The 230,686-nt window shown below is 47.0% G+C and carries 181 protein-coding genes and 1 tRNA gene (1 of these 182 only partly in view); 102 read left to right on the top strand and 80 right to left on the bottom strand.

The features are described from left to right. Positions 1-165, top strand: partial view of a helix-turn-helix transcriptional regulator gene (locus tag HGH91_RS07070; protein ID WP_168737717.1) — the final stretch only. 798 nt of this gene lie to the left of the window's left edge; the window shows 165 of its 963 coding nt (coding positions 799-963); its start codon lies off the left edge, out of view; its stop codon occupies positions 163-165. A gap of 52 nt (positions 166-217) precedes the next feature. Here HGH91_RS07070 and HGH91_RS07065 read toward each other — a convergent pair whose 3' ends face one another. Then, a complete protein-coding gene (locus HGH91_RS07065; RefSeq protein WP_168737716.1) occupies positions 218-1,126 on the bottom strand; it encodes a LysR family transcriptional regulator in 909 nt (302 codons plus the stop codon). A 97-nt stretch (positions 1,127-1,223) separates the two neighbouring features. Between HGH91_RS07065 and HGH91_RS07060 the strand changes: the two genes are divergently transcribed. The 10 genes from HGH91_RS07060 to HGH91_RS07015 all read left to right on the top strand — a co-directional run bounded on the left by HGH91_RS07060 (position 1,224) and on the right by HGH91_RS07015 (position 9,381). Beyond that, the gene (locus HGH91_RS07060; protein WP_168737715.1) at positions 1,224-1,835 is read left to right on the top strand and encodes an NAD(P)H-dependent oxidoreductase; all 612 of its coding nucleotides are present in this window, start codon (positions 1,224-1,226) and stop codon (positions 1,833-1,835) included. Continuing rightward, on the top strand, positions 1,832-2,119 hold the full coding sequence (locus HGH91_RS07055; RefSeq protein ID WP_168737714.1) for a putative quinol monooxygenase: 288 nt from the start codon (positions 1,832-1,834) through the stop codon (positions 2,117-2,119). The genes HGH91_RS07060 and HGH91_RS07055 overlap by 4 nt, the downstream gene beginning before the upstream one ends. Positions 2,120-2,122: 3 nt before the next feature. Beyond that, positions 2,123-3,106: an aldo/keto reductase gene (locus tag HGH91_RS07050; protein ID WP_168737713.1), complete on the top strand. Its 984-nt coding sequence runs from the start codon at positions 2,123-2,125 to the stop codon at positions 3,104-3,106. A gap of 140 nt (positions 3,107-3,246) precedes the next feature. Beyond that, entirely contained in the window at positions 3,247-3,576 is a 330-nt protein-coding gene (locus HGH91_RS07045; protein ID WP_168737712.1) for an ArsR/SmtB family transcription factor, read from the top strand. A 55-nt stretch (positions 3,577-3,631) separates the two neighbouring features. Beyond that, the gene (locus HGH91_RS07040; RefSeq protein ID WP_168737711.1) at positions 3,632-4,471 is read left to right on the top strand and encodes an arsenite methyltransferase; all 840 of its coding nucleotides are present in this window, start codon (positions 3,632-3,634) and stop codon (positions 4,469-4,471) included. A gap of 40 nt (positions 4,472-4,511) precedes the next feature. Beyond that, positions 4,512-5,588, top strand: coding sequence for an ACR3 family arsenite efflux transporter (arsB, locus tag HGH91_RS07035; protein ID WP_168737710.1), 1,077 nt, complete (start codon positions 4,512-4,514; stop codon positions 5,586-5,588). Positions 5,589-5,618: 30 nt separating this feature from the next. Beyond that, on the top strand, positions 5,619-6,032 hold the full coding sequence (locus HGH91_RS07030; RefSeq protein ID WP_168737709.1) for an arsenate reductase ArsC: 414 nt from the start codon (positions 5,619-5,621) through the stop codon (positions 6,030-6,032). A 182-nt stretch (positions 6,033-6,214) separates the two neighbouring features. Then, entirely contained in the window at positions 6,215-7,630 is a 1,416-nt protein-coding gene (locus tag HGH91_RS07025) for an aldehyde dehydrogenase family protein (RefSeq protein ID WP_168737708.1), read from the top strand. Beyond that, entirely contained in the window at positions 7,587-8,513 is a 927-nt protein-coding gene (locus HGH91_RS07020) for a helix-turn-helix domain-containing protein (RefSeq protein WP_247651663.1), read from the top strand. Before HGH91_RS07025 ends, HGH91_RS07020 begins: the two co-directional genes overlap by 44 nt. A 361-nt stretch (positions 8,514-8,874) precedes the next feature. Continuing rightward, entirely contained in the window at positions 8,875-9,381 is a 507-nt protein-coding gene (locus HGH91_RS07015; RefSeq protein ID WP_168737707.1) for a hypothetical protein, read from the top strand. Between the two features lie 218 nt (positions 9,382-9,599). On the opposite strand, the gene HGH91_RS07010 is transcribed toward HGH91_RS07015, so the two are convergent. Continuing rightward, on the bottom strand, positions 9,600-11,057 hold the full coding sequence (locus tag HGH91_RS07010) for a TlpA family protein disulfide reductase (protein ID WP_168737706.1): 1,458 nt from the start codon (positions 11,055-11,057) through the stop codon (positions 9,600-9,602). An 80-nt stretch (positions 11,058-11,137) separates the two neighbouring features. After that, positions 11,138-11,365 (bottom strand): hypothetical protein, encoded by a 228-nt coding sequence (locus HGH91_RS07005; protein WP_168737705.1) that lies wholly within the window; start codon positions 11,363-11,365, stop codon positions 11,138-11,140. A gap of 745 nt (positions 11,366-12,110) precedes the next feature. Between HGH91_RS07005 and HGH91_RS07000 the strand changes: the two genes are divergently transcribed. From HGH91_RS07000 to HGH91_RS06980, 5 genes are all read left to right on the top strand, one after another. Beyond that, a complete protein-coding gene (locus tag HGH91_RS07000) occupies positions 12,111-12,908 on the top strand; it encodes a DUF899 domain-containing protein (protein WP_168737704.1) in 798 nt (265 codons plus the stop codon). Positions 12,909-13,217: 309 nt separating this feature from the next. Next, entirely contained in the window at positions 13,218-16,319 is a 3,102-nt protein-coding gene (locus HGH91_RS06995; protein ID WP_168737703.1) for a SusC/RagA family TonB-linked outer membrane protein, read from the top strand. Between the two features lie 32 nt (positions 16,320-16,351). Further along, entirely contained in the window at positions 16,352-18,094 is a 1,743-nt protein-coding gene (locus HGH91_RS06990) for a RagB/SusD family nutrient uptake outer membrane protein (protein WP_168737702.1), read from the top strand. A gap of 460 nt (positions 18,095-18,554) precedes the next feature. Continuing rightward, the gene (locus HGH91_RS06985) at positions 18,555-19,955 is read left to right on the top strand and encodes an OmpA family protein (RefSeq protein WP_168737701.1); all 1,401 of its coding nucleotides are present in this window, start codon (positions 18,555-18,557) and stop codon (positions 19,953-19,955) included. A 140-nt stretch (positions 19,956-20,095) separates the two neighbouring features. Further along, entirely contained in the window at positions 20,096-20,569 is a 474-nt protein-coding gene (locus tag HGH91_RS06980) for a hypothetical protein (protein WP_168737700.1), read from the top strand. 45 nt (positions 20,570-20,614) lie between these two features. Here HGH91_RS06980 and HGH91_RS06975 read toward each other — a convergent pair whose 3' ends face one another. Continuing rightward, the gene (locus HGH91_RS06975; RefSeq protein WP_168737699.1) at positions 20,615-21,064 is read right to left on the bottom strand and encodes a lipocalin family protein; all 450 of its coding nucleotides are present in this window, start codon (positions 21,062-21,064) and stop codon (positions 20,615-20,617) included. A 239-nt stretch (positions 21,065-21,303) separates the two neighbouring features. Here HGH91_RS06975 and HGH91_RS06970 point away from each other — a divergent pair, with 239 nt between their 5' ends. The 5 genes from HGH91_RS06970 to HGH91_RS06950 all read left to right on the top strand — a co-directional run bounded on the left by HGH91_RS06970 (position 21,304) and on the right by HGH91_RS06950 (position 26,019). Continuing rightward, entirely contained in the window at positions 21,304-22,128 is an 825-nt protein-coding gene (locus HGH91_RS06970) for a hypothetical protein (RefSeq protein ID WP_168737698.1), read from the top strand. A gap of 52 nt (positions 22,129-22,180) precedes the next feature. Then, entirely contained in the window at positions 22,181-22,714 is a 534-nt protein-coding gene (locus tag HGH91_RS06965) for an RNA polymerase sigma factor (RefSeq protein WP_168737879.1), read from the top strand. Next, on the top strand, positions 22,714-23,343 hold the full coding sequence (locus HGH91_RS06960) for a hypothetical protein (RefSeq protein ID WP_168737697.1): 630 nt from the start codon (positions 22,714-22,716) through the stop codon (positions 23,341-23,343). The genes HGH91_RS06965 and HGH91_RS06960 overlap by 1 nt, the downstream gene beginning before the upstream one ends. Positions 23,344-23,625: 282 nt before the next feature. Next, a complete protein-coding gene (locus HGH91_RS06955; RefSeq protein ID WP_168737696.1) occupies positions 23,626-25,617 on the top strand; it encodes a hypothetical protein in 1,992 nt (663 codons plus the stop codon). A 24-nt stretch (positions 25,618-25,641) separates the two neighbouring features. Then, positions 25,642-26,019, top strand: coding sequence for a DoxX family protein (locus HGH91_RS06950; protein WP_168737695.1), 378 nt, complete (start codon positions 25,642-25,644; stop codon positions 26,017-26,019). A gap of 68 nt (positions 26,020-26,087) precedes the next feature. On the opposite strand, the gene HGH91_RS06945 is transcribed toward HGH91_RS06950, so the two are convergent. From HGH91_RS06945 to xth, 4 genes are all read right to left on the bottom strand, one after another. Next, positions 26,088-27,014, bottom strand: a complete 927-nt coding sequence (locus HGH91_RS06945; RefSeq protein ID WP_168737694.1) for an alpha/beta fold hydrolase — start codon at positions 27,012-27,014, stop codon at positions 26,088-26,090. Between the two features lie 61 nt (positions 27,015-27,075). Continuing rightward, on the bottom strand, positions 27,076-27,681 hold the full coding sequence (locus tag HGH91_RS06940) for a DNA-3-methyladenine glycosylase (protein WP_168737693.1): 606 nt from the start codon (positions 27,679-27,681) through the stop codon (positions 27,076-27,078). 274 nt (positions 27,682-27,955) lie between these two features. Next, positions 27,956-28,159, bottom strand: coding sequence for a dodecin family protein (locus tag HGH91_RS06935; RefSeq protein WP_168737692.1), 204 nt, complete (start codon positions 28,157-28,159; stop codon positions 27,956-27,958). Positions 28,160-28,297: 138 nt separating this feature from the next. Beyond that, a complete protein-coding gene (gene xth, locus HGH91_RS06930; RefSeq protein WP_168737691.1) occupies positions 28,298-29,074 on the bottom strand; it encodes an exodeoxyribonuclease III in 777 nt (258 codons plus the stop codon). A 178-nt stretch (positions 29,075-29,252) separates the two neighbouring features. On the opposite strand from xth, the gene HGH91_RS06925 reads away from it, so the two are divergent. Beyond that, the gene (locus tag HGH91_RS06925) at positions 29,253-29,840 is read left to right on the top strand and encodes a hypothetical protein (RefSeq protein ID WP_168737690.1); all 588 of its coding nucleotides are present in this window, start codon (positions 29,253-29,255) and stop codon (positions 29,838-29,840) included. Between the two features lie 12 nt (positions 29,841-29,852). Here the strand turns inward: HGH91_RS06925 and HGH91_RS06920 are convergent, their stop codons facing one another. Next, on the bottom strand, positions 29,853-30,215 hold the full coding sequence (locus HGH91_RS06920; RefSeq protein WP_168737689.1) for a DoxX family protein: 363 nt from the start codon (positions 30,213-30,215) through the stop codon (positions 29,853-29,855). A 60-nt stretch (positions 30,216-30,275) separates the two neighbouring features. Further along, positions 30,276-30,872: a Crp/Fnr family transcriptional regulator gene (locus tag HGH91_RS06915; RefSeq protein ID WP_168737688.1), complete on the bottom strand. Its 597-nt coding sequence runs from the start codon at positions 30,870-30,872 to the stop codon at positions 30,276-30,278. 126 nt (positions 30,873-30,998) lie between these two features. Between HGH91_RS06915 and HGH91_RS06910 the strand changes: the two genes are divergently transcribed. Further along, positions 30,999-31,736: a carboxypeptidase-like regulatory domain-containing protein gene (locus HGH91_RS06910; RefSeq protein WP_168737687.1), complete on the top strand. Its 738-nt coding sequence runs from the start codon at positions 30,999-31,001 to the stop codon at positions 31,734-31,736. Between the two features lie 51 nt (positions 31,737-31,787). Here HGH91_RS06910 and HGH91_RS06905 read toward each other — a convergent pair whose 3' ends face one another. Beyond that, positions 31,788-34,073 (bottom strand): glycosyl hydrolase family 95 catalytic domain-containing protein, encoded by a 2,286-nt coding sequence (locus tag HGH91_RS06905; RefSeq protein ID WP_168737686.1) that lies wholly within the window; start codon positions 34,071-34,073, stop codon positions 31,788-31,790. Between the two features lie 313 nt (positions 34,074-34,386). On the opposite strand from HGH91_RS06905, the gene HGH91_RS06900 reads away from it, so the two are divergent. Next, a complete protein-coding gene (locus tag HGH91_RS06900; RefSeq protein WP_168737685.1) occupies positions 34,387-35,061 on the top strand; it encodes a hypothetical protein in 675 nt (224 codons plus the stop codon). A gap of 16 nt (positions 35,062-35,077) precedes the next feature. Here HGH91_RS06900 and HGH91_RS06895 read toward each other — a convergent pair whose 3' ends face one another. From HGH91_RS06895 to HGH91_RS06885, 3 genes are all read right to left on the bottom strand, one after another. Beyond that, positions 35,078-35,692, bottom strand: coding sequence for a hypothetical protein (locus HGH91_RS06895; protein ID WP_168737684.1), 615 nt, complete (start codon positions 35,690-35,692; stop codon positions 35,078-35,080). A 7-nt stretch (positions 35,693-35,699) separates the two neighbouring features. Next, on the bottom strand, positions 35,700-40,085 hold the full coding sequence (locus HGH91_RS06890; protein ID WP_168737683.1) for a DUF6531 domain-containing protein: 4,386 nt from the start codon (positions 40,083-40,085) through the stop codon (positions 35,700-35,702). A gap of 269 nt (positions 40,086-40,354) precedes the next feature. After that, positions 40,355-45,421, bottom strand: a complete 5,067-nt coding sequence (locus HGH91_RS06885) for a hypothetical protein (RefSeq protein ID WP_168737682.1) — start codon at positions 45,419-45,421, stop codon at positions 40,355-40,357. Positions 45,422-45,930: 509 nt separating this feature from the next. On the opposite strand from HGH91_RS06885, the gene HGH91_RS06880 reads away from it, so the two are divergent. Continuing rightward, complete coding sequence (locus tag HGH91_RS06880) at positions 45,931-46,800, top strand: glycerophosphodiester phosphodiesterase family protein (protein WP_168737681.1); 870 nt, start codon at positions 45,931-45,933, stop codon at positions 46,798-46,800. Here HGH91_RS06880 and HGH91_RS06875 read toward each other — a convergent pair. Next, positions 46,797-47,384 (bottom strand): outer membrane beta-barrel protein, encoded by a 588-nt coding sequence (locus tag HGH91_RS06875; protein WP_317166810.1) that lies wholly within the window; start codon positions 47,382-47,384, stop codon positions 46,797-46,799. The two genes, HGH91_RS06880 and HGH91_RS06875, sit on opposite strands and share 4 nt — an antisense overlap. Positions 47,385-47,685: 301 nt before the next feature. On the opposite strand from HGH91_RS06875, the gene HGH91_RS06870 reads away from it, so the two are divergent. The 3 genes from HGH91_RS06870 (at position 47,686) to HGH91_RS06860 (ending at position 50,551) form a co-directional block, all read left to right on the top strand. Beyond that, positions 47,686-48,927: a hypothetical protein gene (locus tag HGH91_RS06870; protein WP_168737679.1), complete on the top strand. Its 1,242-nt coding sequence runs from the start codon at positions 47,686-47,688 to the stop codon at positions 48,925-48,927. Positions 48,928-48,986: 59 nt separating this feature from the next. Continuing rightward, the gene (locus tag HGH91_RS06865) at positions 48,987-49,547 is read left to right on the top strand and encodes a hypothetical protein (protein ID WP_168737678.1); all 561 of its coding nucleotides are present in this window, start codon (positions 48,987-48,989) and stop codon (positions 49,545-49,547) included. Between the two features lie 149 nt (positions 49,548-49,696). Then, entirely contained in the window at positions 49,697-50,551 is an 855-nt protein-coding gene (locus HGH91_RS06860) for an ester cyclase (protein WP_211092213.1), read from the top strand. Here HGH91_RS06860 and HGH91_RS06855 read toward each other — a convergent pair whose 3' ends face one another. The 4 genes from HGH91_RS06855 to HGH91_RS06840 are packed head-to-tail and all read right to left on the bottom strand — an operon-like array spanning position 50,552 to position 57,302. Further along, a complete protein-coding gene (locus tag HGH91_RS06855) occupies positions 50,552-52,006 on the bottom strand; it encodes an NAD(P)/FAD-dependent oxidoreductase (protein ID WP_168737677.1) in 1,455 nt (484 codons plus the stop codon). 12 nt (positions 52,007-52,018) lie between these two features. Further along, entirely contained in the window at positions 52,019-53,404 is a 1,386-nt protein-coding gene (locus HGH91_RS06850) for a radical SAM/SPASM domain-containing protein (RefSeq protein ID WP_211092212.1), read from the bottom strand. Beyond that, on the bottom strand, positions 53,401-55,776 hold the full coding sequence (locus HGH91_RS06845; protein ID WP_211092211.1) for a hypothetical protein: 2,376 nt from the start codon (positions 55,774-55,776) through the stop codon (positions 53,401-53,403). Before HGH91_RS06845 ends, HGH91_RS06850 begins: the two co-directional genes overlap by 4 nt. Positions 55,777-55,799: 23 nt before the next feature. Further along, positions 55,800-57,302 (bottom strand): ferritin-like domain-containing protein, encoded by a 1,503-nt coding sequence (locus HGH91_RS06840; RefSeq protein WP_168737676.1) that lies wholly within the window; start codon positions 57,300-57,302, stop codon positions 55,800-55,802. 300 nt (positions 57,303-57,602) lie between these two features. Between HGH91_RS06840 and HGH91_RS06835 the strand changes: the two genes are divergently transcribed. Then, positions 57,603-58,529, top strand: coding sequence for a hypothetical protein (locus HGH91_RS06835; protein WP_168737675.1), 927 nt, complete (start codon positions 57,603-57,605; stop codon positions 58,527-58,529). A gap of 9 nt (positions 58,530-58,538) precedes the next feature. Here HGH91_RS06835 and HGH91_RS06830 read toward each other — a convergent pair whose 3' ends face one another. After that, positions 58,539-59,009: a hypothetical protein gene (locus tag HGH91_RS06830; RefSeq protein WP_168737674.1), complete on the bottom strand. Its 471-nt coding sequence runs from the start codon at positions 59,007-59,009 to the stop codon at positions 58,539-58,541. Positions 59,010-59,251: 242 nt separating this feature from the next. Next, positions 59,252-59,902: a Crp/Fnr family transcriptional regulator gene (locus HGH91_RS06825; RefSeq protein ID WP_168737673.1), complete on the bottom strand. Its 651-nt coding sequence runs from the start codon at positions 59,900-59,902 to the stop codon at positions 59,252-59,254. A gap of 81 nt (positions 59,903-59,983) precedes the next feature. Here HGH91_RS06825 and HGH91_RS06820 point away from each other — a divergent pair, with 81 nt between their 5' ends. From HGH91_RS06820 to HGH91_RS06775, 10 genes are all read left to right on the top strand, one after another. Further along, positions 59,984-60,679 carry an HAD family hydrolase gene (locus HGH91_RS06820; RefSeq protein WP_168737672.1) on the top strand — a complete coding sequence of 232 codons (696 nt, stop codon included), beginning with the start codon at positions 59,984-59,986 and terminating at the stop codon, positions 60,677-60,679. Beyond that, positions 60,676-61,299, top strand: coding sequence for a chloramphenicol acetyltransferase (locus HGH91_RS06815; protein ID WP_168737671.1), 624 nt, complete (start codon positions 60,676-60,678; stop codon positions 61,297-61,299). The genes HGH91_RS06820 and HGH91_RS06815 overlap by 4 nt, the downstream gene beginning before the upstream one ends. Before the next feature lie 147 nt (positions 61,300-61,446). Then, a complete protein-coding gene (locus tag HGH91_RS06810; protein ID WP_168737670.1) occupies positions 61,447-62,040 on the top strand; it encodes an RNA polymerase sigma factor in 594 nt (197 codons plus the stop codon). A 90-nt stretch (positions 62,041-62,130) separates the two neighbouring features. Continuing rightward, positions 62,131-63,318, top strand: coding sequence for a FecR family protein (locus HGH91_RS06805; protein WP_168737669.1), 1,188 nt, complete (start codon positions 62,131-62,133; stop codon positions 63,316-63,318). Between the two features lie 169 nt (positions 63,319-63,487). Beyond that, positions 63,488-66,823 carry a SusC/RagA family TonB-linked outer membrane protein gene (locus HGH91_RS06800; protein WP_168737668.1) on the top strand — a complete coding sequence of 1,112 codons (3,336 nt, stop codon included), beginning with the start codon at positions 63,488-63,490 and terminating at the stop codon, positions 66,821-66,823. Between the two features lie 11 nt (positions 66,824-66,834). After that, the gene (locus tag HGH91_RS06795) at positions 66,835-68,223 is read left to right on the top strand and encodes a RagB/SusD family nutrient uptake outer membrane protein (protein ID WP_168737667.1); all 1,389 of its coding nucleotides are present in this window, start codon (positions 66,835-66,837) and stop codon (positions 68,221-68,223) included. Positions 68,224-68,243: 20 nt separating this feature from the next. Next, positions 68,244-70,397: a T9SS type A sorting domain-containing protein gene (locus HGH91_RS06790; RefSeq protein WP_168737666.1), complete on the top strand. Its 2,154-nt coding sequence runs from the start codon at positions 68,244-68,246 to the stop codon at positions 70,395-70,397. A gap of 3 nt (positions 70,398-70,400) precedes the next feature. Further along, positions 70,401-73,904 (top strand): hypothetical protein, encoded by a 3,504-nt coding sequence (locus HGH91_RS06785; RefSeq protein ID WP_168737665.1) that lies wholly within the window; start codon positions 70,401-70,403, stop codon positions 73,902-73,904. A gap of 218 nt (positions 73,905-74,122) precedes the next feature. Beyond that, on the top strand, positions 74,123-74,683 hold the full coding sequence (locus HGH91_RS06780) for a lipocalin family protein (protein WP_168737664.1): 561 nt from the start codon (positions 74,123-74,125) through the stop codon (positions 74,681-74,683). 363 nt (positions 74,684-75,046) lie between these two features. Further along, the gene (locus HGH91_RS06775) at positions 75,047-77,026 is read left to right on the top strand and encodes an FAD-dependent oxidoreductase (RefSeq protein WP_168737663.1); all 1,980 of its coding nucleotides are present in this window, start codon (positions 75,047-75,049) and stop codon (positions 77,024-77,026) included. Between the two features lie 82 nt (positions 77,027-77,108). Here HGH91_RS06775 and HGH91_RS31390 read toward each other — a convergent pair whose 3' ends face one another. After that, positions 77,109-77,243, bottom strand: coding sequence for a hypothetical protein (locus tag HGH91_RS31390; RefSeq protein ID WP_262888297.1), 135 nt, complete (start codon positions 77,241-77,243; stop codon positions 77,109-77,111). 10 nt (positions 77,244-77,253) lie between these two features. Further along, positions 77,254-80,403 (bottom strand): lantibiotic dehydratase, encoded by a 3,150-nt coding sequence (locus tag HGH91_RS06770; protein ID WP_168737662.1) that lies wholly within the window; start codon positions 80,401-80,403, stop codon positions 77,254-77,256. Between the two features lie 253 nt (positions 80,404-80,656). Here HGH91_RS06770 and HGH91_RS06765 point away from each other — a divergent pair, with 253 nt between their 5' ends. From HGH91_RS06765 to HGH91_RS06750, 4 genes are all read left to right on the top strand, one after another. Next, positions 80,657-80,812, top strand: a complete 156-nt coding sequence (locus HGH91_RS06765) for a hypothetical protein (RefSeq protein ID WP_168737661.1) — start codon at positions 80,657-80,659, stop codon at positions 80,810-80,812. Between the two features lie 64 nt (positions 80,813-80,876). Continuing rightward, positions 80,877-81,059, top strand: coding sequence for a hypothetical protein (locus HGH91_RS06760; protein WP_168737660.1), 183 nt, complete (start codon positions 80,877-80,879; stop codon positions 81,057-81,059). A 195-nt stretch (positions 81,060-81,254) separates the two neighbouring features. Then, entirely contained in the window at positions 81,255-82,469 is a 1,215-nt protein-coding gene (locus HGH91_RS06755) for a lanthionine synthetase C family protein (protein WP_168737659.1), read from the top strand. A gap of 123 nt (positions 82,470-82,592) precedes the next feature. Continuing rightward, the gene (locus HGH91_RS06750; protein WP_168737658.1) at positions 82,593-83,207 is read left to right on the top strand and encodes a response regulator; all 615 of its coding nucleotides are present in this window, start codon (positions 82,593-82,595) and stop codon (positions 83,205-83,207) included. Positions 83,208-83,252: 45 nt separating this feature from the next. On the opposite strand, the gene HGH91_RS06745 is transcribed toward HGH91_RS06750, so the two are convergent. Beyond that, positions 83,253-84,095: a universal stress protein gene (locus HGH91_RS06745; RefSeq protein WP_168737657.1), complete on the bottom strand. Its 843-nt coding sequence runs from the start codon at positions 84,093-84,095 to the stop codon at positions 83,253-83,255. Between the two features lie 557 nt (positions 84,096-84,652). Here HGH91_RS06745 and HGH91_RS06740 point away from each other — a divergent pair. From HGH91_RS06740 to HGH91_RS06655, 18 genes are all read left to right on the top strand, one after another. Further along, on the top strand, positions 84,653-87,196 hold the full coding sequence (locus HGH91_RS06740) for a hypothetical protein (RefSeq protein WP_168737656.1): 2,544 nt from the start codon (positions 84,653-84,655) through the stop codon (positions 87,194-87,196). A 5-nt stretch (positions 87,197-87,201) separates the two neighbouring features. Further along, the gene (locus HGH91_RS06735; protein ID WP_168737655.1) at positions 87,202-88,308 is read left to right on the top strand and encodes a DUF928 domain-containing protein; all 1,107 of its coding nucleotides are present in this window, start codon (positions 87,202-87,204) and stop codon (positions 88,306-88,308) included. A 3-nt stretch (positions 88,309-88,311) separates the two neighbouring features. After that, on the top strand, positions 88,312-88,836 hold the full coding sequence (locus HGH91_RS06730; RefSeq protein WP_168737654.1) for a hypothetical protein: 525 nt from the start codon (positions 88,312-88,314) through the stop codon (positions 88,834-88,836). Then, the gene (locus HGH91_RS06725) at positions 88,833-95,396 is read left to right on the top strand and encodes a hypothetical protein (RefSeq protein WP_168737653.1); all 6,564 of its coding nucleotides are present in this window, start codon (positions 88,833-88,835) and stop codon (positions 95,394-95,396) included. The genes HGH91_RS06730 and HGH91_RS06725 overlap by 4 nt, the downstream gene beginning before the upstream one ends. An 18-nt stretch (positions 95,397-95,414) precedes the next feature. Further along, a complete protein-coding gene (locus tag HGH91_RS06720; protein WP_168737652.1) occupies positions 95,415-96,206 on the top strand; it encodes a hypothetical protein in 792 nt (263 codons plus the stop codon). 36 nt (positions 96,207-96,242) lie between these two features. After that, entirely contained in the window at positions 96,243-104,759 is an 8,517-nt protein-coding gene (locus HGH91_RS06715) for a LamG-like jellyroll fold domain-containing protein (protein WP_168737651.1), read from the top strand. Between the two features lie 13 nt (positions 104,760-104,772). Next, positions 104,773-105,273, top strand: coding sequence for a hypothetical protein (locus HGH91_RS06710; protein ID WP_168737650.1), 501 nt, complete (start codon positions 104,773-104,775; stop codon positions 105,271-105,273). Positions 105,274-105,655: 382 nt separating this feature from the next. Next, positions 105,656-106,630: a hypothetical protein gene (locus HGH91_RS06705; protein ID WP_168737649.1), complete on the top strand. Its 975-nt coding sequence runs from the start codon at positions 105,656-105,658 to the stop codon at positions 106,628-106,630. 111 nt (positions 106,631-106,741) lie between these two features. After that, positions 106,742-106,981, top strand: a complete 240-nt coding sequence (locus HGH91_RS06700; protein WP_168737648.1) for a hypothetical protein — start codon at positions 106,742-106,744, stop codon at positions 106,979-106,981. A gap of 327 nt (positions 106,982-107,308) precedes the next feature. Continuing rightward, positions 107,309-107,920: a sterol desaturase family protein gene (locus tag HGH91_RS06695; RefSeq protein ID WP_168737647.1), complete on the top strand. Its 612-nt coding sequence runs from the start codon at positions 107,309-107,311 to the stop codon at positions 107,918-107,920. A 50-nt stretch (positions 107,921-107,970) separates the two neighbouring features. Then, a complete protein-coding gene (locus HGH91_RS06690) occupies positions 107,971-109,140 on the top strand; it encodes a TlpA family protein disulfide reductase (protein ID WP_168737646.1) in 1,170 nt (389 codons plus the stop codon). Then, positions 109,088-110,341 (top strand): DUF4185 domain-containing protein, encoded by a 1,254-nt coding sequence (locus tag HGH91_RS06685; RefSeq protein WP_168737645.1) that lies wholly within the window; start codon positions 109,088-109,090, stop codon positions 110,339-110,341. The genes HGH91_RS06690 and HGH91_RS06685 overlap by 53 nt, the downstream gene beginning before the upstream one ends. A gap of 168 nt (positions 110,342-110,509) precedes the next feature. Next, positions 110,510-113,737: a S41 family peptidase gene (locus HGH91_RS06680; RefSeq protein WP_168737644.1), complete on the top strand. Its 3,228-nt coding sequence runs from the start codon at positions 110,510-110,512 to the stop codon at positions 113,735-113,737. 183 nt (positions 113,738-113,920) lie between these two features. Next, a complete protein-coding gene (locus tag HGH91_RS06675) occupies positions 113,921-114,604 on the top strand; it encodes a response regulator transcription factor (RefSeq protein ID WP_168737643.1) in 684 nt (227 codons plus the stop codon). Then, positions 114,601-115,920, top strand: coding sequence for a sensor histidine kinase (locus tag HGH91_RS06670; RefSeq protein WP_168737642.1), 1,320 nt, complete (start codon positions 114,601-114,603; stop codon positions 115,918-115,920). The genes HGH91_RS06675 and HGH91_RS06670 overlap by 4 nt, the downstream gene beginning before the upstream one ends. A 121-nt stretch (positions 115,921-116,041) precedes the next feature. Next, positions 116,042-117,424, top strand: coding sequence for a TolC family protein (locus tag HGH91_RS06665; protein WP_168737641.1), 1,383 nt, complete (start codon positions 116,042-116,044; stop codon positions 117,422-117,424). 54 nt (positions 117,425-117,478) lie between these two features. Then, positions 117,479-120,754: an efflux RND transporter permease subunit gene (locus HGH91_RS06660; protein WP_168737640.1), complete on the top strand. Its 3,276-nt coding sequence runs from the start codon at positions 117,479-117,481 to the stop codon at positions 120,752-120,754. Positions 120,755-120,795: 41 nt separating this feature from the next. Next, a complete protein-coding gene (locus HGH91_RS06655; RefSeq protein WP_168737639.1) occupies positions 120,796-121,917 on the top strand; it encodes an efflux RND transporter periplasmic adaptor subunit in 1,122 nt (373 codons plus the stop codon). Positions 121,918-121,970: 53 nt separating this feature from the next. Here the strand turns inward: HGH91_RS06655 and HGH91_RS06650 are convergent, their stop codons facing one another. Next, the gene (locus HGH91_RS06650; protein ID WP_168737638.1) at positions 121,971-122,810 is read right to left on the bottom strand and encodes a sugar phosphate isomerase/epimerase family protein; all 840 of its coding nucleotides are present in this window, start codon (positions 122,808-122,810) and stop codon (positions 121,971-121,973) included. Positions 122,811-122,943: 133 nt separating this feature from the next. Here HGH91_RS06650 and HGH91_RS06645 point away from each other — a divergent pair, with 133 nt between their 5' ends. The 3 genes from HGH91_RS06645 to HGH91_RS06635 all read left to right on the top strand — a co-directional run bounded on the left by HGH91_RS06645 (position 122,944) and on the right by HGH91_RS06635 (position 125,583). Beyond that, complete coding sequence (locus HGH91_RS06645) at positions 122,944-123,147, top strand: hypothetical protein (RefSeq protein WP_168737637.1); 204 nt, start codon at positions 122,944-122,946, stop codon at positions 123,145-123,147. Between the two features lie 67 nt (positions 123,148-123,214). Continuing rightward, positions 123,215-124,324 (top strand): helix-turn-helix domain-containing protein, encoded by a 1,110-nt coding sequence (locus HGH91_RS06640; RefSeq protein ID WP_168737636.1) that lies wholly within the window; start codon positions 123,215-123,217, stop codon positions 124,322-124,324. Between the two features lie 77 nt (positions 124,325-124,401). Continuing rightward, positions 124,402-125,583 carry a serine hydrolase domain-containing protein gene (locus HGH91_RS06635; RefSeq protein WP_168737635.1) on the top strand — a complete coding sequence of 394 codons (1,182 nt, stop codon included), beginning with the start codon at positions 124,402-124,404 and terminating at the stop codon, positions 125,581-125,583. Positions 125,584-125,642: 59 nt separating this feature from the next. Here HGH91_RS06635 and msrB read toward each other — a convergent pair whose 3' ends face one another. The 4 genes from msrB to HGH91_RS06615 form a co-directional block, all read right to left on the bottom strand. Beyond that, on the bottom strand, positions 125,643-126,161 hold the full coding sequence (gene msrB, locus HGH91_RS06630; protein ID WP_168737634.1) for a peptide-methionine (R)-S-oxide reductase MsrB: 519 nt from the start codon (positions 126,159-126,161) through the stop codon (positions 125,643-125,645). Positions 126,162-126,285: 124 nt separating this feature from the next. Continuing rightward, positions 126,286-126,669 (bottom strand): DUF302 domain-containing protein, encoded by a 384-nt coding sequence (locus HGH91_RS06625; RefSeq protein WP_168737633.1) that lies wholly within the window; start codon positions 126,667-126,669, stop codon positions 126,286-126,288. Beyond that, positions 126,656-127,216, bottom strand: coding sequence for a carboxymuconolactone decarboxylase family protein (locus tag HGH91_RS06620; RefSeq protein WP_168737632.1), 561 nt, complete (start codon positions 127,214-127,216; stop codon positions 126,656-126,658). The genes HGH91_RS06625 and HGH91_RS06620 overlap by 14 nt, the downstream gene beginning before the upstream one ends. 74 nt (positions 127,217-127,290) lie before the next feature. Next, positions 127,291-127,863, bottom strand: a complete 573-nt coding sequence (locus tag HGH91_RS06615; protein WP_168737631.1) for a TetR/AcrR family transcriptional regulator — start codon at positions 127,861-127,863, stop codon at positions 127,291-127,293. Positions 127,864-127,971: 108 nt separating this feature from the next. Here HGH91_RS06615 and HGH91_RS06610 point away from each other — a divergent pair, with 108 nt between their 5' ends. The 3 genes from HGH91_RS06610 to HGH91_RS06600 all read left to right on the top strand — a co-directional run bounded on the left by HGH91_RS06610 (position 127,972) and on the right by HGH91_RS06600 (position 131,479). Next, positions 127,972-129,102 (top strand): lactonase family protein, encoded by a 1,131-nt coding sequence (locus tag HGH91_RS06610; RefSeq protein ID WP_168737630.1) that lies wholly within the window; start codon positions 127,972-127,974, stop codon positions 129,100-129,102. 66 nt (positions 129,103-129,168) lie between these two features. Next, positions 129,169-130,344, top strand: coding sequence for a glycosyltransferase family 4 protein (locus HGH91_RS06605; RefSeq protein WP_168737629.1), 1,176 nt, complete (start codon positions 129,169-129,171; stop codon positions 130,342-130,344). A 10-nt stretch (positions 130,345-130,354) separates the two neighbouring features. Further along, on the top strand, positions 130,355-131,479 hold the full coding sequence (locus tag HGH91_RS06600; protein ID WP_168737628.1) for a glycosyltransferase family 4 protein: 1,125 nt from the start codon (positions 130,355-130,357) through the stop codon (positions 131,477-131,479). Here HGH91_RS06600 and HGH91_RS06595 read toward each other — a convergent pair. Continuing rightward, positions 131,418-132,479, bottom strand: coding sequence for a glycosyltransferase family 2 protein (locus tag HGH91_RS06595; protein WP_168737627.1), 1,062 nt, complete (start codon positions 132,477-132,479; stop codon positions 131,418-131,420). The two genes, HGH91_RS06600 and HGH91_RS06595, sit on opposite strands and share 62 nt — an antisense overlap. Before the next feature lie 135 nt (positions 132,480-132,614). On the opposite strand from HGH91_RS06595, the gene HGH91_RS06590 reads away from it, so the two are divergent. Further along, the gene (locus HGH91_RS06590) at positions 132,615-133,667 is read left to right on the top strand and encodes a serine hydrolase domain-containing protein (RefSeq protein WP_168737626.1); all 1,053 of its coding nucleotides are present in this window, start codon (positions 132,615-132,617) and stop codon (positions 133,665-133,667) included. Between the two features lie 18 nt (positions 133,668-133,685). Continuing rightward, the gene (locus HGH91_RS06585) at positions 133,686-134,843 is read left to right on the top strand and encodes an SGNH/GDSL hydrolase family protein (RefSeq protein WP_168737625.1); all 1,158 of its coding nucleotides are present in this window, start codon (positions 133,686-133,688) and stop codon (positions 134,841-134,843) included. 8 nt (positions 134,844-134,851) lie between these two features. On the opposite strand, the gene HGH91_RS06580 is transcribed toward HGH91_RS06585, so the two are convergent. After that, entirely contained in the window at positions 134,852-135,733 is an 882-nt protein-coding gene (locus HGH91_RS06580; protein ID WP_168737624.1) for an AraC family transcriptional regulator, read from the bottom strand. Positions 135,734-135,890: 157 nt separating this feature from the next. Here HGH91_RS06580 and HGH91_RS06575 point away from each other — a divergent pair, with 157 nt between their 5' ends. Genes HGH91_RS06575 through HGH91_RS06560 form a run of 4 tightly spaced genes read left to right on the top strand, consistent with a single transcriptional unit; the run spans position 135,891 to position 140,858 of the window. Then, complete coding sequence (locus HGH91_RS06575) at positions 135,891-136,637, top strand: SDR family NAD(P)-dependent oxidoreductase (RefSeq protein ID WP_168737623.1); 747 nt, start codon at positions 135,891-135,893, stop codon at positions 136,635-136,637. A gap of 15 nt (positions 136,638-136,652) precedes the next feature. Continuing rightward, the gene (locus HGH91_RS06570; RefSeq protein WP_168737622.1) at positions 136,653-137,978 is read left to right on the top strand and encodes an alpha-L-fucosidase; all 1,326 of its coding nucleotides are present in this window, start codon (positions 136,653-136,655) and stop codon (positions 137,976-137,978) included. Between the two features lie 7 nt (positions 137,979-137,985). After that, positions 137,986-139,227, top strand: a complete 1,242-nt coding sequence (locus HGH91_RS06565; protein ID WP_168737621.1) for an enolase C-terminal domain-like protein — start codon at positions 137,986-137,988, stop codon at positions 139,225-139,227. Next, positions 139,224-140,858: a sodium:solute symporter gene (locus HGH91_RS06560; protein WP_168737620.1), complete on the top strand. Its 1,635-nt coding sequence runs from the start codon at positions 139,224-139,226 to the stop codon at positions 140,856-140,858. Before HGH91_RS06565 ends, HGH91_RS06560 begins: the two co-directional genes overlap by 4 nt. A gap of 43 nt (positions 140,859-140,901) precedes the next feature. On the opposite strand, the gene HGH91_RS06555 is transcribed toward HGH91_RS06560, so the two are convergent. The 5 genes from HGH91_RS06555 to HGH91_RS06535 all read right to left on the bottom strand — a co-directional run bounded on the left by HGH91_RS06555 (position 140,902) and on the right by HGH91_RS06535 (position 146,160). Then, positions 140,902-141,714 carry an enoyl-ACP reductase gene (locus HGH91_RS06555; RefSeq protein WP_168737619.1) on the bottom strand — a complete coding sequence of 271 codons (813 nt, stop codon included), beginning with the start codon at positions 141,712-141,714 and terminating at the stop codon, positions 140,902-140,904. 110 nt (positions 141,715-141,824) lie between these two features. Further along, positions 141,825-142,502: a DUF2625 domain-containing protein gene (locus HGH91_RS06550; protein ID WP_168737618.1), complete on the bottom strand. Its 678-nt coding sequence runs from the start codon at positions 142,500-142,502 to the stop codon at positions 141,825-141,827. A 73-nt stretch (positions 142,503-142,575) separates the two neighbouring features. Further along, on the bottom strand, positions 142,576-143,754 hold the full coding sequence (locus tag HGH91_RS06545; RefSeq protein ID WP_168737617.1) for a hypothetical protein: 1,179 nt from the start codon (positions 143,752-143,754) through the stop codon (positions 142,576-142,578). A gap of 133 nt (positions 143,755-143,887) precedes the next feature. After that, positions 143,888-145,597, bottom strand: coding sequence for a GMC oxidoreductase (locus HGH91_RS06540; protein ID WP_168737616.1), 1,710 nt, complete (start codon positions 145,595-145,597; stop codon positions 143,888-143,890). Between the two features lie 11 nt (positions 145,598-145,608). After that, the gene (locus tag HGH91_RS06535; RefSeq protein WP_168737615.1) at positions 145,609-146,160 is read right to left on the bottom strand and encodes a gluconate 2-dehydrogenase subunit 3 family protein; all 552 of its coding nucleotides are present in this window, start codon (positions 146,158-146,160) and stop codon (positions 145,609-145,611) included. A gap of 299 nt (positions 146,161-146,459) precedes the next feature. Here HGH91_RS06535 and HGH91_RS06530 point away from each other — a divergent pair, with 299 nt between their 5' ends. Continuing rightward, positions 146,460-147,647 (top strand): M20 family metallopeptidase, encoded by a 1,188-nt coding sequence (locus HGH91_RS06530; RefSeq protein WP_168737614.1) that lies wholly within the window; start codon positions 146,460-146,462, stop codon positions 147,645-147,647. Positions 147,648-149,063: 1,416 nt separating this feature from the next. Here HGH91_RS06530 and HGH91_RS06525 read toward each other — a convergent pair. Then, positions 149,064-150,071, bottom strand: coding sequence for an RNA ligase (ATP) (locus tag HGH91_RS06525; RefSeq protein ID WP_168737613.1), 1,008 nt, complete (start codon positions 150,069-150,071; stop codon positions 149,064-149,066). A 100-nt stretch (positions 150,072-150,171) separates the two neighbouring features. On the opposite strand from HGH91_RS06525, the gene HGH91_RS06520 reads away from it, so the two are divergent. From HGH91_RS06520 to HGH91_RS06510, 3 genes are all read left to right on the top strand, one after another. Further along, positions 150,172-151,269, top strand: a complete 1,098-nt coding sequence (locus tag HGH91_RS06520) for a glycosyltransferase family 2 protein (protein WP_168737612.1) — start codon at positions 150,172-150,174, stop codon at positions 151,267-151,269. Between the two features lie 115 nt (positions 151,270-151,384). Continuing rightward, positions 151,385-152,392, top strand: coding sequence for an LLM class flavin-dependent oxidoreductase (locus HGH91_RS06515; protein WP_168737611.1), 1,008 nt, complete (start codon positions 151,385-151,387; stop codon positions 152,390-152,392). An 84-nt stretch (positions 152,393-152,476) separates the two neighbouring features. After that, positions 152,477-153,652: a DUF6515 family protein gene (locus HGH91_RS06510; RefSeq protein ID WP_168737610.1), complete on the top strand. Its 1,176-nt coding sequence runs from the start codon at positions 152,477-152,479 to the stop codon at positions 153,650-153,652. Here the strand turns inward: HGH91_RS06510 and HGH91_RS06505 are convergent. Beyond that, positions 153,649-155,592 (bottom strand): lectin-like domain-containing protein, encoded by a 1,944-nt coding sequence (locus HGH91_RS06505; RefSeq protein ID WP_168737609.1) that lies wholly within the window; start codon positions 155,590-155,592, stop codon positions 153,649-153,651. The two genes, HGH91_RS06510 and HGH91_RS06505, sit on opposite strands and share 4 nt — an antisense overlap. A 117-nt stretch (positions 155,593-155,709) precedes the next feature. Between HGH91_RS06505 and HGH91_RS06500 the strand changes: the two genes are divergently transcribed. From HGH91_RS06500 to HGH91_RS06485, 4 genes are read left to right on the top strand one after another with little or no spacing between them, the layout of a single operon-like run. Then, positions 155,710-156,135, top strand: coding sequence for a hypothetical protein (locus HGH91_RS06500; RefSeq protein ID WP_168737608.1), 426 nt, complete (start codon positions 155,710-155,712; stop codon positions 156,133-156,135). Positions 156,136-156,180: 45 nt separating this feature from the next. Beyond that, entirely contained in the window at positions 156,181-161,217 is a 5,037-nt protein-coding gene (locus tag HGH91_RS06495) for a DUF4132 domain-containing protein (protein ID WP_168737607.1), read from the top strand. Between the two features lie 48 nt (positions 161,218-161,265). Beyond that, entirely contained in the window at positions 161,266-162,012 is a 747-nt protein-coding gene (rluF, locus tag HGH91_RS06490; RefSeq protein ID WP_168737606.1) for a 23S rRNA pseudouridine(2604) synthase RluF, read from the top strand. Then, positions 161,993-162,724: a 4'-phosphopantetheinyl transferase family protein gene (locus tag HGH91_RS06485; protein ID WP_168737605.1), complete on the top strand. Its 732-nt coding sequence runs from the start codon at positions 161,993-161,995 to the stop codon at positions 162,722-162,724. Before rluF ends, HGH91_RS06485 begins: the two co-directional genes overlap by 20 nt. Here HGH91_RS06485 and HGH91_RS06480 read toward each other — a convergent pair. Next, entirely contained in the window at positions 162,699-163,193 is a 495-nt protein-coding gene (locus HGH91_RS06480) for a hypothetical protein (RefSeq protein WP_168737604.1), read from the bottom strand. The two genes, HGH91_RS06485 and HGH91_RS06480, sit on opposite strands and share 26 nt — an antisense overlap. Positions 163,194-163,292: 99 nt before the next feature. Between HGH91_RS06480 and HGH91_RS06475 the strand changes: the two genes are divergently transcribed. Then, positions 163,293-163,365 (top strand) — tRNA-Lys (locus HGH91_RS06475). Positions 163,366-163,507: 142 nt separating this feature from the next. Here the strand turns inward: HGH91_RS06475 and HGH91_RS06470 are convergent. Next, positions 163,508-164,779, bottom strand: coding sequence for a DUF6624 domain-containing protein (locus HGH91_RS06470; protein WP_168737603.1), 1,272 nt, complete (start codon positions 164,777-164,779; stop codon positions 163,508-163,510). A 290-nt stretch (positions 164,780-165,069) separates the two neighbouring features. On the opposite strand from HGH91_RS06470, the gene HGH91_RS06465 reads away from it, so the two are divergent. Further along, positions 165,070-166,203: an acyltransferase family protein gene (locus HGH91_RS06465; RefSeq protein WP_168737602.1), complete on the top strand. Its 1,134-nt coding sequence runs from the start codon at positions 165,070-165,072 to the stop codon at positions 166,201-166,203. Positions 166,204-166,431: 228 nt separating this feature from the next. On the opposite strand, the gene HGH91_RS06460 is transcribed toward HGH91_RS06465, so the two are convergent. Both HGH91_RS06460 and HGH91_RS06455 read right to left on the bottom strand, forming a co-directional pair. After that, on the bottom strand, positions 166,432-167,190 hold the full coding sequence (locus HGH91_RS06460; RefSeq protein WP_317166806.1) for a DUF4249 family protein: 759 nt from the start codon (positions 167,188-167,190) through the stop codon (positions 166,432-166,434). 77 nt (positions 167,191-167,267) lie between these two features. Beyond that, positions 167,268-169,637, bottom strand: coding sequence for a TonB-dependent receptor (locus HGH91_RS06455; protein WP_168737600.1), 2,370 nt, complete (start codon positions 169,635-169,637; stop codon positions 167,268-167,270). Between the two features lie 438 nt (positions 169,638-170,075). Between HGH91_RS06455 and HGH91_RS06450 the strand changes: the two genes are divergently transcribed. Then, a complete protein-coding gene (locus HGH91_RS06450) occupies positions 170,076-170,891 on the top strand; it encodes a sensor histidine kinase (RefSeq protein ID WP_247651661.1) in 816 nt (271 codons plus the stop codon). 27 nt (positions 170,892-170,918) lie between these two features. Beyond that, positions 170,919-171,641 carry a LytR/AlgR family response regulator transcription factor gene (locus HGH91_RS06445; protein ID WP_168737598.1) on the top strand — a complete coding sequence of 241 codons (723 nt, stop codon included), beginning with the start codon at positions 170,919-170,921 and terminating at the stop codon, positions 171,639-171,641. A gap of 22 nt (positions 171,642-171,663) precedes the next feature. Here the strand turns inward: HGH91_RS06445 and HGH91_RS06440 are convergent, their stop codons facing one another. Continuing rightward, on the bottom strand, positions 171,664-172,503 hold the full coding sequence (locus tag HGH91_RS06440) for an AraC family transcriptional regulator (RefSeq protein ID WP_168737597.1): 840 nt from the start codon (positions 172,501-172,503) through the stop codon (positions 171,664-171,666). 140 nt (positions 172,504-172,643) lie between these two features. Here HGH91_RS06440 and xylA point away from each other — a divergent pair, with 140 nt between their 5' ends. From xylA to HGH91_RS06420, 4 genes are all read left to right on the top strand, one after another. Continuing rightward, a complete protein-coding gene (xylA, locus tag HGH91_RS06435; protein WP_168737596.1) occupies positions 172,644-173,972 on the top strand; it encodes a xylose isomerase in 1,329 nt (442 codons plus the stop codon). Between the two features lie 476 nt (positions 173,973-174,448). Beyond that, positions 174,449-174,781: a hypothetical protein gene (locus HGH91_RS06430; protein WP_168737595.1), complete on the top strand. Its 333-nt coding sequence runs from the start codon at positions 174,449-174,451 to the stop codon at positions 174,779-174,781. Positions 174,782-175,184: 403 nt separating this feature from the next. Then, positions 175,185-176,735, top strand: a complete 1,551-nt coding sequence (locus HGH91_RS06425) for a TlpA disulfide reductase family protein (RefSeq protein ID WP_168737594.1) — start codon at positions 175,185-175,187, stop codon at positions 176,733-176,735. A gap of 83 nt (positions 176,736-176,818) precedes the next feature. Next, complete coding sequence (locus tag HGH91_RS06420; RefSeq protein WP_168737593.1) at positions 176,819-178,087, top strand: hypothetical protein; 1,269 nt, start codon at positions 176,819-176,821, stop codon at positions 178,085-178,087. Between the two features lie 35 nt (positions 178,088-178,122). Here HGH91_RS06420 and HGH91_RS06415 read toward each other — a convergent pair whose 3' ends face one another. Both HGH91_RS06415 and HGH91_RS06410 read right to left on the bottom strand, forming a co-directional pair. Then, a complete protein-coding gene (locus HGH91_RS06415; RefSeq protein ID WP_168737592.1) occupies positions 178,123-178,632 on the bottom strand; it encodes a lipocalin-like domain-containing protein in 510 nt (169 codons plus the stop codon). 6 nt (positions 178,633-178,638) lie between these two features. After that, positions 178,639-179,205: a short chain dehydrogenase gene (locus HGH91_RS06410; protein WP_168737591.1), complete on the bottom strand. Its 567-nt coding sequence runs from the start codon at positions 179,203-179,205 to the stop codon at positions 178,639-178,641. Positions 179,206-179,291: 86 nt separating this feature from the next. Here HGH91_RS06410 and HGH91_RS06405 point away from each other — a divergent pair, with 86 nt between their 5' ends. After that, complete coding sequence (locus HGH91_RS06405) at positions 179,292-180,137, top strand: AraC family transcriptional regulator (protein ID WP_168737590.1); 846 nt, start codon at positions 179,292-179,294, stop codon at positions 180,135-180,137. Between the two features lie 80 nt (positions 180,138-180,217). On the opposite strand, the gene HGH91_RS06400 is transcribed toward HGH91_RS06405, so the two are convergent. Then, complete coding sequence (locus tag HGH91_RS06400; RefSeq protein ID WP_168737589.1) at positions 180,218-181,876, bottom strand: RagB/SusD family nutrient uptake outer membrane protein; 1,659 nt, start codon at positions 181,874-181,876, stop codon at positions 180,218-180,220. An 11-nt stretch (positions 181,877-181,887) separates the two neighbouring features. Next, positions 181,888-185,055 carry a SusC/RagA family TonB-linked outer membrane protein gene (locus HGH91_RS06395; RefSeq protein ID WP_168737588.1) on the bottom strand — a complete coding sequence of 1,056 codons (3,168 nt, stop codon included), beginning with the start codon at positions 185,053-185,055 and terminating at the stop codon, positions 181,888-181,890. A gap of 302 nt (positions 185,056-185,357) precedes the next feature. Between HGH91_RS06395 and HGH91_RS06390 the strand changes: the two genes are divergently transcribed. Further along, positions 185,358-186,107 (top strand): DeoR/GlpR family DNA-binding transcription regulator, encoded by a 750-nt coding sequence (locus HGH91_RS06390; RefSeq protein ID WP_168737587.1) that lies wholly within the window; start codon positions 185,358-185,360, stop codon positions 186,105-186,107. Here HGH91_RS06390 and HGH91_RS06385 read toward each other — a convergent pair. The 6 genes from HGH91_RS06385 to HGH91_RS06360 all read right to left on the bottom strand — a co-directional run bounded on the left by HGH91_RS06385 (position 186,080) and on the right by HGH91_RS06360 (position 195,274). After that, positions 186,080-186,979 (bottom strand): helix-turn-helix domain-containing protein, encoded by a 900-nt coding sequence (locus HGH91_RS06385; protein ID WP_168737586.1) that lies wholly within the window; start codon positions 186,977-186,979, stop codon positions 186,080-186,082. The two genes, HGH91_RS06390 and HGH91_RS06385, sit on opposite strands and share 28 nt — an antisense overlap. 116 nt (positions 186,980-187,095) lie before the next feature. Next, positions 187,096-188,691, bottom strand: a complete 1,596-nt coding sequence (locus HGH91_RS06380) for a RagB/SusD family nutrient uptake outer membrane protein (RefSeq protein ID WP_168737585.1) — start codon at positions 188,689-188,691, stop codon at positions 187,096-187,098. A gap of 18 nt (positions 188,692-188,709) precedes the next feature. Further along, the gene (locus tag HGH91_RS06375) at positions 188,710-192,024 is read right to left on the bottom strand and encodes a SusC/RagA family TonB-linked outer membrane protein (protein WP_168737584.1); all 3,315 of its coding nucleotides are present in this window, start codon (positions 192,022-192,024) and stop codon (positions 188,710-188,712) included. Positions 192,025-192,246: 222 nt separating this feature from the next. Next, the gene (locus HGH91_RS06370) at positions 192,247-193,425 is read right to left on the bottom strand and encodes a FecR family protein (RefSeq protein ID WP_168737583.1); all 1,179 of its coding nucleotides are present in this window, start codon (positions 193,423-193,425) and stop codon (positions 192,247-192,249) included. 90 nt (positions 193,426-193,515) lie between these two features. After that, on the bottom strand, positions 193,516-194,121 hold the full coding sequence (locus HGH91_RS06365) for an RNA polymerase sigma factor (protein ID WP_168737582.1): 606 nt from the start codon (positions 194,119-194,121) through the stop codon (positions 193,516-193,518). 382 nt (positions 194,122-194,503) lie between these two features. Next, positions 194,504-195,274 carry an SDR family oxidoreductase gene (locus HGH91_RS06360; RefSeq protein WP_168737581.1) on the bottom strand — a complete coding sequence of 257 codons (771 nt, stop codon included), beginning with the start codon at positions 195,272-195,274 and terminating at the stop codon, positions 194,504-194,506. 107 nt (positions 195,275-195,381) lie between these two features. On the opposite strand from HGH91_RS06360, the gene HGH91_RS06355 reads away from it, so the two are divergent. The 3 genes from HGH91_RS06355 (at position 195,382) to HGH91_RS06345 (ending at position 196,835) form a co-directional block, all read left to right on the top strand. After that, positions 195,382-195,732, top strand: coding sequence for a winged helix-turn-helix transcriptional regulator (locus HGH91_RS06355; RefSeq protein WP_168737580.1), 351 nt, complete (start codon positions 195,382-195,384; stop codon positions 195,730-195,732). A 62-nt stretch (positions 195,733-195,794) separates the two neighbouring features. Further along, positions 195,795-196,148, top strand: coding sequence for a nuclear transport factor 2 family protein (locus tag HGH91_RS06350; protein WP_168737579.1), 354 nt, complete (start codon positions 195,795-195,797; stop codon positions 196,146-196,148). Positions 196,149-196,196: 48 nt separating this feature from the next. Continuing rightward, positions 196,197-196,835, top strand: a complete 639-nt coding sequence (locus tag HGH91_RS06345) for a class I SAM-dependent methyltransferase (RefSeq protein WP_168737578.1) — start codon at positions 196,197-196,199, stop codon at positions 196,833-196,835. An 84-nt stretch (positions 196,836-196,919) separates the two neighbouring features. Here HGH91_RS06345 and HGH91_RS06340 read toward each other — a convergent pair whose 3' ends face one another. The 3 genes from HGH91_RS06340 to HGH91_RS06330 all read right to left on the bottom strand — a co-directional run bounded on the left by HGH91_RS06340 (position 196,920) and on the right by HGH91_RS06330 (position 199,532). After that, the gene (locus HGH91_RS06340; protein WP_168737577.1) at positions 196,920-197,537 is read right to left on the bottom strand and encodes a class I SAM-dependent methyltransferase; all 618 of its coding nucleotides are present in this window, start codon (positions 197,535-197,537) and stop codon (positions 196,920-196,922) included. A gap of 78 nt (positions 197,538-197,615) precedes the next feature. Continuing rightward, entirely contained in the window at positions 197,616-198,476 is an 861-nt protein-coding gene (locus HGH91_RS06335; protein ID WP_168737576.1) for a helix-turn-helix domain-containing protein, read from the bottom strand. 99 nt (positions 198,477-198,575) lie between these two features. Beyond that, the gene (locus HGH91_RS06330; RefSeq protein WP_168737575.1) at positions 198,576-199,532 is read right to left on the bottom strand and encodes an NmrA/HSCARG family protein; all 957 of its coding nucleotides are present in this window, start codon (positions 199,530-199,532) and stop codon (positions 198,576-198,578) included. Between the two features lie 102 nt (positions 199,533-199,634). Here HGH91_RS06330 and HGH91_RS06325 point away from each other — a divergent pair, with 102 nt between their 5' ends. From HGH91_RS06325 to HGH91_RS06305, 5 genes are all read left to right on the top strand, one after another. Further along, positions 199,635-200,009 carry a winged helix-turn-helix transcriptional regulator gene (locus HGH91_RS06325; RefSeq protein ID WP_168737574.1) on the top strand — a complete coding sequence of 125 codons (375 nt, stop codon included), beginning with the start codon at positions 199,635-199,637 and terminating at the stop codon, positions 200,007-200,009. Between the two features lie 271 nt (positions 200,010-200,280). Beyond that, on the top strand, positions 200,281-200,676 hold the full coding sequence (locus HGH91_RS06320; RefSeq protein WP_168737573.1) for a group III truncated hemoglobin: 396 nt from the start codon (positions 200,281-200,283) through the stop codon (positions 200,674-200,676). A 40-nt stretch (positions 200,677-200,716) separates the two neighbouring features. Beyond that, complete coding sequence (gene ric, locus HGH91_RS06315) at positions 200,717-201,436, top strand: iron-sulfur cluster repair di-iron protein (protein WP_247651660.1); 720 nt, start codon at positions 200,717-200,719, stop codon at positions 201,434-201,436. A gap of 51 nt (positions 201,437-201,487) precedes the next feature. Further along, a complete protein-coding gene (locus tag HGH91_RS06310) occupies positions 201,488-202,078 on the top strand; it encodes a Crp/Fnr family transcriptional regulator (RefSeq protein ID WP_168737572.1) in 591 nt (196 codons plus the stop codon). A gap of 5 nt (positions 202,079-202,083) precedes the next feature. Then, on the top strand, positions 202,084-203,301 hold the full coding sequence (locus tag HGH91_RS06305) for a hypothetical protein (protein ID WP_168737571.1): 1,218 nt from the start codon (positions 202,084-202,086) through the stop codon (positions 203,299-203,301). Here HGH91_RS06305 and HGH91_RS06300 read toward each other — a convergent pair whose 3' ends face one another. From HGH91_RS06300 to HGH91_RS06270, 7 genes are all read right to left on the bottom strand, one after another. Further along, positions 203,302-203,667 (bottom strand): group III truncated hemoglobin, encoded by a 366-nt coding sequence (locus HGH91_RS06300; RefSeq protein WP_168737570.1) that lies wholly within the window; start codon positions 203,665-203,667, stop codon positions 203,302-203,304. Positions 203,668-203,697: 30 nt separating this feature from the next. Further along, positions 203,698-204,465, bottom strand: a complete 768-nt coding sequence (locus HGH91_RS06295) for an ABC transporter permease (protein ID WP_168737569.1) — start codon at positions 204,463-204,465, stop codon at positions 203,698-203,700. Beyond that, positions 204,462-205,172: an ABC transporter ATP-binding protein gene (locus HGH91_RS06290; protein ID WP_168737568.1), complete on the bottom strand. Its 711-nt coding sequence runs from the start codon at positions 205,170-205,172 to the stop codon at positions 204,462-204,464. The genes HGH91_RS06295 and HGH91_RS06290 overlap by 4 nt, the downstream gene beginning before the upstream one ends. Next, a complete protein-coding gene (locus tag HGH91_RS06285; RefSeq protein ID WP_247651659.1) occupies positions 205,169-206,383 on the bottom strand; it encodes a nitrous oxide reductase family maturation protein NosD in 1,215 nt (404 codons plus the stop codon). The genes HGH91_RS06290 and HGH91_RS06285 overlap by 4 nt, the downstream gene beginning before the upstream one ends. A gap of 25 nt (positions 206,384-206,408) precedes the next feature. After that, complete coding sequence (locus HGH91_RS06280) at positions 206,409-207,458, bottom strand: nitrous oxide reductase accessory protein NosL (RefSeq protein ID WP_168737566.1); 1,050 nt, start codon at positions 207,456-207,458, stop codon at positions 206,409-206,411. A gap of 129 nt (positions 207,459-207,587) precedes the next feature. After that, positions 207,588-209,576 (bottom strand): Sec-dependent nitrous-oxide reductase, encoded by a 1,989-nt coding sequence (gene nosZ / locus HGH91_RS06275; RefSeq protein ID WP_168737565.1) that lies wholly within the window; start codon positions 209,574-209,576, stop codon positions 207,588-207,590. A 49-nt stretch (positions 209,577-209,625) separates the two neighbouring features. Then, on the bottom strand, positions 209,626-210,123 hold the full coding sequence (locus HGH91_RS06270; protein WP_168737564.1) for a c-type cytochrome: 498 nt from the start codon (positions 210,121-210,123) through the stop codon (positions 209,626-209,628). A 184-nt stretch (positions 210,124-210,307) separates the two neighbouring features. Here HGH91_RS06270 and HGH91_RS06265 point away from each other — a divergent pair, with 184 nt between their 5' ends. From HGH91_RS06265 to HGH91_RS06255, 3 genes are all read left to right on the top strand, one after another. Next, entirely contained in the window at positions 210,308-210,952 is a 645-nt protein-coding gene (locus HGH91_RS06265) for a hypothetical protein (protein ID WP_168737563.1), read from the top strand. 28 nt (positions 210,953-210,980) lie between these two features. After that, entirely contained in the window at positions 210,981-211,760 is a 780-nt protein-coding gene (locus HGH91_RS06260) for an alpha/beta fold hydrolase (protein ID WP_168737562.1), read from the top strand. Between the two features lie 87 nt (positions 211,761-211,847). Further along, entirely contained in the window at positions 211,848-214,199 is a 2,352-nt protein-coding gene (locus tag HGH91_RS06255; RefSeq protein ID WP_168737561.1) for a TonB-dependent receptor, read from the top strand. A gap of 61 nt (positions 214,200-214,260) precedes the next feature. Here HGH91_RS06255 and HGH91_RS06250 read toward each other — a convergent pair whose 3' ends face one another. From HGH91_RS06250 to HGH91_RS06170, 17 genes are all read right to left on the bottom strand, one after another. Beyond that, entirely contained in the window at positions 214,261-215,550 is a 1,290-nt protein-coding gene (locus HGH91_RS06250) for a TlpA family protein disulfide reductase (RefSeq protein ID WP_168737560.1), read from the bottom strand. Positions 215,551-215,659: 109 nt separating this feature from the next. After that, on the bottom strand, positions 215,660-215,911 hold the full coding sequence (locus HGH91_RS06245) for a hypothetical protein (RefSeq protein ID WP_168737559.1): 252 nt from the start codon (positions 215,909-215,911) through the stop codon (positions 215,660-215,662). Positions 215,912-216,031: 120 nt separating this feature from the next. Then, the gene (locus HGH91_RS06240) at positions 216,032-216,283 is read right to left on the bottom strand and encodes a hypothetical protein (RefSeq protein ID WP_168737558.1); all 252 of its coding nucleotides are present in this window, start codon (positions 216,281-216,283) and stop codon (positions 216,032-216,034) included. 122 nt (positions 216,284-216,405) lie between these two features. Beyond that, positions 216,406-216,657: a hypothetical protein gene (locus HGH91_RS06235; protein ID WP_168737557.1), complete on the bottom strand. Its 252-nt coding sequence runs from the start codon at positions 216,655-216,657 to the stop codon at positions 216,406-216,408. 102 nt (positions 216,658-216,759) lie between these two features. Then, positions 216,760-217,089 (bottom strand): hypothetical protein, encoded by a 330-nt coding sequence (locus HGH91_RS06230; RefSeq protein WP_168737556.1) that lies wholly within the window; start codon positions 217,087-217,089, stop codon positions 216,760-216,762. 25 nt (positions 217,090-217,114) lie between these two features. Further along, on the bottom strand, positions 217,115-218,467 hold the full coding sequence (locus tag HGH91_RS06225) for an HlyD family efflux transporter periplasmic adaptor subunit (protein ID WP_168737555.1): 1,353 nt from the start codon (positions 218,465-218,467) through the stop codon (positions 217,115-217,117). Between the two features lie 15 nt (positions 218,468-218,482). Continuing rightward, entirely contained in the window at positions 218,483-220,669 is a 2,187-nt protein-coding gene (locus HGH91_RS06220; RefSeq protein WP_168737554.1) for a peptidase domain-containing ABC transporter, read from the bottom strand. 29 nt (positions 220,670-220,698) lie between these two features. Next, complete coding sequence (locus tag HGH91_RS06215; RefSeq protein ID WP_168737553.1) at positions 220,699-221,568, bottom strand: glycosyltransferase family 10 domain-containing protein; 870 nt, start codon at positions 221,566-221,568, stop codon at positions 220,699-220,701. Positions 221,569-221,592: 24 nt separating this feature from the next. Further along, positions 221,593-222,210, bottom strand: a complete 618-nt coding sequence (locus tag HGH91_RS06210; protein WP_168737552.1) for a hypothetical protein — start codon at positions 222,208-222,210, stop codon at positions 221,593-221,595. A gap of 5 nt (positions 222,211-222,215) precedes the next feature. Next, positions 222,216-222,872, bottom strand: coding sequence for a glycosyl transferase (locus HGH91_RS06205; protein WP_168737551.1), 657 nt, complete (start codon positions 222,870-222,872; stop codon positions 222,216-222,218). Between the two features lie 3 nt (positions 222,873-222,875). Continuing rightward, complete coding sequence (locus HGH91_RS06200; RefSeq protein ID WP_168737550.1) at positions 222,876-223,526, bottom strand: hypothetical protein; 651 nt, start codon at positions 223,524-223,526, stop codon at positions 222,876-222,878. After that, positions 223,481-224,557, bottom strand: a complete 1,077-nt coding sequence (locus HGH91_RS06195; RefSeq protein ID WP_168737549.1) for a hypothetical protein — start codon at positions 224,555-224,557, stop codon at positions 223,481-223,483. Before HGH91_RS06195 ends, HGH91_RS06200 begins: the two co-directional genes overlap by 46 nt. 7 nt (positions 224,558-224,564) lie before the next feature. Beyond that, positions 224,565-225,734: a hypothetical protein gene (locus tag HGH91_RS06190; protein WP_168737548.1), complete on the bottom strand. Its 1,170-nt coding sequence runs from the start codon at positions 225,732-225,734 to the stop codon at positions 224,565-224,567. Positions 225,735-225,754: 20 nt separating this feature from the next. Further along, a complete protein-coding gene (locus HGH91_RS06185; RefSeq protein ID WP_168737547.1) occupies positions 225,755-227,017 on the bottom strand; it encodes a hypothetical protein in 1,263 nt (420 codons plus the stop codon). A 7-nt stretch (positions 227,018-227,024) separates the two neighbouring features. Further along, positions 227,025-228,281: a thioredoxin family protein gene (locus HGH91_RS06180; protein ID WP_168737546.1), complete on the bottom strand. Its 1,257-nt coding sequence runs from the start codon at positions 228,279-228,281 to the stop codon at positions 227,025-227,027. A gap of 61 nt (positions 228,282-228,342) precedes the next feature. Then, complete coding sequence (locus HGH91_RS06175; RefSeq protein ID WP_168737545.1) at positions 228,343-228,615, bottom strand: hypothetical protein; 273 nt, start codon at positions 228,613-228,615, stop codon at positions 228,343-228,345. Between the two features lie 168 nt (positions 228,616-228,783). Next, positions 228,784-230,433, bottom strand: coding sequence for a vitamin K epoxide reductase family protein (locus HGH91_RS06170; RefSeq protein ID WP_168737544.1), 1,650 nt, complete (start codon positions 230,431-230,433; stop codon positions 228,784-228,786). Between the last annotated feature and the right edge of the window lie 253 nt (positions 230,434-230,686).

The raw sequence follows: 230,686 nt of genomic DNA, 5'->3' as shown, positions 1-230,686 counted from the left end.
ACCTTCGTCAATAATGAAAGGCTGGAAGCGGCCAGGCAGCAAATACTGCAGGGCGACCATAATATTTCCGAGATTGCCTACGGGCTGGGGTATACGCATCCGCAACATTTTCACCGTGCCTTCAAGAAGAAGTTCGGGACTACGCCGGGAGGGTTGTTGAAATAAACAGCCGGAAGATGATTACGCCGAATGCGGCCGCGCATTCAAATATACTTCACTACGCAACAGTTTCCCACCTCTCTTCCAGCAGCTGTTCCAGCTGCGCAATTTCTTTCTCGTACATGGTTTTCTTCCTGGTGCCGAAGTGGAGTGTATTCTCCAGTGGCTGATGGCCTTCCCATACTATTTTAATTTTTCCGCTATTAATCGCTTCCACGCATAAGAAATCCGGTACAATGGAAAAGCCGGTGTTGTCGCTCAGGCAGCGGATAATGGAGCTGATATTAGGCACGATGTAGTTGGGACTAAAATCAGGATGCTCCCCAAAATGTTGTTGCCAGAAGTTCTTCAGGTGGTCCATATCGGCGGCCGTACTGTACCAGAGTTGTTGTTTTAATAGTTTGGTGGCTGCCTTCATTTTATCCTGTTGCAATAGTTCTTCCAGTTCAGTGGTATCAGTTTTGTTGCCGGCAATCAACACAATCCTTTCCTTGGAGAAGGGCCTGTACTGCAGGTTAGGCTGATTCCCTTTTTGCGGGGTAATGATGAGGTCTAGCAACCCATTGTCCAGGTCGTGTTGCATCTGGGGGTATTCTCCAAATTTGATGATGAGATTGAAGGGCAGGCTGGCAACATGCTCTTCCAGGGTATATTGAAACGTTTCAAAGCACATGCCTACGCTGATGGTTACACGTTCATTTTGGGAACGTTTATGAAAGTGTTGTTCTCCTGTTTCCAGTTTCTTTAAAGGATCCAATATATAATTATACAGGATCTTCCCTTTTTCTGTAGGCACCATTCTTCTCGCAGAGCGGTCAAATAGTTTATACCCAGTAAAAGCTTCCAGCGAATTTAAATGGAGGCTCACTCCCGGCTGGGAAATATTGAGTTCCTGCGCGGCGGCAGATAAAGTTCCAGTTTCATATATAGCGTTGAATGTTCTGAGCCATTCTAAGTTCCATCGCATAACTATAATTTTTATGATACAAAGGTACAATTTAAGTTATTTGTGTGATATATAAAAGTGATAGAAATTTGCAGTATCAATAATTAAAATTATAGACATGAATATATTCGTTATCAACGCAGGACAAGTCTTTGCCCACTCTGGCGGGCTTTTTAATAATACGTTAACAAGCTGGACCGTAGAATTCCTGGACCGGAAGGAATTGGAATACCAGGTAATAAATATCAACGATGACTTTGACCCAATGACAGAAGTAGAACGTTTTAAATGGGCAGACCTCGTCATCTATCATTTCCCCATTTGGTGGTTCCAGGTGCCTAACCGTTTAAAGAAATATATTGATGACGTGTTTACGGCCGGCCATCAAAACGGGATGTACGCCAGCGATGGCAGGAGCCGGAAAAATCCTGCTATTAATTATGGCACCGGCGGACTGATGCAGGGAAAGAAATATATGGTCACCACCAGTTGGAATGCGCCGGAAACAGCATTTACCCTGCCCGGTGAATTTTTCGAACAACATTCGGTAGATGAAGGGGTACTGTTTGGCTTTCATAAAATGAACCAGTTTGTTGGCATGGACCGGGTACCAGGATTCCATTTCCACGACCTGGAAAAAAATGCCACCCCGGAGCGACTGGCCAATTATCGCCAAGGCTATCTCCAACACCTGGAAGCTGCTATCACCTTTGAAAAACAATTATCATGAGTATTTATTTAACCGCCATCGTTAAAGCAAAGCCTGCACACCGCGAGGAAGTGAGGGGAGTATTACAGCATATGGTGAAAGAAACAAGGAAAGAAGCAGCCTGTCTGCAATATGATCTTCACCAGGGTACCGCAGATGAAAACGTATTTGTTTTCTACGAAATATGGGAAAGCCAGGAAGGGCTTGACCTCCATGGGCAGCAACCTTATATTGTTGAATTCGGCCGTTTGGCAGAAAGCAAATTACAGGAGGCTCCAGCCATTTATCTCACTAAAAAAATATAAGCAATGGAATATAGAAAATTAGGAAACACCAGCCTGGAATTATCCACTATTACTTACGGTGCATTTGCTATCGGCGGTAACATGTGGGGCGGTAACGAACAGAAAGATTCTATCGCATCCGTAAAAGCATCTATCGACCATGGTGTTACAACGCTGGACACTGCACCGTTTTACGGTTTCGGACTCAGCGAACAAATGATAGGAGAAGCCATTAAAGGATACGACCGGAGTAAGATTCAACTGTTAAGCAAATTTGGTCTCGTATGGGACGGCAGTAACCAGGGCAAAGGAGAGTTTTTCTTCGACGCTGAAGAAGCCGGTAAAAAGATACCTGTTTATAAATACGCATCCCGGGCTAACGTGATGAAGGAAGTGGAAGAGAGCCTGCAACGCCTGCAGACCGACTATATCGACTTGCTACAGATCCACTGGCCCGACAGTACCACGCCCATTGCAGAAACCATGGAGGGGCTGGAACTATTGATACAACAAGGGAAGATCCGTGCTGCCGGCGTAAGCAACTATAGCGTGCCACAGGTAGCGGAAGCGCAAAAAAGTGTCAACATCGCCAGCAACCAGGTAGGATACAGTATGCTGAATCGCGGTATAGAAAAAGAGCTGGTGCCTTATGCCAGGGAACATAACCTGGGCATTATCGTGTACAGCCCTATGGAAAGGGGATTGCTGACCGGCAAATATTTAGAATCCGGCCAACTAAAAGACAATGATCACCGCAATGGTTATTTCCAGCAATTCGACCTGGAAAAAGTGAAAGTATTCCTGGACACGATCCGTCCGATTGCGGCCGCTAAAAATGCAACGTTATCTCAATTGGTATTGCGTTGGACCAGCCTGCAGCCCGCTATCGCCGTGGTGTTGGCCGGCGCAAGAAATGCAGATCAGGCCATTGCCAATGCCAAAGCGATGGAAGTAGATTTGACCGCAGAAGAGCTGCAATTTATCAATACAGCACTGGCAAAAATTTAATTACCCATATCCATTTGCTAAAAGGCTGGAAGCAAACCACTTCCGGCCTTTTTTTATTGCCGAACAGCGCAAGACCCTTGAAAAAAATTTGTTGGATTAAAAATACATCGTAATATTGCGATAGGTTAAAACGCAAATTCATGGGTGCCACGAAGACAGATTTATTTACCAAAGAGCAGAATGAAATAGCCGCTATGGCCAAGGCACTGGCGCACCCGGCCCGTATTGCTATCCTGCAATACCTGGTGAAAAAGAATGCTTGCGTATGCGGCGACCTGGTAGATGAATTGGGGCTGGCACAAGCCACCACTTCCCAACACCTGAAAGAGCTGAAAACGGCCGGCATCATCCAGGGATCTATTGAAGGCGTGAGCGTATGCTATTGTATCAATCCCAAAGTCTGGAAGCAGTACAAGGAATTGTTTAATACCTTCTTTAAAGACGTAGACTTACAGCAAACCTGCTGCTGATATTTTTTTGCTTGCATTTATCGCAATATTGCAATAATACAATAAATAAAACGCAATGGCTACTGATGAACAAATGAAGGAAATCGTAAAACAGAAATATAGTGAAATCGCTTTACAGGACAAGGCTACCAATGCTGCTTCCTGCTGCGGTTCCGGTTGTTGCTCTACAGAAGTATACAACATCATGAGCGATGATTATACCACGCTGGAAGGATATCATCCTGATGCTGACCTGGGGCTGGGATGTGGGCTGCCTACCCAGTTTGCCAAAATCAGGCAGGGAGATACGGTGATTGATCTAGGCTCCGGCGCCGGCAACGACTGTTTTATTGCCCGGCAGGAAACGGGTGAAACAGGAAAGGTAATAGGCATCGATTTTACGCCTGCTATGATTGAAAAAGCCCGGGCAAACGCAGAGAAGCTACATTTCAATAACGTAGAATTCCGCCAGGGAGATATTGAAAAAATGCCCGTTACCGCCAATGTAGCCGATGTGATAGTCAGCAATTGTGTATTGAACCTGGTGCCCAACAAACATGGGGTTATCAAAGAAATATTCCGTGTACTGAAACCCGGTGGACACTTCAGTATTTCTGACATCGTGTTGGAGGGCGAGTTGCCCGCCAGCATTCAACGGGCCGCTGAAATGTATGCTGGCTGTGTATCCGGCGCTATACAAAAGCAGGAATACCTGGAAATGATTGAAAACAATGGTTTCAAAAATATTACTATTCAGAAAGAAAAGGTCATCACCATTCCGGATGATATCCTGGCTAACTATTTGAACACCGGGGAAATTACTGCATTCCGCAGTAGTAGTACCGGTATATACAGCATCACCGTTTATGCAGAAAAGCCAGCTGACGCTGCTTGCTGTGCGCCGGGTTGTTGCTGATCAACGCCGTTAAATATTTAATTACATAGACAACATTACCATGCAAAACTCTCATCCGGCCCAGCGTAAGCAACTGGGCTTCCTGGATCGTTACCTTACATTATGGATTTTCCTTGCGATGGCTGGCGGCGTAGCTATCGGGTACTTTATGCCGTCATCTTCGGGGTTTATCCATTCCTTCTCGTCAGGTACCACTAATATTCCCCTGGCTATAGGGCTTATTCTGATGATGTATCCGCCGTTAGCTAAAGTAAAATACGAGAACATGGGAGAGGTGTTCCGTAATACAAAGGTGTTGTCAGTTTCTCTGGTGCTTAACTGGATTATCGGACCGATCCTCATGTTTGTCCTTGCGGTGCTGTTTCTGCATGGTTATCCTGAATATATGACGGGGCTTATCCTGATTGGTCTGGCCCGTTGTATTGCTATGGTCATCGTATGGAACGAACTGGCGGAAGGCAACCGCGAGTATGCAGCCGGTTTGGTGGCCTTAAACAGCATCTTCCAGGTATTGTTGTACAGCGTTTATGCCTATATCTTCATCACCTGGTTGCCCACCGTTTTTGGCATGAAGGGGATTACTGTGCCCATATCCATTGCCGAAATTGCCAAAAGCGTGGGTATCTACCTGGGTATCCCGTTTGCAGCCGGCATCATCAGCCGCTACAGCCTCATCGCATGGAAAGGGGAGAAGTGGTTCCAGGAGAAATATGTTCCTTTCATTTCACCGGTCACTTTAATCGCCCTGTTGTTTACCATTGTGGTGATGTTTAGCCTTAAAGGAGAATTGATCGTACAAATACCATTCGACGTTGTCAGGATCGCTATTCCATTGGTGATATACTTTTGTATGATGTTCCTGGTAAGTTTCCTGTTGGGTAAAGCTATGGGGGCCGACTATTCCCGGAATGCATCCATTGCTTTTACTGCGGCGGGCAACAACTTTGAGTTGGCTATTGCCGTGGCTATAGGTGTATTTGGGATCAACTCCGGTCAGGCTTTTGTGGGCGTAATCGGGCCACTGGTAGAAGTGCCTGCATTGATTGCCCTGGTAAACGTTGCCTTCTGGCTACGGAAGAAATGGTACCCTACTCCTGTTCCCTCTATAAAAGCGTAAATACCTTTAAAACTATATACCTTACATCAAATGAAAAAGATATTAGTGCTTTGTACCGGCAACAGTTGCCGCAGCCAGATAGCAGAAGGCTATCTCAGACATTTTGCTGGTGATAAGGCGGAGATTTATAGCGCCGGTGTAGAAACCCATGGCGTCAATCCCCGTGCTATCGCTACCATGGCGGAAGATGGCATTGATATTTCCGCACATACCTCTAACAACGTGTCGGAGTACCGGGATATACCATTCGATTACGTGATTACTGTTTGTGATAATGCTAAAGAAAGATGTCCTTTCTTTCCCACTACTGCGCAAAAATTCCATGAAAACTTCCCGGACCCTGCTAAGGCTGTTGGTACGGAGGACGAAATCATGCAGCAGTTCAGGACCGTCAGACAGGTGATTAAAGATTACTCCCGTACATTTGTGGCTGCTCATCTGTAACACAACCGCCAACATGATATTTGAATCCCTTGCTTAGAAAGAATAGGCAGGGGATTTTTCTTACTATCAAATTGTTGTCTTGAATCCAATACTCCTGAGCCATTCAACAAAGTATATTTGAGCTATACAACAAAGCAGATATTTCCCGCTTACCGGACCTTTGTGATGTAAAAACAAAACATATGAAAAACATCACGAAAGGTTATATCAACGGTGAGTTTGTAACACTCCATGGAACACAGATTTTTAATTTGATCAATCCCACCAATCATCAGCCAGTCGGTCAGGTGACCCTGGGCGACGAAGAAGATGTACAGCGGGCCATTGCTGCGGCCAAAACGGCCTTTAAGTCATTCTCTCAAACAAGTGTAGCTACCCGTATCCAGCTCCTGGAAAATTTAAAACAGGCAGTAAATAAAAGAGAAAAGGAGCTCATAGAAGTGATGATCCTGGAATACGGCGGCACCCGGCAGTTCTGTACCATGAGCCTGCAGAATGCCATCGCCTCATTCGACAATATGATCACCACGCTGCGGCATTTTGAGTTTCAACGGAAGTCCGGCAATACATTTATCCAGCTTACACCCGTAGGAGTGGTAGGTATCATCACCCCCTGGAACTCCAGCAACAGCTTTATTTGCAGCAAGCTGGCAACCGCTATAGCAGCTGGTTGTACCGTAGTGGTAAAACCCAGCGAAATGAGCGCCTTACAAACAGAATTACTCACAGCATGTTTCCATGAAGCAGGGTTGCCTAAAGGCGTTTATAACATGGTGAATGGCCTGGGAAATGTAGTAGGAACCGCTATTACCAACCACCCGGATATTGCCAAGATATCATTTACCGGATCGACCGTTACTGGTAAACAAATTGCCCGGTCGGCCGTGGATACAGTTAAACGGGTGACCCTGGAGCTGGGAGGTAAGTCTCCGAATATTATCCTGGAGGACGCAGACTTTGAGCAGGCCATTCCCCAGGCTGTATTTGGCGCGTATATGAACAGCGGGCAAGCCTGTATTGCACCTACCCGTTTACTGGTACCCAAGGACAGGCTGGAAACGGTTAACCAACTTGCAAAAGCGGCGGCAGCGCATGTGGTAGTCGGTAATCCGGCTGATGCCGCTACAAATGTGGGACCGATGGTATCCGAAAAACAATTCGAGCGTGTACAGCACTACATACAGGTAGGGCTGGACGAAGGCGCCACCCTGCTGGCAGGAGGGCCCGGCAAACCCGCCGGTCTGGAAGAAGGGAATTTTGTAAAAGCCACCATTTTTACGAATGTCCGCAACGATATGCGTATTGCGCAAGAAGAAATTTTCGGCCCGGTGCTGTCCATCATTCCCTATGAAAATGAAGAGGACGCGATTACCATTGCCAATGATACCATGTATGGACTGGCAGCCTATGTCACTTCTGCCAACGAAGCGCGTGCACTGAAAGTAGCATCCAGGATTGATGCCGGCAGGGTATGTATCAATGGATTTAAACATGACCCCATGGCGCCTTTTGGAGGCTTCAAGCAATCCGGCCTCGGGCGCGAATTTGGCGTATATGGATTGGAAGAGTACCTGGAACCTAAATCCATCCTGTTATAGGCCGCAAACCAAAATGTTTTATATTTATGAACATCGCCCGGGCGTATACCGGGCCATGTTTATATACAGACCGATCAATAAAATGCCTGATAATACGAGCAATATTAATTATTCCTGTCACTTTACCGTATTCCGGGAAGGAGAGCAGTTTGTTACCCACCACAGCCTGGCAATGGTGATTTCGGGAGAGATGGAACTGAATGATGGTATCCAACGGAAAATGTTCAGGAAGGGAGATATCTATCTTGCCAGGAAGAACCAGTTGTTGAAGTTTATTAAAAGCCCAACAGAGAAGGAGGAGTTCAAGTCTTTGTCCATCCGGTTCGGAGACGAATTACTCCGGCAGGTCAGCGCCCGGGAGGCTTTTCAGTTGGAAGAGAAACTCACTACGCCCTCATTTATTGATTTATCAGCCGCGCCGCACCTGTCTTATTTCATGGAGTCGCTATTACAGTACCAGGACTTGCTGGAAAATAAAGCCCCGGAACTGCTGGAACTGAAACAACAGGAGGCCCTGATGTTATTGTTTGCCTACGATAAAAATCTGAAGAAGGTATTATTTGATTTTTCAGATCCATATAAAATCAACCTGGAGGAATTTATGCAGCAGAACTACCACTTCAATGTGCGGCTGGAACGTTTTGCCTATCTCACCGGCCGGAGCCTGGCCACCTTTAAGCGGGATTTTCAGAAGATATTTCAGACTTCGCCCCGCAACTGGCTGCAGCAGCGGCGTTTACAGGAGGCCTATTTCCTGATTACCAAAAAAAGACAGCGTCCTAACGATATTTACCTCGACCTGGGCTTTGAAGATTTATCGCATTTTTCTTTTGCCTTCAGGAAACAGTTCGGGCAAGCACCTTCGGAGCTGTTGAAGAGCTGAATCGTTATTTACCAGGAGACAGTGTTGGATAATGACCTGGAGGTAGATTTGCAAAGAACAAGGGTGGGTTGTGGAGTTTTTAGTATATTGGCTCAAATATCCCTATATGAAAATCAGACCACTGAATCACACACCCTGGTACAACAATCCAAGAACACTTACCCTGCTGGTAATTTTCATGCCTCTTATTGGATTGATTGGATTGGTAAGAACAACACTCATATCAGGACGGAAAAAGTTGCTTATGATTCCAGCTTTTATTGCAATTGTTATCGGTTTGATATTATTTTTTGTTATGATTTCATCTATTCAGTGAGCGTGAAATATCGCCCTCGTCAATAGCATCACAAAAGTAAGATCCATGAAGGGTATCATAAATCAACTCTTATTTGCCATGTTGATATATTGCTGTCACGCTGCACGAGGGCAAACAGTAAAGAAGAATGATATGGCTGCTAAACATACAATTAGCCATATTTTTTCGGCTGATCAACCGGTGGATCGTTATATATACCCGAAAGCATTATCGAGGTTTACACCTACTGCGCGGGAAATAGATCAGGCGGAGAAAATTATTCGTATTGAATTGGCAAAGATGCACAGACAGGCAAAAGGCCGGGACCGCTATATACATTTTATATTTGACCGGTTGGCCAGCTATAACCGACAGTATGTTGGCTTCATTGATGTGAAAGGCGGAAAAACAATCTGGGTGAACTTCCTATGGGCTGCACATGAGTGCGAATACAGAAAAGCATTTGATAAAGAAATTATTGAGGTAGACGATGGTGGTAGCTATTTCTGGAACGTCAAAGTAAGCCTGCAGGGCAAACACTTGTTTGAATTGGTAATTAACAGCCAGGCCTGATCTATCGGGGTATTGCCCCTCATTGATAGCAATAATATTCCAAACGGCCCGATATCCTCTGGCAGGACCCATTCAACATCATGGAGCACCAATATCAGCATCCCCAAGCGGTTACGAGCAAGGCTGACGCTACTTCGGGAGGAGAAGAAAGCATTCAGGTGTTTGTTTATCCAGTTTGAGGATAATGATTATCACAATACCGGCATATGAATATAAAGTCACTTCAGTAACTGGTCAATGAGTGTTTTTAGTTTTCCGTCACTGGGAGACGGAGCATCAGCGTTAATGACTGCTCCTTGTTTATCCAGTAAAATAAAACGGGGGATTGTTTCTATTTTATACTGCGTAATGATCGCCGACCGGTTAATGTCGAGCAAAAGGTAGTTGTTGTCTGTGAATGCTTCGTTTTGAGAGGCATTTTCCCATTTTTCAATTTCTTTGTCAAGAGAGATTTTAATGAACTTGATAGCCTTCCCGCTATATTCTTTCTCCAGCGCTTTAAGAAAGGGAATCTCTTCCCGGCATGGTACGCACCAGCTAGCCCATAAATCGAGGAGAATAATATTTCCTTTTTCCTGGTTTATTATATCCTCAATACTGCTTTTTTTAAATGTTTTAATGGATAAGACATCATTTCGTGATGTACTGCGTTTAATACCGTCGATCTTCCTTTTCTGCCTTAATTTATGTTTTATCTCGGATTTATATTGGCTGTTGCTACACACCTTGAAATAGCTGTGGAGGTATTCGGAAGGAATATCCAGTCTTTTGGAAAGTGTCTGATATATAATATCAGACAGCAAATAATTTCTTGCTTCTCCGGAAAAATTTTCATTGATTAAATGATACTTATTGGTAAAATCGGCAGTGGTTTTTAGCTCACTGTTGATATTTCTTTCCGCTGCTATGTATGTGAGTAGCTCTTCAGCGCAACGCCTGAAGTAAAAAAAAGAACCTGTTTTTACAGGGAGGGTGTTAATGTCGTGAATAAATGACTGGCATGTTTCCCACCACTCATCCCGGTTTTTAGTTGGCTTTAACAGCGCTTTAGAGAGCGAATAGGTTTTTGATAGTGAATCCGCCTGAATTTCGTACCGTTTGTTGTCCAGGAAATCTCTGGTTAATGAATAGGTGGCAGCCAGGGAGTCTACCAGGTTGTTTCTGCTGACTGTTAAAATGGCAAGGGATTGTTTAATTTCAGCTATCGTGGTAGCCTTTGGGGGAGACGATGGGGTATTTGCTGCATAGTATTTTCCCAGTAAGTGCTTTTCCAGATCAAAATTGCAGCTGTCAATGAGCTTAGTGCAAAATAGCGCTGCATCTCTCTGCTTATTGGAAGTATGATAAATTAAGGAGCCATAGTTGTTTTCGCTAACACTTATTATATCGCCAGGATAAGCTATCCGCCAGCTAAGTATCAGGCCCATAGGATAAAAGAAAACTGGATCCTTGGTATGAATGGTAGTTGGTTGGCTTTCTCTTAATACCAGTTGCGCTCTTTTGATCCTTTTTCTGCTTTCTATCAGGAAGTCAACCTTATCAGCACTGTCCCGGTGAAATTCATTTGATGTAAATAATGAATGTTCTCCAATGAAAGTAATTGTCTTCTTTGAACACGATGAAAGTAAGAGAATGACTGCTATAGGTAATAGAATACCAGGAAAACCACGTCTCATATACATGTATTTATCTAGATATTGGTGCCGAAAGGGATACGTGATATCACGTACCCCTTTGACTGAGATCGATGATCAGATCAACATGCGGTTCCCCAGCTGCATTTGTGGGTAACTGATGAGCAGACTCCACTTACTGTAACCTCATCTCCACAGGCATTTGTAACTGTTTTCGTTCCGCAATCTGAGTCTTTGGTACACTCTTTTGCACCACCGCTGCCGTCGCCACCTAAGATGTTCTTTAATTGTGTTCTTGTAAGTACTTCGATAGCGCCAAATTGAACGGCCTGCAGTTTTAATTTTTTCATGTTGATAATAGTTTTTTGTTAAAGATGGAATTTATTCTGCTCCAGCTCTGAATTCTGGAGCTGCTGCTACCTCGTTTGTTGCATTGTACACTACTTCAAACAAATAGCAGCTACGGAGTCAGTTACCATAGTACTCTGGATAACGTGGTAATCTCCGACTTTCTCACGGGGATAATGCCTGAGAGAAAATGCTTTATCTCTGTTAGTTAGAAATAGTGGTCATGAAGATTTTTTTTATGGTGCCAGTTAAAGCAGTCAGAGGGAAATGGAAGACAGGTGTTTTTATATTGATTAACATTTATTGGATGTATTTATGAGTAGGGTTATAAATTATAGTGGGTGTACCAGGAATGGGTCTGTTAGATATTCTGGCTTAACAAAACTGCTATTGGGCTAATATCGATTCATTGGCTCATGGATATACAGATTTATTAATCAGGGGGTCCGTTTGAATAATACTTGATAATATTGCTGCTACACGTTGTTCTGTTGGGTACATAGGATGCATATTGTTGTAACGAAAATAAAATGATAAAACACTTAAAACAACCGCTATTTTGATCTGTTTAGATTCTTTTTTGATGTAGAAAATTGGATTGGCTCAACAAGATAGGAATGCTGATTAAAAATCCGTCTTTAACGACCCTATGGCCCGATACCCCCCTGGTAAAGTCTTATTTCCCCCCAGGTATCTTGGGGAGAAGCCCTTAATTTTATACTATCGTATACCTCAAATCTCAACATCATGGAAAATCAATATCAGCATCCGAAAGCGGCTACGCGGAAAGAATGGCTGGCTGCCAGGATTGCCTTACTCCGCGAGGAGAAGGAGCTCACCAGGCGTAGCGATGAGCTGGCACAACGGCGCCAGGAGCTTCCCTGGATCCGGGTAGACAAAGCCTATTATTTCGATACAGAGGCAGGCAGGGTATCTCTCGCAGATTTGTTCCAGGGGCGGTCGCAGCTCATGATCTATCACTTTATGTTTGGACCGGACTATGCCGCTGGCTGCCCATCCTGCTCTATGATTGCCGATGGCTTCAACGGGATTGACGTACACCTGGCTAATCACGATGTGATGTTCTGGGCAGTTTCCCGCGCGCCATTACAGAAATTAGCCGCTTTTAAACAGCGCATGGGCTGGACTTTCCCCTGGGCATCGTCTCACCCGGGCGATTTTAACCACGATTTTAATGTCTGGTTTACAGAAGATGAGCAAAGGGCAGGAGAAGTGGAATACAACTACCGGAAAGAAGCTGCCTTCGAATGGCGTCCGGAGCAGGAGAGTGGGGGGCAATCCGCTGAAGCAAAGTTTGCAGCGATGTGCGGAACAGATATACCTACGTTTCATCGCGATCGACCTGGTATGAGCACCTTCGCCATGGAAGACGGGGTTATTTATCATACTTATTCTGCCTACGCCCGTGGACTCGATAGCCTGTGGAACGTTTACCAATGGCTGGACCGGGCGCCTAAAGGCCGCAATGAGGCAAACGGTGTTTGGTGGCGCCGCCATGATGAGTATGATAAACGCCCGGTTTAACGACGACACGCAACCGCATTTATAAAAGCAGGTCTGGGTATCACCCAGACCTGCTTTTCATTTTTACTATGGAGTAGTCGTTTCTCCACCATCACATCTTATTTTCCCTTGAATGAATCTCCATATAGCGCACTTTTCGAAGCCTGCAAAAATAGCATTTGTAATGGTCAAATTAAGGGTGGTATTCTGATTGACAAGATAAGAACTTTAACCCTGATTAGAATTATAATTGGTCGGACAATGAACAAGTAATTCCACAGATTAACTACCTATTTATTTATGAACCAAACTAAATCGCTTCTAGGAGCCATGGCACTCCTATGCCTGGTATTCCTGTGTGCTACACGGGTGTATGCACAGAACAAAATTAACGTCAAAGGTATCGTTACCGATTCCCTGGGAATGCCACTCCCAGGGGCAACGGTCAGCGAAGACGGAAATGCAAAAAACGGAACAATTACCAAGCAGGATGGTAAATTTGAAATCACTGCTTCCAGCGGCGCCCGGATCAGGGTTACGATGACTGGCTTCCGCACCACTTATGCGGTAGCCGGAACTTCTCCGCTTACTGTCAGGTTGAGTACAGCTACTACCGAATTAACGGATGTGGTGGTAGTAGGGTATGGTACGCAGAAGCGCGCTAAAATGACGTCTGCTGTTTCCTCTATGAGTGGAAAGGACATTGCGCTGATTCCTGCTACTAACCTGTCTAACACATTAGCAGGTCGTTTATCCGGTGTTTTTGTCAGCTCACCTACCGGAACACCTGGCATTGGTTCAACCGTGAAAGTAAGATCGGCTTCTTCTTTTAGTAACAGCGCCGTGGAACCACTGTATGTAATTGACGGAATAGTACGCGATAAGACCAGCTTCGATGCGTTGGATCCGAACGAGGTGGCCGATATCACCGTGTTGAAAGATGCGGCTTCCGCAGCGATCTACGGTTCCCGTTCCTCCAACGGCGCTATCCTGGTGACAACTAAAACCGGCAAAAGCGGGGCAGCCGTTATAAATTTTAATGCCACGTACAATACACAACGGGTAGGTGCATTACCTAAATATATGCCGGTAAAAGACGGTTTAAATTTGTCGAAATCAGTGAACGGCGGCCTGAGTGACGAGGAAATTGCCTGGGTGCTGAAAAATAACCCCAATGGCGATAACTATTACAAAGCGGCATATACCAATCCTAACAGCCAGCACTATGCGTTAAGCGCTTCCGGTGGCAACGAAAAAATCAGGGGATACATAGGTGGATCCTATGTAAGCGAAAATGGGTTCCTACCGCAGGTAAACTACAAGAAATATAACCTGCGCGGTAATCTGGAGGCTAACCTGGTGAAAAACCTTACACTCGGTTTGAACCTGAGCACCAGCTATGGTACCCGTAGCCGTTTCAACTTTACATATGATTATGGCTCCGATGACTTGAATAACCTCTGGGGTAAGCTCTTGTATTGGGATGTTTTCGCCAGCCCTTACATCAATGGTAAACCTAATAACCCAGGTTGGTTGGGAAACCCAATAGAGATGATGAGAAACGGTGGATACTGGCGTAACAACAATCAGCAGATAGATGCGCTCGTTACGGCTGAATACAAAATACCATTTGTAAAAGGGTTGAGTGTAAAGGGGACTTATAGCAAAAACTTTGACAATAACTATATAAAGACATTTGCTAAAAAGCAATTATTATACAATTTTAAGAAAACGGGTCCTAATGGCCTGATATATAGCGATACGCTGACCGGTACCACCATGAGTGGAGATCCGGGAACCCCTTACCTGGGAAATGCATATACCAGGGATAACAACTACCAGTTCAATACACAGGTGAATTACGACAATACTTTTGGAAAACATACGATAGGCGCTTTGTTTGTGTATGAACAATTTGAAGGGTTTAATAATGCTTTTGGCGTAACACGATACAATTTCCCACTGATAGCTTCTGACCAGTTTTTATACACCAGCGCCAACAATGCGGATTGGGTAACCGGTGGTGGTGAAAAAGAGATCGGAAGGTTATCCTATATCGGAAGGATCAATTATGATTACGATGCCAAATACCTGTTTAGCGCCTCTGTGCGTAGAGATGGTTCTACCAACTTTGCACCTGGTAAAAGATGGGGCTGGTTCCCATCTGTGTCCGGTGGTTGGGTAATTTCAAGGGAAAACTTTTTCAGCTCATCAGCAGTAGGTCGTGCTGTTGATTTCTTAAAGCTGCGTGCATCCTACGCTACTACTGGTAACGACATCCTGGACAAAGATGATCCTAACAGCCGTTGGAGATGGATGGAACAATATATTATCTCGAGTGGTACCTATTTCCTGGGCGCTAATGGCACCCCTGCGCCACTTTTGAGGTATGGTGGTCTTCCCAATAGCAACCTTACCTGGGAAAAATCGAATTCTGCCGGCTTTGGTGTAGACGCTACCCTGTATAAGAATATCAGGTTCAGCTTTGATTACTGGAAACGTCAGTCTTACGATATCTTAGGATCCAGGATACTGGCTGTCCCCAACGAATTTGGAACAACCCTGCCTCCGGAAAACTACGGTAAAGTAAGTTCTCATGGTATTGAAATAGAGTTGGGATACAATAACAATATTGGCCGCAACTTTAGCTACAACGTGAAAGGTATGTTTACCTATGCCGCCAATAAAGTAATCCGGAAAGATGTAGCAGCCAATACCCAGGATTATGCCAACCCTAACGGCAAACCCCTGAATTATGGAACCGGCTACCAGGCATTGGGTATCCTCCGTACACAAAAAGACCTCGACAATTTACCAGCAGGTTACACGATCAATGGTGTAGCGCCGGCATTGGGAGATATGTTGTTTGCAGATATCAGCGGTCCAAATGGCAAACCTGATAATAAGGTAGATAGTTACGACCAGGTAGTGTTAGGTAACTATTTCGGGGCAGACCATGCGCCGATCAGCTACGGACTGAATGTTTCCTTATCATACAAAGGCTTTACAATTGAAGCGTTATTCTCCGGGCTCGCCGGCTATAAGATCTCTTATAATGATGCCTGGGGCCGGAATTTTGGCGGCGGCGGAAAAGTGCCTGCATACCACGCTGATTCCTGGACCACGGATAATCCAAATGGTACTACGCCTAAAATATATCCATGGGGTGATCCTCATTCATATGGGTATACCTGGACATCCAATTTCAACGTATACAACGGCGGGTTTTTACGCATGAAATACCTGAACATCAATTATAGCCTGCCTAATGCTATCTTAAGTAAAGTGAAGATGAAAGATGTCAGGATATTTTTGGCGGGATCTAACCTGTTTAACATCACCAAATTTAAGTTGTATGATCCTGAAATAGCCCAGTTTATGAGCTATCCGACTACGAAGACCTTTACCGCAGGAATTGACATCCGGTTGTAGAAATGTGTGTTTACATTAAAAGCTTAGAAAAAATGAAGAACAAAATAAATACTGCTATACTCACCGTCCTGACGCCGTTTTTATTAACCGGCTGCAGCAAGGTGCTTGATAAAACCAACCTTTCTGCGGTTGGTCCTGACCAGGTATGGTCAGATGTAAATATGGCCACTGCTTATTTAAACCAGATCTACGCTAACCTGATGCCGGGTAACACCTCTGGCGGCGGCAACGGAACAGATGAGGGCGTACCTTATCAAAAGCAAACCAACGATTGGTTTAGGGGCACAGCTACCTTCGATTCCAGAAATTACTTTTCGGATTACACGCCGATAAGAACCATCAATATTTTGCTGGGTAATATCGATAAAGCGGCTTTCAGCCAGGCAGATAAAGATAAAATTAAAGGGCAGGCGCTGTTCTGGAGAGCCTGGGCCTACCATGACCTGGTAAGCAACTATGGTGGGGTACCGCTGATCCTGGAAGCGCAGCCGCCTACCTCCGATCTGACTGCGCTGCAGCGCCCGCGGAGCAAAACTTCCGAGTGTGTGACACAGATTTTAAAGGATCTCGATGATGCGATTGCATTGTTGCCCGATGCTTTTACCGGCGATGATATGGGCCGGGTGGATAAAGGAGTGGCCATGGCTTTTAAAGGAAGAGTGCTGTTGTTTTATGCCAGCCCCTTATTTAACGGTTTAGGTGGAATTGCTTCCTGGCAGAAGGCGTTCGACGCCAATAAAGCCGCTAAAGAGTTCCTGGATGCACGCGGAAAAGGATTGTACACCCCTTACAGCAAAATCTGGGATGATGAGTTGAATAAAGAGGTGGTCATGGTACACCGTTTCAACTATCCGCAGGCGACTTATTTTCAGGGTGGTCTGATGCCGTTAAACTGGTCTAAGGATGACGTAGGATATGACCGGCCGTCATTGGAATTAGTCAATGCTTTCCCGATGAAAGACGGCTCCGCCTGGGAAGCGCAGACAAGAAGCTACGACACCTTGTTTGCCAACAGGGATGACCGTTTTTATGCCAATATCTACTATAATGGTGCACCTAATCAATATTTAAAAGGGATGCGCGATGATAAGACCTACCTGTGGACATATTTTACCAGCATTACGGCTTACAGTGGCGCCACCGGCCTGGAAGGGGTACACAACTCCGTTACCCAGGATCCATTATGGTCTAATTCCAGCTTTTACCGTATCAAGGCCATTGATAAAACCCTTGATAAAGGTACTGTATACAATGCAGCGGTTGACTGGATTGAAATCCGTTATGCAGAAGTGTTGATGAACTATGGCGAATGCGCCAATGAAGTGGGCAACACAGCAGTGGCATTGGATGTATTGAAGCAAATCAGGTCCCGTGCAGGCGTTTTACCTGGTACGCTGGGCAATTATGGCATTACAGCTGCCACCCAGCCAGATATCCGCAAATTGATACAGAAAGAACGTTTCGTGGAGTTCTGCTTTGAAAATAAACGCATGAACGATTTACGCCGCTGGAAGATGTTTGATTACCTGAGGGCACTTCCGCAGCGCCATGGTATTGCAGTGCTGCTGAAGGCTGGCCAACCGGATGTTACGCCGCTGTCGGATATCAATACCGTATGGAACAGGTTTACTTCCACCGTGATCGCCACCGATGCGGTAGATATTGCCATCAAAGATCAATACTATATTTACGGTATTCCTAAAACTATATTAGACCGTAACCCGCTGTTTAAACAAAATAACAACTGGGGAGGCGATTTCGATCCTATGCAATAAAGAGTCGTTAGTGTGATTTGACCATTACAGTAACAGTAAAAACAGGGACGCACAGGAGGCGTCCCTGTTTTTTTATGGGGTATCGTGGTGACCATTTTTATTAAATGTAATAATTGATTTTTTCTCTTAATAGAACAAAAAAACTCATGTATTGCATGAGTTTTTTTGTTTGTTTTATCCGATATAATGACTTATGAATCATCAAAGGGTAACCATTACACTTAAATAAAACGGCTATATGAAATAAAAAAATGATCCCGCTTGTATCTTAATGCTGTAAAGGACTTCAAAGGGTTTCCGATGTATGAAATATAGCCGTTTTAATGCATTTGTATAACACGTTGGCACAGCCTTTGCAAAGTGCCCCCTGTTCTAACTCAGGTACCCGATGTTATGTTGAACCCACTATTATATGCCGTAGTGTGAAATTGATTTATTATTTAACCCGATTCATTTTATTATGACGACGTTTACAAAATTCAGGAAGTCGCTTTTGATGGCTTCTTCAGCTTTAGCATTGACAGGAACAGCATTTGCACAGGATAGCACCCATAAAGTTGACCGTGTAACCCCGTTTAATGGTGTAAGAGATTACCGCACCTGGTCTGTAGGTGCATGGGGCGGTGGCTCCGGAGCATTCGGCCCGTTTGGTGGTCCTTATTACTTCAACAACTTTGACTTAAAGAATACTGGTTTGGTGTACGGCGCTTATGTTAAAAAGCAGATCTTTCACAACTTCGGCCTGCAGGCCGACTTCCTGAGAGGGCAGGTGAAAGGTACCACCAAAGCATCCCAGGCATTAACCAATATAGCCGGTACACCTGTAGCTACAGGAGGTATCAACGAATTTACAACCGATATCGACTGGGCTGCTTCCGTGAGTGGAGTGTTTAGCCTGGGTAGCATCAACTGGATTAATAAACAGAGTTACATCATACCATATGTATCAGCCGGTGCGGGTGCTATCGCTTTTAAACCAACGGCTATTGCTACTGATGGTACACATACTGCGGTATTAAATTCCGATGGCAGCAAAACACATCGTGAATTATATATCCCGGTGGGCGTCGGCGCTAAATTTAATGTGGCGCGTGGCGTAAATATCGACCTGGGTTACAATGTGAATTTTGTAAACAGTAAGGTATTTGATGGCGTAAACAGCGGTAATAAAGATAAATTTTCTACTGCACGTTTAGGGGTGGAATTTGCGCTTGGCAGCAAGAAGAAGCCACAATTGGCCGTAGTAAATCCGGCTGCGCAGGTAGCTATGGATTTATGGGATAAAAATGCGGCCCTGAAAAACTCACTGGAAGCAAGCGATGCCCAGAATAAAGCTGCCATCGCAGGATTGAAGCAGGAAATTGCCGATATGAAAACAGATTCCGATGGCGATGGGGTACCTGATTTCCTGGATAAATGCCCGAATACGCCTGCCGGTACTAAGGTAGATGGCGCCGGTTGTCCGCTGCCCACTCCTGTACAGGTGATAAAGGAGAAAATCATCGTAACAGAAGCAGATAAGAAAGTAGTGAAAGATGCGATCGATAACCTGGAATTCGACCTGGGTAAAGCAACGATCAGACCTACTTCCTTTGCCAGCCTGGATAAGGTAGCCAGCTTACTGGTAGAGAAAAACTTCAGCCTGAAACTGGCAGGTCATACCGATAACACCGGTTCTGCTACTACCAACATGCGTTTGTCTAAAGAACGTGCCGAGGCTATCAAAGCCTACCTGGTATCTAAAGGCGCTAACGCTTCAAGGATCGAAGCTACCGGTTACGGATCTACGCAGCCGATTGCTTCTAACAAAACAGCGGCTGGCCGTCAGCAAAACAGACGTGTAGAGTTTACTTTGTACTAAGTCGTTTTTATTTCAATATGGAAGCAGCCCCAGGTGGGCTGCTTTTTTTATCTAGGCTAATAATAAAAGCCGCGATGGCAGATACATGATTTGGTGGGTGAGCTTATTCTCAGGATATTTAAGAAGAAAAAGATATCACAATGGCCATCATCTTTGAAGGTAAGAGTACCTGCCCTATATGCAGCCAGGTCTTAGATAAAGGAAAGCCCTACATGGGTTTTCTCCCATTTACCGGTAATGCGAAAGATATACTGTTTATGTTCAGCGACAGCGGTGTGCATGTCGACTGTCTTCATAGTCATCCTCATGGCGCCCTGGCACTGTTGCATAGAAACAAGTGTGGGGAAGCATTAAAGCCGGAAAACCGGAAATGTTGGATAGATGGGCAGGTTATTGAACGTAGGGAACACGTTATAAGCTTTGGGATGTTTACGTCCGATGAATCGGAACCGCTCGCAAAATTCAATTATATGATGCTTAACCGGCTTAATCTGGGCCGTTGGCAGGATCGGAAAGCGTTTATAAGCGCAGGAACAGAATTTTTACAGGCGGGTAAGTGGGGCAGTTTAACCGAGGTTAATGTGCTGCAGATAGCTATCAACGAGATAAAATAAAAGATATAAAAGGCCTTGCTGCTGGCGCAGCAAGGCCTTTTATATCTACTGTTTTACCATCGTAAAAGTATACTTATCCCCCTGTACCAAAACATTTTCCGTCACATACACCATCGTTTTACAATCGAAGCTCGTTACGGTACCATTTAATTTCCCATTACTCGTTAACGTATTTCCTTTTAAAGTCCAGGTACCATGTTCATCGCCGGAAGGGGTGCAAACCGTACCCTGGTCTTTAAAATCATAGGTGCCATCGCTTTTCAGGATAATGATATCATCTTTTTCACAAGGCTCCATGAAGTCCGTTTCTTCTATTGGTGTGGCGCTAGCGCTCGACTTATACTGCAGGGAGGTGAGTTTATAGCTGCCGGAGAGATTTGCCATGGTCACGCTGCAGGTGGGAGCGGGGTCACTGCTTTTTTCTTTCTTGCAGGAAAAAAGTAAACTGCCTGCTACTAATACCATTAAGGTCCATTTCATTGTAATTGTCTTCATACATATTGTTTGAGTAGGTGAAAAACTATTGTTTGATAGTAGTACCTCCTCCGGGAGCCAAATGGTTGGGAAAAAATAAAAAATATTTTTTTTGCCAGTTACCCAACCTTTGCCTAAAAACAAAGGTATTAGTGATGAAAGAGGGGGATATAGGACTGTTATTTGATGATTATCAATAATATGAATACATTCGATCTCCGGGAAACAAAGCGTAAATAACCGATGATATTCAAAGTAAAATGAGAAATGCAGTATTAATGATGGGAATCGCCTGCCTGATGGGATGTGGCACTTCTATGAAATTAGCCATCCCCGATGCTTTTAAACAGCAGGCTACCATGCAACACGTTGATGGCGCAAGGGGTAATAAGATGTCGTTCGCCAATATCAGTACATCGAAAATTACAAGAGGGGTGCATGTAAGCTACCCCGGCTGGGGCGGTCGTGCCTTTTTTCTACAGAACCTGATATTAAATAAATATGGTATACAGAAAAATGAAACCGTAGAGAAGGAGAAAGCCAAGTTCCGTTACACTATAACAGACGGGAAGAATACCCTGGAAGTATATGCTAACGAGATGCAGGTGACCAAGAAACTGGAGTACCAGTTAATTAAAGAAACCGGTTACTTTAGTAGTTTTGAACAATTACAGCACTATCAGTACGTTTTCTCCGCCATTATCGGTACCGGCAATGTGCCAGGTCACAAAAACTGGGAGTTGATGGTGACGAATATTTACGACAGGGAAGCAGAACATGACCCAAACCCATTCGCCTACGCAAAGCAGGAGGACAGCGGGCTGGCCACCAATGGAAAGGATACGATCTATATTAACCCGTTGAGTATCCGGAAAACCGAATTAAGTAACGGGAAAACCGGCAAGCTGCCTTTTAAACTACTATCTGGCTATGAGCTGAGCAATAGCGACGGCGTAGTGGCTATTGTAGATATGATCGACCGCAATATCTGGTTTTACAATGAGCTGGAGCCGGCAGAAAAATTAAATATCAGTGCCATCGGAACAGCCCTGTTTGCACGAAAAGTTCACGACGCTAAGTGGTAATGACAGCCGATCCGGAAAAGTGAGGTATCAGTATTAAACGATTCAATAGTTCCTGGAACAAGAGTTACATCATATCATCATCGAATGCCGCAGTGGCAACAGGAAAGCGCAGGAACAGCTGTACCGGCAGTTCTATGGCTTTGCGATGGCTATTGCTATGCGCTATGCTGCCGACACACATGAGGCCGCAGATATCCTGGCGCAGGCATTCGTAAAGATGTTCCGGAGCATTCATACATTCGACGATACCAAAGGGAATTTTCATGGCTGGCTGAAGAGGATCATTATCAATGAATCACTGGACCATATCAAGCAGCGGAGCCGGTTTACCAGCCTGGAACTGGACACTGTAGAAGAACCGGTGGTGAATAATGATATTATTGAGAAAACAGATGCGGCAGCTATCCTCGAATTGGTGAGACAGCTGCCGCCCGCCACCCACGCAGTATTTGTGCTATACGCCATCGACGGCTACACGCATAAAGAAATTGGCGGGCAGCTGGGCATTAGTGAAGGGACCAGCAAATGGCACCTGAGTGAGGCAAGGAAAATTCTTCAACAGAAAATAACAGCGATTAAAAATTAGTGAATAACACCACACCATACGAGAAATTAATAGCAGCAAAGCTGGAAGAGATGCCTGTGCCAGATATGGCGGACAGCATCTGGGCCAGCATTGACATGCAATTGGATGCCGTAGTGGATACGCCTAAGGAAAATCCTGTTCAACCATTTAAACCTGTTCAACCATTTAAAATAAACACAAAAGGCTGGTTCATCATCGCCGGCGTTGCCCTGCTCATCGGGGCCATCTGGTGGTATATACACAGCCAGTCATCGGCAGATAAAACAGTGCCCCCAACGGCTGTACCGGAAAAAACTGCACCAGTACCCGCAGCCCCGGCCGACAGTTCATCCCTGTACTCCCCGCCAGGAAAAAGCACCGTACTGCCGCTTCCACCGGTGATGAAAAAAGACAGTATATCCGTGATCGATCGGTTGCCTCAACAACCGCCGGTAGATTCCATCCATCTGCAGCCGGTACCCGCTATTCCGGTAGATTCGCCTGCCGTAAAGGATAACCGGCCGCAGGAACGGATTTTTGATTCTATCTACGTATTACCCACCCACAAAAAGCCCAGGGGCGTAAAAGGCATTACGCCCAACGATTACCGGATATCGGTGCAAAAAGACTCGACCCATAAACAACCTTAAAAAGGAGATGCTTATTTTGACCGCTAACAGTCAATATCTTTGAAGAAGAAGATAATATCTGCAAGTTTTTTACTTTTCTATCTGCTAATTTCGCCCCCACGCTACCTGGATAACTAGCTGTGAACGGTGTTATAGGACAAGAACAAAAAAGTAATCTGCCACGTTGAATTCCCGTTGCCGGATGCTACCACATTTTGCCGACAACTCCCGCCCGGTACCCCGGGGAAGGGAGCATGAATATTTTATCCGTTGTCGGTTTTTACGGTGAAAAACTGTTAATATATGAATATATTGAAACGATGCCTGGCGATAGGCTGCTGGTTAGCCTCGATCCAATTTGCATTGGCGCAAACGCCCCGCTGGGGGCTGGTGTCAGACGGTGGCATCCGCTGGACGGCAGCGCCGGGGCCCGCACATACCGACCATCTTGAAATGAGCGGACTGCAGCTCTCCGCTATCATTACCTACGGACAAAATGAACAACAGGAATTGTTGCTGAAGAAGCAGCTGGTATTCCCCATGTTGCGCACTATTCCCAATAATACACATGCCAGCCTGAAAACAGATTTCGATGGCAGCGAGCTGCCACCTGTGAAGGCCGACGGCGTACCGTTGAAAATGATACCGGCAGATTGCTACCTGAAAGGGTTATTGCAGGTACATTCCCGTACCAATACAGGGGTAACAGTAACGGATATACTATTTCCATCTACTGATAAAGCCGGGTTTATACAGCTGCGGGAGCTGACCAACAATAACAATCGCCCTTGCCGCATTGAGATCGACAGTTTGCAGACCACCCGCCATACGGCGGCTGACAAGGGCGTTTATGGTGAGTATATCATCGAATCCCGCGCAAGCGGCCACGGAAGCTTTATACTGGCGCCGGGGGAGAAGCATAGCTTCGCGGTGATCTATACCGCCCGTAAGGCGAATGAATTGCCCCGCTACATCTCCCCGGAATATGAATTGGCAAAGCGCACCGCTTTTATTCATCAACTCACACAATCGCTGGTGCTGGAAACACCCAACGATACGCTTAACCGTGGATTTGCTTTCGCTAAAATACGGGCTGCCGAAAGCATTTACGATACCCGGGGAGGACTGATGCATGGCCCCGGCGGAGGCGCCTATTATGCGGCTATCTGGGCCAACGACCAGGCAGAATATGCCAACCCTTTCTTTCCCTTCCTGGGTAATTTGAATGGCAATGAATCAGCCGTGAATAGTTTTCGCCTCTTTGCCGGATACATGAACGACGCATATAAACCCATACCGAGTTCCATTATTGCGGAAGGAGATGGGTACTGGAACGGCGCCGGCGATCGCGGTGACCAGGCCATGATTGCCTATGGCGCCTCCCGGTTTGCACTGGCAGCCGGCGATACGGCATTGGCCAGGCAGTTATACCCGCTCATTAACTGGTGCCTGGAGTACCTGGAGCGACATAAAACAGCCGATGGCATTATTACCTCCGATGCCGACGAACTCGAAGGACGGTTTCCGGCCGGGAAAGCCAATCTCTCTACCAATGCGCTGGCTTACGGCGCCTACCAGAGCGCTGCGAGCCTGGCCACTGCTTTGGGGAGTAAGGATACTGCTGCCCTGTATCATCAACGGGCACAACAGCTGAGTAAAGCCATTGAACAATTTTTCGGACATAATGTACAGGGATTCGATACCTATCGCTACTACGAAGAAAATACGGTGCTGCGATCCTGGATCTGCTTACCACTGGTGATGGGGATCAATGAACGGAAAGATGCCACGATGAAGGCATTACTGTCGCCCTACCTGTGGACGCACAACGGTATCCTCACCGCTGCCGGCGATCATACCTTCTGGGACCGGTCTACACTCTACGCTTTCCGGGGACTCTTCTTCGCCGGCGCTACCGACACTACCCTGAAATACCTGGCTTACTATACCCGTCAGCGTTTGCTTGGTGAGCATGTACCTTACCCGGTAGAAGCCTGGCCGGAAGGCGATCAGCGCCACCTCTCCGCCGAAAGTGCGTTGTACTGCCGGGTGATCACGGAAGGACTTTTTGGTATCGTGCCAACAGGACTCCGGAGTTTTGATATGTGCCCACGGTTACCTGCTGCCTGGAATAACATGGCATTGCGCCATATCCGGGCGTTTGAGGCCGATATGGATATCGTGGTAAAGCGCGCCGGCAAACAATTAAAGGTAACGGTGACGAATAAAGGAAAAGTTGTCACGGAAAAAAATTGGGACGGCAAAAGCACACTGAATATTGTATTAAGGGATTAGATATCTTTGTCCAAAACTACCACTATGAAAAACAAAATTCTATTTGTATTGAGCCTGCTGTTTGGTCTCATGTTTATAAACGCAGGGCTGAATAAATTCCTTAACTACATGCCACCACCCAAAGACATGCCACCTACCATGATGAAGGCCATGGGCGCTTTCATGGAAATATCCTGGCTGATGCCACTGGTAGGCACCATTGAAATAGTGGGAGGTTTACTTTTTATCATCCCTAAAACAAGGGCACTGGGTGCTATCATCATCCTGCCGGTAATGGTAGGAGTGGTGTTAACCAATCTTACTTACATACCCTCCGGGTTAACGATTGCCTTACCCATGTTGCTGATCAACCTTTGGGTGATCTATGACAACAGGGAACGTTATAAGCCAATGATCCAATAAAGATATGAGTGATAAGAAAAATCCCTCCTCCGCTAAAGGCGGAGGAGGGATTTTTTTAAATACGATACTTACTTTAGCCAACGTGTTACGTTATCCAGGAATACCGTTTGTTGATCGGCATACAGGTAATGCGAGCTGTTATCCACGTACCTGAAATTTTTTGTTCCCAGTAACGCTTCCAGGTGATGGAGCATGCCAGTTGAAAATATACCATCCACCTTACCGTATATGCCATAAACCGGGATATGTTTTTCCCAGATCAATTCCGCTAGCACGGGCTGTACATCAATATTCACGCGTGTTTCGTTTTTATAGAAGCGCTCGGGCGCATTTTTATTGCGGACATCTGTTTGTTTTAAAGCGCTGCTGTCATAAGCCCGGGAAATTTCCAGTGCCTCGATATCCGGATGGGCTACCCGGAAAAAACCGTTTTCACTGGCTAACCTGAAACATTCGCTCCGGTAGCGTGCCGACTTTTTATCTAATTGTTTTATCAGGGCTACTTCCCTCAGTTTAGCGGTATCTGGTTTTTGCTGGTAAATGCGCGTCACAGTATCCAGGATATGGTTGTAAGTGGCCTGCTGTGCAAACAAGGCGCTGCACAATACAATTGCCTGCACTTTTTCAGGATATTTCTCGGCAAACAGCGTCGTTACCAGTCCCCCAAAGCTGAACCCCACCAGGTTGGCTTTTGTCAGCTTATATTGCCGGTAAATGTTGTTCAGATCAGTAAATGCTTCTTCATAGGTCAGCGCTGCGTTGGCATCCACTGATCTGCATTCTCCCCGACGGTCGTATACAATGACGTAGAACCCTTTGTCTGCCAGCTTTTGCGCAGTGGTGGCTTCAAAATGTACCGCACTGCCGGCAGGGCCGCCGTGAATGAAAATGAGGGGAGTACTGTCGGGCTTCCCGAATGTTTTAATATAAAGCGATTGGGCAGGTGTAGATACGCCGTAGCAGAGTAGGGCCAGTAATAATAGAGTAAAACGCATGGTGAAAGAAATATTGGGATCCAAATGTAGAGAAACATTTTTAATGGAAGATCATGATCAATTACAATCCTTTTCCTTTACTTACCCATTTATTATCTTTTATGGAGAAGCGATAGGGCAGCAGTGCATCTGCGCCGGCATACTGTACGCCCACGCGGGTGCCGGCCAGGATCTGTGCGTCGGCAATAGCAGGGGCATTTTCTATCCAGATACGATTACCGGTTAGCTGCTCGCCGTTGAGTGCAGCATCGATGCCCAGGGCTTTACACAGGCTGCCCGGACCGGCTGTCATCTTCACCGTGTTTTTATGCGGATAACGATGCTGCATGGCAGCGATGCCGTCCAGTGGCTCCAACGCCCTTACTAATATCGCCTCGGGCACCTCTTTTACATTGGTAACTACGTTGAATAGATAGTGCAGGCCATAGCAGAGATATACGTATGCCAGTCCCCCGGGTTGATACATCACTTCGGTACGTTGGGTACGGCGATTATTCCAGGCATGGGAGGCCCGGTCACGAATGCCGGCATAGGCCTCGGTTTCCACGATAACGCCCGCTGTGCGTACATTGTCTATAGACGTAACCAGTACTTTACCCAGTAGTTGCCTGGCAATGCTGGTCACATCGTCCTGCCGGTAAAAGGATAGTGGTAGTTTTTTAGCCATGCCTGAAATATCCGGAAAGATAGGTGTTGTACGGATAAAAACTAAGGAGATGGTTAACAATCCATACCCTGAAAATACACGAACGGTGCTATAACTGTGTTGATAAAAGGGTATCTTCATCTAATTTCACGTGATGCCTATGTCCCTAAAAAAATTACATCGTTTAACCGGGCTCGTTATTGCCTCGTTTTTATTGCTGCACGTGTGTAACCATCTTTGTGAAATAATATAGAAAGCTATTGAAGTAGCCAGCTTCAATAGCTTTCTGTTGTCGTTAACTATCCACCCGGAACGATACTTTACAGATAAGCCCATAGGTGGTAATCTTCCCATCTTTTACATGGGCCTTGATATCTTTTACAAATACAGAGTCGATATTATGAATGGTTTTAGACACCTCCGTTACTGCATTTTGTAAAGCGTCTTCAATGCTTTTGTCGGACGATGAAATGACTTCAATGACTTTTACGATAGACATAAGTAATATGTTTTGAGTGATGAAATAAGGCCCCATGCCGGCTAACAGGGAAAGCCTGGCCGGGCTCCCTGTGTTGGAAGCATGTAGGGAACAGTACTAAACGGAGAATAACAGGAATTGTTCAATGGCGGAGTGGTCCTATTTGTCGGCCAGCTGTATCCATACCGGTGCATGGTCGCTGGTTTTGTCCCAGCCACGTACGTCGCGGTCTACCCCGGCTGCCTGGAGGCGCTTGTTCACCTGCGGACTAAGTAGGAAATGGTCGATGCGCAAACCGGCATTACGGCCATAGGCATTGCGGAAATAATCCCAGAAAGTATAAATGGTTTCTTCAGGATATAGTTTGCGGATGGCGTCTGTCCAGCCCTGGTCTACCAGGTTTTTAAAGGCTGCCCGGGTTTCCGGCCGGAACAGGGCGTCGTCTACCCAGCGCTCGGGTTTATATACATCTTTTTCGGTGGGTATTGCATTGAAATCGCCAGTGAGCACCACCGGTACGCCCTGGTCCAGCAAGGTTTTGGCGTGGTCGGTCAACCGCTTAAACCAGCTGAGCTTATAATCGAATTTAAGGCCGGGGGCGGGATTGCCATTCGGCAAGTACAGGCCGCCAATGAGCAGGCCATTGATATCGACTTCTATATACCGGCTGTGTACGTCATCTGGGTCGCCCGGGAGCGTACGCCTTATTTCCTTCATGGGTAAGTTGCGGGATAGGACAGCCACCCCATTCCAGCTTTTCTGGCCATGCCAGATCGCCTGGTAACCGGCTTCCAGGATAGCCTGCTCAGGAAATTTTTCCTGTGGAGCCTTGAGTTCCTGTAAACACACCACATCGGGAGTGGTTTCTTGCAGCCAGCGAAGCAATACCTGGAGATGTCCATTAACACCGTTTACGTTATAGGTGGCTATTTTCATACGATGAAGCGGGTTTATTGCCAATAATTTACGACATAATTGGCATATAGCAACACCTGCCGGCTGCAGGTGATAAAACAGGATATAGTCGTTGGCGTTAGGGATATAATATTTTGCCGTACTCTCGTAAATTGTTTACTTTCAATGTGCCGCTGTGCAATCGCTTAATCAGTACCATATGATGTTTAGCAAAGTATTCCCCGGAACAGTCCTGCTCTTTTTGCTGGTATTTTCTATACAGGCAGGGGCACAATCACCCAAAGCCACCGTAACAGATATTACCTTCGACCTGGTGACGTGGACCCGGCATCTGAATAATGATATCGATAAATATTTTTCCCGCGAGAAGGCTACCGATCTAAACCAGCATCTCGAAGATCTGAAGCGGGAACTGAAGATTTACATGAAGTTGCGGAAAACGCTGTCCGACAGCTTATTCCGTAACAATATCACCCCCGGTAAAAAAGACGAGGCGCACCTGGAAGCCCTCAAATCCAGCATGAACCTCGTGATGGAACAAATGCGCAACGTTACCGATTATGTCAGCGATCCACTGAAGATTGAGGGCGACAAGCTCAATGACCAGATTTACGACATTTTATACGGGCAGCAGGTCCGCTACTTATCTAACCTGGATGCTTTTTTAGCCGGTAATGATATCAGCAAAAGAGACCTGGCTATTGATGGCAGCGCCTGTTACGGGCGACTCGAAGAAAGCCTTAACCAGATTGCCGTCTTGCAGGAAAAAATAGCCAGGAAGCGGTAGGGATAAGTTCTGTCAGGCATACCGTAAGACCATTACGGTCAGGGCTGTCAGCAACAGGAATATATTACAGGCCACGGAGCCGTATTCACCACGTTTGTAATGAATAGGCGCTGCCATCATCATAATTACGGCAAAACCCAATGCTGTAAAGGGAGTCAGCCACGGTAAGATGCCAGTGGCCCAGGGAACCAGGATACCCACCGCGCCTAATATTTCAATGATGCCAATAAACCGGATCATAGGATAAGATAAGTTGGCTACACCAGTTTGCCCGACTTGCATCAGTTTTTCTCTTCTCTGGGAAGATTTCATGATGCCGGAATACATGAAAACGGCGGCCAGCAGGCCCTGGGCAATCCATAATAGCGTGTTCATAATCTTGTAGTTTTGTACTACAAAGATGGATATACCCCAATTTTTTTCCTTTGACATTTATCAATTACTATAGCCGGCGCGGATACGGCTCAGCGTTTCGGGGGTAATGCCCAGGTAGGAAGCTACCATGCCCAGGGGTACTCGCTGAATAATGGTTGGATATTGCTCCAGCAGCTTTTGGTAACGCTCCCGGGCTGTAGCAAAATGCAGGTCATCGAAGCGTTGCTGCATTTGTACCAGGCCATAACTCACCAGCAAGCGCCCAAAACGTTCTATCTCATGGTTGGTATCGTAGAGTTGTTGCAAATCGTCGTGGCCAATGGCCCATAACACAGACGGCTCCAACAGTTCAATGCTGCGGATATCCGGCAGGCCGGTAATAAAGCTCACAATAGAGGTGGCGAAGGTTTTTTCTACACTGATCCAGTCGGTCACATCTTTCCCGTCTTTGCTATAAAACGTCCTGGTAAGGCCCTTCTCAATAAAATACACGTGCCGGCACACCGTCCCCGCACTCACCAATTGATAACCTTTGGGTAGCTCCTTCCTGTCAAGAATAGCTGCCATCGCCAACTTGCTGTCGGCAGAAAGGGTGATGAAAGATTTGATCACGTCAAAAAAATCGTTCAGCGATGGATCGTATAATGGCGCTTGCATAGCCTTAGCAGTAAATATTCGTGTGAAATTAAGAAAAGTTTTCAGCGGCGCCCGGCGCCTCAATGAATTGTTAATATTTGTGATATTCTTGTATATGTTTGCCGCCTGTCTTAGATTGGGGCTGAAATGGGCATTTCTACACACTTACAAAAAGTAGCATTATTAGCGGTATTGATGTTGGCAGGCATCGCATCCGGGGCGCAGGTACGGGTGAGCGGCACCGTTTACGACCGTACACAACTGGTACGGATGGCAGGCGTGAGCGTAATGAGTAACTCCGGCGCAGGCGCCATCACCGATTCTTTGGGGCACTATAGTATTATTGTACCGGTAACAGATTCGATCAGCTTTTCTTACCAGGGAAAACCGACCATGAAATTTGCCGTAAGGGAAATTCCGTTCAACCGCCCATTTGATATGAGCCTGCATGTGAGCGTAATGACCCTGCCTACCGTGGTGGTAACAGAAAAGATGCGGGGATATAAATTTGACTCACTGGAGCGACGTAATGAATACCGCAAAGTATTCGACTATGCGCCGGACTACCTGACCAGCGGTGGCAATGGAGTAGGAGCCGGCGTTAACCTGGACGCCCTGTTAAGCATCCGGAAAATTAAGCGGATGGAGGCCTTCCGGCGTTTCCTGGAAAGGGATGAACGCGAAAAATATATTGACTACCGCTTTAATGCCGTGCTGGTAAAGAAAATTACAGGATTGCAATCGCCCGCGCTGGAAGCATTTATGAAAGAATACCGGCCCAGCTATGAGCTACTATTGAGTTTTGAAACAGAGTACCAATATTATAAATACATTCGTGACTGCGGAAGGTTTTACACGGGTAATAATACTTCCCCACATCAATAAAAAATCCCTCCCACTTTTAATGGGGGGGATTTTTTATTGAAGGCTATGCAATTATTCATATCCATTTTTCAGCACCAACACACTGCCTGGCTGACTGTTCAGCTGAAGAAAACCATCCCCGTTATTTTTTATCACAAATCCTTTGTTACTTGCTGCGTAAAATGTTTTGAACGGTAGTTTCAAGCGGGTAGTACCGCCTTTTTTAGACACTATTTTTACTTCTGCCACCTGTGATCCGTCTTTCTTCGCGCTTACCAGGAAGGCGCCTTCTGTGCGCAAATTTTCGAAAGCCACGTTATCCCAGTTAGCAGGAATAGCCGGCATAATGTCAATAAAGCCGGCATAGCTCTGTAGCAGCATCTCCTGTAGTCCGGCTGCAAAGGCGAAGTTACCTTCCAGGGTGAACGGGCGGTAAGTGAATTTGGACAAGCCCGATTTGGTTTGGTCGCCATTCAGGTGGAAGCTGTTGATAGAACAGAAGGCCTTTGCAAAGATTTGTAAATCTCTGGCTGCGCCGGCGCCATCTTTGGCCCTGGCTTTCAGGTTGGCCATCCAGGAATAGGAGTAGCCGCACCAATATGCCGGCCCCATACTATCGGTGAGATGTATGGAATTGCGGATAATCGTTTGGGCTGCTTCCCCGTCTTCCCATTTAATAAGCCCCAGGGGATGAATAGCCATCATATGCGAAAAGTGGCGGTGCGATTGGTTATACGCCATGCTCGGGGCAAACATCAGCTCGTGTTGAGGGCTGAGTGCAAAATCACCGTATTCTGCCAGTATCTTTTTCCAATGAGCGGCTTCACTGCTTAGTCCAAGTGCTGTGGCCAGTTCCGCGGCTTTGCTGAAGGTAAACTTCATTAATGCCAGGTCGTAGTTGGTGTTTTGTGGAAACCAGGCCTCCAGGCTGTTGTCGTTGATCTCCGGGCTGGAACTGATTTTCAGCTTACGATGACCGTTTTCATCTTTTAGGGTGATGTTTTCCAGGAAGGTGGCCGTGTTCTTAAACCAGGGATAGGCTTTTTCTTTCAGGAAATTTTTATCCATACTGTAGCGCCATTGCAGGTAATAGTGCTGGGCCAGCCAGGAAGATACGGTAGGCGACAACGAATATTGGATCCATCCCCCCATTTCGGTGCCGTCGAGGGTGGTTACGCCTGGTACTGCGAGTCCTGGCACCCCAAAATACATCTTCGTATAACGTAGGTAGTTAGCTTTATTGTTTTCCAGGTGACGGAGATAGCCGGTGGCTTCTTCCAGGTGATTGCTGCTATAGGAAGGCCAGTAGCTGAGCTGCGTATTCAGGTCGTGGTGATAATCGCCTTTCCAGGGCGCAATGCGGCCATTGTCCGCCGTCCATACTGCCTGCAGGGAAATGGGCGGGGCATCCTTCCGGGCAGCGGCGCCAAATTTATATTGCTCCAGGTACCACTGTTTTTCCAACAGGGTATCCGGTACATGAATGGCAGATTTGCTCCAGAATTGACGCCACCAGCCGCTATGCGCGATCAGTGCTTTGTCGAAGGCTTGTGCCGTACTGCGGGCAGTTACTTTTTCCGCCAGCTCCTGCACGGGCTGTTTGGGATATTGTGACGAAATACTCCATACACCTTCAATGGTATGGGCGGCTGTTTGCTTCCACCGCACATTGATATCATACGTAAACCCATTCCAGCCTTCCTGGTGATAAGTAATACTATTGCCGGTTTGACGGATATCGCCTTGTTTGTAGCCTAACCGCGACAGGTCATCGCCGCCCACCGGATCGCCACTGTTCTTTACGGCGCCCTGGTATTGTGGCGCTACCAATTGAGGTATCAGCTGAGCAGGTATGTTTTCAAAACGGAACCAACCCACGGGTTTTGCCGCATCTACGAAGGTTTGCAACGAGGCGCCATTACTCCATTTTACCTCGCAAAGGGCGTTATGCAGGCTCAGATGGACCGATTGTACAGGACCCCAGTCTTTGGTATCAAATTCCAATGCCCCGCCAGGAATTTTAGAAGGCGCGGCTTCGGCATCGTAAGGCGCATCGAGGTATTGTTGTACGGGTTGATAGTCCTTTTTATGCACCTGGTCTATTACCCACTGGTAGCTGAATTCTTTACGGTGTAATCCTTTCATGGGGCGAAGGTCCCAGAGATCGGCCCGATCGAGCGAAAACCGGAGATGATCCCCTTTTTGCCAGATCAGGGCGCCCAGCAGGCCATTGCCCAATGGTACGGCTTCATCCCAACGGGAAGCCAGTTGATTAAATTGCAGGTCATGCATGGAAGATTGGGCATAGCTGGTCATTGCTGCGACAGACAATGCCAGGGCCGCGATAAGTTTGTTCATCTGTTCTGTTTAATTAGCAACCATAAGTCAGTGCCTAATTTACCCGAAAAAATGAAACTTTTTTTGGAAATAGTCACGCAAAGGAGCAAAGCAGCTAAGATCTACGCGAATTTTTAAGTTCAAAAAGTATGATGATGCTATCACAAACTTATCTTTTATGTAATCCAACACTTTGCAAGCTTAGAAACTCGCTTATATCTTAGCTGCTTTGCTCCTTTGCTCCTTTGCGTGAGCGGAACGGAAAATTTGTACAATGCTATATTCGCTTTATTCATTAGCTTCGTAAGCATAACTCCCTGAAGCAACTATACCCATGGTTTCCCTCTCCGTTTTACATAGCGCTAATATTATCACGCATGTTACTGCGGGATCCGTTGCATTGATCCTTGGGCTGGTGGCATTACTGACCCGGAAAGGAGGAATGCTGCACCGGAAAAGTGGCCGCCTCTTTCTCGTGTTTTTATCGGTGGTGATTGCCACTGGCCTGATAGGCGTTTTTGTATTTGGAAGAAATACATTTTTACTGGTCATTACCCTGTTAAGCGGATACCTCGGATACTCCGGTTACCGGGTGTTACAGGCAAAGTCCAATCAGTTTAATGGGAGAGACATAGTGGTGGCCATAGCGGTGCTTTGCTCTGATTTGTATTTCCTGTACTACTTTAAATCTATTGGCATGATCTGGTCGCCGGTCATCATTTACAGCACTACAGGATACTTGCTTTTTATTATCACGTATGATTTTTTACGTTACCTGATTCCATCACACTGGTATGGCAACTTATGGCTGTACGAGCATATCCTGAAAATGGTGAGCGCCTTCAGCGGTATTCTATCGGCATTTACCGGAACGGTATTTCCTCAATATCAGCCCTACAGCCAGTTTCTACCTTCTGTATCGGGAACAATCATTGCCATTGGGTTTATGATATATGTATACCGGAGAGGAGCATACGCCGGTAAGCGCGGCGCTGTAGCTATTGAATAGCCGCAGGGCTGTTTAGTTATTGTCCGCTGGTATAAGTAGCCAGGATACGTTGTACCAGGGCCAGCACAGTAGGATGTACGGTCAGCTCCCAGATGAGCTCTTCCCCCGGAATCTGGCAAACCAACTGGTTACCCCGGAAGCTAAATCCGTTCAGTGCCCGTCGCTGTTGCGGGTATTTTATGAGGAAATTCTCTTTAGGCTCAAAGTAAATCGTTAAAAAGTCGGATGATGTTTCATTCTCCAGCTTTATCAATTTTATCCTGACCAGTTGCTGCTTTTCAAATTCCACCAAAACGACGTCCTGGTCATTGTTGGGAAAACTGAGCGTGTTGAAATCATTTTCCTTCAGAAAGGCGTATAATGCCTGGTCCGCCGGATATTTGCCAGTGATCTTATAGTGATAATCTACGCCATCTGTCACGGTATCGAATTCAAAACTGCTGGTATCGAAGCTCAACTCGGTGATGGGTTGCAGGTCTGATTCACCGTACGGGTCCTGATCTATTTCAAACGTTTTATGATCGTTATTGAAACAGAGCTTTTCTCCTGAAGTAAAGAATAATTCATTTATCCTGTTATCATAACTAACAACTAGTCCTTTCGATTTAACTTCTTTTGTCTTTTTCTCCATATGAATATTAGTGGTGTTTTGTAGAGTGTTCTTCCAGTTTTTCCCAGGCTTTGTCGGACCTTTTGACGGTACCCATTTTTTCCTTCAGCAACTTTTGCAGGTCTTTTTGTGCAGCGTCGAATTCGTCACGCATAATGGTCAGGTGATCGATGGTTACATTGGCTTTGGTAACCGGTATGGTTACGCTGTTGGCACCACCTTCTTTCAGGTAGTCGAACATCTGTGTGCGGCATTTTACGCACATACCAACAGGTGCATCTTCGCTGATAGAGAAGTGTCCCTGGATATCAGAGATGACGACATCTTTACCGGCCAGTTTACCTTCTTTGTTCAGGGCATCGAGTCCACGCATTTCTGAGTGGATTTTATTTTTCGATGGCAGTCTTACCTCGTCGTCACCAGCGGTAATGGTACCAGTGGCGCCCCTCATTTTGCCGGCTGCCATGAGCCCGAACGGATCTATCCAGGTGTTCGGATCGCGTACATAGCCGTATAGTTTCATGCCACCGCTGAGGCCTATCGGGTCCTGGCTAAGATACATCCCTGTTTCCGGCGAATAATACCGGAAGCGGTTATAGGCCATCCCTGTTTCCACATCCACATACTGTCCCTGATAAAGGTAGTTACAAAATGTTTTATGACCATGCAGGGTACGCACTTTACCATAACAATCCAGTTCCCGTTCCCATACTTTACGGCCGGAGGTATCGAAGGCCTGTATCGGGGTCCCCATATGGTCGGCAATAATGCTGTAGGCATTTTCAGCTTCCAGTTTGGCCACTGGTATCAGTGTGCCTTCTTCAAATACCCAGGTCACCAGGTGGTCGATGGGTTCTTTGGCTTCTTGCAGGTCGCCACTGGCATCTGCCCCCAGGTGCGGCGGATAGTCGCCCTGGTAGTGCCATTCATGCAGGGGGACGCTCCTGTCCCATACCCAGCGCGTTACCTCCTGGCTCCGTTTGTTCACCTTGGCTATTCGGCGTCCCAGCGGATCGTAGCTGAAAACAATGTCGGCGCCGGTGGGCGTCACTACACTTTGCAGCAGTCCATCTGCATTCCAGTGATAGCTCCACCCTGTACCACTTCCTTTTGCATCAATTTTGTTGGCTTTAATAAAAGACTGTTTGTCTGTTGCGGCACTGTGGGTGTTGGTTTTGAATTCTTTGAACAGCAGGTTACCTTCTGCGTCATAGTAATAGAAATAATCGGGGCAGGACAGGAGCCGTCCCCCTTTGCTATAGGTACGGTCTTTCCGGGAGGGGATGGTAAACAGGTTACCCAGTTTATCCGGTACCCGGTAGATGGTTTCTGCTATGCTGGAATTTTGTTGCGCATAGGTGGCACTGGCGAGGTTGTCGAATTCGTCGTAGTCAAAGCGTACTTCGCGGCCCGACAGCTCATTTACCATGCGGCGTAATTTGGACGCAGGGCCCCAGTCGTAGCGGGTGCTGTTGGTGACCTGTTGCTGGCCGATCGTTTGCCGGATAATGCGTCCTTGTTTATCGCGCTGTATTTTGAGGGTCAGTTGACCACTGAGTTGCCGTTCTATTTCAGCGCCTTCCGTATTGCGCTGCCAGCGGGCATGCCAGCTGCCGGCTGTGCCATTGCCCGCTTCCATGCTCTCCAGGAAGCCGGTGGGAGTGTGTTGCAGGCTGATGGCTGCACCGAGACTGCTGCTGATAAAGCTGCTGCGCCCATCATCGTCGTACTCACGGGCAACACTATACGCTCCCTGTGATTCTTTGACGACCCGTCCGCAGAAATCACGTTGTATGGTAATGGCGCCATCTGCATTGAATGCAGCTGTCAGCAAGCTGTCGGCATTATATCCATAGGCCGTTACGCTGCCGTCGTATTGCTCCATCCGGGTTATATTGTCATTGCCGTCGTAGTCATAAAGTGTCCAGCGGTTGCCGGGCCGCAGTAATTTTTTGATCCTGCCGGCGCCATCTCTTTCATAGTGGCGGTGCAGCCCATCAAATCCCCATTCGTTGATGATGTTGCCGTTGGCATCCGGCTCCAGCCGGTACAACTCCCCGCCCTCATTGGCGATGGTGCGGAGTTGCAGTTCCGTATCATAATTGAATCGTACCTGTATGCCATGTTGCATTCTGCTGGTCAGCGTACTTAACGGACCGTAGGTGAAATTGACTTTTCTTTGTCCATCACCGGCCTGCAACAGGTTATCTGCTTCATCATAGCTGAAGTGATGGGCGGAGCCATCTGCTTCTTCCATGCGTATCATATTACCCACTGCATCGTATTCGTAGGCATACCAGTAGCCATTGTCGCTGGTTTCACGGATTAGTCTGCCCAGCTCATCATGTTTCCAGTTGAACTGTGCTCCTTCGGGTTGTATGAGCCGGGTGAGGTTATGCTGCTCATCATATTCCAGCTGAATAACGCGGCCGTTGCTATGGGTAATGCTGGTGAGATGCGGTCCCTTGTAGCCGTATCGCAGGAATGTTCTGTTGGGCAATGTCTTTTTAGATACCAGGCCCTGGTCATTGTACTCCCAGCCCAAACGCATGCCACCGGGACTTTTCAAGGCAATCAGCTGTTGTTGCTCATCGTAGCTGTACGTAGTCGTTTCCCCGTTGCCATTCGTTGATTTGATCACGTTGCCATACTCATCGTAATCACTTTTCAGGCTGTTGCCTTCGGGGTCTACGACCACGGCCAGCTCTTCAAATTCGTTGTAGTGTTGCAGGGTAACGCCGCCGTTACCATCTACTATTTTATAGATCAGGTTTCTTTCGTCATAGTAATAGGCGGTTTCATGTCCCAGGCTGTTGTTGGTGGTTGTTTTACCGTTTTCATACCGGGCATGGTATTCCAGGATACCGCCATCGCCCCAGGTGTGCACACAGCGGGCGTCATCGCCGGCGCCTTCATATTCCCAGTAGAAATTAAGCCCGCTTTGATTGGTGAGCTGTACGAGGAGATGCCCGCGGTAGAAAAAGTGCTTGCTGGCATCCCTGGCGTTGGTGGTAGTGCTGAGGTTGCCGTCTTCATCATAGGTATAACGTACCAGGTCGATCACCGTGTTATTGCAATGGGTATGAATCCTCACAATGCGGCCTTCTTCATCAGTGGTGACCAACAGGTGCCGGCCACTGCTATCGGTGATCTGTTGCAGGTGCCCTTTAGGGTTGTACCGGAATTGTATACTGAAGCCGGCAGGATCAAGGATTTCCGCCAGCATATAACTGCCGTCAGGCGCAGCTTTGGCGTGGAAATGATAGTTGAGCCCTGTCGTATCAGACAGGTAATAGCCATTATCATCGCGGTGCCACCAGAGCTGTTCTTTCCGGTTATAATAGCGGCGTCCCGGTAAAAGGGCTGGCATTACGGTTTCACGGCCATCCGGCAGGCGTATACTCAGGTAGCCATTTTGGAGATCGTATACGCTCATGTTATAACTGTGGTGCCAGTTATATCCCAGTGGACCGTTCACGGCAGCATCACTGTAGTAGGTACGTTCCCATACCAATGGAATGGGACCGGGTAATTCGAAGTCGGTACTGCGGGCATATACCCGGCCACTCACGGCATCTACCGGTTCCCCGAACCATTTACATTTGAAATTCTGCAGGATGGCCGCCAGCTTCGGGAAGCGGCTTTCTATCTTGTCAATAATTTTCTGGAGTACCGCACCGGCTGCTTTAGACAGTCCTTTCAGTCCTAGTTTAAACATGAGCTGAAACAGGTCGATCGTGGGCGGACCGCCCACCAGTACGGGCTTACCCGCGGAGGTCATAATGAGCAGTACCGATGTGGGCGCCATCAGCGCCATGGCGGTACTCTTTTTATTGAGCCGGGGCGGAGAGGGGAGCCCTACCAGGTTACAAGACAAGGCCGGGTGAAACTGGGTTGAAAACGGACCTCCATCTGCCAGTACGGTGGAGCTTCCCATCCACATTTCGGAGGCCGCTTTGGGCTTTACGATGGGAAAGGGCAGGTGCGCAATAAATGCAGGTAAATGAAAAATGGGGGTGCCGGCATTGGCAATCCACTGCTGGTGTACTTTTACCGAGGGACTCAATGCATGTACCAGCATTTGGGCGGTAGCAGCCAGGGAAAAAGGTTGAGGAGGCGGTTCTTTACCATCTTCTGTTTCCGGTGGCGGTGGCGGGGGAGGCACCACACTGGCAATAGCTGCCATGATGGCTCCCATGATATCAAAAATCATCCCTATATGCGGTACCGGTAGCAAAGGCGCCGGTGGAAATACGCAGTCATGAAAATCTATGCCTATACCCAGATCGAAATATTTGGCGGCAGGCATTCCGGGAAAGGATGGCAATATACTGGCCATTCCTTTTTGTATGTGATCCAGTGAATTTTTCTTTTCGGCAAAGAGCGCTCCAAAGCCTTTGTTTTCTCCTGACATGGTTTATTCAATAAAGAAGGTTCGTTAAATGCAAACAATGTAATTCTTCCAATCTTGCCTATACGGCTGCAATCACTGTATTACCGGGTTGTCACATCTTTTCTGAAAGTAAATTACAGCAGTATAGTTGATAAATAAGGTTAACCGTATTTTACGGAGATTATTACCACAAATTAAGGTCTGATAGTGAATATAACAAATATAATTACAAAAGAAAACCCGGCTAACAAGCCGGGCCTTCTTTGCTTTATCAATCACGCTAAAGTATACTACCTGGTGGGTACAATTTTTCCGGTGGCGGTAAACTGACCTACACTTAATCTATAGATGAACAGTATCCTGGAAGCTTCTGGCACGTGGTATTCTATCAACTGTAAACTACCCTTCGTTACTTCTCCGTTGTAGATAACTGCTACCCGGCGTCCCTGCAGATTATACAATTCCAGTTGTGCTTTACCTGTTTCCGGTGCTACATAACGGAACAATATAGTTTCTGTATATGGGTTCGGGAATACGGTCACTACAAGGTTAGAATGAGCTGTTTCCTTACCATAGGTTAATGAGCCTGGATTGTCGTATGATACGCTTGAAATATTGCTGATATTGCTAACAGTCTTCGCCCACCTTACCAGTACGGCGCAGCTATTAAATCCATTATTGATAGCATCTATCGCCGCATTTACATCGGAAGCGCTTACTCCGCTGACGGTCTGTCCTCCGAGGTATTTATTGGCCAGCATAAACAATCCTTGTACGGTTGCCTGTCCGGTAGATGCCAGGTAGTTGACCACGTTGGCTGGCAGCTTATAGGCATCTATCTGGGATACCGGTGTGTTGCTGCCGCAGCTGGTAAGCTTAGCGGTAAACAGGGAATCTCCGCCAATGGTCAATCCTGACAAGGTAGGTGTAATACCCATATTGAAGAACAAGGTCATTGTTTGAGACAAGAGTACATTGTTAATCTTACCGAACGTTGTTGATGCGGTGGATAACGGTACATTAGGCCAGGTGGCTGACTTGCTGTAGGTAGCATATCCTTTCAGTGCGGCTGGGGTACCTCCGCCAGGCAGCATGTTGAATATACTGCTATTGGTAACGTCGGTCAGGAACAGGGTAAAGAATTTACCTGTTGATTTTAGTCCGAAGATAGCGGAATCGCCTGGTTGAGCGTCTACTACCTGTGTCATCATTTGCAGCGCTTTAAGACTGCCGCCTCCAGGAGTGCATCCTAGGCCACCCTTGTTGCCATAGAATCCCTGGGTGTAGGTACAGTAGCTTGCACAACAGCTTACGGTAATAGCCTGTTCTACGTAGATGGAGTTGCCGCATTCGTCGGTGGCTGTCCAGCGCCTGATATATTTAAATGGACAAACGGTTCCTACTTTCCTGTCGCTGGTGGTCACAGTCACTTTACCATTACAGTTATCTGTAAATGTTGGTGCGTCATACACGAGCGGAGCGCTGCAACTGATCAGCTTATCGCTTCCCTGGGCGGTGGCTACTATCGGGGCAATACTGTCTTTTACGATAATAGTTTGTTTGATGGTATCTGACTTGTTGCCACAGCCATCTACAGCCCACCATTTACGTACCACGGTGAATTTGTTTACACAGGTACTGTCTGTTGTTACAGCAGAGAAGTATACGGTGGCGCCACTGCAACTGCCGCTGGCGGTGATGGTTTGCGGACTTGGTATGTCTTTGGCGCAAGCTACCACCAGGTCGCTTACCTTACCGGAGAGTACAGGTACTACACTATTTTTGATGTGGATAGTTTGTTTAACAGAGTCACTATTGCCGCAAACATCTGCAAATATCCAGGTGCGAACAATCGTAGAGTCGCAGGAGGTACCGCTACCAATTTGACTGTATACCGGTGTAACGGAGGCATCACAGTTGTCGGTGGCTGTTGGTGTAGGCACCGGCGGGATGTCTTTTATACACTGTATGTTCACATTTGCGGTGAAGTTAGCGGTGATCACTGGTTTCACGTTGTCGTTCACGGTGATGGTTTGTTTGATGGTATCTGACTTGTTGCCACAGGCATCTACTGCCCACCACTTACGTACCAGTTTGAATTTGTTCACACAGGTACTGTCGGTGGTCATCTGGCTCATCTGTACGGCCACATTGACGGTACAGTTATCAGAAGCCGTAATCACTGGCGGTGCCGGGATGTCTTTTGCGCAAGTGATAGATGCATCTGGTGCTGTACCGGAAAGTACAGGTGCAATGCTGTCTTTGATGTGAATGGTCTGTTTCACGGAATCACTGTTGCCGCAGGCATCTGCAAATATCCAGGTACGAACAATTGTAGAGTCGCAGGCGGTGCCACTGCCCATTTCACTATATGCCGGAACAACGCTGGCATCACAGTTGTCGGTAGCTGTTGGCGTTGGCGGTGCAGGGATATCTTTCACACACTGTACTTTCACATCTTTTGCAAAATCAGCAGTGATCACCGGTTTCACGTTGTCGTTCACGGTGATGGTTTGTGTAAGTGTATCAGAGGTATTGCCACAGGCATCAACAGCCCACCACTTACGCACTAGTTTGAATTTGTTCACACAGGTACTGTCTGTGGTCATCTGGCTCATCTGTACAGTCACATTGGCGGTACAGTTATCTGAAGCGGTAATGACCGGTGGTGCGGGGATGTCTTTTGCACAGCTGATAGAAGCATCTGGTGCTGTACCGGAAAGTACAGGCGCGATGCTATCCTTGATGTGAATGGTCTGTTTCACAGAATCACTGTTGCCGCAGGCATCTGCAAATATCCAGGTACGGACAATCGTAGAGTCGCAGGCGGTGCCACTGCCCATTTCACTATATGCCGGAACAACGCTGGCATCACAGTTGTCGGTAGCTGTTGGCGTTGGCGGTGCAGGGATATCTTTCACACACTGTACTTTCACATCTTTCGGGAAATCAGCGGTGATCACCGGTTTCACGTTGTCGTTCACGGTGATGGTTTGTCTGAGTGTATCAGAAGTATTGCCACAGGCATCAACAGCCCACCACTTACGTACCAGTTTGAATTTATTCACACAGGTACTGTCAGTGGTCATCTGGCTCATCTGCACAGTCACATTGGCAGTACAGTTATCAGAAGCGGTAATGACCGGTGGTGCTGGGATGTCTTTTGCACAGCTGATAGACGCATCTGGCGCTGTACCGGAAAGTACAGGTGCAATGCTGTCTTTGATGTGAATGGTCTGTTTCACAGAATCACTGTTGCCGCAAACATCTGCAAATACCCAGGTGCGAACAATCGTAGAGTCGCAGGCGGTACCACTGCCCATTTCATCGTATATCGGTATAACGATGGCGTCACAGTTATCGGTAGCGGTTGGGGCAGGCGGAGCAGGTATGTCGCCGACACACTGTACTTTCACATCTTTCGGGAAGTCAGCAGTGATCACCGGTTTAACATTGTCGTTCACGGTAATGGTTTGCTTGAGCGTATCAGAGGTATTGCCACAGGCATCTACTGCCCACCACTTGCGTACCAGTTTGAATTTGTTCACGCAGGTGCTGTCAACGGTCTGTTGGCTCATCTGTACTTGTACATTGCCGATACAATTGTCAGACGCGGTAATGACCGGTGCTGCAGGGACATCTTTTGCACAGGTGATAGCTGCATCTGGCGCCGTACCGGAGAGTACAGGTGCAATGGTATCTTTTACATTCACTACCAGCGAACAGGTATCTTTTACCTTGCCATCTGCGGTAGTGGTAATCAATTGCAACTTATAGGAACCGCAGGTATTGCCGGCCATGACAGTTACCGTATCGTTAGTGATGGCGCCTGTGATACTGCCATCGCCGGTAATGCTCCAGCTATAGGAACCCACCTGGGAAGGCAACGGACCCATATATACGTTGGAGGAACCGGGACACACAGGGTTAGGTCCATTGATGATGCATGGCGGCGCCGGGTGTTGGGTAACCGTTATCACCACGGTATCCTTTCCTGTGCAACCAGCGCTGTCTGTAGCGGTAACTACAAACTGGAATGTTCCGGTACCTGTTGGTATAAATTGTGGATTAAAGATAGTAGGATTGGAAAGTCCTGTTACAGGGCTCCAGCTGAATGTATACGGTGATGTGCCCCCGGCGGCGGATGCGCTCAGGTAGGCGGTATCAAGATTGGTGATACTCTGATCGACGCCGGCATTGACCATTACTTTTGAAAGTGTGATCAACTGGCCGGGATAAACATCAGACCCCAGGTAGCTGGTATCAGAAAGCCCGTTGCGGGTAACAATCAACTGAAGGCTGAATGACCCTGCGGTAAAGGAAGTGCCGATGGGAACTACCTGTATATTGGCAAGGGTATTATTAACGATTTTAGCATTGGCGGTATTGCTGCCAATAATACTCCAGAGGTAGGTGAGCCCGGTAGGGTCATCTACGGTGGAGGTATAGTTCAATGAGGTGGTTTCTATGCAACCTGTGGAAGGGCCGCTGATGGAACCTTCAGGAGGAATATACACGGCATTGGTTTTCAGTGATCTGTCCTGGTTACCAATGCTAACTACATTACCATCGATGATCCAGTTTTTTAAACGCATGTGATAGGGCGATCCGCTAATGCCGGAAGCGGAGTTGGTCTGCCCGCTGGCATCTTTCCCCCAGTCAAATACACTGGCGATATGTCCGCCCCACGCCAGTACTGCGGTTTCCTTCAACGCGGTGAAAGTGATGTTAATCACTGTTTCGGAATTAGACCCTGTAAGACTACCTTCCGATGCATATACGACGCTGCTGAGGGTGGCATTGTAACCTGTCATCACGCGTTCCGATGCAGGTAATGTATTGAAGCTGGTGGTAGGCTGTCCCGCAACAGGTGATCCGGCGCTGGAAGGCGCCGGAATGGCTAGTGTGCTGGTAGAGGTAAAATAGCTTTCCGGGAAACCGGTAATGTTTAACAATGGATCTACCGTTTCCGCCGTATGTAGAAAAATGGCGTGAGGTTCGAGCCGCTGGAACTGTGTAATATAGTCCAGTGCATGCTTCCCACTGGCCGTGATATCCAGCCCGATAACGAGGGTGTAGGTTTGGTTGGCCACCAGGTTAGTCAATACTGCCCGGTAAGGCACCGAATATCCTTCCAGGAAGTGCGCCTGGTTGTTGTTCAGGTTACCATTTACCCAGTCGACAGGGGAGGTGGGCGCTGTGGAACTACCATTGGAACCCTGGTCTAAATTCGCTGACTGGGCATTGACTCGCAGTACAGCCGCAGTAAGAAAAAACAGTAATAGCAGAATGGGAATTAGTTTGGATGGAAAGGACGGTACATTTGGAGAATAGCGGGGTAAATCTATTGCGTACATAAACACAGATTTTGCCGTGAACAAAAAAGGTTATTTCGCGGGTAGATACCTACTCGTGCTTACCAGCGAGGGGCAACGATATGCGTTGTCGTACTGCTTGCCAAACACAGTATAACCGCATGTGTCATCGCCTGATCACATGATTACTGGGGGAATCCATAAATAAAGGTTAAAACGAGGTAGCTCAGGGATACAGTCAAAATGTAGTGAAAGATGAAACAGGTAGACTAGTTTAGCTTACTCTCTGAACAGTGTATTTTTCTTGAATTAGATCCAGTTGGTTGATATTTTTCTCAATGCTTATGCAAAGGTTAACTATTTTTTTAAATCCAAAAAATAATTAACATATTAATATTTTACAAAAGTGATGAAAAATAAAAGATCCTTATTTAATATGCTATTTTTAAACATTTAAAAGCTATTGTAATATGGAGGGGTCATTTTTTAAATCACCTGACAACTTCCATTTTAAGGTAGCCTATACCACCGTATAAAATAAACAACGGCAGATGAAATACTTATTGTTACTATTCGTATGCAGCGTTTCTTTGCAACTCCAGGCGCAACAAACAAGACCAGTTGATGCTATATTGGATGAATTCTATCATCACCCGGAACACATTATGGTGGCTGCTCACCGGGCCGCTCATACCAAATACCCGGAAAACTCGCTGGCAGCAATCAGGGAGGCAATCGCACAAGGTATCGACATCGCGGAAATCGATGTGCATGCTACGAAGGATAAAGTACTGGTGATTATGCACGATGATAATATTACCCGCGCCACTGGTAAAAAAGGGAAGATCGCAGATTATACTTACCAGGAATTACTGCAATTCCCGCTGTTGTTTAACGGACAACCCACTACCGAAAAAATCCCCACCTTTGAAGAAGTACTGCAGCTCACGAAAGGCAAGATCATGGTGGATATCGACTTTAAGGAAGACAGCGTCGAGTTTGCGAAACAAACCATTGCCATGGTGGCTGCCCACCAGATGGAAGATCAGGTGCTGTTCTTCATCTATGAGCCGCCATTTGCCACACAGCTGCGCAGTTTCAACGCCCGCCTGCCCATTATGCCCCGGGCGCACAATATCACTGAAATAAACGATATCGGGCGTATGGCTACCCAACTGGGAAAGTTTCCAGTCATCCATATCGATGATTCTTTCTACGCAGATACGCTGGTACAGCGAATAACCAGCCAGGGCACCCGCATCTGGATCAATTCCCTGGGGAAATACGACAAGATGGAGGGAAAGCAGGCTAACAGCGGCTTTGATCAGCTGCGTAAAGACGCCCGCTTTGCCAATGTGCTTCAGACAGATTACCCGGAAAGATTAGTGGCCTACCTGCGTCAGCAGGGGCTGCATCGTTAATGGATGCGCGATCTTTCATCTTCGTTACCGGTACTGCCGGCGGTAACTTTGTGTTCGCTGCTGCCAAATTTATAACTGACGCTGAGCAACAGGAACCTGTTTAGCTGGAAGTTGGTGAACTGCTGCGGAATACCGTTAATGGTAGATCGCATGGCTACGGCACTGCTGCGGAAAAGATCGTTCATCGTCAGCGCCAGGTCTAACTGTTTTTTCAACAGCGAGGCCCGTACACCCAGGTCCAGTTTATAATAGGCATTTGTTTTACCAATATGGTCTATTTCCGGGAACTGATACCAAAAATTCACGGCAGCAGCAAAGGTTTTGTCTTTGTTTAAGTAAATGTTGTTGCTGGTCGACAGGTAAGCACTGAATGCACTAATGCTGCTGATCGTAGGCAACAGCGAGTGCGCATCGGTATGATAGAGCGTTACCTGGTTGTTGTTATCCCACCAGGAAAGCGGCGATAGCGCAATGCTCTCTGTGATACCAACGCGATGGGTACGGATAAAGTTTAACGGTATCGTATATACGAGATTGGTATCTGCACTGGCCATGGTTACATTATTGAAACCATTGTTGGTGATATCCTTAGCACATAAACGGTTTTGATTGATTTAAATACTCTGTATTTATATCTTAACGGTGTTCAAGTTTCAAGGCTCCCGTAATTTACCGGATGATCTTTAAGATTAGTATCTCTTTATTAGAAAATCTAGTCTTTATATATTAATTTATATAAATATATTTATTATATATGCGTTGGTGTATTATTGATTCCTTTAATTTAGCGCCAAGTTTGTCACCCGTGTATTGGCCCTATTAAGTTTGTTATGTATTTGTACGTCGGATTATCTAAACTCCAATAACGACCCTAAATTTTTCTCCATGAAAAGAAAAGTAATCCCAGCAATACTATTAGGTATTGTATTACTAATTGCCTCCTGTCTGAAACACAATGGTTCTGGATCGGACATCCCTGAAAAAGATCTTATTTCAGAAGCAAAGAATTATTACATTTTTGATGTCTCAATTACCGAGGCTAAGGGAGCAGCTATGACGGGTAGCAGACATCACTACATTCAGAAAGCACCGGATTGGGGCCATGCTACTGTAGAAAAACTCAATTCCATAAACACAGTAGTTGTTCCAATTAGCTATTTAGATACTGCACTCACGGTAAAAACGATCAATGCTGATAGTAAAAATCCATTAGGTAAACTTTCCTACCTTTTGGTATACCGGGATCCCAAAAGAAATAATCAACTGACATCCGAGGTCATGTATACGATACCGGATGCTTTGAGTAAACCTAATAGTTTCAGTGGGACATCAATTATCGAACAGTGGGATGGTACAATACTAAGAGGTTACCGGCATTCTAATGGGAAAGTAACGCCCATGTCCATTGAGATAGGCGAAAAGTCATCTCTTGCCAAAATGACTACTGTTTGTGAAACGACAGATTGGTACGTCTGTGTTACAGTCGGAAACTCCCAGGAATACTGCGATTACCGGAACACCACTACACACTGTATTCAAATTGATGATGGCAATGGTGTTCCTTCCTCCGGTGATCCGGGAGGAGGAATGCCTTCAACAGGTAGTGGTAGAATAGGACCGGATGGGTCAGTAATTCCGGGAACTGGCGGTACGGGTGACAGACCTGTAAGGGTACCAGCAGAGCCTGTTGGACCAATGGATATCTGTCCGCAGTCATTTAACTTTACAAAAGCCGTGGCATTGGATGAAAAAGGTTTTGGAGGGTGGCAAATTGCTGCTGTGGCAGGATTACATATGACTTTGCTAGATACCAGAGGTGAAGCAATGTTAATTTCGCCTGGTCCGATTATTTATTTGGGGCTTCCGATTGTAAGAAAAAATGGAGAATTTTATTCAAAGGAACGCGCTGCGGAAATTGCTCACGACATTGATGGAAAGGCAATACAGGCGCTTATGGATTATTATCATAGTGGTGTGCCTGTAGATTTTGAGGGGTTGAATGCTCAATACAGAAAGGCTTTGAATACAGAAGCAGAAAAGTATGGGGGGAGAGCAACCTTAACTCCGGGCATAGGGGGCTTACCGACAATGACACCTACTGTTGCAAAATATTACGGTTGTAAGTAATAATGAAAAGGGCAGTAATTCAGCTGCCCTTTTAGTTTTCTTATCATATTTGCAGTATTATGTCGAAATTTCAAATAGTATTATTATCACTACTGCTTTATTTTATGACAGGTCACGCGCAAATTACCTCCCAGGGATTTGATTCCATAAAATTAAATAGAAATATTTATGAATATATGGATGTCACTCCATTTCAAAAATTCCAGGACCAGAATTTATTTAGTGTGGAGACTCCTGATGAATTTTATAATATAGGCCTTCCTGTTAGTAAAGACACTGTACTTGATATTAAGTACATTTTTGCTCAAACTGACGCGGACGGCCAGATTAAACGACTGACGTTGTTTATTGATGATAGTAAGAATAATGCACTGGAATTACTAAAACAGATATTTGGCAATGAACACACTACTGCCCAATCTTCATTGGGAAAAGCTTATGGTAACATTTTCTATGGCTGGGTTACTCCTGATAAAACAGTTATTATAATGGCGAAAACGGATAAGATCAATAAGAATTTTGGTATTCCAGTTACATCTATTGCCATTACAAAACAATCTGACTTACTGAAAATTGCAGGAAATAATATTCATTTAAAACTTCCTGAATTATTATTCTAATATGATAATGTCCGGGTAAAACATGAGTTTAAGTTATAGCGGATGAAAGGGAGATGCTTGATAAAAAAAATAAGCGCCGTTTACCGAAATCAATGATTTTTTACAATTCCCCGCCTGGCGGGAAAGGTACTTTTGTGAAAACAAATCGCATGATACCAGTACCAGCCAGGATATACCTGTTGTCAGCATGCTTGCTGTTCTCAGGTATTTCCAATGCGCAAACCATTCGTAAAAAACATTTCACAAAACAGGTAAACACGACTATGATGGAAACAAATAAACAAGTGATCAGGGAATTGTATGAAAAAGCATTGAATCAACAACAGATGCAGTTGTTACCCAGCTATATCTCTGATGATTATACCGGCCTGCAGGGTGGAAAGGGCGCGGCCGCATTTCAGACACCTCTTGCGGCACTGCTGACAGCTTTCCCGGATATACATTACCAGCTGGAAGATTTGCTGGCAGAGGGTGATAAGGTAATGGTCCGTTGGAAATGGACTGGTACGCACACGGGCGCTTACCTGCACCTGGCGCCCACCGGTAAAGTGGTTACCAACGACGGCATGGCTATTTACCAGTTGCGTAACGGCAAAGTCAACCATGTAGAAGTATTAACAGATCGCCTGGGTTTCCTGCAGGCATTGCAGGTATTGCCGCCTGTACTACCGCCACGGCAGCATCCGCAACAGGTGGCATTCATCGATAAATTTTTGGTGCCGCCTGCAGCGATTGCCGCCTTCCGGGAAAGGACCGGTATCAACCGGCGCATGATTAAAACCCTGCCCGGATTTATCAGCGATGCGGCTTATGAATATACCGACGACAAGGGCAATTTGATTTGCGTAACGGTGGCACAATGGGAGAGCCGCGACGCATTGGCACAGGCGAAAACCAGTGTACAGGCCAGTTACCAGGCTACGGGGTTTAACATGGCCGCTTTCTTACAGGAAACAGGTATTGTGGCCGATCGCGGTGTGTATATGGGAATGAATCCACAGTAATCACTGCGGGCACAGTATCTCTTTATCCCACAGGAACACCGCCATTTTAGCGGCCAGCGGAAAAGGGACCTGTTTACTCCAGGTGGTTACCAGCATACCAAAGGACGACATGGCCGGTACCATCAGTAACAGTGGGTAAATTTCCACCGCATCAAGGAAGGCAATATCTCTTTGCAGGTTGGGGTGACGGATAGCGGTTTTCAATTGCAGGCAATCATCCACCACACACGACGTGGTAACATATTTTATGGCCGGGGAGAGCTGAATGCTTCCCGGCCATAATTTTAGCAGGCTTGGAGATTGGTTGTTTCCTTCCGCCGGGGGCGGCAGTGGAGGAGCGGTTTGTTGCAGGGCGTGTAACAGTTGTAGCGAAAAAGGCGTTTCTGTAATTTTTTCAGAGAGATAGGGAATGGACCGGTCTTTCCAGAAAGCATGCATGGCGCCGGGCCAGCCTTTCGCATAATACTGCCGTGTCCATTGGGTATGATGTACTACAGATTCCAGTAGCTTTTCCTCGTAAAATTGTTGTGCCAGGACAGCGTCGCCGCCCTTCAGTACTGTGTTGACGGCAATGGCTGCCTGCAATGAGAAACGCATGGCTTTTTCTACGCCGGTAGACGACAACGGGTCTATCGCGAAAGCGGCCTCGCCCAATTGTAACCATTCGTTTCGCCAGGGCTGTATATGCGCATAAGCAGTAACGGGGCAGGATTGCAGGCGTTCCGGTAATGTGGGTGCCTGGAATAATTTTGTTTCGCGAAGTAGTTGTTCATACACCATCGCCGCCGGCTGTTGTTGCAGGCTGTCCGGATCTACGAACGCCATTACCCGGTACTGATTGTCTCCGGTAGGCGCGCCCCATAACCAACCCTGGGCAATGGCTTCCACGCAGGTAGCAGCCGGCATTTGACCGGCATCGACATGTGACCATAACGCTACCATGGGCGGCGCCGTTATTAATTTTTCAGATTGGGTAATACCTTGTCTGCCCCGGGCATCGAGCACAAACCGGCTGTGTAATGTTATGCGGCATTCGGGGAGGCGGACTTGTACTTCCCAATGCTGCGTATGGCGAGTACATCTTTCATAGCGCACCGGTTGGAACAGGTGGAGGCCACGCGCCACGGCCAGTTCCAGCAGGTCTTTGTCCAACAGGCCCCGGTTTACCATCATGCCATGGCCCCGGAGCTGTGGGGTTAGTTGAAAGGGAGTGGTGGATTCCCAGATGACCTGGGCCGGCAAACGGTGCTGGCAATGTGGTTGCTGCAAGAGGGCCGTAGCATCGAGGTAGTCGAAAAGGTTGTGAATACCGGGTGATAGTGATTCCCCGATCTGGTGACGGGGGAAGGCGGCGCTCTCGGTCATGGCTACACGATATCCCAGCGCCAGCAGCCGCAGTGCGGCACAGGTACCCGCCGGTCCGGCGCCCAGGATGAGTATATCGAAGGTATCCATTTGTTGCGCTGTTTACATAAACCAATCCGGGGCGAGGCGACTCAGGCGTTCATGTGCCTGCAGCGTGTAATGTAGCCACCCACGGATATAATCGCATGCATGCCGGCCTTTTTCCAGTACCTCATGGTGGCAGCCGCCTCCACACAGATACTGTGCCCAGCAGCTGCTGCAGGGCGTTTGCTGGTGTACATGACGCGATGCCAGCCAGTTGTTTTGCAGGGTGCTATCCACGCCATCGTAAATATTTCCCATGCTGCCGGCAGGTTCATTCACGAAGCGGTGGCAGGCAAATAATCCGCCATCGGCAGATACGCCCATATAGCCTGCGCCCGCACCACAGGGGTATGGGCGGTGTGTATTTTTGCCGATTTCCTTCAGCGCATTGATCATGTTGAGAAAGGGGAACCGTTTGCCTTGCAGCACATGTTGTTCAAACAGGAGCCCACAGGCAATCATGCCTTCCAGCATCGTTTTCAGGTCTTGCTTAGTCATTTCATCGCGACCATTAGCCGCGCGCAGCAGGGGAGAGAAGCCTACACTGTGAAAGCCCATATTGACAAATTCCAGCAAGGTTTCACCCAGGTCGTTTTGTCCCGGCGTTACCGTTACCCGGGCCGATACCTGCATCTGCTGCTGGGTACGGAGTAAGGGCTGTATTTTTTCAATGATATGCTGATAGGTACCGGCGCCGCTTTTAAAGGGACGTTGCCGGTCGTGCTGGGCGCCAATGCCATCGAGGCTCACCGTTACCGCAAAGCCGTAGGTTTCAAAGAAGGTGGCATCATCTGGTTTCAGCAAAGTACCGTTGGTGGTAATAGAAAAATGAACCGGTATATTTTTGCGGGCGCCTGCTTCCGCCGCATAGATAGTGGCCTCCCGTAGTGCGGGGCGGTTAATGAGCGGTTCGCCTCCCAGGAAGGTTACCTGCACTTTCCGGCCGGGTTCGGCATTATCCAGCAGGAGGTCGATCGACTTTTTAGCGGTATCCAGCTGCATGTTTTTAGCGGGGCCGCCAAAGTCGCCCTGGTCGGCGTAACAGTAGGTACAACCCATGTTACATTTCTGCGCAATGGCCAGCGACAGGGCGTGTACGGGAGGGTCCTGCAAAGGAGTATCGTCGATCGCCGGTGGTGTGTGGAGCCCCATGGCTACCAGTTCCCGATGGATGGCGGTTTCGTCTCCCTGCTGTATGAGCTGCTGGAGGTGCGCTGCCGTTGTATCGGCAATCTTATAATAGCGGCTGCCATTGCTCACAAAGAGCCGGGTGTGATCCGCGCCGGGGACCAGGTGTATTTGAGAAGAGCCAGGCAAAGATTGCCTGGCTACTTCTGATGCCAGTCGGCTGGCCATGAGGTGGATGGACTGTCTGGCTATGTCTGAGGGAAAAGAAGGTGTCATGATTTATTTTTGCTGTTATCGGGGGACGTACTTTTCGCTGTCTTTTTGGGCTGGCTGGGCTCCTCCACGAAGTCCATTTTCCCGTCCCATTCCGGAAAGCGATCATCAGATCCGCCGGCTACTTGTTTACCGCTGCTGAGGGCATCGCGACCGTTGATAATGAAGTTCAGCTCTCCTTCCCAGTTTTGAAACAGGTCGTTGTAGGAAAACAGCCTGGTGTCTACGCGGTTATCGGGTACATATTCCCCTGTACGTCTTTTTGCCAGCCACATATCGCCTTTACTGAGCCCGTTTTCGCCCGGTTCTACGTTTACATAGTCGGGGCGGGTAGCGGCCCAATAGTAGCAGGCGCATTCCCGGTAGTCGTTTTGCCAGGGAGCGCAAAGGCCCTGTGTGAGCTCTCCGGGGCGCAGTATCTGCGTGGATATAGACGCATCGTTGGCGTTAAAGATTTCACGCACAGTGAATGTAAGCGCAGGGAATGCGTCGGTTTTCAGTTGATCTGCTGTTACCAATACAGGCAGCGTGGCTGTTCCTGGGGTAAATTGCAGCGTTACGGTATCGCCGCCTTTGATGTTCAGGGAAGCGATGAAGTTCGACCACTCCATAAAAGCCGCGCCATTAGGGTTGTCCTGGGTACGCAGTGCTACATTATCGCCTCCTGGGAAAACGGGGCCTTCTCCGGCCACCATGGTAGGTTTGCCGTTGATGCCTACAATCCGGCGTCCGGCCAGGTTGTTACTGGTGGTGTCTTCCAATACGTAGTTATCATTTTCACTGATGGTAATGCCAATGAAAATATGTCGCCATAGATTCCTGAAGTCAGACTCCAGGCCGGGGAAGCAGTTTGAGATAGCGGCCCTCGACAGTACACTGTAAGGGTTGCCCTGCCCCCGGTAATGGAGCTGCGCGTCGAGATCCGACGCTTTGATGGAATCGGACGGATATATTTTTGTCGTACTGGCGTCGGCGTTGTCCCGGAACATGGCAGAAGCGGCGGCTTGTATCACCGTGTTGATCATGCGATAGGTGAGGGTAAGACCGCGTCCATCGGCGCCGCGCATCAGGCCTGGCATTTTACGGCGTTCTTTGTCGGAGAGGTCGCCTATTTTATCCGGCCGCCGCAGGGCATCTGCAAACCAGGCGGCCATGCCGGTGCTGAGGCCATTAAATACTCTTTCATGCAGGGTACGCAGGGCCAGGTTATCTACAATAGAACCGGCCATAATAGGTTCGTACAGCCGGCCAAAATCGTTGGTATCCTGCCGTACCATGGTGCTGGCTACGTTCCACCGGCCATTGATAGGATTCCCGTTCATCACGGTGGTATTCATCAGCGTGATGGACTCAAAGGCGCGGCGTACAATCTCTTCAGCTTCTTCAATACCTACTTCGCCATCGCGATCGGTGCCATGGAGTATTTGTTCCAGTTCATCCGAAATGGCGCGGATAGGCAATATATCCGGTGCAAAGGCGGGTGGACCGGCGCAGATATGCGCGGAGGCGGTCAATGCAGGTTGACTGCCCGTACCAATGTTAATGATCACGGTGCCGTCGCATTCATCGTCGATATAGCCCCAGCTATGCTGATTGCCGTCGGTGTCGGAATAGCCGGCGAAGATCTGGGCAGGCATCGTGTAGGTGGGGTTGAAGTTGGGCGATTCACTGTATTTGGCCCAGGGCTTGGTAGGATCGTATATGACGTACGCATCGCTTTTGATGTTGGGATCATGCGTAGCCGCCTGCCCAGCGGTTTTGATGCTGTTGCGGGAACAACCGTATACGGCGCCTGGTCCGGGTGTATAGCGTAGCCGGATGCCCGGGAAATCCTTATTGGGCCTGATGAATTGCACAAATCCCAGCGGCAGTTTTCTCCCTGTGATGAAATTATCGCAGGATGCCAGTACCGCCTGCGGCGCAAAATTGCCCTTTTCAATCACCACATTGGCGGTGATGTTATCCGCTGGCTGGCCGGTTCTGCGCATAATTTTCGAATTACCCAGGGAGATGACCCAGGAGATATCCGTGAGCTGATAACCGGCTTTGGTAAGCAGATCTGTGGTGAGTGGTACCAGGGTACCGGGATTATCTTCCGTGATAGCAAATATTTCCAGGAAAGGTGCTACCGGGCGGATGGTGCCTTTGGTATCCGTAGTACTGGTGGCATCTTTAAATATTACTTCTTCCGGCGTATCAACGCTTAGTTCGTGTGTGGCGGGGTCCACATAAAAGGTAGGCTGGGGAACGATTTTACGAAACCCCAGCGGCTGGTCGACGGGGATTTCCAGATCGTAAGCGGCCACCGGTACAGTGGAAGATCCGAGTCTCGCTACGGCAAATGGGGGTAGTATACGTATTTCAGTAATTTTCATAGCAATAGTTTTAAGCGGTGATGTTAAGCAGGTACGGCTACCATATCGCGGATAATCTGCAACAGTTTGCTATCAGCTTCCTGTAGGGCATACAGGTAGCGGTGATGCTGTGCTGCCGTAGTTTCCAGCAGGGTGTTGATCATCGTGGCAGATGCCTGTAACAGGTCGGCATGTACGCGCCACCTGTTGTGTTCACCTGCTGGCAACGACAATGTGTAAGGCGTGAGGAAGGGTGGGCCCGCTGTTTTATCGCCTGTACCTACCGTCAGCGGCATCTGTACCATGGCTGTGGCAATGCTGCGCAGGTTATACATCTCTCCGAAAGTGGAGTTGATGATCAGGCCCCGTGGGGTCATGGCGCCGGCGCTGTTTAATCCATCTTCCAGCACAAAGCTATGCGTGAGGAAATTGAGCAGTAGCCGGTAGCGGAGGTTAAAGAGATGTCCCCAGTTTTGTGCATCGGGGTTGGTGATCTTGTCTCTTTCCTCGTCGGCGGTTTGTCCTTCGGAAGGATCGCTGCTGCCGTCTTCCACGTCTTCGGGAATGTAGGGGTTTACCGCTACGTTCCTGGCGGGGGCCCAGCTGCTGCCCGCTTCTTTCACTACGGCGCTCATCTGCTTGTATATGCTGAGAAACCGCTCGAAATGGGAGGGGTCGGTGCTGGCGCCGGTATTGTCTTCTCCCTGTTCTGCAATGGCATTAAGGGCGTTGAAGGCATCATCTCTGCTGGCCAGCGGCATTACCAGTACATCCGGGCTACCCGGAGGGCTTCCATGCTTGGCGTTACCCCGTTGTCCGCCGGTATAACCCCGGCCCCATTCATCAAATTTGGCCTGGTAGGGGTAGGTGTCTGCCTGGAATATTTCATCGCTAATCACCTTGGGGTCCTGTATCAGGTGCAGGAGCACGTGAAATAAAGCGCCTACGGTGTTGGCTTTGGGTACTTCGGCGGCTACCCGGTCTTTAATTTCCTTAGCCAGCGGATCATCGCTGTTAATGAAGTCTGCCGGTGCTTCTGCATATACATATTTCGCGAGCGAGTTCAGGGTAAGCGGTTCCAGCTTAAAGGGAAACGGGTAGAAGGGAGTATCCCAGGGATAGTCCTGCCGCTCAAAATGTAAAGGCGCACCGATCAGTTTCAGTACATTTTGTACCGATACAAAGTGTCCCATTTCCTCTTTGGCGATACCGAGGATCACTTCCTGCCAGGAGCTGATCTGATCCCGGTATTGATCCGGTACCTGTGGTCCGCCCAGGCTATAGGCGGCATACAGGTATTGCAACATCAGCCCATGCTCAATTTCCGCGTCGATGTGTAGCAGGAAGGTCACGTAATCTTTGCCATTAAATTCAGGTGGTACCAGTATCTGCTGCTGGTCTTCCTGTGCAAAGGATTCTGCGGTAAAAGTTTGGATTCCTTCCTTTCCGCCGATAAGGGCAGTTTGTCGCATGATTTCGGCCCGGCGATCTTCTATTTGCGCTCTTTTGAAGACGGGGCCAAGAAAGCGGAGGTAGTTACTTTGCATAACTGTGGCGAGTTTACATGGTTATTAGGAGTGGTGAAAAGATACGGACTGTGGCCGTACTTAGGATAAGTCAGGGTGTTTCATCGGAGTCATTTTGAGTGCGATAAAATAAGTTCATTTTTATGACGTGGCAAAATTATTTTCCGCTACCCGGGGAAAATCCCGGGTAGCGTTTTTTTAGTATCTTCATGGCGATATTAGTGATACCTATGGTGACTGGCTGTATAACCCTTTACCAGATAAGTTTACCCAACATCTTGTTATCCCTTTTTTTAAACATCCTACTTAAATTATTTACCTATGTTCCATTGGAAGAAGATTTTTTTCTTTTGTTTATTACTATTTGCTGGTACGAAGATGACCTTTGCCCAGGTTACCGGCAGTTTTTGGGTAAAGGGAGATCTCAATAAATATTACCCGGTTACCTTCGCTGATGGTGGCTGGAATAATAATGCGGCTGTAGAACTGGAGCTTGGTCGCTCCAGCGTTCACAACGACTCGTTATGGCGAGGGTCGCTCATCGCAAAATTCAGGTTCCATGTCACTGCCTGGGGAAATGGATCGGCATTCATTAATACCGATATGATGCAATTCGTGCCCACCACCGCCAGGTTTGTGGCCGGATGGACGGATGTTTCGCGGAACGGTGTTGGTGGTAGTATTCTTATCTGGTTACGCGGTAATACCTCCTACAACTATAAGTGTAATTATGCGTTTACCCCGGTTGTATATGATAACGTGCAACAGCCGCTTCCCTACCAGGAGCCAGGAGGACCAGCCCATACGTTTAAAACAGCGATAGACAGTACGGTTAACAGTTATGGCATTACTTATGGTAATGCCATGTATCTCACAGGCAATACAAACCATTACATCGCTGGTAACGTTGGCATCGGTACGCTCACGCCCGGCAGTTACAAACTGGCCGTAGAAGGAACGATTGGCGCCAGGAAAGTAAAAGTAACCCAAGCCTCCTGGGCGGACTTTGTATTTCAGCCGGATTATGCCCTACCATTACTGTCGGACGTAGAAGCGTTTATCAAAGAAAATAAGCATCTCCCAGACATTCCTGCCGCCAGGGAAGTAGAAAAAGAAGGACTGGACCTGGGAGAAATGAATAAGAAACTATTACAGAAGATCGAAGAGCTGACCCTGTACATTATCGACCTGAAGAAGGAGAATACGCGCCAGTGGCAGGAAATAGAACAGTTGAAGAAAAGTAAATAGCAGCAGTGGCTAATCCTTTATGTACTTTGAAAAGGATTTAACTACAATTTGTTTAAATTGATCACATTGATATACTGATATAACTGTTTTTTGAATATCGGTTCTATATGGTACTGAGGTATTTGTATAGGTAATACAAGGGCTTTTTTTCCAATTGTATCCATAGCCATCCAACATTCCGGTAAACTTCGTATTCCATGGACCATATTCTGTTTCCAGCATAGGCAAAATTGAACTGGTGTCTGTTAAAAGAAAATGGACACCAGCAATATTGTTATTGAGCACTGAAACACCCAGGTGATCAATACCAACTGGCAGCTGCTCCTGAACTAGAAGATAGTCTACTTTAAAAGGGAAAAAAACGATGCGAAGATCCAATTGGTTTTCGGTTTCTTTAATTGGAACAAATCCTTTATAATGGTCTATATTATCACCCAGATGATAAGTATTTATTGCTTTTATCAGATTACTATCAGTCATTTCTTGTGATTTAACATCCTGAATTAATATCAAGAGAAACACATTAGTAAGAAGACACCAGCTTTTACATTTCATACGATATTACTTAGGTATTACACTTGTATGTATATCCCTGTACTTTTAGTTCCCTACGAGCCGGAAGATCCAGCTCGTAGGGAAAAATAATGAAGTTTTACCTAAATTCAATATCAATTACCATTGGCAATTTTTTATCATAATCGGATCATTCATCCGATCCCTTTTTATGCTTCTTCAAATCGCTTGATCATCTGTTCCAGCTGCTCCTTACTCAAGTCAATATTCAACCCTTTTTTATCCAGGATATTTTTCTCTCTCAAATCTTTCAATGTCCTGTTAAAACTTCTGACAGAAATACCCAGGTAAGCGGCCATATCTTTTTTTGAAAAGAAAGTTTGCTGGCTGGCTTCCAGCGCCAGTAGCCGCAACAGGGCATATTCTACCGGGTACAACTGCTGGTAGGAAGTCCGGATACAGGTTTGATAGATACGGGCGGCCAATACTTTCAGCAGTAGTTCATTGAATTCCGGGTAACTGCGTAGCAGCGCCATAAACCGGTCGTGCGGAATAGCGAAAACCGTCACCGGGGTAATGGCGGTAATATTAGATAAACAGGCGCCCTTGTTAATAGCTTCCAGTTCCCCGGTAATTTCGCCAGGACCTAAGAATTCGAAAATATAGTCTTTCCCGTTATCTTCCGCAATATAACATTTGGTGATACCTTCCCGGATAATGTAAACCTGGGAGATGATGGAGCCCTGCCGGATCAGGTGGGCGCCGGCGGCAAATGATTTCAGCTGTATGGTGTTTCCTGCCTGCTTGTCCTCGAAAAGCTGTTCCACGAACTGCAGAAAAGCGGTGTTGGTTCGTAACATATCCTGGGAGTGAGACAAATGTCCCGTTTAATTCAGTGCCGGGGTTTATTTTTGCACCCGGTAAAACACAAAAATAATACAATGATGGATCATATTAAAGTCATCGCATTTGATGCCGATGATACCCTTTGGGTAAACGAACCTTATTTCCAGGAAGTAGAACAACAATTTTGTGGCCTGCTGGAAGATTACCTGCCCCGGCACACCGTATCGCAGGAGCTGTTTAAAACAGAGATGGCCAACTTGCCCCTGTATGGTTACGGGATTAAATCATTTATGCTTTGCATGATAGAAACGGTGCTGCGGGTGACGGAAAACACGGCTTCTCCCGCTATCCTGCACAAGGTGATTGAATACGGACAACAAATGTTAAACAAACCTATTGAAATGCTGGATGGGGTGGAAGACGTGCTGAAAGCGCTCTATGGTAAATACCGTTTGGTAGTGGCTACCAAAGGCGATCTGCTGGACCAGGAGCGTAAGCTGAAAAAATCGGGGCTGGCGCATTATTTCCATCATATCGAAATTATGAGCGACAAGAAAGAAAGCGACTACCAGAAATTGCTGAAGCACCTGGACTGTTCCCCGGAAAACTTTGTAATGATCGGTAACTCTCTCAAGTCGGATGTATTGCCGGTGCTGGGGCTCGGCGGCTATGCCGTGCATATTCCTTATCATACTACCTGGCAGCACGAGCATGTAGACGTTACCATTGAAGACCCGCATTTTTATCAATTTAATAGTATGGCAGACATACTGCCGCATTTAATATCATGAAACAATTACTGCCACTCGATACCTGGGTAAGAAAAGATCATTTTGAATTTTTCAGTCGCTTTGAAGAACCCTTTTTTGGGGTTTGTACGGAGATAGACTGTACCCGGGCCTATGAACAGGCCAAAGCCGGTGGACATTCCTTCTTCCTGTGGTACCTGCACCGTTCCCTGGCGGCCGCCAATGCAGTAGTGCCTTTCCGCTACCGTATCAGCGAGGGACAGGTATGGATATACGACCAGGTACATGCATCACCCACTATCAACAGGCCCGACGGCACCTTTGGCTTTGCCTATATGGATTATCATGCGGATTTCCATACGTTTGAAGCTGCCGGCCAGCAGGAAGCCAACCGCGTGAGAAACAGTACAGGACTGGTACCGGCCATATCCGGGGAAAATGTGATCCACTATTCATCTTTGCCGTGGATCAACTTTACCGCAGTTTCCCATGCCCGTAGTTTTTCTTTTAAAGACAGTTGCCCGAAGATCAGCTTTGGGAAAATGACGGACGTACATGGGCGGAAACGTATGCCGGTATCCGTGCATGTACACCACGCCCTGGCAGATGGTTATCATGTAGGCCAATACCTGGAGCTTTTCCAGGAAAAGATGAATGAATAAATTTCACGCAGAGGCGCAGAGGAGCAAAGATCTTCGCGCCTTTGCTCCTCTGCGTGAAACCACACCGCCCATAGAGTAGTTTTGTAAATTAACGCGGGTTGTATTATTTTCATGCATCACTACGTGTATGAATAACTGATACCGACCTTGATCCACGAAAATGAACAGGAATTATTGCTCTCCGTTGCCAGCGGAGATGAGCGGAGCTTCCAGGTTCTTGTCACAAAATACTGGCCACAGGTGTATGGTACGGCCCTGCGCCTGACCCGCTCTCCCGAGCAGGCAAAGGACCTGTCGCAGGATATCTTCATTAAATTATGGAATAACCGGGAGCGGCTTCCGGGGGTAGCCAATCCAGCCACTTTTATCTACGTATGCGCCCGTCACCTCATCATGGACCACCTGCGGAAAAAAGTGCTGCATACCGATAATATTGACCTGCTGGCCGATTACCTGACAGCCTCCCAGGCAGGTAACGCCCAGTCTTCCCTGGAATATAAGGAGCTGGAGCAGTCGCTGAGAAAGGCCATTGAACTTCTTCCTGAGAAGTTGAGAGAAGTATTTGTATTACATCGCTTCAGCGGGCTAAGCCATGCCCAGATATCCCGTAAACTGAATATATCCGTGGTCAGCTCCCAAACCTATGTAGTGAGGGCACTACGGAGTATCCGGGAGTACCTGAGCCATCATTCGGAGCAGGTGTTGATACTGCTGCTGGTGTTTTCCAACTTTTTTTCATGAAATTTTATTTTTACTGTCTTACACCTGACCTGTTTTCCGTCCTTATCATAGGAACGGGTATTGCTGATATCATTAAACCTACATCCGTATATGACCTTTGAAGCACTATTTCAAAAATATATGAGTGGTACGCTCAATGCAGAAGAGCTCCGGCAGTTTCGCACGATGGCGCGGCAGCCGGAGAACAAAGCGTTGCTGGACCAGCTGCTTCAACAGGCGTTTACCGATCCGGCGTATATAGAAAATGCCGATTACAACGCGGAAGAGATGGCCGCCGAAATTATGATGCAGACGCGTATGCAGGATGCTGCCATGAACGTGGTACATAAAGTACAAATACCGCTGATCTCCCGTTCCTGGTTTAAATATGCTGCTGCTGCCGCTATCTTTTTACTGCTGTTGGGCATTAGCTGGAAATGGCATACGCATCGCTACCGGGCAAATAAAATGATGGCGAGACTGGAACTGCCCACCCGCAAAGCGACGCATCCCATCCTGATCCTGGGCGATGGCTCGCGTATTTCGCTCGACAGCGCCGGCAACGGGACTATAGCTCAGCAAGGCGCCGCGCAGGTAGTGAAACTGGCCAACGGCGAACTGGCCTATCATCCATCAGGTGCTAAAGCAGGGGCGTTGATTTTTAATACCATGCAAACGCCCAATGGTTCCCAGTATCAGCTCACTTTGCCGGATGGCTCCCGGGTATGGCTCAATGCTGCTTCCTCTATCCGCTACCCGGCTACATTTGCGGATAGCAGCAGGAGAGTGGAGGTTACGGGAGAAGCCTATTTCGATATTGCCGCCGATGCCGGGAAACCTTTTATCGTGGCCGCCAAAGGCATGGATATACGGGTGTTGGGTACTGCTTTTAACGTGAAGGCCTATACGGAAGAGGAGGCGATTAAAACCACCCTGGTACAGGGCGCCGTAAAAGTAAATGATCAGGTGGTATTACACCCGGGTGAGCAGGCGGTGCTGCATCACAGTACCGGGCAACTACTGGTGAATAAACCCAATATGGAAGAAACGCTGGGTTGGAAAAATGGAGAGTTTTATTTCCGGGAAACCAATATCCGTAGCATTATGCAGGAAGTAGCCCGTTGGTATGATGTGGAGGTGAAATATGAAGGAGACCTGACCAACGTAACGCTGTCCGGTATTGTAGCCCGTACAGCTGGTATTACGCAGTTGTTGAAAGCACTGGAGCTAACCAAAATCGTACATTTTAAGATACAGGGAAGAACTATTACCGTGATGCCTTACCAGGCAGCCAATTAAATCATCTTTTTAAATGAATATGTCATGACCTGATTGCTGCACGGATACAATACGTATGCCTGCTGGAACCAGTTGCTGAGGGCCCTCGGCGCGGAACAGTATGTGCTGTGCGTAAGCATACCCTTCCACGTTTTATGATTGCTAACGTTTAAATCCACGATTAAAAAATATGAAATTCCTTGCCTCGGGCTTACTCTCTGTCACCAAAAGAGGGCCTGCCAAATTATTATGGATACTGCTGATTATTGTACTGCTGCCGGTTTGCGCTGCCGCGCAAAATGTAACTGTATCCGTGAAAAATGTGCCGCTCGAAAAAGTATTTGCAGTGCTGAAACAACAAACCGGCTACTCGTTTATCTGGCGTGGACAAACCACACCGGCCATGAATAAGGTATCACTGGAATGCACCAACGAACCATTTACCCGGGTGCTGGGCACGCTGCTGGACCGACTTTCGCTGCAATATGAAATAACAGATAAAATTGTAGTGGTCACCAAAAAAGAAACGCCGGCTACCACCGGGAAAGAGCCGCCGACGATGACCATCACCGGGCAGATCAGCGATGAAAAAGGAGGGACGTTGCCAGGCGTAACGATCCGGGTAAAGGGGACTGCTTCCGGCGCTACTACTGATGCGCAGGGACGTTTCTCCATCAATGTTCCCGGGGAAAACAGTGTGCTGGTATGCTCCTATGTGGGCTTTGAGCAGAGAGAAGTGGCGGTAGCCGGTCAGCAAACATTACATATCACCCTGAAGCTGCAAAGCGCGTCTCTCAACGACCTGGTGGTAGTGGGATATGGTACGCAGCAAAAAAAGAATGTTACCTCGTCCATCTCCTCCGTAAAAGGCAACGAGCTGGCAGGCGTAGCAGTGACCAGCCTGGATGCGGCGCTGCAGGGTAAGGCTGCGGGTATACAGGTAGTGCAGAACTCCGGCGCTCCCGGTGATGAAACGTATATCCGTATCCGTGGTAACGGCTCCCTGTTTGGTGAGAACAGGCCCCTGTATGTGATCGATGGCGTACCTATGAGCAACCTGCCCGCTGCTCAATACGGCATCTCCGGCGATGGACAGCGGATTGCCACGACCAATAATATTAATCCCAACGACATACAATCGGTTGAAATTCTGAAAGACGCAGCCGCCGCAGCCATCTACGGTTCCCGGGGCGCCAACGGCGTAATCCTCATCACCACCAAAAGAGGCGCAGAGGGGAAGTCAAGATTTAATTTCAGCATGTATACCGGCGTTGCCGATATTCCGAAGCGACTGCCCGTGTTAAACGGCGAGCAATTTGTAACACTGTTTAAAGAATCAAGGGCCAACGCTGGAATGCCCGACGATCCGGCTATTGTAAACACAGGCCGCAATACCAACTGGCAGGATGCCATCTTCAGATCAGCGCCGGTGTCTAACTATAACCTGTCTATCTCCGGCGGCTCGGGAAAAACATCCCACTATGTTTCCCTCGGCTACCTCGATCAAACCGGTACCATCGTGGGCTTGCAGCATTTTAAACGCTATAACGGGCGGGTGAACTTCGACTTTGCTGCTACAGATAAATTAAAAATAGGGGTCAACCTTACCGGGGTACGTTCTATCAATAACCGTATGGATAACAGCTTTTCCGGCCAGTCTGTACTGGCGCTGGCATTGATAGAAAATCCAAACGATCCGATTTATAATCCCAACGGCACTTATTATACCGATCCGGGCCGGCACTGGACTAACCCGGTAATGATCGCCAATAACCTGCGCTTCCAGTCGATCGTAAACAGCTATATAGGCAACGTATTCGGCGAGTACAGCATTTTGCCCGGCCTGAAGTTCAAAACCAGCTTCGGTTTTGATAACCAGCAGGTCACCGACGACCGGTACCAGTCCAAGCTGGTCAACAATGGCTCGGCCGCCAGTGGCTTTGTATCTGTGTTTACACAGTTTTTATGGGTTAATGAAAATACCTTCTCGTATACGCCTGTCCTGAAAGGCCGGCATAAATTAACGGCCTTGCTCGGACAGAGCGCGCAGCAAGCCAGCGTACGGCGTATAGGCGTTTCCGGTAATACCAACTCCACCGATATTATACAAGCGGTAACAGGGTTTACGTCGTTGTCTTCGCCGATAGACTATCGCTCGCAATGGGGGCTGGTATCCTATTTCGGCCGGATCAGTTATAACTATGACGATCGCTACCTGCTGGAAGGTGTAGCCCGCACGGATGGATCTTCCCGTTTTGGCGCCAACAAGAAATATGGTTTCTTTCCTTCCATCTCTGCTGGCTGGCGTATTATCAACGAAAATTTCATGAAGCAACAGCGCTTTTTCAATGACCTGAAGATCCGTGCCAGCATTGGCGTTACGGGGAACAATGAAGGCCTTGGCTCAGATTTTCCTTCATTGGCCACTTATTCTACCGGGTATAACTATGGCACCGAGGCGGGAATCGCCGCTACCTCCCTGTCGAACGTAGACCTTAGCTGGGAAGCCACCACAGCTACCAACCTGGGGCTGGATGTATCTTTCCTGAACAGTCGCATTAACGTCACTATAGACGCCTATCGCAAACTCACCAACCGCCTGATCTTTAAACTGGACCTGCCCTATACTTCCGGTTTCGCCCGCACCAACGGCGCCAATATAGGCCAGTTGCTGAACAAAGGACTGGAGATTTCTGTGAATACCGACAATATCCGGGGCGCTTTTACCTGGAGCACCAACTTCAACCTGTATTTCAACCGCAATAAGATTACCAGCCTCCCTGAAACCGTAGCAGGAGACCCGTCCAGCTCCGACTTCACGGAAAGCCTGCCGGGATCTTTCTATACCAGTCAGCCTACCAGCATTTTTCGTGTAGGCGAGCCTGTTGGTTCCTTCTTTGGCTACCGTAATAAAGGCGTAGATCCGGCTACCGGCAACATGATCTATGATGATATTAATAAAGACGGGAAGATAACAGCGGCCGACCGCGTCATCCTGGGTACCGCTCAACCGGATTTTACCGGTGGCCTTACCAATACCTTCGGCTACAAAGGAGTAGACCTGAGCTTTTTCCTGTATTGGTCGTACGGCAATAAAGTATACAATCAAACCCGCAGTATGCTGGAAAGGATGAGCAGCTATAACAACGGCGACGCCAAAACACTGAACCGGTGGACGCCGCAGAACACCATTACCGACGTGCCCCGCGCGGTATTCAACGATCCAACGGTGCCGGGTAGTTTGACCAATGGAGAAGTGTCGCAACGTTTTGTAGAAGATGGTTCGTTTATCAGGATGAAGAATATTACGCTGGGGTACACCATCCCTTCTTCCACCTTGAAAAAAGCGCGCATCAGCAGCGCCCGCGTATACGTCAGCGCACAGAACCTGTTTCTCATTACCAACTATTCCGGTTTAGATCCGGAGTCGCAGAACCAGTCGGTGAAAAATTCGCAGCTGGGTATTGACTGGGCCGTACAGCCGCAGGCACGCACGTTCCTGGTAGGATTAAATGTGAACTTTTAAAAGCAGCCGTTATGAAAAATTTACGACTAATATATATCCTTCTTCTTTTTGCCTCCTGTACCAAAGTACTGGACCAGGTTCCGGAGTACACGATTGCAGATGAGAATTTCTGGCAAACCGGCAATGACGCCGAATCGGCCGCCGTGGGCATTTACCCGGCAATACAGAGCATTGCGGCGCAATTTCCGCTGGCATTTGATGCCGGCTCCGATGCTACTACCGCTTTGTTGATCAACTACAGCCCTTTTTCTACTCATGGCATCCCGGTAGATAACCTGATCGTGGCTGCTTACTGGCAGAATAACTATACCGGTATTGGTCGCGCCAACGATTTGCTGAAGCATGTACCACCCATGAAGGATAGCTTGTTTGCTCCGGGGCGTAAAGAACAGCTGTTGGGAGAAGCCTGTTTTCTGCGGGCCTACTTTTATTTTAACCTGGTAAAAGCCTATGGGGCGGTGCCTTTGGTGCTGGAGCCTTATACTTCCTTTAACGCCGATTTTACTGTTCCCCGCACTTCGGTAGACAGTATTTTCAAGCAAATTATTGCCGACCTGAAAATTGCAGAAGCGAATCTGCCGCCTACTTTTGCGGCTGCCGTTACTACCCGGGGCCGCGCCAGCCAGGGCGGTGCCAAAGCCTTGCTGGCCAAGGCATACCTGAGCATGAAGGATTATAACGCTGCTGCGTCCAAAGCACTGGAGGTGATGAACAGCCCGGTGTATAGCCTGGTATCCGGTAGCGCGGCGTATAGCGGTATGTTTTCTACCAGCGGTAAAAACAGTACCGAAGCGATTTTTGAAATCCAGTATGTCAGCGCTTCAGCACAGAGCAATGGCTTGTACAGCTATTATATTCCTGCCAATGGGATTCCCGCAGGACTCCAAACCGGGGGCTACCAGGTTGCGCCTACCACAAAAATTATTAACGCGTATGAAAGTGGTGATATACGCAAGGCCGCCGCGTTGGGCTTCAACAATGCTACGCCGGCTTTGCCTTACGTCAATAAGTATACCCGCTTAACCAATGGTACAGAGCCAGATATTATTGCGCTCCGTTTGGCAGATATCATACTGGTGAGAGCAGAAGCCCTGAACAGCCTGGGGCAAACGGCCGAAGCGGTGGCTGCACTGAATATCATCAGGCGCCGTGCCTTTGGTTTACCAACAGATCAGCCTTCTACCCACGACTATCCACAGGCGGGAGAAACGGACCTGACGCTGGCCATCGAAAACGAACGGTTTAAAGAGCTGGCCTTTGAAGGACACCGGTTCTATGACCTGGTACGCACCGGCAGGGCCGCCGCCGTGCTGGGTATCACCGCCGATCAGACCCTATGGCCTATCCCGCTGCGGGAAATTGGCCGTAACCCACGGCTGGTGCAGAATAATGGTTATTAATCCCTCAAAAAATAATAAAGATGAAAAACATTATTACTACTATCCTGTTGCTGTCCGCTCACCTTGTATACGGACAGTACACTACCACCTGGGTAGGCAACAATTTTTCTGATGTAGCCAATCACGTAGGTAATTGTGCCCGCTCTATGTGGGTGTCGCCGGAAGGGGTGGTATATACCGCCTCCATGTGGGATGAAAAGGGACGTAATATTGGTATTTATCAGCAGGCCGCTACCCTGGGATCTATGGGCGGTAACAAGGAGTCGCAGGGCAGCGCTATTGGTGGCAACGCTACCTATATCTTCACCGCGCAGCAGGCGCCTAACGCCGGTAAGGTGGGCCGCTATAACCGGGCTACCAAAACCCGCGACCTGCTGTTTACCGCCAGCACTGGCACTGGCGATGCCATACAAGGCATTGCTGTTTCCGGCGGACGGGTATTTGTGAGCGATTCCAGCGGTAGCCGCGTGGAGGTATTTACCACGGCAGGCGTAAAGATCCGCGAATGGGCCGTAACGCATCCCGGGGCCATCGCGGTAGACAGCGCCGGCGCCGTGTGGGTGGTATTGCTGGGCACGGGCACGGTACAACGTTTTGATTCTACCGGCCTGGCTGGAGCAGTATTAAATATAGGCGCTACCGCGCGTCCTTCTGCCCTGTATGCCGACAGCGCCCGCGGGCAGCTGCTCGTAGGCGATCAGGGCCCCGATATGAATATCAAGATGTATGCGAACCTAACGGGAACGCCTGTATTAACAGGCACCTTTGGCGTAACCGGCGGTTATCTCAACGAAACTTCCGGTACCCGCGGAGCTACCGGCGACAAGCGTTTTACGCGGGTGGCGGGTATAGGTCGCGATATGGCGGGGAACTTATATGTGCTGAATAATCCCTGGGGAGGTACCTGGGACTTAGGGAGAAATGGTGCTACAGATATTCACTGCTACAATAACGCCGGTACGTTGCAATGGACCTTGCAGGCCCTGAACTTTGAAGGAAACGCTGCTGCCGATGCCGGAACAGATGGGCAGTTATTGTACAGCGGCAATATAATTTATTCCTATACCGGTACAAACGGAGGCACGTATGTGGCCAATACCGTAGATCCCTATCGCTATCCGCAGGATGCGCGTATACAAATGAGCGATCATAGCCGGGGCGAACACTTTGGCCACCTGGCCAATGTAGGCGGACACCGTATCCTGGTGGCCAATAACCAAAATGCAGATATCTTTTACACTTACTATTTTAATCCGGCTACCGATGGATATATCGCGATTCCGGGAGATACCATCAGCAAAGTAAGAAATGGGTTTTGCCTGGACTCCCTGGGAGATATCTGGATTTCGCAGGATAAAACCAATGCCATACAACACTATCCTTTAACTGGTTTTGCCAGCAATGGAAAACCGATATGGGGCCCGGTGATTTCCACGCCTACGCCGGCATCTATTGCCCGGTTAAACCGACTGGAATATATACCAGCCAGCGATGTGATGGTGCTGGCCGGCGGTAATACCGACTGGACGCTGATTGGCAACCGGATAGAAGTATACCGGGGATGGGTGGCCGGAAATCGTACACCCGACACCGTTATCACCCTGAGCAGGGCCCAGGCTAAGTCTATGTCGGCCGCAGGCAACTACCTCTTTGTCGGCTATTATGCGATCCCCGATATCGATGTATTTGACCTGAGAACAGCCGCACTGGTACTAACCATGAACAGCAGCAACCCGGCAGTATATGTGGGTAACGATGTGGATTCGCAATATGGTATCAAAGCGTACCACCGTTCCAACGGCGAATATTATATCACGAAAGATGACTACAATGCCAACAAGATAGTGCTTTACCGCTGGACGCCGGCTCCGGATTCAGCAGCAGCACCGGCTGCAGCACTGGCACATATGCAGGTAGTAAATGAAAATGGCCTGTCCGTATATCCGAACCCGGTAGTGAACACACTGCATATCGATTTACCGTCAACAAAAGCGAAGAATTGTGTCATCCGCGTGTACGACATCTCTGGAAAACTCATTAAAAACACCCTGGTAAAAACAAACGAAGCCGTAAACATAGATGTAAGCAACCTGCCGTCCAGTGCGTACATCTTGGTGATCACAGATGCCGCTACCGGTACCGCCATAGGCCGGCGAAAGTTTATAAAGCAATAACAGATGAAATATATATGGATGACCGCACTGGCACTGATCAGTGTGGTAAACAGCATGGCCCAGATGAAAGCCCCGGAAGAATGGGTAAACTACGAATCGGTGATGGGTGTCAAAAACCGTCAACGGCATTATGATTACAATGTGATGCTGATACGCGCGGCTATTCCCTCCAACGTACTGTGGCCGGGAGAGCAGCCGTCGTATACAATACAGGTGGTGAATGAATTGAATGAGCCACTGATAGCCGATGGAAAGATAGAATTGATCAGCTACGCCACCAAGGGGCGTCCGGGTGATATATGGCTGCCGGAAATGGAGCGGCATGCGACGATAAGCAGCACACCGGTAAAGGTAAAGATAGACCCCAGGGGATATGTGAACCTGGAACATGCGCCGCAAATCCCCAACCGTTTCGGCGGATATGCGCTGGTGCTGGACCTGGGGAAGTATGGGCGCCGCTTTATCACCAGCCTGGTGCGTACATTCAGCGCCAATCCACAGCGGATACAGTATCCTAAGCAGTCGCTCGATGATATGGGAGCCGATTTCCTTCAGCGGGTAGGCGTACAGGCTATCCGCATGGGGGTAGATTATACACCTACTAACGCCGGCGACTATACGGAAAAAATGGCGGATTTGAACCGTAAGCTGGAAGAATATAAAGAGAGAAATATCACTGTATTGCTGATGTTTGGCGCGGGAACGGCCCCTTTGCCACTGGGCAGGCCCCGTTCTTTCCTGGATTCGGCAGGTGTTATGAAAAAAACAAAACAGGACTTTGTATGGGCGCCATCGTCCGACGGCGACTTCCGGGAGTTTGTACACCGGTTATGCGTGAAGTATGGATGGCCCAAAGGCCCGGTTACCGCGGTATCGTTATGGAACGAGCCATGGGAGGGCGCTTCTATTTCCGGCTGGCAGTCGGATATTCCACGTTATCGCGAGATATATACAGTGATGGCCCAGGCAGTGCTGGAAGCCCGTAAAAAAGGAGCAGATGTATTGGTAGGTGGGGGCGACTCCAATTCCAATGCCTGGGACAAACTGTTTGCAGATGGGAAAATGACCTTTCTGCCCATTTTCGATTTTTGTTCTATACACTACCAGGGTATTGAATCGCCCGCTATTTACCCCGATTGGGTGAACAGAAAATCCCCGCATGGTCGCGTTAAAATATGGGATACAGAAAGCTGGGTGGGTAATACCGACGATCGTATAGGCCTCACCGTAGCCACCTGCCGTTCGGCCGGGTACGACCGGTCCATGGGCATTTACGCCGGGTATATGTATACCGGCGGGCGTGGTAGTGAACGATTCACCCAGCAAATACACACACCGGAAGGCTTGAAGGAAATGACCCGTATCCCGGATACCTGGTCCCAGGCAGCAGCGTTGGGGGCCGTACAACACCTGGTAGGAGAGCGTGATTTTAAACAATTGCTTTTCACCAAAGGGTTGCCCTGGCTAATGGTATTTGACGGAGGCCCCAAACAACCCGACGACGGCACCGTAGTGGTATGTGGCGATATCGGCGAGGCCTTTGGCCCTGAGCATGTACTCTTTCGCGGTGTACGCGGGCTGTCCAGCAAAGGCCCATATGAACCTTTGCAGGGTGGCAGCATGACGCTGCCCGCCGATGGTGTACAGCTGTATGATTTCTATGGCAACACCATCGCACCGGTAGCGGGGAAGCTGGTGGTACCGCTGAACAGCCAGGGATATTTCCTGCGCACCAACGGTAGCAAAGGTTCTTTTACCCGCCTGTTGCAAACCCTGGAAATAGCGCGGATAGAAGGTTATGAGCCGGTGGAAATTATAGCGCAGGATATGACCGCCCGCATCGAACAACAGCCTGTTATGCCGTTGCTGCTCACCAATATCCTTAACCGGCCGGTGACCGGCAGGCTCCAGGTAACATTGGGAGGACTACCACTTCGTATACCCGATACCGTTCACCTGGCGCCACATGAAACCCGTATCATCCCGGTGAAAGTCACCGGTGGCACGGCGGCAGTGAATAATACCTACCCGCTGAGCGTCCGTTTTGATGCCGGCGCCGATGGCGCCGCCTCGCACCAGGAAGATATGCATGTAAATGTGATATCACGGTTAGGAATACACGTAGATGGCAAACTGGATGACTGGAAAACGGCCTTGCCGCAAACAGTGAGCAGTAGCGGTGCGGCGACCGTTAGCGTAACGGAAGCCGCCTGGTATCCATTCAAGAATTTTGATACCAACGCCAACGGCTATGCTAACGGCTACTTCGCCTATGACGATCAGTACTTTTACTTTGCCTCCAAAGTGGCCGACAGCACCCCGCATCCGGGAACGTACCGGTTTGAGCATCGCCCGGATGATGAATTCTTTTATCCCGATACCGCTTATATCATGGATATGCAACGCGCGCTGATCAGCAAAATGGGCAGCGTACCTGCCGATACGCTGAGCGGCCTGCAACTACCCAACAGTAACGGTTATACGATGCAGTACCTGGAGAGCGCTGATAATACCAACGCCTTCGGCATCGACCTGCAATTACGGGAAGATAAACTTACGCAGGTAGGCCTTTATCTCCCTAACCTCCGGGTGCCGGGGATCATGGTGGAAGTATATAAAGGCGACCAGCGTGTGCACCAACGCTACATCAAAGATTTGTGGAATGGTACCTGGGAGCTGTTGCCGCTTTCCGGGAAAGTAAGGATCGTATTGCGCAGCAGGGACTGGTGGTACAGCGTGAAACTGGGCGCCGTACTGTTTGACGACGCTGCCGCTACCGATACGGCAAGAGAAGATTTTGATACCCGCGGCCATTGGAAAGGGGTATATGGCAAGCGCGGCTACTATCTCGCAGGACAGCCGCCGGCATTGCCTGCCGGCGTTACGCTTAAAGTTCTGCAGGAAGAGCTGAAATACCCACTCGTTTGGCCAGCGGGGGTACGGCATTATACCTACCGTAAAAACCCGGTGACGCCTGATAACTCCGGTTTAGGCTATTCTTTCGATAACGTGTTGCTGGCCTTTAATGTAATACCCGATGGGCAGGATGGTATGCTGGCCAATCCACCGGGAACGATGCCGCGGTATACCGGTTATAAGTGTACCGACTATGAATATGCCCTGAATCCCGTGGCGCCGGAATATGGCGGCGGTGCTGAAATATGGCGGTTGTTGACGCCGGGCTTAAATCGTAAGCATTTCTTCCCCCGTCAGCCTAAATCCGAAGGGGAGGGAGCCGTAAAGAACGGGCAACTGGTAATACGCCGGGAAGGCAATACCGTGATCACCGAATGTGCTATTCCCTGGGCCGAATTGCCGGATGTAAAGAAGGCGCTGGACAAGGGACAGAAAATTAAGTTATCGTTCCGGGTAAATGATAACGGTGCGCCCGGTAGTTGTATGGAGCTGGCGAAAGAGCGGAGCGTATCCAAGCTGAATGCGAGGGCCTTTCATCCTGACTGGAAAACGCATTGGGCCAACGAAGTAGGGTTTGGAATAGAAAAATAAAGGATCATTAAGGAAGGCGTATGACAGGGCTGGCACCACCGGCCGCCCGTCATACGCTATTTTTTGTGGTTACATGTAGAAACAGCGTAACCTGCCCGTCCGTCTTTCCACTAACTGTAGCAAAAAAGCAACAGTACGCTTACGACAGCCCCGCGTCTGGCGAGCGCGTCATAAAGGCAACATATTTGTAGTAGCTCTCCCGATATAAAATTATGGCTATGAAGAAGGATAAAAAATTGTTGGCCATTGCCGTTACGGCCGGCGTATCTGCGGCAGCCGCCATTTTATTGTATAATGCGTTTAAAGTTTCTATTCCAAAGGGGGCACAGCCTATCTATCCTTTTGATGTACGGAAGTACCTGGGCACCTGGTATGAGATCGCGCGGCTCGACTACAAATATGAGCGCCATCTGACCAATGTAACCGCCACTTACGCAATGAATGGTGGCAGCGATATCAAAGTAAGTAACAAAGGATTTAACCCGGATAAACAGGAATGGAAGGAGAGCACCGGCAAAGCAAAATTTATAGGTCCGCCGGAACTGGCCCGCCTTAAAGTATCTTTCTTTGGGCCCTTTTACGCAGGCTATAATGTGATAGATGTGGATGAACATTACAAACATGCGCTCGTGGTTGGTAACAACCTGCATCATATCTGGATATTGTCCCGCCATACCAGCATTCCAGCCGACATCAAACAACGGTTTCTCGATAAAGCTGCGTCACTGGGTTACGATACCAGGGCATTCATCTGGACGAAGCACGACCAGAATGCCTGAATACGGGAAGTGAAAAAATAAATTATGAAATACTAAATAAATTAGTATTTTTGTAGCGAAAGCAAATTGAATAATGTAAAGAAGTCCTGGATGCCCTGCTGTAGAGGTAAACGGGGCTTCTTTATTTTATATAGGTACTAATTTAATTAGTAATTATGCTCCCGTGGCAGGAGAATATGTCCTGCAATCCCGGGTAATAAATTTGTCGTGCAATCATTTTTCCCCCGTATTATATCTTTTCCGTGCATTTCCTTTTCTAAGCAATGCGCTGTATATTGATGAGGAATATATGCTGCTATCCTGTAAGTTCCACGTTACAGCCTTCGCAGTTTTGTCTGTATCAACTATCATTTTTTACGAATTATGTTATTGAAAAAAGTCATGCTGCCCGCATGTATGCTGTTACTGGCAGGTCAATCCCTTTTTGCAGTTACCCCCAGGGAGGTAGATGTTTGTATTTACGGTGGCACCTCCGCCGGTGTTATTGCTGCATATACCGCAAAACAACTCCATAAAACGGTGCTGCTGATTTCACCGGATAAACACCTGGGCGGCCTTACCACCGGTGGATTGGGGTATACTGACATCGGTAATAAATCTGCCATCACAGGCATTTCCCGCGACTTCTACCGCCGCATTGGTCAGCATTATGGTAAGCTGGAGCAATGGATTTTTGAACCACATGTAGCCGCCGATATTTTCCAGCAATATATTGATGCAGCTAAAGTGAATGTGCTGTATGAATATCAACTCAACAGTGTCCGCAAGAAAAATGGATATATTACGGAAATCACCGTGAAAGGTCACACTTCGGAAGTGGTGAAAGCCAAAATGTTTATCGACTGTTCCTACGAGGGCGATTTAATGGCGAAAGCCGGCGTAGCGTATACGGTAGGGCGGGAAGCTAACAGCCTGTATCATGAAACGTATAATGGCGTGCAGATGATGCATGAACACCAGTTTCCTGATGGTGTGGATCCCTACAAAATTCCTGGCAAGCCGGAAAGCGGGCTATTGTGGGGCATTAGCCCGGCTACCCTGGATGCACCCGGCACCGGCGATAAAAAAGTGCAGGCTTATAATTATAGAATTTGCCTGACTAATCAACCCAATAACCAGGTACCGATCACCAAACCGGAAGATTATGATCCGTCCCGGTATGAGCTGTTGCTGCGATTGCTCCCCAAATTAAATGCCCCCACCCTGAATACCATCATGATCATCAGCCACATGCCGGGCGGTAAAACCGATATTAATAACAGGGGCGCTTTTTCTACCGACATGATAGGTATGAACTATGATTACCCGGAGGCAGATGATGCCACGCGGCAACGTATTATAAAAGCACATGAAAACTATACAAAGGGGCTGCTGTACTTTATTGGTCATGACGAACGCATGCCTGAGCTGCTGCGCAAGGAAATGCTTGCCTGGGGCTATCCCAAGGACGAATACACCGACAATGGGCACTGGTCGCCGCAAATGTATGTGAGGGAAGTGCGCCGCATGGTGGGTGCTTACGTGATGACCCAGGCCAATTGCGAAGGACATGAAAAGATAAGCGACGGCGTAGGCATGGCCGCTTATACCATGGATTCGCACAACTGCCAGCGTATCGTGGTAAACGGGATGGTGAAAAATGAAGGCGATGTACAAAAGGGTGGATTTGGACCTTACCCGGTTTCTTACCGTTCTATCATTCCGAAAGCCAGCGATTGTAAAAACCTGCTGGTACCGGTATGTTTATCTGCGTCTCATATCGCTTATGGGTCTATTCGAATGGAGCCGGTATTTATGGTGCTGGGACAGTCGGCCGCTACCGCCGCCGCCGTGGCCATCGATGGTCACGCCCCGGTACAGGATGTGGACGTAACGGCAGTGCAACGTATGCTGAAAGAAAATCCGCTGGCCAACAATAGTAAACCAGAGATCCTGGTAGATAACGATGATGAAGCCCATACCGTGAAAAGCGGTTCCTGGGACCGGGTGACCTGGGGCGGTTATGGTCCTTCTTTTTTAGCCGATACGTCTAAGGGCGCAACTGACAAATTTATGCGCTTTTTGCCGGAAGTGCCGGCGCAAGGACGTTACAAGGTATATGCGTATATTCCAAGGGTACCTAATCATGCTACCGTTACCTGGGTAAAGATCAACAATGGGCAACAGGAAACCAGGATACCTGTTAAATCGGAGTCAGTGAAAGTAGAAGGGCAGACTTCCGGCGAATGGGTGGATTTGGGAGTGCATACCCTGAGCGCAGGAAAAAATACTTATGTAGAAATCAGCAACCGGGAATCGGATGGGGTAGTAGTAGCAGATGCTATTTTATTTATTCCTGAATAAACGGAAGCATATACAATAATAATACCGGGTAGCGGCATTGTTTGTAGGAGTAAACAATGCCAATGCCCGGTATTTTTTAATGTTAGCAATCGAAGGTGTGATGAGTGGTGGTAGTAAAGACGGTAGTGGTAGGAATTTTCTGTCCTTGCGCATTACCATTTAATTTGGCCACTTTTACGGCGCCCAGGGTCATTTTTTTTGCTTGTTGCTTTTTCATACTCAAATTTTTATTTAGTGATTAATAGAGGCTTTGTTTGTTGTTGCTTCTGTGCGATAGCCAGTCGGGATTCATAATACCGGTGCAGGAAATGATAGAGTACCAGTTCATGTTTACGCTGGTTGGACAATAATATCCGGTTAAGGAACATATGAATGTAACTCGACAGCAGGTCGTCATTTCCCCTGGTACCGGTTTCCTGCAACAGCTCTTTTATTTTCCGCGAGCGGGCGTCAAAGAAAGCGATGGCAGCTGCGATGTCGTTATCGTTATCTTGCGTGGGATCGAGAAAGCTGCTGACAGGGCGCATTTCCGCGCGGTATTTATCGTTGAGCTGTAATAGCAGCGGTTTCCCTCCGCCAAATTCTTCAAAGAAACCTGACTGCAATTTTTTTAGCAGTGCTGCTTTATGCGGAAGACGATAACCAAAATCGTCCAGCAGGCTATCAATCCCCCGCAGTGCGAGCTTCCAGCGATAGGCTTCTCCTTCTTCCTCTTCCAGCAGGTCGATAATGCCGGTTACACATTCACTGTCGCAGTGGAAAATATCCTCGCTGAACCTCATGGTATGGATGCCGTAGCGTTCAATTTCCCGTTCATAGGTATCGGTCTGCATGCGATACAGTTGCCCGTTTCCGATATGAGGTGCGAGTTGCTCGTATAGTTTTTCCATTACTGTTTTCCAGAATCCTTTGTCGCTGGCGTGATGGAACCTGACCCGCAGGTGATGATCCGGATCGGTGTAGCGGATAAAGAACCATTTGTCGATGAGCCTTTCTTCCTGCAAGGATAGTGCAAGGGGGCGTATCACTGATTTCAGGAGGGATTCAGCATTCCGGGTGCCGGTGTACAATTTTACATACAGCCATTCACTGCCGGTGGCAAATTTCCTCGTAGGTAGAGCGCTGGCAGCCGATCCTGGGTAAATACCAGTATCTCTTTTGTTTTTTTCGGAAGAGATATTCTTTAGCGGGATGATCAATTCATTGGTATGTTTCCCATCAGTTCCCGTTATCCAGCAGTTGTCAGGTGTATGGAGGTATTCCTGCAGGGTGACCTGTTCTTTTTTGAGCAGTTGGGTTACCAGCAGGTGTACGGATACTTCATTGTGAAGATCCGCCGGCAGTTCATTGTCGCCTTCCCTGATGACCACATACCGCGGAAGCTCCAGTTGTGCGCTGATTTCCCGGAAGAGGGTCATATAATCTCCTGCCGCGGCGTTGGCGAGTGTGGGGTAGGTTTTTTTATGCAGCAGCCAGGTGCTTTTGCTGAGAATAATATTGCCGTATTGTACGCGTGGGAGGAAGGAGATATCGCCTGGAATCTGCCAGCGCCACATAATGCCGGTGTGATAGTCCTGGTGTTGCAGATCGCACAGGAATTTGTATACGGGGAGTCCCTGGTGGTAGTTGTGTGCGGTGCTAAGCCTGGGAACGATGATCTTGTCCAGTTTTTTAGATCGCAGCACCACTTTGTTATTTTGCACGCTTACCATCAGGTCGGAGAGTGGTAATTGACAGTCATCCGGTGTAGTGCTGTTGGCCAGGTATACGATTTCATATTTCCTGAGTCGTGGGCGCATCAATATATTGCCGGTTCTTGATTCGGGGAGGTGTACCACTTCCGCGTAGATTTTTTCCGGGTCGGCGGCTTCTTCCTCCTGCAGGCATGCTTGTACGTTGGCCAGTAGTTTTTCGTCGCCGTGACAAAATCGGCCGAGCAGGTTGGCAGCGGAGGGGCCCGAGCAGCCGCTCATATCAAACAGGTAGTGTCCATGATCGATGTCGGTTGCGCTGCCGGCCAGTATGCTGCCCATCAGGTACATGCTGTGCGGCAGTACAGGGCTGGTATCCGTATCTTTTAGGGTATCCAGTTGTTCCCGGGTAAGGGTAATGGTTTGTTTACGTTGTTGCAGGCAGGCCAGCAGCTGTTGCAGTTGGAAGTCCTGCATTTTGCTATGGGGCTGGTTATTCGCCGGTGCTTGTTTTATAATATGCACATCGTCTACCAGTGGTGTATGATCAGATCCGCTGCCGGAGTAGGAGCCGTACCCGATGCCTGCTTCGGTGTCAAGTGCCAGGCTGAGTGGAATTTCCTGTTCTTCATAGCGCTGATGGAATGCCTGGCAGAACTGTTGCAGGTCGGTGTTTTGGTGTTGAGTGGCCAGTTTCCATAGTTGTCCCATTTGAGCAGCCAGTTCATTCACGACGGTGTGGCTCAATTGGTTGCTGTTGGTGGCCAAAAACAGGTCTGTTTGTACCAGGTCTTTATTGCTGGTATCGGGTAATAGTGATTTTACGAGTGCATGGGCTGCCGTATATTTTTCGACGCCGGTGTCCTGCGCCTGTAGTATTTTTTGCAGTTGAGACAGGGGCCTGATGAATGTTTCCGCTTCCGGGAGCGCAGCCAGGCGGTTTACCAGTTGCACAAAAAATTCTTCCCCGGTAACAGTCGGTTCCAGTTCGCTCACAAGTAGCTGATGTTCGAGTAGTTCAGCTGTAAATTCGGCGGCTTCTTCCGCGGAGATGTCTGCGCTGGTAATACTGTTGCGGATTTCGCTCAACCGTGCGCCGGTAGCGGCGGTAGCCAGCATTTTGTCGAGATAGGGGCTTTTATTGACGGCTGTAAGAAAGTAAGTGCGGATTTTATTTTTGATGCTGTATGCGGCGTAACGGTAATGAGCGCCGGTGGCATATAGTGAGTTGTTGGGATAATAGCGTAGTTGTTCCCGGATAGCAGGTGTGGCAGTGATGGCGGCGGCCAGTTCTGCTACGTAGTTCATATCCAGGCGACAATGTTTTTTATGGGCTGTTTTCTCCTGCAGTTGTATGCTGGTGTGATCGGCGGTTTCGCCGGTAGCGCAGCCTGCAAAGAGGCCATAGGGCGTACAGCGGGTGCTCATCCTGAGCAGGTAACGATAGAGGGTGAGGGCCAGTTTATATTGGTCTTTTTCACTGACGCCGGTACCGTGCTGCCACTTTTGCCATTCCTGGTATAGCTCCGGGGAAGCAATGTAAATAGCTTCCTGCAGGCAGGCATCCTGGAAAATATCTTTGATGACAGTAGAAAGTGTGGCATTAGTAATATGGCTTAACTGCTGGATAGTATTAACAGGTAAGAGTGGCGTTCTTACCACATAGAAATTTTCAGCTCTGATCATGGCGCAAGGTCAACATTAGGTACTGAAGGTACCGATTCCGGCTATGGCAGACCATCACGTAAAACAGGTAAATTTTAATAATAGTATTTAAAAATCACGTTTTTCCGTGAGCTGCCGTGTCTAAGTTTCTCCCTACTTTTATAGCAAATCCTGCAAGCCCGTATTAGTCACCCTATTTAATTAAACCTGTAAACCTGATTAAACCTGCCCGCTTTATTGTCTTTTATTTTTCACCACATATAAATGTTGCATTATGAGAAAAATACCAATTAAGAAGCTTACGTTGGGTAAGTTGAAAGTAGCCAAATTAAGTCTCCGCGAGTCTGCTGATGTAAAAGCGCCTACTTATACTGGTTGCAGTTTATTTGCGAAATGTCCTCCTCCTATTTCAAAGGATACTTGTTTCTAAGTAAACAACCGGGAGTAATTCCGTTTTTCTTCAACAATTAACTGTACTGTTTAAAAATCAGTTTATGAAAAAAGTCACCGCGAAAAAACTTAATCTGGGTAAAATAAAAGTTGCTGCATTATCGTCGCAGTCAAACATGCCGCAAATGGCTGCTACTGGCGTGCTTTGCGTCATTTCCTTCCGGGTATGCACAGATAACATGAGCCAGGGAGCTCCTATCTGCAGCGTGGATTCCTGCCGTTTTTAACGGTCGCTTTTTATACGCCGGCAGGGCATAGGTGTGCCGCCTGCCGGGTATATTTTCCGGCGTGTATACATATAGGTTATTACCCAATGTATGCGCCCGGATTTATATCTTATCAACTGAACTGTATGGCAAAACATGTGCGCGCAAAGCAATACATGTTTTGCCATTATATATTTAATAACGGCAATCAATTATATGGATCAAAGAGAAGCAGCCGTATTGCTGCTGCGAAGGATTTGCGGAGAACTGGACCAGTTTATCGCCACTGATGCGCATGCGGGATTGCTGGGCGGGTATACCGGCGCAGCATTATTTTACGCATATTATTTTCAGCTTACGGGTGAGGAGCAACACCTGGATAAGGCTGCCGCCGTAGTGGAAAAATGTTTGTCGGCCTTATCAGATACGCCCATGGATGGCTCGCATTGCAGTGGGATGGCGGGTATCGCCTGGTGCCTGCAGCACCTGGGCGCCATAGGGTTGCTGGATACGGCCGACACCACCGATGCTTTTACAGAAATAGATGCGGTGGTAGCAGATTTTATGGCAGCCGAACTGGTGGCAGGACGGAATGATTTTTTGCACCAGGGGCTGGGAGGCGCCCTGTATTTCCTGGAGCGCTGGCCGGCAACGGAAGCGGCGGCGCCATTGGAGGGGCTAATACAGCACCTGGAGGACACGGCGCTGACACTAACAGGAGGTATTGCCTGGAAGGATAATTTTTCCAGCACCAGCGAAGCCAATAAAGACCAGGATCTTTTTAACCTGGGGTTGGCACATGGGGTGCCGGCCATCATATCTGTGCTGGCCCGCTGCTATGAAAAGAACATCGCCCGCCACCGCGTGCTCCCCTTATTGAGTGGCAGTATATCCTGGTTGTTGCAAACCAGGAACCTGGCCAGCCCGGTGGGGCAGTCGCTGTTTCCCACCCTGGTAAGTGCTGCCGGCGACGTGGTAGGCGCGGCGCACAGCCGTCTGGGCTGGTGTTACGGCGACCTGGGCATTGCGGCCACGCTGTTGGGAGCAGGGCATCGGCTACAACGGGGCGACTACCAGCACGACGCCTTGCAGATATTCAGGCAGGTGGCCCGTGAGCGCAATGTAAAGAACGGGGCTGTACATGATGCCTGTATGTGTCATGGCAGCGCAGGGATTGCACATATCCTGCAACAGGCAGGCCTGTATTATGGAGATGAGCAGCTGCTATCGGCTTCGCAATACTGGTGGAAAACGACACTGGAAATGAATACCTGGGCCGATGGTCCGGCGGGTTTCAAGTTTTATCATCATCCCGACTTTGTAAGTAGTCATAATATGCTGGAAGGTATTGCCGGTATTGGCTTATCGCTGATCAGTTTTGCCGATACCAGTATTAAACCTGCCTGGCAGGATAGCCTGTTGATATTTTAAACTTGTCGTGAGAAGGAATCCCTGGATTTTTTTATTATCTTACAATACTATAGTAAATGGGCTCACTTGTTTACCCAGCTCAGAATGCCACAGCTTATACACGTTACAGCAAATTGAAGAACCATGATCCGTTTATATTTTGTTGATGATCATCCATTGATCCTTGAGGGCTTGAGATCCTTGCTTGGCAGGGAAACTGATATACAATTAGCAGGAGAAACCCGGACTGGTACATCCTGTCTCCGTTTCCTGGATCAGCACCCCGCCGACGTGGTGTTACTGGATACCTCCCTGCCAGATATCAGCGGGGCCGAACTTTGTGCCAGCATAAAAAAACGGTACCCCACTGTAGCGGTGTTGGGGCTAAGTTATCATAAAAATGACCGGAGTATTGCCGGGTTGCTCGACAGCGGCGCCAGCGGATGCCTGATGAAGAATGCCGATAAAGAAGAATTACTTAAAGCCATTCATGATGTATACTCGGGACATACGTACTTGTCCGCCGAACTGAAACAGGCCCTGAAAGACGAGTGCGCCCATCACCTGCACATTACCAAAAGGGAAAAAGAAGTATTACGGCTCATCGCCAGTGGGCATACCAATCATGAAATAGCAGAGCAATTATTTATCAGCTCGGATACGGTAGACAGCCACCGCCGTAACCTGTTGGGGAAGTTCAATGCGCGCAACACCGCCATGCTGATTAAATGTGCCGTAGATACCAAGGTGTTATTATAAGCCGGAAGCGGTCAACTCCGGTATACGCCGGAGTTGACGCTTACATTAACAGATTGCTCCCGGAGGTAAAGACAGCAAAGGGATATTAGAGTTATACGCCAGTTTTTTGGAGATACTATTATGAAATAAGGACGCCATAAAACCGCGCTGTTGCGGCACCACCACCAACAGGGATGCGTGGTGACGGTTGGAATAGTCGAGTATACCTTCTACGGTATGATCTTCCTTTATATAGTCAAAAGTAGCGTTGTATTTTTCAAAAATATTGTGCAGGTTGGTAATCGCCTCTTTCGTTTCTACGACATATTTTTCGTCCTTTTCTTTGGCGATATTAAGCACCTGTATATCTACGGGGAAAGCATCCAGGAATTCGTACAGTTGATGCACCGGGACGGTGCTATGGTCTTTCAGGTCGGTAGCAAAAACAATAGATTGCATGGGGCGCCCCAGTGGCGTGTCTTTAGGCACCATCAACACCGGCACGCCGCTTTCTGTGATCATGAGTGAAGTGGTGCTGCCCAGTAATAGTCGCTCCAGCCCTGATCTGCCAGATACCCCCATCACCAGGATATCTACTCCCTGGTGTTTACAGAAATTCTGTATATGTACCGGCAGGGAAATGTCTTCTGCCACCAGCTCAATCGGAATATTAGGCACCATGGGTTTAATCCGGTCCTGCTGCAGGGCCAGGTTTTCCATACTCTCCAGGTATATTTGCCGGCTTTCCTGCGTATTACTTACCGGAAGGTCGGTACCCATCACCACGGTTTGGAAAGCATGGTAGAGGATGATCCGCGTAATATGTAAAGGATCCGCTATCTGAGCGCCATATTCGGCGGCCCGGAAAGCGTTCTCCGAAAAATCGGTGAGTATAAGCATTGTTTTCATAAACCAGTTGTTTTTTCTGGTGAATAAAAAGATGGCAGGCTATATAAGATAAACAACCAGGAAGTGCATATGTTCATTACAGGGGCTTACTGTTTAGTTAATTTTATCTACGGAGAGCCATCGCTGTGCGGCTATTTTTATCATGCGTATAAATTTATCTGTAAATAATTTTTGTTTGTTGAAATAAACTTTAGCTTTGTAATTGTTCGTTGACTCGCAACCTTTTTATTCTGACTTGTAGAGTTCTCGTGCGTCTGTTTGTTAAGCATATTCATATATTGTTATTCTGTTTTAAAATCCTATATTATGAAATATTTTGTACGAAGCTATCACTGCTGCAACCCGTTCATTTATTCGGACCAAAGTCAATTAATTTCCAGGTAGATCATAAAACCGGAGTAAGGTATTGGTAAATGCCTGAAATGTGCTGTCTGTGCATATTCCTCTCTGTATTGCCGGTAATTGATGCTTCGATAGTCAGGGCATCTTGTTAACCGTCAGCAGAGGTAACCATCTGTGTTTATTTCTCAGCATTTGTATTCCCCAATTTAAACTGTATGGCAAAAGCTATAGGGGCGTTGTTTGCGTGGATGTTGATTTCCGCGTCCGTACATGCTCAAATCACTAGTAAAATATCGGCTGTAAACAAGGCGACCGGTGGCGCCGTCAGGATAACTTCTCCTATGGAAAATGATATGCTGCAAAAGCTGATTGCAGACTCATTGAATAAGCGGAACGCTTCCGGTATTTATTCCTCCGCAGTGAAGCAACTGGGTCCGGCGATACCAGGTGTAGGTGCGGCTCAATACCTGCAAATGCCGGTAAGGCAACAGTTTACCGCCTATATCAGTAATTCCTTTGGTAAACAGCAACTGGCACAGTTGCAACAGGGAATGAACCTGGCCAGGGATTCTAATCGTATTAAACAGTATATCAACGGAAAGCTGAGAGGATTTTATGCGTTAAGAAATGATGCAGGTATTGATCAGTTACTCGCCAAAGGCGCCTATAAGAACGATTTGAAAGGGCTTACCCTGGGAGGATTTATTGATAACAACCCTGGAAACTCAGGCGTAGCAGGCATCAATGCCCGGCTGGACGACCAGGTGATGATAAAGAATATACCCATTAACATAGGGTATTCCAATATTTCAGGGCGCAGCGTTTGGGACAATGACATGATTAACCAGTCGCTGTTTAAGTTTTCTTTTGATAAAGAGGCTTATGTAAAGCGCTTGAATGGTATCGTAGAAGAAAAATACAATCTCAAAAAGTATTTCCTGGATGATATAGATATTGCCGGAGCGATGAAATCATTTGTAAATGATCGTTTGGCATCCATACAGCAAACTATACCTGATGTAGGTGCACCACAGGCCGCGGCATTTAAGGCGTTGTTGAGCAGTGATCATATTATCCAGCTGGATTCCCTGCAGATAAAGAATGAATTGTTACATAATCCTGCGCTTTCACTCACGGAGGCAGATCTCGATCCCCAGGTGGCCAGGCTGCAGGATAGTTTATTGCAACGCGCAGGAGGAAAAGATAGCCTGTTAACCGGGCAGTGGGAACATTTACGTACTGCCAGCGCGGCCAGAACCTACCTGGAAAAAGTATACCAGTTGAAAAGAGATGTAGGAGAAGGGCTACAGGCCAAGTCTGTTATTGCGGATCAGCGTACCACGGGTAAACGCATCAGCGGTGAAATGGACCAGGAAGCCAGTAAAGTACGGAACATAAAGGATTTGTTGCCACTGGGCATGTTGCAGAAATTACTGCTGAGTGCAAAACAGGTAGACATCGGGAATATTGCAGCCAGTGGAAGCAAGGGAGGTGTCCAGGACTTATTTATGTCAGGTATACAAACTTCTTTCCTGGATAAGGATAAATTTTTAATGCTGGGCGCCGGCAAGCGGATGGATGGCGGAATGGTAAAGGATCAGCCCTTCAACTCGTCGCTGGATCCGGGCGCTTACAGTATGCAATTTTTGCAGACAGGTAAAGGAGATATCGGTGCGCCTCACAGTCATGCAGGCGTAGTAAATGCCAATACCAAAAGTGATAACCGCCGGCAATATTCCACGTTGAACCTGCCCCGGAATACATTTGTAGGAGCATTTTCTGAAGATGTAAGTGTAGGTAAATACGGACGTATTGCGGCACAGCTATCCAAATCCAACAATAGTTTCAGAAATTCCGCAACCGGGAATGATCCCATGGTAGCTTCCAAAGCCGCTGTACTGGGGATGTTCAATGACTTTTGGGAAACCTTGTCGGTGGGGCTCGATTATAACGGAAAGGTGGATGAGTGGAAACTGACACAACGCGCTTACATCAGCTATTCCGGCCTCGGATATAATAATCCCGCTTCCCCGGGCGCAGGAAGAGGAACCATCCGTTATGGTTTGCGGTTGAAGCGCAGCTGGTATAAGAATAAGATTTCGGTAGGCGTGCGGTCGGATTTTCAGGATATCAGTGCCTCGGCGTTGACCAATAGTAAATGGAGAAACCGGCAATTTGCCATTGACGGTCGTTGGAAGTTGAATCGTAAGCTCTCATTCGATGCCCACTTTAACCAGTCGGCCATGAAGAGCACCGGAGGAGATAAGCCGGCACAATTGCAGTATCTCACCCGCCAGCTATCTGTTGGATCCCAGGTGAATGGCGCCTTATGGTCGTTGCCTTTCAACAGCAATGTAATATTGGGTTATCAGCAGGTAGATGTTTTACCCCAGCACAGCACGATGTTAAACCTGAACCTGAATCACAACTTCATAATAAATACCCATGTACTTTCCCTTAATCTCTTCTATAATAAAGATATTAAAGGAGAGGCAGTGTATGCCAACCTGCTCACGCTGGAATCCGGATGGACCTATCAGCTGCTACGCAAGCTGAATTGTTCGAGTGGCCTTACTTACCTGGATAATAAGGCGGTGGTGCAACAGGTGGGGATCAGGCAAACAATTGGTACCAACATCCTGCCGAAACTGAACATGAGTATGTTTATTGATTGCCGGAAAAATTTGTTAAATACTCCACAAAACTATCTGTTTGGCAATTTCAGAAGCGAGGTGGCTTTCTCTTACCTATTGAATTGAGTTTTATGTTGAAGTTATATTCTGGAGTGATATTCCTCTTCCTGCTACTTTTTGCCCGAACTTCCTATGCACAGGTATCATTTGTTTTCATACCTGAAATGCAGGGGCGTACCCTGGACGGCCTGATGCAGGTGAAGGTGGCCAATCCTGCAGGCCAGTCGCAAATGGTGACACTCACGGTAAGGGTATCCGCTGCGAATGCCGGCGAAGTGGTAGCTATTAAATCAGCCGCTTTTCAACTGATGCCAGGCACCAATACTTTGCCTGCCGGCTTGTTTTCCAGGGCGGCTATACGTTTCGGTAACAACAAAATTGCTACGGTGTGCCGGCAGTCCGGATATTTTACGGAGGGTGATTATGAGTATTGTTTTGAACTCAACCCTGCAGACGCGTCGCACCAGGGTGAAACGATCGGGGAACAATGTTTTGACTATTATCTGCAGCCATTTACACCACTTATCCTGATCAATCCCGCGGAAGAAGATAAAATCTGTAACAAACGGCCGCCTTTTTTCTGGCAGCCCTTATTACCCGCTATTCCTGGTGTGCAGTACCGTATGATATTAACTGAAGTGAAGCAGGGGCAGGCAAAGGTAGAAGCATTGAATTATAACCTGCCGGTGATCAACCAATTCAATATTGCCACGCCTATGTTGTACTATCCGCCGCTGGCAAAAGACCTGGTGGAAGGCAAAACTTATGCCTGGCAGGTAACTGCTTACAAGAATGATATGATGCTGGTGAATTCCGAAGTATGGGAGTTTACGGTGGAATGTGAGGACAATAATGTGAAAATTGTGCCGGAGAGTTACCGGGATATTGATGATCTCACCAAAGGTAATTTCTACCTGGCTAAAGGAAGTATACGATTTGCCGTGCAAAATACTTATGCAGACACAAAGCTCGACTACTCCATTCGTTGTATTTCCAATCCGGAGCAACAGGTGAAAAAGTTACCAACGGTAAAGCTGAAATGGGGTAGCAATAACATACTCATACCCCTGAATGATAACAAGTCATTTGTAGACGGATACTACTACCTGCTCGAAATAAAATTGCCCAACGGCGTGGAAAAACGCTTACGGTTCCTCTTTAAAAGTGAAACAGAATAGGAGATGAAGCAACTACTAATATCAGGAATGATTTGCGGTATACTGTTTTCCTGTAATCACCAGGAGAAAGTGGCAAAGACGCTCTACAACGACCAGAATAAGTCACTGATACAAGAGCAGCGTGCCGGTGATATTACGATGCAGACCACCTATTTACCAATTCAATGGGAGCGTGCATTAGGGCGGAATAACCCGGATGCAGCCAATGAGTTAAGTTTCAGGTTGCATATCGTATTACCCAAAACATCGGGCTATACACCCAAAACAGGTATGGCTATGATCAATGCCGATACCTTGTTTGGATTGATTGTCGGCACAGACACGCTATTGCCCTTAATGGCGCAGCAGATATCCAATGGTAACCCGGCGGCATCGGAATACCTGGTCACTTTTAAAAGAGCATTGCCTGAAAGGGGATCAGTGATGCGACTGGTTTTTAAAGACTGGATCTATACCAGTCACCGCATGGAGTTCCCCTTTGAAGTAACCCGTATTGAAAATATTGACTCTATAAGTAACAGGCTATGATATTTGGTAATATTATATTCAGAAAGTCCATTGCAATTTTTTTCCTGAGTTTACTGATGGTGCAACTACTGTTGCCAACGGCAGCCAGTGCGCTCACTTCAGGCCCTGCCCAGCCGGAAGCCAAACAGTTTGCCACCGCTGGTACCAACGATATGGTGGATCTTTTTACAGGAGGATTTAAGTATAATGTTCCTGTAATGGACATAGATGGTTATCCCATCAATTTAAATTACAGCTCCGGTGTGGGAATGGATGATGAGGCCAGCTGGGTGGGTCTGGGATGGAACCTGAACGTGGGCGCTATTAATCGCGGGTTAAGAGGACTGCCAGATGATTTGCTCGGTGATGAGGTGACCTCCGAACACTATGTAGCGCCAAAAATTACCGTGGGTGGAAAGGGTACTTTAAAGGGAGAGTTTAGCGGCTGGGGCATTGGTAAATTAAAAGGTTCCGTATCGTTAGGGGTATTTAGTGATACTTATACAGGTATGGGGGCGGAATTTGGCGCTAATGCCGGGTTGTCCCTTACAGAAGCGAGCAGTGGAACCTTAACACTGGGATTGGGTATTAACTCCAATACCAGCGAGGGAGTAAATCTCAGCCCCAGTCTCAATTTATCGCTTTATAATGCCAAATCAGAAGACCTTGTTAATAACAGCCTGGGGTTGTCGCTTGGACTGGGATATAATACGCGCCAGGGTTTAAAGAACCTGACGCTCACGCAATCCTTTGGTTTTACCACCACTGATATAGCAGATCCCCGCAAGTCTGGCTCTGCCAGTTATGATGTAGGAGGAATTGGTTTCAGTTTTAATACGCCCGCATTTTACCCTCAAATCGGGATTCCCTATAAAACAACGAACCGCACCTATAGTGTGGATCTTGGTGGGATGGCGTTTCTGTGTTTTACCGGAGGAGGATTAACCGGGTATAAATATAAAAGAGAGATTCTCAGCCGCACGAACAGGAATCCTGCCTTTGGCTTTTTATACGCCAATAAAGGAACTGATGTGCCCAGGGCGATGATGGATTTTATGAGGGAGAAGGATAATCCTGTTGTACGTAATATCCCCAATATTGCCATGCCTATTTCCACGCCGGATGTATTTTCCTATTCCAGCCAGTTGGGCAGTGGGCAGTTCAGGTTGTATCGTGGGGGAAATGGAGTGGTGTTTGACCCAGCAGTGAATGATGTAACGAATACTGCCACCGCCGGTCTGGATCTTGGATTTGGTGGTATTTTCCATGGAGGCGTAACTTTTTATAAACAGGATGTAAGTAATAAAACCAACAAATGGAAAAACGATAATGATTTCCTGAGCATGGGAGATTACAGGAATGCGGAAAACCAGGGCGAGGAACATGCTTACTTTAAGCAAATGGATGAAAAAAATGTAGGTAATGCTTTCTATGAAACAGCAGTAGGCGGTGAAGGAGTGGTGCATGTAAGCCTGAACCAGCTCCGGGCAAAGAATGAGTTAAAGAGTAAAAATAATGAGGTGGTTACCTCCGCAGTAGGATTGACTAAAAGAGGGCGACAGGCACGCCGTACCGCTATTTCCTATCTCACGGGTGCGGAAGGTGCAAAGGCAGCCGTTAGCCGGGAGGTGGAAAGTTACCCGGAAAATAAGATCGGTAGTTTTACACCTGCTGTTTCCTCATCTGCCAATGCAACAAAAATCAGCCGTACAACCGGCACACGGGCCAATCACCTGTCTGAAATCACAGTTACCGGCGACGATGGAAAACGTATGGTGTATGGCGTACCTGCTTATAATAATTTCCAGGAGGAATATTCCTTTGCAGTAGATCCGGCTAAAAAAATTGCGGGAGATATTAACCGTAACCTGGTTGGTTTTAACCTCGAAAGCGACGGTAGTTTCAAACACAATTATCCAAATAGCGTTGATAAATACTTTCACCGGGAAAGACAACCTGCTTATGCTTCTTCCTTTTTGCTATCAGCGGTGCTGTCGCCTGATTATGTGGATGTAACCGGCGATGGGATTACAGATGACGATCTGGGAACAGCCGTAAAGTTTAATTATACCCGGACAACCAGCTCCTATAAATGGCGTACGCCGGGAGAGCCGGGGAAAGCCCTGTATAACAAGGCCCTGAATGCCGATCCGGATGATGATAAATGCAGCATTGTATATGGTGAAAAAGAACTGTGGTACCTGAGTTCTATAGAGACGAAAAACAAAATCATGTTTTTCATTACGGATACCCGTAAAGATGCCCTGGGAGTTACCGGACCAACGGGTACCTTAGATAAATCTGAGGGAAACAAACAGCGGCTGTTGAAAGAGATACGCTTGTATTCCAAGAAAGATCTTACCACGCCTATTAAAACAGCCATATTCGATTATGACTATCTGTTGTGCAATAAGATACCGAACTATGATACGTTGAACGTTGGTACGGGTCGTGGGAAACTGACCCTCACAAGCCTGGCATTTGCCTATGGTTCTTCTTCCAAAGGAAAACATTTCCCTTATACCTTCAAGTATAAGGGCGGCAACCCGGATTATACCTATCTCTCTACTGACAGGTGGGGAAATTATAAACTGCCCAATTCGAATAGTAATGCAGGATTTGGTGCTTTACGCAATGATGAATTTCCTTATAGCACCCAGAAAAAATCCGATGCCGATATTGCGGCTACTTCCTGGAATCTGACCAACATCAATTTGCCTACTGGCGGAGATATTAATGTCACTTACGAATCGGGCGACTATGGGTATGTACAGGATCAACCCGCCATGCAGATGGTGAAGCTGGTGAATGAGTATGTGAACAGTGATGGTGCGCGGGTCAATAATTTATTTGATGCAGCAGGTTTTGTAGTGCAGCTCGACAGAAGTCTTCGCGGAAGCTCTGATGGCGAGAAACTATCAGATTTCATCAACAACTACCTGAATGGTACCAATAACTTTTATGCCAGGCTGTATGTCAATGTAAGTGATAATGCAGGTAGCCTGGTAGATGCCAACTGTGATTTTGTTTCCTGTTACGGGGAGGTGGAGAAAGTAGTTGACAGGGGAGGAGGACAGGTCTGTGTGATATTGAAATCGATGCAGAATGGCAATGTAAGTTCCAATCCTTTTATCTTTTCTGCCTGGCAGAAGATGCGAACGGAATACCCGATGTATGCTTACCCGGGGTATAAGAATCGTATACCTGATGATATGCCTATTGCGGCTGCGCTTTCTGCTATTGTCAATTCTCTTGGCAACCTGCGGGAGATTACGGAAAACTTCTACGCCAAGGCAAAACGGAAGCGTTTTTCTTCGCTGGTCGATTTTAATAAGAGTTATTGCCGTCTTGCCAAAGCCGATGGTATCAAGCTGGGGGGGAGCGCCAGGGTAAAGCGGGTAACCATATCCGATGCCTGGGGCACTATTACCGGCGCGTCTAATACGGAAGCTACCTACGGGCAGGAATATACGTATACCACCACCTGGAATGGAAGAACGATTAGCAGCGGCGTAGCCAGCTATGAACCACATGTAGGTGGCGATGAGAACCCACTACGTTTGCCGCTACGCTATTCTGAATCGGTCCGGGGAGGATTGGATAATTATTTTTACCTGGAACGGCCATTTGGAGAATCGCTGTACCCCGCACCGGTGGTTGGATACAGTAAGGTAGTGGTAAAAGATATCAATCCTGCTACGGGCACGGCAGATGTGGCGCCTAAAACAGGATGGGTACAGCATGAATTCTATACTTCCAGGGACTTCCCGGTACAGGTAGATTATGACCATGGTCCGGAAATTTATAATTATGACTCCAAAGGCTGGTTTAGTTTCCTGGGGGCCGACATCGTGCATGAGCAGGTGTTATCACAGGGATATGTGGTGAAGTTGAATGATATGCATGGCAAGCCTAAAGCCGAGCGGGTATTTAACCAGTCGGGTGCAGAAATCGCCAGTACCCTCTATTACTTCAATGCCAGGAACCTGGATGCCGGTACACAGGCGCTGGTAAATAAGGTAGATGTGGTAGATGAGAAGGGTAATATTACAAAAGACCAGGTGATTGGCCGTGAAATAGAAATGACGACGGATATGCGGGAACAGGAAACTGCCAATATTGGTAAGAACCTTCAATTTGGTGGAGATATCATACCCTCGCCTATACCTTTCATTCCTTTTATTCCTGTGCCACACTGGCCCAGCAGCAAGAATAACGAGTATCGGCTATTCCGGTCAGCCGCTGTTTTAAAAACGATACAGTATTCCGGTGTGTTGGATAAGGTCGTGAAAACTATCAACGGCTCTACGGTGACTACAAGAAACCTGTTGTTTGATGCGGTAACCGGCGACCCGGTAGTAACTACTACCAATAATGAGTTTGATGACCCGGTTTACCAGGTAAATATCCCGGCTTACTGGATGTATGCAGGAATGGGCGGGGCTTACCGGAATAACAATTTAAAAATTGGTATGTCCACCGGGGCTTATAATGCCATCAATGCTGCATTGACCAGCTTCCTTACGCCGGGTGATGAGCTGATAGATTTAACGCCGGGGAATAACCATTATTGGGTGATCCGAACAAAAGCCGATAAAGAGTCAGCTCCGTCACTTAAGCTGATAGATAAAGGCGGATCTACCGTTCGTGTAGCGGAAGAACGCCAGATGAAAGTATGCCGCTCAGGCTATCGTAACCTGTTAACCGCCCCGGGAGCTTCTTTTGTATGTTTGAAGAACCCAGTAGAGAATGGCGTATTCCGTTTCAAAACGGATGAAGAGCTGGCGTCAATGAATGTACTGGATGCCAAGGCAACGCTATACGACCAGGAATGGGCGGCCAGGCTCCCTTGTATGAGTATCCCGGAGGGATATGACTATGAACGGCCCGACCGGGACGCTTATATCCGTAGATCGCATATAATGATAGATAGGCTTAACCTTGCCAAGGCTCCCAATAATCCTGCTGAGCATGGGGAGGATGGCGCCACCTTCTTTGACGCAAGTTGGAACTTAATCACCCATCGGATGGATCCGTATTGGTATGGTAAATTAAGAAACATCGGGGCGTGGCCAGCGGCTGCATACGATAACCAGAATTATTATACTTATGAAACCACTATTACACTGCCCCCGGCTGGTGCTTATTCCATCGGGTACGGTGCCGATGATGAAATTATCATAACCCTGGACGGGACCTGGGTGGGCGGCCTGACCGGAGATGGCGAAGCCAATCACACGCAATGGCAGGTGATAGGCTTGAATACCCAACCCGGTAAACATAAATTAAGAGTAAGAGCCCGCAATATTGTAGCGCCTAACCGGGCATTTGCCATGGAGATTTACAACGTCGGTATTGGACAGATTGCGCAAATGTCTAACGCCGGGGCCAATGTAATATATTCTACCACAGACTGGTTTACTTATCCGCCCAATGCGCTGGAAAGTACCGATATCAATGGATTAGATACCGTAAGATTTGAACAATACTCCATACCAATAGATTACCGGGTTAATCCTTACCAGCTGGGATTCCTGGGTAACTGGCGCCCACAGGAGGGAAAAGCCTTCCTCGTGAACAGAACCGGTCAGCAACTAACTACACCGGCTATTCGAAAGAATGGCGCCTATCAGAACTTTACTCCCTACTGGTATTACTCCGCAGCTGCTGGTGGCTGGGTAAAGAGCAGCAATAATAGCTGGAGATGGGTATCTACTGGTACCACCAGCCTCTTTGATGCCCAGGGCAATGGCATTGAGTCGAAAGATGCCCTTGGCATTTTTAAGAGTGCGCTCTATTCTTTCAATAATACCGTGCCGGCTGCTGTATCAAATAACGCCATGCAGCGGGAAATTTTCTACGATAGCTTTGAAGATTATGACTATCGTAGCGCCGATATTATGTCCAGAACCTGCCCCAGGGATAGTTGTAACATTTTTAGCAGGATACAGGAAACGGGCCAGCAATACACCAACTGGATTGATAACCAGGTGGCCCATACTGGTAAGTCGAGCCTGAAGTTACCATCGCCGTTAACGTTGTATGCTTATGTTCACAATGATGTGCATCACACACAGCCTTATCTCGACTTCTCCAAAGAAGGAGAATACCAGCGTATTTTCTCGTCAACGCTTTACCCCAGGGGATTTAATCCCAGGCCCAATGCCTTATACATATTCTCTGCCTGGGTGAAGGACGCGCAACCTGCCGGTAAAAACTCCGATTTTAAATTAGGTGTTAACGGTACGAATTACGATCTCACGGTGGCCGCATCCGTGGAAGGCTGGAAGCTGGTGACAGCCTCGTTTTCCGTGAGTCAGGACAAATTGCAGCTGCAGCTGAGTGCCGGAAGCAGCAGTACCCGTGTAGATGATATCCGGATTTTCCCGGTACAGGGCAGTATGAAAACATTCGCCTACGATCCGAAGAACCAGCGATTGATGGCAGAAATGGACGACAATAACCTGGCTACCCTATATGAATATGATGACGAAGGCACTTTAATCAGGTTAAAGAAAGAAACAGAAAGGGGGATTATGACGATCAAAGAAAATCGTTCATCCTACCGTTCAAAAAACTAACCGATTCAACATTGTAAGATGAATAAATATCTGAGACCCGGAAAACTTATTATGTTATTACTGGCGGTAATGCTGGCAGTAGGAGCCTTCGCAGGAATGCCCCTGCTGCGGACCTGGTGGAAGCCACAGCCAGTGAAGAAAACCGTGGAAGATGAAAACCCGCGGTATGGAGAAAAAGAAGCAACTATCCTGAAAGAACTGATCGCTGTTTACCGGCGCATGGATAGTATACCTGTGATGGAAACAGGAGGGAAAATTGTGGCCACCGATCCGGCCAACCCTTCCGATGATTTGCGTACCGACTTTAACTACCAGCGGAAAAACAACCTGTTGTATTATCAATTGGGAGAAAGTGAGATGGTACAGTTGCAAGACGTTAATATTTCAACCAATAAATCGGTTAACAGGATGTTTGTAACCCCGCCCCAAACAATTACTACAGTGGCACATTTGCCGGTAGATAGCATCATCGCTCTCTGGGAAGATGATAGCTACGCCATCAGTACTAAGGAAATAGATCAACAGGTAACCGTTTCTTTTTTATGTGAGCAGCATGCTTCTTGTAAAGAACTGAAAATTACCTATAACCGTGCCTCCCGGAAGATGAACAGCATGTACATGCGGTTGACTAATCTTTCCGACCCATTTAATAAAGCGTTGGATCGGGTAGTAGATATCACTTTCAACCGATGGGAAGAAGGAAAGGTCAATGATAGTTATTTCACGCTGTCCCGGTACCTCAAAAAAGATGGCAATAGCTGGCTGCCAGCCGGCGCCTATAGCCAATATAAACTGATTTCAACACTGTAAGGTGTTAACCTATATTCACCATTAATGCCCCGACCTATGGGTTGTAGAAAACTTAATATCTTTTGCATCCGTGCTGTTGTTATCTTATTGCTGATGCTCAGTATCTCCTCTGCTGTGAAAGCACAGGTGGAATCTTACCAACAGCAATTACATGGCCGGTTCAAAAAAGGAGATACACTGATCATCAAGGATGAGAAGTTTAAGAATGATGCATACGACTGGAGCTCTATTAATAATAAGCTGGTAAGCGACATTATTACTTTTGGCTTATACAAAGATTCGGTATACCGGCCGGAAAAACCATTCAAGTGTGACCTGGACCTCAAAATTGAATACTGGAGCCAGCCCGACCAGGAAGATCCGATTACCATCGATCATGCCAATTTGAAAATAGACTATGATACGGCAGCAGAGGCGCCGTTTCAGGCCGAACAGATCTATACCTTCAAGAATGCCTACAAAATAAAACTGACGGTAAATAATATCACCAGTAAAGAGCTGGGAGATGAGTTGCCGCCCATTTTTATGCTGAAAGGGCAGGTGATTGTCGACCGCCAGTATACTTCAAAGAAAGAGGAAGAGCTGACGATGTCCGCATTTTTTAGTGCAGGCGATCCCGGTACAGAAACGAATAGCCAGATGCGCGGCCTGACAACGCCAATGGCCGCCCCCGCAGCGCCGCTCTCCGACAAGGTTAACGTCAACTGGAACGAGGTGGTTCCCGGTCAGGAATACGACCTGGAGTGGACTTATATCGACGAAGAATCAGACAATGGGCGGTTCATCACCGCCAACCGGGCTACCATTACCGATGCGCAGCTGGAGGGCATGTTCCGGAACAACGCTACCCGTATTACTACCGCGCAACACAACTATGATATCACGTTGTTACATAGCAGCAAGTACCTGCTGCTCCGTGTACGTTATGTGCTGTATGTAGATGGATTCAGAGAAGAACACCCATGGACGTACCAGGTAAAATTGGCGGGAGGAGACGTAGCCAGGGTATTGGATATTTCCTGGCACCTGCCTGGTTTTAACTGGCAATTTAGCGCCAGCTATGCGGAGGAAGGGAAAAAAAAGGAGGTGGTAAGTTATTTCGATGGTACCCTGCGTAACAGGCAGACCGTTACTATCAATAATAGCGACAAGAAAGTAGTGTTGCAGGAAAATGTATACGATGAATTTGGCCGGGTAGCGGCCAATATTCTGCCGACACCTATAGATAATGACGTTTTTAAGTACTATCCGAATCAGAATCTTAATAGTACCAAAGGTGTTTATACCTATAAAGATGTTTACAATAATACCACTGGAAGTTGTGTGGTAAAACCTGCACCGCTGGATATCAGCGCAGGTGCATCCAGGTATTATTCTGCACAGAATCCATTCCTGGGTAAGGATGCCTTTACACAATATGTACCAGATGCAGGGGGATATCCGCTATCTGTAACGGCTTATACCAATGACAATACAGGTCGTGTGCGCGTACAGGGAGGGGTGGGTGAAACCATGCAGCCCAACCAGGATGAGAGCCTGAATCATGCCACGAAGTATTTTTATGGCAAACCGATGCAATGGGAATTAGATCGGCTTTTTGGGCCGGCAGATGCAGGAAATGCATCTCACTTCCTGAAAAATATGACGATCGATCCCAATGGTCAAATCAGTATCAGCTATGTGAACAGCAGTGGTAAACCGGTTGCTACCGCATTGAGTGGTGGTGCACCGGATAATGTATTACCCTTAAGTTCCAAAGGCCTGGCATCTACCACGGATACACGTATATTGGAACCGGAGTCTTTTGTATTTGATCCGCAGGAGATGAAAATAAAAGGGACCACTACTTATCTCTGTGCAGTGCCTGATCACAATGCGAGTATTAAATACCGTATCGAAAAATTAATTAAGCGTTACCGGGAAAATAATGTAGATATCTGTAGTAACTGTTATTACGAACTGAAGATAAATGTATTTGATGATTGTAATAATAAGATAGATGCCAATACTGCCGCCATAAAAATAGGTAGCACGGCCTCGAATTGTAATGACGAAGGGATTGTCGAGAACTCGTTTACTGTTGACCTGCAAAAGGCAGGTGAGTATACGGTTACTTTTGAGCTGGCCTTGAATCCTGATGTAATAACAGCTTATACCGACGATTTCATTAAGAGAAATACGAATTTGCGTCCGGAATTTTTCTACATCATGGCGCAACTGAGGAAGACCGATTTCTCCGGCTGCTTCAGTGATTGCAGCAATTGTGAAGTCAACCTGGGTACGAAGGCCGTTTTCCAGCAAAAGGTAAATCAACGTTTAACCGATAACAAAGTAGAAGTAGCAAAAAATGCCACGGAGCTAAATGCTTGGAGTAGTGGGCTGTATGATGCATTATTAGCTACCTGTAAAGCATCCCAGGCTAATTGTGGCAGCGGTCCTTGCGATGAGCTAAGGAAAGTGATGCAGCAGGATGTAACACCGGGTGGCCAGTATGCGCTCTTTGATTCGTATGGCGCCCCGTTGGAAGCGGAGATTAACGTATTGTCGCAGTCTTTCAGAAAAGTCTTTCCTCCATTGCCGTCAACTTATACCACGTATAAAGATGCGAAATTCGTGAAACTAGATGGTACGGAGACTTCTCCCTACGACTCACTATTCACGTTGAAAGACCTGGTAGACAACTGGAAGGCAGAATGGGCTGATAAATTTGTATTCTATCATCCCGAGTATTGCCAGTTGAAGACCTGCGAAGAGCTGGCCGCTTATAAGAAATGGGATAGTAAGGTAATGTCGATGTGCTTAACAGCAGCTGATCTACCAAAGTATGTCGGGAAAACGTACGATCCTGCAGACGCACTCTGGTTATTTTCGGCAGACCCTTTTACCGCGAATTCGCAATACCAGTCCCAGATTGGCGATCTGGCTACTACCCTGAACATTTATTCTTCCAGGGAAACACCTTTTGCCGGTAACGGATTTAATTCAAAGAGCCTGAGCAAGTATGTAGATTACTTATTGTATTGCAGCGATAGCCTTTCTAATATCAGTACCGGCGCTAATACCGGGCTGATTGCCAGGTGGAATAACTGTACGCCCCAGGCACAGTGCCGGGTCGTTGACCGGGAGTGGGCGTTGTATGCCCGTTATTATTTCCAGTTAAAGGAAAAATATTATCAGCAGATAGCGGATCAGCGTTGTGGAGACATGTGTAAAATTGGCCGCCCGATAGAGGTATTTGCCAATGCTTGTCCGTCTGCAACAGATTTCACGATTGTGGCCGATACCGATAATTGTAACAGCGATCAACAATCTGTGCGTATTATAAATAATGGACAACCAGTAAGAGTGACTACGCGGGTGGTATTAGGATTCCCGTACTATGCCAGTAGAGGAACAGCGGTGGCTGTTTTCCAGCCGGGAGATCGTCAGCAAAAAATTTGTATATACTCCGGGGCGCCGCTGAATGTGGTAACAGTGGATACTGTTTCCTGTGGTGGGTATACATCTCCAAGTTTTCCGCCAACTATTATTTACGATACGGTTCCTTGTACGCCTGCATATACACTACAGATAGATACCCTGCTATTAAGCTTTGCCAAGAGTGCCGGGCAATCAGCAGCGCTGAGTAGCGGTGCCCCTCAGTCAGCGAGGTTTGTTATTCACCTGACAGAGCCTTTTACTCCCGGTAGTATTGTGTTATTTAATGTGACGATCAAAACTGTTGGTAAAACAGAAGTGAGAACTGTTACGTTAACCGGCCCCAATGCATATGCTTACGAGTATTTCACCGGGTTTTACTCCGGAGATCCGATGCCGACTGTAACCATCAACTGGAGAAAGTGTGTTAGCAGAAGCGCGCTTTCCTGTTCGCCGCTTTACAAAAACAAGATATCAAGACTGGAACGAATAGACAGCAAATCATACCCCAGTAATGGAGACTCCCTGGCTATTGACGGCAACCTGAAGGTAAACGCCATGATAGCCGATAATTGTGAGGCCAATGCCGACGCCTGGATCCGCCAGTTGGGTAATACTTATCCTTCATCAACCCTGGCCACATTGCGCCAGAAACTGGTGGCGGTATGTAAAAACGGAGGAGACGTAGCACATGTCAGCGGCGCCAGTGCGGCAACGCCTGTAGCTACTGCCGAAGGATACCGGTCCTTTAAAGACGCTATGTTGGGCGTATTAGGTGCATCATCCATGAAAATGGATTGTAACCCCTGGATACTGAGTAGCCCTTACCCATACAATGTGAAGGCACAAACGGTTGAACAGACGATTGATGTCACCAATACCAGCATCTGTACCCGCCTGTCGGCATTACAAACAGAATATAATAATCTCGGCGCCGGCAAAACATTTTGGCAGTATCTGTCTGGCAAGTACGGGGCAGCCATGACGCTGACCCAGGCAGAGCTAGACCAGGTGGTAAAGAGCTGCAGCAATTGTCGTTATCTGATAGCGTCTACCGTAACGCTGCCGGTATTCCTGGATGGTGATCCACAAGCCAAAGGCTGTATCACCGGTACGGAGTATAATGCTGCGATAACAGCCCTATCACAGGAACCGTGGAACGGCGGCTTGGATGTGAACCATGCTAATTATGAGACCATTGTGACCACTTACCTGAACCATCGCTGGGGATTTGCACTGGGATATGGTGATTACCTGGCTTTCAGCCAGAAAATAGCGGCAGAAGGTACTACCGCGATATTATGCAATAGCCCTGTATATAAGTCTGTTGAAGTAGATCCGTTCAGTTGCATGTACGATATGCTCGACGGAGCAGTGGTGGCCGGAAGACGCCGGTACAGCGAATATATCGATTCTGTAAGGCAGGATTTCCGCGCCCGTTACGTAACCATATGTAGCGGCGCCAAATCGATCGTGAACCTGAAGGCCATGCAGCAACAGTATCATTTCACGCTTTACTATTATGATCAGGCGGGTAACCTGGTAAGAACGGTACCTCCTGAAGGTGTAGATGTATTGGATGATGAGCGGTTAAATAATACCACGACTACTATCCCGGCTGATTTCACCTGTAACTATACAGGACCTGTTCAGAATGCAGACTTAGCCAGCAGTCTCACTTCCCTGAATACAACACTAGATAGTAAAAATACCTCTACCATAGAAATGTGGATCAAGGGACGGGCCAGTGGTGCTTCCCGGGCCATTACGGCTACCACGGGTAATAAATATTTCATCACCACCTGTCTGAGCAGCACGTATTGCTATGTAACCATACATAAGCTGGATCCGGTGGGGGCGGATGTGTCGATTATCAATACCAATGATATTGCAGTTCCGGTAAGTGCTTTCGCAACAGGCGCCTGGACACACCTGGCCTTACAGGGCGATTTCGCCGGTGGCCCCATGAGTTTATACGTAAATGGAGAGCTGATGTCGAATGACACCAAAGCGCCAGCTTCCCCCTGTGAATGGGAGATGACGGCAGGTCCATCCAGTACCACCATTACCCAGGACCTGGCAGATCTCAAGCACCTGAGAATATATAATAAGGAGTTAACATCCGGGGACATCTATGCCAATTCCCAGGATCCCTGTATGAACGTGGCGGCGGGACAAACCGCACTCACGATGTGGTCGAGGTTTAATGTACCGGCAAATGGATCGCCTGGAACCGTAGGAGGTCCTAACTCCAACGTGGAGGTAAGGCCCATGCCGATAGCGCCTATGCACAGGTTGACTACCGATTATGCCTATACGTCGCTCAACCAGGTGGTATCCCAGAAAAGCCCGGATGCGGGCACGGCCAATTTCTGGTTCGACTATGTAGGTAGAATGGTGGCGTCACAAAATGCCAAACAGGCGAAAAACAACAGGTATAGTTATACCGCATATGACAAGCTGGGACGAATTACAGAAGTAGGAGAACTATTGCCCCGGTATGCTGTTCCTGCTCCCGGGTTTATGGGAGACCTGGACTATTCTTACTTACTGTACATGAACAATGGGAAGACTGACTATGTGGAAACGGTATATGATGGTGCAACGCTGCCTATACAATATGGCTACCAGGAATTCCTGCGTAACCGGGTATCAAGTACAACGCACTACAGCACGAATGCGTCCGGAGGATCGGTTACTGACCAACGGTTGTATAGTTATGATCTCCTGGGCAATGTCAAATCTACCTGGCATAATAACCTGAAGATATTATACGGCAGAACAGATTATAATTATGATCTGGTAAGTGGAAAAGTGAATACGGTTTTATACCATCCTAACCAGGACGACCAATTCTATTACGGATACGACTATGATGCAGAAAACAGGGTTATTGCCGCTAAATCCGGTATTGCCAGTGTATCGGCCGATAAATGGACGATTGCCAATCCTGTTACGGATGCAGCTTATCGTTACTACAAGCATGGACCGCTGGCGCGTACCGAGTTGGGTCGCAACTCCATACAGGGATTGGACTACGCCTATACGCTGCAAGGCTGGTTGAAAGGTATTAACGGTAACTTCCTGTTGCCCGGTACCGAAATGGGTAAAGACGGCAACACCGGCAGTCCCACCGCCAACTTTGCCAAAGATGTAGCAGGCTTTAGCCTGGACTATTTCCAGGGCGATTATAAGCCGATCGGCGTAACCGGTACCGCCAATCCTTTCGCACTTCAGTGGAGCGCGCAAAGTGGCGATCTGGCCGGGCAAAACCTATACAACGGTAACATTTCACATTCTGTATTATCCCTGAAGGGAATCAATAATGGTACACCTGTAGGCTACAGCTATCGTTACGATCAGCTGAACCGCCTGAGAACCATGCGTCAGCATGCGCTCACCAATACGTCTACCACCTGGGGAATGGCCCAGAAAGTAGATGCTTACGCAGAAGACATCACTTATGATGGCAACGGTAATATATTAACTTATAACAGGAACGGTACCAATGCTGCGCCAATGGACCAACTGACCTACCTGTATCCACGCGATACCAAAGGCCAGCTGACGAGCAATCGCCTCAGGTACTTTAAAGATGGGGTAACCGCCCAGGCATATCCAGGCATCGATGTGTTTGATCAACATCCGGCTGCCTATGTACAAAACGCCACTGGTAATGCCGCGGGTGACTACTACCAGTATGATGAAATTGGAAATATCGTTAAAGACACCACTGGAGGAATATCAGACATCCAATGGAGCGTATTTGGCAAAATTTCCAAAATCACCAAACCTGGCGTTGTCATTGAGTATTTTTATGATGCCACCGGCAATCGCAGCATGAAACTGGTCACCGCTGCCGGCGTAAGTACTTATACGATCTATGAGCGCGATGCACAGGGTAATGTATTGGCCACCTACGAACAAAAAACAGGCGATGCGAATATTACCTGGAAAGAACAGTATCTTTACGGAGGTAGCCGCCTGGGTGCATGGAAGCCTAACATGAAGCTCGCCGGCACCGCTACTAAAGACGCTCTCTGGACAGCGGTCAATAATCGGGACTATGAAATTACCAATCACCTGGGGAATGTGTTGACAACGGTGAGTGATAATAAGGTAGCAACAGGAGGGCTGTATGATGCGACGATTACCAGTGCCGTGGATTATGCGCCGTTTGGAATGCAGCTGGTGGGGAGGAAGATGAATGGAAGTTCTTATCGATGGGGTTTTAACGGGAAGGAGAATGATAATGATGTGAAGGGAGAAGGGAATCAGCAGGATTATGGGATGAGGGTGTATGATCCAAGGATAGGGAAGTTTTTGAGTGTGGATCCGTTGACTTCGAAATACCCAGAACTTACACCTTACCAGTTTGCAAGTAATAGGCCTATAGATGGTATTGATATCGATGGAAAAGAATGGGGGCAAAGCGTAAAATTTAACTTTCTATTTTCGTTTGTAAAGCATACAGAAAACGTGTTAAAGATTAAAGTTATAAATGATTCTAAAATTTTGTCTTCTGTGCAAACGACTACGGATATGGCTCAATTATTTAAAGAAACAACTGAAACCAGTTATTCGGATTGGCATGCTCCAATGGCGATCGATGAAGATTACACAACAACTGAAGTTGTCTTTGATTTTACACCCCCTTCGCCGGAAGATGGACGTATGCCTACTTTAAGATTTATTGATGGAAGAACAAAAGCTGCGCAGGGAGCCAATGTATTGCAAGGTCAAACTGAGTTTGTAAATGGTGATACAAATGGCGAAATTTCTGATTTTGAGATTCGAATTGCTTTGACGAAGGATGGGGCTGTAATCCCAATACCTAGTCTGAAAAGAACAATGGCTCATGAAGTTGGGCATTCTCTTGGGTTGAATCACCCTTGGAAGTTGAGCGCGGGGGAAAAGGCTGCTTTTCCTGAGTTAGATCAGTCAGATCTCACTCATAGAGATGTTAAAAAGATAGTTAATAATTTATTAAATACCGATGAAAATCCTGATCCAGTTATAAGAAATCACGCTGGCCAACGGGGAGAACTATTGAGAAGTCAATTTGATTATGTCAACCAGAATATTCATGACAAAACTCAATGGAGTGCAGAGGAATTAAAGGGTGTAGGGAATTAACAATTTGAATCTTATGAAGAGATACTTGTTTTATCTACGGAATTTACGCTATATTATTGTTGTGGTTATAATGCATAGTTGTATAACGGCAAAGCAAGGCGGCAATAAAAAGATACTGGGCAGTGATTCGGTTTTTATTGTCTATGATACGATAGGAGATCCGGCGGGTCTGGTTACTTTAAGAAATAGGGATTCAATTTTTTTGCTTTTTAAGGGTAGTTTTGAGGATACTATTAATGTGAAATTAAATAATGTTGCAATCGGAAAATTTGCGCTATTTAGAAAAAATTATAGATTTCCGAATCAATCCGATATAGCTAATCTTGAAATCGGATTGTGCCAGATTGCGGGAGATAATATTGTGGAGATCTATTTTTTAAACATGAAAAAGCACTTAAAGTTCAAACTAGCCAGCCATTATCCAATTTGTCTAATTGAATATACAGGAACGCGCTGGATAGTTAGGTTCCGAAGACATACTGTTATGCACCCCGTTGAGATTAATATAATGTAAGCTGCTTTATAGAGTAGTAGATTCCGGCCAGCCGGGGTTTACTACTCCCTATGGACAGAGTTTTTATCCTGTCGTTTTGAGATAGATTATCGATGGCATAAAATACAGATTTATCCTTTTGGGGCTGATAAAACCAATAAGAGCGTATGGATAATGATAAATTATAGTTTTTTATCTTCGGCCACAGGAAGCTTACAGCAATCCATGGTAGAATTTATTCACTAGTGTTTACGGCCGAATTACTTGGGAGGAATCCCTCTGTCGTCCTTAGCTCATAAGCTAAGTATTTTACCACGTCTTTGACAGACTCTATATTCTCTTAATTTTTACCAAAAATTTGTTAACCGACTATTTTAACCTTCAAATAATTCAAAAATTTTCTATGAAATTTATTACTACTACAGGGCTTTTGCTCCTGTTCTCCCTGAATAGCATTGCGCAGGAAAGCCTGCAAACTGTTACCCAGCGTGGTGATAGCACTACCGTTCGTGCACGTCTTCAAAAAGGAGCACTAATAACAAATAGCAACCTGGTAGTGGATGGCGGAACGATGAATTATAATGATCCGCTTGTTGTAAAAGGTAACCTGGATGGAGCTGCGATTATCCGTTCAAATGGAGCCGATCGATGGGATGTAAGCAGGGATGTTTATGAAGTGGACAACTATGCCGGTACTTCTTCTTCTCTGTTGTTTAACTATGGCAATTCCGGTATTCCTTACTTTCGCAGGGATGGACATGATTTTACCATAATGAAGATATGGTCGCCGAGAGCCAATAAGAATGCCTATGAAGCTACGCTCGCGCTGGTGAATGGCGACAATGAAGAGGAGATAATGGATATCTATAACATGAGCTATCCACAGAACCACTCCTTTGGGATCAGGTTGCAGAAAAGATATAGTGCGCAGTATAAGCCTTTCTTTTTCGAATACAGCGATGGTACGGTTACTTATCCAGTAATGAAACTGGCTCCAGATTCTTCCGCTGCTTTTTATGGTAATGTCGGCATTGGCACAACGGATACAAAGGGGTATAAACTGGCTGTAGCGGGAGCTATTGTATCTGAATCTGTCAAGGTGAAGCAGAAGAACAATTGGCCCGATTTTGTTTTTAAGCCTGCCTATCAACTTGCTTCACTTCAGGAGGTGGAGAGTTATGTGAAAAAATATAAGCATTTGCCTGATATGCCTGCTGCCAAAGAAGTGGAAAATAATGGACTGGATTTGGGAGAAATGAACAGAAAATTGCTGCAGAAAGTAGAAGAGCTAACGCTATACCTGATTGAGCAGAATAAGACAATACAAGAACAGGATAAAAGGATCAGGGAACTTGCTACAGAGGTAAAGAGGAAATAAGTCCAGCCTGGGCTGTTTTGAACCCGCTCGCTTCCCTTACTGCTTTACGACTGAAAAAATCAAAATTAAAGCGACCTTGCGCAAAGTCTTTAGCGAAACCAAAAATGTGCCATGACATTTCCTAAACTTACTGACAACCAGGTCGCCGTTCTCCAGGCCGAAAAAAGCACCGGCATCGTTCTGAATATCCACCGGGAAAGATATCTCAATACCAGTGAGGATGAAGCATACCGGATATTTGAAACCATATCCTTAGCGAGGGAGTACATTGCTGCTGTGCAGCAACTTTCTACGGATATAGAGTTTACCATTTACGATAACAAACAATCACTGGTAGAATTTATTCACTAGTGATTGCAAACTGATCCCCGGAGGCTATTGACCTGGTCGAAGTAATCTATGGCAGTACTGTCCTGGAAAACAATTTATTGATAATGCTCTGCCAGAATCCTCGGCGGATCAAACCCGCGGACGATATTACGCAAACACGAAATAGCGCAGATAAAAAAGCAATCAATCCCCAGTTTAAAGCATATCAAAGCCGTGTATAAAGTAGGCTAAAGTGTAAACAGCTAACCCCCTCATTCCCGCAACTCAACCCCCTTTTTCGCCGGTTCGTGCCAATTTTCATGGCGATTCACCGCCATCCTCCCAATTTTGCGAAATAATACCACCCGCATGAAGTTCGATAAAGTGCACAACAAAGGACAGGCGCAGATTTTTGCCAACCGCTACCTGGAGTTATTAACGAAAACCCATCCCATCGTTATTTTTGGTATGTATCTGCCGGTGATCGGGTATATGTTGTACTATAGCTATGCGACATTACATTACTCCCTGTTGCACATCATATTAATATATGCAGGAGCCATTTTAGCCTGGTCGCTTTTCGAATACATCGTCCACCGTTTTATTTTCCACTGGGTGAGCGAAAACCCTACGGCCAGGAAGATTACCTACACACTGCATGGTAATCACCATGAATACCCACGCGATAGACAACGTTTGTTTATGCCGCCGGTGCCCAGCGTTATCATCTCGTCTTTCTTGTTTGCGGTCTTTTACTTGTTGATGGGCAGTAATGCCTTTGTGTTTTTTCCCGGATTTATATCGGGCTACCTGGCGTATGGCAGCATGCATTATGCTATCCATGCCTGGGCGCCGCCATTTAAATGGCTGAAGCCCTTGTGGCGCAACCACCACCTGCATCATTACAAAGACGATACCCTGGGCTTTGGCGTGAGCTCCACGCTGTGGGACCGTGTTTTCGGAACGATGTTTATCCTATAACTTATGGGTGTGTGGTGCCGCATATCACGGAATATTTGTAGATTTATTATATGAGATATTCCCTGTTCCTGGTTGTTTTTTTAGCAATGACTACCCATTCCTTTGCCAGGCAATGGGATGCACCGGATCCTGTAGCCGTATTAATACAGCTGGCGGATAAGTTAAGCAATGTACAACGTGTTTCATATCATTACGAACGGATATTGTCTTATTCCTCTGAAAAATACTACGCTGCCATGTCGGGCAAGGTGTGGCTCGACTTTGCTTCCGGTGATACGGTACTGGGTTGCCGTTACCAGGTGGACAACGACGCGCTTACCGACATTTACAATGGCGCGGAGAAATTTACATTGGATAAAACCAGGAAAACGATGCGGGTAAAATCGCATCCGGTGTTTACTGACTTTGCTGCTGCTTCCTTTTTCTATAATTCCATCCTCACGCTAAAAAGGGCCATGCCCAACTTACTGCAGGATAAGAATATTGATAAGAACGTAAAGGATACCGTCTTTCAGCATAAGGAATATTACCTGGTTACCTGTTGGATGCACAAACAGGTGATCGATTATCTGGGTGCGCTGAAACCTATTACACAGGAGCGTAAAACAGGTTACAAAATACTGATCAGCAAAAAAACAGGGTGGGCCCGTCGTATCACAGAGATCAACAACGTAAACGACGATTATACGCAAACCGATTTCACGGATATTGAGGATAAACCTACCCAGCCGGATCAAAACAGCTGGTATTATTCTACCTATGCCCCCGTTTATAAACTGGCTGCGGATAGGCCGTTAATACCGTTGGCATTGAATACCATGGCGCCAGCCTGGCAATTGCCGGTATGGGGGACAAAGGATTCGTTGTCGTTGTCACAGTTGAAAGGCCACCCCGTGATGTTGGAGTTCTGGATTCGGAATTGCGGCTATTGCCTGGCAGCAGTACCCGAAATAAATACTTTCAGTAAAACATATAAAGATCTCCAGATAGTTGGCGTAAATGTGAACGACCGCCCTGCCGATATCACTGCTTTTTGCGAGGTAACCCACCCCGCATATCCTATTGTACATCAAGGGCAGGAGGTAGCGGCGCAGTATGGTATAGACCTCTTCCCTACGGTGGTACTGTTGGATGCGCAGGGTAAAGTAATCTATACGGGTGCATTTAATGAACAACGCATCGGCGCTTTGCTGCGTAGTCCATCTCCGGAAAATAAATAGTGCCGGACAGACAACGATTATTTTCTATCTTACCCGCCATATGCTCACTATCCTCACCTTATTTTGCTGCAGCTGGTGTTCACCCATGACTAACGATAGTACACCTTCGTTAACCCAGCTGAATTATACGGTAGAACGGGCTCCCGACTGGGACAGCCTTTTTATCCGTAATAGTGGCTGGTTTGGGGGAGATGGTATTTTCACGATTCCTTTCAATGGCATAGACACCCCACACGAGGGCGATAGTACGCTCATCGTGTTCAGTGATACCATGGCGGGCGATATCCGCGACGGCCAGCTGCAACCGGGATTTTCCATGATTCATAATTCGGTGGCGATCCTGAAAGGAAGGGAACCTTTAAAGGAAAACATCCATTTCTATTGGAACACCGATAGCCATAACGCGCCGGCAACGCTATTTGAGCCACGCACGCCCGCTGTCGGGAAAACCGACTATTACTGGCTGGGTGATGGTACTACTCTGAACAATAACATTTACCTGTTCGCCTACCGCATCCGCAACATCAGCGATAAAGACTTTGGCTTCGAAGAAGTGGGGAATGCCCTGTTAGTATTACCAGCGCACAGCCGGCCGCCATATACGGCGCAGCGGCAACTCGATACCCCGTTTTTCCTGCCGGCGGACAGCACCACCGGCAGCGGTTCTTTCGGCGCGGGTATTTTCGTGAACACCAAAGCGGCCGGGGCGCCGCATCCAGACGGTTATGTATATGTATACGGGGTGAAAGGATTACAGAAAGGCGTGATGGTAGCCCGGGTATTGCCTGCCGATATGGAAAATTTTGGGAGATGGCGTTTTTGGGATGGACAGCGATGGGTAGCAAACATCCGCCAGGCGGCTGCCATCACTACCCGCGCTTCCAATGAATTAAGCGTCACCCCGCTGAAAGACGGACGCTATGCCCTCATCTTCCAGGTAGATGCCATAGGAACGGCTGTAGGACTCCGCCTGGGCGCCAGTCCCACCGGTCCATTCGGCCCAGTGATCAAAATATGGGAGTGCCCGGAAGTCAAGGAAAACAAACATTTTTTTGTGTATAACGCTAAAGCACACCCGCATTTATCCCGGCCAGGGGAGCTGCTGATCAGCTATAACGTCAACTCATTCGACTTTCTGCACGAGCTGCCTTCATCTCCCCAGCTTTACCGCCCCCGCTTTATCCGCCTTATTCTCCACTGATCACTCGATAAGTAGCACTACCGGTACAGGAAATATCCGCCGTGGTGGCGTTTGGTGCTTCGCTTTCCACCACTTGTCATTATCGTCTTTGAAGAAAGCCCTACCTTTCTTATCTTGGCTGATCAGCTTTTGTAGCTGCTCCAAACAACAAAAGTCTATTCGGCGCTTATGAAGAGATTATTATCCAGTTGTGCTGCCCTGCTGTTGGCAGCCATGTCTCATGCCCAGGAAAATGCCCTGTGGTTACGAAATCCATCTATTTCCCCCGACGGCAAAGCGATTGCCTTTGGGTATAAAGGAGATATTTACCGGGTAGATGTGAACGGCGGCGTAGCCGTGCCACTCACCATCCACGAGGCCCACGACATGATGCCTGTATGGAGTCACGATGGCAAATACATTGCTTTTGCGAGCGACCGGTATGGTAATTTCGATGTATTTGTGATGCCCGCTACCGGCGGCACGCCCGTACGGCTCACCAGCAATAGCGCCGGCGATTTTCCCTACGATTTTACAGCCGATAATAAACAGGTACTTTTCGGCAGCGCCCGGAATGCGCCAGCATCCAGCATCCGCTTCCCTTACCGCCTGTTCCGGAATATGTACACCGTGCCCGTTACCGGCGGCCGTGCTACCCTGGTCAGCGCCGCCGGCGCCGATGTGGCCCACTATAGCAAAGCTGGCGATAAGATCATCTTCCAGGATAGAAAAGGATATGAAGACCCGATGCGTAAGCACCACGTATCGTCGGTTACCCGCGACATCTGGGTAATGGATGTGGCCAAAGGCAGCTACGAAAAAGTATCTGGGTTCGAAGGCGAAGACCGGGAACCGGTATTTGGCAATGGCAACGATATCTATTACCTGTCTGAAAAAGGGGGGATCTCCCAGAACCTCTTCAAAGGCTCGCTGTCAGATAAAAACAGCCTGCAACAGCTGACCCGCTTCACCAAACACCCGGTACGCAACCTGTCTAAGTCAGATAACAACACCTTCTGTTTTACCTATAACGGGGAAATATATACGCTGAAAGATGGGGAACAACCCCGTAAGCTCGAAGTGAATGTTTTCAACGACGGCCGCGCAGCTACGGTAAAGAATGTACCGGTAAGTGGCAACATCACCGAGTTTGCCATGAGCCCCGATGGAAAGGAAATGGCGTTCATCGCCAGGGGAGAGGTGTTTGTGGCCAGCGTAGATGGCAACTTCACCAAACGCATTACCAACACGCCCCAGCAGGAACGCATGGTGACCTGGTCGCCCGATGGCAAGAAACTCGTATACGCCGCGGAACGCAACGGTAACTGGGATATCTATCAAACCACCAAAGTACGTAAGGAAGAACCCTATTTCTTTACAGCTACCTTGCTGAAAGAAGAACCGGTCATCGCTACCGACGCAGAAGAATTCCAGCCGGTATTTTCTCCCGATGGCAAAGAAATTGCCTACGTGGAAAACCGGAATGTGCTGAAAGTATTTAACATCGCGACCGGTAAAAGTCGCGCGATCCTCCCCGAAGGACATAACCACTCTTATTCCGACGGTGACTGGAGCTTTGCCTGGAGCCCTGACGGTAAGTGGATCGTAACAGACGACTCTCAAGGATATTTCTTTATGAACAATGCCGCACTGATTCCCGTAGATGGTAAAGGCAAACCGTTTTACCCGGTGAACAGTGGCTTTGGCGAAGGAAACTGCAAATGGTCGGACGATGGAAAGATCCTTACCTGGACCAGCAGCCGCGAAGGACGTAAGTCACTCGCCAAGCAAGGCAGCCGGGAAGTAGATGTATACGCTGTTTTCTTCGATCAGCCAACGTACGATAAATTCAAGCTGTCGAAAGATGAATTCAATTTGCTGAAAGACAAAGAAGCGGCGGAATCTAAAACCACCAAGGATTCTACGGCAAAAACAAAAGATACTACCAGCAAAAAGACTTTCACACCCGACTTTACCAACCTGGAAAACAGGAAAATAAAGCTCACCATCAACAGCGCATCTATCGGTGATTATGTGCTGAATAAAGATGCCTCCAAACTCTACTACATGGCCGCCTTTGAAAAGGGCTACGACCTGTGGGTAACAGAGCCCAGGACCGGCGAAACAAAGATCCTCGCTAAAATGGGAGGTACCCCCGGTAGTATTGAACTGAGCAAAGATGGCAACTCCCTCTTTGTGAGCAACCGTGGTAGCGTAGTAAAAGTAGATGCCAGCAGCGGTAAGATCACGCCGGTAAGCATCAATACGGAACTGTCGCTGAACCAGGAAGAAGAACGTAAATACATTTTCTGGCATGCCTGGAAACAGGTAAAGGAGAAGTTTTACGATCCTAGCCTCCGGAACATGGACTGGAAGATGTATGGCGACAATTACGCCCGCTTCCTGCCTTATATCAGCAACAACTACGATTTTGAAGAGCTGCTGAGCGAACTGCTGGGTGAACTGAATGGTTCCCATACCGGTGGCCGTTATTCACCACAGCCCGTAAATGGCGACAATACTGCTTCTTTAGGACTGTTGTACGATGAAACCAGTCATGCCGACGGCCTGCAGGTGGATGCGGTAATTGCAGGTGGTCCTTTCGATAAAGCTGCGAGCAAGCTGAGAAAAGGTGACATCATCGAAAAGATTGATGGGGTGGCTATCAACGATAAGAGTGACTGGGCTACATTATTGAATCGCAAAGCCGGAAACAATATCCTGGTGAGCCTCTACAACCCCAATACCAAAGTGCGCTGGGATGAAACGGTGAAGCCGATCTCTGGTGGCGAAGAAAGTACGTTGATGTATAAACGTTGGGTAGCGGCCATGCGTGCGATGGTTGATAAACTCAGCAATGGGCAGGTAGGCTATGTACACGTACAGGGCATGAACGATGCCAGCTACCGCTCTGTATATGACGAAGTAATGGGGCAGAACCGCGATAAAAAGGCGCTGATCGTAGACACCCGCTTTAATGGCGGCGGATGGCTGCACGATGACCTGTACAACTTCCTCAGTGGTAAAAAATACCTGGAGTTTGCGCCCCAGGGCGATCGCCTGAAGGGCGGGGAGCCTTCCGGTCAGTGGCAGGCGCCCAGCTGCGTGCTGATGAGCGAAGGTAACTACAGCGATGCATTTATCTTCCCTTACGTATACAAACAAGGCAACATCGGGAAATTGATCGGTATGCCGGTACCGGGCACCGGTACTGCCGTATGGTGGGAAACCCAGATAGATCCTACGATGGTATTTGGTATCCCGATGGTAGGCACTATTGGAAAAGAAGGACGGCCTACCGAAAACCTGCAGATAGAACCCGATATCCGGGTGCCGCTGCGCTACGAGGAGTTCCTGCAGGGTAAAGATGCCCAGCTGGAAGCTGCCGTAAAGGAAATGTTACTGGAAATAAAATAGGCACGCAAAGAGACAAAGGAGCAAAGCAGCAAAGCAGCAAAGGATATGAGAATATAAAGAAGGGAAATATTTTCCTTATATTCTTTCTTTCCTTTGCTGCTTTGCTCCTTTGTCTCTTTGCGTGCCCAAAAACTTCAAAATTGCTTTAAATTTACCCCGCACCTTGCATACAGGTATGTTTTTATGAAAGTATTGATTGTAGAAGACAACAAGGAACTGGCCAGCGGTATATACGATTATCTCAACGGGGAAAAGTATATCTGTGAGCTGGCCTATAACTTTGAGGCGGCCCGGGAAAAGCTTTCCCTTTTTACATACGACTGTATCCTGCTGGATATTATGCTGCCAGACGGTAATGGCCTGGAACTGCTGAAATTTATCCGTCAGGAAAATATCGGTAGCGGCGTACTCATTATTTCGGCCAAAGATGCCCTGGACGATAAGGTAAATGGCCTGGAAGGCGGCGCCGATGACTATGTTACCAAGCCCTTCCATTTGCCGGAACTGCACGCCCGGCTCCGGGCTATCTACCGGCGAAAGAAGCTGGAAGGCAATAACTTAGTAGTTTTCAATGAAATAGTACTAAATACAGATACGGTGGAAGCCATGATCAACAACACCCTGCTGGACGTTACCCGCAAGGAATTCGATCTGTTGTTGTACTTTGTGGTCAATAAGAACCGCGTACTTTCAAGGCAATCTATTGCCGCACATCTGTGGGGCGATTATACGGATAACCTGGCTAATTTCGACTTTGTATATCAACATGTAAAAAACCTGAGAAAGAAGATCAGTGCCGCAGAAGGAGTAGATTACATTGAAACGGTTTATGGCTTAGGCTATAAGTTTAATACGTCGAAGACATGAAATTACTGAATAAAATAACGCTCTGGTTTATCGGTATCGTGTTCCTGGTAACGCCCATTACCATGGTCATCTCCCGTAATAATATCAAAAAACACCTCGACCAGGCGGAAGTAGAGCGCATGAAAGCGGTGAATGACCGCGTGGCCCAGCAACTACGGGCAGGGGAGAAGCCCGACCGCTATACCCATGGCCGGCCTATTGAAATAGCAGCCGTTCCCGGCCCCATCCCGGAAGGAAAGGTGGAAACCAAAAAAGACTACGCCCTGGCAGAAGACCTGGGGCAGAAAGAATGCCGCATTACTGTCAACTCCTGGTACCAGGTAGGTAACCAATATTATAAAATATCTTCCTACAACTATGTAATCCGCTCAGAAGAAATCTTCCGCGGGATGCTGGGCGCCGTAGTATGGAAAATGCTGCTGATGATACTCACGGTGTCGATCACCGCCAGGCTGCTGTCAAGGAAGATATTTTCCCCGCTGCGCCACACCATGAAAGCCATTCACCGCTTCGACCTCAAAAAGAAAAAGAAGCTGCAACTGCCGGAAACCAATACCACCGAATTTAAAGAGCTCAACGCCTTCCTGACTAAGATGACCGACAAGGCCGTGGAAGACTATGCCGCCGTGAAAGAGTTCAGTGAAAATGCGTCGCATGAGCTGCAAACGCCGCTGGCCGTGATCCGCAGTAAGATTGAACTGCTGTCGGAAACCAATATCGACAGCGTACAGGCAGCACTGATCGGTGATATGCAAAACGCGATTGAAAAGTTATCGCATATCAACCGCTCACTCATCCTGCTCACCAAACTGGAAAACCAGGAATTTAAAGTATCTGAAAGCATCAAGTTCTGCCGCGTGGCGAAAGACGTGATGGCCACTTATGAAGACTGGATCACCATGCGGGAAATCAAACTTACTTCCAGCCTGGATAAGAACATACCACTCAGCATTCACCCGGCCCTGGCGGAAATGCTGATCAGCAACCTGTTGAGCAATGCCATCCGCCATAACCGCGACGGGGGACAAATAAATGTACTGCTTACTGCCAGTGAGCTGTGTATCAGTAATACCGGCCTTCCCCCGCAGATACCTACCTGCGAGCTGTTCCAGCGATTTAAGAAAAGTAACCAGAGCGCCGACAGTATAGGGCTGGGACTGGCCATCGTAAAACAGATCTGTGAAGTCAACAACTACACCGTAGTATACGACTACGCCGATGGCTGGCACAGTATCCGGGTAAGTTTTTATGATAAGGAAGGGTTGTCGGTAAATGGCCAGGGAGCCTTATCCGGAACGGATGCAGTGACCGTCTGATATTCCTTCTCACGAAAAAAATCTGAATTCTGTATTTTCCTTCAAGTTTACTTCAAAATGATACAGTCATTTTGTGGTTGGATATCCCTCAGGATGTTTCAACTGTAAAATCTAATCATTCATGTGGAGTAAGAAACATTTGCTGTTGGCAGCAGTGCTGGTATCTTCAGGATACAGTGCCTATGCTCAACAGGTCTTTACCCTTAAACAGGCGATCGATACCGCTATTGCCAACTACGGTACTATCAAAGCCAAAGCCAGCTACACAGCGGCTTCCCGGGAACAGGTATCCCAGGCCCGCCGTGATTACCTGCCCAACCTGAACTTGTCAGCCCAACAGGATTACGGTACTATCAACGGCCAAAATGGTCCTATGTATGGATTTGGCGGTCTCGCGGCAGCTTCGGCGGGTCCGGCACTGGATCATCAGAATTGGAATGCCGCTTTCGGCGCATTATACCTTACTAATATTAACTGGGACTTCTTTGCCTTCGGCAGAGCCAAAGAAAAAGTAAAAACTGCATTAGCGGCCGCTACACAGAACGATAAAGATTGGCAACAGGAGATTTTTAAGCACAAAGTAAAAGTGGCGGCCACTTATTTAAACCTGGTGGCAGCGCAACAACTCACGCGCTCTTACCAGGAAAACCTCGATAGGGCGGATACCATTCGCCGGGTGGTACGCACCCGTGTACTCAACGGTCTCATTGCCGGTGTAGATTCATCGCAGGCCAATGCCGAATATTCCAGCGCAAGAATTGCCCTCACAAAGGCGAAAGATTTTGAACAAACCCAAAGTAATGAGCTGGCGCAACTCCTGGGCATTCCGCCACAGGAATTTACACTGGACACCACTTATATGTCGCGCATCCCGGCCATCCCGTCAGATACCCTTAGCCTGGACAATCACCCAATACTGCAATGGTATAAAAGCCGTATTGCCCTGAGCGATGAACAATCGAAATACGCTAAAACCTTTTACTACCCTGCGTTTACGCTGGTAGGCGTATTGCAGACCAGGGGTTCCGGTTTTGGCGCCGGTTATGTCACCAATCAAAACGATTATTCGCACGGCTACTGGGATGGGGTGAATCCTACCCGCACCAACTACCTGCTGGGATTAGGTGTTACCTGGAACATTACCCAACCTTTCCGCATTTCACGGCAGGTAAGGTCGCAACAACAGATCAGTAAAGGATTACAATACGAATATGAACTGGCCAATCAGCAAATTCACGCACAGCTCGATCTCTCAGATAAGAAAATAAAGAATGCGCTCGACAACTACCGCGAAGTACCGGTGCAGGTGAAAGCCGCTTCTGATGCCTATCTCCAGAAATCGGTATTGTATAAAAACGGGTTAACCAACCTGGTGGACGTTACCCAGGCTTTGTATGTGCTCATCAGGGCAGAAACAGATAAAGATATTGCCTATAGCAACGTATGGCAGGCATTGCTGCTGAAAGCCGCCGCTGCAGGTGATTTTAGCATATTTGAGAATTAACGCTTTCGTTAAACGGACGCCCTTGAGGGCTTTATTTATCAACTTATCATTACCATGAACTTAATCAGTTTTGCATTAAAAAAACCTATTACTATCCTGGTGCTGGTGGCCGGCCTGTTCTTCTTTGGGATAAAAGCGGTGAATACGATTAAGATCGACATCTTCCCAAAGCTGGACATGCCGGTGATCTACGTATCCCATCCTTTCGGCGGATACACGCCCAAGCAGATGGAGTCTTTCTTTGCTAAACAGTACATCAATATATTCCTGTTTGTAAACGGGGTAAAAAGTATCGAAACAAAGAATATCCAGGGCCTTACCCTGATGAAGATCAACTTCTATCCCGGTACCAACATGGCCCAGGCAGCAGCGGAGGTAAGCGCCTTTTCCAACAGGATCCAGGCCATCTTTCCACCGGGCTCCAACCCGCCATTTATTATCCGCTTCGATGCCTCTACTTTGCCGGTAGGACAGCTCGTACTCAGCAGCGATAAGCGCAGCAACAACGAACTGCTCGACCTGGCCAACGTATATGTACGTTCGTCCTTTACGTCTATCCCCGGTTTAATCGGCTCTACGCCTTTCGGGGGTAATATGCGTACGGTCGTTATCAAAGCTGATCCTGAGCTGCTGCGCCAGCACAATATGACGCCTGATCAGCTGGTGGAAGCGCTGCGGCTCAATAACCAGACCGCCCCCTCCGGGAATGTGCGTATCGGCAACAATAACTATATCACACCCGCCAATACCACCATCCGTAATGTAAAGGACTTTGAAAATATACCTTTGTTTAAGGGAGATGTATCTAACCTCTACCTGCGCGACGTAGCTACCGTAGAAGATGGGGCCGACGTCACCGCGGGCTATGCCCTGGTCAATGGCCGTCGCTCAGTATACCTGAGTATCGCCAAAAGTGCCGATGCTTCTACCTGGGAAGTGGTACAGCGACTCAAAAAGGCATTGCCTAAAATGAAGGCGCAGCTGCCGGACGATGTGAACCTGAGTTATGAATTTGATCAATCGACTTATGTGATCAACTCCGTAAAGAGCCTGCTCACAGAAGGTACGATAGGCGCTATTCTTACGGGCCTGATGGTGTTGTTGTTCCTGGGCGACCCCAGGGGCGCGCTGATCGTGATCCTTACCATTCCTACTTCCATTATTTCGGCCGTACTGTTTCTCAATCTCACCGGGCAAACCATTAATATCATGACCCTCAGCGGGCTGGCGCTGGCCATCGGTATCCTGGTAGATGAAAGTACGGTAACGATAGAAAATATCCACCAGCATCTCGATATGGGGAAACCCAAGGCCCTGGCTATCTGGGATGCCTGCCAGGAAATAGCTTTCCCTAAGTTGCTGATCCTGTTCTGTATCCTGGCAGTGTTTGCACCGGCATTTACCATGGGCGGTATTCCTGGCTCCCTGTTCCTGCCACTGGCGCTGGCCATCGGTTTCAGTATGATCATTTCTTACTTCCTGGCGCAAACTTTTGTACCTATCATGGCCAACTGGATCATGAAGGTGAAACATCATAAAAAGGCAGACGGCGGGGAAATGACCGACGCAGAAGAGTTTGCCGCCACAGGATTAGCCGGAGAAAAAGATACCTGGGAGCAGAAGAAAGTATTGGTAGAAAGAGCTGACAGCAATCGCGATGGAAAGATCAGTCGCTTTGAACGCCTGCGCAACCGCTACCTGCGCTTCATTGGCCGGATGATGCCTTACCGCAGGCCTATTGTGATCGGCTACCTGGTGATCGTATGCGGTGTTGTGGTATTGCTGCTGTCGGGCATAGGAAGGGATGTGTTGCCTAAAGTGAACGGCAGCCAATTCCAGGTGAGAATGCGGGTGCCGGATGGTACACGTATTGAGCGCACAGAGGAGCAAACCATGAAACTGCTCGATGGCATCAACAATATCGTCGGGAAGGAAAATGTATCCATCACGTCGGCATATATAGGTATGCACCCGCAACTGTTTTCTACGGCACCCATCTTCCTGTGGATGGCCGGTCCGCACGAAGCAGTATTACAGGTGTCGCTGAACGAACATTATAAAACCAACCTGGAACAGCTGAAAGATAAGATCCGTGAAAAGGCCAGGGCCATTGATCCGCAGATGATGCTGTCGTTTGAGCCGATAGAACTCACCGACAAAATCCTCAGCCAGGGCTCGCCCACACCTATAGAGGTAAGGTTTTCGGGCCGCGACCGTAAATTAGGAGAGCAGTATGCGCAGAAACTGGTCGACCAGCTGAAACAGCTGTCTTACCTTCGCGATGTGCAGTTCGGCCAGTCTATTAAATATCCTTCTATCAATGTAAATATCGACCGTATCCGGGCAGCCCAGCTGGGCGTGGATGTAAGCGATGTAACCCGCTCCCTGATTGCTTCTACCTCTTCTTCCCGTTTAACGGAAAAAAATATCTGGGTAGATGAAAAAGCCGGACTGAGCTATAACGTGCAGGTACAGGTACCGGAAAACAAGATGAACAGCAAAGAGGAGATAGGGGAGATTCCTGTACTGAAAAATGCCTCCAGGCCCGTGCTGAGCGACGTAGCTACGTTGTCGGTCGATACCACCTATGGCGAAGTAGATAACCTGGGCGCTATGCCGATGATGACGGTCACCGCCAATCTGAATAATAAAGATCTCGGCAGTGCCGCTGCCGGCGTAAAACAGGCCATTGCGGCGTTGGGACCATTACCGCGGGGACTGAACGTAGAAATGATTGGGCTCAGTACCACCCTTGGCGATACGCTCGATAGTTTACAGGGCGGATTGATTGTAGCCATTGCAGTGATCTTCCTGATGCTGGCGGCCAATTTCCAGTCGTTCAAAGTATCGGGCATTGTGTTGGCCACCGTGCCTGCCGTGCTGCTGGGCTCCCTCGCATTGCTGATGCTGTGCCGGTCTACCCTCAACCTGCAATCCTACATGGGCATGATCATGTCGGTAGGGGTATCGATTTCCAATGCAGTGTTACTGATCACGAATGCAGAGCAGTTGAGAAAACATAATGGCGATGCTTTGTTATCTGCCACAGAAGCGGCTGCACTGCGTTTACGCCCCATTGTAATGACCGCCATGGCCATGGTGGTAGGTATGATACCGATGGCGAGTGGTATGGGAGAAGCAGGCGATCAGTCATCTCCCCTGGGTAGAGCTGTTATCGGGGGACTCGTAGCCTCTACTTTTGCTGCCTTGTTTATTTTACCGCTGGCATTTGCCTGGGGACAAGGAAAGACCACCACACAAAGCGTATCGCTGCATCCGAGAGATGAAGAAAGTATTCACTACATTCCTTCTGAAGACGATAAGGCATAAAATCAATCATCATTCATCTAATTGCTATTAAAATATAATATATGAACAGCGGTTTCCGTATCTCGATTTCTTTCCTGTTGCTGACAAGTATTGCCGTGGCATTGTACAGCTGCAGTGAATCCGGGGCCAAAGACGAAAAATCCGGCGCTGCTGCAGTGGCGCCGGCTCCTGCATTGTCCGCTTTCTCCCTGGAAAAAGGAGCCATCTCATCTTCTATACGTATTCCCGGGGAGCTGGTGGCCTTCCAGCAGGTGGACCTTTACGCCAAAGTAAACAGCTTTATCAAAAAACTATATGCCGATGTGGGTACGGAGGTGAGCGCCGGCCAGCTGCTGGTGACCATGGAAGCACCTGAAATCAACTCGCAGCTCTCCGGTGCGGAGTCGCGTTTAAAATCGCAGGAAGCGATTTATTTGTCGAGCAAAGCTACCTATGATCGCCTGCTGGAAACCAGCAAAACGCCTGGTACCGTATCGCAGAATGACCTGGACCTGGCTTTTGCCCGTCAGAAATCAGACCTGGCGCAACTCGAGGCTGCCAGGGCTGCTCACCGCGAAGTAGGCGACAACCGCAACTACCTGGAAATACGCGCTCCCTTCAGCGGTGTGATCACCGCACGTAATGTGAGCGCAGGCGCCTATGTAGGCCCTTCCGGTAAAGGCTCCGAAATGCCCATCTTCACTTTACAGGAACAAAAGAAATTGAGATTGGTAGTGAGCGTACCGGAAGCGTATACCAGCTACCTGGATAACCAGAGTGAAGTGAAATTTACCGTGAAATCGCTGACTGGTAAACAGTTTACCGGGAAGGTGATCCGCCTGGCCGGCGCGCTGGATCGCAAGCTCCGCTCCCAGCACATCGAAATAGATGTAGCGAACAACGACAAAGCCCTGTTGCCCGGCATGGTGGCAGAAGTGGCCATCCCGCTCAATGGTAATGGCAACAACTTCCTGGTACCTTCCAGCGCAGTACTCAATTCATCGAAAGGTGTATATGTGATCCGGGTAGAAAACAACAAAACAAAGTGGGTGCCCGTTACCACGGGCCGCAGCGACAATGGTAAAACCGAAGTATTCGGTGATCTGAAAGAAGGCGATACGCTGATTACCACTGCCGGAGAAGAAGTGAGGGATAGCGCCGTAGCTAACGTAAAATTGAAATAGTAGATAGTGATGAATGCAGGGACTGCCTGTTTATACAGGCGGTCCCTTTTTGTTTAGCTATTGAGCGCATGGATCACACCCCGGAAATAGCCCGCCGATTCGGCGATGCCCGGCAGCGGATCACTCATATCTTTTTCATATTCTATACTGCATACACCCTGGTAATTGATTTTATCCAGTGCACCTACCAGCTTTTTAAAATCGATCACGCCTCTGCCAAGTTCAATGGCTTTCCCATCTTTGGCGGCAGCGCTCACATCTTTGATATGCAGGTCGAAGATCCTGTTTTTATACGCCAGTACGGCTTTGTCAGGTGCTTCTCCGGCCCGGGTGGCGTGGCCAATGTCAAGGCAAAGGCCCAGGCGTGGATCCCGGTTTTTGATGAGGTCGTACGCGTTTTTAGGCCCGGGATAGAGCGCATCTTCAGGCCCGTGGTTGTGTACGGCGAGCCGGATATTATAGGTTTTGATTTTCTCTTCCGTATAATCCAGTAAATCGGGGGTAGGTACGCCTACGATCAGCGGAACACCCACCCGCCTGGCATATTCGAAGGCCTCGTCTACCGCCTGCTTCGTTTTCATGTAAATAACGCCTACCGCATATACATGGATGCCGGCAGCGGAAAATTTCCCCAGTACTTCTTTGATCTTTTCTTCACTGCTGTTAAGCGGCAGTTGAATGTCTTTCACCGAAATATTTTTGATATTCACCCGGTTCATGATAGCAATCGCCTGGTCGAGGTTGAATTTGGCAAAGGTATATCCTGCCATGCCTACCGGGAGTTGTGCCTTGTCGCTGCGGCCGGAAACCGCTGCGGTGGCTGCCAGCGGCCCCATAGTGGTAGCAGCCATTCCCAGGGCCGTTTGTAAAAGGAAATTTCTTCTTGTCGACATAAAAATGGTTGTTACGTAGTTTTAGCAAAAGGAATACAGACCGCCTAAGATCTCTAAAATTTTTTATTTTTTCATGATCAATACCATTTTTCGGGATAACTATGCAAGATAGGTTCAGGCACACGTCTGGAATATGGTGTGCCGGAAGGCGCACAACTATGTGCAAAACTCGCTGACTAACGGCAACGACTATATTATCAAGTGTAACAATGGCCTGTCTGTCAAGCTCCGTTCCTGGCTGAGCATTACCGCTGCCATGGTGTATAATAAACTGAATCGTACTGATCGTGAAAACCTGCTGATGACCTATGGGCTCACGGTGGAGAAGTTTTTTTAAGTGCCCGCCCCCTGCATAAAACCATATTTTATCTTATTTTGGTGAATAATGGAAACCACGGAGTTATATGAAGGGCTTATTTCATACCATCATTTTATTGGGAGCAATACAGGGCTTCATCGTCAGTGGAATATTATTTTTCACGGATAAACGGCGTACGGCCAACCGCTTGTTGTCGGCGTTTATTTTTTTGATGGCCATGGCCAGTTTCGCCTTATATGCCTGGGAAACGAATTGGTTTGGCTCCCGCTGGCTGGTCTTCATCGCCAATTTTCTTCCGCTGATCACAGGGATGGGATTTGGCCCGTTGCTTTATTTTTATGTAAAAGCCTTTACAGATCCGGCATTTAAGATGGGCCGCATGGAGCGGTTACAATTCCTGCCCATGCTGATCGACGTAGTACCATCGCTGACCAGCGTTATCTTTGTAACAGGTGTGCTGACAGGCGCGCTCAGGAACAAGCCCGGTCCCTGGGGCATTTTCATCGATACCTATAATGTGTATGCCGATATTCCACGCTGGGCTTCCCTGGCATTTTATACGTTGTTATCATTTCGGTGGCTCGCCGCCAATAAGCCGGTAACCGGCACGGGATGGCTACGGCAGTTGCTATGGGCCATGGCCATATTTGAAGGTATCTGGCTGCTATACCTGGTGCCTTATGTAATACCGCGCTATACAGACCTGGTGCTCGAAAAGTTGGACTGGTACCCAGTTTATATTCCACTAACGATACTGATTTACTGGCTGGGTATAAAAGGATATATTATTTCCCATCAGCAACAAATTGCCACTCCAAAAAATGACACGCCGTTGCCGGCGGCAACCATCGATACGGCCCTGGTACAGCTCACCAAAGCGATGGAAGACGACCGCCTGTACCTGAACACGGAATTGACCTTACAGGTAATGTCGCAACATACGGGAATTCCGCCCAAAACCATATCGGCGGTACTCAACCAGCATCTGCATAAAAATTTTAACGAGTACGTAAACGGCTACCGCGTAGCCCTGTTTAAAGAAAAGGTATTACAGGAGGATGCCGCACAACTGACTTTTGCCGGCATCGCATACGATTGTGGTTTTGCTTCTCCCGCTACTTTTCAACGGGTATTCAAACAACTCACGGGCATGTCGCCCTCCGAGTTTCGAAAAAAGTCGCTGGAAATTTCTTAAATCCTTTGCTCAAATCCGGATATGAGTAGGTGAACAGCCCATAAACAGGGATTTTTACCAGAAAACGAATGATCCGTATGAATGCTTGTCCTGATACGCTCCGGGGGAAAATCGTTCCGCTTTTAGGGATGATCGCTACTTGTTTGTTCGCCTGCCGCACCTCAAAAAACGGTATTGCCACAAAAAAAATTACAGCTGCCGACACCGTATGGCATAGCACCCGGATGGCTGCTTTTGCTGAGCAAGTGGAAACCTTGCGACAACGCTATCATATCCCCGGTCTTTCCGTGGGCATTGTCAACGCCGGGCAGCTGGCCTGGAAGACGGGACTGGGTTACGCCAACATAACTACGAAATCGGTGCCCGATGAAAATACGGTTTACCAGGTAGCTTCCGTCACTAAAACCTTTGGCTCCATTATCCTCCTGCAACAGGTGGAAGCCGGCAAGGTAAGCCTGGACGATCCTATCAGTAAATATGGCATCAACCTGGGAGCCCGCTGGGGAAGTGATCCCCGGATCAAACTGAAACACCTGCTCACGCACACGGCCATGGGTAATACGCTCAATAGCTTTAAACCAGGTTATGTGTTCCGTTACAATGGCGCCTGGTATAACCAGCTGCAAAAACCTATTGAAAAAGCATCGGGGCATACCTTTGGGGAACTGCTGATGCAACAGGTTATCAGGCCGCTGGGTTTAAAGAATACGGTACCTAGCACAGATGATAGCGCCAGCTTTGCTTTAACGGGTTATGATAAAGACAGTTTCCTGCATAAAGTAGCCCGGCCTTATGACTGGAAGCAAGGGCAGTTGGTACCGGTTACTTTCAATTATGGCTTCGGACCAGCGGCAGGTTTGATGAGCACCGTGGCTGATCTGGCGGTTTACTCTACTGCTATTGACCAGGGAAAGTTTCTGGGAGACAGTACCTGGCGGATGGCATTTACGCAGTATGTTACACCAAAGGGTAAAAAGATACAATATGGACTGGGATGGTTTGTAGGTAAGTACAAAGGGGTAAAGGTGGTATGGCATACCGGCTGGTGGACAGGCTATTCGGCATTGTTTGTGAAAGTGCCGGAGAAAGACCTGGCTTTCATTGTGCTGGCTAATTCGCAGGACCTGAGCCGGCCATTTTATCATATCATTAGCCCGATGCCCATGCTGACGATGTTTAATCCCTTCCGGAACAATCTAAACCGGCATATATCCGCGTCCGGTTTCGCGAAGACGTTTTTGGATCTCTTCCTGGATTAAAACAGGGAGTATATTTTTCACGCCAGGAATGCAAAGTGTTCCTGGCGTGAAATGAGATATTAATGTGCTCCCGGGTCCGGCTCAAAATCGAGGGAAATGGAGTTCATGCAAAATCGTTTATGGGTAGGCGGTGGTCCGTCATCGAAGATATGTCCCAGGTGTGAGCCGCAACGTTCGCAAATCACCTCTGTACGTTGCATGCCATAGGAGTTGTCGGCCTTATAAATGACGCTGTTGGCTCTCAGTGGCTCGAAGAAGCTTGGCCAGCCGCAGGAGCTGGCAAATTTAGCATCTGAGCGGAATAACGGATTGCCACAAACGGCGCAATAGTAATTGCCTTTTACATCGCTATCCCAGTATTTCCCCGTAAAGGCGCGTTCGGTAGCAGCCTCTCTCGCCACGGCGTATAATTCCGGCGAAAGTACTTTCTTCCATTCTGCATTGGTGATATGCAGTTTCCGGGTGTCTGTCCGGGAATAAAACGGATTAGGAGCGGCAGGTGGCTGTTTGCTCTCGTTTTGGCTATGACAGGCAATCTGGCTGGCCAGGATCAGTGTGAGCAGAAATAATGTTTTCATCGCTGTTAGGAACTACACGTGAACAAATATGATGATACAAATTTACCGCTTTATCTTCTTATTTGAGCGGCTAGACGGCGATTTACCCATCGCCTGTTTATTAGACGGAGCAAATGAAAAATCCTTACAACAATTCTTTCAATAAGGCTGTTACCCGCTGCGATAATTCGCTGCCCAGCGTTTCCAGGCCGCTATAGTCCTGCAACTGCAGTACCGGGTCGCTGTAGGTCACCGCGGTGCTGTGGTCGTCTACTTCCCGCAATACCAGCTTTAAGGGCACTTCTATGACGGCGTTTGGATCGGCTTGCAACAATTGCTGCATGTAGGCCGGGTGGAAAAAAAGCAGTTGCCGGATAGGGCCAATTACGATCTGGTGACTGGCTAATATGGCCTGTGGATTGATCTCGTGCAGGAGCAGGAAGCCATTGTTAACGATGGCTTTCCTGGCGGCAGTCAATACCTGCTCAAACGGCTGGTCAATGACGGTGTTGATTTTATCTGTTTTCATAGCTGTTGGCATTTGCGGGAGTAACTAAGGGCCAGTCTACTTCAGTACCGGCTACTACGTTGAGGTAGTTGGTGAAAATATTACGTACTACGTTGGCAATGATTTCCAGTATTTCGCCGTCGGTATAACCGGCATTGCGCAGCGGCGTCACATCAGTGGTGGACAAATCGCCGGGGTTGGCCAATAGTTTTTGGGTGAATGCCATACCGGCAGCCACTTTTGGATCGGTAGCCGTCAGTGCCCGGGCTTCCCGGATGTCGGCTTCCGACAATCCTGCTTTGGCGCCGGTAAAACTGTGGGCCGACAGGCAATAGGTACAGCCATTATATTCCGCTGAAGCAATGGCAATCCTTTCTGCCATTGGGGCGCCCAGGCTGCCTTTGCGCAGGGAGTTGCTGAATTGGGTATAGGCTTCCAGTACGGCAGGGGAGTGTGCCATCACGCTATACATGTTGGGAATGCGGCCCAGTTGGCGGTTTACCTGTTCTAATACACGGGTGGCTTCATGGTTGGCTTCACTCAGTGGAAGCGCGGTAATAGTGCTCATAGTATTTGTGTTTTATTATAGACCAATTTGTCTATTATTGGTGAAAAAAATAACCCTTTACAGGGTGGCATTTGTTACAACTTACTCAACAAATGTTTGATCGTTTTTTTAGCGGCTTTTACAGGCCATACATCCCGGAACACCTTGGTTTCTACAATCGCTCCTTCAAATAGCAGGTAAATAGTATCTGCCCAGGTATCTGCGGAAGGATGTCCTTCTACCCCAGGAATAGCCAGCAGCAGTTGATGCAGGTAACGGCGCAGTTTTCGTTTATGTTCGGCCACCTGCTGTTGCATCTCTTTATGACTACCTCCGATTTCCGCCAGCATATTGATGAAGCGGCATCCGCGAAAGCCCTGCCGGGGCAGTTGCGTTTCCAGGAAATCGAACGGCGCCAGCAGCCTGTCCAACGGAGCTGTTTTGGCCTCCACCACCGTTGTTACCGCCTGGAACCATTCCTGTCGCGCGGCCTTCAGGTAAGCCAGCCCCAGCTCGTCTTTCGAGCCAAAGTGGCTATACAGGCTTGCTTTGGCTACTCCCGCTTCCTCCAGTACCTGGTTAATGCCAGTGGCATTGTACCCCTGCTCGTAAAACAAGCGCGCCGCAGTGGCTAAAATCTTCTCCTTTGGATTACCTGGCCTTGCCATAACAGTACAAATGTAAAAACAAAAATAATAATAGACAAATTTGTCTATTATTATTTTTTAGAGAGATGAGTATCTTGTGGTTCACCTTCATGTCTAAAACATTTACCATTGGCACGTAAGTTACTTATTCTTGTTATCAGCACCATATTCAGCAGTTTTATTGCCAACGCCCAACAGTACTACCTGTTTGTGGGCAGTTACAACCGCGACAAAGCCAAAGAAGGCGTATATGTATTCCGGTTCAACGAAAAAACTGGTGCATTGGAGCGGGTATCGGCGCTGGCAGGTATTCTCAATCCTTCGTTCCTGACTATTTCCCCTGGCGGTCAATATATCTACACCTGCTCAGAAGCGCAAACGCCCAATGTAGGAGGCGTTACCAGCCTGGCATTCGATAGTACCAGGGGAGTGCTTACCCTGCTGAGCCGGCAAGACAGCGGAGGCGATAACCCCGCCTATGTAGGGGTGGATCCACAGGGCAAATGGTTGATTTGTGCCAACTACAGCGGCGGAAGCCTGGGCATTTTTCCGCTGGGTGCGAATGGACTCATTGCACCGGCAGCACAAATCATTCCCTTCAAAGATAGCAGTGTTACCAACCGGCAAACATCCTCCCATATACATGCCGCCGTATTTGCGCCAGATGGGAAATATGCATTCTTTCCCGACCTGGGCGCTGATAAGATCAGGGCCTACCAGTTGAAGCCAAACGCATCGCCAGTATTGCAGCCAGCTACGCCGGCATATACGGCAACTATACCAGGCAGTGGTCCCCGGCACATCGTTTTTCATCACCGCCTGCCTTATGCCTATTGCATCGAGGAAATGGGAGGGATGGTATCGGTATATCGCTATCGCGATGGGAAACTGGATCGCGTACAAAGGGTGAGCGCTCACCTGGATGATAAGGCGGAGGACTATAATGCCGCCGATATTCATATTTCCCCCGATGGATTATTTCTCTATGCTTCCACCCGCGAGTCGGCCAACACGATTTTCATTTACCGGGTTAACCAGCAAACCGGCCAGCTGAAACAGGTCGGCAAAATACCCAGTGGTGGCGTACACCCGCGTAACTTTGCCATCGATCCTACTGGTAATTTTGTGTTGGTGGCCAATCAGCGGTCCAATAATATCGTGGTGTTTAAAAGAGATCAGCAAACAGGATTGCTCACGGCAACCGGTACCACCGTTTCCCTGCCCAACCCTTCGTCTTTGCAGCTACGGTTGTACCACTAGTCACTGCCTGCTTTTAAGGGAAAATGACTTAGTTTTACAGCCTTATTTAAAAAACGATCACAACACTTGAAAAGGATACTCTATTTTTTTCCGTTGAATCCCGTTGAGAAAAAAGGGGGAAGTCAAACCCGTGCCCTGCACCTGCTAAAGTATTTTAAAGCACGGGGCATGCAGGTGGATTTTATTACGAAGTCCGTTTGGGGACAATATACCCCGGAAACTGTGAAAGCCTTTGAAGATAGCGGTTTGGCAGAACATATATGGGTCCTGGACCGTAAACCGGTGAAAGGTAACCCCGTAAAATATTTCTTCACTTATAAGCTATGGCATATCTTATATGAAAGAAAACTAAAGCTGGTACCCGGGTCTTTTCCCAATCACACTACCCTTAACCTGCGCCGACAATTCGATGCCATTCTGCGCCGTCAGCAGTACGATTATATCATCATCAGCTATGCTTACTGGGCCGATTTTATCCGCGATAACCCCTTAGTGGGAAATGCCGTTACCATTATCGATACGCATGACCTGCTGGCTTCCCAGCATCAGCATGATACGGGTTTTGATAAAGGCGCTGCCCTGGGCGATGAGTTACGCCGGCTGGCACAGTTTAACCAGGTATGGGCTATTTCACCCGAGGAAACGTACTTCTTCAGCCAGTTCCTCAAAGAAAAAGTGAAGTATATCCCCATGATCATGACTGCGCCGGCGCCTGTAAAAGAAACAGTGGAGAAAGATTTTGACCTGATTTATGTGGCCTCAGATAATCCGCATAATCTCCGTTCGGCTGCCTGGTTCTTTAAAGAAGTATACCCATTACTGCCTGCCAATACCAGGATTTGTGTGATTGGGGTGATTACCGCGCATGTCAGTAAAGATTATCCCAACGTGACCCTGATCCCGTTTGTTGATGACCTGGATGCGTATTATCGCCGTGCCCGGGTGGCGCTGTGTCCTATGCTCACGGGCACCGGAGTGAAAGTAAAAGTGGTAGAGGCTATGTCGCACGGGCTACCGGTGATCTGTTCGGAACGCGGCCTGGATGGTCTCCCCGATAAAACCAGCAATGGTTGTCTCTCTGCCAACGACCCGCAAACATTTGCGGCGAATATACAGCGGGTACTATCAGATAAAGCATTGTATGAACAGTTGAGCCGCCAGGGACAGGCTTATTTCCAACAGCATTTTTCCATAGAAAGCGGGTACCAAAAACTCGACAAAGCGATGGGTATTGACCGCTAAAAGCAACCATATGAAACCAAAGAAAGCCTGGTTAATATCGTTTAATGGTAAATCTTATGCCGGTGGCGTAGAGCGGGTGGTCTATTACCTCGATGAATATTTGCATAGCCGGGGTGTTGAAACAAAGCTGATCGACGAAGACTACCTCATTAACCATACTTTGTTGGGCCGGCTGTTTAACCAGCTGTTCAAATACCGGCATTTTAAAAAGCGCAAGGCCATTTACCTGGCGCGGTATACGTCTGCCTTTCTTTGGTTGACCTGGCAACGGGGAAGAGTAGTGATTTCCCAGGGGGAGTCGGTACCTTTTTTCCCGGCAGACGTGGCTTTTATCCACGGGAGTTACCATTGTATGGAGGTAGCGTATGGGAGAACCGCACCTGGACTGAGCCGTATGGCAGCATTACAGCAGAGGGCCTGTAAAATAGCCAGACAGATTCTGGCGGTATCTGCCAAGGTAAAAGCAGACCTGGTACAGTACTACGAGACTGCCGCCGATAAAATTACGGTGGTCAACAATTGTGTAGATACCAGCAGGTTCCATCCTTTTGAAAAGCGGCAAAGCCCTGTGCGCACGCTCTTGTATGTAGGCCGGATGGAAAGCGCAAAGGGAATGGACGTATTGCTAAAACTGGCGCCGGTGATTGAACAATCGGAACACTGGCAGTTATTGATTGCCTGTAATCAATCGCCCAACAGCGCCTTATTTAGCGGGTTTACAAAAACTACGGTAAAAGAAGGGCTACTGATAGACAACATTGCAAGGGAGGCCTACGCGTTAGGCGATTTGCTGATATTGCCTTCTAAGTTTGAGGGATTTGAACTGGTTACACTCGAAGCGTTATCTGTAGGAATACCAGTAACAGGTAATAAAGTGGGTGCTATACAGGAGCTGAATGAGCGTGGATTTCCGGGTGTTTACCTGCTGCCGGATATGTCGGCCCCCGATGCAGGCACTTTGGCCTATTTCGACGAAATACTCGATGCAGCTGAAAGCGCAAATCCACCGGAAGCGTTACACCAGCAAGTGACAAAGGAATTTGGTATTGATCACTATTTTAAAAAGCTCGATATTATTTTGGAGCCATTGTTTTTTCGTACCACCCAAAAAAGCGATGTGCCAGCCGGGGACTGATGGTGCTGAGCTTAGCACCAATGTTTAATGCAACAATTCTTTTGCGATACGCCCGGTACAATCCTTTCCTGTCCATGGTAAGATCGTGCCGGTGTTCCTTCAGCTGAGCAAAAAATATTGGCCAGGCGTCCTGATGTTGTCCATTACCTGCGGCATATATTTCCATATAGCCTCCGTATTGCAGTATACGGGTGTTATGATAGGCATAATAATAGCGGCGGTATTTTTCAAAGATATTTTTTGAGAGAAGGAATGCTTTCATTAACAGGTCTGCACGGTAAAAGCTGGAAATCTTTGCTGCATTCACCTGCTGTGAAGTGATGGAGTGCTGCGACACTTGTTTTTCCCGGACGAAATAGGCATAAAAAGTATCCGCGAGGAACCTGATGTGGCGGGAGGCATATACAGCTTCCAGTACGAAAGGAGAATCTTCAAAAGTAGATTGCCTGAAACGAATGGAATGCTCTTCCATCAACGACCGGCTGTATAATTTCCCCCAGGCAGCGGTATTGAGTTTGTCTTTCCGGTGCATAGCCTCACTGAAGAAGCTAATAATATAATCGCTGTTGGTAAAGCTCTCCGGCTCATATATCCAGGGATCCGCTTCCATGAGTGAATCGCCCTGCTGGTAAACCTTCCGGAAGCCGAAACAAACTATATCTGCCGCATGTGTTTGTGCTTCGTTGATACAGCGGGCTACCGTTTCGGGATCTATCCAGTCATCACCATCTACAAAAAGCACATAATCGCCGTTGGCATGATCCAGCCCGTTATTCCGGGCAGGACCCGGCCCTGCATTATCCTGCGAAAGAATTTTTATTGCCGGATATTGTTGTTGCAAAGATTGAAGTACTGCCAGGGAGTTGTCCGTTGAACCATCATTAACAAATATTAGTTCGGTAGATGTATAAGTCTGATGTATAAGCGATTCCATACAGCGCAACAGGTAAGGCGCAACATTATATACTGGAACGATAATACTTACTACTGGCTTCGGCATATGTGTCTTATTATCCGTCAATGGCCGGTAAAGATAGCTGTTTTCATCCCCTGAACAATATTATTTGCCTATTCCACGTTGGAAAAGCTACTATTTATTTATTAGTTTCACACTTACACTGTTATACACTGTTACATGAAAAGCATTACTATCTGTCTCTATGGCTGTTTAATGACCCTATTGCTGGCCAGCTGCAGCAAAAGCGAATCTCAAACCATGGTTACACAAGGGTATGGAGATATCGATAAAGTATTGGCGGACTCCGTACCGGCCGTATTTGGCGGAAAGGCCTATGTGGCCATTCATGTAGATGGAAAAACCGTGTATGCCAGGGGACTTGGCGGATATGACGGCGGAACCCGCCAGCTGATTGCCTCCTGCTCCAAATGGTTGTCGGCCGCCGTGTTAATGAGCCTGGTAGATGAGGGGAAAATTAAGCTGACAGATACTGTCGGCAAATTCCTGCCGGTATTTACCACTTATCACAAAGGAAATATTACCATTGCCCAGCTGTTTTCCCATACTTCCGGTTTTCCCGGCAACTCCACACAGGGATACGAATCGAATGTGCTGATTACGCTGACACAAGCGGCCGACCTGATCGCCAAAAATGTGGATTTGCTCAATCCTCCCGGCACCACCTTTTATTATGGAGGCGTGAGTATGCAGGTAGCTGGTCGCATCTGCGAAGTGGCTTCCGGCATGGACTGGAAAACACTGGCAGCCAATAAAATATTTACGCCCTGCGGCATGACCAATACCGATTTCGGGCTCACAGCCAACCCGCAGATTGCCGGTGGCGCCCGTAGTACGCCCGACGACTATATGCGCTTCCTCGATATGCTGATGAACAAAGGGGTAACGGCCACGGGTACACGCATACTGAGTGAAGCCGCTGTAGACGCCATGGAGCAGAGCCAGACAAGTAATGTAACCGTAACCTATTCGCCTTACCCGGCAGCTATCATCAATACCAAAAATATTTACGGCATCGGCAACTGGCGCGATGTAACCGGCCCCGGCGATGTACTAATCGAAAACAGCAGCCCGGGCGCATTTGGCAGCCATCCCTGGATCAACCGCGGTAAGAAAATGACTGGGTTCGTATTTACTTTCATCACCAGCAACGGCTACCTGGTTACCATGCCTACCTGCCTTAAAGTGAGGAGCCTGGCCAGAAGCAAATAGATTTAATCCACATAAGTTATGATCAGAAAGTTTGTATGGCTGCTGCTGAGTATAGCCATCACCGTTACTATGCAGGCGCAGGACAGGTACGTCACGTTTTATGGCCCGCTCAACAATGCCTGGTATCATATCCGGCATGATAAAAAAGCCACCGTTACTTTCCTGGGCGGCTCTATCACCAATATGGACGGCTGGCGTACTAAAGTATGCGATTACCTGGGCGCTACTTATCCCGGCACGGCTTTTCGTTTTATCAATGCCGGTATTCCTTCCCTGGGCAGCCTTCCTCATTCTTTTCGTTTTGAAAATGATGTGCTGAAAAAAGGTACTACCGACCTGCTCTTTATAGAAGCGGCTGTTAACGACCGCGTAAACGGTACCAACGAACTGACGCAACGCCGCGCTATGGAAGGCATTATCCGCCATGCGCTGGCGGCCAACCCGCAAATGAATATCGTGCTGATGGCCTTTGTAGACGAAGATAAAATGGCCGATTATCACGCGGGGAAAGTGCCGGTGGAAGTACAGGTACACGAAGACCTGGCTAAGCGGTATCATCTCCCATTTATCAACCTCGCCAAAGAGGTTACCGACCGTATCGACGCGCACGAGTTTACCTGGAAAGAAGATTTCAAAGACCTGCACCCGGCGCCGTTTGGACAAACGCTCTATTTTAATACGATCAGGCGCCTGCTGGATACAGCTTTCAATCGCCCTGTTCCGAAACGGTTGACCAGCGCGGTACTGCCTAAAGCCGCCGATCCGCTCAACTATGAGCATGGCGCATACGTGGATATTCATACCGCCACCAATAAGAATGGCTTTACGGTTAATGAGTCCTGGGAGCCTTCCGACAAAGTAGCTACCCGCGAGGGCTTTGTGAAAGTGCCTATGCTGGTATCTTCCGGCGCCCATGCGTCGGTGGAATTTCCTTTCACCGGCCGTACCGTAGGGATAGGCATTGTTTCGGGGCCTGATGCCGGTACTATCAGTTACAGCATCGACGGAGGTGCCGTACAGCAGAAAGACCTGCGCACCCAATGGAGCAAAAGCCTTTACCTGCCCTGGTTCCTCATCCTGGGAGATGACCTGAAGCCCGGGCGGCACGTGTTAAAGATCGTTACCGGTGATGCTACGGACGTAACCAGGATTGTACATTTCCTGGTCAATAGATAGGAGGTATGCTAGTAGCCCTCCGCCTGGATTTCCTTTTTATAGTCCCTGGGCGTTTTCCCTTTTAGTCTTTTGAAGAAACGATTAAAATGGGTGATGTTACGGTACCCGCATTTGTCCGATAATTCGGCCATTGATATTTCCTTCTCCTGTAATAGCCGGCAGGCGTAACCAATCCGCAGTTCATTCACAAAATGAGTAAATGATTTTTGGGTACGGCTTTTGAAAAAACGGCAAAAGGAGTGTACGTTGATGCCCGCTACCGCCGCTATTTCCGACAGGGGAATATCTCTCCTGAAATGACGGAAAATGTACTGGAAGATATCATTCATACGGGATTGGTCCTTATCGTTGTACAGGTTTACATAGTTGCTGCCCGCGAGTAAACGGTATGATTTGGTGTCCATCATTTTTTGCAGCAGGGTCATAAAGGAGATGGTTTTTTGCAGCTCGCCTTCGTGCAGCATATTTTGCATCAGGGCCAGTATTTCCGCTTTAGCCTTGCCCTGGAACTGGATGCCCCGCTGCGCCTTTTTTAGCCAGTTTTTAACCGCTGTAACGTTCATAAAAGGGGTGAGGTGTTCCAGGAGCTGATCCGGCGAAATATAGAGCGCCAGCGATCTTGCCTGCAGTTGCTCCGTTCCTTCAAAATATTTTTGTTCATTGTGCCATACATGTGGCGTGCCCGAGCCTACAAAAATCATTTCTCCGCTATCGAAATATTCGACGTTATCGCCTATGATACGGCGCCCGGCACTTTCTACCACATATACCAGCTGGCATTCCTGGTGAAAATGAAACTCGGTAGAAAAGTACGGCTGCGTAATTTCTTTGATCAGAAACACTTTCTGTGCAAGGGCCTTATCGCCCGGTATGGCAAAAACTGGCTTCATATTGTCATGTGAAAATAGATAATTTAGATAATAAAGTCAAAATAGTGTTTATTTAAGTCAATCAGGCCAGATCAAATTGCTGTTTCATATGGTAATTTTGGATCATCCGGTGGCGTATATTGAGCGCCTGTATTTTCCACTGTTATTAATCGGAGTTATGATACTGAAGAACAAAATAATTGTCATCACCGGCGGCGCGGCCGGTATCGGCGAAGCCTGTGTACAGGCCTATATCCGGGAAGGCGCTACCGTGGCGGTGATCGACAAAACACCGGCTACGCTGCCAGCGCCCCATCTCTTCCTGCTGGCCGATCTGAACGAAGGCAGCGCTATTCAGCAGGCAATCGCCACTATCCTGCAAATGTATGGCCGTATTGACGCTATACATAACAACGCCGGTATTGCAAGTCCGTCGAAACCCCTGCATGAAACCACGGAAGCGGAGTGGGAGCAGGTGATGAATGTGAATGTAAGAGGCATTTACTATACCACCCGCTATGGTATCGAAGCACTGAAGGCTTCCAGGGGCTGCATGCTCAATACCAGCAGTATGGTGGGTGAAATAGGGCAGGAAAATCATGCTGCCTATGCGGGCAGCAAAGGAGCCGTAAATGCGCTGACCAAAGCCATGGCGCTCGACTATGCTAAAGATGGAATCCGGGTAAATGCGGTGGCGCCCGCTGGCGTATGGACGCCCATGCTGCGGCAGTGGAGCCAGGAACAACCCAATCCCGGGGATATAGAACAGTATCTCAACAATATACACGCACTTGGCTATTGCCCGGAAGCACCGGTTATTGCCGACGTATGTGCGTTCCTGTTATCCGACAACGCCCGCTTCATTACCGGCGCCATTATGCCGGTAAGTGGAGGAGCAGAACTAGGTTATAAGCACTCACTATAAAATATCTTTTTAACAATGAAGAAAATAATCACGTTATGTTTGCTGCTATGGGCGGCCGCTGGCCACGCGCAAACCAATGCACAGCTGGACCCGAAAATACTGACTACCAAAGCTGTGATGGACCAGTTTATGAGCCTGCGGTTCGGTATGTTCATCCACTGGGGACCTGTAAGCCTTCGCGGCACAGAAATAGGTTGGTCGAGACATGTACAGGTACCGGTAGCCGACTATGACACCCTGTACCGGGCATTTAATCCTGCTAAATTTAATGCCGACGAGTGGGTGAAAACCGCCAGTGAAGCAGGCATGAAATACCTGACCATCACCGCCAAGCATCATGATGGATTTTGTTTATGGCCATCTGCCTATACCAACTATAACATCATGGCCACCCCCTTTAAGAAAGATGTAGTAGGACTGCTGGCTAAAGCCTGTAAGAAGTATCATATTAAATTCTGTATTTATTATTCTGTACTCGACTGGCATCATCCCGATTATCCGATCGATAATCCAAATGATACCGTGAACGGCATCCGTAAAAATGCCCATATGGAAAAGTATGTGGCCTATATGAAAAACCAGCTGAAAGAGCTGATTAAAAATTACGATCCCTATATGCTATGGTTCGATGGTCCCTGGGAAAAGCCCTGGACGCCAGAGATGGCACTCGATATGTATGCCTATCTCAAAACACAGAAAAAAGATATTATCATCAATAACCGCTTGGGTAAAGCCTTTTCAGGCACCGGCGCCGATGGAACCCCGCATTTTCTGGGAGATTATGATACCCCCGAACAGCGCATTGGAGATCTGAACATGCATACGCCCTGGGAAACTTGTATGACTATCTGTGAACAATGGGCCTGGAAACCCAACGACAAGATGAAATCGTTGACCACCTGCATTCATACCCTGGCGAAGGTAGCAGGAGGCAATGGTAACCTGTTGTTTAACGTAGGTCCTCGCCCCGATGGCTTGATGGAACCGGAGCAGGTAGCGCGTTTGAAAGAAATGGGCAGCTGGCTGCGTCAGTATGGTACTGCCATCTACAACACCCATGGCGGTCCCTGGTATCCCAACCAGCATTTCGCAGCTACCCGCAGCGGCAATAAAATTTATGTACATGTGCTGGAGGCGCCAGGACAAACCCTCAGCCTGCCTGCTTTGCCGGACGTAAAAATTACCAAAGCCTATATCATGAAAGGCGCTGCGGTAGCCATTCAGCAGTCAGCGCAAAATATCACGCTGACCTTGCCGGCCACCTTACCGGACACCAATGATACTGTGATTGTATTAGAAACAGATAAACCTTCGATAAGCATTGCCCCGATAAAAATATAGTAAACACATGATTCGAAAAATAGTTGTTAAAGACGCCCGGTTCCCGCTAACGAATGGAGCTGGCAGCGATGCTGTGCACCAGCAGCCCATATATTCTTACACGGTGGCCTGCATATACGATGATAAAGGTAATTGCGGCACCGGGCTGGCCTTCACGCTGGGCGCGGGGAACGAGCTGGTGTGCGCGGCAGCCCGGTTCTACGGAGAGCAGTTAATCGGTAAGGAACTCAATGAAGTGATGGCCACTTTCGGCGACTGGTTTAAGCAACGTGCAGATGAACAGCAGTTCCGGTGGCTGGGTCCACATAAGGGCGTAGTCCACCTCGCGCTGGCAGCGGTTACCAACGCCTGCTACGATTTATGGGCCAAACAGCAACAGGTGCCTTTATGGAAGTTATTGCTGGACTTAAGCCCAGAGCAGGTGGTCAATACCCTGGATCTTTCTTACCTGGAAGAGGTATTATCCCGTGAAGAAGCGCTGAAGCTACTTACAGATATGCAGGCATCAAGGCAGGAAAGGGAAGGGATCTTACGCACCGGCTACCCGGCCTATGATACTTCCGCCGGCTGGTTCAACTATTCGGATGACCAGCTGGAGGCCAATTGCAGGCGGGCGATAGACAATGGCTTTAAAGCCCTGAAACTAAAAGTAGGCGCTAAAAACCCGGACACGGATATACGAAGGGCACATATTGTAAGAAATACGGTAGGCGCTGATATCAAGGTAATGGTAGATGCCAACCAGCAATGGAACCTTCCACAGGCGATCGCCATTGGCAAGCGGCTGGCAGATATAAATCCCTATTGGATAGAAGAACCAACGCATCCCGATGATGTGTTGGCCCACCAAACGCTGGCCGCGGAATTACGACCATTGAAGCTGGCATTGGGAGAGCATGTGCCCAACAAAGTGATATTTAAAAATTACCTGCAAACGGGGTGCGCGGGCTTTATACAGGTAGATGCCGTGCGGGTAGGAGGCGTGAGTGAGTTTATTACGGTTAGTCTCCTCTGTAAGAAGTACGGTGTGCCGGTAGTGCCGCATGTAGGCGATATGGGGCAGCTGCATCAGCACCTGGTATTATTCAATCATATTGCCATGGGGCATGAAGCACTGTTCCTGGAGCATATTCCACACCTGCGGGCACATTTCGCAGAACCAGCCAACATCACCGGCGGGTTTTACCACACGCCCGAAATGCCGGGTAGCAGTTGCGATCTGTTGGCGCTTAATACATTTCCAGGATGATTACCACTTTAGACACTGTTATTACGATCTGCTACATCGCCTTCATCGTCTGGCTGGGCTTCCGGGCGGGGATGGCAGGGAAGAAAGGCGGCAATGCGGCAGGGGAGTATTTCCTGGCGGGTAAGTCGTTGCGTTGGCCGGTGATTGGCATGGCCCTCTTTGCCACCAATATTTCCTGCCTGCACCTGGTGAGCCTGGCACAGAGCGGGTTTGATACCGGTCTGATAACGGGCAACTATGAATGGATGTCGGCCTTTACGCTGATCCTGCTGGCGCTGTTTTTTGTTCCTTTTTACATACGTTCCGGCATTGCTACGTTGCCTGATTTCCTGGAACGGCGCTATAACCGGGCCTGCCGCGATTGGCTGGCCATCGTGTCAGTGGTATCAGCAGTAGTCATTCACATTGCTTTTTCGTTCCTGGCCGGCGGTATTGTACTGGAAACGTTGTTCGGCATTAACATGTTTACCAGCATTATCGTCATTGCTATCATCACCGGCGCCTATACGATTATGGGCGGTTTAAGAGCGGTGGTAGTCACTGAGTCGGTGCAAACCATCGTACTGCTGGCTGGTGCAGTAATTATTACGGTATTGTCGTGGTGGAAGGTGGGAGGCTGGCAGCCCGTACTACAAGTATTACAGCAGGAGCAGGGTATGGAAAAGTTGTCGATGTTGCATGGCAGCAGCGATCCCAGTGGGCTCCCATGGTATGCCATCTTCCTGGGATACCCGGTTATTGGTATCTGGTACTGGTGTGCGGATCAAACCATTGTACAGCGGGTTTTGGGCGCCAGGGATGAAAACCATGCAAAGGCGGGCGCCTTGTTCTGCGGGGTTATCAAAATGTTGCCGGTATTTATTTTTATCCTTCCCGGGTTGCTGGCGTATGTGTTGTACCGGCAGGGACAACTGGATCTGAGTGCCCTGAAAGCAGCAGATGGGGTGATGCATACGAAGGGGATTTATTCGCTGATGATTACGCAACTGGTGCCACCGGGATTGGTAGGTGTGCTGGTGGCAGCGCTGCTATCGGGACTGATGAGCCAGATTTCCGGCGCGCTCAACTCTATTGCTACACTGGTAAGTTATGATTTGTATAAACGGTATCGCCCGGAGGCGGCCGATAAGCAACTGGTAAAGATAGGCCGTTGGGCTGCAGGAATAGCGCTGGTATTGTCGCTGGCATTATTGCCGCTGCTTAACAGGTATGAGAGCCTTTTTCATGGTATCAATGATGTGATTTCCCATATTGCGCCGCCTATCACCTGCGTATTTTTGTTGGGGATCTTCTGGCGCAAAGCTTCGGCGAAGTCTGCACAATATACGTTATGGCTCGGCTCTGCGCTGGGGGCAGGCGTATACGCGGTGGGTAAATTAATGCCGGGAGGCTTTATCAGCCAGGTGCCGCCGCTGATGATAGCGTTTTATCTTTTTGTGGCCTGTGCGGTCTGCCAGGTAGCATTATCATTCCTGTTCCCGGTACAAGACGCAGCGGGAAGCGAACGCCTGTATTGGAAAAGCCCGTTGGAGCCGCTGCGATTGAAAGGATGGCCGGGATTGGCGGATTATCGCGTACAGTCGGTACTGTTACTATCGGTGATGGCTATACTATATTGGTGCTTCCGGTAAAATGCAAAGAGAGGCGGATCGATCAGATCCGCCTCTCTTTTTTTTATTTAGACATCTGCGCGATCACGGCTTCTGTAACCCCGGTACAGGAGAAGCCTCCATCGTGAAACAGGTTTTGCATGGTGACCATACGCGTGTAATCTGAAAATAAGCTCACGGCAAATTCTGCACACTGGTCGGCACTGGCATTACCCAGTGGCGACATTTTCTCTGAATACGCCACAAAACCATCAAATCCGCCAATGCCTTGCCCCGCAGTAGTCATAGTAGGGGACTGGGAGATGGTATTGACACGTACTTTTTTCTTCATACCATATTGGTAGCCAAAGCTGCGGGTAATACTTTCCAGCATCGCTTTGATATCCGCCATCTCATTGTAGTTGGGAAATGCCAGGTGCGCTGCGATGAAAGTCAGCGCCACTACCGATCCCCACTCATTGATAGCATCATGCTTCATAGCGGTTTGCAGGACCCGGTGGAGACTCATTCCTGAAATATCGACCGACTTATGCATGTAGTCATAGTTCAGATTCGTATAGTCGTTGCCCTTACGAACGTTTACGCTCATCCCGATGGAGTGCAGGATGAAATCTACGCCACCGCCAAAATGTGCTTTGGTTTTGGTAAATAAATTGTCGAGATCGTCCATGTTGGTAACGTCTGCGGGAATCACGGGGGCATTGCATTGTTGCGCCAGCGCATTGATTTCGCCCATGCGGACGGCCACCGGTGCATTGGTTAACACGATTTCCGCACCTTCTGCCACACAGCGAAGGGCTGTTTTCCAGGCAATGGATTTTTCATCCAGGGCGCCGAAAATAATTCCTTTTTTACCTTTTAATAAATTGTGGGACATGACCAGGGTTTAGTGTACAAAATATAATTACTACAAGGTTTAAATGTAGCCTAATTATACTTGCAGGGATTGCTGCGCCACAAATTTTAACATTTTGTAAGAAGGGAGGATTAATGTCCCATTTGTTGCTTCAGGTCCATTTGCAGCTGCCATAGCTCTTCTATGGGTACTGCTTTTCTGCTGATGGCATTGATATCTTTTCCTTCTTTGGTAAAGAGGGCAGGATAGCTGCTGAAAGCCTGTGCGCCGTTTATTTTTGCTACATCATTTTCCCAGCCATGCCAGCGGAAGGCTTCATAGAAGCCGGCAATATCGCCGGTGCAGCAAAAGCTGATAAAGTCGCTGTAACTGATTTCCATATTTTCCCATTCCAGGGTATCCGGCGCAAAGTAAAAGACGCTGCCAATGCCTTCCTGTGGCGCCAATGCACCGTTGTTAATGGCAAAAAATCCGCCGATCACATCATCTGCAATCAGTAGGAATCCCGGTTGCCCGCCGCTTTGGGTAAATGATTTACCTTCATTCCATCCGGGCAGGGTACGGTCCAGTTTTGCATGGCCGGAGCCTAATACTCTTATCCAACCATGATCTACGAGTAGTCCCCCGGTTTCATAAATGATAGCGCCCATCGGTGAGCGGGTGGTTACCTGGGTTTGATATAAAGCTTGTTCAGCACGGGCCTGTTCTTTCGGAAGAATGTCAATAGGATTGCTACCTGCGTTAATCCATTCCTGCACCAGGTCCCAGCCAGGTTCTTTCGTATTAATCAGTTCATTCAGCGTTCTCATGGTTGCAAGTTAAATAAAAAAAAGTGGGTGCCCCGGGAAGGAATACCCACTTTTACCTGGTGAAAGGATATTATTATTTTTTGATCTGGCTTTTTAGTTCGTCGATTTCTTTTTGTTGTTTGATGAGATATAACGTAAGTTCTTCTACTTTTTGTAACAACAATCTATTCATCTCACCTACATCCACGCCATTTTCCTTTACCTCTGCGGCAGTGGGGATTTCAGGGAGATGCCCATTCGTTTGAATGAACTGGGATACTTCCTGTAAAGTTGGTAGTTTGTAATCCGGATGAAAAACGTAATCAGCCCAGTTGGCCTGTTGAGTGACTTTAATCTTGCGGGCGCCCAACACGCCTTCTACGGCTAATTTGTATGCATTGGGTGTTTGGGTGCCAATGCCAATGTTACCGCTGTTGGTCATCACCATATTCCACCGGATGGGTGCCTGGCCTGAATCGCTATCTGCTGAAAAAAAGTAGAGGAGGCTGTCGTAAGAGGCGCCTATGCCAAATCTCTTGCTGCCTGCATCGAGTACCATGGATTGCGCTCTCCATAATTTAATTGCTTTCCCCCAACCAGCGCTTGTCCAGTAAGGCCCTCCGCTTATCTCCAGCTTGGCAGTTGGAGTGGTGGTGCCAATACCAACATTGCCACCGAAGAAATTGGTGCCGCTACTATTGTAGTAAACGGTGCCCGAACCGAAAGTATTACCGTTCGTGTTAACATAACTGTCAATACTGGTTTTAAACGTTTGTGGTCTGCTGGTGGTACCAGGAACGTTGATGACCGGTTCTTCGAATGGAAGTGCATTGGTGATGCCATCGTAAACGGTTACACGATCATTATAGCGGGAGCTGAAGAAATAGCTGGTATTTCCCCGCAGCCATATAATGATAATAAAAGCCGAATTATTGGCGGTGGCATCGCGCCAACCGGCAATAAATTTATTGTTGTCTGGAACGCTGCTGTATTGATGGATATCTGCATCGATGAAGCTGGAACCATTACCCCAATTGGATGTATGATATCTGAATTTGGCAATCAGGGAACCGCGCCAGCTGGAGTCCCGGTGTACATCAGAGCGTCCTATTTGTATTTCCGATGCCTCGTGACGCCACCAGGCAGAATCGGTAAATACTACTGGGTAAAACTTGTCGAGCGTACCATAAACGGTAAAGGCTTTTGTAACTTGGGCATTGGCATGATGGCTAAAGAAACAAATCATACAGGCCAACAACAGGATGGATTTCATAAGTAATATAGGTTTGTTATGTTTAAAAAAATTTTAGGGTTATCCGGCGTGAAAATACATTTTTATTGGAAAGATAAAAACAAAGAGACTACCGACGCCGGTAGTCTCTTTGAGAAAAAGATCATGTGTACGTTTATATTTCTCCCTTCTTCAGCTGTTGTACTGCATAATCCACCGCCCGGGCAGTGAGCGCCATATACGTAAGCGATGGGTTTTGAGTGGAAGTAGACGTCATACAGGCGCCATCTGTCACAAACACATTTTTGCAGGCATGCATTTGATTCCATTTGTTCAGGATCGATGTTTTAGGATCCAGCCCCATACGTGCGCCGCCCATTTCGTGGATATCCAGTCCGGGTGCTTGTTTGGAGTCGCCAGTCTTGATATTGGTAAACCCGGCTTTGGTATACATTTCCGTCATTTGCTCGAAGAAGTCCTTCAGCATTTTTTCATCGTTATCGTCGTAGTCTACATCGATATTGATTTGCGGAATGCCCCATTCATCTTTTTTATTGGCGTCCAGCGTCAGGGTACTTTTTTCTTTCGGGATGGTTTCTCCCATCATATGAGAGCCAACATACCAGGGTCCTGTTTCTGGATTGAACAGTTGTTCTTTCAGGCTCTTGCCAAATCCATCGGTATTGGTATGCCGCCCACGGCCGGTGTCGAAACCAGCAGCATATCCCCGCAGGAAGTCTGTTTCCTGTTTGTGTACATTACGGAAACGGGGAATATAGGCGCTGGTAGGGCGCCGGCCGTCGGTAGTGGAATCTTTGAAACCTTCATATTGTGCGGAGATATGTCCGCGATAGTTATGAAAGGCGAAGTATTTACCCAGGGTACCGCTGTCGTTGCCCAAGCCATTAGGAAAGCGGTGAGAGGTAGAGTTCAGCAGGATCAGGTTGGTATTCACGGCGGCCGCGTTCACAAAGATCACGGTGGCGTAATATTCCATCATCTCCTTGGTATTGGTATCAATCACCCGAACGCCGGTGGCCTTTCCTTTTTGCTCATCGTAAATAATGGAATGCACTACTGAAAACGGGCGAAGGGTGAGGTGGCCGGTTTTCTGCGCCCAGGGAATGGTGGAGGAGTTGCTGCTGAAATACCCGCCAAACGGGCATCCGCGCTGGCAGAGGTCCCGCTTCTGGCATTGCCCTCTGCCCTGGTCCAGGTGTATTTGCTGTGGCTGGGTCAGATGCGCACAACGTGCGTAAATCACCTGCCGGTCTTTATAGTTGTCTTTTACAAAATCCTTGAAATAGTTTTCAACGCAGCTAAGTTCCATGGGAGGTAGAAATTCTCCGTCGGGCAGGTGAGGGAGACCATCTTTATTCCCCGAGATGCCTACAAACTTCTCTACATAACTATACCAGGGGGAAATGTCTTTATAACGTATAGGCCAGTCCGTAGCAAAGCCGTCGCGTGCAGGGCCTTCGAAATCAAAGTCGCTCCAGCGCTGGGTTTGCCGCGCCCACATGAGCGACTTCCCGCCCACCTGGTAACCCCGGATCCAGTCGAATGGTTTGGGTTGCCCATAGGGATGGTCGTTGTCTTTTACAAAGAAGTGCATGGCATCTTCTTTATAGGCGTAGCAGCGACTGATCGATGGGTTGGCGGCTTTGATGGCTGCCGGTACCTGTCCACGGTGAGGGAACTCCCAGGGAAACTGGCTGGTAGTAGGGTAGTCTTTTAAATGTTTCACATCCCGTCCTCTTTCGAGCACCAGTGTTTTTAATCCTTTTTCGGTAAATTCTTTCGCTGCCCATCCGCCACTGATGCCGGATCCGATGACGATAGCGTCGAATGTGCGGTTTTGCAGGCTGGTATTGTTATTACTCATGTTGTTAGAAGTTAGGCGGTCTTTCTGGCCGAGGGTTTAAATGGTACACAACCTTTATAACGGGCGGGTACCAGTTCATAGATATCCACGTTGGTCATAAAGTATTTGGATTGCGTATAAGCCTGAATGGTGAGGCGTTTGGTAGCACTGTAAAAAAATGAAAGGTCATCTTTACTGTCTTTGGCTGCCTCCAGGGAGCTAAGTAATGCTTCTCGTTGCGGTGCGGTACTTTCAAGGAAGCTGCGACCGTTAAGTTTTTTACTAGCCTGTTCAAATGCTTTCAGTCCATTCATCCATTGTTGCTGCTCTTCTTTTTTGTAGCAGTCGTCCATCATGATGAGGGTAAACAGATGGGTGGACAGCGCCTTGGCGCCCGGGGTGGTAGTAGGGGGGATAATGGTGTCTGCCAGCTCGGCGAGCATCTTCTCCTGGTCGCCGTCGACTGAAATGTTTTTTAATGTCAACGATGCCCTGCTGGTATGTTGCAAACAGGCGGGCAACAAGGCCATACCGGCTGAAACATACAGCAGCTGCTTGATCGCGGATCTTCTGTTCACTGCCATGGAAATAATTTTTGTGTAATAGAACGGGAATCTTTCATCTTTTATTAGCTCGTGATGGTGAAAACGCTTGAAAACTGCGTTCCTGGTCGTAAAGCGGGACTAAATATATACGTTTCCACACTTTTTTACAAGGAAATTTGTGAGGATATCTCGCTGGCCTGTTTTGGCGGATAAAAAATTGTATCATTGGGGGTTATAAAGATGCAGGTGGGGGGTAACTGCGGCCTACCCGCATCTGACAGATGATAGCTTTATCAAAGAATTTTTATCATAAGACAGCATAAAAAAATTATTGTCACATGCTTAAAGAACGAATCCGGGAATTAGCCAGCGGTTTGCTGGGGGAGGCCACTGCCAATCGGCGCCACCTGCACACGCATCCAGAACTTTCCTACCGGGAATACCAGACGGCGGTTTTTATTGAAGAAAAACTGCAGGCGCTTCAGATTCCTTTTGAAAGGATGGCAGATACCGGTATCGTTGCTTTACTGGAGGGAACTGCGGCGCCATCCGACCGGGTGGTGGCTTTGCGGGCCGACATTGATGCATTGCCCATTTATGAACTGAATGAGGTGTCGTATCGCTCCCAGAATAACGGGGTGATGCATGCCTGTGGCCACGACGTACATACCGCCTCCCTGCTGGGGGTAGCGGGTATCCTGAGCCAGATGAAGCCTAAATTTTCTGGTACGGTGAAATTTATTTTTCAGCCGGCAGAAGAAGTGATCCCCGGTGGCGCCAGCTTGCTGATTAAGGCAGGCGTGCTGGAAAATCCACGGCCACACCATGTGCTGGGACAGCATGTGATGCCGGAGCTGCCAGTAGGAATGGTGGGATTTCGCGCAGGCTGTTACATGGCCAGCAACGATGAAATTACCATCACCGTAAAAGGAAAAGGGGGGCATGGCGCCATGCCTCACCTGGGTATAGACCCGGTGCTGATTGCCAGTCATATGGTGATTGCACTGCAACAGATCGTCAGTCGCCGCGCCAATCCTTTATCGCCGTCGGTATTGTCATTTGGTAAGATGATTGCCAATGGCGCCAGTAACGTCATCCCGGATGAGGTGAGACTGGAAGGCACTTTCCGTTCGCTGGACGAAAACTGGCGTAAGGCGGCACATGAAAAGATTAAGAGGATGGCCATATCCATTGCGGAAAGCATGGAGGGGAGCTGTGATATCAAAATTGAACGCGGATATCCCGTGCTGATCAATGAAGATAAGCTCACTGCCGCCAGCAGGGCGCATGCAGTCGATTTCCTGGGGGCTGAACGGGTTACTGACCTGGATATCTGGATGGCGGCGGAAGACTTTGCTTCCTATTCGCAGGTAGCAGATGCCTGTTTTTACCGGTTAGGGGTACGTAATGAGGCCAGGGGCATCGTATCGGGCTTACATACCGCCACCTTTGATGCGGATGAACAATCGCTGGAAACCGGTGCAGGCCTGATGTCTTACCTGGCTTTGAAAACCCTGGGCAACTAATCGTTGTTTTTGTTAACGATTGGTTAACAACAACTGATCTGCTACGTTCACGGACAATAATAATGCGTTGACCAAATTAAGCGTATAGCTAACGTCTATGAATATATCTTTGTATCGGTTTTTCATAGGATATGGTTAAAAATATTAAAGGGGAGGTATTCTTACCACCTCTTTTTTTATGCCCCAAAAAGTAGCCAGGAACCTGTTTTTTAAAGTGTTGTTTTAACGCCTTCTCTACGATACTTACACACGGATATAAATGCATGTATACAGATATGGAACGTTTACGAGTTATTATAAAGCGTTCACGGAAAAAGTAATGGCAGTGTGATGCATGCGATTATCTTTGTATCAGGTTTTTCATAGGATATGGTTAAAATATTAAAGGAGAGGTAGTCTTGCCACTCCTTTTTTTATGCCCTGAAATGTAGTGCAGTAAAGGGTTGTGTTGAATGCTGTTTTTCTCTTGCAAGTGTTGTTTAGACGTTTTTCTTCACCTGTCATTTTGCGGATATTTATTGATGCATGCAGATATCGTACGTTTACGAGTTATAATGATACGTTCACGGAAAAAGTATTTTCACTATGAAGCAGGCCTCTATCTTTGTATCAGGTTTTTCATAGGATATGGTTAAAAAATTAAAGAGGAGATATTCTTATCACCTCTTTTTTTATGCCCTGAAATGTCGTACACGTCTATGTTCTATCAGGATGATAATTTTTGTAGCAAGTGTATTTATCACCGTTAAATTTCATGTCGTACGTTAATTGCCGGTTAATGCCGGCTGATATCATGCATTCACGAATTATAATGATGCGTTCACGGAAAAGACTATTTGGCAATGATGCAGGTTGTTATCTTTGTATCAGGTTTTTCATAGGATATGGTTAAAATATTAAAGGGGAGGTATTCTTACCACCCCTTTTTTTATGCCCTGAAATGCTTGTAGCTACAGGGTTTTAGCGAACTGTGAAATAGAAGAAGAATACGGTATTCGTGTTAATCATTGGTTAAGGCAGGTCTATTTAATGCATTCCCTTGAAATAATGATGCATTCACGAAGTTCACATTAGTACGTATTACTGGTGGGTGTATCTTTATAACAGGTTTTCATAGGATAGGTTAAAATATTAAGGGGGAGGTAGTCTTGCCACCCCCTTTTTCATGTCCCAAATTTCGTGATGATATCACCGGTATTTCCTTCCCGTCATTTTAGTAGTAGTGTACAATTGTTAAGTGTTGGTTAACGCATGCCTTTTTAGCGCATTCACCGACAATAATGACGCGTTCACCAAATTCCTGCTTAAACTACCGGTAACGGGTATATCTTTACATCAGGTTTTCATAGGATAGTTTAAAATATTAAAGGGGAGGTATTCTTACCACCCCTTTTTTTATGCGCTCCGCTTTCACAGCTATCTTTCTTCCAGCAGGAATTTATTGGATATCACTTTGAAAGATATGCGCCGGTCGGCCGAACGGATGACCAGCCCTTCGCGTTCTACTTTGCCATGAGCGGGACTCAGCAGGGAAGCGCCTTCCGCCAGGGAGAGCAGGGCATCCATTGTTGCCGGCAGCTGGAAAGTGGTATCCAGTACAGGCACATGCTGTAAGCCGTTGTCGCGGATTAGCGCCAGGAAATCAGGCATGGACAGGTATTCCTGTGTATCGATGTTGAATGCATTGAAGAAGTAAATGGCTTGTCCATGCTGCGCGTACGGGTTACCCTGAATGCCTTCACCAATCATTTCTCCCTGTAAGGCTATATTCTTTCCCAGCGCTGCCAGTTTCCCGGCTATATCCAGCTTTCTTGCCACCTTCCAGAGCGTATTCTCCGGTGTATCTGTCAGCTCCAGGTTACGGGAGCATACGCCAAATTCCCCGTTGCGGTGATAGTAGGTAACAGAAGAGCCGTCCAGCTTTTCTGTTACAAAGCAGGCGTGGGCCAGGTAGGTATCATAGAAGGCACTGAGGTTCTGGATTCTTTCTTCATCCGTTTTAGGGATAAAAGAAGGAAATCCACCTTTCATGATACCGGCCAGGGCAGCGGGTATGGGCGCTTCATATTTGACGATCTGCAATTGCGCAGCTACATCTTCTCCCAGCTCATACGCGTTGGTGGTAAGCACATTGATAGGCAGCAAAAGCCCCTGGGATATTTGTCCACGTAGTTTCATGGTCTTGAGGCGAAAGCCTTCTGTTTCACCCATTTTCCGGTAGGAGCTTTTCCTCAGGAATTCAAAGGCAGGTATAACGGGCAGAAAAGAATCTATTTCGCAATACACGGCATGATCGCCTGGCTTGAATTCATTTTTCTTGATAACCAGTTTCCATCCTTTTACAGTGGCTACTTCTATCATGTCTGCACCTGGTATGGGAGCAATGTCGTCGATGACGACTACGGACGCGAGTTTTCGTTCCATTGGGGTTAAATAATTAATCAGGTTAACAAATATTCGGGCGCAAATATATATTTTTTTTCATTTACGGAACGGAAAAGAATGTTATTTATCTTCGCGCACTATGTTCACAAGTACTGATTCCATTGATATTATCATTCCTTCTTTTAGATTGGATGAGCAGTTTTTATTGCCGTTGATTCGCTTGCCGAAGCCGGGCGGATGGCAGGTTAACTATTATATCGTGGCAGATAATCCGGGTGTAAAGCCCGGAGCAACACTCCTGCAAATGGCGCGGGAAGGCGTGATACAGCTCATTATTAATACGAAGAATATTGGTCCGGGTGAAACCCGCAATAAAGGAATAGACGCCGGAAATGGCAGCTGGATCCTATTCCTGGACGATGATATTGTAGCAGATGAAGACTTGCTTTTCCAGTATGTAAAAGTGATCGGTGAAAAAAAAGAGGCCATTGGTTTTATTGGATTGACAGATTTCCCGGCGCCGGAGAATTCATTTACCCGTGCTTTAACGGTGGCGGGTCTTACCAGCATATTTACCATCGCTAACAAGAAAGATCAGTTTATATGGGGCGTTACTGCCAACATTATGTATAAACGCAGTGCGTTGGGCGACCTGCGCTTTTCACCGGAGTTATCAGCGATTGGTGGGGGAGAAGATGTGGACCTGGGCGCCAGGTTAAGTATGCAACATCACACGCAGTTTACATGTGTAAAGGAAGCGCGGGTAACGCATCCCTGGTGGAATTATGGGCAGCCGCATTACGACCGCTTTACGCGCTACGGCGCCGGTATGGCCTTGTTGCTATCGCGTTTTAAGCAATTCAGCTGGTATGCATTTCCCAATCCCATAGAGGGGATGCTGTTGGCCTTGTTGAGTGCTCCGCTGTTTTTTATTTATCTCAGCTGGCAGAAATGGCTGATATTATTAGTGGCTATTCCGTTGATCGACATGGTGATCAACTATATCCGTGCATCAGGTATGGGTTACAAGGACCTGAGCGTGGGATACTATATGACGTTGATCCGGTGCAGTAATGAATGGGGACAGCTAAAGACATTATTGCAAAGGGGGCAACTGCATTACTTCATGAAGCGCATTAATATTGATTTCACGCGTCCCCGGCATTTCCGTACCAATCGCTGGCGGATCATTAAACTGGTGATCTATATTATCCTGCTGGCAGTGCTGATCTATTAAAAAGGCCACCGTACCGTTTGTTGACCCCTGCTCGCTTACCTACAGGTTATCAACCCGCCTTCGGGCAGGGGCATTGTTGTAAATTAGCGCAACGAATCAACAAATAGTTTGTAGTATGAGTAAGCAAGGAATAAAACGTCCGTTGTCAGTATTAGACCTGGCGCCGGTATTGGAAGGACAAACGCCCAGCGAGGCTTTTCAGAATAGTATGCGCCTGGCTAAGCACGTTGAAAAATTAGGATATAAACGTTTCTGGATGGCAGAACACCATAACATGGTGAGTGTAGCCAGTTCTGCCACCGTTGTTTTACTGGGGTATATTGCTGGTGGCACCAGCACCATTCGCGTGGGCTCCGGTGGTATTATGCTGCCCAACCACGCGCCGCTGGTAGTAGCTGAGCAATTTGGCACGCTGGCTTCCCTGTATCCCGGGCGCATAGACCTTGGATTGGGCAGGGCGCCGGGCACCGACCAGGTAACGGCCCGCGCATTGCGCCGCGACAGGCTCGGCGCCGGGCACGACTTCCCCGAGCAGGTGCAGGAATTACAGCAATATCTCTCTTTTGATAATCATACCAGCGCCGTCAGGGCTATTCCCGGCGAGGGCCTGGCTATTCCCATCTGGATATTAGGCTCCAGCACTGATAGCGCCCACCTGGCAGCCGCTATGGGCTTGCCCTACGCCTTTGCCAGCCATTTTGCACCCGCACAGCTGCATACCGCGTTTAAAATTTACCGGGAACGGTTCCGGCCTTCAGAATTCCTGCAGGCGCCCTATACCATGGCCTGTGTGAATGTAATTGCTGCAGATACCGATGCTGCAGCTAACCGCCTGGCGACATCCTTCTACCAGCTTTTCCTCGGTATCATACGCGGAAACCTGCGTCGCATGGGCCCTCCGATAGATAGTATGGAAGGCGTATGGACGCCATATGAAGCCGCACATGCACAGCAGATGCTTGCCTGTTCCTTTATAGGCAGCGGCGCCACGGTACAACAGGGGTTACAGCAATTCCTGGAAGATACCCAGGTAGATGAAGTGATAGCAACCGCACATATTTACGATCAGCAAGATCGTTTGCACTCCTACGAAATACTGAAAGAAGTATTTGACCGGCTGTAAATAACATGGCAACAGATTAGCTGCAACAATCAGGCATAGCAGGTGTTAAGTAGATAGAAAGCATTTATCTGTAAAACCTGAACTATGCAATTGACCATTGCCAGATTTTCTGTTGCTGTGTTACTGTCCTTGTCGCTAGGTATATGCAGTATTAACAGCTATGCACAAAGAGTGGATCCGCAGCAGCCGCGTCCTGCCACACCGGCGCCACGACCTGCGTCGCCACCGCCACAGGCGAGGCCGCAACGTCCTGCTGCTACACCTTCGCAGCCAGCTGCCAGGCCACCACAGCAGGTGCCGCAAAACAGACCGGTGCGGCCGGCACAACCTTCACAGCCAGTTACCCGCCCGGTGAATCCACCCGCACAGAATAAACCGGTACGGCCTCCACAGCAGCCCGTTACCCGGCCGGTGAATCCACCCGCGCAAAACCGCCCCGTACGCCCTTCTCAGCCAACGAATCCTGCACGACCAGGCGGCAATCCACCTGCCCAGAACAGGCCGGTAAGACCAGAACAGCCAGGTAAACCCACTGTACCGGTTACACGACCTGGAGAAGGAACATCCGGCAGACCCGGCAACGGGGCAGGGGTTAAACCACCACCCGCCAGGCCCGCTATTCATCAGTCGGGCGGTAGTGGCCGTGTAACCGTCAATAACACGCAGATTAACCGGTATTACTACAAGAATGTGCAGGTCAACCAGCAATATATCACGGTGAGCCGTTACCGCGACAGGAGCGGCCGGGTAACGATCATTAACCAGCCACCCGGGAGAATTTATCCGGGCCGTTATAGGTATTACTACCATCCTTACCGCCCTTATTACTGGGGCCCCAGCTGGTACCCGATAGGCTTTTGGGCAGTGGCACTAGCGACTACCGCCGCTATTATCAGTTTCCAGGAACGCCAATATTACTACGACCAGGGCGTGTATTATGCACCGGCAGTATCGGGCGGAGGTTATGCCGTAGTGCCGGCCCCGGTGGGCGCTGTCGTTTATTCGTTGCCGTCGGGATACACCACTGTATCGGTAGGAGGGTATAATTACTATTACTATGGCGGCGTATTTTATATTGATAATGGCAATGGCTCTTTCGAGGTAGTAGCGCCACCATCAGGTGCGATCGTATATGAATTGCCTGCCGGCGCCCAGGAAGTGATCATCAGCGGCCGGCAGTATGTGGTGTATAACGGCACCTACTATATGCCATTTTCCAGCAATGGTCGATATGGTTATGAAGTGGTAGGCGTTAATTAACGGAGGAGCGTTACCGTTCCTTTCCTGCTGAATCGCCGGCCTGTATAATCGACCCCCTGCACCATCCAGACATAGGTACCTGCCGGAGCCGGATGTCCCTGGCAGGTACCATCCCAACCGCCCGGCAAGCTATTGTTGCGGAAAACTTCCTGTCCCCACCGGTCCCAGACAATAAAGAAATCCAACTGCGGTACACCGGCAGCGATTACCCGGAAAACATCGTTGCGCCCGTCGTTGTTCGGCGTGAAAGCATTGGGCACATAAAACTCCGGGCCTTCATATACCTTTACGTTGATCTGGTCTTCATCGCGACAACCTTCCGGAGAAACGAGCGTGAGGCGATAGGTCTGGTCTTTACGCAATAAGGCCACGGGGTTGGAGATGTAGGGATTGTTCAGACCTATGGAGGGCGACCAGGTATATTGCAGGCGGTCATCGCCCCATTGTGCCTGCAGCTGAAAGGGCTGTCCGCTGGCCACAATGGTATCCCTGCCAGCACGGGCATATACCGCAGTAACGGTAACGGGTATATTAATTTCCGGCGAGGGACAACCATCGCTGCTTACAGCGTATAGGCGTACCTGGTAGTGACCTGTGTCAGGATACTGATAAGTGGGTTGTATGCCTGTGAGGGTAGCCTGGTTACCCATATCCCAATGCCAGGAAGTAACAGGCGTGGCTGGAGTGAAATTAACACCCTGGAAATGCGTACTGCTGCCCAGGCATACATTTTCTCCGCTGCCGCTGATGGTGGGCGTTTGGCTTACGAGGACGGATTTTTCGACGGCGTTTACGCATCCCTGTTCTGACGTAACGGTAAGCCTGATGTTACGGGCGCCGGTCGTGGCATAGGGCGCCAAAGGGTTTTGGCTGTTGCTGGTAGTGCCGTCTCCCCAATCCCATTCCCATTTTTTCAGCGCGCCTACGGCAATAGTGGTTTGATCGCTCATGGTCATGCGGCCGCCCAGGCACAGTACATCCGGATCAAAGCGGGCCACCGGGTATGCCCCTACGGTAAAAGGCGCTTTCAGGGTATCAGAGATACAGCCGCTGTTGTCGGCAATCACCAGTTTTACCTGGTAATGTCCGGCCGATGGGTATAGGTGTGCCGGTGGTTGCGGGGCTGAAGAAAAGGTTCCGTCTCCCAAATCCCACCACCAATGGGTGATAGCGCCAAAGGAACTGGAGTAGTCTTTGAACTGGATAGGCGTACCGTCGCAGAATATCTGCCCCGCATCGAAATTAAATGCAGGCCGCAGCGCAGCGCAAAACTGTTGCAGGTTGGAGTAACCCCCGGTAGAACCGGCGAAACCCCAGTATACTTCAGGGTCGCCGCCAAAGATATCCTTCACCAGGTCTTTGTTGAGCGTAAGTCGTAAGACATTATCCATGCTCACCTCCATCTGCTGCCGTACCGCGTCCCATTGAATACGAAACAGGTGCCACTGACAATCTTCAATATTATTGCTGTTTTCCAGCGCGGTAACCGGTCCGGCGAGATTATTACTACTGAGATGGTCGGTAACGCCATCCATCTGTATGGCGAGATGGTCGAAGGGCGGATCATTTTCATCGTTGTTCTGGTAGGTGTCGATGATCACGCCCAGGGAGGGGGAGATGCCCTTGAAACCAATACCCTGGCCGGTAGCACCCAGGTTGGTGCCTTTGGTTTGCAGGATAAACCCGATACCATCAGCACCGTTATCATCTTTACAACCCAGGTTTACATCAAATACATAGTTGAAAGATTGACGGAGGTTAATTTTATTTTTATTCCATACCGTACCGCTGGTTGTCTGCTGATCGGGTGTGAGAATATAGCAGTTGCAGGTACGCTGGGTAGCGGCGCCATTCAGGATATAAGGCAGCTGTACTTGTCCCGACAGCCGGAAGCTGCCTGCCAGTAAAAGGAGTAAGGCAAGGGTTAGCGTCTGTTTCATGTGGTGGACGGGCAATTGCGATAAACAAGTTAATTACTTCCCCGTTAAGATCAAAGTAACGGCTTGGGATACATTGGTTTTTCCGTTAGATTTGCCGGGACCCAAAGTGAAGTTGACATGCAAATAACGATTAGTGTAAAACAACCCGGGAGAAAGCATGCGTTGATAGACAGGCAAATGCTGGAAATAGCAGATTTACCGGATCATCCATCTCTCCGTGAGCTGTTGCTCGCCGTGGTAGCCCAACAGGTAGCCGCCTATAACAGTAAACCATTGGAGAAAAACCTCTTACCATTTCTTTCAGGGAGCGAGGTCGCCGATCTTGTGAACACCGGTAAAGCCGGTTTTGGCAGTATCTACAATGAGCATAAAGCCGACAGGGAAAAAGCGCAGGAAACAGCGCTGCAGGCATTTGCCGACGGGCTTTTTGCCGTATTTATCGATGACGAAGAAATTAAAAAATTAGCGGATCATTTTTCGCTAAATAGCCATACAGTTATTACCTTTGTCAGGTTAACCTTTCTCGCTGGCAGCATCTGGTAGAGAAGCATTATTTTAACCCATCACTCATAGCAAAGACCTTTTATTATGGATGCTAAACAATTCCTGGAAAGCCGGGAACTCCCTGATTATTTGAAGAAGATGACAGCGGAACTGGATGCCGTGTATGCCCATGGCGCCGCTCATCCCTTGTTAACCAAAGAAATGGCAGAATTAGGATGGCTGTTTATTCATGAATCTCCCCAGGAGCAACCGCCGGACAATTTTGCATACCGTAAGCCGGTTACGTATAAGAGTCAACGTTATAACCGCATGGCGGAATTATTGGCGCCAGGCGACTGGAATGCTCCACAGGCATGGAATTTACTGGTATATATATTTGGAGAAGAGAAGGCGGCGTATGTAAAATATGCATGGGAGAAAATACCTTTCCAGATGTACCAGACGTCCAGTGGCCGGAGATCATTTACGGCACCGCATGACCGAGAAATGTACCTGGTGAACCAGCTCAATTTCCTGGTAACAACCTTACCACAGGCTTACCAGGTGTTGTATACGCCCAAAACCGTTACTACCTGTTATGATCTGAGCATTCCTGAACAGGTACGGTACGACCAGGTATTGCAGAACCCCGCATTGTTCCGGCTATGGGCAGCGGCGATAGATAAAGATCATGAGGGGTTACTGCCACTCCTGGAGGCTATTATTTTCAATAAAGACAGTATAGGCAAAGTAACACGGCCTGTTATCAAAGCTTTGCTGCTCAGTGAAAAAAAGGAAGCCTGGATGTTGGTAGAGAAGCTGTTGATCGCAGCGCAGCGCCAGGAAGGGCTACGGCAAACGATTCTCGAAGCGCTGGATGAAACCAGTTTACCTGCCTTGCGATACATGATAAAAGTGCTGCTGGACCATAAAATGGCCCGTTTTTCTTCCGTAGTAAGGGCGATAGATGTGTGGGCCGGTTTAGGCTGGGAGTCTGAAAAAGAAACCACTGTAAAACAGTTTCTCGAAAAAGCACACCAATACCTGGAAACGCCTGCGCAGATACCTGCAGCCGTAGAAAGCAAAAATAACATGGACGTGTACACGGCCTTATGGGCACAGGGAGTATATGACATTGCCGGTGTAACACCTTTGCTGAAGCGGCTCTTCGAAGAAGGGGATACAGAGAAGCGTTGCCTCGCGTTGAAGTTTGCCGGGGAAACGAAGTATTACAACATAGATATGCCCCTGTTTTACCAGGCCCTGGAAGATAAGGAGGAAGCGGTGCTGGGCATGGCTTTAACAGCGATCAATAGTATGTTGTTTAGCAGCGCGAGAAGTTACAATGAACATTTCCCGGGATTGTTTGATCGCCTGCATGCCGTTGTGCAACGCAGTGGCAGCAAAAAAGAACAGGTATTTACCGGCAAAGTATTTTCCTGGATGAATATTAAGTTCAATCCAAATAATGCGCTGGAATCTATGATCAGGCTGGTGCTGGATAAGCAGGATCGCCTGGATATCGTATTACAGTATTTCGATGAAATGGATGTGTCGTTGCGGGAACAGTTGACGCGACTGGTATTCCCGGAGCATTCTTCCTATTACTGGAAAGATAAAACGGAGCTCCTGGCATTGACCCCATTTCAACGCAACCTGGCCATACGCCTGCTGAGGGACCGGGGCGAATACGTAGTAAATGTGGCCTTCAGGGCATTGACCGGGGAGCAGTTCAGCGTAACGGAGATGCCTGTATTTATAGAGCTATTGAAACGCAAGGGCGCCACTGCCCGGGGACAGGCGATTGAGTTGATATTGCGGCAGCGTGATGAAGCAGTGATGGCTACGGCCACGGCCTTGTTACAGGGCGATGCCGAGCAGCGTTTAGGAGGACTGGATATTGCCGTGCAGCTGAAAAAGGCAGGCCGGCTGAAAGCGGCCATCGATCAGTGGGAAGCGGCCTTTAGGGAACGGAAAAATATTGCAGCAAAGGAAGAAGTGTTGCTGGCACAGTTATCGGCCGACGAGGACACCTTATCGTATAATGTTGAGAATGGTTACGGCCTGTATGACCCGGGAGCTATTACCCCGGTGATAGCGCCGGTGGTGGGTGAAAATGACTACTACGCACAGTGCCTGCGTAAAAACGAATATGGTTTTTCGAAACCGGTGGAAACGATACGTGCCGCTTTAGATGACCTGTATGGACGATTTAAAGCGCATGGGGATTATGAATATGAAGTAGAGCAATATGATAATAGCCGCCAGAAAGTATTGCTGATTAACGGGGTAAATAAGAACAAGCCCTACACTTATAGATTTGAAACACCGGAAGCAGAGTATGCCGCTTATCCATTACCGGAAGTATGGGAGCTGTGGTACCAGGATCATCAACTGGAGCCAGTAGATCTGTTTCTCTTAAATTATGTGATGCCAGATAACGGCGAGCAGATGCCGCATTGGCTGGCACTGACCAGGCCTTATTATCCTACTATGGAGCAGATGTTTTCGGAAGAATTGCGTGGGAAATATCACTACCGGTGGAGCAACCCGGTATCACGAATCATCGGGGCACTGACGTTGATTCATCCGTTTGAGCAGAGCAATGCTTTTGTGCTGGGGGCCTGCAGCCGCTTGTTTGCCTCGTTTACGCCGGAAGTATTGCAGTACCATTCAGATGGTAAGGTATATCCACATACCCGTGGGGGATGGCAAACGGTAGGAGTGTTGAATAAACTGCTGCAGGGCGTCAATTTTAACCGTTGTACGCCCGATGAAATCCGCATTTGCTGGGAATTATATCACTGGCGGCAGTTTAGCGGTTTGCCGGAAAGCATTCCCTCCAGCCTGCCTCCGTTTACGATCTTCTGTTATGCTTACCAGCAGGGCCTGATCAGTGAAAGCGAGTTATACCGGGGGATGATCAGCCAGGAAAATATCCGCCACTTATCAGCAGCCAAGCCAGCCAGGAATGTGTTTGATTATATGAACACGTTTGCCTTCCTGCCGCCTTTATTTGAGCGACTGCGGCAGCATTTCCTGGACATAGAGTTGAAGCGTGGCGATTCTGCTACACCGGTTACGCAGTTTGTACAGGAACTGAAAGTGGTATATGGTATTCAGCGTTTGACGGAGATATTAACCGGTCTCGGTAAAACCGCCTTATCGAGAGGTTATATTTACACTTATAATAATTCCGCCCTGAACAAGCAGCAACAGTTTAGCTCATTGTTAAAAAAATGCTTCCCGCTGCCAACGGATACGCAGGAAGATTTCAATGCGGCCGTGAAACAAATAAAAGCAAGTGAAAAGCAGTTGATTGAAGCGGCAGTGTATGCGCCGCAATGGCAGCGTTTTGCGAGCCAATATCTTAACTGGAAAGGGTTAGATGCAGTTATCTGGTGGATGCATGCACATACAAAATCATCTGGTGCGGCAGAGCAGAATGCAGAAGCTGAGAGTGAAATTGCCCGTTATTCGGCTGTTGACCTGACTGATTTCAAAGCGGGAGCGGTAGATAAGGAATGGTTCCTGAAAGCCTATAAGGAAATAGGGAAGGAGCGCTGGCAGGTAGTATATGATGCCGCCAAATATATCAGCGATGGGAATGAACACCGGCGTGCACGTTTATACGCCGACGTTATCACCGGCGATATCAGGATTAAGGAAGTTACCCAGAAGATAAAGGAGAAGCGTGACCAGGACTACCTGCGCATGTATGGCCTGATTCCGTTGAGCAAGGCGAATGCAGCAAAGGATGTATTGAGCCGTTACGAATACCTGCAACAATTTAAGAAGGAGAGCCGGCAGTTTGGCGCGCAGAAGCAAAGCAGTGAAGCACTGGCTATCCGCATTGCAATGGAGAACCTGGCCCGCAATGCCGGGTATGCAGATCCGCTTCGGTTGACCTGGGCCATGGAAACCAGGCAGGTACAGCAGATATTATCCCGCGAAACACAGGTGCAATACAATGATGTTACCATCGGGCTGGTGATAGATGAATCGGGAGTAGCCGATGTAGTGGCCTTTAAAGGTGATAAGCCCCTGAAGGCCATTCCGCCGAAGTATAAAAAAGATAAGAAAGTAGAGGAGCTGGTAGAATATCGAAAGATATTGAAAGAGCAGTTCAGCCGTTCGCGGAAATCCCTGGAAGATGCCATGGTACGGGGAGATGCCTTTTTAGCTCCGGAGCTGGCCAATCTCTTTGGCCACCCGGTGATCAGCAAACACCTGGAAAAGCTGGTATACGTATCTGGCGAAAGCCACGGTTTCTACCACAATGGCATATTACGTTCGCCGGAAGGACAGGAATACTCTCTTGCTGAAGGTGACGAGGTGCGCATTGCGCATTGCGTTGACTTGTACAAACTGGGCGTGTGGAGTAATTATCAGCGGTATGCTTTTGAGAAGGAGCTGCAACAGCCCTTCCGGCAGATTTTCAGGGAACTGTATGTGCCGGTGGCAGATGAGCTGGCGGAGAAGTCTGTATCCCGCCGTTATGCCGGGCACCAGGTACAGCCTAGTCAGACTGTAGCCTTGCTGAAATCGCGGCATTGGAAAGTAGATTATGAAGAAGGACTGCAGAAAGTATTTCACAAAGAAGGATTTGTAGCGAAGATATACGCCATGGCAGATTGGTTTTCGCCGGCAGAAGTGGAGAGCCCTACATTGGAAACCATCGTTTTTCATGACCTGAAAACCGGTAAGGCAATAGCTTTTGAACAGATCTCCCCACTAATATTCAGTGAAGTGATGCGGGATATCGACCTGGTAGTCAGTGTGGCGCATGTAGGCGGGGTAGATCCGGAGGCCAGTCATTCTTCCATTGAAATGAGGCGGGTATTGCTGACGGAAACGCTGCGTTTATTCAAAATAGATAACGTAACGATTGCCGGTAATCACGCGCGTATCAAGGGGCATCATGGCGAGTACAGCGTGCATTTGGGCAGCGCGGTAGCGCACCAGCTGCCCGGAAGGTACCTGTCGGTATTACCGGTGCATTCCCAACACCGTGGCCGGATATTCCTGCCCTTTATAGACGACGATCCTAAATCGGCCGAACTCATATCCAAGGTATTGCTGCTGGCAAGGGACACCGACATCCAGGATCCTACCATCCTGCAACAGCTGAGTATGAACTAAGGCATTTTGCGCGGTTTTAAGTAATTTGCAGGAGATTTTAAGGGTATTATGGATATCAGCGTAAATAAATATATCAGCGAAACCGGCTTTTGCAGCCGGAGAGAGGCGGATAAATATATAGAACAGGGTAGGGTGACGATCAATGACAACATTGCGTCTAAAGGCAACCGCGTGAAGGATGGGGATGTGGTAGAAGTAGACGGGGAGCCGTTGAAGAAGAAGAAATCCACCGTGTATATTGCGCTCAACAAGCCCAAAGGCATTACCTGTACCACGGATCTGAAGGATAAGACCAATATCATCGACTATGTCAACTACCCGTCGCGGATTTTCCCGATAGGGCGGTTGGACAAGCGTTCGGAAGGGCTGATTTTCCTGACCAACGATGGTGATATTGTGAACAAAATACTGAGAGCGGGCAACCAGCATGAGAAGGAGTATATTGTAACAGTAGATAAGCCCATAGACCTGGAGTTTGTGAAAGCCATGCGTAGCGGGGTGAAGATACTGGGGGTAGTAACGCAAAAGTGTTTTGTACAGCAGGAGGGTGCCAACCGTTTCCGTATTATTCTAACGCAGGGGCTCAATCGCCAGATACGCCGTATGTGTGAAGTGCTGGGATATGAAGTGGTAGCGCTGAAGCGTATCCGTATCATGAACTTCACTGTTAAAGACCTGGCGCCAGGTAAATGGCGTTATTTCACCAAAGAGGAGATCAATACGATCAATACGATGGTAGCTAACAGCAGTAAAACCGACAAAGGAGACCAACGCCATGAAGGAATGGACGAATAGTAGCTACCTGCCTGTAATGGTGACCCGCAAGGGGCAGTCTTTCCCGGTATCGGTAGCCATATCCGCTGTGACGCCACAGGAGCTGGAGGCCAGGCAGGATCATTTTCTCCATGCCGATGAACATACTACATTAGCCGGTGTTGCCCGGCGTCAATATTTATTGGGCCGCCATGCTGCAAAGCTGGCGGCTTCTCATTTTACGGGCGTGGCTGCGCCGTTGATACGTATCCGCCCTGGGGTATTCGGACAGCCGGTGCTGGATTGTCCCGGCCACAACAATGTACAGGTAAGCATTTCGCATAGCGGTCCACAGGCTATTGCGGTAGTGTATCCTGAGTGGCATCCGATGGCCGTAGATATAGAAGAGATTCGGCCGGACCATGAACTGCCTGCATTGGCGGCACATGAAGCCGGCTTGGTAGCGTCGCTGCCTTTTACACACTATGAAAGCGGGTTATTGTTATGGAGCGCCCGGGAAGCGCTTTCCAAGGTATTAAAAACAGGGCTCACCACCGACCTGGCGTTATTTGAGATCAGTACCCTGCATATGCAGGAGGGTTTTCTTTTTTCTACCTTTGTGCATTTCATGCAGTATAAAGCTGTCAGCCAGCTTGCGGGCAACATGGTATATACGCTGGTATTGCCCCAACGCAGTGATCCAGATCTCGCCGCACTGCGCGCATTGATTAGTTCAGTTTCCGGATATAGCTGAAAGAAGAATCAGCCCTGTTGTAGGTAAAAATGAATTTACCGGTAACATCCTGTCCGCTGAGCGTAGTATGCCCCAGTTTCTGGTTATACACCGGTTTATGCGTAAATGCCACCACAAAGGAGTCGATGTACACATAGTCGAGGCTCAGCTCATTGAACCCCATTTCCTTCATGATTTTAAATGCATTCCTGCTGCGGTCATTCATATTTTCGAGGTTCCACATATCCTGCGGAAAGTGCTGAAAGGTGCGCCGGTATTCCTTTACCGACTCTACAAAGGCCATGCTGGGGTGAACGGCCTGCTTCTTCTTTTTAACTTTCCAGGGAATGTTAAAGCCGCCTTCTTCTACGCGTTCGTGTGTTTCCAGTACGCCGTCGGCACGGCGGGAGTAGGTATACGCGTATCTTTTTTCGGAGCTGCAAGCATAGAGGGTCACGGCTACAGTGACGAGGTAGAGGTACTTTTTCATATAGTCGCCGAAGTTATTTTTATTTTTTCTTGAAAAAAAATTTGGTGGTGATGGGATAATTCTTATTTTTGCATCCCCTTAATAATCAAGGTGGTAGCGGATTCCCTAGCTCAGTTGGTAGAGCAATACACTTTTAATGTATGGGTCTTGGGTTCGAGTCCCAAGGGGATCACTGGAAGATTGCAAACCTCACGCTCAGCGTGGGGTTTTCTTTTTTGCCCTAATTTACGCTATAAAGATCGCATTTGGCGATCGTGAGATTGTCCGGCATTGAACGTATTTACTACCAACAGTGGCAGTAAATAAGTCCCTGATTATTTCAATTGTCCGGATATTTCCCTCCATTTTTGATGATGGAGCTGTTGGAAAGCGGGCTCGTTTTTTAACATACCAGCAGTCAGGTATTTTCTGAGAAAAAGCAGATAAAGAAAATCAGTGGAGATGCCTGCGTACTTATCTTCGTGTGTTTCGTTAAATATTTTTGCAAATAGCACGGCAGCATTGTGCATTTCCGCATTGCTCATACCGTCGGGTATCGTAGATGCCAGATTGTAATAGTCGTAGGTTTGGCTAAATGCTTTGATTTTATAGTATAATAGCGCAGAATCTATCCAGTTTTTGCAGCGAATGGTTGCGGCCTGCTCCTGTGCCATGGCTTGTACCTGGTCGATGTTCGTATAGGCGAAACCATATGTCAGGCTGTATAGGCTTAAAGGTCTCATGCCCATTTGCTTTCTCCTGTCATTCACCTTATCCTCTTCTCTGATTGGCCTGAATCCGGAGGCGCTTCCATTTTCTCCCCACTCCACCTGTGTACCATAATACTGGCGGTGATTAAGATTGCATTGTACCCGATCATATAAAAAAGCGAGGTTTTCACTATTGATCTGGTCAGTACCCTTGAATTTTTCCATCAGAGAAAGCGCTTTTTTCTGGAATGGGATATATTGATCTGCATGTTGCACCAGCAGCCAGAGGTTATTTTGTCCATCTTTTCCAATATCGCGGATAAGCGGCCATCCATACCGGCGGATGATTTGTTGCGTTTTCAGCAGGTTGGTACTGTCGCACGCCTGTATTTGCCGGTCTATCAGCGCTATTTGTTGCGGCTGTTTTTCCAGTACCCGTTTACGCCGCAGGAACTGGTCGTTCAACACCATTTGATTGATTGCCTTTCTTACCTGGGGTAACCGAAGCGTTTTTTCCAATTGTTTTTCCCGTTCAATCGCTATTGTCGTTATTTCCTTCCATTGCCGGGGATCTGTCTGGCGCAGGTGGTCGAAATAAGGGTCAGACAAAAGCCAGTCGGCTTCTGTCCATCCTTTTTCCAGGGCTATATGAAGATAATAAGACGCTTTTTCCGTATTGTTGTCGAGGGCATAGGCTTCTGCTGCTTTATAGGCCTCTAGTGGATCAGGAGCTTTAATGGCGAAAGCCTGTTCATATAACCGGATAGCCGTTTTATACTCTTCCCGTAGATGACAAAACCCGGCCTTAGCCGCCAATGCTTCCCGGCTGGTGTCAGGTTGTCCATATAAAAAAGTATGAAAACATAGAAGACAAAAAAGAAGAGGAGTATATTTCATTATGCAAATCCAATGGTTAACGAAATCTCAATATACACTATATTCTGCTTTTACGGGGTACTGATATAAGTTTTTTGGTCATCGTTTCGGCGGCGCATAAGTCGTGATTTACGCGGCTTCTATGCTTTTACAAATGTTATTGATAATACTAAAACATCCAAATGCCTCCCAATGGTCAAAAAACTGCGTAAAAAAGTAACTTACCACGAATAGTTGCCGACCTGCGTAAATTCTCAAAATCCTTGTTTATAAAATCCTATTTTGTGGCATAGTAGAATAACGTAAATGATATGACAACCCAGCGATACTATCGACCAGAATTAGACGCCCTGCGTTTTATAGCTTTTCTATGTGTGTTTTTTGTACATCGGCTAGATCTTGCACCTGTTGACCAAACAAAGTATTATTGGTTTCATAATATAAGTCTGCTCGGTAATTTCGGGGTTCCGGTATTTTTCCTGTTAAGTGCTTTTCTAATAACTGAATTATTGACCCGTGAACGGGAGCAGACGGGGAAAGTGCACCCGAAATCTTTTTATATCAGGCGTATCCTGCGTATTTGGCCGCTTTATTTCCTGGTTTTTTTTGGATGGGTGCTCTTAACGCCTCTTTTCCCGGAATTTGCTTTGCCACCTGTGGCGTGGCTGGCTTTTACGCTTTTTGCCGGAAACTGGTATATTTCTATAAGAGAGTGGCTTCCTGCTTATCCGCTTAATCCACTTTGGAGTATATCTGTTGAAGAACAATTTTACATATTGATTCCGTTGCTTGCTGCTTATGGAGGACGCCTGGGATTGAAAATCGCCGCTTTTCTATTTTTTGGTATCGCTTATGTGTGCATCATTTATTATGGGTTGCATCCAACAAATAATTTTAACAGTGCGTGGACTAACAGCTTTGTACAATTCCAATTCTTTTCAGCGGGCATATTGCTTTCTCTTTACTTAAAAGGCAAGTTACCGCAATGGTCGCCGGTCATACGTCTTTTTATGATTTTCGCCACGTTATGTTGTTGGTTGGTGGCATCCATGGTGTGTGGTATTCATGCCGATGCCCCCCACTTGTCAAATGTATTTGAGTCTGTAACTGGTTGGCTGTTGATACTAACCGGCGTAATTTTACTGTTTTTAAGTCTATTGGGGCTTCCGGAGAAGTTTTTGCCCAGGCCTATTGTTTATTTAGGCCGCATATCCTATGGTCTTTATGTTTTCCATATTTCCTTTTTTTGGCTTGTTTATAAAACCTTTAACAAAGAATTGGTAGCATTCAGTAAATTCCTCCATCTGTACGAATGGAGAAACAGTGTCGGGTTTGTAACGGCTTTTATTTTTACAGTCACTATTTCTGTGCTTTCCTACCGGTTCTTTGAAAAGCCATTTTTGCGGCTGAAGAAACGGTTCACTTTTGTTCCATCAAGGGACTGATATGGAGGTTTATGGTAAATAGCATCAATAAAGAAGCCCTGTCTCAATATATATGGAAGTATAGTTTAAAACGCTAAACTGTCTTACAGTTTAGAATATTACTGTAAAGATCTCAAAGTAACAAAGCCTGCGTGGCGGATAGCACGATAAGGCTCACGGGAGACACAAAAACCTGCGCACTACAACTGCGCAGGTTTTTTGTGTCTGGTTTGTTTCATTAATCTACGTTTATTTCTGTATTGTGTAGTCCTTTACGGCCACTTCCGATAATCTGAAATATCCGTAAGCATAGTTTGCGAAATGGGTTTGATTGATAATATTTCCTCTCACCGAACCTGGCGTTGTCTGAAAAGGGCCATTCTCTGCCCCGGATGCCGCTAACAGTTTTCTGAAGTAATCATAATATCTCCTGGAAATCCCATACAGTCTGATGTTTATCGCGTCTCCGGCCTTTAGATCTTTGTCTGAAAAATATTCCTGCATGAGGTTGCCTTGACTGTTCTGGTCATCCTGGGCTTTATACTCCGGAAACACTGATACAGGTGACAGAATACGATGTAAGTAGTAATTTTCCTCATTGCCATTATCCTGGTACTTGTATTTAATTTCCACTTCATCACCTCCAAATCCGCCTTTATTATTCTGTTCAATATTATTTTCAATATTGGGTACACCGATACACGTCTCGGAGGCGGTATAGATCTCCTCATTTAGAATTACTTTTAACGTATAGGTTTCCCCGATAGCCGGATGGAAGTTGGAGCAGATGTATTCTCCGGTACCGGGCTTTTCTATAAAGCTAAAAGCGGTGTTTGTTGAATTTGTTATAACGATATCGGCTCCTGAAACTGTTGGAAATGCCGGACTGTAGTATCCGGTGGTGGTGGAGAGCTTGATTTTCTGCTCATTGCCTGTCGTGCCCTTTATCCAATCAATTGATGCGTCAATGACCAATTTCGGCGCTGCTGTTTCCAGATCTACTTTCACTACCTTTGTGCAGGACAGCAGAAAGAAGCAACACAGAACAACCAGGTATTTAAGTATACTTTTCATTTTTGTTAGCATTAGAATTTGAAATTGTAAGTCACACCCGGTATGATACCGAAAATGGATATCCTCTTTGCTTCGCTCAACCCTGTTTCTTTGTTTTGCTCGAACATAAGAGAGGCGGCATTGTTTCTACCGTAAACATTATAAATACTGAATACCCATTCACCTTTCCACCTTTTCTTACTGTCGGGTTTTGGGGTGTAGGTGGCGGATAGATCCAGGTGATGATAAGCCGGAAGCGAGTTAGCGTTTCGCACTCCGTAGTTCGCAATCGTGATGCCCTGGTACTGATATTTACCGATGGGATAGGTGGCCGCTTTTCCTGTTTGATAGGTAAAAATGCCGCCAAAACTCCATTTTTTCGTCAGTTGATAGGCGGCGGTAAGTGAAAGGTTATGGGTTTTATCGTAATTGGCGCGATACCATTTGCCGTTGTTAATACCAGGTTCTTCTGCATTTCTTCCTGGTGTGCGCTGCTCTGCTTTAGAAAGTGTGTAGGAAAGCCAGCCCGTCAGCCTACCCGTATTTTTCTTCAGCATCACCTCGAGGCCGTAAGCCCTTGCCTCCCCATTTAGCAGTACCTGTTCTATGGCTTTTTGGGCAATCAATTCGGCGCCGTCGATGTAATCTGCTTTGTTTTCAATTTTCTTGTAGAAAGCTTCTGTTTCCAGGGAGTATTTTCCATTGCGGAAGTTTCTGAAATAACCTAATGCAACCTGGTCAAGAATTTCGGGCTTCAGGTATTGGTCGCTCGGCGCCCAGATATCCAGTGGAGATACGGAAGCAGTGTTGGAAATTAAATGGATGTACTGGCTCATCCGGTTATAGCTCGCCTTAATAGATTGATCGTCATTTAAAGCAAAGGAAACTGCCAAACGAGGTTCTAAATTTCCAAAATCAATTATTTTTTTGTTTTTATTGTAATACGTTATACTCGTTGGCTTTCCTTCCTCATAAATTTGTAGCTCGGGATTGAATAACACTGCCTGGTTATTGGCATAATTATTTACATGCTGTTCTCCCAACCGCAGGAAATAGCTGTATCGCAGTCCATAAGTCAATGATATTTTATCCGTAAGTTGCTCGGCACTGATATATAATGCATTTTCCCATGCATACTTTTTTTCAATCTGGTCGGGATTGATAGCCGATGTGGAATCCATCGGCTTTATTGTGCCTGGATTAAACTGGTAGTAGATGGAATTGATGCCATAATTCAGCACCAGTTTATCAGACAGGTGATGGCTAAAATCATACTTGAAGTTGTAATTACGGATGTCGGACACCCAGTCAATGCCAACATATTTTATCTTCAGGCCATAATCGTACTTACTATAAATGACCGAAGCATTGGAAAAGAATTTATCGGAAAAGATATGATTCCATCGAAGATTAAAGAATGAATTTCCATAATTGTTGCTGAAAAAATTGTTGAAATCCATTTTGTCCTTTCCGAAATATCCCGAAAGGAAAATCCTGTTATTGTCATTGAGTTTGAAATTCAGTTTTGCATTCAAATCATAAAAGGAAATGGAGTTGGGATTGTCCGCCAGTTTCATAAACAAATGAGCATAGGAAGTACGGCCGGCCACTACGAATGAACTTTTATCTTTTACAATCGGTCCCTCCGCCGATAATCGGCTCGAAATCGCACCAATTCCACCCGTTACGTGATATGTTTTGTTGTTCCCTTCTTTTTGATAAATATCCAAAACAGATGAGGTGCGTCCACCGAAATTGGCAGGTATTCCACCTTTGTACAATTTCAAATCTTTAATCACATCCGCATTGAAAACGGATAAGAATCCAAATAGGTGTGAAGTATTGTAAACAACGGCTTCATCTAACAATATCAGGTTACCATCCACTGAACCGCCCCTGACGTTAAAGCCTGTAGCTCCTTCCTGTGCGTTGGATACTCCCGGTAGTTGCAGAATCCCTCTCAAAATATCCACCTCGCCCATTACTGCCGGCATCTTTTTGATGGTGGAGATAGAAAGTTTATTGACACTCATTTCCGGTTTTTGGATGTTGCTTGCTGAACCATTGTATTTTACCACTACTTCATTTAAATTTTTACTTTTTTCCAGCATCGAAAAATTCTTCCTGGTATTTGCTGTCAGCGCGATATGTTCCTCAATAGTTTCAAATCCCACACAGCTGATAACGACGGTGTATTCTCCTTTGGGTAGCGTAACGGAATAGAAGCCATACGAATTGGTAATAGTGGAAGCTTTTGCTCCGGGAATGAAAATGCTCGCGCCGATAATTGTTTCGGTGCTTGTCTTCATGTTGATTATGCCACTCAATGTGACCTTCTCCTGTGAATAGGTCCTGAATGGAATGGTTATAAGCAGCAGCGTATAAATAATTTGATGTCTCATCCTTTAAAAATCGATTTAACAATTACAATTTCAACACAAAACTATCCCTTTGGATAACCGCCTTTTTGTAATTATACCAAACGCGGTATCTTTTATAGCAAAGTACTCAGGGGTACTACAAAATATATTTCTTGTTTTATGCGTTTTGTAATGCCTCCTGCTTTCGTATAAAAAGCACGCACTTTCGTATAAAATCAGGTCAGACCACAGTATTTATTGTTAAGTTTGTGCTATACAATTTGATAGATGAATGATTTTACCCATCAACAACTTATCAGTGAAAACGTGCTTTTCCGTTTCCTGATTTCACCTGACCTCAGGATACTCCGGCATCTGCTGCTCATTGTTTTTATAGGTACGGTTTTGTACAATAGCACTCCCGTAATTGATAGCCCGATCGCGGTATTTTTATATTTTATTATATTGTTTTATGTAAATATGTATGTGCTGGTGCCGAAGCTTTTGTTCAGGAATAGAAATATCGCCTACTGCTTATCCGTGCTGGGTATCCTTGTCGTAGTGGCTATTTGTGGTTATTTTTTTAATCCTTTTAATAAAGAAAATGGGCTGAATATCCCGCTTTTTTCCTTCCTGACTGTGCTGCTGCTAGCGGCTTCCGCTTCCATAAAACTGTTTCAGAAGGGAATGATGGATAAGCAATTGATCTACGAGCTGGAACAATCGAAGACTTATGCAGAATTAGAGCAATTGAAAAATCAGATCAACCCACATTTCTTGTTTAATATGCTGAACAATGCCAATGTGCTGACAAAGAAGGACCCGGAGAAGGCCTCGCAGGTCTTGATGAAGTTGAGCGATTTACTTCGCTATCAACTTTATGACAGTGCGAGAGATAGGGTATTGCTGACTTCAGATATTCGTTTCCTGGAAGATTTTTTAAATTTGGAAAAAGTAAGACGGGATAGTTTTGATTTCCTGATTTCAAAAGAGGGCGATTTAAGCGGCGTGCAAATCCCTCCTTTGCTGTTCATCTCGTTTGTGGAAAATGCTGTGAAGCACAACAATGATGCAACAAGATCGTCTTATGTAAACCTGTATTTCGACGTTAGAAATGACGAACTTTTCTTTAAATGTATCAACTCCAAACCTATGCTTAAATCCGTTAATAATACAGGCGGATTGGGGTTAACAAATGTCAAACGAAGACTGGAACTTTTGTTCCCGGCAACGCATCGCTTGAATATCGAAGATGACTCAGAAAGATATTGTGTAACTTTAACCATAAAGCTATGACGGGCATAGCTGTAAGCGTATAAAATTATGAACTGTATTATTATAGATGATGAGCCATTGGCAAGAGAAGCCATAGAGATGCTGATTAACCAAACTGGTGATGTAGATTTAATCGGTTCGTTCAACAGCGCTGAAGCCGCCACAAGTTTTATAGAAAGCAATACAGTCGAATTAATCTTTCTTGACATACAGATGCCGGGAATTAACGGGATTGAATTTGCCCGAACTATTCCAAAGGAAACATTTGTGATTTTTACCACTGCTTATTCTGAATTTGCCAGCGATAGCTACGAAGTAGATGCTATTGACTACCTGATAAAACCCGTAAAATCGGTGCGTTTTCAAAAGGCTGTTGAAAAGGCTCATACGTACTCCAAGTTATTCAAGGCGGATTATGCTAATAACAATATTGAACAGGTGGCAGACGACTTTTTCTTTGTGAAAGCAGACCGGAGAATTTTTAAAATTTATTTCAATAACATACTCTTTATTCAGGGATTAAAAGATTATGTCGTGATGCACAGCGAAAATCAGAGGGTGATGACGGCGATGAATATCAAAACAATCTACGACCAGTTGCCCAAAGATAGGTTTGTGAGAGTAAGTAAGTCTTATGTCATCAATGTTAAGCATATCGATTCCGTGGATAATAACACGGTATATATAGGTACAAATGAAATCCCTATCGGAAATATCTACAGGGATTTCTTTTTCAATGAATTTGTGACGAAAAAGATTGTCGGAAGGTGATCCACCCTTTTACCGGTTAATTTTAAGGTAAATATGTTTTACGGTATTGACTGGGCGTTTGTTGTTTTACTTCCGTGAATTGTTTACTGAAATGGGCCCAGCTTTTATAGCCGCTTTCATAGCATATATCCAGAATTGATCGGTTACTGGAAGTAAGCAATTTGCACGCATGACTGATCCGCAAATCTCTCAGGAAATCAAAATAGGTTTTTTTGATATTCTTCTTAAAAAAACGGCAAAAGTTGGGTATACTCATGTTAGCGATGGCTGCCGCTTGTTTAAGGGTAACTTTTTCCTGGTAGTGTTTAAAAGAGAAATCAATGACTTTTTCGATGACGGGATTTACCACGTTGCTGGTATCGGTGAAATCTTCCGTGAGTATTTTATATTGTTTGGAAAGCCCCATTTTGTGAAGGCACTGCAATAATAGCATGAGTTTTTCAAAGCCTTTTTTGCGATGGATCAGTTGCATGCTCTCCATTACCTCTTTTTTCAGGTTTTTTTCCAGTTGTATCCCGTTGTTCTTTTGCAGCAAGGATTGTATTGCCTTCATTTCGGCCATTTGCAGTAGTCCTTCGCCCCAGCAGTCGTTAGTGAAATGTATGACCAGGGCGGCGCCTGTCATTTTAGGATGATTTTTCCTGAACCAATGTGGCAGGTTGCCGGCTATAAAAAACAGGTCGTTAACGGAATAATCGCATACATAATCCCCTATCATGGCGGTGCCATGTCCTTTCTGGATGAGGATCAGCTCATACTCAGCATGCTTATGCCAGTTGGTTTCAAACTGGGGTGTTTGATAAACCCGGCAGGCAAAGCTCTGGCTGGCATCATTGGTGATTTTTTGAAGAATCGTTTTCATTTTCCCGGCAGATAGCCCATTTTATCATATAAAATGCCAAATATTACGCATTGTTGATAAGATAGCATATTTTATTTCAAAAATAGCGGTTGCCAACTTTTTAAATTCAGACAATATTTGCCTAAAAATAAATCACGGATATGAAAATAGTTACAGGAAAGAAGGAATTTTTTAGCGGTATTCCCGCTATTCAGTATGAAGGTCCACGTACAGATAATCCTCTGGCTTACCGCTGGTATGATGAAAACAAAGTAGTAGCCGGCAAACCCATGAAAGAGTGGTTGCGTTTTGCGGTTGCTTACTGGCATTCTTTTAATGGCACAGGCGCTGATCCTTTTGGGGAAGCCACGCACCTGTTTGAGTGGGATAAAAATACCGACCCGGTTGAGCGGGCAAAAGACAAAGCGGATGCTGCTTTTGAAATGATTACCAAACTTGGTCTGCCTTATTATTGCTTCCACGATGTGGACGTGGTGGATTATACCAATAACGTTGAAGAGAACGAAAAACGCCTCCAAACGCTCACGCAATACCTAAAGCAAAAGCAGCAGGAAAGCGGTGTTAAATTATTATGGGGTACTGCCAACCTGTTCAGCCATCGTCGTTACATGAACGGAGCAGCCACCAACCCGGATTTCCATGTACTTACCCATGCAGCCGCCCAGGTGAAAGCAGCCCTTGATGCAACAATAGCCCTTGGAGGGGAGAATTATGTGTTCTGGGGCGGCCGGGAAGGATATATGAGTCTTTTGAATACTAATATGAAGCGGGAAAAGGAACACCTGGCCAGGTTCCTGCAGGCATCAAGAGATTATGCACGGAAGAATGGATTCACCGGTACCTTCTTTATCGAACCCAAACCCTGTGAGCCCACCAAGCATCAGTACGATTATGATGCGGAAACGGTGATCGGCTTCCTCCGTCAATACGACCTGCTGAACGACTTCAAACTCAACCTCGAAGTAAACCATGCTACTTTAGCAGGACATACTTTCCAGCACGAACTGCAGGTAGCTATTGATGCTGGCTTGCTGGGAAGTATTGATGCCAATAGGGGAGACTACCAGAATGGCTGGGATACAGATCAGTTCCCTACCAACCTCAATGAACTTACCGAGGCTATGTTGATTATCCTCGAAGGAGGTGGCTTCAAGGGAGGTGGTATCAATTTCGATGCTAAGATCAGGAGGAACTCCACCGACCCGGCCGATCTCTTCTACGCCCATATCGGTGGGGTAGATAATTTCGCACGCGCCCTCATCACCGCTGATACCATCCTGGAGAAAAGTGCTTATAAGCAAATCCGCCAGGAGCGCTACGCTTCTTTCGATACGGAAGCAGCAAAAACTTTTGAAGCAGGACAGGCTACCCTGGAAAGCTTGCGCGCATATGCGGTAGCTAATGGAGAGCCGGCAGTAAGAAGCGGCAGACAGGAATATATTGAGAATATTATCAATAACTATCTGTAAAATATTATGGTAAAGCGATAGTCAACTCCGCCGGTATTTAACTGGCGGAGTTTTTTATTTTGTTATTGGATCAAAAAAACATAAGCAAAGGTCAAAATAACGTACATTTTTAGTTGTGTATTTATCTATTTTTATATTAGTACTACGGTAAGAACCCAGAATAAAATAAGTGTTGCCCACGGAATAGTTTAAGCCCTATTAATAACTCATTTAATTCCATATGTTATGCAAACAATAGTTGACCCATCTTGAACTGCAATAGTAATGATCCTATTTCATGTTAACCTTTTACATGTATAAGCCAATACGGTATTCCATATATGGTGGATAGGATTTACTCCGATTTTTTTGAACAATAGATGCAAATGGAGAAAGCAGATATTTTCAGCTGCCTGGAATTTACCAGGTAAAGCCCGGAAATATTTACAGTCTGCGTAGAATGTTTCAGATTATGTACCCATAAAACTTCTAATTTAATGGCGATTTTAAAGCATATAAATCGATTAAAATACATGGATTTTATGATTAAGAGGAGGGCGACCGGAGATCTGGACAGTTTCGCCCGTAAAAATGGATTATGTAAACGGGCGATGACAGGTGTTATTGGTGAAATGAAGGAATTGGGTTTTCCAATTAAGTATGATAGGGCGAGAAATACATATTATTATGAAGAGGAAGGACAGATGGTTAGAAGTTTATTTAGTAAAGAGGGACGACTTCTAACGAATGACCAGCTAAGAACTATTGGTAATTATGATAAATTATGCTTTTCTGAGGCGTATGTATTTGAGGTTTGCCAGGAAGGGTAGCGTTTTTTCTCATGGCAAAAATACTGCCACGACTGCGGGTATTTTTGAGTTGTCAATTAATTACTTTACCAAGTTAAACAAATTTGAATTTATGAAAAAGCTAAAATTAAAAGCACTGGAATTGGGTGCAAAAGAGTTGTTTACCAGGGATCAAATGAAACATGTAATGGGCGGATCTGGCGGTACAAAGGATTGTACTAACGATTGCGGAGATGGATTGGGAGAGTGCCCCGATGGACAATCTTGTAAGTCTCAATTGTGTGACAACGGGAATTATTATGTTAGGGTGTGCGTATAATTTGCACTTATTACAGGGCGACCAACTTTAGGTTGCCCTGTAATATAGCTTGGATTTGAGCAACTAAGGGCTTTATAATACATTCAGTTTGAAGGGGTTTTAGCTATGACGGAAATATTTTCAAATGGCAGTATTTGTCAGGATATTAAAAAAATGTTTAACGGTATTGTCAGGATAATTTTGATCCTGGTATTTTTCAAAAATATTACCTCAGCCCAGGTGCCAGTTCGAATGGGGACTGCCACTGCAGAGGAAATAGCGATAGCAAAGGGTGTAGTGGAAGGGAATTTGGACAGTGTTAAGGCGCATAATGTCTACATTTACGCCTTGGGCTTGAATAATCCTTTATTGGTGGACCAGTACGATAGGTGGATACAAAATAATCCCAAAAACAAGATTATTCCTTTGACAATCGGCACAGCCTATTATAATGCAGAAATGCCACAAGCAAGGAAGTTTCTGCTTGCTGCCAGCAAGTTGGATTCCAATAACGGAAAAATTTGGTTTATGCTGTCGGGGGATGCCTGGATGAGGGGAGAAACTGATTTATCAAGAGAGTATTCGCACAAAGCTACACTAGCTGATTCATTGAATGCTAATTATACCGCTTATGAAGTTATGTCATCGCAAGATGTAAATGATAGCATTTATAAACTGAAGGTACTTGATTTTGTTAAGCGTTTTCCCGATAATGCAAACGGTGCTAAGCTGCTATATTCATTGGCCTTGCATAGTAAGCGTGTACGCGACAAGATTAATTATTTTGAACAACTTCGTAAATACTATCCTCCGGAGAAATTTGATAGATCTGCTGCTGGCATGGTTACATTGGCTGATATTTACTTACAAACTGATCTTGTTAAAGCAGCAGACTTAATAAATGAGATGGGGGAGAAAGGAGAGTGGGGAATCAGGAAGCGGCTTGTGCAAGGATTAATCAGAATAGATAGCCTTTCGGCGGTGCAAGATTACAAGCAAGCTAATATAGAACTTCAAGCGTTGCAACTTCCCCGATTTAATTATCTAAGGGACTTTCTGGCGTTGAAGAAAGCGTATTTTTTGGATAGAGTTGGTGAAGTAAAACGTGCTTATGATAGTCTGATAGTTGTTTATGCGAATTTTCCCACTGACCAGGTTTATGCTGCACTTGAGGCATATGGGAATAGAATAGGAAGGAATAAGCAGCAGCTCGATAATGACATAGCGGTTATCAGGGATCGCTCTGCGGTTGATGCATATCCTTTCGAACTTGGACGCTATTCTGGTAACGGAGCGTTGCGGTTAAGTGATCTTAGAGGTAAAGTAGTATTATTGACGTTCTGGTACCCGGGTTGTAGTCCATGTAGAGCCGAGTTCCCATATTTTGAGGCTGTAGTTAATAAGTTAGCGGATAAAGACCTGGTTTATATTGGCGTTAATGTAGTTCCGGAACAGGATGACGTCGTTCCAGCCATCATGAAGAATAACAAATATTCATTCATTCCCCTCAGAGGTACATCTGCCTTTGCAGACAAATATTATGGTGTAAAAAGTGAGCCGGAAAATTTCCTGATTGACAAATCAGGAAGGATAATCTTCAGAAAGTTCCGTATTGACGAGACTAATCAGCGAACATTGGAGTTGATGATAATGTCATTGTTACGCCAGGACAAATAGTATGTATAAAAGAAGTCAGAAAGAATGCCTTATTGCTGTCAATCCAGGAGTCACAACCTGCTTGATAAATAGACAAGATGTATATGATTCAACCCATCCCAACCCGTGTAATTAACTTAAAACATCGCGTAGATAGAAAAGAACACATTGAGTCACAATTCTTAAATAAACAAGAGTTTGCTATGGAGCTGATCGAAGCCAGCGAGCATTCGATTGGGGCGGTGGGGCTATGGTTGAGCATAAAAAGGGTTGTTGCCTGTGCGAAAGATGAGGGGTTATCATACGTTCTAATCTGTGAAGACGATCATGAGTTTACCGGGAATTATTCTCCGGAATATTTGAACTGTTGTATTGAGGAATGTGCTAATAGGGACGGAGATATACTGCTTGGCGCTGTTAGCTGGTTCGATAATGCCATACCTGTCAGCGATAGCTTGTTCTGGATTGACAAATTTACCGGTGCACAATTTCTTATTATTTATGAGAGATTTTATGAAGTAATTCTTCATGCGCCCTTCGAAGTTGGCGATGATGCTGATCTCAAAATAGCAGCACTTACCCGGGAAAAATATCTTATAAGCGCACCAGTATCTAAGCAGGCAGAGTTTGGATATTCTGATATAACACCTGGTAATGGAGAGTTTGGCAGAGTAAGCAAATTGTTTGAAGCAAGTACTGATTGGATGAATATATTGATAAAAGTGGTTAAGGATTTTCAGGGAGATAATGATTCCGGACAGGATGTTGATATTTCGGACGTTTTAATTCCAGTCTATGCCTTTGTTTCAAGTGTTGAGGAAAAAGCAAGACTTGTCATTGAATTTGAAAATCGAAGTGAATTTGAATTGTTTTATCAGGTTAGTAAATCAGTAACCGAATTACAACGAAGATTTGAATTTTGGAATTGGCTAAGAGATATTATATTATTATCAAAAGAGAACCAGGATGATCTTATAGTTATTTGCACTGAAAAACACTCTTTTACTCCGGGTTATTCCAGGAATCAATTGTTGCAACAGATTATTTGGGCGCACCGCCGAGGGGTAGATCTAATGATGCTGGGATGTAAACATTTCTTTCGCGCAATTCCGGTAGGTGAATCTCTTTTTTGGCTTTCGGACGGGAAATCAGCACCGCTTTTTATTCTATATAAGAGTATTTTTGAAAAAATTTTAAAGGAATCCTTTGATCAAAATGTCGATCCAGTTGATCTATTAGGGGAGCTCACGTCCAGAAAAATACTGGTGTTTCCGTTTACTTCTATAGATGAAACAGATTTTCGGGAATTTGAAAATGCCGGTAAAAATCTGAAAAGATTGTTAGATGTGGCGACTAGATTCGGACTTGTTTAAAATTATCTGTTTACGCATACGGCATGAGCCACCCGCTAATCTTTCCTCCATACAACTTTCGCCACCGCAGCCCCTCCGCTTGTAGGTGTAGTGACAGTATACGTCAGCAGGTTATTTTTCAATGAATAGGTGCGCACTTGCGCCATTCCCTCCCAATTTGGATAGAACGCATGCTGGACACTGAATACAATGATTTGTTTGTTTGTGTCAATCGTATAGGTGCCAAAATGAGAATTATTTCCCCGCACTAACGCTGTATTTTCTTCCGTTGTAGCCTTATCTTTATCATTGGCCAGCACTTTACTTCGATCGGCCTTTAATATCTGGATCGCATACTTTCCTGTCTTTGTAAAAATGAGCATTCCTACGGGATGTTCGCCATAGGGAGAAGTTTTACTGCCATCAGCCTTTATATTTTCAACCGAGACAAGCGACCAGGTGCCCCAAAATTGTTTCTGGCACTGATAAATTGACATTCCTTTATTATCTTGTCCCTGTGCAAAAGAGAAAGACATCGCAAAGATTAGATATACTATATGCTTCATTTTGAATTATTGTTTATTGTAACCGACTCTTATGATTTCCCCGTTTATTGCTGTTTCAAGACATTTAATATAAGCGGCTATTAATTCATCCCCACCAATATCCGAAACTTTAGAAGGGCTGATAACATTCAGTCTTATTCCCCTGGGCATTTCCTGCGCCGCAGCCATTACAAAGCTATTGATCGCGCCATTGACAAATGCTTTTCCCGACGAACCTTTAGCAGGGAATTCGCCCATTTTTCCGGATATAAGTGTGATCGAACCATTATCCTTCAGGTACTTCATGCCGGAAAGTACCAGGTTGATCTGTGGCCATAGTTTTTGCTGAATACCAACCATGAATGGCGCTTTATTCATTGCAGACAAGCTATTTGTGATACTATCGCCAGCAGTGCAAATGATCGCATCAACATTTGATACCTGTTTAAATAAACTTTCCAGGGCGGTTTCTGAAGAGATATCGGCCATAATAGCCCCGGTATTTCTTCCCACTGTGATGACTTCATGGTCTCTCAGTGCCGCTGTAACTATCTTACCAATAGCGCCGCCCGCACCAATCATTAAAATTTTCATTGTAGTAAAATTTATATTGACAAAAATATACAAGGTTGGTGTTGCTCCAGTTGTACATTATTGCGCTAATTTTGTATTTTTATAACATGGGACGGGAAACTTTACACCAACAATATGAAATTGAATGGAAGGAATTACAGTGCTTCGAAAAGCCTTTAAAGCGCAATAATTTCTTTGAACTGATCTATGTTATGGAAGGGACCGGCGTACAGTTTGTCAATAATCACCAGTTTAATTACCGGAAAGGAAATTTGTTTTTATTAACCCCACAGGACATCTACTCTTTTGACATTGACCAGAAAACCAGCTTCTTTTTTCTAAGATTTAATGAATCATATATCAGGGAAAAATCAGGCAGGGATCAGGATACGGTAACACACGTGGCATATATTTTACAAAATGCCAGCCATAGGCCAGGGTGTATCTTAAAAAATAAAACAGACAAACCTTTTATTTTTTCACTGGTAAATGCTATTCTTGATGAACAGACCAGGCAACAGATATATTATACACGCATTTCAGAACAAATTGTCAGTACCATCATTACTGTTGTAGCAAGAAATATTGCATTAAAATTGCCCAAGAATATAAAGGAAAATACAGGTGAACCTATTTTGGAAATATTGAATTATATACAGGTGAACATTTTTGAACCCGGGAAGCTTAAAACTGAAAATTTAAGCCGTCATTTTAATATTTCAACAAATTACCTGGGCAGGTATTTCAAAAAGCAAACCGGTGAAACATTACAAAGCTATATTACTCTTTACAAAGTCAGATTAGTGGAAACCAGGCTATTGCACAGTGATATGCGTATGAGTGAGATTGCCTATGAGCTTGGATTTACGGACGAAAGTCATCTAAACCGTACTTTTAAAAAGTATAACAGGATAAGCCCTACGGAGTTTAAAAAGACCGGGAAGAAGCAATAGGTATAAAACATAACAACATTCAAAACAGCCGTTTCTGACCATCGTCAGAAACGGCTGCCTTGTTTTAATAACGCATGCTGCTACCAGCCCGGGTTCTGCGATAAATTACCGGATGGATACAAGGCTATCTGTCCGCTTGGTATCGGCTGGAAATAATTCTTGGGGTCAATGAATGTGCGTTGAGCAGTGGTGGCGGTATAGGGCATAATATAACCATCTGCATCTCTCAGCACTTTTCCATTGTCGGGCACTTTAGCGCCGCGCCAGATATCTTTGTTGCTGGTATTCAAATAGCTGCCTTTGGCCCAGCGCATCAGGTCCTGGAAGCGGAAGCCATCGAATAGTAATTCTGTTCTTCTTTCTCTCCTGATTTCCCAGATGAGGGAAGGTACCGTCGCATCTTTGGCGGGATCTGTATAGGTGGCGCCATTCACCGCTACTTGTTGCGCACCTTTATACTGCAGCGGAGGGATGGCTGCGCGAACGCGGAGCAGGTTAATGGATTTGTCGAGATCCGCCTGTGAAAAAGTATATTGGCCAAGATTGTCCAGCTCCGCTGCGGCTTCCGCGTAGTTTACCAGTACTTCTGCCAGCCAGAAGAGGGGGGCATCTGTATCGTTGTAGGGAGCCAGCACATTGGCTACAGCGGGCTGCAGGAATTTGGCAGGGCGATAGCCGGTGCTGCTGCTGCGGCCACTTACCAGGTTACCGTTGTAGCACAATACCGTATCAATGGACTGGAGCAGGCGTTTATCCCTGTTAGTGCGGGTATTTGCCAGGTTGTCATCGCCTTTGTAGAGTGGCGATAGTCCGATGGGTAATCCGTCTGAACAGAGAAAGGCGTCGATGGCCGATTTACTGGGGCCTGCCATGGGCGTGCTGCTGGTTAGGTAGCCTATCAATGAGTGGGTAAGATACCCAGGCAGATATTTTTTGTATAGCAGTACTTCCTTGTTACCCGCGAGGTCGAGTGAGTTATAAGTGGTTACATAATCGGCATTTAACACGGCGCCGGATGCCATCACTTTTTCGCTGGCATCTTTGGCCGCCAGCAGGAATTTGGCTGCGCCGGCAAGTTGCGGGTTGGTATGATATTTACGCCAGGTGCCTTCGTACAGGCATATCCGTGATTTGAGCGCCAGGGCAACATTCCGGTTGATGGTGTTGTCCTGGTCTTTTACCCTGATATTGGCGGTGGCAAAATCCAGGTCTGCCAGTACACTGTCCATCACCACGGTGCGGGGATCACGGGGTTTATAGATATAGGCAGTGTCGCTGATGTCCATCGATCTTCCTATCCAGGGCACATCTCCATAATCTTTTACGCGGTTAAAATAGACGAGGGCGCGGAAAAAACGCGCAACGCCCTTCCAGTGATTTTTAGCTTCATCTGAAATAGGTACCTGGTCTATTCTTTCCAGCATGATGTTGGCTTTGCGGACATCTTTAAAGTCCCAGGCGGCGGAACTGGCCGGGACGTTTTGTGTGAATTTTGTGAAAGCCGTGCTGGCCTGGTCATCGGAAAAAGAGGTGAAGTAAAAGTCGCCAAAGCTATTACCATTGCCATAGCCCAGGAAGTTTTCATAGAATGGCCAGTTGTACGACCGGATATTATCTTCCGACCGCCAAAAGGTGTTGTCGTCAAACTGATCGGGTAAGCCTTTGTCTACATATTTTTTACAGCCAACGACTGTCATCAGGCTTGTTAATATAACTGGTAAGAATATACGCTTTTTCATGGGTTGTTAGTTTAAAGGGTGACCTGTAATCCGAATGACCAGGTTTTTTGAAACGGCCACGTTCTGCCGAAAATGTTTCCTTCGCCGGTAGTGATTTCCGGATCCAGTGGTACGCCTACATTGGAAATGGTGGCAATGTTTTGTGCGCTGCCGTATATCCGTAATCGTTGCAGATGGATCTGCTTAGTGATACTGGTGGGCAGGGTATATCCCAGCGTGATATTCTTCAGGCGCAGATAGGCGAGGTTCAGCAGGTATTTCGATTGCGGATAAAAGTTGTTGCCGCCGGACAATAAACCGGAAATTTTACCATTGGCATTGCCGGGATATGGCCGCGGATAGTAGGCGTTGGTGTTGGTGGGCGTCCAGTAGTCCAGCTGGTGTTCATACATGATATCACCGGCGCGGTACAGCGGCAGGGTTACATCTCCCAGTCCCCAGTAATTTACTTTACCCACACCCTGGAATAATACATCGATGTCAAATCCTTTATAGGTGCTGCCTAGGCGGAAGCTATACTGGTAGCGGGGGAGAGAGTTGCCGAGTAGCTTCAGGTCGCCGTGGTTGCTGCGCGTCACCTTTCCACCGTCGATGACGCCGTTACCGTCCAGGTCTTTATACTTAACGTCGCCCGGGCCGAATACGAAGTTACCGTCTGCCAGTTTCGACTGATCGGGTAGTTTACTAAGGTCATCATCTTTCGTAAAATAGCGGTCTGTTTCAAAACCCCATATTTCTCCGAGCATCTTTCCTTTATAGTTCAGCGATAATAATTCGGATGGGTTATTCCATTCTGTAAACATTGTTTTGCTGTCCCAGAAAGCAACGGAGCCATAAAATGCCCATTCTTTGGTGATATTGTAATTGGCATCTATTCCGATTTCATAGCCGCGGGTGCGAAGAGCGCCATCATTTTCGCGGGGGGCATCTGTACCAAAGGTAGCCGGTACGGCTTTGTTGGTAAGCATATTGTCGGTATTGCGTTGGTACCAGTCAACGGTAACGCCTATATGATTATTAAACAGACTGATGTCGGTACCAATATCGAGGGAACGTACTCTTTCCCAGGTAAGGGATGCTGCTACTGCCCGGGGAGCGCCTACGCCGGAAGCATAGTTTCCGCCATTCATCCAGTTGACCTGGGTATTGGTGGTCATAGCAGGTACGTACCATTTCCCGCCCATGTCCTGGTTGCCCAGGGAGCCGTAAGATGCCCTGATCTTCATATCAGACAATACCTTTTTGAAACGGTCCATAAATCTCTCTTCTGTGAGGCGGTATCCCACAGAAGCAGATGGGAAGAAGGCCCATCTGTCGGCCAGGGGAAAGGAGGAGGCGCCATCGTATCTGCCATTCAATTCCAGTAACCATTTATTTTTGTAGCTATAGTTGATTCTGCCAAAAAATCCCGCATACGCATTCGCCAGGTGACTGCCCGATACAAGCTGGTCGCCGCTGGCCAGCGGAATTTCCGCTTTGGTAGGGTCTAGTGGATTGCGGCGGTAGGCGCTGTAGTTCAGGGTATCCACGTCTTCCGCATTGATGCCCGCAATAAATTTCAACTGGTGATCGGCACTTAGTTGCTTATCATAGGTAGCATACAGGTTAAATGTGTTCACTTTATAGTTGCCGGCGGCATAGCCTACCACATCCTGTGAGGCTGAAGCAATATTGTTGAATGGCATACCGGCAGCCCAGAAGTCCCATGCCATTACCTTGCCGCCTACATCGTGACGGGTGATATTATCGCGGCCGATGGTATACTCTGCGCGAACGTTCAGATTTTTTGTCAGCTTCAGGGTAGCGCCGAGGTTTACGCGGGTATAATTGTCGGTAACGGTGCTGGTGTTGGCGTTTGCCAGGTATCCCGGTGTGTGGTGGAAATATTTTCCCTGGTAGGTGCCGTAGGGGAAGTATGCGCCCCAGCGCCACATGTACTGAAAGTAGTTCTGGTATTGGTAGGGATAGTCGTATTCAAAGTTGCGGTACATCATGCGCACATCCATGTCCAGCCATTTGGTAACGGACGCATTGACGCTACCGGTGATGTTGTATTTTTTTACGTTATCCGGGTTCATTTTCAGGATGCCGCCGGAGTTGCTGTATCCACCGGACATGTAGTAGGATATCTTTTCGCTGCCGCCCTGTACGCTGATGTTTTGAATTTGCTGTGGCGTATATTTTTTCAGCATCATGTCTTTCGCATCCCATACCCGGTAGAAATAAGCAGGGCCGCCATTGGGATCAATTTCAAAATCTTCTCCCGGCACCATTTCAATGCCTTTGCGGTTATTTGCGTATTTCTGCTGCCAGTTTTGGATGCCATCGCGCAACTTGAGTAGTTGCATACCGAATAACTCCGGCGAGGTAGTACCTGCACGCACACCGGCGTCGTATAGTCCTGTCAGCTCTTTTACCGGGTCTGCAAAGTTGGGGAGGGCAGTGGGGGTACTCCAGGCAAAGTTGTTGGAGTAACGTACCCTGGTAGGCATATTGCGGAGGCCTGTTTTCGTTTTGATAAGCACTACTCCGAAGGCGGCGCGTGCGCCATAAATAGAAGTAGAGGCAGCATCTTTCAGGACGGAAATGCTTTCGATATCGTCGGGGTTGATCATGGTAAGGTCGGGCGTTTCTACGTTATCGACCAGGATCAGCGGACGTCCGCTTCCGTTCACAGAGCCAACACCACGAATGTTGATGGCGGGTGACTGGGTAAGTCCTCCATTGGAATAGGTGATGTTGAGGCCGGGAACAATTCCCTGCAAGGCTTTGGATGGATCTGTAATGGGCCTGCTTTGCATAGTTTTGGCTACATCTACGGTGGTCACAGCCCCGGTGAGATTGGCTTTTCGTTGGGTGCCGTAGCCTACCACGACCAGCTGTTCCAGCGAATGTTCATCAGGATCCATGGCGATCCGGTATTCTTTTGTAGTGCTTAAAGGAAGCGTTTGTGATTTGTAACCTACAAATGTTACCTGTAAGGTAGTGATGCCGGCTGGTACCCGCAGTGTAAATTTCCCTTCTGCATTAGTAACAGTACCGGTTTTACCGGCTAAAATAGTGGCCCCTATAATGGGTTCCTGGCTGCTTTTATCTATCACGGTACCTGAAATGCTCTGGGCCCAGGAACCGGCATAAAACAGCAGGAAGACGAAAGTGATGAGTATCCTTTCTTTCATGTTGGGATGGTTTGAATTTTGGTTGAACAAGTGGTTATGCTAACAATAAATTGAATTACAATGCTTTATTTTTGGATAAGTTTAGATTTATTAGTCTACAGGATTCGTTTTCACGGAACTTCACTGCAATTTTATTGCAGGTATTTGCGTTTTATTGCATGAATATATAACACAAATGCGATATTTTGTATTAATATCTGTTTAAACGCGTTTTTATTATATTTAAAACATGCTAAAACACGCATAATCAGATTGGATTACTTTTTTTTAAATTTGTGCCGGTTTAAAAACATATTCCACTAATGTTGAAAGACGAACGTCAGGCCTTTATCATGAGGCAGATCAATCTCCACAATAAAGTATTGTCAACAGATATCAGCGCTATGCTGAACATTTCGGAAGATACCGTTAGGCGTGACCTGAAAGAGATGGCGGAAGACGGGAAGGTGTTAAAAGTACATGGCGGTGCCATCAGCCGCTCTTTTCATTATCCGTTTAATGCAGATAATGCCGTGTATGCACAGGCGGCAAAACAACAGATTGCCCAAAAGATCATTAAACTCCTGAAGAATGATATGGTGGTACTTACCGGTGGCGGCACTACCATGATTGAACTGGCGAAGAGTATCCCCGACAACCTGCGCGCCACCTTTTTTACTATCAGCCCCCTGGTGGCACTGGAATTGGTGGAACACCGCAATCTTACCGTTATCAGCATTGGTGGCCAGCTTTCACCCAGCTCACATGTACATATGGGCGCGAGTGTGATCAACCAGCTGGCAGATATTAAGGTGGACCTTTGCCTGCTGGGCGCCAACGGCTTCTCGGTACAGGATGGCATGACAGATTCTGATTGGGAAGTGGTACAGGTAAAAAGAGCCATGATCCGCGCTGCTAAAAAACTGGCCATCATCAGCATCGCAGAAAAACTGAATTCTTCTCAACGCATGAAAGTATGCGACCTTAACCAGATCAACTACCTGATCACAGAACTGGCCCCGGATAATCATTTTCTTTCTCCTTATCAACAACTGGATATGGAATTGCTTTGAGAAATTTCCTGGAATGCACGGTACTGTTTTAAAAACTTGCTGGGAGGGAGTCCTTTTACCTCTTTAAAGTGCTTATAAAAATTAGAAAGGTTATGGTACCCGCTTTCATAACAGGCCCCTGCTATGTTATGCTTACCTGCCAATAATAGCTTAGCTGCATGACAGATACGAATCTCTTTTAAAATTTCGACAAATGTTTTGTCTGTTTTTTTTCTCAGGTAACGGCAAAAGCCACTGGGAGTCATATGAATGACCGCTGCTGTCTCCTCCAGGGTGATGTCATTCCTGAAATTTCTATATATATAATCAAAAATGCGCGTAAGCTGTTGATCGTGGGCCGAGGCTTCCCTGATTTTTGAAAGAGGTGACGCGAGCACTATATTTTCTTTCGAATGAGCAAGTACATCCAGCAACTCTATCATCCGGATGATTTTTAAAAGCCCGCTTGCTTCCAATAATTGCTGTAATATTTTCCGGACCCGGTTAATTGTGTCACCAGAAAACAAAATACCACCTAATGCCCTATCAAACAATAGGTTTAGTTCCTTTGCCTCCGGCATCTCCAGGAATTCCCTGCCAATAAAATAAGGGGAAAAATGTACGATGTAAGCAATTGGAAGCTGTGTACAATCCCGTACACGATGGTATTGCCAGCAATGTGGCAGATAGCTGCCTAAGAGTACCAACTCTGCTCCATTAATATCAGCGATATGATCGCCGATAAGCATTCGGCCCTTGTAGTTCTCCAATAGTATAATTTCAAAATCTACGTGACTTTGAAGTGTATTATACTCTCTTTTTCCAAGTATATCTTTTTTTGCAGTAAATGATTGATCTGGGGGAAATGTGAAACTTTCATATAAATATTTCATACTGACGGTTGATAATTTATTGGGGCAAACAAAGAAGCCGGTTCTGACTTGAGCCGGCTTCTTTGCGCTTCGCGCAGGTACTATCACTACATGCGCTATCTCCAATTACACACGGATTAGTAATTGGGATTTTGTTTCAGGTTTTTATTCAGGTCGATTTCCTTTTGAGGAATAGGCCAGAGATAGTGTTTGGCGGGATCGAAATTGCGTGGGCTGCCCACCATTATTCTCGACGACGGATCGAGCGTTAATGCGCCGGTATTGGGGTCTACTGTACCTTTCAGGGAACCTGTCACCTGCCCCTTTATAACTTCGTCTCCAATCTTCCAGCGTTGTATATCATACCAGCGTAAACCTTCCAACGCAAATTCCACTCTCCGTTCACGCCGGATCAGTTTCCGGAGGCTTGCCTGGTTGTTATAGATGGTACGGTCTACAGTGGGCATGCCCGCACGTGTACGTACTTTATCGATGGCTTCGTACACGGACGCATCTATCTGCCCTGCTTCTATTTTCGCCTCTGCATAGGAGAGGAGTATTTCTGCATAACGGATGACCATGAAGTTTAATCCCACATTCCAGATATCATCAAAATCTTCCGAGAGATGAGAGATGAATTTTTTGCAGATATAGCCGGTGGGGGGACAGTTACCGTTCTGATAATAATCGGGAGACTTTTCTCCCAGGGGATCGAAGTAACTGTTTTCCCATTTTAACCCCGGACGTAGTATCGTTGCATCCAGGCGTGGATCCCGGTTGGCATAAGGTTGTACCGGGTTGTAACCGGACGCCGGATCGTCGATGGTCTTGCCGCTTTTCATTTCATAAGCATCCACCAGGTTTTGGGTGATGGCAACAGAGCTTTGCCCGCTCTTGGAATTAGGAGGCAGCACTCCGAGGCCGTCAAAGGTATTGTACGTTTTCAGGTATTGTATATCGAGTATTACTTCCTGGTTGCCCATCGCTAAAGGACGGAACAGGTCACTATAGTTGTTATATAAATCGTAGGCGAAAGGAGAGGTCATGAGTTGCTTGCAGGTGGCAATACAACCCGTGTAATCATTATTAAACAACTGGACACGTGCGGCGAGCGCTAGTGCCGCTCCCCGCGTGATGCGTCCCTGGTCTGCAGTGGAGTAGCTCAGTGGCAGATCACCGGCAATGGCGTTCATTTCCGCCAGCAGGAATTTTATTATTTCCTGCCGGGGCGTCTGGCGCACCAGGTTAGCACTGTCTATCAATACGGTGTGCAGTACCAGCGGAACATCGCCATATACCTGGCTCATAGCAAAGTACTGGTAGTCCCGCAGGAACCTGGCTTCTGCTTTCATCCTTTTTTTCAATGCAGGATCGATTGGGGTATTGTCAATGTTTTCCAGAAACCAGTTACATTTTTGAATGGTCTTATAATCCCATCTGTCGGCAGATCCTGTATTTACGGGAGTGGCGTTGCCCTGCGTTACCGGCTCGTAGCCTTCCCAGGGATATTGATCGTATGCATTGTCGGTAAAACAATCGTTGTAGATAATATTGTAGCCGCTTTCCCAGCCATGGTAGCAGCCGTTGAGCGCGGCAGTGGCATCACTGGCGGAAGTCCACAGCGTACCGTTGCTATAAGCATCCAGCGGCGCTTTGCTGAGAAAATCTCTTTTACACCCTGCCAGGGCCACTACAGCCATGACTAAGCCAGCTATTATTTTGTTACGTTTCATGATCATGATTTTTGTTGATTAAAAGAGCACGTTTATCCCAACGGTGTTGATTTTTACCTGGGGATAGCTATAGCCTGATTCAGCCTGCGGAGCTTCCGGATCTACCCACTTATAAAAGTTGGAGAAAGTCAGCAGGTTTTGACCGCTGTAGTAAACCTTGATATTATCAAGACCAATACGGTGTACCCATTTTTGGGGCAGGTTGTAGCCCAACTGCAGATTTTTGAGGCGGAGATAGGAAGCATCTCTTATCCAGAAAGATGATGGCATGTTGCTGGGCCCATTGTTTTTGTAAGAAAACCACAGGCGGGGGAAAGTAGTGGAATGATGCTCCGGCGTCCACCGGTCAAGAAAAGCGGTGGTGGGTTTGTTGCTGTTAGCGCCTACGCCACCCAGCATGTTGGACTGTACATAGTTCTTTACGCCGAGCGCTCCCTGGAAGAAAGCGCCCAAGTCAACACCTTTCCAGTCGAGATGAAGATTAAACCCGAACGTAGTTTTAGGGAAATAGCTACCCAGGTAGGTCCGGTCGGCGCCATCTATTTTACCATCGTGGTTAAGATCTTTATACATGAGATCTCCCGGAGCGATTACGCCACCTGTTTGCTTGGCGTGTTTGGCGACTTCTTCTGTTGTCTGGAAAATACCTTCACAAACATAGCCATAGAACGCATAGATCGGGAAACCTACCTGTTGGAAAGTACCACCGCTGATATAAGGGCCGCTTCCTTTGAGATCGGTGATCCGGTTGTTGATGAAAGTGGCATTGGCATTTATGCTGTAGTTGACCTCGTGTATATGTCCGTTGTAGCCGGCAGAAAATTCCCATCCCTTGTTGGTGACAGCGCCTGCATTCTGGTAGGGGGCTGACAGGCTGTAAGGTGCTCCTATAGGCAATTGCAGCAAAATGCCGGTGGTGTTACGGATAAAGTAACCTCCGCTGAAAGTTAATTTATGCTGTAACAGGGAGGCATCCAGACCGAAGTCGGTAGTGGTGGTTGTTTCCCAGGTGATATTGGCGTTAGCGCCGGTAATAGGAGCTATCCCCGAAGCGATGATGTGATTGAAGGAATAATCCTGTCCCGGAGATACGGTTGAAATAGCGGGGTAGTTACCCACTACATTCTGATTACCCAGCTTACCCCAGGTGCCTCTGAGTTTCAGGTCTGAGATCAGTTCTTTTAGCGGCTCAAAGAAATTTTCTCTGGCAATGTTCCATCCGCCGGAGAAAGAGGGGAACAGGCCCCATTGGTTTGTCGGTGCAAACCGGGAGGAGCCATCGTAGCGCAAACTGGCCTCAAACAGGTACTTTTCATCATAGTCATAGTTGAAACGTCCGAAGAAAGACCGGAGTGCTACCTCATTGGTAAGCCCTTTGCTGGTTTGTCCTGCCGTAGGCCCCGCATTTATCTGTGAAATGGCATTGTTCAGGAAGTTCTCCCGGTACATGGAATTTTCCCGGTATATAGTAGATTCTTGCGATCCTCCACCCAGTACGCCGAGATGATGGGCTCCGAAGTGCGTGGTATATTCGAGTATCGCCTGCAGGTTAGTATAGGAGGTATTGTCGTAGCTGTTGGTAAGGTTATTAGGTCCCTGGTATTTTGTTGGTCGTCCTGAGTTCGGATCGTAGAACTGGATATCCTTTACAAATTTTTCTCCCTGGTCTATATTGAGCCTGTATCCAAAAGTGGGCTTGAAATGGAGCCCTTTCGCCAGGAGGATGTCTGCACCGGCATTTCCCGTAAGGGTATAACGTTGGGTGCGGTTGAACGAACCTAACTCCAGCGAGGCGATAGGATTTCCATTGGGACCATAACCATAATATCCATTGTCGAATTTATAAGGTACCACGTTGGATATCTGGTTAGCGACAAATGTGATAAGCGACAGGCTGGAAGCGCCGGGGTAGGAGCTGATCGGTTCATTGAACGGGGAGTAGAGATAGCCAATGTTGGCAAATACACTGGTGCGTTTACTGATATTAGAACTGATGTTTACGCGCGCGCTGAATTTCTTATTATTGGTTCCTTTGATGATCCCTTCCTGGTCGAGATATCCCAGTGAAACCATGTATTGCGTTTTTTCATCGCCTCCATTCAGGCTCACATAGTGGTTGTGTTGTATGCCGCTGCCGCGGTACAACAGGTCCAGCCAGTCGGTATTGGGATGTGCGCCGGTTTTATCGCTGCCATCGCGGAACTGCTGTATATCTTTGTCGGTCCATTTAGTCGGTGCGCCTTCGTTCGTAAGGGCTTCATTGTAGAATGCTGCCTGCTGCCAGGATGGGAGAAATTCAGGCAGCCTGGTGGCATGCTGTTTACCCAGGTAGGCATCGTATCGCACCTGCAGCTTTCCTTTTTTTCCTTTTTTGGTGGTGATGAGCACTACGCCGTTTGCTGCCCTGGAACCGTATATGGCAGCCGATGCGGCATCTTTCAGTACAGAAACAGATTCGACGTCGTTGGGATTTACATCGCTCATAGAACTGATCAGTCCATCTACCACTATCATCGGGTTGCTGTTACTAAGTGTACCAATCCCTCTTATTTTGATAGTGCCTTCATCTTTTCCGGGCTGACCATTGCTCTGCATAACGGTTACACCCGACATGGTACCTTGTAATGCATTGGTAACATTGGTCAGGGGCCGGTTATCCAGTTCCTTCGAGGAAATAGCCGATATGGATCCGGTCAGGTTTGTTTTCTTTTGTTTGCCGTAGGCTACAATCACCAGTTCCTCCAGCGCCTGGCTGGCAGGACTCAGGCGTATCTCCAAGGGTTGGGTAGCGCTGTTGACATGCAGCTGCGCGGTGTATTTTCCAAAACCGATCAGGGATACCTCGATGGTGTAATCACCTTCAGGGACCTTTTCCAGGAGAAATTTCCCCTGGGCATCGGCGGCCATCCCTTTTTGGAAATCTTTGCCTTTCAGTAATACAGAGGCGCCCACCAGGGCGGTTCCTTTTTGATCCGTTACTACGCCGGATACCGGGAAAGAAGCACTGGCGGCGGCTGTCGGGGTCCGGGGCATTATCTTATCTGTATTCCTGTTTACCACAATTACCTGGTTGGTGATCTGGTAAGACAGCTGTTGGAAGTTCAGGCATTCGGATAGCACCTTCTCCAGTGGTGCATTATCTTCGTGTAAGGTAACAGGTTGGGCATTGTCGAGCAATACCTTTTCTACCATAAATGAAAGACCTGTTTGCTGCTTGATGCGTTCAAACACCTCTTCCAGCTTACAGTTTTTTTTGTTGATGGTCACCCGCTGGGAAAAAGATTTGGCGCTGATAGGTAGCGCGGCGGCCATCAGCCAGACAGTAAGTTTCATGATCGTCCATAGTTTTAAGGGCCAATGCGGGGAAACGCTTTGGCCTGATGCAGTAAACTTCATAACTTAGTATGGTTTTGGGTTTAAATGTGAAATAATCCGTTTTGTCATTTTGCGATTTGCCTGAAATGTTTGCCGGCGGTGAGTTCCAGTCACCCCGGCTTTTTTTATGGCATTTTGGTTGATTACCCTGTCATCTGGCGTTTTAGTTTGATTAGAAAATTATTTTGGTCCCGGCATGACAATGATCTTTTTACCATCGATTCTGAAATGAACATGACGGGTTACCTCCAGGACCTCTAATAGTTGTGATACATTATGTTGCCGGGGAATTACCCCGTAGAATTTATTTTGTGGAATGGCTCCTCTGTAAACAATCTCTACATCATACCAACGGGCCACTTGCCGCATAATAGAGGCGATATCGGTATCATAGAAACGAAATTCTCCTTCTTTCCAGGCCAGTACTTCTTTCATATCTGCCGGTATGGTGTGGAAGTTGTTTCCACCATTAGGTAAAATAGCCTGCTGTCCGGGTTTGAGCTGCTGGTTACTTTCTCTGCAGACAACTTTTACCACCCCATCTATCAGCGTTGTTTTGATGCTGTTTTCGTCTTTATAGGCCATAATATTGAAAGTGGTCCCCAAAACGAGTACCTGCATGGCGCCGGAATTAACTTCGAAAGGTACTGCCGCATTTTGCGCCACTTCAAAGAAAGCCTCGCCGTCTATGTCAACTTTTCTTTTATTGCCGGAAAAGGATAAAGGGTAGTGGATAGAGGAGGCGGCATTGAGCCAAACACCTGTTCCGTCCGGTAGCGTAACATGATATTGACTTCCCGGTGGAATGGTCAATGTATTGCAGGCATCCCCCAACGTATTATCTCCGCTTCCTGTATAGGAGAGGGAGCCATCCTTGTTTTTTATTACCTGCATGTTGCCCTGTTTGGCTATGGTGCCGGTAGCCTGGTCATTAAGCAACAGGTGTTCGCCGTTGGAGAGCGTTAGCACGGCTTTGTTATTTCCGGCTGTTGCAATTACATGAGGTGTGATAACAGGCCTGACTTCGGTTGTTTTGTGAGTCAGTAAACGGAGCCCCAGCAGCATCAACAGCGATGCGGCAATTTTTCCCCAATTATTTTTCAATATCGTTACCACCCGATGGTTCACCGGTTGCCGGTGTTTTTCCAATATGCGTTCCAGTATGCGGTTGCCATCAGCATCTGCCGTGGTATCTTGCTCCAAAACATTATTCCAGGTGGTTTTGATGCTTTCCGGAAAGTCAGCGTTGGCATCCATGGCGCGTATTAGCGCCCAGAGTTCATCTAATTCCACTGCTGTGATGGAATCAGACAGGTATTTATCGAATAAAAGATGTAAACGTTCTTGTGGGTTGTTCATGTTAAGTTACCTTCTGTAAACATAACAGACGTAAAAAAGAGAAGGTGGTAGTATCGGGGTAAGAAAAAAAATGAATTACAGTTGGCGGCCTCAAAGAATATCGAGGATCATGCCGTCTACTCCCTGCTTGCGGAGGAATGTCCGGATGGATTTAATGGCATTGGACATCGTTTTTTTAACTGTATGTGGTGACATATTTAATCGCCGGGCAATTTCTTCGTGTGTGAGTCCCTGTTCCCTGCTGAGCGTGAAAACCAGCTTACGTTGAGGGGGCAATTGGTGAATGGCCTCGCGGAGCAATGCTTTGTACTCTTTTTCTAACAGGTATCCGTCGTTTATTTGGGAGGGGTACCGGTTCAGTTCTAATGCAATTAACGCCTGGATCTTTTTTTCTTTTGCGGCAAACCGGAAGAAATCGATGGCCCTGTTGTAAGTTACTTTAGACAGGAAGGCATCTACATTTTCGATGCTGGAGGCTACCGCCCTGTTGATCCAGAACCGGGTAAATATTTCAGAAAGCAGTTCTTCGGCTGTTTCCCGTGATTTGGTAAGCCGAAGGAGATAGGTGAAAACTTTCTTCCAATAACGTTGATATAATGCAGAGAATGCTCTTTCATCCCCTGACGTGATTCGTTCAAGCAGTATTGTTTCATCTGCCGATTCGTCTGTTGTAATATATAAGGGATGCTCCTTCATAGCAATGATCTGTTAACAACGCATATTATTTTGTCTGTATGGGAGCATTGCCGGTGAACATACCGTTTGTCGGTTGCAGTGGGTCTGGTAGTAGGAGTGCGGTAAGCTGGACGCCTTCTTTCATATCAAGCATTGTCAGGTTTCATTTATATTGTTCACTAATCATTGCTCACCGTTCTTCCATTGGCTTCATAAAATGAAACGACTTTGGTTGATATTTGGTAACAGCAGATTTGCCGCCAGCTGTAACGGGGGTAAAGATATCAAATTCCGGACAGCCTGGGTAGGATGGTCAATATTGCATTGGTATTAGTCAATATTGTTGTATTGTCTGGTATGTTGGGGAACAAACATGGATGAGTTACCAGCCTGGTGGCAGGTATCAGTTCATCAGGCTGATATTAGTGAGACCGCCATCTGAAAGAATCTCCGTACCCACTATAAAAGCCGAATCATCCGATGCCAGGAATACAGCCGCGTTGCCGATATCGGCCGGAAGTCCCTGCCTGCCTACAGGTGTGGTATCTATCCAGGTTTGCTTCACCTGTTCCAGCAGTTCCTGCGGTACAACTTTTTCGAAAATGGGTGTATCAATGGAGCCGGGTGAAAGTGTGTTCACCCGTATTTTTCTTGACAATAAATCCAGCGACAACCCTTTAGCCAGCGATATGATAGCTGCTTTGGCAGCGCTATAAATAGTCATTCCCGGTATAGCACGATGCGCTGCGCTGGATCCGATCAGTATTATAGAAGCACCGTCGTTTAGGTAGGGAAGTGATTTTTGTACCGTGAAATAGGCGCTTTTCAGATTCAAGTCCATATAACGGTCATAATTTTCTTCCGTTACATCGTTTACGGCAGCCATTGGAAAGCCGTCCACAACGCCGCCAGCATTCACCACCAGCGTATCAATGTTTCCAAATTTTTCAGTGGTTTTTTGGAATATATTTTCCAGGTCATTCATAGCGGTTACATCGCCTTTAATGCCGATAAAACCGGTCCCCAGTGCATCTACTGCACTGGCCAATGTTGCTTCATTTCTGCCGGTGATAGTGCCAACAGCGCCTTCGTTCCTGAAAGCCGCTGCAATGCCGAATCCAATACCGCTATTGCCGCCGGTAATTACTGCTACTTTATTCTTTAGTTTACTCATTTTGTTAATGATTTAATTTTGTCTGCTGCTAAGGTAGACCAGGTTGATTTATTTTGGTAAGTTTGTATCTAAAAGTAACAGTAACATTCAGGTAACAAAGTAACCTTATGGAGTGCGTAAATTTTGAAAAAGAACACAGGAAAGAAATGCGGGCTGTCCAGGACTCAATGGATGTGCTACATGGGAAATGGAAAATATCCATCATCTCCTCTATCTGCTATTATAACAAAAGAAGATTTTCTGATATTTTGGACGACATCGACGGTATTTCCAACAAAATGCTGAGCAAGGAATTAAAGGAACTGGAGTTAAACAAATTGGTTAAACGAACCGTTTTAGCTACACAACCCGTAACTGTCCAATACGAGCTCACGGCACACGGAAAAACATTGCAGACCATCATCAATAACCTCACGGATTGGGGCAAAAAGCACAGGAAAGAAATTCTCGGTAAATAGTTTCTTTGCGTTATTGACTGTCCCGGGAACCATCTATTTAAATGTAACAATAGAAACGCCATATGAGTTTAAATAATAAAGCAACATTGGACATGGCAAATGCCATGATTACGAGAGGCGACTATGAAGGGTTTCTTTCTTTCTGCACTGACGATACTACCTGGACATTTGTAGGCGACCGGATACTGCAGGGCAAGGAGGCCGTTCGGCAGTATATGGCAATGGCGTACGAGGAGGCGCCACAGTTTATCGTCGAAAGTATGATCGCCGAAGGCGAGTTTGTTACGGCTATTGGGAAAATCAGCCTGAAGAATGAGAACGGTGTAGTCGTTGATTACGCCTACTGCGATGTCTGGCGATTTCATGATGGCAAAATGGCTGAGTTAAAGGCTTTTGTTATCGCGACTGAGGTATAATTGCAGCAATGACCCAAATCGGAATAATATTTTAAAACTGAAATCGACATGAATTCACAGGATAAGATATTGCATTGCTATAACCTGGTAGCGGAAGACTACGCGGTGGAACGCTGGAACGAGTTGTCCAAAAAGCATGTGGACCGGTTATTATTAACAGAATTTGCATCGTCCAATAAGGACACCGGGTTATGTGCCGACTTTGGTTGCGGACCCGGGCAAACAACAAGATTTCTGTACGACAATGGCTTGAAAAACATTGTGGGCATTGATCTTTCGCCGGCGATGGTGAATGTTGCGCGGAGGCTTTCCCCTCAAATTGACTTTCAAACAGGCGACTTGCTGCATATCGCTTATCCGGCAGAACATCTTGGAAGTGTGCTGGCATTCTACGCTATTGTACATTTTACCCTTGACCAGGTCCGGGACTGTTTTGCAGAAATAAACAGGGTGCTGAAGACGGGAGGAGATTTTTTATTTTCCTTCCATGTGGGAGAAGAAATTGTTCATTTTGATAAAGCGCATGACAAGGAGATTGATGTTGATCTATGCTTCTTTAAGACAGGAGATATTCTAAAGCTGCTTGGCGAAACCGGTTTTACTATTATTGATGCTATAGAGAGATATCCCAATGAAAATATGGAGTATGCCACCAGGCGGGGTTATATCTGGGCGGAGAAAAAGTGAGGTTCGGGTCAATTCGATAATTAAGCAGGAGGAAAATAAAAATCTCCCTCCTGTCTTTAATTGCCTCAAAGCATCAGGATATTTTTATTCAACCGGCTTCCTGCCTACAAACCGCAATACAATGCCGCGGCCGTTATGAAAAATGCCTTCGCCCTGTTCTATCTCTGTTTCTTCCAGCAATTGTATATCGTAATGACCGAAGCATTGCAGCAGTTCCTCGGTGGAGTAAAGGTTTTCCGCTCCTTTGGGGCCACCCGCAGTAGGATTGACTTGCTGGTATTTTACATGTTGTTTACTGTATGCTTCGAAGATCAGGTAACCACCAGGCTTCAGGCAGCGGGCTATCCGCTGCAGCAGAAAAGATTTCTGATCCGGCGGAAAATGCGCAAAGATAAGCCCTATGGCATCGAACGCTGATTCGGGGAGGCTGAGCGCCCCGATATCTCCCACCAGGTATTCCAGCGTAGTGCCTCTTTCGGCAGCCAGTTGCAGGGCTTTATTGCGACCTTCCTGGCTCAGATCGCAGGAAGTAACCGCCCAGCCTTTTGTCGCAGCATATACGCCGTTACGGCCTTCTCCGTCGGCCGGCATTAATATAGACCCTGTAGGGAGTTGATCCAGCTGTAATTTGAAAAATTCGTTAGGCTCCCTGCCATAAACGAATTCCTGTCTTGAGTAGCGTTCGTCCCACATGTTTTGCATCGTAGATAGTGATTGTGTTGTACAAATTTACCGGATGTATACTACTGGTGGTAGGACTAAAACCGGGATTAATAGGACTTATTTAAAGTTGCTGCGAAAAGCTTCCGGAGAGAAGCCGGTATGTTTTTTAAAAAAGCGTATGAAATAGGAAACGTCCTCGTAACCCAGCATGGCGGCCACCTGGTTTACCTGGTTAGAAGTGGCGAGCAGCTGTCTGCGAGCCTCAAGGATAATCATGTCATTGATGAGTGCAGAGCAACTTTTACCCAATAGCGTTTTGGTAACGGTATTCAGCTGGTAGCTGCTAAGATGCAGTTCCGCGGCATAGAAAGCTACCTGTTTATGTTCCGGTAGATGTTTTTCTACCAGTTCCAGCAATTCATCCAGCCGTTCCTGCATATACTCCGGCCGCTCATCAGACGGTTGCGGTTGTCCGCCCTGTCGCAGCAGCTCCAGGAACACCATATCCAGTGCGGATTTTATCGCCTGCTTATAGCGCTCCTGTTTTTCGGTGTATTCACGGTGAATTATTTCAAGCAGCTGGTATAGCCGGCTGAATTGAGCCTGCTCCATGGGGAAACAGTTCCTGGTGCTGATACTCCGCAATACTTGCCTGGCAGCCCTTTCAGCCGGGGCATAGAAATCATCCGTAAAGTGCAGGAGGTAACCCCGGCTGCCATTTTCCAGGAAAAGTTGATGTATCTGCCCGGGCCGCATAAAAAAGACCGTATTATCTTTAACAGGGTACGGCGTAAAATCGATCGTATGTTCACCGCTGGCTTTTTCCAATACCAATACGTAGTAGAAGGTGTGCCGGTGCAGTGCCTGCAGCATATCCTGTCCCTCCATAAAGTCTTCTAGGGACCGCATGCTAAAGCCACCGGAGAACCCGGGTTCTTTGAGCGCTTCGTTGATATATCGAACCGGGATTTTGTGCATTATACTGCAAAATAGGGAAAGTTGTTTGATATAACAATTGCGGCACATGCTCCAGGAGGCCCGTACACGGCCTGTTTGGACGTCACGTTCGATTACAGCTCAATACGAAAGTTTTTTTCCGTCCCACCCCGTGCTGCGCAGAAATTGCTCCCAATTCAGGGTATTCGGGTTTATTTTCCTGCTCCACGTTAAGTCACGGTCTTCCCTGAAATACCCATATTCCACCGCGTATTCTACCATGCCTGTGAGTTCTTGCACTAAGGCTTCGTTGGAACCGAATGCCGGGAAGTGATTAAGGAGCTCCTCCCGTGAATAGGCGGAACTATACGCTGCTTTCTTACCGGTTACGCGAACAAAGGTATCCACCATCTGCTGCGGAGAGATAATATCGCTGATAACAGGAAGGGATTGCCCGGCATACTGATCGGGGTTGGAAAGGATCTCCAGGACAGCAGGCCCGGTGGCTGTAAGCGGATCAACAAACGGAGCCCGAAAGTCTTTGGGTAAATAGACAGGAAATATAAGGGTATCGCCCTGTAAGATGGGTGTATAAAATTCCACCAGGTTGGTGTAAAAGAAAGCCATGTAGATAAATGAACTCTTAATAGGCAGGGTCCGGATATAGGCTTCAATGTTAGCCTTGTCTGTAAAATGTGGCGCAAACTTTTTCCCGCCGGTGCGTTCCGCTACGTTTTCCAGGCTACTGAATATGATATACGGTACTTTCGCTGCCACCGCTGCATCCGCCAGCTGTTTGCCCAATTCAAACTCATGGGTGGCCGGCGGCACAATGTTGGGCGTCATCAGGAAAACGCCATCAGACCCCTGGAATGCTTTCACAAATGCTGTTTTGTACCCGAGATCAAGCGGGATACTCACCAGATCAACTCCTTGCTGGGATAAGACAAGCGCTTCGGGGGAATCGATACGGCGTGTAATGCCGCGCACCCGGTACTTCCCCGATGCCAGCAGGGTACGGGCTGTACTCAATCCCTGTTTGCCCAAAATACCCACAATTGTAACAAGTGGTCTGTTTGCTTTTGAATTGGTCGTCATGTCATGCATTTATTGAACTATAAATATTATAGTTGCAAAACTATTTTTAGTAGAATACATTCGCAATAACTATCCAAACAGATAGTACCAAAAAACAATCGCATGAAAACTGAATGCATTAGTGATCAGATAAAGCTGAATGGCAAGCTTTACCCTTGTACGGTAAGTTTAACTATGGATTTGGTGGGTGGGAAATGGAAAGCGGTCATCTTATACCATTTAAAAGACGAAGCAAAAAGATACCATGAGCTCCGCAAAGAAATGCCGGCTGTCACCGAAATGACGCTGAGTTTACAGTTAAAGCAGCTGGAGAAAGACGGCTTAGTGGCGAGAAAAGTGTATGGCAAAAAGCCGCCTGTCAAAGTCGTTTACAGCCTGACCGATTTTGGCGAAACCTTCATCCCTGTGCTGGAAGCGATTACTACCTGGGGAAACCAGGTGGTGAAGGAGAAAGGCGAGTTTGTTACCGTAGGCTAACTTCGTCCCTATTCCTGACGAAAGTCAGGATATATGCTAACGCATGTCATATGTTTCTTTTCCCCGCGGCGGTATTTTTGAGGAGAATTTGTGATGTCCGATGTATAAATAAAGTACTATCCAATCCGGGCTGGCTATCCCGGGTAGGATATTTAATAAAGGATAAATTTATCTTTTATTATATTCCTTATTAACTTTGCATCTAACAGGTAACTGTTGTCGGAAACAGCGGAAAGTGTTGTATTTATAAAGGATAAAAAAGTATTTTATTATGATCCAAAAAAGGGATATAACCAATATAGAAGATATTCAATTGCTGGTAAACAGTTTTTACACCACGATCAGGGAAAATGAGCTGCTGGGCCCGATTTTCAATGGGATCATACAAGACCGCTGGCCAGCACACCTGGAAAAAATGTACCGCTTCTGGCAAACAGTGCTGTTGGAGGAGCATACCTATTATGGAAGTCCGTTTCCTCCCCATGCTAATTTAACTGTCAATAAACAACATTTTGATACCTGGCTGACCATATGGCACCAAACCATTGATAAGTATTTTGAAGGCGACATTGCAGATGAGGCTAAATGGCGGGGTGTGAAAATGGCCGGGATGTTTCTTTCCAAGATCGAATATTACAGTACCACCGGCGGAAGGCCCCTGGTGTGATATATAGGACGCTCATTGTTTACATCAACTAAATAAAAGCATGATGGACATCAATCAACAAACTATCGTAGGAGAGCTGGTAGCAACCGACTACCGCACAGCAGCCGTTTTTAAGAACCGTGGTATTGACTTTTGTTGCAACGGTAACCGCAGTATTGCAGACGCCTGTGAGAAAAAACACCTGGATGCCGACAGGCTGATCTCCGATTTACAAGAGGTAGCGGCGCGGACCACCAGTGCTGTAGCCGATTACAACGCATGGCCACTCGACCTGCTCGCAGATTATATAGAGAAAAAGCATCACAGGTATGTGCGGGACAAAATAATGGAAATAGCACCATTCCTGCATAAGGTGCGGAGCGTGCATGGTGAAAGTCATCCTGAGCTGAAAGAAATCGAGATCCTTTTCCAGGAGAGCGCAGAGGAGCTGACCGCTCATATGCATAAAGAAGAAGCGATATTGTTCCCATTTATCAGGAAAATGGTAGCAGCGGGAGAAACGCCTATCCATGCCCCCTTTGGTACAGTGCAGTTTCCCATTCATGCCATGATGCAGGAACACGAAAATGAAGGAGAACGTTTTCGCCTCATCGCAGCACTCACGAATAATTACACGCCTCCGGAAGATGCGTGCAATACCTACAAGGTTACCTATTCTTTATTGAAGGAGTTTGAAGAAGACTTGCATCTGCATATTCATCTCGAAAATAACCTGTTATTTCCCAAAGCCATCGCCCTGGAACAACAACAGCAAGCCTGATAAAAGGCTGTTACTTAATAAACAGGTATCCTTTCGCATTTCCCTAACTGTATGCAGATAGATTACAACATACTGATTACTTATGGCGGCGTTGCCCGGAAGTTCGCAAAAGATGCGATCATTTTTCACGAAGGGGGAACGCCGCTTTTTTACTACCAGGTAGTGGAAGGTTCGGTAAAAATATTTGCCAGTAATGCCGACGGCAAAGAATTAATACAGGGGGTGTTTTCGACAGGACAGAGCTTCGGCGAGCCTCCCCTGATGGTGGGTAAATGTTACCCCACCACTGCACAGGCGCTCACCTCCAGTGTGGTCATAAAAATTGCCAGAGAAAACCTGCTGGAGATCTTAAAAACCTACCCCGACATTGCGGAAAGGTTGCTCTTCACCTTCGCAGAACGTATTTACAACAAATCCGCAGCGGCCCAGGTATGGGTGAGCGCTACACCCGAAGAAAAGATCATGCTGTTCCTGAAACGTTTGAACACCCGGCTTGTTTCCACTACCGCCGGCCTGGTGCCTTATACGCGGCAACAAATAGCCGACTTTACCGGGCTTAGGGTAGAAACCGTTATCCGTACGCTCGTTCGCATGAGCAAGAAGGGAATGGTGAAAATCATCGATCACAAATTATACTACTAAGAAAAATGAACAGGCCGTTTGCCAGAAAATGGTTTCGCTGGGGATTGCTGAACCTGGCTATCGTAGCCTTGTACGGTACTTTAATGCGTTATAAGATTGCCTTTTCCTTTCCATTCCTGGAGCAAAATAACCTGCTGCATGCCCATTCCCATTTTGCTTTTAGCGGATGGATAAGCCATGTACTATACAGCGGGCTCGCATGGATGATAGCTCCCTTTATTGCCTCATCGCAGCAGAAAAGGTATAAGTGGCTGATCCTGCTGAACGGAGTATGCTCATTCGGCATGCTGGTGGCGTTTACCGTGCAGGGGTACAAGGGGATATCTATTTCCTTTTCTACGTTGACTATTGTTATCGGGTTGGCATTTGCCTATATCTTTATCCGCGATGCAAAATACCTTCCCGGTAAGCATCCTGCCAAGCCCTGGGCCATAGCAGGTTTGCTGCTGAACGTATTGTCCTCCGCCGGACCATTTTTCCTGGCATATATGATGGCGACCAAAAATATTGACCACCGGTTTTACCTGGGTTCGGTGTATTATTATCTGCATTTTCAATACAGCGGTTGGTTCTTCTTCGGAAGCATGGCGTTGGCAGCGGCGCAGTTTCCTGCTGTTATTGAGGGCGCGGGAAAATATTTCCGGGTGTTTACGATCACTGTTATTCCTACCTTTTTCCTGTCAGTATTGTGGACTAAGTTACCGTTCTGGCTATACGCCGTTACCGTTGCGGCCACTGTACTGCAGTTGTTAACATGGATTGGTTTGCTCAGGCGATCCTGGCTAACCTTCCGGCAGCAGCCATCCATCTATCCCGGATGGATCAATTTTTTCTTCTACGCGGCTGCGTTGGCACTGACGATTAAATTTTTATTGCAGACCGTTTCTGTCATACCTTCTCTCAGTCAACTGGTATTCGGCCTCCGGCCCATTGTGATCGCCTATTTGCACCTGGTGTTGCTGGGCGTATACAGCCTTTTCTTCATTGGTTATATGCTGGCCAACGACCTTATAAAAACGGGCAAATGCACGAAAGTCTTTTCTTTTGCATTTTTTTTCGGGGTACTCTTCAACGAATTGTTTTTAGCCGTGCAGGGGTTCGCTGCCTTTTTTTATATGCCAGTGCCTTATATCAATGAATGGTTGTTTACTGCGGCGCTGATACTGTTGGGTAGCGCCGGTATGCTGTTTGTATCGCAAGCTGGCAGCCGGTCCTGGCAATAGCTACATCTTTTGCTGCATCACAGTGGCAATAGCTTTTGCGCGATATTTCATCTTGTCGGCGTTGGGGCCGGCATAATGCCTGTCAATGGTTTCGTCGAAAAGCTCCAGCCACCGGTTAAAATGTTCGGGCCTGGTATGATATTGCAAATGGATTTTCCGATGGGTATCCAGCGGATTGCCTTCATACTCGCCCGTGTAGAATAGTACATTTTCCCAGAAAGCACACATGGTGGGCAGATGCGCTTCCCAGTTAATAGCAACTACTTTAGTAAAGAAAATGCCCACTACAGGATCTGACTTTATCTTCCCATAAAATTCATCAACAACGATCCGGATGTCCGCTTTATTGGTGAGATCAGGTTTCATTTTGGTTTGACATTTAGTTGTTGGGCAGCATTATAAATCTCTCTTGTTGAATTTTCGCAAGGAAAAATAAAACGGTACCACTACCCACAGGGTAAGGAGGGTGAAAGAGAGTAATAACCCCCAGTTGTTTCCGAAGAAATGCTGAAAAATGGCCCCGGTATAGCCCATCATGGCCGATACATCCAGTCGCAGCAACATCAGTATGCGACACAGATCCACGGGACTTAATGCGCTCAATATCACAATGGGCTTTTCGATCGGGTAATCGGAAAACTGGAAAAACAGGAATAGTACCAGCCCATCGAATAGCAGCGCAAAATACAGCCATAGCATAATAGAGATACCGATGCCTTTAGCTTTATCTCTTGTAAGAATACTGGCCAGGAATGCAATGGCCACAAAAATCACCGAGAGCAATGAACCCGATATGATCATGATCAGCGCGGTGCCCGGGTCAGTAAAGATTAACAGGGGGATGCCAATTCCTACGATGTAGGCCACCGTCATGCTCAGGGACAATCCGGTAAACAGGGCTTTCCATATCATACTTCGCTTTACAGGATGGCTCAATAGCAGCTCAATAAATTCTGTGCTGTTGTACACATAAATGGTAGCAAATAACACGGATACGAGGGGTACTGTCAGCAATACAATATTAAGCACCGTGACCAACCCTTTGGCCGCATTGTCTTCCAGGCTAAAGGCGCTCCAGGAGAATAATGCCAGCATAATGGTGTAGGCGATCACGATTTTTGTTTTCAGAATATCCAGCGCCACATATTTTAATATACGTATCATACGGTTTGTGCTTTTAACAGGTGAACAATGGATTGGGCGATTGTATCCTTGCCGGTGTCTCTTTTTAGCTCCGTTGTATTTTTATGCAATATCAGTTGACCTTCCTGGATAAAAATAACCTGGCTTACAATGCCTTCGAGTTCGCTTAACAGGTGTGAGGTAATGAGAATAAGGCAGCCGGCTTTTTTGGCGGCCATAATTTTGGCTTTCAGGATTTCAGCCGCCACAGGATCCAGGCCGGCGGTAGGCTCGTCCAGTATGAGCACCTCCGGGCGGAACATAAAGGTGAGGGTGGCGCTTACTTTCTGTGTAGTGCCGCCGCTGAGCGTGCGCATTTTTTTATGGAGCATCTTGCCGATCCCGAATTGCTCGTACAGCTCATTGTCCAGCACCTCATTACTGTTACGAATACCCTTTATCATCTCCATCACCTGGCCGATAGTCATGTTTTCCGGGTAGCGGCCAATCTGCGGCATATAACCGATATGTTTCCTGTATTCGTTATTGTTCTTTATATTTTGGCCGTTGAAGATAATGTCTCCCTTTTCAGGTAGCACCATGCCCAGTATGGATTTGATAAGTGTAGTTTTGCCGCAGCCATTGGGACCGATGAGGGCAATACATTGCCCTTTTTCGAGCGTCAGATCCAGGTTGTCTAAAGCTTTTAGCTTGCCAAAATGCTTGGTGATATGTTTTATTTCAATCATAATTTATAAGGAATCATGCGCGGTGTATTATCCACGAAGTTTTCGGGGGTAAGGCTCGGCATTATTTTTTCAGATTTATCCAGCAGGTTTACCATAAAGCTCTGATAGAGCAGCATGGCGGGAGGGTTTTTTTCTACAATCACCGCATATAGACTGAGCGGATGAAAAGGAACATCCCCGGTTTTATCTTTATCCAGGTCGTAGCCCTGGTATTTGTCCCAATAATTTTCGCTAAAGTGATTGAGCGTTAATGAGCCATTGGTGGTAACATCGAAAGTATTGCCGATAAAGTTGTTTTCTTTGATAATGTTATCCATGCAATTGGCCTGCATCCGCATTCCCCAGCCGTTTGCCCGGAAGGTATTGTGTTCAATGGTAATACGGTTGGACCCATCGAAGAAAATACCGGTAGTATTGCGCAGGAATTTATTGCCGGAGAGATAGCAATCTGTCAACTCTTTAAATAATAAGCCGTAGGCGGCGTCGCCCCAGTTTTCTTCAAAGGTGTTATTCATCATGGTGACTCTTTTGGTAAACATGACTGCTACGCCGGCGCCGTTGTTTTTAAAATAGTTGGTGATATAGGCATCGTCGTTTGAGAACATAAAATGCAGCCCATAGCGGAGGTTATGGTGAGAGATATTCCGCCAGATGACGGAGTGTGTCACAAACTCAAAGTAAATGCCATCTCTATGGCCCGCAATGCGATTACCAATTATTTGCAGGCTGTCGCCCTTCCAGCAGTGAATGCCATTGCCCGATTCATGTTCTTCTTTTTGAGATGCGGTTATAAAATTGTTTTTGACAATACAGTGGGTGGCATATTGGAGATATACGCCAAAGTAGTTATCCATTAAAACATTGCCCTCTATTAGTACATTTTTTGCATCGTATACTTTTATGGCCCCCGGATCGCTCATGGTAGCACGTCCTGAATGCTGAAGCTGAAAACCTTTAATCGTTACATCATTACTTTTTACAGAGAGGATTTCATATTTCAGCTCACCATCCAGCACGGGCATGTCCACGCCCAACAAGCAGATAGATTTGTCTACTACCAGGTTACCTTCCCGGTACATGCCTTTTTTTACGATGATGGTATCGCCGTTTCGGGAGGCATCGAGCGCTGTTTTGATGGTGGGGTAGGGCTGCCCTTTCCCCGTGTAAAGCGTGGCCCCCCATAGGGGCGAGCTGCATGTGAATAGCAGCATCGCCAAAAGGAGGGAATAATGTCGTTTAATGTTCATGGCCATAATGAAGACTGTCTGGGGAAACAGCGGTAGTTAATGTTTTCCAGTCCACGGCACTGGTACCGTACCTGGAAGCCTGCGCATCGGCGGCAGATTTTGTGGTAAATGCGGCGATATTGCCTCCCATTGGACTTCTCAGCGATGCATGTACTACGTACCATGCAGTGGTGGCATCTATCAATTCATGCTCCTTTTCAAAGTTCCCGGTATAGTAATTCCCGATATGTTCCTTTCCCAAGCCGGATAGGTAGTTTAACAGGCAATGCATATCGTCAAATTTGTATACCCGTCCTTTGCGGGTAACCACTTCTCCCATAAAGCGGCCGTCGGAGATAGACATTTTGCAGAAATCGCAGGCATCTTTGTGAAGCGCCACCGGTTCGGGACCGTTATTCCCGCAGGAGGTAAGCAATACCAGCAGGCTCGCCACAGCCGTTGCACTTTTGGCATTCAGGCGGAACTTCGCTAACACGCCGGCTTCTGTCAGCACTGCAATGAGCAATAATACCCCGGCCCCTACAAACAGCCATCCGCCGGCAGCGGGAATAGAATAAGCGCCGAAGTTGAGTAGTTGTTTAAAACCGATCAACGGGGGTTGGTAAGCCATGCCAGGCACTTTGATAGCAGCATTGGGATCGAGATGATGGCCGTAGTCATATTCCCATTTCCAAAAATCGATCATAGCAACAATGCCAAATAACACAAAGGCGGCAAAAACGATATACAGCCTTCTTTTTCGGAAGAAGAAAGCGGTGGCAGCAAACAGCAGTGCAAAAAACAAGATGATGTATGGTAAAACGGTGAACTCCATGAAATCGGCTGTATGCAGTGTTTTCATCCCGATGTAGTGATTCAATCCATTGATAATATCTACATCACCGGCAATTTTGTGCGCCCATATCCGCAAACTTAGTCCTTCCGGGTATTGGGGAGCATCCAGGTAGATACTCCAGATCGGAACAAACAGGGACGCGGCCAGTGATATTGCTGCTGCAAAAAGTAGCGCCCTGGATATGAGTGAAGGTTTATTTTCCATAAGTCAGATTTTTTGCGCTCAATTGGTGCATCATATTCGTCGTTGAAACAAAAGTCATTTGAAAAAAAGGGCAACAAGTTGATAATCCCTGTTGCCCTTTGGGTTGCCTAGGATAGTGGACCTGAAGCGTTATTTGGCAGTTGTAGGATTATTTTTAAGTTTATCTCCCAGGCTATAAGTTAATGGGACATTACTTCCTTTGGGCGAAACTCTCACGTAGCCTTGCATTTCCTGGTGCAGGGCAGAGCAGAAATCAGTACAGTAGATAGGAAATATGCCTGTTCTGTCTGGTGTCCACTTTAACGTAGTAGTTTCACCGGGCATAACGAGTAATTCCGCATTGGCGGCGCCTTTTACACCAAATCCATGCGGCACATCCCAATCTTGCTCCAGGTTGGTGACATGGAAGTACACTTCGTCGCCCATTTGTATGCCTTCAATATTATCCGGGGCAAAGTGTGAACGTATAGCGGTGATATACACGTGTACCTGGTTGCCCTGGCGAACCACTTTTGCTTCCCCTTCTCCCTTAGTGGCATAAGGGTGTTTGTTGTTGTTGATATCAAAGATCTTGAGCTGTTTATCCTTTATCAGGGATGCCGGAACGGCCTGCGCATAGTGCGGTTCCCCGATTGTAGGGAAATCGAGAATGAGCTGCATTTTGTCGCCGCTGATATCATATAGTTGTGCACTTTGTGCCAGTTCAGGGCCTGTGGGCAGGTAGCGGTCTTTGGTTATTTTGTTGTACGCCACCAGGTATTTGCCAAAAGGTTTTTTAGTATTACCGCCTGGGATCATCAGGTGCCCCACAGAATAGTAGGTAGGTTGCCGGTCTAATACTTTTAAGTCTTTAATATTCCATTTTACGACTTCAGAAGAAACGAAGAAAGAAGTGTAGGCGTTCCCGTTGGCATCAAACTCGGTATGCAAAGGGCCTAACCCCGGTTTTTGTACTTCGCCGTACAGGGCTGCTTCATACTTTATCACAGGTAAGCCGGCATATTTTTCAGGCTCAAAGGCTTTGCCGGCAATGGCTTTCTGTATTTTGTCGTAGCTGAAAACAGGTAATAGGGCGGCGAGTTTACCACTGCCTACAATATATTCTCCGGTTGGATCTACGTCGCAGCCGTGGGGAGATTTAGGACAGGGGATGAAGTAAACAATATCGGGGAATTCGGATACGTCCAACACCGTTACTTCATTTTCCATTTCGGAGGTGGCGGTATGCGTTTCTTCATTGTACTTGTTGTGGGCATATTTTATAGATTGTTTTTTGCCCTTACCTGCCTTCACATATTCTTCCGCTTTTTTCCAGTTCACGGCCATGATAAAGTCTTTATCCCGCTGGGAGGCATTCACTTCCAGCAGGGTGTTGGCCTGCTCCGAGTTATAGCAGCTGAAGAAGAACCAGCCATTTGATTTTCCTTTGCCGGCGCGGGCCAGGTCGAAGTTAACGCCGGGTGTTTTTAACTGGAAGGCAATGGCCATATTGCCGGTATTCTTATCTACGCTGACGAAGCTGATATGACCTTTGAAATTTTCTTTGTAAGAGCTGATGGGCACATCGCCGGCTTCGCCGTCTTCTGGTACGCTAAAACGGGTGCCGGCTACAATATACTCTGAGTTTTCGGTACCAAAAGGTGAACTGTGGTTACCAGCGCTGTTGGGCAATTCAATAATTTCGGTAGTGCGGAATGTTTTTAAATCCACCCGGGCCAGTCGCGGCGTATTGTTACCATTTACAAATACCCATTTGCCATCTGCTACACCATCGGTCATCGACATTTCTACGTGGTGCAGGTCGTCCCAGGGAACAAAGCCATGGGAGGTATTCAGCATGGGCTTCGTTTCTTCGCTATATCCCCATCCTTTCTCGGGATCTACAGAAAATACCGGGATAACACGCAGTAAGCGGCCGCTCGGTAAACCATATACGGCCAGCTGTCCGCTGAAACCGCCTGAAACAAAGTTGTAAAATTCGTCGTATTTGCCGGGAGCTACGTAGGTTTTGGAAGCCGCATCGCCACTTACTGCATTACTGGTTCCTTTGGGCTTACATGAAGTGATGTACAGTGCTGCAGCAGCAAGCATACAGATGGACAAGTTTCTGGTAGACATTGGTATATAATTAAGTATGAAAATTGAAATAGAAGGGTTCACTTTCTATTTATTTTGCGCCATCGTTCTGGCGCATAAACTCAACGATATCTCTTGCCTCTTGCTCCGCCAGGTTTTGATTGGGCATACGCACCAGGCAGATCTCCAGTTGAGCCTGTACTTCCGGATCTTTATTGATCATTGGATCCGGGTTGGTGATAAAGTTCATGATCCAGTGGGCTGGGTGCCTGCTGGTAACGCCTTTCCAGCCTGGTCCCACCAGTTTTTCTTCGCTGGTTTTGTGACAGGAGAAACATTTGGTTTCGGCCACCGCCTTACCTTTAGCTGCCATTGCTGCATCCAATGGCCCCACGGTTACATTGCTTTCATCATATTTACCTTCACCACGTTTGGGATCATAAGAACCAGGATCGGCCGCTGCACTTTTAGGTTGCTCTGATGAAGCGGTAGTAGTGGTGGTGGATGCAGATTCATGGTTGCCACCTCCGCAAGCCGCTATCAACAGCGCGGCTGCAATGCTTAGGGTTGTGATGATTTGCTTGTTCATTTAGGTACTTATTTTACCCAAAAGTAGACTGCGCCTGGCAGGTGGCTTTATGACTGAGATCATAACGCTTCGGATATTTTGGGGGTAACTTGCTGCATTTTAACAGGTGTATAAATTCATTTATTGTATAACAGTTTTTATTTTCCATGCGATATGTAGTAATTTGCGCCACCAACTACATACTATGAGCCGTTTTCGATTTTTAGCCTGCTGTACCCTTGCCTTTTTCCTGGAATTATATAGCGGCGCCTTATCAGCCCAGAAAATTTTAAACCTGGATGAAGCAGCCTATGGGGAAAGCTACTACAGCACCGGGTATTACTATTTGCCTGATTCCACAAAGAAAAGCGGTCTGATTAAGTATACTTTTCGGGTGCCGGGTAGCTTCCGGTTTAAGGACTCCCTTAGTGCCAGGGCAATAACCGTCAATGCAGCGGACTGTATCGGTTTTCATGAAGATGGCGACAAAGCCGATTTTCACACGCTTTCCAATGTAACACTGTCTGCTGGGCTGGTACCCTTAAAAATGTCCAAATGCTTTGCTGAACTGCGTATCAGCGGGGACCTTTGTTTGTATTTGGTTTATTTTGAGAAAAATGGCCCCAATGTAGGAGGTATGGGCCCACAACGAGTACCCACTTCGCGTTATGTGCTGAAAAAGAAGCATTCAGATGCTGTGCAGGAAGTCCCTAAAAAGGCGAAGCATTTCAAAAAGGAACTGTCGGATTTCCTGTCGGATAAGCCTAAAATAGTTGAGTTTATTAACAGCCATGACTATACGGAGGATGAAATTGAAATGGTAGTACAAGCTTATAACCGTAGCAAATAATATATTCACAATTACCTTATACAACGTTATGGCACTGATAAATATCAACGGAATCAAACTGAATATAGCTGTCAAAGGAGCAGGTAGCCCTGTAATCCTCGTCCACGGCGTGGGTGGCGAGCATGGACATCTGTCCTCCCTGATCGACCGGCTTTCATCACAGTTTAAAACGATTGCCTTCGACTGCCGCGGGCACGGGCTGTCGGACAAACCAGCACAATATACCCTTGGAGATCATGTAAAGGATGTTATCGGAATAATGGACTATTTCGAATTGCCCGTTACCTCCTTACTGGGGATTTCTATGGGTTCTTATATTGCACAGGGTGTGGGTATTACCGCCGGGAAAAGAATTGATAAGCTGATCCTGACGGTGCCTAAATCCAATGGCCTTACTTCCTCCGTGCACCGGCTGATGGGCGAACATGCTGCTGCGCTGCAGGGATTGAATTTACATGACATCTTTTCTTACCTGTTGCCGTATTTCACGTATGATGCGGAAGCGATGAGAGCACATATGGAGATATTTGACACGCAGCTATCTCCGGAGGAATTTGCGGTTGCCAACAAAGCACTGGCGGGCTTTGATTTTAGAGAAGAGCTGTACAAAGTGACCGCGGAAACATTGGTGATTAGCGGGAAATATGATGGACTCAATTCGCCGGAAGAGGGACGGGAATGTGCCAGGCTGATTCCCGGGGCCGATTTTATCGAAATGCCATATTCCGGTCACGCACCTATGTACGAGGAGCCCGAAGCGTACATGAAAGCCGTGGAAACGTTCCTGTTGAAGGCGTCCCGGCCTTAATTTCCCGTTCTCGTAAATACTTTTCCCAAATACGAAAACAACCCAGTCTGCAAGAAGATAGCTTTGCCGGAAATTTTGTACTGACATATGAAGCTATGGCTATTTTGCCTCCTTTGGCTGCTACCGGTATGCGCATCGGGGAGTATTCGTTATACGGAAACGGATCATGGAATTATCAAGGGAAAAGTCACCACCAGCGACAACCAGCCTGCCGTAGCCGTAACGGTAGTATTGAAAGGCTCTTCGCGTTATACGCTGACCGGTGAAGATGGCAGCTTTGCACTGCACCAGGTAATCCCCGGAACTTACCAGCTGGAAATATCGCTGATAGGCTATCAGCCGCTGGCTCAAACGGTAAACGTGGAAAAAGGAAAGACCACCGTGGTTACCCTGCGGCTGGAAATATCCAATACCCAGCTACAGGAGATTGTAGTGACCAGTAATCACCCTAAATTCTCCGACAAAAATACCGAACAGGTATCACGCCTGCCACTAAAAGACCTTGAAAATCCACAAGTATACCAGGCCGTAGGCAAGGCGCTGATGATGGAACAGGTGGTCACAGAACGTACGGATATCTACCGGAACATCCCGGGGGCGGTACCGAATTTTGCGGTGGGAGGCTCCCAGGGCATGACCATTCGCGGATTTGCCAATACAACCGGGATGCGGAACGGCATGATAACAAGTGCCATTGTACCCCTGAATCCGGCTATCCTGGAACGGGTGGAAGTGATCAAGGGCCCATCAGGGACTTTATTTGGCAGCAACCGGAATATCACTTTCGGAGGGGTATATAATTATGTTACCAAGAAACCCTTTGAAACGTTCGGAGGTAATGTGAGCATCACCGCAGGCAGCTTCAGACTTACCCGGTTCGCCGCCGATGTAAACGTTCCGCTGAATGATACGCGCACGCTGTTGTTCAGGCTGAACGCTGCCGGGCAAACAGAAGGCTCTTTCAAGGACCAGGGCTTCTCAAAAAACTATACCATAGCGCCCAGCCTCTCTTACCAGGTGAACGAGCGAATGAAGTTTTTGATAGATATAGATATCACCAGGGGCGCTTTTACCACCGCTACTACCGCTATCAGTGATTTCAAAAATGTAAAAGCTCGCAGCTTTAAAGACCTTAACCTGGGATACCGGAAGTCATATACCAACAATGATGTGGATGTGAGCAATGGTATCAACAACATACAAGCCAGGATGGAATATAAGCTGTCGGACCAATGGACTTCTCAGACGAACTACCTTTATTCAGAAGGCTTCTATAAGCATTTCTACTGGACTAACCTCACGCTCCTTAACGACTCTACACTCGCCAGGAGCGTAAGAAACCAGCGGCCGGAAACATTCGGGAATATACAGCTGCAGCAGAACTTCATAGGTGATTTTCACATTGGTTCCCTGCGAAATCGCCTGGTAGTAGGACTGGACTACAGCTACAACTACAATTCGCTGAACAGGGTGACTGTCAACTATGATACTCTCAATATTTACCAGTCCCAGAAAGATTTCAATGCCACAAAGATCGATGCATTGTCGTACCAGAAAGGGTTTGCTGCCAGCAATACCAGCTCCAACAGCTATAGCGTATACGCCTCCGATGTATTAAATATAACGCCTGCGTTGATGGTGATGCTCAGCCTGCGGGCAGACCGTTTTTCTACCGGGGGTACTTATACCGTGGCAACAGGCAAATCGTCGGGCAATTATTCCCAGACCTCCTTCTCTCCTAAACTCGGCGTGGTATACCAGGTGCTGAAAGACCGGCTGTCGGTATTTGCCAACTATATGAATGGTTTCGTAAACCTGGCACCGCTGGTACAACCCGACAATACGATCCTGACCCTGAAGCCTCAACAGGGCAACCAGTGGGAGGGAGGTATAAAAGCCGACCTGTTTGATAATAAATTAAGCGGGTCTGTCAGCTACTATAATATCGATGTTACCAACGCCACCCGTACGGAAATTGTAGAGGGAAAAACATTCATGTTCCAGGATGGTACCCAGCGTAGTAAAGGATTTGAAGCAGAGCTCATTGCCAACCCGGTTACCGGTCTCAATATCGTTGCCGGCTATGCTTATAATGAAAACAGGTATACAAAGGCATCGGCTGCGCTCCAGGGAAAATTGATCACTGCCAGCCCCAGGGACGTGGCCAATATCTGGGTCAGCTATACGCTATCCCGCGGTAAAGCCAGGGGATTGGGCTTCGGGGCGGGAGGCAATTATGTAGGCGATTCCTGGTTTGAAGTCACCAATACCTTCCGTTTACCCGGCTACACCTTACTCGGCGCCACCGTTTTCTACGATCAACCTAAGTACAGGCTCGCCTTAAAAGGGAACAATCTCTTAAATGAACAATACTGGGATACGAATGGAATTGCACAGAAGCCGGCAAATGTGATAGCAAGCGCCGTGTTGAAATTTTAGAAAAGACCAGCAGGAATATACCGCCCCGGAAGATTCTTACCTTCCGGGGCTTTTGGAATGATTAATTTTTCAAAGTAAGTTGCTGTAAAGTATTGAATCCATCGGTGCCACAACCGCTGAATGTAATTTCACCCTTTTTATTGATAATCATATAGGTAGGGAAACAGGAAACCTCGAGCTCACCTACGATGCTATTGGCATACTTTGACATATCGACAAACACCTGTGACCATGCTATTTTATTCTTCGAAAAAATAGCTTTCGCTTTATCTGTATTTTCAGGTTTGTCAACACATACACTTAAGAAATTGTATTTTTCCCCCGTTTGTTGATGTAATGTCTTTAATGCGGGCAGCTTTTCTATACACGGGTTGCACCAGGTGCCCCAAAAATCGACAATCATTTTGTCTGAATTTTTGAAATAAGGGGCAAGTATTTTTAAAGAGTTGGGAGATAATTTTATTTGTTGTACACTGTCCTTTAAAACGTGCAAATATGCATATTGCCAGTTATGGCTGATACTGTCGATTTGATATAGTTTTGACCCTATGCTGAATGTATCCCTCATCTTATACTGATCTTTATAGCGCAGCTTATTTACTATTTTGTTCTTGTGGAAAGCGCCGTTTTCGAAGATTTTAATATTTAAACCAATGTTATCGGGAGATGAGTATTTACGTTTGGAAAAATAAAGATGGGCGTTGGAAAATTCGGTAACTCTTGTTTTTTCAAAAGAAATAAACAGGGGCATTTGATTTACCCGGTTGTCACTAAAAGAAGCATTCTTATCCTTAACCGGAATAAGATAGAATTCCAATGGTATTTTTACTGCCTTATTATTGATGCAGTGAGGGTAATTTATGGTTATTCTTGATAGAGCACCATCAGGGACGTTTTGCAGGGTCCAGTTTTTTAAAGAGTCTATTGGGTAAGACAAGAAAATTTCTTTATCAAGATCGAGCGAGGGGTTACAGCGCCTCAGCAAGGATATTGTTAATGTATCATGTTGACATCTGGTTAGAATATATAGCGCATCTGGAAGGTTGGGGCAATTCATTCCACTCGTATCAGTATTACTTTCGGAAGATCGCGCACTGCCTGTTCTTTTGTGGGAAGATTTCATCTGGGCGTATTCTCTTTGTACCATCCATTTCCACAGGATGCTGTCCGGTATTGAATTATCCGTTCCCCATACCTGGTCAGCTTCTGGTACAAATATGTTTATCGGAGCATCCCGGAGGTTTTTTAATGTATCCAGTTGTAGCGTTATGCCCTGGTATGTTCGTTGTGCCGTTGAAGAAAAGGCACTAAGCATAGCACCCAAAAATATTATCAATCTCAAATAGCGCATTATGAATAACATTTTAGCTAAAATAGTAAGAATCTCCTATCACTCATTTATGAGAAACAGGAGATCCTGATGGAATGTTCAGGCAGGACGATCCATTGCCACATGATTTTTAGGAAGCGCAGACGTATGACTGCCCATCACATGTTACACCAATGAAAGCGGTATGGTTGTCATTCCAGACAAAACTGCAATCTCCTACGGTGCTTGAACATGAAATAGTTCCAACTGCACAGGTGACCGTATAGTCGCAACTTCCAGTGCCACTGCCACTTCCATCGCCACCCATCACATTTTTCAATTGTTCCCTGGTAAGGAGTTCCTTAGCTCCCAAGCCAAGCGCTGTTAATTTCAATTTTTTCATGTTTCTGTTTTTGGGTTTAATGTCAAATAACTAGAATAGTAAGCATCTTCTGTTGCTGATTTATAAGAAACAGAAGATGCTAATGCAATGTTCAGGCGGAAGGGCGCCTTACATACGAGCTCAGGAGCAAGTATAAGATTTGCCGTCACATGTTACACCGATGGTAAATGTATGGGTGTCATCCCATAGATGATCGCAATCTCCTGAAGCACTTGTACAGGAAACAGATCCATGGGCACAGGTTTGTGTATAAGTACAACTGCCGGCGCCACCACTGCCACTGCCATCGCCGCCCATTACATTTTTCAATTGTTCCCTGGTAAGCAGTTCTTTAGCGCCCAGATCCAGCGCAGTTAATTTCAACTTTTTCATGTTTCAATTTTTGGGTTTAATACGAGATAAATGAAATACTAAGCATCTTCTGGTACTTATTTTATCAGGAACGGAAGATGCAGATACATTGTGCAGACGGAATGATGGCTTATCACATGCTATCAGGAACAAGTGTAAGACTTACCATCGCATTTTACACCGATAGTAAAGGTATGGGTCTCATCCCATACATGCTCGCAATCTCCGGAGGTACTTGTACAGGAAACAGAACCATAGGCACAGGTTTGTGTATAGGTACAGCTGCCGGCGTTGCCACTACCGCTGCCGTCGCCGCCCATCACATTTTTCAATTGTTCCCTGCTGAGCAGTTCTTTAGCGCCCAGATCCAGCGCGGTTAATTTCAATTTTTTCATGTTTCAATTTTTTTGGTTTAAGAATAGATAACAGCGCGTTTTAAATGTGCGCCGGACAAATCTACAGGGTTTCATTCCGGTATATTCGAAACGAAAAAATTGTTACTCCTTGCAGATCTCGAAAACGGCCCCGGGCGAAAAGCAGAGGTTCTCTACGGTGTTCATTGTTTTGAGTTTATTTCTTTCCAACACTTCTCCGTACCTGAGAAATAAACAACTGATCATTTCCCCATCTTCCTCATAAAAGTAGGTCCTTTTGGTACGGTCATATTTTATGGGGAAACCCATGGCTTTCATTTCCATCAGGATTTCCGAGAGGGTCGTTTTGCTGATATTGTTCCGTCGGGCAAACGATTCCAGGTCTCCGGTGGCTTTATGCCTGATCACGTAGTCGATGTATTGTATTCTCTTGAAATGTTTTATGATGGCCATTGTAATTTTTTTTGAGTGTTGTTAATTACTTGGAACCGACAGACGTATATTTGACAGCATTGTTGATAAGACGGTCCATTAAGCGGGTATTCCGGGTAATTACAATGGCTTGCGCCTGTAGCCCGGTTTTGTAAACCACGGCTAAATGATTGTTGGTAACCAACCCATTGTCCAGCCTCACCGTTGCCATAAACCCGCTATCAGAAGCTACTTTTGATACATAGTTAACAGTGGCTCTTACAAAGCCTGCTTCCTGGTACGGGTAAGCTTCAAAGCGTAGCTGTACCGCCTGCCCGGTGTCTACCTTTCCGAGGTTGGCCTGTGGTAATAGCAGCTCGGCAAAGTATTGACTCCCTCCGGGATCGATATAACCAATTGTTTTCCCCTGGAGCAAAAATTGATTTTCCTGTAATGGCGTAGTAAATACTACTTCTCCTGAAATGGGGGCTATAATGATATATTTCCTTTTCCATTCATCAACAACGTTCTTTAATGACTGCAAGGCTTGCTGGAAAATGACTTTCTGTTGCAGATAATCATGTTTTAACTGGTCTATCTCCTTTACTTTATCTCTTTTTTGCGCATCATTGGAAAGGATGGTGATGTTTAGCTGGGGAATGCCCATTTTCTTGTTGACAAATTTGCTTTTCTCCACCCTGAATTCTTCTTTGGCAATCACCTTGCCCTCAAATAATTCTTTGTTCATATTATAGCTTTCTTCTGCCAGTTGTTCGTCTTGTTTCATTAATTCCAGCTGCTGTTGGAGTGTTTGCCGGGTCAGGTCCATCGTTGCTACGTCCAGCTGCAAGGTGGCCGTTTTCCTGGCATAGAACCCATTTACAATATAGTCGTCAAATTTTTGCAGGGCTGTTATGAAATCGCCATACGGTTGCTGTATTTCACCCAGGTTACTATATTGCCTGGAGAAGCACCGGACCACTTTCTCAAATTGCCCCCGGTTAAGTAAGGTGATACAGCTATCTATCTGCAACGATAATTGCAGAATGTCCTGGTGATTGGCGTTACTTTCCATTAACCCCAGCACTTCGTTTTTCAGTACTTTTTTCCTGTTGAACGTTAACAGGGATACCAGCCGGCCATCTTGCCGGACAATAATTTCCTTGGGCGCATTGGTAGCCGTTAATACGGCGCGGGCTTCTATAATGTCAGGATATTTTATAAACCAGGTAATGGAGAACAGGAAAAGCAGGATGAGCAAGAACAGGTATAATGCCCATTTTTCCAGGAAGCCGGGTTTGCGGCTGATAATTTCCTGCACCATTTCTGAGCGCTGGGCGATGTGGTACACCGTTTCGCCCGTGCCTGCATCGGGGGAAAGAGCAGGTGTTGTATGATTGTTTAGGATTTCGTCAATCATCGTTTATGTTTTTTATTACATACCTAGTTCCAACTGGTTTTTGACCAGTTCATAATACATTCCTTTACTTTCTGTCAGAGAAGCATGGGTGCCTTCCTCTACTATTTTCCCATTGTGGAGGACAATTATTTTATGCGCATTTTTGACCGTGCTGAGGCGGTGTGCCACCACCACCACCGTTCTGCCATGGAAGAACCGTTCCAGGTTTTCCACGATAGCTTTTTCGTTATTGGCGTCAAGTGCGTTGGTAGCTTCATCAAAAAAGAGATACTGCGGATTTTTATATATGGCCCGGGCTATTAAGAGTCGCTGCCGCTGACCCTGGCTTACGCCTGCGCCTTCCGCGCCCAAAAGCGTGTTGAAGCCATTGGGCAATGTTTCTATAAAAGGAAGGATATTGGCGATTTTGCAGCTTTTGATTAACCTGTCGTGATCAACATACTCGTCGCTTACCGCAATGTTCCGGGCAATGGTGTCATTAAAAATGTATCCATCCTGTAATACCGCCCCGCATTGCCGTCGCCAGAAAGATGGGCTGATATATTTGAAGTTATTTTCTCCCACTTTTATTTCACCCTGGTATTGCTCATATACCTTCAACAGTAATTTAATTAACGTGGTTTTACCGCTACCGCTGGCGCCCACTATAGCTGTTACACGACCCTCAGGGATAGTCAGGGTCAGATCTTCCAACACCGGGTCATTGCCGGCAGCAGGGTAGGTAAACGACAGGTGGTTGATTTTTATAGCATGCTTTTCCGGGAGTTCGGCAATAAAAGACTTCGTAACAGGTTCTTCATCTTCCATATTATGGACCTCATTCAGCCGCTCCATGCTTATTTTGGCATCCTGTATACTTTGTGATAACCCGATGAATTGTTGTACCGGTCCGCTTAACTGACCAATGATATATTGGATGGCGATCATAGCGCCAAAAGTCAGCTGCCCCTGTACAACCAGTTGCGCCACCGTAAAACTGATGATGATATCTTTTCCCTGGGTAATGAATAATGCCCCGGCAGATTGCCACTGCCCATAGTTGAGGCTCTTGAAGGTAAGCTTGAAGACCTTTGCCTGGATATTTTCCCATTCCCATCTTTTCAGGTGTTCGGCGTTATTGAGCCTTATTTCCTGCATACCTTGTACCAGCTGCAGGGTAGCATTATTTTCCTTAGCTGAAATATGGAACGATTCATAGTTGATCTTCCGCCTTATTTTCATAAACAACCGGATCCAAAGGAAGTATAAGGTGCTTCCCAGCGAAAAGATCAGGAATAATGGCACGCTATAAGTGATCAGGATGATAGCATATAGGAAAAAATTTAGCACAGAGAAGATGGTAGTTAGTGCCTGTCCTGTCAGAAAACTCTGTATTTGTTTATTGTCGCCAATGCGTTGGATCGTATCCCCGGTGTGATGGGCGTCGAAATAGGCCAGGGGCAGCCTGGTCAACTTTATCCAGAAATCTGACAGGATTGAAATGTTTACGGTATTGGATATACGCAACTGCAGCCGGCTCCTGATGAATTCTATCACGTTGCTGCTGAAAGTAAGGGTGAGCTGTGCTACAAGTACAATGGTGATGTACTGCATATTACGGGTATTGATACCCGTATCTACCATGCTCTGTGTAAGGAAAGGGAGTATCAGCTGTAACAGCGATCCAATTAACAGCGATATAAATACTTGTGTAATGGGCCACCTGCTGGAACGGAGATAACGGGTAATAATGCCCCAGTTCAGTTTATTTTCCTTTTCTCCCTCTTCTTCATAAAATGCAGTGGAAGGCTCCAGTAGCAGCACCGTACCGGCCTCTTCTTCTCCATTTTTCTTGTTTGATAACCAGTAGGTTAGAAATTCTTTGTTGGAATAGTTAATGATTCCCCTGGCGGGATCCGCAATCTGCGCTTTTCGCTTGTTAATAGATACCAGTACCACAAAATGGTTTTGGTTCCAGTGCAATATAGAAGGATGGGCTATCGTCAGTAATTTGTTGTGGGATATCTGAACGCCACGTGTTCTGAAACCTATTTTCTCCGCAGTTTCACTAATGCCCAGTAATGAAACACCCTGCTTACTGAAGCCCGCTTTTTGACGAATGGTATCGGCATTGTAATGCCTGCCATAGTGTTTGGCTATCATTCGCAGGCATGTGGGACCACAATCCATTGCATTCAGTTGTTTATAAAAGGGAAAACTCATTATCTATTTAATATTTGATATAGAAATCATTACAACAGGCATTCTTTTAGAACATCTTTGTCGTTAACTGCCATCCAGATGATATTTAGCGGATTTAAATCCGTCAGAAACCTTTTCTTTTGTTGTTTTATATATTTAATCCTTTGGCGGTATTCGTTATTTTGTATCATTTCGATTATACGCGCAGCCGCCTCCAGTGGCTCTTTTACATTAACCCTCACAAACGCCCGTTCGTCAATAAATTCTTCCAGGTTCTGGCATCCGTCATAGAAGCAGAGCGTTTCGGTAATAAGCGGGTCCACGATTTTTTCCGTGAAGTAGCCATTTTCAAAAGAGTTTTCGCTAATGAAGTGGTATTTATATGGCCATAGCCCATCATATTTTTGTACGATTTCCCCTTTGTATTTGGTCAGCTTCTCATGAAAACTGTTGCCGTAATTTTTTCCCCATATATCCAGCCCCTCTTCAATAAGCTGATCGAGAACATTTACCATTTGAAGGCGGTGGAAATGGCCTTCCATGAAATTCAGGTCGCTGGTAACACAAGAAAATAACTTAGTTTTCTGAATACGGATACCATTGCCACCATGGTGGCGGGCTCCATATATTTCGGCCGGCCAAAAGGGTAAAGGCAGGTACATGGCCTCCGTACGTACGCAAGCGTTATCACGCCTGTTGGGAGAAGCCGGTGGCTCTGTCAGAAAAGTAATGGCTTTCCCGCTGTCATACCCGGGGAAGTCTTTATGGGGCCTGGTTAGAATAATCAGCCTGTCATAGTTGTCGTCCGCAACAAACTCCACATTTTTCCATGATAATTTTCCCCTGCCATACCGCTTTAACGTATCCAGGTAGCTTTTATCATGTTCCCAAAAACAGGTGACCCGTACTTTTATTTTCATATTGTAATTTTATGGATTGACGCATTACATGGGAATATCATATTCGTTGAATACCCGCCCTACAAATTCATCCTTAATGCGGGGACTGGGAAAGTCACTACCGTCGCCAAAAAGACCATAGCTATCGTGTATCATGGCATGTTCTTTTACCTGTGGATAGATCATTTGCGCCAGGAAGAGTTGATCGGTGCCTTTCAGGCTCTTATAAGGGTATTGCACTATTAAGTCTTTCATCCCGGCCATATTCCTGCAGCCCCACATTCCCCCCATGATATGTGCCGTATGTTGGGGATGGTCCCGCATAATATGAAAGTGGTGGTCGCTGTTAAGCCAATGGGTAACCGCATCTACCTCTCTTTCAGATAGCCTGGAGTCTGTGTCCCGGCAAATCATAATATCGGCATCCTCGGCGGCATAAAAACGCCAGAACAAACCTGCAAATACATCGGAAGGGTCCATCAGCACTATTTCACAGTCTTCCTGCCAAATGTTTTTAATCAGGTCGGGCGCAGCGGAGCTGTCTACATAGAAGCGGCAAGTCCATCCGGGATATAACTTTTTAGCCAGATGGATATTTTTTACGGCGCCGGTCCAATACATGGCATTATTGCCCCATAAAGAGAAGGAGATAACTTTCTTCATACTTTTTATTTACTCAAATAACTATCATATACCTGTTGATACTTTTCCAACCTCGCGGAGGTGGCCCTGAAGTAGTCGGCAATCAGGCCCCTGGCATGATGGTTCCTCACGGTTACGTCGGAATAGCCGAAATCTATTTGTACGGAAACAAATGGATAGAGCACCATTTTATGGCTCGTTATTTCCGATAACATACCGTCAGCCGTGTCATCATGTTGAAAGCCCGCATCCAGTATTTTCCTGAATATGGGCCGGTATAGAATAACGAATTGGCTACACCAAAAGGAATCTATCCAATACCTGTTCCTGGTAACAGGAACAGCATGGTTAAACCCGCCTATCCCTCCACTCAAAAGCTCTGCACCCTGGCTTGCAGCCTCCAGTATGTTCCGGAATAGAAAATCCCTGTTGTAAGAAGTGGTGAAAGTGTGGTCATCTTCGCAAAGAAGAATCACGTCGTCCTCCTCCTGTTCGGCCAGCTGTATCACTTTTATAATACTGTGCCAAAGGCCTACACGACTATTTTCATCCCTGCAGGCATTTATTATTTGAAGATGGAACTCGCTTTTTCCTTCGAATTGCTGTAGCAGGTGCTGTCGCCGGTCGGTCCGCTCTTGCAGGTTAATCGCGTATGCTGGTAAAACGATATTGTCAAATTCCATATGTCAATGCGCTGTGCTGATGGATGAATAATATTCCTTCACGTGTTGAAGCGAAGCCAGTTGCCCGGTAGGATCTCCATAAAAAGGACTTGACCCGGGGAGGGCATTTTTTTTTGGTATTTTTTCAGTAACAGGGGAGATAAACGGATACAGCAATAATTTGTTGGCCGCAATAGACGACAGTACCCCATCTATGGCTATTTCTGCATTGTCTCCATCTATCCTTATGTTCAGCAGGGCATTATAGCACCGCCTGAATAGCACAATAAATTGGCATCCCAGGAATTTGTCCAGCCAAAACAGGTGTTGATCCACCTGTATAGCTGATTCCATCCAGTTAACGGCGCCCAGTAATATATCTGCATTGTTCTTTTGCGCAGCGCTGATACCCGCCTCGAGGTAGGCAGCCGTATAGTGGGCCGTGAACTGGTGATGGGTGTTGGATAGGATAAACAGATCGTCACCGGCCATTTGGGCGGTTAATGTTAATGCCTTTAGTTCCACCAGTGTCAGTAGGCGAGGCCCCTCGGCATGGTGAATGATGAATTCAGGTTTACCGGTGAACTGATCCGTTATGGCCTTATTTTCCGGGGGCCCGGAGAATAAGGCTACCTTCCATTTTGGGCCATCAGGTTGTTTAATTGCTGACTCCATAGCTGCGCTATTTTTTGTTTTCGTATAATATTGTGTGTATACATTTTCTTTGAGATGTCCTCCAGGTCTGCCGTCCTGAGCTTTGCTTCCAAATCGGGGAAGGAGTTAAAGTAAGTGATATGTGGCATCCACGTTGCATCAAACCAGTCGCAGTTGTTTATCCATTGCGCTACGACATCGGCTTTTTGATAATTGTTTGGGTCGTTGGGTGAGATAGGTAACGCGGTAGGCCCCTGGATGCCCGCAATCTGCATCCAGGAAATCTCTGAAAATATGCCGAGGTGCGGGAACCGGGTGTACAGTTCCATACAGAACTCCTTTGATGGGAAGAATAGCGGGATGCAGGCGGTATAGTATTCAAACACTGTCATTACAGAGACATTGTAGGGTATCACTATCACGCCGGCATAGGTCGACATATCTGCCCACTTAAACCTGCCCAGGGCTTTCTTGAGGACGGTGTTTACGTTTCTCAGGGGAAGAAGGGCGTGTTTGCTGTCGACCAGGAACCGGCGGCCCACCGGGCGCCAGGGCGTACTGGCATGGTCGCAATAGCTGGGAATGTGTGTCCAGGAAATATTGGTGAATTTTTCGCAATACTGCTGATCGTATTTATTGTTGGCTACACGACAAAGGAGGTGCTGGCTGCTTAATTCAGATAAGCCGTTATTCAGCCATTCCCATTTTCTTTTGCTCATCGTAAAAGGCGCTTCATACCGTGTTGAGGCCACCACAATGATTGGCTTATTAAAATCGCGGTAGAGTAGTGCAAAAGCCGGCGTATGCGTAACGACAAATGCATCATACATACACAGCGTATCCCGGTATCGCTGATAAAACCGCCGGCACATGGTTTCATTCAGATGTTTCCAGGTATATTGATTTACAACGTCTACCTCTTTTTTCTCCCAACCATGTACCCAGCTATGGGAGGAAATGGACCAATGATCAACGGAGTGCCCCAGCCCCTCAAAGATATCCATGAGGTCTTTTATGACGGTGGCGTGTAAATCCAGGTTGAATAATTTCATAAGTGAATTAGTGAATCTCCGGTGAAGAGTGAGGTAAGAAGATCATTATCCGCGCTTCCCATAGTAACCTGATAAACGCCATGCAGTCGGTGATGTCATATTCAGCTCCAAGAATGCTGGTCAGCGAAGCTATTGTATGGCTGCCATTGCATTGGCCAATCAGCCTTGCCTCGTAATCGTCCACTACCGCCAATACTTTGTTGGTATGTATATTTCGTAACCAAAACGCCTGTTCTGATGAGGTGATGCTTTTTTCAACGATAACTGATGAAGATAATTTTGGAACCAATTGTAACAGCTGCCTGTTATCGGTTACCTTTTGGGCCAGGATGTACTGTTGTTGAAATACCTGTTGTATGCGGGCAAAAGCCGGCTCCCAGCGGTAAATGTCCAACTTACTTATGTTAGCCGGCGAAAAGGCTAGCAGGCATTCCAGTTCTTCGGTTCCGGCGATATCTGCCACGTAATTGATTTCCTCGAGCAACAGTGCAGGGGGAATCCGTTCCACTGCATGAGAGCCCGGCCGTCCATGGAAGCCGGAAGCGATAAAAGCCGGTAAATTATCTTCCGTTACCAGGCCTCCGAAGCCATGCTTTCCCGCTACAATCACGGGCAACCCCAATAGCAATCCTTCCACGGCTATTGCGCCGGCAGACACCAATATATCGCAGTCTGATAAAAACGTGGTATGATCTCCCTCATATGGGATAAATGTGATGTTGTCATTTGCCAGCGGTTTAAGTTTAGCGATGACTGCTGCAGGCGCCACAAAAAAGAAGCGGAGGTATAAAAGACAATTGAATCCCTTGATGACCGACAAACCGGTGTCCAGGCAGCAGGTAACATCATCCGGAATATAATAGATCCTGGAGATTTGGGTATTGCGGGCTGGCGGCGTCAGATAATTGCATTTTTCAAGGAATGGAGCGGCTATGTTGGCGACCAGTTCTGGTGCAACACCCCATTCAGTAAGATCTATCCCATTCCCTATAGTAATGAAATGCACCGGATATGTCAGGTCTATAGCAGATAACAGCGCCTGGCGGTCATAAATGATGCAGGTACAGGCACTATCCGGATGAGGATCGTGATATACCAGCAGGCATCCTTCCTGGCAAACGATACGGTCGCTAAGTAGCCGGGCGTTGGTAATAATCTTTGAACTGCAAACCTCCATATACCTGGTAGTTGATGATATTAATGACTGTTTTCGGCATATCCGGCATGTTCCCGGATGATCAACAGGCGCTTTTCTGTTGTGGGGCTGGTCATCGACACAAAAGGGCAAAGCACCATTTTGTTGCTGCTAAATGCCGATAAAATGTCGTTTTCGGGGGAGGTGGCGTCATTTAAATAGGCCAGTATTTTAGAGAACGCAGCTTTGAAGATGATCGTAAATTGAGGGTGGTTAACCGATCCCACCCAAAACCTGTGTTCCGAAATAGGCACCACCAAACCAAAATCAGTTCCTCCGCCGAAGAGAATATCTGCCCCCTGGTGATAGGCCTCCAGGATATTCCGGATTAAGTAACCGCCGGAATAGGCGGGTGAAAACTGGTGATATTCATCACAAATGATGATGGCATCGTCTTCTGTAGCTATTGCCGCTGTCATGATATTTTTTAATACAGTAGCAGATGACAGGAGATGGGAGGGGTGTTTATCATCGCTGTGAATTACGATGGGCACCAGTTCCGGTTTATCAGAAAAATGCCTGTCAATATATTGATCAATATCCCCACTGGTTGTTTTTACGATGTAAGTGGTGATATAGATACCCTCTAAGCTTATTTCATCCTGGGTGAGCGTCTTCTGATGGGTGGAATAATACCCGGCAATATTTTTTAAGGTGGTGACGTTTGCTTCACTCGTCTTAAACAGCTCGTCCACTCTTCCTGCGGCATTGTTTTTGGCGGTTACATCTGAGTAGCCAAATTCTTTTTGAATAGATATAAATGGATGGATGAATAATTTTTTATCTGTCAGCGAGGATATTTTAAGATCTGCGGCATCGTTATCATAGAAAGGGGTATGCAATATCTTTTCGTAGAATTTTTTGAAAATAACGGTGAACTGTAAACCTGTGTATTTTTCCGTCCAATAGCTATGCTGGCTTAATTGTATGGCGCTATTAAACCAGCTGGCCCCTCCGCAGAGCACATCGGCATGGTTGCTGACGGCGTCATGAATGGCCGTTGTCAATAATGGGAAGCTATAGTGTTCCGTAAATTGATGATCATCTTCACAGATGATGAGATATTCAGTATCAGTGGTATATGTCCGTATAATATGTTGTAATGTTAGCCAAAGCCCTTTGGCGCCAATGCTATCTTCAATGGCATCAATAATTGTTAACCGGAATTCCGGGCGTCCTTCGAATGCTTTTGTAATATGCGCTTTCCGGTCGGCCCGTTTTTTTAAGTTGATAGCGACGGTTGGAATGGGTTTAAAACTATTCATAAGGCGGTTAATTCAGTAGCTGGTAAAAGGCTTTTTTTTGCTGTTCAATAAAGCTTTCATTTATATACACCGTATTGCTGCGGTATAACAGGATACTTTTGTCAATCCACTGCCGTATTAAGGATGCATTCAGTTTGAGCATAGTGTTGAAATGCTGTTTGTAGCCATAAATGATTTCAAATAATTCTTCGTTTATCAATCTCGTTTCATAAAGAAAGCCTTTTTTGAATGCTGATGGTGCTTGTTTTGTTGATGAACTTCGCCCGAATTTTACTTTCAAAGCGTCTCCCAAAGCCAGTTGATCGTATATCGTTAATGAATCGATGTTTACATTCATGATATATTTATCTGCAAATTCGTTGGCCGCTGTGATAAAGCGGTTACTGTCTTCTGCAGCCAGGTAGTATCTGCAGGATAGGTAGAGGCGTTCGCGGTTTCTGGAGAACGGGAAGGGGTTTAAGCTATCGCTCATCGCGAGGGCTTCATTGAACCACGTAGCGTCCCCTTGTTGCCCTGCGCTGTCTGTATAGTCCAATAATCTGCTTTTTATGATATTCCATGGGCTCATGAACTCCCAGGATTTCACGGGATATTGTGCATAAGCATGCAATAATACCCTGGCAGCCTTTCCCTGAAGTGGCATTCGTCCGAAATAACCTGTTGATACCATTTGTAGTACTTCCGGCGAGTAGATGGAGTCTGCTGGTAATGTTTCCAGGTAGGTTTCAACTAAAGTAGCGTTGGGTTGATGCAGGGCACTTAATTTTTTGATATAATCCCTGATGGCAATTTTACTATAGTTACCGGTCGTTATTTTCTGCTGCATATCCTGCAGGCTTACGTTGTCATTTATATTGGAAAGCGCCTGGCGGGCAATTTGTATCATGGATGCTGCCGGCCTGGCGCCACTGCCAGTCAACACCAGCGCTCCTGCAGCGTTAAAGAAAAGGAAGGAAGGATAGCTGTGAATATTGTTTTGAAGGGTAAAGTCTTTTCCATATCCTTCTTCCGCATTTATTTTAATATTTATAAACTCGCGGTTAAAGAAGGATGCGACAGGGGTTTGGTTAAACACATGATTATCCATCCATTTGCAGGGACCACACCAGGTAGTATAAATATCCACAAATATTGGTTTATAGGCCTTTCTCGCGTGCTCCAATACTTCCTTCCACGATTGGCTGGTGGTGTCGAAGCCAACAGATTGGCCGGCAGCATTTGTGACGACCAGTAGTAACACGATAATATGCGTTATCAATTTCATATATGACATGGTTTACTAACCGAAATAGCAGGTGACATAAAGTGCACCTGCCATTTCAGATTTATCCTTTGCAGAGTGCGGCCACATAGTAACCGGAAGGACAGGTGGCCCCGCCTTTAACGGCTATATCCTGGCAGTTCTCATTGGAGGTGCAGCTGCTAACGCCTGGCAGTGTTGTACCTGGCCCGCAGTTGTTAGAGCTGTCGCAGCAGTAAACTACGCACCTGGTACCAGAGGTGTTGCTGCCGTCGCCACCCAATACATTTTTTAACTGGTCCCTGGTCAGCACTTCTGCGGCGCCTAACTGAAACGCTTTGAGTGTTAATTTTTTCATTTGATCAGTTTTTGGGTAAGAAAATAAATGCTGCCTTCCGGAGTATTAATCGGGAAGGATGTGTTACCGGCTGCATTGTACACTGTAACCCGGTATCAGATTATAAAAACGGGGCAGTTGCCGTAGTACTCCGGTAACTGCAGGCGTCCCCTGTTTCCTCATGGCTGCCTACACCGCGAGGAAATATTTTAGATCCTCCACTGTATATATATCCGGCATCTGGTGGCCGTTTATAAAGAAAGTAGGAGTGGCTTTTATGCCGGTCTGATCGCACCACTGGCGCATGGCGTCGATTTTCTCGTTCTGTTGATTTAACTCGCCATTCATGGGATATTTAGCTGCAAAGCGATCGTAATCTTTTTCTTTTGCGTGGTACCAATCGTCCAGCCCCTGTTTTATGAGGGCATTATCTTCTTTGCTGGTGTCGGCGATGGCCAACAGATGTTTGACAGGTTGGGCAGATTTATCTCCTTCTTTGTTACTGGCCGTAAAAATTATCTGGATCTGTATATCCGGATTGTTTTCAAGCAATGCTTCCAAAGGAGTATGAGCCCGGGCACAGGGACCGCAGTAGGGATTGCATACTTTAATTATCTTATGAGGAGCAGATGGGTTGCCAAGTGTAATGCCCATTCCATCTGTAGGAAGGGTTATACGTTTTTGCTTATTAAGCAAGGCCTCAAAGATTTCGGTATTGTGCTTTAACCGTTGCAGACGGATCACATTTTCCTTACTTTCTTTCGCTTTTTTAAACACCGGCAGTAATGCTACTGATAGCATAAAAGGAAGTACGTAGGCGGTGATGACAGCTGGTAACCAGCCAACAGGAAAGGATACCGGTAGCAAAGCTTCCAGTCTTCCTGCCAGCAGGAGTATCGCAAATTGGAAGAGTAGTAATGCCTGCACGAAAACGCAAATGACGCACCATTGCCTGGCAATACGCCATTGGTAGTAGAGAGAAAAGAAAGTATAAGGGAGAGCCAGTAATGTGAGCCAGCCTGTAATGAAAAGTACCTGGGGACTGTTAATGCCGTTGAATAGCATCAGCAGCATGGTACCGGTAAAATAGGTAAACCCGATTTTGCTCCAGCTTATACCAGCTATTTTCGCAGCGCCCGACTGAAGTATCGCATTGCAGTTTGTTTTTTTACCAGCACTGCACATTTGTTGCAACGCAGGGTTATGCTGATCGAGTTCGTACCATAGCAACAGGAACCCTGCAACTGCCCCGGCAAAGCTTAATAACGCATATAGCAGGGAAAACCAGCTGTTGGCGCCATATTGCAGCCAGGTGGCCAGGCCGGCAATACATAATATGATAGGAAAGGTTATTATTCCTAGCTGCGATAACGCGCCTTTCAGTTTTTCGTCTTTTGCTTTTTGTTTGTAATCTCTTTCTCCGGCAAATTCCCTGGGTTCTGCCAGCAAAACTACTCCCATGTATCGCTCAAGAAAATCTTCCTTTCTGCTATGCGTCCATTTAAGCGCCACCGGGTCATAATAATCAATGTTGTTATCATCTGCTTTTCTTACAATCGTGAAGTAGTCGGGCTGCTGCTTTGTCCCCTTTATCTGGGTAATGAAAGGGGTAGGAGCCGTAAGTAGTTTGTCAGGATCAAGTCTTGCGGCAAGATTGTCTACTCCAAATCGGTTCAGGACATCGCTTATACTCAACAGGCTGTTGAAGTCCGGGTGCTCCTCCAGCTCTTTACTAATGGTGCCGGCGGTGACAGATACCTTAAGCTCTGCCAGCAACAGGCGGGTAATTTCCGGGCCGTTATTTTTGGGCTCAAATAGTTTTGCTAGGAATGAATTCATCTTGTAGGGTTTGTATATCCGAATAACCAGGTAATAGTTGTCCTTAGCCGCTGCAAAGCAGGGCCACCTATTTTAATCATATTTACATTGGCTTTTCTTTCCTGAGACAATCCAATACGTCGTAATACACAACGGGGATGACTATCCGCCGATCGGCGGTAGCAACCACATTGGATGTTGGGCTATCAATTTTTACAGGTGAATAAAATCAATCATCCCCTGTATCTGGAATAAACGGGTACATGATTGCTGA

The sequence above is a fragment of the Chitinophaga eiseniae genome (genome assembly GCF_012641265.1).
Taxonomy (GTDB): domain Bacteria; phylum Bacteroidota; class Bacteroidia; order Chitinophagales; family Chitinophagaceae; genus Chitinophaga; species Chitinophaga eiseniae_A.
Note: the sequence above shows the minus strand (reverse complement) of the source record. Positions and strands in the feature narration are given on the sequence as shown.

Excerpts from the sequence above, each read along its gene's own strand:
- HGH91_RS07065 (WP_168737716.1), bottom strand. The coding sequence starts at position 1,126 with ATGCGATGGAACTTAGAATGGCTCAGAACATTCAACGCTATATATGAA.
- HGH91_RS07060 (WP_168737715.1), top strand. The coding sequence starts at position 1,224 with ATGAATATATTCGTTATCAACGCAGGACAAGTCTTTGCCCACTCTGGC.
- HGH91_RS07055 (WP_168737714.1), top strand. The coding sequence starts at position 1,832 with ATGAGTATTTATTTAACCGCCATCGTTAAAGCAAAGCCTGCACACCGC.
- HGH91_RS07050 (WP_168737713.1), top strand. The coding sequence starts at position 2,123 with ATGGAATATAGAAAATTAGGAAACACCAGCCTGGAATTATCCACTATT.
- HGH91_RS07045 (WP_168737712.1), top strand. The coding sequence starts at position 3,247 with ATGGGTGCCACGAAGACAGATTTATTTACCAAAGAGCAGAATGAAATA.
- HGH91_RS07040 (WP_168737711.1), top strand. The coding sequence starts at position 3,632 with ATGGCTACTGATGAACAAATGAAGGAAATCGTAAAACAGAAATATAGT.
- arsB (WP_168737710.1), top strand. The coding sequence starts at position 4,512 with ATGCAAAACTCTCATCCGGCCCAGCGTAAGCAACTGGGCTTCCTGGAT.
- HGH91_RS07030 (WP_168737709.1), top strand. The coding sequence starts at position 5,619 with ATGAAAAAGATATTAGTGCTTTGTACCGGCAACAGTTGCCGCAGCCAG.
- HGH91_RS07025 (WP_168737708.1), top strand. The coding sequence starts at position 6,215 with ATGAAAAACATCACGAAAGGTTATATCAACGGTGAGTTTGTAACACTC.
- HGH91_RS07020 (WP_247651663.1), top strand. The coding sequence starts at position 7,587 with ATGGATTGGAAGAGTACCTGGAACCTAAATCCATCCTGTTATAGGCCG.
- HGH91_RS07015 (WP_168737707.1), top strand. The coding sequence starts at position 8,875 with ATGAAGGGTATCATAAATCAACTCTTATTTGCCATGTTGATATATTGC.
- HGH91_RS07010 (WP_168737706.1), bottom strand. The coding sequence starts at position 11,057 with ATGAGACGTGGTTTTCCTGGTATTCTATTACCTATAGCAGTCATTCTC.
- HGH91_RS07005 (WP_168737705.1), bottom strand. The coding sequence starts at position 11,365 with ATGAAAAAATTAAAACTGCAGGCCGTTCAATTTGGCGCTATCGAAGTA.
- HGH91_RS07000 (WP_168737704.1), top strand. The coding sequence starts at position 12,111 with ATGGAAAATCAATATCAGCATCCGAAAGCGGCTACGCGGAAAGAATGG.
- HGH91_RS06995 (WP_168737703.1), top strand. The coding sequence starts at position 13,218 with ATGGCACTCCTATGCCTGGTATTCCTGTGTGCTACACGGGTGTATGCA.
- HGH91_RS06990 (WP_168737702.1), top strand. The coding sequence starts at position 16,352 with ATGAAGAACAAAATAAATACTGCTATACTCACCGTCCTGACGCCGTTT.
- HGH91_RS06985 (WP_168737701.1), top strand. The coding sequence starts at position 18,555 with ATGACGACGTTTACAAAATTCAGGAAGTCGCTTTTGATGGCTTCTTCA.
- HGH91_RS06980 (WP_168737700.1), top strand. The coding sequence starts at position 20,096 with ATGGCCATCATCTTTGAAGGTAAGAGTACCTGCCCTATATGCAGCCAG.
- HGH91_RS06975 (WP_168737699.1), bottom strand. The coding sequence starts at position 21,064 with ATGAAGACAATTACAATGAAATGGACCTTAATGGTATTAGTAGCAGGC.
- HGH91_RS06970 (WP_168737698.1), top strand. The coding sequence starts at position 21,304 with ATGAGAAATGCAGTATTAATGATGGGAATCGCCTGCCTGATGGGATGT.
- HGH91_RS06955 (WP_168737696.1), top strand. The coding sequence starts at position 23,626 with ATGAATATATTGAAACGATGCCTGGCGATAGGCTGCTGGTTAGCCTCG.
- HGH91_RS06950 (WP_168737695.1), top strand. The coding sequence starts at position 25,642 with ATGAAAAACAAAATTCTATTTGTATTGAGCCTGCTGTTTGGTCTCATG.
- HGH91_RS06945 (WP_168737694.1), bottom strand. The coding sequence starts at position 27,014 with ATGCGTTTTACTCTATTATTACTGGCCCTACTCTGCTACGGCGTATCT.
- HGH91_RS06940 (WP_168737693.1), bottom strand. The coding sequence starts at position 27,681 with ATGGCTAAAAAACTACCACTATCCTTTTACCGGCAGGACGATGTGACC.
- HGH91_RS06935 (WP_168737692.1), bottom strand. The coding sequence starts at position 28,159 with ATGTCTATCGTAAAAGTCATTGAAGTCATTTCATCGTCCGACAAAAGC.
- xth (WP_168737691.1), bottom strand. The coding sequence starts at position 29,074 with ATGAAAATAGCCACCTATAACGTAAACGGTGTTAATGGACATCTCCAG.
- HGH91_RS06925 (WP_168737690.1), top strand. The coding sequence starts at position 29,253 with ATGATGTTTAGCAAAGTATTCCCCGGAACAGTCCTGCTCTTTTTGCTG.
- HGH91_RS06920 (WP_168737689.1), bottom strand. The coding sequence starts at position 30,215 with ATGAACACGCTATTATGGATTGCCCAGGGCCTGCTGGCCGCCGTTTTC.
- HGH91_RS06915 (WP_168737688.1), bottom strand. The coding sequence starts at position 30,872 with ATGCAAGCGCCATTATACGATCCATCGCTGAACGATTTTTTTGACGTG.
- HGH91_RS06910 (WP_168737687.1), top strand. The coding sequence starts at position 30,999 with ATGGGCATTTCTACACACTTACAAAAAGTAGCATTATTAGCGGTATTG.
- HGH91_RS06905 (WP_168737686.1), bottom strand. The coding sequence starts at position 34,073 with ATGAACAAACTTATCGCGGCCCTGGCATTGTCTGTCGCAGCAATGACC.
- HGH91_RS06900 (WP_168737685.1), top strand. The coding sequence starts at position 34,387 with ATGGTTTCCCTCTCCGTTTTACATAGCGCTAATATTATCACGCATGTT.
- HGH91_RS06895 (WP_168737684.1), bottom strand. The coding sequence starts at position 35,692 with ATGGAGAAAAAGACAAAAGAAGTTAAATCGAAAGGACTAGTTGTTAGT.
- HGH91_RS06890 (WP_168737683.1), bottom strand. The coding sequence starts at position 40,085 with ATGTCAGGAGAAAACAAAGGCTTTGGAGCGCTCTTTGCCGAAAAGAAA.
- HGH91_RS06885 (WP_168737682.1), bottom strand. The coding sequence starts at position 45,421 with ATGTACGCAATAGATTTACCCCGCTATTCTCCAAATGTACCGTCCTTT.
- HGH91_RS06880 (WP_168737681.1), top strand. The coding sequence starts at position 45,931 with ATGAAATACTTATTGTTACTATTCGTATGCAGCGTTTCTTTGCAACTC.
- HGH91_RS06870 (WP_168737679.1), top strand. The coding sequence starts at position 47,686 with ATGAAAAGAAAAGTAATCCCAGCAATACTATTAGGTATTGTATTACTA.
- HGH91_RS06865 (WP_168737678.1), top strand. The coding sequence starts at position 48,987 with ATGTCGAAATTTCAAATAGTATTATTATCACTACTGCTTTATTTTATG.
- HGH91_RS06860 (WP_211092213.1), top strand. The coding sequence starts at position 49,697 with ATGATACCAGTACCAGCCAGGATATACCTGTTGTCAGCATGCTTGCTG.
- HGH91_RS06855 (WP_168737677.1), bottom strand. The coding sequence starts at position 52,006 with ATGGATACCTTCGATATACTCATCCTGGGCGCCGGACCGGCGGGTACC.
- HGH91_RS06850 (WP_211092212.1), bottom strand. The coding sequence starts at position 53,404 with ATGACACCTTCTTTTCCCTCAGACATAGCCAGACAGTCCATCCACCTC.
- HGH91_RS06845 (WP_211092211.1), bottom strand. The coding sequence starts at position 55,776 with ATGAAAATTACTGAAATACGTATACTACCCCCATTTGCCGTAGCGAGA.
- HGH91_RS06840 (WP_168737676.1), bottom strand. The coding sequence starts at position 57,302 with ATGCAAAGTAACTACCTCCGCTTTCTTGGCCCCGTCTTCAAAAGAGCG.
- HGH91_RS06835 (WP_168737675.1), top strand. The coding sequence starts at position 57,603 with ATGTTCCATTGGAAGAAGATTTTTTTCTTTTGTTTATTACTATTTGCT.
- HGH91_RS06830 (WP_168737674.1), bottom strand. The coding sequence starts at position 59,009 with ATGACTGATAGTAATCTGATAAAAGCAATAAATACTTATCATCTGGGT.
- HGH91_RS06825 (WP_168737673.1), bottom strand. The coding sequence starts at position 59,902 with ATGTTACGAACCAACACCGCTTTTCTGCAGTTCGTGGAACAGCTTTTC.
- HGH91_RS06820 (WP_168737672.1), top strand. The coding sequence starts at position 59,984 with ATGATGGATCATATTAAAGTCATCGCATTTGATGCCGATGATACCCTT.
- HGH91_RS06815 (WP_168737671.1), top strand. The coding sequence starts at position 60,676 with ATGAAACAATTACTGCCACTCGATACCTGGGTAAGAAAAGATCATTTT.
- HGH91_RS06805 (WP_168737669.1), top strand. The coding sequence starts at position 62,131 with ATGACCTTTGAAGCACTATTTCAAAAATATATGAGTGGTACGCTCAAT.
- HGH91_RS06800 (WP_168737668.1), top strand. The coding sequence starts at position 63,488 with ATGAAATTCCTTGCCTCGGGCTTACTCTCTGTCACCAAAAGAGGGCCT.
- HGH91_RS06795 (WP_168737667.1), top strand. The coding sequence starts at position 66,835 with ATGAAAAATTTACGACTAATATATATCCTTCTTCTTTTTGCCTCCTGT.
- HGH91_RS06790 (WP_168737666.1), top strand. The coding sequence starts at position 68,244 with ATGAAAAACATTATTACTACTATCCTGTTGCTGTCCGCTCACCTTGTA.
- HGH91_RS06785 (WP_168737665.1), top strand. The coding sequence starts at position 70,401 with ATGAAATATATATGGATGACCGCACTGGCACTGATCAGTGTGGTAAAC.
- HGH91_RS06780 (WP_168737664.1), top strand. The coding sequence starts at position 74,123 with ATGAAGAAGGATAAAAAATTGTTGGCCATTGCCGTTACGGCCGGCGTA.
- HGH91_RS06775 (WP_168737663.1), top strand. The coding sequence starts at position 75,047 with ATGTTATTGAAAAAAGTCATGCTGCCCGCATGTATGCTGTTACTGGCA.
- HGH91_RS31390 (WP_262888297.1), bottom strand. The coding sequence starts at position 77,243 with ATGAAAAAGCAACAAGCAAAAAAAATGACCCTGGGCGCCGTAAAAGTG.
- HGH91_RS06770 (WP_168737662.1), bottom strand. The coding sequence starts at position 80,403 with ATGATCAGAGCTGAAAATTTCTATGTGGTAAGAACGCCACTCTTACCT.
- HGH91_RS06765 (WP_168737661.1), top strand. The coding sequence starts at position 80,657 with ATGAGAAAAATACCAATTAAGAAGCTTACGTTGGGTAAGTTGAAAGTA.
- HGH91_RS06760 (WP_168737660.1), top strand. The coding sequence starts at position 80,877 with ATGAAAAAAGTCACCGCGAAAAAACTTAATCTGGGTAAAATAAAAGTT.
- HGH91_RS06755 (WP_168737659.1), top strand. The coding sequence starts at position 81,255 with ATGGATCAAAGAGAAGCAGCCGTATTGCTGCTGCGAAGGATTTGCGGA.
- HGH91_RS06750 (WP_168737658.1), top strand. The coding sequence starts at position 82,593 with ATGATCCGTTTATATTTTGTTGATGATCATCCATTGATCCTTGAGGGC.
- HGH91_RS06745 (WP_168737657.1), bottom strand. The coding sequence starts at position 84,095 with ATGAAAACAATGCTTATACTCACCGATTTTTCGGAGAACGCTTTCCGG.
- HGH91_RS06740 (WP_168737656.1), top strand. The coding sequence starts at position 84,653 with ATGGCAAAAGCTATAGGGGCGTTGTTTGCGTGGATGTTGATTTCCGCG.
- HGH91_RS06735 (WP_168737655.1), top strand. The coding sequence starts at position 87,202 with ATGTTGAAGTTATATTCTGGAGTGATATTCCTCTTCCTGCTACTTTTT.
- HGH91_RS06730 (WP_168737654.1), top strand. The coding sequence starts at position 88,312 with ATGAAGCAACTACTAATATCAGGAATGATTTGCGGTATACTGTTTTCC.
- HGH91_RS06725 (WP_168737653.1), top strand. The coding sequence starts at position 88,833 with ATGATATTTGGTAATATTATATTCAGAAAGTCCATTGCAATTTTTTTC.
- HGH91_RS06720 (WP_168737652.1), top strand. The coding sequence starts at position 95,415 with ATGAATAAATATCTGAGACCCGGAAAACTTATTATGTTATTACTGGCG.
- HGH91_RS06715 (WP_168737651.1), top strand. The coding sequence starts at position 96,243 with ATGGGTTGTAGAAAACTTAATATCTTTTGCATCCGTGCTGTTGTTATC.
- HGH91_RS06710 (WP_168737650.1), top strand. The coding sequence starts at position 104,773 with ATGAAGAGATACTTGTTTTATCTACGGAATTTACGCTATATTATTGTT.
- HGH91_RS06705 (WP_168737649.1), top strand. The coding sequence starts at position 105,656 with ATGAAATTTATTACTACTACAGGGCTTTTGCTCCTGTTCTCCCTGAAT.
- HGH91_RS06700 (WP_168737648.1), top strand. The coding sequence starts at position 106,742 with ATGACATTTCCTAAACTTACTGACAACCAGGTCGCCGTTCTCCAGGCC.
- HGH91_RS06695 (WP_168737647.1), top strand. The coding sequence starts at position 107,309 with ATGAAGTTCGATAAAGTGCACAACAAAGGACAGGCGCAGATTTTTGCC.
- HGH91_RS06690 (WP_168737646.1), top strand. The coding sequence starts at position 107,971 with ATGAGATATTCCCTGTTCCTGGTTGTTTTTTTAGCAATGACTACCCAT.
- HGH91_RS06685 (WP_168737645.1), top strand. The coding sequence starts at position 109,088 with ATGAACAACGCATCGGCGCTTTGCTGCGTAGTCCATCTCCGGAAAATA.
- HGH91_RS06680 (WP_168737644.1), top strand. The coding sequence starts at position 110,510 with ATGAAGAGATTATTATCCAGTTGTGCTGCCCTGCTGTTGGCAGCCATG.
- HGH91_RS06675 (WP_168737643.1), top strand. The coding sequence starts at position 113,921 with ATGAAAGTATTGATTGTAGAAGACAACAAGGAACTGGCCAGCGGTATA.
- HGH91_RS06670 (WP_168737642.1), top strand. The coding sequence starts at position 114,601 with ATGAAATTACTGAATAAAATAACGCTCTGGTTTATCGGTATCGTGTTC.
- HGH91_RS06665 (WP_168737641.1), top strand. The coding sequence starts at position 116,042 with ATGTGGAGTAAGAAACATTTGCTGTTGGCAGCAGTGCTGGTATCTTCA.
- HGH91_RS06660 (WP_168737640.1), top strand. The coding sequence starts at position 117,479 with ATGAACTTAATCAGTTTTGCATTAAAAAAACCTATTACTATCCTGGTG.
- HGH91_RS06655 (WP_168737639.1), top strand. The coding sequence starts at position 120,796 with ATGAACAGCGGTTTCCGTATCTCGATTTCTTTCCTGTTGCTGACAAGT.
- HGH91_RS06650 (WP_168737638.1), bottom strand. The coding sequence starts at position 122,810 with ATGTCGACAAGAAGAAATTTCCTTTTACAAACGGCCCTGGGAATGGCT.
- HGH91_RS06645 (WP_168737637.1), top strand. The coding sequence starts at position 122,944 with ATGGTGTGCCGGAAGGCGCACAACTATGTGCAAAACTCGCTGACTAAC.
- HGH91_RS06640 (WP_168737636.1), top strand. The coding sequence starts at position 123,215 with ATGAAGGGCTTATTTCATACCATCATTTTATTGGGAGCAATACAGGGC.
- HGH91_RS06635 (WP_168737635.1), top strand. The coding sequence starts at position 124,402 with ATGAATGCTTGTCCTGATACGCTCCGGGGGAAAATCGTTCCGCTTTTA.
- msrB (WP_168737634.1), bottom strand. The coding sequence starts at position 126,161 with ATGAAAACATTATTTCTGCTCACACTGATCCTGGCCAGCCAGATTGCC.
- HGH91_RS06625 (WP_168737633.1), bottom strand. The coding sequence starts at position 126,669 with ATGAAAACAGATAAAATCAACACCGTCATTGACCAGCCGTTTGAGCAG.
- HGH91_RS06620 (WP_168737632.1), bottom strand. The coding sequence starts at position 127,216 with ATGAGCACTATTACCGCGCTTCCACTGAGTGAAGCCAACCATGAAGCC.
- HGH91_RS06615 (WP_168737631.1), bottom strand. The coding sequence starts at position 127,863 with ATGGCAAGGCCAGGTAATCCAAAGGAGAAGATTTTAGCCACTGCGGCG.
- HGH91_RS06600 (WP_168737628.1), top strand. The coding sequence starts at position 130,355 with ATGAAACCAAAGAAAGCCTGGTTAATATCGTTTAATGGTAAATCTTAT.
- HGH91_RS06595 (WP_168737627.1), bottom strand. The coding sequence starts at position 132,479 with ATGCCGAAGCCAGTAGTAAGTATTATCGTTCCAGTATATAATGTTGCG.
- HGH91_RS06590 (WP_168737626.1), top strand. The coding sequence starts at position 132,615 with ATGAAAAGCATTACTATCTGTCTCTATGGCTGTTTAATGACCCTATTG.
- HGH91_RS06585 (WP_168737625.1), top strand. The coding sequence starts at position 133,686 with ATGATCAGAAAGTTTGTATGGCTGCTGCTGAGTATAGCCATCACCGTT.
- HGH91_RS06580 (WP_168737624.1), bottom strand. The coding sequence starts at position 135,733 with ATGAAGCCAGTTTTTGCCATACCGGGCGATAAGGCCCTTGCACAGAAA.
- HGH91_RS06575 (WP_168737623.1), top strand. The coding sequence starts at position 135,891 with ATGATACTGAAGAACAAAATAATTGTCATCACCGGCGGCGCGGCCGGT.
- HGH91_RS06570 (WP_168737622.1), top strand. The coding sequence starts at position 136,653 with ATGAAGAAAATAATCACGTTATGTTTGCTGCTATGGGCGGCCGCTGGC.
- HGH91_RS06565 (WP_168737621.1), top strand. The coding sequence starts at position 137,986 with ATGATTCGAAAAATAGTTGTTAAAGACGCCCGGTTCCCGCTAACGAAT.
- HGH91_RS06560 (WP_168737620.1), top strand. The coding sequence starts at position 139,224 with ATGATTACCACTTTAGACACTGTTATTACGATCTGCTACATCGCCTTC.
- HGH91_RS06555 (WP_168737619.1), bottom strand. The coding sequence starts at position 141,714 with ATGTCCCACAATTTATTAAAAGGTAAAAAAGGAATTATTTTCGGCGCC.
- HGH91_RS06550 (WP_168737618.1), bottom strand. The coding sequence starts at position 142,502 with ATGAGAACGCTGAATGAACTGATTAATACGAAAGAACCTGGCTGGGAC.
- HGH91_RS06545 (WP_168737617.1), bottom strand. The coding sequence starts at position 143,754 with ATGAAATCCATCCTGTTGTTGGCCTGTATGATTTGTTTCTTTAGCCAT.
- HGH91_RS06540 (WP_168737616.1), bottom strand. The coding sequence starts at position 145,597 with ATGAGTAATAACAATACCAGCCTGCAAAACCGCACATTCGACGCTATC.
- HGH91_RS06535 (WP_168737615.1), bottom strand. The coding sequence starts at position 146,160 with ATGGCAGTGAACAGAAGATCCGCGATCAAGCAGCTGCTGTATGTTTCA.
- HGH91_RS06530 (WP_168737614.1), top strand. The coding sequence starts at position 146,460 with ATGCTTAAAGAACGAATCCGGGAATTAGCCAGCGGTTTGCTGGGGGAG.
- HGH91_RS06525 (WP_168737613.1), bottom strand. The coding sequence starts at position 150,071 with ATGGAACGAAAACTCGCGTCCGTAGTCGTCATCGACGACATTGCTCCC.
- HGH91_RS06520 (WP_168737612.1), top strand. The coding sequence starts at position 150,172 with ATGTTCACAAGTACTGATTCCATTGATATTATCATTCCTTCTTTTAGA.
- HGH91_RS06515 (WP_168737611.1), top strand. The coding sequence starts at position 151,385 with ATGAGTAAGCAAGGAATAAAACGTCCGTTGTCAGTATTAGACCTGGCG.
- HGH91_RS06510 (WP_168737610.1), top strand. The coding sequence starts at position 152,477 with ATGCAATTGACCATTGCCAGATTTTCTGTTGCTGTGTTACTGTCCTTG.
- HGH91_RS06505 (WP_168737609.1), bottom strand. The coding sequence starts at position 155,592 with ATGAAACAGACGCTAACCCTTGCCTTACTCCTTTTACTGGCAGGCAGC.
- HGH91_RS06500 (WP_168737608.1), top strand. The coding sequence starts at position 155,710 with ATGCAAATAACGATTAGTGTAAAACAACCCGGGAGAAAGCATGCGTTG.
- HGH91_RS06495 (WP_168737607.1), top strand. The coding sequence starts at position 156,181 with ATGGATGCTAAACAATTCCTGGAAAGCCGGGAACTCCCTGATTATTTG.
- rluF (WP_168737606.1), top strand. The coding sequence starts at position 161,266 with ATGGATATCAGCGTAAATAAATATATCAGCGAAACCGGCTTTTGCAGC.
- HGH91_RS06485 (WP_168737605.1), top strand. The coding sequence starts at position 161,993 with ATGAAGGAATGGACGAATAGTAGCTACCTGCCTGTAATGGTGACCCGC.
- HGH91_RS06480 (WP_168737604.1), bottom strand. The coding sequence starts at position 163,193 with ATGAAAAAGTACCTCTACCTCGTCACTGTAGCCGTGACCCTCTATGCT.
- HGH91_RS06470 (WP_168737603.1), bottom strand. The coding sequence starts at position 164,779 with ATGAAATATACTCCTCTTCTTTTTTGTCTTCTATGTTTTCATACTTTT.
- HGH91_RS06465 (WP_168737602.1), top strand. The coding sequence starts at position 165,070 with ATGACAACCCAGCGATACTATCGACCAGAATTAGACGCCCTGCGTTTT.
- HGH91_RS06455 (WP_168737600.1), bottom strand. The coding sequence starts at position 169,637 with ATGAGACATCAAATTATTTATACGCTGCTGCTTATAACCATTCCATTC.
- HGH91_RS06450 (WP_247651661.1), top strand. The coding sequence starts at position 170,076 with ATGTATGTGCTGGTGCCGAAGCTTTTGTTCAGGAATAGAAATATCGCC.
- HGH91_RS06445 (WP_168737598.1), top strand. The coding sequence starts at position 170,919 with ATGAACTGTATTATTATAGATGATGAGCCATTGGCAAGAGAAGCCATA.
- HGH91_RS06440 (WP_168737597.1), bottom strand. The coding sequence starts at position 172,503 with ATGAAAACGATTCTTCAAAAAATCACCAATGATGCCAGCCAGAGCTTT.
- xylA (WP_168737596.1), top strand. The coding sequence starts at position 172,644 with ATGAAAATAGTTACAGGAAAGAAGGAATTTTTTAGCGGTATTCCCGCT.
- HGH91_RS06430 (WP_168737595.1), top strand. The coding sequence starts at position 174,449 with ATGGCGATTTTAAAGCATATAAATCGATTAAAATACATGGATTTTATG.
- HGH91_RS06425 (WP_168737594.1), top strand. The coding sequence starts at position 175,185 with ATGACGGAAATATTTTCAAATGGCAGTATTTGTCAGGATATTAAAAAA.
- HGH91_RS06420 (WP_168737593.1), top strand. The coding sequence starts at position 176,819 with ATGATTCAACCCATCCCAACCCGTGTAATTAACTTAAAACATCGCGTA.
- HGH91_RS06415 (WP_168737592.1), bottom strand. The coding sequence starts at position 178,632 with ATGAAGCATATAGTATATCTAATCTTTGCGATGTCTTTCTCTTTTGCA.
- HGH91_RS06410 (WP_168737591.1), bottom strand. The coding sequence starts at position 179,205 with ATGAAAATTTTAATGATTGGTGCGGGCGGCGCTATTGGTAAGATAGTT.
- HGH91_RS06405 (WP_168737590.1), top strand. The coding sequence starts at position 179,292 with ATGGGACGGGAAACTTTACACCAACAATATGAAATTGAATGGAAGGAA.
- HGH91_RS06400 (WP_168737589.1), bottom strand. The coding sequence starts at position 181,876 with ATGAAAAAGCGTATATTCTTACCAGTTATATTAACAAGCCTGATGACA.
- HGH91_RS06395 (WP_168737588.1), bottom strand. The coding sequence starts at position 185,055 with ATGAAAGAAAGGATACTCATCACTTTCGTCTTCCTGCTGTTTTATGCC.
- HGH91_RS06390 (WP_168737587.1), top strand. The coding sequence starts at position 185,358 with ATGTTGAAAGACGAACGTCAGGCCTTTATCATGAGGCAGATCAATCTC.
- HGH91_RS06385 (WP_168737586.1), bottom strand. The coding sequence starts at position 186,979 with ATGAAATATTTATATGAAAGTTTCACATTTCCCCCAGATCAATCATTT.
- HGH91_RS06380 (WP_168737585.1), bottom strand. The coding sequence starts at position 188,691 with ATGAAACGTAACAAAATAATAGCTGGCTTAGTCATGGCTGTAGTGGCC.
- HGH91_RS06375 (WP_168737584.1), bottom strand. The coding sequence starts at position 192,024 with ATGAAACTTACTGTCTGGCTGATGGCCGCCGCGCTACCTATCAGCGCC.
- HGH91_RS06370 (WP_168737583.1), bottom strand. The coding sequence starts at position 193,425 with ATGAACAACCCACAAGAACGTTTACATCTTTTATTCGATAAATACCTG.
- HGH91_RS06365 (WP_168737582.1), bottom strand. The coding sequence starts at position 194,121 with ATGAAGGAGCATCCCTTATATATTACAACAGACGAATCGGCAGATGAA.
- HGH91_RS06360 (WP_168737581.1), bottom strand. The coding sequence starts at position 195,274 with ATGAGTAAACTAAAGAATAAAGTAGCAGTAATTACCGGCGGCAATAGC.
- HGH91_RS06355 (WP_168737580.1), top strand. The coding sequence starts at position 195,382 with ATGGAGTGCGTAAATTTTGAAAAAGAACACAGGAAAGAAATGCGGGCT.
- HGH91_RS06350 (WP_168737579.1), top strand. The coding sequence starts at position 195,795 with ATGAGTTTAAATAATAAAGCAACATTGGACATGGCAAATGCCATGATT.
- HGH91_RS06345 (WP_168737578.1), top strand. The coding sequence starts at position 196,197 with ATGAATTCACAGGATAAGATATTGCATTGCTATAACCTGGTAGCGGAA.
- HGH91_RS06340 (WP_168737577.1), bottom strand. The coding sequence starts at position 197,537 with ATGCAAAACATGTGGGACGAACGCTACTCAAGACAGGAATTCGTTTAT.
- HGH91_RS06335 (WP_168737576.1), bottom strand. The coding sequence starts at position 198,476 with ATGCACAAAATCCCGGTTCGATATATCAACGAAGCGCTCAAAGAACCC.
- HGH91_RS06330 (WP_168737575.1), bottom strand. The coding sequence starts at position 199,532 with ATGACGACCAATTCAAAAGCAAACAGACCACTTGTTACAATTGTGGGT.
- HGH91_RS06325 (WP_168737574.1), top strand. The coding sequence starts at position 199,635 with ATGAAAACTGAATGCATTAGTGATCAGATAAAGCTGAATGGCAAGCTT.
- HGH91_RS06320 (WP_168737573.1), top strand. The coding sequence starts at position 200,281 with ATGATCCAAAAAAGGGATATAACCAATATAGAAGATATTCAATTGCTG.
- ric (WP_247651660.1), top strand. The coding sequence starts at position 200,717 with ATGATGGACATCAATCAACAAACTATCGTAGGAGAGCTGGTAGCAACC.
- HGH91_RS06310 (WP_168737572.1), top strand. The coding sequence starts at position 201,488 with ATGCAGATAGATTACAACATACTGATTACTTATGGCGGCGTTGCCCGG.
- HGH91_RS06305 (WP_168737571.1), top strand. The coding sequence starts at position 202,084 with ATGAACAGGCCGTTTGCCAGAAAATGGTTTCGCTGGGGATTGCTGAAC.
- HGH91_RS06300 (WP_168737570.1), bottom strand. The coding sequence starts at position 203,667 with ATGAAACCTGATCTCACCAATAAAGCGGACATCCGGATCGTTGTTGAT.
- HGH91_RS06295 (WP_168737569.1), bottom strand. The coding sequence starts at position 204,465 with ATGATACGTATATTAAAATATGTGGCGCTGGATATTCTGAAAACAAAA.
- HGH91_RS06290 (WP_168737568.1), bottom strand. The coding sequence starts at position 205,172 with ATGATTGAAATAAAACATATCACCAAGCATTTTGGCAAGCTAAAAGCT.
- HGH91_RS06285 (WP_247651659.1), bottom strand. The coding sequence starts at position 206,383 with ATGCTGCTATTCACATGCAGCTCGCCCCTATGGGGGGCCACGCTTTAC.
- HGH91_RS06280 (WP_168737566.1), bottom strand. The coding sequence starts at position 207,458 with ATGGAAAATAAACCTTCACTCATATCCAGGGCGCTACTTTTTGCAGCA.
- nosZ (WP_168737565.1), bottom strand. The coding sequence starts at position 209,576 with ATGTCTACCAGAAACTTGTCCATCTGTATGCTTGCTGCTGCAGCACTG.
- HGH91_RS06270 (WP_168737564.1), bottom strand. The coding sequence starts at position 210,123 with ATGAACAAGCAAATCATCACAACCCTAAGCATTGCAGCCGCGCTGTTG.
- HGH91_RS06265 (WP_168737563.1), top strand. The coding sequence starts at position 210,308 with ATGAGCCGTTTTCGATTTTTAGCCTGCTGTACCCTTGCCTTTTTCCTG.
- HGH91_RS06260 (WP_168737562.1), top strand. The coding sequence starts at position 210,981 with ATGGCACTGATAAATATCAACGGAATCAAACTGAATATAGCTGTCAAA.
- HGH91_RS06255 (WP_168737561.1), top strand. The coding sequence starts at position 211,848 with ATGAAGCTATGGCTATTTTGCCTCCTTTGGCTGCTACCGGTATGCGCA.
- HGH91_RS06250 (WP_168737560.1), bottom strand. The coding sequence starts at position 215,550 with ATGCGCTATTTGAGATTGATAATATTTTTGGGTGCTATGCTTAGTGCC.
- HGH91_RS06245 (WP_168737559.1), bottom strand. The coding sequence starts at position 215,911 with ATGAAAAAATTGAAATTAACAGCGCTTGGCTTGGGAGCTAAGGAACTC.
- HGH91_RS06240 (WP_168737558.1), bottom strand. The coding sequence starts at position 216,283 with ATGAAAAAGTTGAAATTAACTGCGCTGGATCTGGGCGCTAAAGAACTG.
- HGH91_RS06235 (WP_168737557.1), bottom strand. The coding sequence starts at position 216,657 with ATGAAAAAATTGAAATTAACCGCGCTGGATCTGGGCGCTAAAGAACTG.
- HGH91_RS06230 (WP_168737556.1), bottom strand. The coding sequence starts at position 217,089 with ATGGCCATCATAAAACATTTCAAGAGAATACAATACATCGACTACGTG.
- HGH91_RS06225 (WP_168737555.1), bottom strand. The coding sequence starts at position 218,467 with ATGATTGACGAAATCCTAAACAATCATACAACACCTGCTCTTTCCCCC.
- HGH91_RS06220 (WP_168737554.1), bottom strand. The coding sequence starts at position 220,669 with ATGAGTTTTCCCTTTTATAAACAACTGAATGCAATGGATTGTGGTCCC.
- HGH91_RS06215 (WP_168737553.1), bottom strand. The coding sequence starts at position 221,568 with ATGAAAATAAAAGTACGGGTCACCTGTTTTTGGGAACATGATAAAAGC.
- HGH91_RS06210 (WP_168737552.1), bottom strand. The coding sequence starts at position 222,210 with ATGAAGAAAGTTATCTCCTTCTCTTTATGGGGCAATAATGCCATGTAT.
- HGH91_RS06205 (WP_168737551.1), bottom strand. The coding sequence starts at position 222,872 with ATGGAATTTGACAATATCGTTTTACCAGCATACGCGATTAACCTGCAA.
- HGH91_RS06200 (WP_168737550.1), bottom strand. The coding sequence starts at position 223,526 with ATGGAGTCAGCAATTAAACAACCTGATGGCCCAAAATGGAAGGTAGCC.
- HGH91_RS06195 (WP_168737549.1), bottom strand. The coding sequence starts at position 224,557 with ATGAAATTATTCAACCTGGATTTACACGCCACCGTCATAAAAGACCTC.
- HGH91_RS06190 (WP_168737548.1), bottom strand. The coding sequence starts at position 225,734 with ATGGAGGTTTGCAGTTCAAAGATTATTACCAACGCCCGGCTACTTAGC.
- HGH91_RS06185 (WP_168737547.1), bottom strand. The coding sequence starts at position 227,017 with ATGAATAGTTTTAAACCCATTCCAACCGTCGCTATCAACTTAAAAAAA.
- HGH91_RS06180 (WP_168737546.1), bottom strand. The coding sequence starts at position 228,281 with ATGAAATTGATAACGCATATTATCGTGTTACTACTGGTCGTCACAAAT.
- HGH91_RS06175 (WP_168737545.1), bottom strand. The coding sequence starts at position 228,615 with ATGAAAAAATTAACACTCAAAGCGTTTCAGTTAGGCGCCGCAGAAGTG.
- HGH91_RS06170 (WP_168737544.1), bottom strand. The coding sequence starts at position 230,433 with ATGAATTCATTCCTAGCAAAACTATTTGAGCCCAAAAATAACGGCCCG.